205 protein-coding genes, 1 tRNA gene, 5 pseudogenes and 1 riboswitch (1 of these 212 only partly in view) are annotated in these 226,232 nt (G+C 59.3%); of the genes and pseudogenes, 112 read left to right on the top strand and 99 right to left on the bottom strand.

All coding sequences use genetic code 11. From position 1 onward, the window contains the following. Positions 1-529: 529 nt before the first annotated feature. Positions 530-1,126: a hypothetical protein gene (locus tag F3J24_RS04635; RefSeq protein ID WP_167003097.1), complete on the top strand. Its 597-nt coding sequence runs from the start codon at positions 530-532 to the stop codon at positions 1,124-1,126. 80 nt (positions 1,127-1,206) lie between these two features. Here the strand turns inward: F3J24_RS04635 and F3J24_RS04630 are convergent, their stop codons facing one another. Then, the gene (locus F3J24_RS04630; RefSeq protein ID WP_167003095.1) at positions 1,207-1,656 is read right to left on the bottom strand and encodes a hypothetical protein; all 450 of its coding nucleotides are present in this window, start codon (positions 1,654-1,656) and stop codon (positions 1,207-1,209) included. A gap of 141 nt (positions 1,657-1,797) precedes the next feature. Beyond that, positions 1,798-2,139 (bottom strand): hypothetical protein, encoded by a 342-nt coding sequence (locus F3J24_RS04625; RefSeq protein ID WP_167003093.1) that lies wholly within the window; start codon positions 2,137-2,139, stop codon positions 1,798-1,800. Positions 2,140-2,253: 114 nt separating this feature from the next. Between F3J24_RS04625 and F3J24_RS04620 the strand changes: the two genes are divergently transcribed. The 4 genes from F3J24_RS04620 to F3J24_RS24890 all read left to right on the top strand — a co-directional run bounded on the left by F3J24_RS04620 (position 2,254) and on the right by F3J24_RS24890 (position 4,518). Next, positions 2,254-2,856, top strand: a complete 603-nt coding sequence (locus F3J24_RS04620) for a hypothetical protein (RefSeq protein ID WP_167003091.1) — start codon at positions 2,254-2,256, stop codon at positions 2,854-2,856. A 218-nt stretch (positions 2,857-3,074) separates the two neighbouring features. Next, positions 3,075-3,578 carry a lysozyme gene (locus F3J24_RS04615; RefSeq protein WP_370527714.1) on the top strand — a complete coding sequence of 168 codons (504 nt, stop codon included), beginning with the start codon at positions 3,075-3,077 and terminating at the stop codon, positions 3,576-3,578. After that, on the top strand, positions 3,566-4,060 hold the full coding sequence (locus F3J24_RS04610; RefSeq protein ID WP_167003089.1) for a hypothetical protein: 495 nt from the start codon (positions 3,566-3,568) through the stop codon (positions 4,058-4,060). Before F3J24_RS04615 ends, F3J24_RS04610 begins: the two co-directional genes overlap by 13 nt. Positions 4,061-4,206: 146 nt before the next feature. Further along, the gene (locus F3J24_RS24890; protein WP_240154239.1) at positions 4,207-4,518 is read left to right on the top strand and encodes a PGDYG domain-containing protein; all 312 of its coding nucleotides are present in this window, start codon (positions 4,207-4,209) and stop codon (positions 4,516-4,518) included. A gap of 264 nt (positions 4,519-4,782) precedes the next feature. On the opposite strand, the gene F3J24_RS04595 is transcribed toward F3J24_RS24890, so the two are convergent. From F3J24_RS04595 to prfB, 7 genes and pseudogenes are all read right to left on the bottom strand, one after another. Continuing rightward, positions 4,783-12,858, bottom strand: a complete 8,076-nt coding sequence (locus tag F3J24_RS04595; protein ID WP_240154238.1) for an autotransporter-associated beta strand repeat-containing protein — start codon at positions 12,856-12,858, stop codon at positions 4,783-4,785. Between the two features lie 99 nt (positions 12,859-12,957). Further along, positions 12,958-13,077 (bottom strand): annotated as a pseudogene (locus F3J24_RS25115) (ESPR domain-containing protein); the annotation flags it as partial. Between the two features lie 413 nt (positions 13,078-13,490). Next, positions 13,491-13,566: transfer RNA gene (locus tag F3J24_RS04590), tRNA-Thr, on the bottom strand. A 13-nt stretch (positions 13,567-13,579) separates the two neighbouring features. Then, on the bottom strand, positions 13,580-14,602 hold the full coding sequence (locus F3J24_RS04585) for a class 1 fructose-bisphosphatase (protein ID WP_167003085.1): 1,023 nt from the start codon (positions 14,600-14,602) through the stop codon (positions 13,580-13,582). A 58-nt stretch (positions 14,603-14,660) separates the two neighbouring features. Next, positions 14,661-15,647, bottom strand: coding sequence for a hypothetical protein (locus tag F3J24_RS04580; RefSeq protein WP_240154237.1), 987 nt, complete (start codon positions 15,645-15,647; stop codon positions 14,661-14,663). 11 nt (positions 15,648-15,658) lie between these two features. After that, positions 15,659-18,361: an aminopeptidase N gene (pepN, locus tag F3J24_RS04575; protein ID WP_167003081.1), complete on the bottom strand. Its 2,703-nt coding sequence runs from the start codon at positions 18,359-18,361 to the stop codon at positions 15,659-15,661. 18 nt (positions 18,362-18,379) lie between these two features. Further along, a protein-coding gene (prfB, locus tag F3J24_RS04570; RefSeq protein ID WP_155293381.1) for a peptide chain release factor 2 occupies positions 18,380-19,484 on the bottom strand; the annotation gives its coding sequence in 2 pieces (ribosomal slippage) (positions 18,380-19,402 and positions 19,404-19,484; 1,104 coding nt in all). Positions 19,485-19,779: 295 nt separating this feature from the next. Between prfB and F3J24_RS04565 the strand changes: the two genes are divergently transcribed. Next, positions 19,780-21,558, top strand: a complete 1,779-nt coding sequence (locus tag F3J24_RS04565; protein ID WP_167003079.1) for a methyl-accepting chemotaxis protein — start codon at positions 19,780-19,782, stop codon at positions 21,556-21,558. Positions 21,559-21,815: 257 nt separating this feature from the next. On the opposite strand, the gene F3J24_RS04560 is transcribed toward F3J24_RS04565, so the two are convergent. The 7 genes from F3J24_RS04560 to F3J24_RS04530 form a co-directional block, all read right to left on the bottom strand. After that, positions 21,816-23,090, bottom strand: a complete 1,275-nt coding sequence (locus F3J24_RS04560; protein WP_034377687.1) for an acyl-CoA dehydrogenase family protein — start codon at positions 23,088-23,090, stop codon at positions 21,816-21,818. 51 nt (positions 23,091-23,141) lie between these two features. Further along, the gene (locus F3J24_RS04555; RefSeq protein WP_167003077.1) at positions 23,142-24,227 is read right to left on the bottom strand and encodes a phosphotransferase; all 1,086 of its coding nucleotides are present in this window, start codon (positions 24,225-24,227) and stop codon (positions 23,142-23,144) included. 269 nt (positions 24,228-24,496) lie between these two features. Further along, entirely contained in the window at positions 24,497-25,216 is a 720-nt protein-coding gene (locus F3J24_RS04550; protein ID WP_029158393.1) for a Crp/Fnr family transcriptional regulator, read from the bottom strand. A 338-nt stretch (positions 25,217-25,554) separates the two neighbouring features. Continuing rightward, complete coding sequence (locus F3J24_RS04545; protein WP_167003075.1) at positions 25,555-26,496, bottom strand: thiamine phosphate synthase; 942 nt, start codon at positions 26,494-26,496, stop codon at positions 25,555-25,557. Between the two features lie 10 nt (positions 26,497-26,506). Further along, positions 26,507-27,310, bottom strand: coding sequence for a thiazole synthase (locus tag F3J24_RS04540; protein WP_053281721.1), 804 nt, complete (start codon positions 27,308-27,310; stop codon positions 26,507-26,509). Positions 27,311-27,445: 135 nt separating this feature from the next. After that, positions 27,446-27,643: a sulfur carrier protein ThiS gene (gene thiS / locus F3J24_RS04535; protein ID WP_167003073.1), complete on the bottom strand. Its 198-nt coding sequence runs from the start codon at positions 27,641-27,643 to the stop codon at positions 27,446-27,448. A 106-nt stretch (positions 27,644-27,749) separates the two neighbouring features. Further along, a complete protein-coding gene (locus F3J24_RS04530) occupies positions 27,750-28,844 on the bottom strand; it encodes an FAD-dependent oxidoreductase (RefSeq protein ID WP_167003071.1) in 1,095 nt (364 codons plus the stop codon). A 63-nt stretch (positions 28,845-28,907) separates the two neighbouring features. Beyond that, positions 28,908-29,069, bottom strand: a riboswitch (TPP riboswitch). A gap of 65 nt (positions 29,070-29,134) precedes the next feature. Here F3J24_RS04530 and thiD point away from each other — a divergent pair. Continuing rightward, positions 29,135-30,007, top strand: a complete 873-nt coding sequence (gene thiD, locus F3J24_RS04525) for a bifunctional hydroxymethylpyrimidine kinase/phosphomethylpyrimidine kinase (RefSeq protein WP_167003069.1) — start codon at positions 29,135-29,137, stop codon at positions 30,005-30,007. A gap of 67 nt (positions 30,008-30,074) precedes the next feature. Here the strand turns inward: thiD and F3J24_RS04520 are convergent, their stop codons facing one another. Continuing rightward, entirely contained in the window at positions 30,075-30,548 is a 474-nt protein-coding gene (locus tag F3J24_RS04520) for an SH3 domain-containing protein (RefSeq protein ID WP_167003067.1), read from the bottom strand. Between the two features lie 124 nt (positions 30,549-30,672). Here F3J24_RS04520 and F3J24_RS04515 point away from each other — a divergent pair, with 124 nt between their 5' ends. Next, positions 30,673-31,440 carry an ankyrin repeat domain-containing protein gene (locus F3J24_RS04515; RefSeq protein ID WP_167003065.1) on the top strand — a complete coding sequence of 256 codons (768 nt, stop codon included), beginning with the start codon at positions 30,673-30,675 and terminating at the stop codon, positions 31,438-31,440. Between the two features lie 74 nt (positions 31,441-31,514). On the opposite strand, the gene F3J24_RS04510 is transcribed toward F3J24_RS04515, so the two are convergent. After that, on the bottom strand, positions 31,515-32,807 hold the full coding sequence (locus tag F3J24_RS04510; protein ID WP_167003063.1) for a cytosine permease: 1,293 nt from the start codon (positions 32,805-32,807) through the stop codon (positions 31,515-31,517). A 414-nt stretch (positions 32,808-33,221) separates the two neighbouring features. On the opposite strand from F3J24_RS04510, the gene F3J24_RS04505 reads away from it, so the two are divergent. Genes F3J24_RS04505 through F3J24_RS04495 form a run of 3 tightly spaced genes read left to right on the top strand, consistent with a single transcriptional unit; the run spans position 33,222 to position 35,587 of the window. Then, entirely contained in the window at positions 33,222-34,118 is an 897-nt protein-coding gene (locus tag F3J24_RS04505; RefSeq protein WP_167003060.1) for a hypothetical protein, read from the top strand. Positions 34,119-34,157: 39 nt separating this feature from the next. After that, positions 34,158-34,745, top strand: a complete 588-nt coding sequence (locus F3J24_RS04500; RefSeq protein WP_167003058.1) for an RNA polymerase sigma factor — start codon at positions 34,158-34,160, stop codon at positions 34,743-34,745. Then, the gene (locus F3J24_RS04495; RefSeq protein ID WP_167003057.1) at positions 34,742-35,587 is read left to right on the top strand and encodes a hypothetical protein; all 846 of its coding nucleotides are present in this window, start codon (positions 34,742-34,744) and stop codon (positions 35,585-35,587) included. The genes F3J24_RS04500 and F3J24_RS04495 overlap by 4 nt, the downstream gene beginning before the upstream one ends. A gap of 75 nt (positions 35,588-35,662) precedes the next feature. On the opposite strand, the gene F3J24_RS04490 is transcribed toward F3J24_RS04495, so the two are convergent. From F3J24_RS04490 to F3J24_RS04470, 5 genes are all read right to left on the bottom strand, one after another. Then, a complete protein-coding gene (locus F3J24_RS04490) occupies positions 35,663-36,454 on the bottom strand; it encodes a peptidylprolyl isomerase (protein ID WP_003053722.1) in 792 nt (263 codons plus the stop codon). 87 nt (positions 36,455-36,541) lie between these two features. Beyond that, positions 36,542-36,808 (bottom strand): BolA family transcriptional regulator, encoded by a 267-nt coding sequence (locus F3J24_RS04485; RefSeq protein WP_167003055.1) that lies wholly within the window; start codon positions 36,806-36,808, stop codon positions 36,542-36,544. Beyond that, a complete protein-coding gene (locus F3J24_RS04480) occupies positions 36,805-37,374 on the bottom strand; it encodes a septation protein A (protein ID WP_167003053.1) in 570 nt (189 codons plus the stop codon). Before F3J24_RS04480 ends, F3J24_RS04485 begins: the two co-directional genes overlap by 4 nt. Before the next feature lie 217 nt (positions 37,375-37,591). Beyond that, positions 37,592-38,008 carry a peptide-methionine (R)-S-oxide reductase MsrB gene (gene msrB / locus F3J24_RS04475; protein WP_043005228.1) on the bottom strand — a complete coding sequence of 139 codons (417 nt, stop codon included), beginning with the start codon at positions 38,006-38,008 and terminating at the stop codon, positions 37,592-37,594. Next, the gene (locus F3J24_RS04470) at positions 38,005-39,534 is read right to left on the bottom strand and encodes a protein adenylyltransferase SelO (RefSeq protein WP_167003051.1); all 1,530 of its coding nucleotides are present in this window, start codon (positions 39,532-39,534) and stop codon (positions 38,005-38,007) included. The genes msrB and F3J24_RS04470 overlap by 4 nt, the downstream gene beginning before the upstream one ends. A gap of 204 nt (positions 39,535-39,738) precedes the next feature. On the opposite strand from F3J24_RS04470, the gene F3J24_RS04465 reads away from it, so the two are divergent. From F3J24_RS04465 to F3J24_RS04420, 10 genes are all read left to right on the top strand, one after another. Beyond that, positions 39,739-41,382, top strand: a complete 1,644-nt coding sequence (locus F3J24_RS04465; protein ID WP_167003050.1) for a 3-(methylthio)propionyl-CoA ligase — start codon at positions 39,739-39,741, stop codon at positions 41,380-41,382. 584 nt (positions 41,383-41,966) lie between these two features. Then, complete coding sequence (locus F3J24_RS04460) at positions 41,967-43,202, top strand: branched-chain amino acid ABC transporter substrate-binding protein (protein WP_003053735.1); 1,236 nt, start codon at positions 41,967-41,969, stop codon at positions 43,200-43,202. A 229-nt stretch (positions 43,203-43,431) separates the two neighbouring features. Beyond that, positions 43,432-44,667, top strand: coding sequence for a branched-chain amino acid ABC transporter substrate-binding protein (locus F3J24_RS04455; protein ID WP_043373759.1), 1,236 nt, complete (start codon positions 43,432-43,434; stop codon positions 44,665-44,667). 113 nt (positions 44,668-44,780) lie between these two features. After that, complete coding sequence (locus F3J24_RS04450; protein ID WP_043373756.1) at positions 44,781-45,734, top strand: branched-chain amino acid ABC transporter permease; 954 nt, start codon at positions 44,781-44,783, stop codon at positions 45,732-45,734. 3 nt (positions 45,735-45,737) lie between these two features. After that, entirely contained in the window at positions 45,738-47,078 is a 1,341-nt protein-coding gene (locus tag F3J24_RS04445) for a branched-chain amino acid ABC transporter permease (protein ID WP_043373754.1), read from the top strand. 3 nt (positions 47,079-47,081) lie between these two features. Then, positions 47,082-47,900 (top strand): ABC transporter ATP-binding protein, encoded by an 819-nt coding sequence (locus F3J24_RS04440; protein ID WP_051962206.1) that lies wholly within the window; start codon positions 47,082-47,084, stop codon positions 47,898-47,900. 1 nt (position 47,901) lies between these two features. Continuing rightward, positions 47,902-48,597: an ABC transporter ATP-binding protein gene (locus F3J24_RS04435; protein ID WP_003053748.1), complete on the top strand. Its 696-nt coding sequence runs from the start codon at positions 47,902-47,904 to the stop codon at positions 48,595-48,597. Between the two features lie 250 nt (positions 48,598-48,847). Next, positions 48,848-50,947, top strand: a complete 2,100-nt coding sequence (locus F3J24_RS04430; protein WP_167003048.1) for a 3-hydroxyacyl-CoA dehydrogenase NAD-binding domain-containing protein — start codon at positions 48,848-48,850, stop codon at positions 50,945-50,947. A 158-nt stretch (positions 50,948-51,105) separates the two neighbouring features. Next, a complete protein-coding gene (locus tag F3J24_RS04425; RefSeq protein WP_003069486.1) occupies positions 51,106-52,281 on the top strand; it encodes an acetyl-CoA C-acyltransferase in 1,176 nt (391 codons plus the stop codon). 138 nt (positions 52,282-52,419) lie between these two features. Then, positions 52,420-54,279, top strand: coding sequence for an acyl-CoA dehydrogenase (locus F3J24_RS04420; protein WP_167003046.1), 1,860 nt, complete (start codon positions 52,420-52,422; stop codon positions 54,277-54,279). 60 nt (positions 54,280-54,339) lie between these two features. Here the strand turns inward: F3J24_RS04420 and F3J24_RS04415 are convergent, their stop codons facing one another. Beyond that, positions 54,340-55,371: a patatin-like phospholipase family protein gene (locus tag F3J24_RS04415; protein ID WP_167003044.1), complete on the bottom strand. Its 1,032-nt coding sequence runs from the start codon at positions 55,369-55,371 to the stop codon at positions 54,340-54,342. A 274-nt stretch (positions 55,372-55,645) separates the two neighbouring features. Between F3J24_RS04415 and F3J24_RS04410 the strand changes: the two genes are divergently transcribed. The 5 genes from F3J24_RS04410 (at position 55,646) to F3J24_RS04390 (ending at position 60,165) form a co-directional block, all read left to right on the top strand. Then, positions 55,646-56,911, top strand: coding sequence for an MFS transporter (locus F3J24_RS04410; protein ID WP_167003479.1), 1,266 nt, complete (start codon positions 55,646-55,648; stop codon positions 56,909-56,911). A 176-nt stretch (positions 56,912-57,087) separates the two neighbouring features. Beyond that, positions 57,088-57,594, top strand: a complete 507-nt coding sequence (locus F3J24_RS04405) for a BON domain-containing protein (RefSeq protein ID WP_167003042.1) — start codon at positions 57,088-57,090, stop codon at positions 57,592-57,594. Between the two features lie 84 nt (positions 57,595-57,678). Then, the gene (locus tag F3J24_RS04400; protein ID WP_167003040.1) at positions 57,679-58,902 is read left to right on the top strand and encodes a PLP-dependent transferase; all 1,224 of its coding nucleotides are present in this window, start codon (positions 57,679-57,681) and stop codon (positions 58,900-58,902) included. 223 nt (positions 58,903-59,125) lie between these two features. Beyond that, entirely contained in the window at positions 59,126-59,923 is a 798-nt protein-coding gene (locus F3J24_RS04395; protein WP_167003039.1) for a DUF2189 domain-containing protein, read from the top strand. Positions 59,924-59,943: 20 nt separating this feature from the next. Beyond that, entirely contained in the window at positions 59,944-60,165 is a 222-nt protein-coding gene (locus F3J24_RS04390) for a hypothetical protein (RefSeq protein WP_167003036.1), read from the top strand. Positions 60,166-60,182: 17 nt separating this feature from the next. Here the strand turns inward: F3J24_RS04390 and F3J24_RS04385 are convergent, their stop codons facing one another. Next, positions 60,183-60,881 (bottom strand): arylesterase, encoded by a 699-nt coding sequence (locus F3J24_RS04385; protein ID WP_167003034.1) that lies wholly within the window; start codon positions 60,879-60,881, stop codon positions 60,183-60,185. On the opposite strand from F3J24_RS04385, the gene F3J24_RS04380 reads away from it, so the two are divergent. Then, the gene (locus tag F3J24_RS04380; RefSeq protein ID WP_167003032.1) at positions 60,880-61,560 is read left to right on the top strand and encodes an ABC transporter ATP-binding protein; all 681 of its coding nucleotides are present in this window, start codon (positions 60,880-60,882) and stop codon (positions 61,558-61,560) included. The genes F3J24_RS04385 and F3J24_RS04380 overlap by 2 nt on opposite strands. Before the next feature lie 99 nt (positions 61,561-61,659). Here F3J24_RS04380 and sstT read toward each other — a convergent pair whose 3' ends face one another. Beyond that, positions 61,660-62,892, bottom strand: a complete 1,233-nt coding sequence (gene sstT / locus F3J24_RS04375) for a serine/threonine transporter SstT (protein WP_167003030.1) — start codon at positions 62,890-62,892, stop codon at positions 61,660-61,662. Positions 62,893-63,197: 305 nt separating this feature from the next. On the opposite strand from sstT, the gene rlmB reads away from it, so the two are divergent. Then, positions 63,198-63,968, top strand: coding sequence for a 23S rRNA (guanosine(2251)-2'-O)-methyltransferase RlmB (gene rlmB, locus F3J24_RS04370; RefSeq protein WP_043005243.1), 771 nt, complete (start codon positions 63,198-63,200; stop codon positions 63,966-63,968). 84 nt (positions 63,969-64,052) lie between these two features. Here the strand turns inward: rlmB and F3J24_RS04365 are convergent, their stop codons facing one another. Further along, positions 64,053-65,993: a hybrid sensor histidine kinase/response regulator gene (locus F3J24_RS04365; RefSeq protein ID WP_167003028.1), complete on the bottom strand. Its 1,941-nt coding sequence runs from the start codon at positions 65,991-65,993 to the stop codon at positions 64,053-64,055. 91 nt (positions 65,994-66,084) lie between these two features. Here F3J24_RS04365 and F3J24_RS04360 point away from each other — a divergent pair, with 91 nt between their 5' ends. Further along, positions 66,085-66,885 (top strand): NAD-dependent deacylase, encoded by an 801-nt coding sequence (locus F3J24_RS04360; protein WP_167003026.1) that lies wholly within the window; start codon positions 66,085-66,087, stop codon positions 66,883-66,885. Between the two features lie 9 nt (positions 66,886-66,894). Here the strand turns inward: F3J24_RS04360 and F3J24_RS04355 are convergent, their stop codons facing one another. From F3J24_RS04355 to F3J24_RS04330, 6 genes are all read right to left on the bottom strand, one after another. Continuing rightward, positions 66,895-67,494, bottom strand: coding sequence for a chromate transporter (locus F3J24_RS04355; protein WP_167003024.1), 600 nt, complete (start codon positions 67,492-67,494; stop codon positions 66,895-66,897). Continuing rightward, complete coding sequence (locus tag F3J24_RS04350; RefSeq protein WP_167003022.1) at positions 67,491-68,075, bottom strand: chromate transporter; 585 nt, start codon at positions 68,073-68,075, stop codon at positions 67,491-67,493. Before F3J24_RS04350 ends, F3J24_RS04355 begins: the two co-directional genes overlap by 4 nt. A 157-nt stretch (positions 68,076-68,232) precedes the next feature. Further along, positions 68,233-68,880, bottom strand: a complete 648-nt coding sequence (locus F3J24_RS04345) for a GntR family transcriptional regulator (protein ID WP_003053771.1) — start codon at positions 68,878-68,880, stop codon at positions 68,233-68,235. A 142-nt stretch (positions 68,881-69,022) separates the two neighbouring features. Beyond that, positions 69,023-69,769 carry an aspartate/glutamate racemase family protein gene (locus tag F3J24_RS04340; protein WP_167003020.1) on the bottom strand — a complete coding sequence of 249 codons (747 nt, stop codon included), beginning with the start codon at positions 69,767-69,769 and terminating at the stop codon, positions 69,023-69,025. Between the two features lie 15 nt (positions 69,770-69,784). Next, positions 69,785-71,218: a dihydropyrimidinase gene (gene hydA / locus F3J24_RS04335; RefSeq protein WP_167003018.1), complete on the bottom strand. Its 1,434-nt coding sequence runs from the start codon at positions 71,216-71,218 to the stop codon at positions 69,785-69,787. A 145-nt stretch (positions 71,219-71,363) separates the two neighbouring features. After that, positions 71,364-72,668: an MFS transporter gene (locus tag F3J24_RS04330; RefSeq protein WP_167003016.1), complete on the bottom strand. Its 1,305-nt coding sequence runs from the start codon at positions 72,666-72,668 to the stop codon at positions 71,364-71,366. 272 nt (positions 72,669-72,940) lie between these two features. Here F3J24_RS04330 and F3J24_RS04325 point away from each other — a divergent pair, with 272 nt between their 5' ends. Beyond that, positions 72,941-73,672: an aspartate/glutamate racemase family protein gene (locus tag F3J24_RS04325; RefSeq protein WP_167003014.1), complete on the top strand. Its 732-nt coding sequence runs from the start codon at positions 72,941-72,943 to the stop codon at positions 73,670-73,672. Between the two features lie 130 nt (positions 73,673-73,802). Continuing rightward, complete coding sequence (locus tag F3J24_RS04320) at positions 73,803-74,651, top strand: fumarylacetoacetate hydrolase family protein (protein ID WP_167003012.1); 849 nt, start codon at positions 73,803-73,805, stop codon at positions 74,649-74,651. Between the two features lie 81 nt (positions 74,652-74,732). Here F3J24_RS04320 and F3J24_RS04315 read toward each other — a convergent pair whose 3' ends face one another. After that, positions 74,733-75,266, bottom strand: a complete 534-nt coding sequence (locus F3J24_RS04315) for a GAF domain-containing protein (RefSeq protein ID WP_167003010.1) — start codon at positions 75,264-75,266, stop codon at positions 74,733-74,735. Between the two features lie 86 nt (positions 75,267-75,352). Then, positions 75,353-75,607: a helix-turn-helix transcriptional regulator gene (locus F3J24_RS04310; protein WP_167003008.1), complete on the bottom strand. Its 255-nt coding sequence runs from the start codon at positions 75,605-75,607 to the stop codon at positions 75,353-75,355. A 168-nt stretch (positions 75,608-75,775) separates the two neighbouring features. On the opposite strand from F3J24_RS04310, the gene cls reads away from it, so the two are divergent. Beyond that, positions 75,776-77,215 (top strand): cardiolipin synthase, encoded by a 1,440-nt coding sequence (cls, locus tag F3J24_RS04305; RefSeq protein ID WP_370527721.1) that lies wholly within the window; start codon positions 75,776-75,778, stop codon positions 77,213-77,215. A gap of 171 nt (positions 77,216-77,386) precedes the next feature. Here the strand turns inward: cls and F3J24_RS04300 are convergent. Further along, positions 77,387-78,305 (bottom strand): annotated as a pseudogene (locus tag F3J24_RS04300) (IS5 family transposase); the annotation flags it as partial. A 136-nt stretch (positions 78,306-78,441) separates the two neighbouring features. Here F3J24_RS04300 and F3J24_RS04295 point away from each other — a divergent pair. The 4 genes from F3J24_RS04295 to F3J24_RS04280 are packed head-to-tail and all read left to right on the top strand — an operon-like array spanning position 78,442 to position 84,212. Next, entirely contained in the window at positions 78,442-79,725 is a 1,284-nt protein-coding gene (locus F3J24_RS04295; protein WP_167003004.1) for a site-specific integrase, read from the top strand. After that, a complete protein-coding gene (locus F3J24_RS04290; RefSeq protein ID WP_167003002.1) occupies positions 79,706-81,541 on the top strand; it encodes a hypothetical protein in 1,836 nt (611 codons plus the stop codon). The genes F3J24_RS04295 and F3J24_RS04290 overlap by 20 nt, the downstream gene beginning before the upstream one ends. Positions 81,542-81,543: 2 nt before the next feature. Then, positions 81,544-83,787, top strand: a complete 2,244-nt coding sequence (locus F3J24_RS04285) for a hypothetical protein (RefSeq protein WP_167003000.1) — start codon at positions 81,544-81,546, stop codon at positions 83,785-83,787. Beyond that, complete coding sequence (locus F3J24_RS04280; protein WP_167002998.1) at positions 83,784-84,212, top strand: hypothetical protein; 429 nt, start codon at positions 83,784-83,786, stop codon at positions 84,210-84,212. Before F3J24_RS04285 ends, F3J24_RS04280 begins: the two co-directional genes overlap by 4 nt. Positions 84,213-84,507: 295 nt before the next feature. Here the strand turns inward: F3J24_RS04280 and F3J24_RS25110 are convergent. The 3 genes and pseudogenes from F3J24_RS25110 to F3J24_RS04265 all read right to left on the bottom strand — a co-directional run. Then, positions 84,508-84,753, bottom strand: a pseudogene (locus tag F3J24_RS25110) (IS3 family transposase); the annotation flags it as partial. Between the two features lie 230 nt (positions 84,754-84,983). Then, on the bottom strand, positions 84,984-85,244 hold the full coding sequence (locus F3J24_RS04270; protein ID WP_167002994.1) for a helix-turn-helix domain-containing protein: 261 nt from the start codon (positions 85,242-85,244) through the stop codon (positions 84,984-84,986). A 42-nt stretch (positions 85,245-85,286) separates the two neighbouring features. Beyond that, the gene (locus tag F3J24_RS04265; RefSeq protein WP_167002992.1) at positions 85,287-85,427 is read right to left on the bottom strand and encodes a hypothetical protein; all 141 of its coding nucleotides are present in this window, start codon (positions 85,425-85,427) and stop codon (positions 85,287-85,289) included. Positions 85,428-85,468: 41 nt separating this feature from the next. Here F3J24_RS04265 and F3J24_RS04260 point away from each other — a divergent pair, with 41 nt between their 5' ends. The 4 genes from F3J24_RS04260 to F3J24_RS04245 all read left to right on the top strand — a co-directional run bounded on the left by F3J24_RS04260 (position 85,469) and on the right by F3J24_RS04245 (position 87,443). After that, positions 85,469-85,759: a hypothetical protein gene (locus F3J24_RS04260; RefSeq protein WP_167002990.1), complete on the top strand. Its 291-nt coding sequence runs from the start codon at positions 85,469-85,471 to the stop codon at positions 85,757-85,759. After that, a complete protein-coding gene (locus tag F3J24_RS25105; RefSeq protein ID WP_167002989.1) occupies positions 85,744-86,325 on the top strand; it encodes an HAD domain-containing protein in 582 nt (193 codons plus the stop codon). Before F3J24_RS04260 ends, F3J24_RS25105 begins: the two co-directional genes overlap by 16 nt. Further along, complete coding sequence (locus F3J24_RS04250) at positions 86,322-86,879, top strand: HAD domain-containing protein (RefSeq protein WP_167002987.1); 558 nt, start codon at positions 86,322-86,324, stop codon at positions 86,877-86,879. The genes F3J24_RS25105 and F3J24_RS04250 overlap by 4 nt, the downstream gene beginning before the upstream one ends. Positions 86,880-86,942: 63 nt before the next feature. Further along, positions 86,943-87,443, top strand: coding sequence for an HAD domain-containing protein (locus F3J24_RS04245; protein WP_167002985.1), 501 nt, complete (start codon positions 86,943-86,945; stop codon positions 87,441-87,443). A 249-nt stretch (positions 87,444-87,692) separates the two neighbouring features. Here the strand turns inward: F3J24_RS04245 and F3J24_RS04240 are convergent, their stop codons facing one another. Beyond that, positions 87,693-89,180, bottom strand: coding sequence for a PLP-dependent aminotransferase family protein (locus F3J24_RS04240; protein WP_167002983.1), 1,488 nt, complete (start codon positions 89,178-89,180; stop codon positions 87,693-87,695). 109 nt (positions 89,181-89,289) lie between these two features. On the opposite strand from F3J24_RS04240, the gene F3J24_RS04235 reads away from it, so the two are divergent. The 6 genes and pseudogenes from F3J24_RS04235 (at position 89,290) to F3J24_RS04210 (ending at position 92,644) form a co-directional block, all read left to right on the top strand. After that, a complete protein-coding gene (locus F3J24_RS04235) occupies positions 89,290-89,928 on the top strand; it encodes an FMN-binding negative transcriptional regulator (RefSeq protein ID WP_167002981.1) in 639 nt (212 codons plus the stop codon). Continuing rightward, positions 89,925-90,545, top strand: coding sequence for a glutathione S-transferase family protein (locus F3J24_RS04230; protein ID WP_167002979.1), 621 nt, complete (start codon positions 89,925-89,927; stop codon positions 90,543-90,545). Before F3J24_RS04235 ends, F3J24_RS04230 begins: the two co-directional genes overlap by 4 nt. A 7-nt stretch (positions 90,546-90,552) precedes the next feature. Next, complete coding sequence (locus F3J24_RS04225; RefSeq protein WP_167002977.1) at positions 90,553-90,900, top strand: antibiotic biosynthesis monooxygenase; 348 nt, start codon at positions 90,553-90,555, stop codon at positions 90,898-90,900. A gap of 10 nt (positions 90,901-90,910) precedes the next feature. Further along, the gene (locus F3J24_RS04220) at positions 90,911-91,528 is read left to right on the top strand and encodes a LysE family translocator (protein ID WP_167002975.1); all 618 of its coding nucleotides are present in this window, start codon (positions 90,911-90,913) and stop codon (positions 91,526-91,528) included. Positions 91,529-91,636: 108 nt separating this feature from the next. Beyond that, a pseudogene (locus tag F3J24_RS04215) lies at positions 91,637-92,002 on the top strand (SMR family transporter). Between the two features lie 393 nt (positions 92,003-92,395). Further along, on the top strand, positions 92,396-92,644 hold the full coding sequence (locus F3J24_RS04210) for a hypothetical protein (protein ID WP_167002973.1): 249 nt from the start codon (positions 92,396-92,398) through the stop codon (positions 92,642-92,644). 182 nt (positions 92,645-92,826) lie between these two features. Here the strand turns inward: F3J24_RS04210 and F3J24_RS04205 are convergent, their stop codons facing one another. Beyond that, positions 92,827-93,876: a Fic family protein gene (locus F3J24_RS04205; RefSeq protein ID WP_167002971.1), complete on the bottom strand. Its 1,050-nt coding sequence runs from the start codon at positions 93,874-93,876 to the stop codon at positions 92,827-92,829. A gap of 380 nt (positions 93,877-94,256) precedes the next feature. Between F3J24_RS04205 and F3J24_RS04200 the strand changes: the two genes are divergently transcribed. From F3J24_RS04200 to F3J24_RS04170, 7 genes are all read left to right on the top strand, one after another. Further along, positions 94,257-94,610, top strand: a complete 354-nt coding sequence (locus tag F3J24_RS04200) for a RidA family protein (protein ID WP_167002969.1) — start codon at positions 94,257-94,259, stop codon at positions 94,608-94,610. Between the two features lie 11 nt (positions 94,611-94,621). Beyond that, on the top strand, positions 94,622-95,251 hold the full coding sequence (locus F3J24_RS04195; RefSeq protein ID WP_167002967.1) for a LysE family translocator: 630 nt from the start codon (positions 94,622-94,624) through the stop codon (positions 95,249-95,251). A gap of 672 nt (positions 95,252-95,923) precedes the next feature. Next, on the top strand, positions 95,924-96,517 hold the full coding sequence (locus F3J24_RS04190) for a cysteine dioxygenase (protein WP_167002965.1): 594 nt from the start codon (positions 95,924-95,926) through the stop codon (positions 96,515-96,517). Between the two features lie 197 nt (positions 96,518-96,714). Continuing rightward, a complete protein-coding gene (locus F3J24_RS04185; protein WP_167002963.1) occupies positions 96,715-97,059 on the top strand; it encodes a carboxymuconolactone decarboxylase family protein in 345 nt (114 codons plus the stop codon). 25 nt (positions 97,060-97,084) lie between these two features. Then, entirely contained in the window at positions 97,085-98,101 is a 1,017-nt protein-coding gene (locus F3J24_RS04180; protein WP_167002961.1) for a D-isomer specific 2-hydroxyacid dehydrogenase family protein, read from the top strand. Between the two features lie 176 nt (positions 98,102-98,277). Beyond that, positions 98,278-99,225, top strand: coding sequence for a tripartite tricarboxylate transporter substrate binding protein (locus F3J24_RS04175; RefSeq protein ID WP_167002959.1), 948 nt, complete (start codon positions 98,278-98,280; stop codon positions 99,223-99,225). A gap of 225 nt (positions 99,226-99,450) precedes the next feature. Beyond that, the gene (locus F3J24_RS04170; RefSeq protein ID WP_167002957.1) at positions 99,451-100,368 is read left to right on the top strand and encodes a LysR family transcriptional regulator; all 918 of its coding nucleotides are present in this window, start codon (positions 99,451-99,453) and stop codon (positions 100,366-100,368) included. Between the two features lie 11 nt (positions 100,369-100,379). Here the strand turns inward: F3J24_RS04170 and F3J24_RS04165 are convergent, their stop codons facing one another. From F3J24_RS04165 to F3J24_RS04145, 5 genes are read right to left on the bottom strand one after another with little or no spacing between them, the layout of a single operon-like run. Continuing rightward, entirely contained in the window at positions 100,380-100,832 is a 453-nt protein-coding gene (locus F3J24_RS04165) for a PaaI family thioesterase (protein WP_167002955.1), read from the bottom strand. A gap of 45 nt (positions 100,833-100,877) precedes the next feature. Further along, positions 100,878-101,897, bottom strand: a complete 1,020-nt coding sequence (locus F3J24_RS04160) for a LysR substrate-binding domain-containing protein (RefSeq protein ID WP_167002953.1) — start codon at positions 101,895-101,897, stop codon at positions 100,878-100,880. A gap of 55 nt (positions 101,898-101,952) precedes the next feature. Beyond that, complete coding sequence (locus tag F3J24_RS04155; RefSeq protein WP_167002951.1) at positions 101,953-102,918, bottom strand: tripartite tricarboxylate transporter substrate binding protein; 966 nt, start codon at positions 102,916-102,918, stop codon at positions 101,953-101,955. Between the two features lie 56 nt (positions 102,919-102,974). Next, a complete protein-coding gene (gene acdA, locus F3J24_RS04150) occupies positions 102,975-104,192 on the bottom strand; it encodes a 3-sulfinopropanoyl-CoA desulfinase (RefSeq protein WP_167002949.1) in 1,218 nt (405 codons plus the stop codon). 17 nt (positions 104,193-104,209) lie between these two features. Continuing rightward, complete coding sequence (locus F3J24_RS04145; protein WP_167002947.1) at positions 104,210-105,397, bottom strand: CaiB/BaiF CoA-transferase family protein; 1,188 nt, start codon at positions 105,395-105,397, stop codon at positions 104,210-104,212. Positions 105,398-105,758: 361 nt separating this feature from the next. Between F3J24_RS04145 and F3J24_RS04140 the strand changes: the two genes are divergently transcribed. Continuing rightward, on the top strand, positions 105,759-106,676 hold the full coding sequence (locus tag F3J24_RS04140) for a LysR family transcriptional regulator (protein WP_240154234.1): 918 nt from the start codon (positions 105,759-105,761) through the stop codon (positions 106,674-106,676). Between the two features lie 8 nt (positions 106,677-106,684). On the opposite strand, the gene F3J24_RS04135 is transcribed toward F3J24_RS04140, so the two are convergent. From F3J24_RS04135 to F3J24_RS04125, 3 genes are all read right to left on the bottom strand, one after another. Next, positions 106,685-107,902, bottom strand: coding sequence for a MalY/PatB family protein (locus F3J24_RS04135; RefSeq protein WP_205244597.1), 1,218 nt, complete (start codon positions 107,900-107,902; stop codon positions 106,685-106,687). Positions 107,903-107,949: 47 nt separating this feature from the next. After that, a complete protein-coding gene (locus tag F3J24_RS04130; protein ID WP_167002941.1) occupies positions 107,950-109,221 on the bottom strand; it encodes an aromatic amino acid transport family protein in 1,272 nt (423 codons plus the stop codon). 86 nt (positions 109,222-109,307) lie between these two features. After that, the gene (locus F3J24_RS04125) at positions 109,308-109,712 is read right to left on the bottom strand and encodes a RidA family protein (RefSeq protein ID WP_304515580.1); all 405 of its coding nucleotides are present in this window, start codon (positions 109,710-109,712) and stop codon (positions 109,308-109,310) included. Positions 109,713-110,009: 297 nt separating this feature from the next. On the opposite strand from F3J24_RS04125, the gene F3J24_RS04120 reads away from it, so the two are divergent. The 10 genes from F3J24_RS04120 to F3J24_RS04075 all read left to right on the top strand — a co-directional run bounded on the left by F3J24_RS04120 (position 110,010) and on the right by F3J24_RS04075 (position 121,280). Continuing rightward, a complete protein-coding gene (locus F3J24_RS04120; RefSeq protein WP_167002939.1) occupies positions 110,010-111,221 on the top strand; it encodes a YbfB/YjiJ family MFS transporter in 1,212 nt (403 codons plus the stop codon). A gap of 73 nt (positions 111,222-111,294) precedes the next feature. Further along, positions 111,295-111,879, top strand: coding sequence for a thiol:disulfide interchange protein DsbG (gene dsbG, locus F3J24_RS04115; protein WP_167002937.1), 585 nt, complete (start codon positions 111,295-111,297; stop codon positions 111,877-111,879). A 231-nt stretch (positions 111,880-112,110) separates the two neighbouring features. After that, entirely contained in the window at positions 112,111-113,058 is a 948-nt protein-coding gene (locus F3J24_RS04110; protein ID WP_205244596.1) for a Bug family tripartite tricarboxylate transporter substrate binding protein, read from the top strand. A 2-nt stretch (positions 113,059-113,060) separates the two neighbouring features. After that, positions 113,061-114,839: a feruloyl-CoA synthase gene (locus tag F3J24_RS04105; protein WP_167002933.1), complete on the top strand. Its 1,779-nt coding sequence runs from the start codon at positions 113,061-113,063 to the stop codon at positions 114,837-114,839. After that, positions 114,836-115,903 (top strand): aromatic ring-hydroxylating dioxygenase subunit alpha, encoded by a 1,068-nt coding sequence (locus F3J24_RS04100; RefSeq protein ID WP_167002931.1) that lies wholly within the window; start codon positions 114,836-114,838, stop codon positions 115,901-115,903. Before F3J24_RS04105 ends, F3J24_RS04100 begins: the two co-directional genes overlap by 4 nt. After that, positions 115,900-116,859: a PDR/VanB family oxidoreductase gene (locus F3J24_RS04095; RefSeq protein WP_167002929.1), complete on the top strand. Its 960-nt coding sequence runs from the start codon at positions 115,900-115,902 to the stop codon at positions 116,857-116,859. Before F3J24_RS04100 ends, F3J24_RS04095 begins: the two co-directional genes overlap by 4 nt. 29 nt (positions 116,860-116,888) lie before the next feature. Continuing rightward, positions 116,889-117,731: a helix-turn-helix transcriptional regulator gene (locus tag F3J24_RS04090; protein ID WP_167002927.1), complete on the top strand. Its 843-nt coding sequence runs from the start codon at positions 116,889-116,891 to the stop codon at positions 117,729-117,731. Next, a complete protein-coding gene (locus tag F3J24_RS04085; protein WP_167002925.1) occupies positions 117,724-118,329 on the top strand; it encodes a 2-hydroxychromene-2-carboxylate isomerase in 606 nt (201 codons plus the stop codon). Before F3J24_RS04090 ends, F3J24_RS04085 begins: the two co-directional genes overlap by 8 nt. A gap of 110 nt (positions 118,330-118,439) precedes the next feature. After that, positions 118,440-119,408 carry a tripartite tricarboxylate transporter substrate binding protein gene (locus F3J24_RS04080; RefSeq protein WP_167002923.1) on the top strand — a complete coding sequence of 323 codons (969 nt, stop codon included), beginning with the start codon at positions 118,440-118,442 and terminating at the stop codon, positions 119,406-119,408. Between the two features lie 24 nt (positions 119,409-119,432). Next, on the top strand, positions 119,433-121,280 hold the full coding sequence (locus tag F3J24_RS04075) for an AMP-binding protein (RefSeq protein WP_167002921.1): 1,848 nt from the start codon (positions 119,433-119,435) through the stop codon (positions 121,278-121,280). Positions 121,281-121,319: 39 nt separating this feature from the next. Here F3J24_RS04075 and F3J24_RS04070 read toward each other — a convergent pair whose 3' ends face one another. From F3J24_RS04070 to F3J24_RS04050, 5 genes are all read right to left on the bottom strand, one after another. Continuing rightward, on the bottom strand, positions 121,320-122,294 hold the full coding sequence (locus F3J24_RS04070) for a LysR family transcriptional regulator (protein ID WP_167002919.1): 975 nt from the start codon (positions 122,292-122,294) through the stop codon (positions 121,320-121,322). Positions 122,295-122,515: 221 nt separating this feature from the next. Then, positions 122,516-123,421 carry an NAD(P)/FAD-dependent oxidoreductase gene (locus F3J24_RS04065; RefSeq protein WP_167002917.1) on the bottom strand — a complete coding sequence of 302 codons (906 nt, stop codon included), beginning with the start codon at positions 123,419-123,421 and terminating at the stop codon, positions 122,516-122,518. Beyond that, a complete protein-coding gene (locus tag F3J24_RS04060; RefSeq protein ID WP_167002915.1) occupies positions 123,408-123,887 on the bottom strand; it encodes an Rrf2 family transcriptional regulator in 480 nt (159 codons plus the stop codon). The genes F3J24_RS04065 and F3J24_RS04060 overlap by 14 nt, the downstream gene beginning before the upstream one ends. Positions 123,888-124,061: 174 nt before the next feature. Next, positions 124,062-124,853 (bottom strand): substrate-binding domain-containing protein, encoded by a 792-nt coding sequence (locus F3J24_RS04055; RefSeq protein ID WP_167002913.1) that lies wholly within the window; start codon positions 124,851-124,853, stop codon positions 124,062-124,064. A 265-nt stretch (positions 124,854-125,118) separates the two neighbouring features. Then, positions 125,119-126,327, bottom strand: a complete 1,209-nt coding sequence (locus tag F3J24_RS04050) for a LysR substrate-binding domain-containing protein (protein ID WP_370527713.1) — start codon at positions 126,325-126,327, stop codon at positions 125,119-125,121. Here F3J24_RS04050 and F3J24_RS04045 point away from each other — a divergent pair. The 5 genes from F3J24_RS04045 to F3J24_RS04025 all read left to right on the top strand — a co-directional run bounded on the left by F3J24_RS04045 (position 126,326) and on the right by F3J24_RS04025 (position 130,690). Then, positions 126,326-126,604, top strand: coding sequence for a hypothetical protein (locus tag F3J24_RS04045; protein ID WP_167002911.1), 279 nt, complete (start codon positions 126,326-126,328; stop codon positions 126,602-126,604). The two genes, F3J24_RS04050 and F3J24_RS04045, sit on opposite strands and share 2 nt — an antisense overlap. 63 nt (positions 126,605-126,667) lie before the next feature. Further along, complete coding sequence (locus tag F3J24_RS04040) at positions 126,668-127,339, top strand: cupin domain-containing protein (RefSeq protein ID WP_167002909.1); 672 nt, start codon at positions 126,668-126,670, stop codon at positions 127,337-127,339. Continuing rightward, positions 127,339-128,433: an FAD-dependent oxidoreductase gene (locus F3J24_RS04035; protein WP_167002907.1), complete on the top strand. Its 1,095-nt coding sequence runs from the start codon at positions 127,339-127,341 to the stop codon at positions 128,431-128,433. The genes F3J24_RS04040 and F3J24_RS04035 overlap by 1 nt, the downstream gene beginning before the upstream one ends. Before the next feature lie 43 nt (positions 128,434-128,476). Continuing rightward, a complete protein-coding gene (locus tag F3J24_RS04030; protein WP_167002905.1) occupies positions 128,477-129,490 on the top strand; it encodes an alcohol dehydrogenase catalytic domain-containing protein in 1,014 nt (337 codons plus the stop codon). Positions 129,491-129,499: 9 nt separating this feature from the next. After that, a complete protein-coding gene (locus F3J24_RS04025) occupies positions 129,500-130,690 on the top strand; it encodes an MFS transporter (RefSeq protein ID WP_167002903.1) in 1,191 nt (396 codons plus the stop codon). 120 nt (positions 130,691-130,810) lie between these two features. Here the strand turns inward: F3J24_RS04025 and F3J24_RS04020 are convergent, their stop codons facing one another. Together F3J24_RS04020 and F3J24_RS04015 are read right to left on the bottom strand one after the other, a co-directional pair. Beyond that, the gene (locus tag F3J24_RS04020; protein WP_167002901.1) at positions 130,811-131,617 is read right to left on the bottom strand and encodes an alpha/beta fold hydrolase; all 807 of its coding nucleotides are present in this window, start codon (positions 131,615-131,617) and stop codon (positions 130,811-130,813) included. 10 nt (positions 131,618-131,627) lie between these two features. Beyond that, on the bottom strand, positions 131,628-132,668 hold the full coding sequence (locus F3J24_RS04015) for a tripartite tricarboxylate transporter substrate binding protein (RefSeq protein ID WP_205244595.1): 1,041 nt from the start codon (positions 132,666-132,668) through the stop codon (positions 131,628-131,630). 235 nt (positions 132,669-132,903) lie between these two features. Between F3J24_RS04015 and F3J24_RS04010 the strand changes: the two genes are divergently transcribed. Then, positions 132,904-133,779 (top strand): LysR family transcriptional regulator, encoded by an 876-nt coding sequence (locus F3J24_RS04010; protein ID WP_167002897.1) that lies wholly within the window; start codon positions 132,904-132,906, stop codon positions 133,777-133,779. Positions 133,780-134,390: 611 nt separating this feature from the next. Further along, the gene (locus tag F3J24_RS04005) at positions 134,391-135,176 is read left to right on the top strand and encodes a hypothetical protein (protein ID WP_167002895.1); all 786 of its coding nucleotides are present in this window, start codon (positions 134,391-134,393) and stop codon (positions 135,174-135,176) included. 27 nt (positions 135,177-135,203) lie between these two features. Here F3J24_RS04005 and F3J24_RS04000 read toward each other — a convergent pair whose 3' ends face one another. The 5 genes from F3J24_RS04000 to F3J24_RS03980 are packed head-to-tail and all read right to left on the bottom strand — an operon-like array spanning position 135,204 to position 139,911. Then, complete coding sequence (locus F3J24_RS04000; RefSeq protein ID WP_167002893.1) at positions 135,204-135,893, bottom strand: aldolase; 690 nt, start codon at positions 135,891-135,893, stop codon at positions 135,204-135,206. Further along, a complete protein-coding gene (locus tag F3J24_RS03995) occupies positions 135,890-136,807 on the bottom strand; it encodes a GntR family transcriptional regulator (RefSeq protein ID WP_167002891.1) in 918 nt (305 codons plus the stop codon). The genes F3J24_RS04000 and F3J24_RS03995 overlap by 4 nt, the downstream gene beginning before the upstream one ends. Positions 136,808-136,818: 11 nt before the next feature. After that, the gene (gene otnK / locus F3J24_RS03990) at positions 136,819-138,090 is read right to left on the bottom strand and encodes a 3-oxo-tetronate kinase (protein ID WP_167002889.1); all 1,272 of its coding nucleotides are present in this window, start codon (positions 138,088-138,090) and stop codon (positions 136,819-136,821) included. 20 nt (positions 138,091-138,110) lie between these two features. Then, a complete protein-coding gene (locus tag F3J24_RS03985; protein ID WP_167002887.1) occupies positions 138,111-139,184 on the bottom strand; it encodes an isocitrate/isopropylmalate dehydrogenase family protein in 1,074 nt (357 codons plus the stop codon). Positions 139,185-139,221: 37 nt separating this feature from the next. Next, positions 139,222-139,911, bottom strand: a complete 690-nt coding sequence (locus F3J24_RS03980) for an aspartate/glutamate racemase family protein (RefSeq protein WP_370527712.1) — start codon at positions 139,909-139,911, stop codon at positions 139,222-139,224. A gap of 95 nt (positions 139,912-140,006) precedes the next feature. Here F3J24_RS03980 and F3J24_RS03975 point away from each other — a divergent pair, with 95 nt between their 5' ends. Beyond that, positions 140,007-141,008, top strand: a complete 1,002-nt coding sequence (locus F3J24_RS03975; protein ID WP_167002885.1) for a tripartite tricarboxylate transporter substrate binding protein — start codon at positions 140,007-140,009, stop codon at positions 141,006-141,008. A 69-nt stretch (positions 141,009-141,077) separates the two neighbouring features. Here F3J24_RS03975 and F3J24_RS03970 read toward each other — a convergent pair whose 3' ends face one another. The 7 genes from F3J24_RS03970 to F3J24_RS03940 all read right to left on the bottom strand — a co-directional run bounded on the left by F3J24_RS03970 (position 141,078) and on the right by F3J24_RS03940 (position 146,254). After that, on the bottom strand, positions 141,078-141,461 hold the full coding sequence (locus F3J24_RS03970) for a GlpM family protein (protein WP_167002883.1): 384 nt from the start codon (positions 141,459-141,461) through the stop codon (positions 141,078-141,080). 146 nt (positions 141,462-141,607) lie between these two features. Then, a complete protein-coding gene (locus F3J24_RS03965; protein WP_167002881.1) occupies positions 141,608-141,793 on the bottom strand; it encodes a tautomerase family protein in 186 nt (61 codons plus the stop codon). Between the two features lie 87 nt (positions 141,794-141,880). Next, the gene (locus F3J24_RS03960) at positions 141,881-142,186 is read right to left on the bottom strand and encodes an antibiotic biosynthesis monooxygenase (protein ID WP_167002879.1); all 306 of its coding nucleotides are present in this window, start codon (positions 142,184-142,186) and stop codon (positions 141,881-141,883) included. Between the two features lie 78 nt (positions 142,187-142,264). Beyond that, the gene (locus F3J24_RS03955) at positions 142,265-143,656 is read right to left on the bottom strand and encodes an aldehyde dehydrogenase family protein (protein WP_167002878.1); all 1,392 of its coding nucleotides are present in this window, start codon (positions 143,654-143,656) and stop codon (positions 142,265-142,267) included. 65 nt (positions 143,657-143,721) lie between these two features. Next, positions 143,722-144,786: an isocitrate/isopropylmalate dehydrogenase family protein gene (locus tag F3J24_RS03950; RefSeq protein WP_167002876.1), complete on the bottom strand. Its 1,065-nt coding sequence runs from the start codon at positions 144,784-144,786 to the stop codon at positions 143,722-143,724. A gap of 41 nt (positions 144,787-144,827) precedes the next feature. Continuing rightward, complete coding sequence (locus tag F3J24_RS03945) at positions 144,828-145,793, bottom strand: Bug family tripartite tricarboxylate transporter substrate binding protein (protein ID WP_370527711.1); 966 nt, start codon at positions 145,791-145,793, stop codon at positions 144,828-144,830. A 35-nt stretch (positions 145,794-145,828) separates the two neighbouring features. Further along, positions 145,829-146,254 carry a cupin domain-containing protein gene (locus F3J24_RS03940; protein ID WP_167002874.1) on the bottom strand — a complete coding sequence of 142 codons (426 nt, stop codon included), beginning with the start codon at positions 146,252-146,254 and terminating at the stop codon, positions 145,829-145,831. A 456-nt stretch (positions 146,255-146,710) separates the two neighbouring features. Here F3J24_RS03940 and F3J24_RS03935 point away from each other — a divergent pair, with 456 nt between their 5' ends. From F3J24_RS03935 to F3J24_RS03925, 3 genes are all read left to right on the top strand, one after another. Next, entirely contained in the window at positions 146,711-147,949 is a 1,239-nt protein-coding gene (locus F3J24_RS03935) for an MFS transporter (protein ID WP_370527710.1), read from the top strand. A gap of 96 nt (positions 147,950-148,045) precedes the next feature. Continuing rightward, positions 148,046-149,017, top strand: a complete 972-nt coding sequence (locus F3J24_RS03930; protein WP_167002872.1) for an amidohydrolase family protein — start codon at positions 148,046-148,048, stop codon at positions 149,015-149,017. A gap of 113 nt (positions 149,018-149,130) precedes the next feature. Then, positions 149,131-150,030: a GntR family transcriptional regulator gene (locus tag F3J24_RS03925; protein WP_167002870.1), complete on the top strand. Its 900-nt coding sequence runs from the start codon at positions 149,131-149,133 to the stop codon at positions 150,028-150,030. 59 nt (positions 150,031-150,089) lie between these two features. Here the strand turns inward: F3J24_RS03925 and F3J24_RS03920 are convergent, their stop codons facing one another. Beyond that, positions 150,090-152,051: an AAA family ATPase gene (locus F3J24_RS03920; RefSeq protein ID WP_167002867.1), complete on the bottom strand. Its 1,962-nt coding sequence runs from the start codon at positions 152,049-152,051 to the stop codon at positions 150,090-150,092. A 369-nt stretch (positions 152,052-152,420) separates the two neighbouring features. Between F3J24_RS03920 and F3J24_RS03915 the strand changes: the two genes are divergently transcribed. From F3J24_RS03915 to F3J24_RS03880, 8 genes and pseudogenes are all read left to right on the top strand, one after another. Further along, positions 152,421-152,909 carry a hypothetical protein gene (locus F3J24_RS03915; protein ID WP_167002866.1) on the top strand — a complete coding sequence of 163 codons (489 nt, stop codon included), beginning with the start codon at positions 152,421-152,423 and terminating at the stop codon, positions 152,907-152,909. Positions 152,910-152,914: 5 nt separating this feature from the next. After that, positions 152,915-154,570 carry a DUF4041 domain-containing protein gene (locus F3J24_RS24810; protein WP_205244594.1) on the top strand — a complete coding sequence of 552 codons (1,656 nt, stop codon included), beginning with the start codon at positions 152,915-152,917 and terminating at the stop codon, positions 154,568-154,570. Between the two features lie 430 nt (positions 154,571-155,000). After that, complete coding sequence (locus F3J24_RS03905; protein ID WP_167002864.1) at positions 155,001-155,348, top strand: H-NS family nucleoid-associated regulatory protein; 348 nt, start codon at positions 155,001-155,003, stop codon at positions 155,346-155,348. A gap of 262 nt (positions 155,349-155,610) precedes the next feature. Continuing rightward, a complete protein-coding gene (locus F3J24_RS03900) occupies positions 155,611-156,324 on the top strand; it encodes a YozE family protein (RefSeq protein ID WP_167002862.1) in 714 nt (237 codons plus the stop codon). Between the two features lie 94 nt (positions 156,325-156,418). Next, a pseudogene (locus tag F3J24_RS25100) lies at positions 156,419-156,647 on the top strand (IS3 family transposase); the annotation flags it as partial. A gap of 214 nt (positions 156,648-156,861) precedes the next feature. Next, entirely contained in the window at positions 156,862-157,812 is a 951-nt protein-coding gene (locus F3J24_RS03890; RefSeq protein WP_167002860.1) for a cell division protein ZapB, read from the top strand. A 1-nt stretch (position 157,813) separates the two neighbouring features. After that, positions 157,814-158,353: a hypothetical protein gene (locus tag F3J24_RS03885; RefSeq protein WP_167002858.1), complete on the top strand. Its 540-nt coding sequence runs from the start codon at positions 157,814-157,816 to the stop codon at positions 158,351-158,353. 200 nt (positions 158,354-158,553) lie between these two features. Continuing rightward, positions 158,554-159,357 (top strand): NAD-dependent protein deacetylase, encoded by an 804-nt coding sequence (locus F3J24_RS03880; RefSeq protein WP_167002856.1) that lies wholly within the window; start codon positions 158,554-158,556, stop codon positions 159,355-159,357. A 17-nt stretch (positions 159,358-159,374) separates the two neighbouring features. Here F3J24_RS03880 and rtcA read toward each other — a convergent pair whose 3' ends face one another. From rtcA to F3J24_RS03860, 4 genes are all read right to left on the bottom strand, one after another. Further along, positions 159,375-160,412: an RNA 3'-terminal phosphate cyclase gene (gene rtcA / locus F3J24_RS03875; protein WP_167002854.1), complete on the bottom strand. Its 1,038-nt coding sequence runs from the start codon at positions 160,410-160,412 to the stop codon at positions 159,375-159,377. 34 nt (positions 160,413-160,446) lie between these two features. After that, positions 160,447-161,295, bottom strand: a complete 849-nt coding sequence (locus F3J24_RS03870) for a nucleotidyltransferase domain-containing protein (protein WP_167002852.1) — start codon at positions 161,293-161,295, stop codon at positions 160,447-160,449. A gap of 53 nt (positions 161,296-161,348) precedes the next feature. Further along, positions 161,349-162,575 (bottom strand): RtcB family protein, encoded by a 1,227-nt coding sequence (locus F3J24_RS03865; protein WP_167002850.1) that lies wholly within the window; start codon positions 162,573-162,575, stop codon positions 161,349-161,351. 822 nt (positions 162,576-163,397) lie between these two features. Then, the gene (locus F3J24_RS03860; RefSeq protein ID WP_167002848.1) at positions 163,398-164,975 is read right to left on the bottom strand and encodes an RNA-binding protein; all 1,578 of its coding nucleotides are present in this window, start codon (positions 164,973-164,975) and stop codon (positions 163,398-163,400) included. Between the two features lie 202 nt (positions 164,976-165,177). Between F3J24_RS03860 and rtcR the strand changes: the two genes are divergently transcribed. After that, positions 165,178-166,788: an RNA repair transcriptional activator RtcR gene (gene rtcR, locus F3J24_RS03855; protein WP_167002846.1), complete on the top strand. Its 1,611-nt coding sequence runs from the start codon at positions 165,178-165,180 to the stop codon at positions 166,786-166,788. A 102-nt stretch (positions 166,789-166,890) separates the two neighbouring features. After that, positions 166,891-168,330, top strand: coding sequence for an exodeoxyribonuclease I (gene sbcB, locus F3J24_RS03850; RefSeq protein ID WP_167002844.1), 1,440 nt, complete (start codon positions 166,891-166,893; stop codon positions 168,328-168,330). A 30-nt stretch (positions 168,331-168,360) separates the two neighbouring features. Here the strand turns inward: sbcB and F3J24_RS03845 are convergent, their stop codons facing one another. Further along, positions 168,361-169,383: an ABC transporter substrate-binding protein gene (locus F3J24_RS03845; protein WP_167002842.1), complete on the bottom strand. Its 1,023-nt coding sequence runs from the start codon at positions 169,381-169,383 to the stop codon at positions 168,361-168,363. A 317-nt stretch (positions 169,384-169,700) separates the two neighbouring features. On the opposite strand from F3J24_RS03845, the gene F3J24_RS03840 reads away from it, so the two are divergent. Further along, positions 169,701-170,354 carry a flavin reductase family protein gene (locus F3J24_RS03840; RefSeq protein WP_167002841.1) on the top strand — a complete coding sequence of 218 codons (654 nt, stop codon included), beginning with the start codon at positions 169,701-169,703 and terminating at the stop codon, positions 170,352-170,354. Between the two features lie 6 nt (positions 170,355-170,360). Here F3J24_RS03840 and F3J24_RS03835 read toward each other — a convergent pair whose 3' ends face one another. Next, positions 170,361-170,978 (bottom strand): N-methyl-D-aspartate receptor NMDAR2C subunit, encoded by a 618-nt coding sequence (locus F3J24_RS03835; RefSeq protein ID WP_167002839.1) that lies wholly within the window; start codon positions 170,976-170,978, stop codon positions 170,361-170,363. A gap of 62 nt (positions 170,979-171,040) precedes the next feature. Then, positions 171,041-172,270, bottom strand: a complete 1,230-nt coding sequence (locus tag F3J24_RS03830; RefSeq protein WP_167002837.1) for a nucleoside recognition domain-containing protein — start codon at positions 172,268-172,270, stop codon at positions 171,041-171,043. Positions 172,271-172,603: 333 nt separating this feature from the next. Between F3J24_RS03830 and F3J24_RS03825 the strand changes: the two genes are divergently transcribed. Next, entirely contained in the window at positions 172,604-174,778 is a 2,175-nt protein-coding gene (locus F3J24_RS03825) for an autotransporter-associated beta strand repeat-containing protein (protein ID WP_167002835.1), read from the top strand. 247 nt (positions 174,779-175,025) lie between these two features. Next, entirely contained in the window at positions 175,026-175,451 is a 426-nt protein-coding gene (locus F3J24_RS03820; protein ID WP_167002833.1) for a virulence factor MviN, read from the top strand. Positions 175,452-175,484: 33 nt separating this feature from the next. On the opposite strand, the gene F3J24_RS03815 is transcribed toward F3J24_RS03820, so the two are convergent. Beyond that, positions 175,485-176,627, bottom strand: coding sequence for a PQQ-dependent sugar dehydrogenase (locus F3J24_RS03815; protein WP_167002831.1), 1,143 nt, complete (start codon positions 176,625-176,627; stop codon positions 175,485-175,487). A 188-nt stretch (positions 176,628-176,815) separates the two neighbouring features. Here F3J24_RS03815 and F3J24_RS03810 point away from each other — a divergent pair, with 188 nt between their 5' ends. Next, a complete protein-coding gene (locus F3J24_RS03810; protein WP_167002829.1) occupies positions 176,816-177,520 on the top strand; it encodes a YebC/PmpR family DNA-binding transcriptional regulator in 705 nt (234 codons plus the stop codon). A 129-nt stretch (positions 177,521-177,649) separates the two neighbouring features. Continuing rightward, a complete protein-coding gene (locus F3J24_RS03805; protein WP_205244593.1) occupies positions 177,650-179,524 on the top strand; it encodes a hypothetical protein in 1,875 nt (624 codons plus the stop codon). 18 nt (positions 179,525-179,542) lie between these two features. On the opposite strand, the gene F3J24_RS03800 is transcribed toward F3J24_RS03805, so the two are convergent. Together F3J24_RS03800 and F3J24_RS03795 are read right to left on the bottom strand one after the other, a co-directional pair. Next, the gene (locus F3J24_RS03800) at positions 179,543-180,517 is read right to left on the bottom strand and encodes an NAD-dependent epimerase/dehydratase family protein (RefSeq protein WP_167002826.1); all 975 of its coding nucleotides are present in this window, start codon (positions 180,515-180,517) and stop codon (positions 179,543-179,545) included. Positions 180,518-180,722: 205 nt separating this feature from the next. Next, positions 180,723-181,613: a LysR family transcriptional regulator gene (locus F3J24_RS03795; protein ID WP_003053812.1), complete on the bottom strand. Its 891-nt coding sequence runs from the start codon at positions 181,611-181,613 to the stop codon at positions 180,723-180,725. 92 nt (positions 181,614-181,705) lie between these two features. On the opposite strand from F3J24_RS03795, the gene F3J24_RS03790 reads away from it, so the two are divergent. From F3J24_RS03790 to F3J24_RS03775, 4 genes are read left to right on the top strand one after another with little or no spacing between them, the layout of a single operon-like run. Then, positions 181,706-182,683: a tripartite tricarboxylate transporter substrate binding protein gene (locus tag F3J24_RS03790; protein ID WP_167002824.1), complete on the top strand. Its 978-nt coding sequence runs from the start codon at positions 181,706-181,708 to the stop codon at positions 182,681-182,683. A 2-nt stretch (positions 182,684-182,685) separates the two neighbouring features. Next, positions 182,686-183,690: a tripartite tricarboxylate transporter substrate binding protein gene (locus F3J24_RS03785; RefSeq protein WP_205244592.1), complete on the top strand. Its 1,005-nt coding sequence runs from the start codon at positions 182,686-182,688 to the stop codon at positions 183,688-183,690. Between the two features lie 23 nt (positions 183,691-183,713). Next, a complete protein-coding gene (locus F3J24_RS03780; RefSeq protein WP_167002822.1) occupies positions 183,714-184,781 on the top strand; it encodes an isocitrate/isopropylmalate dehydrogenase family protein in 1,068 nt (355 codons plus the stop codon). Between the two features lie 19 nt (positions 184,782-184,800). Beyond that, positions 184,801-185,682 carry an amidohydrolase gene (locus F3J24_RS03775; protein ID WP_167002820.1) on the top strand — a complete coding sequence of 294 codons (882 nt, stop codon included), beginning with the start codon at positions 184,801-184,803 and terminating at the stop codon, positions 185,680-185,682. Positions 185,683-185,911: 229 nt separating this feature from the next. Here F3J24_RS03775 and F3J24_RS03770 read toward each other — a convergent pair whose 3' ends face one another. Further along, complete coding sequence (locus tag F3J24_RS03770; protein ID WP_167002818.1) at positions 185,912-186,505, bottom strand: isochorismatase family protein; 594 nt, start codon at positions 186,503-186,505, stop codon at positions 185,912-185,914. Positions 186,506-186,613: 108 nt separating this feature from the next. On the opposite strand from F3J24_RS03770, the gene F3J24_RS03765 reads away from it, so the two are divergent. Further along, positions 186,614-187,594 (top strand): GlxA family transcriptional regulator, encoded by a 981-nt coding sequence (locus F3J24_RS03765; protein ID WP_167002816.1) that lies wholly within the window; start codon positions 186,614-186,616, stop codon positions 187,592-187,594. Between the two features lie 216 nt (positions 187,595-187,810). On the opposite strand, the gene F3J24_RS03760 is transcribed toward F3J24_RS03765, so the two are convergent. From F3J24_RS03760 to F3J24_RS03745, 4 genes are all read right to left on the bottom strand, one after another. Continuing rightward, positions 187,811-188,605 carry an ornithine carbamoyltransferase gene (locus F3J24_RS03760; RefSeq protein ID WP_167002814.1) on the bottom strand — a complete coding sequence of 265 codons (795 nt, stop codon included), beginning with the start codon at positions 188,603-188,605 and terminating at the stop codon, positions 187,811-187,813. Positions 188,606-188,787: 182 nt separating this feature from the next. After that, positions 188,788-189,357 carry a nucleotidyltransferase family protein gene (locus tag F3J24_RS03755; protein WP_167002812.1) on the bottom strand — a complete coding sequence of 190 codons (570 nt, stop codon included), beginning with the start codon at positions 189,355-189,357 and terminating at the stop codon, positions 188,788-188,790. A gap of 188 nt (positions 189,358-189,545) precedes the next feature. Further along, complete coding sequence (locus F3J24_RS24805) at positions 189,546-190,130, bottom strand: hypothetical protein (protein ID WP_205244591.1); 585 nt, start codon at positions 190,128-190,130, stop codon at positions 189,546-189,548. Between the two features lie 587 nt (positions 190,131-190,717). Further along, on the bottom strand, positions 190,718-191,929 hold the full coding sequence (locus tag F3J24_RS03745; protein WP_167002810.1) for an acyltransferase family protein: 1,212 nt from the start codon (positions 191,927-191,929) through the stop codon (positions 190,718-190,720). A gap of 525 nt (positions 191,930-192,454) precedes the next feature. Between F3J24_RS03745 and F3J24_RS03740 the strand changes: the two genes are divergently transcribed. Next, a complete protein-coding gene (locus F3J24_RS03740) occupies positions 192,455-192,889 on the top strand; it encodes a sel1 repeat family protein (RefSeq protein ID WP_167002808.1) in 435 nt (144 codons plus the stop codon). Positions 192,890-193,098: 209 nt separating this feature from the next. On the opposite strand, the gene F3J24_RS03735 is transcribed toward F3J24_RS03740, so the two are convergent. Together F3J24_RS03735 and F3J24_RS03730 are read right to left on the bottom strand one after the other, a co-directional pair. Further along, entirely contained in the window at positions 193,099-194,172 is a 1,074-nt protein-coding gene (locus F3J24_RS03735) for a catalase family peroxidase (RefSeq protein ID WP_240154232.1), read from the bottom strand. Next, positions 194,132-194,521: a hypothetical protein gene (locus F3J24_RS03730; protein WP_167002806.1), complete on the bottom strand. Its 390-nt coding sequence runs from the start codon at positions 194,519-194,521 to the stop codon at positions 194,132-194,134. Before F3J24_RS03730 ends, F3J24_RS03735 begins: the two co-directional genes overlap by 41 nt. 266 nt (positions 194,522-194,787) lie before the next feature. On the opposite strand from F3J24_RS03730, the gene F3J24_RS03725 reads away from it, so the two are divergent. Beyond that, positions 194,788-195,237 carry a MerR family transcriptional regulator gene (locus F3J24_RS03725; RefSeq protein WP_205244590.1) on the top strand — a complete coding sequence of 150 codons (450 nt, stop codon included), beginning with the start codon at positions 194,788-194,790 and terminating at the stop codon, positions 195,235-195,237. Here the strand turns inward: F3J24_RS03725 and F3J24_RS03720 are convergent. Further along, a complete protein-coding gene (locus F3J24_RS03720; protein WP_167002802.1) occupies positions 195,222-195,908 on the bottom strand; it encodes a type 1 glutamine amidotransferase domain-containing protein in 687 nt (228 codons plus the stop codon). The two genes, F3J24_RS03725 and F3J24_RS03720, sit on opposite strands and share 16 nt — an antisense overlap. 293 nt (positions 195,909-196,201) lie before the next feature. On the opposite strand from F3J24_RS03720, the gene F3J24_RS03715 reads away from it, so the two are divergent. Beyond that, on the top strand, positions 196,202-197,002 hold the full coding sequence (locus F3J24_RS03715) for a MetQ/NlpA family ABC transporter substrate-binding protein (RefSeq protein WP_003075612.1): 801 nt from the start codon (positions 196,202-196,204) through the stop codon (positions 197,000-197,002). 4 nt (positions 197,003-197,006) lie between these two features. After that, entirely contained in the window at positions 197,007-198,110 is a 1,104-nt protein-coding gene (locus F3J24_RS03710) for a DUF6817 domain-containing protein (RefSeq protein ID WP_167002800.1), read from the top strand. Positions 198,111-198,227: 117 nt separating this feature from the next. On the opposite strand, the gene upp is transcribed toward F3J24_RS03710, so the two are convergent. The 5 genes from upp to F3J24_RS03685 form a co-directional block, all read right to left on the bottom strand. Continuing rightward, the gene (upp, locus tag F3J24_RS03705) at positions 198,228-198,860 is read right to left on the bottom strand and encodes a uracil phosphoribosyltransferase (RefSeq protein ID WP_167002798.1); all 633 of its coding nucleotides are present in this window, start codon (positions 198,858-198,860) and stop codon (positions 198,228-198,230) included. A gap of 111 nt (positions 198,861-198,971) precedes the next feature. Beyond that, positions 198,972-199,946: a threo-3-hydroxy-L-aspartate ammonia-lyase gene (locus F3J24_RS03700; protein ID WP_167002796.1), complete on the bottom strand. Its 975-nt coding sequence runs from the start codon at positions 199,944-199,946 to the stop codon at positions 198,972-198,974. Between the two features lie 182 nt (positions 199,947-200,128). Further along, entirely contained in the window at positions 200,129-201,025 is an 897-nt protein-coding gene (locus F3J24_RS03695; RefSeq protein ID WP_167002794.1) for an enoyl-CoA hydratase-related protein, read from the bottom strand. Between the two features lie 89 nt (positions 201,026-201,114). After that, entirely contained in the window at positions 201,115-202,689 is a 1,575-nt protein-coding gene (locus tag F3J24_RS03690; protein ID WP_167002792.1) for a methyl-accepting chemotaxis protein, read from the bottom strand. 259 nt (positions 202,690-202,948) lie between these two features. After that, positions 202,949-204,484, bottom strand: coding sequence for a helicase HerA-like C-terminal domain-containing protein (locus tag F3J24_RS03685; RefSeq protein WP_167002790.1), 1,536 nt, complete (start codon positions 204,482-204,484; stop codon positions 202,949-202,951). A gap of 80 nt (positions 204,485-204,564) precedes the next feature. On the opposite strand from F3J24_RS03685, the gene F3J24_RS03680 reads away from it, so the two are divergent. The 7 genes from F3J24_RS03680 (at position 204,565) to rng (ending at position 211,275) form a co-directional block, all read left to right on the top strand. Continuing rightward, entirely contained in the window at positions 204,565-205,284 is a 720-nt protein-coding gene (locus tag F3J24_RS03680; RefSeq protein ID WP_043373644.1) for a YebC/PmpR family DNA-binding transcriptional regulator, read from the top strand. Continuing rightward, on the top strand, positions 205,281-206,573 hold the full coding sequence (gene purD, locus F3J24_RS03675; RefSeq protein ID WP_167002787.1) for a phosphoribosylamine--glycine ligase: 1,293 nt from the start codon (positions 205,281-205,283) through the stop codon (positions 206,571-206,573). The genes F3J24_RS03680 and purD overlap by 4 nt, the downstream gene beginning before the upstream one ends. Next, positions 206,573-207,526: an oxygen-dependent coproporphyrinogen oxidase gene (hemF, locus tag F3J24_RS03670; protein WP_167002785.1), complete on the top strand. Its 954-nt coding sequence runs from the start codon at positions 206,573-206,575 to the stop codon at positions 207,524-207,526. Before purD ends, hemF begins: the two co-directional genes overlap by 1 nt. 250 nt (positions 207,527-207,776) lie before the next feature. Beyond that, positions 207,777-208,454, top strand: a complete 678-nt coding sequence (gene rsfS / locus F3J24_RS03665) for a ribosome silencing factor (RefSeq protein ID WP_043005276.1) — start codon at positions 207,777-207,779, stop codon at positions 208,452-208,454. Continuing rightward, positions 208,455-208,922, top strand: coding sequence for a 23S rRNA (pseudouridine(1915)-N(3))-methyltransferase RlmH (rlmH, locus tag F3J24_RS03660; RefSeq protein WP_003053899.1), 468 nt, complete (start codon positions 208,455-208,457; stop codon positions 208,920-208,922). 110 nt (positions 208,923-209,032) lie between these two features. Further along, the gene (locus F3J24_RS03655; protein WP_167002783.1) at positions 209,033-209,647 is read left to right on the top strand and encodes a nucleoside triphosphate pyrophosphatase; all 615 of its coding nucleotides are present in this window, start codon (positions 209,033-209,035) and stop codon (positions 209,645-209,647) included. Positions 209,648-209,787: 140 nt separating this feature from the next. After that, positions 209,788-211,275, top strand: coding sequence for a ribonuclease G (gene rng, locus F3J24_RS03650; RefSeq protein WP_167002781.1), 1,488 nt, complete (start codon positions 209,788-209,790; stop codon positions 211,273-211,275). A 123-nt stretch (positions 211,276-211,398) separates the two neighbouring features. Here the strand turns inward: rng and F3J24_RS03645 are convergent, their stop codons facing one another. Further along, entirely contained in the window at positions 211,399-212,931 is a 1,533-nt protein-coding gene (locus tag F3J24_RS03645) for an NCS1 family nucleobase:cation symporter-1 (RefSeq protein WP_167002779.1), read from the bottom strand. 484 nt (positions 212,932-213,415) lie between these two features. Here F3J24_RS03645 and F3J24_RS03640 point away from each other — a divergent pair, with 484 nt between their 5' ends. Continuing rightward, a complete protein-coding gene (locus tag F3J24_RS03640) occupies positions 213,416-214,090 on the top strand; it encodes a GntR family transcriptional regulator (protein ID WP_205244589.1) in 675 nt (224 codons plus the stop codon). Between the two features lie 251 nt (positions 214,091-214,341). On the opposite strand, the gene F3J24_RS03635 is transcribed toward F3J24_RS03640, so the two are convergent. Continuing rightward, positions 214,342-216,132 carry an acyl-CoA dehydrogenase gene (locus F3J24_RS03635; protein ID WP_167002777.1) on the bottom strand — a complete coding sequence of 597 codons (1,791 nt, stop codon included), beginning with the start codon at positions 216,130-216,132 and terminating at the stop codon, positions 214,342-214,344. A 483-nt stretch (positions 216,133-216,615) separates the two neighbouring features. Here F3J24_RS03635 and F3J24_RS03630 point away from each other — a divergent pair, with 483 nt between their 5' ends. From F3J24_RS03630 to F3J24_RS03620, 3 genes are all read left to right on the top strand, one after another. Then, a complete protein-coding gene (locus tag F3J24_RS03630; RefSeq protein WP_167002775.1) occupies positions 216,616-217,596 on the top strand; it encodes a quinone oxidoreductase in 981 nt (326 codons plus the stop codon). Positions 217,597-217,694: 98 nt separating this feature from the next. Beyond that, positions 217,695-218,351, top strand: coding sequence for a DsbA family protein (locus F3J24_RS03625; protein WP_167002773.1), 657 nt, complete (start codon positions 217,695-217,697; stop codon positions 218,349-218,351). Further along, positions 218,320-218,670 carry a Rieske (2Fe-2S) protein gene (locus F3J24_RS03620; RefSeq protein WP_167002771.1) on the top strand — a complete coding sequence of 117 codons (351 nt, stop codon included), beginning with the start codon at positions 218,320-218,322 and terminating at the stop codon, positions 218,668-218,670. The genes F3J24_RS03625 and F3J24_RS03620 overlap by 32 nt, the downstream gene beginning before the upstream one ends. Positions 218,671-218,859: 189 nt before the next feature. On the opposite strand, the gene F3J24_RS03615 is transcribed toward F3J24_RS03620, so the two are convergent. The 4 genes from F3J24_RS03615 to F3J24_RS03600 all read right to left on the bottom strand — a co-directional run bounded on the left by F3J24_RS03615 (position 218,860) and on the right by F3J24_RS03600 (position 222,894). Continuing rightward, complete coding sequence (locus F3J24_RS03615) at positions 218,860-219,972, bottom strand: porin (protein WP_240154231.1); 1,113 nt, start codon at positions 219,970-219,972, stop codon at positions 218,860-218,862. Between the two features lie 240 nt (positions 219,973-220,212). Continuing rightward, a complete protein-coding gene (locus F3J24_RS03610; RefSeq protein WP_167002769.1) occupies positions 220,213-221,265 on the bottom strand; it encodes a tripartite tricarboxylate transporter substrate binding protein in 1,053 nt (350 codons plus the stop codon). A 99-nt stretch (positions 221,266-221,364) separates the two neighbouring features. Beyond that, positions 221,365-221,967 carry an alpha/beta hydrolase gene (locus tag F3J24_RS03605; protein ID WP_167002767.1) on the bottom strand — a complete coding sequence of 201 codons (603 nt, stop codon included), beginning with the start codon at positions 221,965-221,967 and terminating at the stop codon, positions 221,365-221,367. 15 nt (positions 221,968-221,982) lie between these two features. After that, positions 221,983-222,894: a TauD/TfdA family dioxygenase gene (locus tag F3J24_RS03600; RefSeq protein ID WP_167002765.1), complete on the bottom strand. Its 912-nt coding sequence runs from the start codon at positions 222,892-222,894 to the stop codon at positions 221,983-221,985. Between the two features lie 110 nt (positions 222,895-223,004). On the opposite strand from F3J24_RS03600, the gene F3J24_RS03595 reads away from it, so the two are divergent. Beyond that, a complete protein-coding gene (locus tag F3J24_RS03595) occupies positions 223,005-224,027 on the top strand; it encodes an AraC family transcriptional regulator (RefSeq protein ID WP_167002763.1) in 1,023 nt (340 codons plus the stop codon). Between the two features lie 78 nt (positions 224,028-224,105). Here F3J24_RS03595 and F3J24_RS03590 read toward each other — a convergent pair whose 3' ends face one another. Beyond that, positions 224,106-225,158 carry a tripartite tricarboxylate transporter substrate binding protein gene (locus F3J24_RS03590; RefSeq protein ID WP_240154230.1) on the bottom strand — a complete coding sequence of 351 codons (1,053 nt, stop codon included), beginning with the start codon at positions 225,156-225,158 and terminating at the stop codon, positions 224,106-224,108. Between the two features lie 464 nt (positions 225,159-225,622). Here F3J24_RS03590 and F3J24_RS03585 point away from each other — a divergent pair, with 464 nt between their 5' ends. Beyond that, positions 225,623-226,232, top strand: the 5' portion of a protein-coding gene (locus tag F3J24_RS03585; RefSeq protein WP_167002761.1) for a 3-keto-5-aminohexanoate cleavage protein. The gene runs 461 nt beyond the window's last position; only the first 610 of its 1,071 coding nucleotides appear in the window; its start codon is at positions 225,623-225,625; the stop codon falls past the right edge of the window.

The following is a 226,232-nucleotide window of genomic DNA, read 5'->3' as shown; positions in this document are numbered from 1 at the left end:
GGCTGCCTTGCCAGGGCTGGGTGGAGTAGGGCGTGTTGCAGCAACCGGCGGCGCGATCAGTCGCGGACTCAATGCTGCATCCACCGCTGTCAATAACGCTGGCCGCGCGGTCAATGCTGCTCCTGCCATTGCTGCAGGACTCTATGGCGGAGCTTCGCCAGCGGCAATTGCATCGCTGGCTGCCTCTCCACCCGCGACATTCTCTGCTGGCGCCGGCCGGGGTACATCCAATCCTGCTCTTGTGAGCCCGAACGCATCTGCCCACCCAGCGCTGGGTGTTCATGATCGAGCTGGCCGAAGTTCCCAGATCCTTGAGCCGCTGGCGCGCTGCCCAGTCGTTGCCGCTGTGGGCCACGGCAGGGGCACGCAAGCCGAAGCCGGCCTCTTCCGGTGCACTGCCAGCAGCAGCCGGTGCTGCATTGGAAGCCGCCAGATTGTCAGCAGCAGCCAAGTTCCTCGCGTTGGGCTTGCCAGTGAAACCGGCCGGGAAGCCCATGCCGCCAGATTGGTCGCTGTACTGGCCGCGCTCATGGCTGTACACGCCGTCCATCAGTTGGTTGCTCGGAGCGTCCGCCGCCAAACCAGCCTGAGGAGTCGAGGCGCGCCAAACAATGCGGCCGTGCAGAATTTCATCGACGCAAGTCGCGCCGACCTGGCTGCACAGGGCAAAGAGCCTGATATGAGGATGCGAACCAATGAGGTTAATGCAGGGCTACGTCGCTCGGCCATGGCCGAGGCTGGTGCTGATCGCCGTGCCCAAGGGCAGATCGGGCTGGGGCTTGGTCAACTGGCCCTGGGGGCTCAGCGCAACCAGCTGGATGCTCAGCGAATCACCAACGATGAGCGCCTGCGCGCGCCGCAGATCCGCGCTGCTGAGCGGATGGGGCAAATGCAGGATGCACTGCTCAATGCCAAGACTCCCGAAGAGCTGGCCGCGATAGCTGCCCAGATTCGCGCCTACTCAGGCAAGGACTCGGACATATGGAAGGCCGTCGCGCTTCAGGGTGGAACAGACGCCCAAGGCAACAAGACCGAGAGCATCCTGGGTGCGGTCAATGAGCGAACCGGGGAAATGAGGAGGATGGGGGGGGCAGCAGCCGTCAGCCGGAATCGTCATCACCAATGACGCCGCAGGCAGAGCAGCCTTTGCTCAACTTCCTGCAGGGCCACATACACGGGCCCAGATGGCAAGCAGTGCAAGAAGAACTAGTTCAGGGGGGTGGAACCTTTTTTCCACCACTCTTTGTCCTCACTTGTTGCACTTTGGTTCGCGCTATCCGCTTGGCTCGCGGGGCGCGTGGTCGCTGGAGCAACCTGAGCAGCCGACGCTGATTGACGAGCCTGCGCTACGTCCTGACTGGAGCGAAACTTGTCTATCCATGGACCGGCCACAAGCATGGTCAACAGAACCCAGGCGAGTATGAAAAAACTCTTGGGCCATGCAGCTTTTGCACGTTGAGTGAGGAACAGTGCATACAGGCCATAGGCAACCAGCGCCAGCACGATGGGAGTTGCCCAAGTCTCCAGCCAACGAAATGCTGGTTGATCGCTGTAGTAGATCAGCGGGTTGGCCAGCGCCACGATACCCATGCCGATCAAGTGACGGGCAAATATGAGCGGCTTCGATGTTACCTGTGTGACCATAGTGGTCTGCATGTTCCCTGCTGCAAAGGGACTGTATCAGAGCCGATAGGGAGACTTGCAGTTGCTCAATCCGCATATACAAGGCAGGCTGAGCAGCAATACAAGATGGCAAGCTGAGAGGAGAGCCTTCAGGCCAATCTGCAGTACGTTGCGTTACTGGGCTGGCGCTTGCAAGGGCTGTTGAACCTGAGCCGTATTTGCGCTGGTGCGAAGTGTGCTGACCCAAGGGCTTAACAATGCAAGCAGGACCCAAGCGAGGATGAAAAAGCTCTTGGGCCATGCTTGCTTGGCGCGCTTGGTGAGAAGCAACGCATACAGACCATATGCAGCAAGTGCGATTGCGATGGGGAACAGCCAAGTTTCTAGCCACGCGCGTACTGGGTCGTCACTGGAGTAGATCCGCGGGTTGGCAAGAGACACGATGCCCATGCCAATCAAGTGAAGTGCGAACCACAGTGACTTGGGCTTGGCTTGTGCGGCTGTAGTTGTCTGCATGTTCCCTCCTGTACAGGAACTGTAGCAGAGGGCTTTGGCATCACTCCAGCAATCCAAAGCACTAGCTGGCGAGGCTTTGTTACGATCCCCACATATTTACTGCATGGAGGGGATATGAGAGGGATTGTTGTTACGTGTGCTGCCGTGGCTGCGTTAGTGTGCGCGCCAGCCTTTGCACAAAAGGCCAAGAAAACAAAAGGGTGGGCGCAAGAGCCTGACACGGTTCTCGGCATCAAATTAGGAGTTCCCGTTGCCAGCCTTGCATTGGCGGAATGCAAGTCCTACTCCTCCACGCCACCGGAGGGCGCTCAATGTGTCGTTAAGCATGAGTATGGGTACCGACCAGACAAAGTGTTGAACCTCATTGGCATGCCAGACATTGGAGTGCACTATGCAACAGAGATCATGGTCTTCGACGGGTTCGCGAAGACACTGACTTTGAATCTTGAGCATAAAGATTACCCAAAGATCAAAGATATCTTAATCGAGCGCTATGGAAAGCCGCAGGAGCAACTAAAGAGCGACGTGACAACAGGTGCAGGGGCAGTTTTGAGCAGTGAAAGCCTGATGTGGAAGGGAAAGAAAATGAATTTGATCGTGGTTGAGCGCGCATTGTCGGCGGATAAAACCGCTGTGTTTTTTACCGACTTGGCTGTTCAAGCCGCGGACCTGGCGTCGAGAGACAAGAAAAGTAAGGATGCAGCTTCAAAGTTCTGATTTCGATAAGCTCGTGACTGGTTCAGTTCTGAATTGAATCAGCCGCAAGATCGCCTCCGCATGTCTATACGTCCGCTCTGTCGCGGGCAATCAGCAAAAGGCCCGCTTCGGCGGGCTTTTTTGTGCCTGCCCGGCTAGGGTTCGACACCGCAACCGGGGGTGAGGTGTGATTGGGGGATGGCAAATACCAATGATTGGTGGAAGAGCGGCGCCATGCGGTGGCGACTGACCCTGACATGCCCGATGGCATGCGCATCGCCATGGTCATGGCCGCGTTCTATGAATCCAGCAATCGCCACATCGGCACGCCCTATGTGGACAAGGTGGGCAAGGGCCAGCCGCTGACGGTCTGCAACGGACTGACGGGCAAGGATGTGATTGCCGGCAAGTGGTACAGCCCTGCCGAATGCTTCCGGCTGGAGAAAAAGCGCTATGTGCAGTATGAGCAGATCGCAAAGCGCTCACTGACTTATTGGGGCAGCTACAACCCCTTCCAGCAAGCAACGTTCTACGACTTCCTGCACAACAAGGGCGACGGCAAATTCCAGACCAGCACCATGCTGCGCGATGCAAACGCGGGCAACTGGGCAAAGGCCTGTCGCGAAAACCTGCGCTGGAACAAGGGCACGGTCGATGGCATGTCCGTGGTGCTGCCTGGCCTGAAGATCCGCGGCGATGCGAATGCCGAGCTCTGCGAGTGGGGGCTGTCATGGCCAGGCTGACCCTCTACACATCCCTGGCGGCCGCAGTTGCTGGCGCTGCCCTGGCCTGGCACTTCCAGGCAGCGCGCCTCGGGGCCGAGCTGGCGGACGAGCGCCTGCAGGCCAGCCAATACCGCCAGCAGATCGATGATGAGTGCACGGCTGCCGGGCTGCGCGTGCTGGCCGTGGAACGCACGGTCAACGACAAATACCAAGGAGCCCTGAATGACGCCATCCAGAAGCAGGTAGGCTTGCAGGCTGCTGCTGATCGCGCTCGCCTTGAGCGTGACGGCCTGCGCAAGCAACTGTCCGATGCCGAGCAGCGACTTGCCGACGCTTCCCCCGCCACCCTCATTGAGTACGCCCGCGCCCTCAACCACGTATTCGGACAGTGCAGCCAGCGATATGCAGAGCTGGCAATCCGAGCTGATGGCCACGCAGCTGATGCAGCAACCTGCCGCGCTGCCTGGCCAGTAATTCCCCAAGACAAGGAAAGCAAGTGACCAGTTACCGCAAAAAGCCAGTTGTGATCGATGCTGTGCAGTACCCCTGCGCTCATCGTGCCTTGCAACGCTGCAGCTGCAGCACGCAGGACAGTGCTGCATGTAGCAGCTGCGGGCATGAATTCATCCAGACCTTGGAGGGTCAGATGAATGTCGCTCCTGGCGATTGGATCATCACGGGCATCAAGGGCGAGTGCTACCCCTGCAAGCCGGACATCTTCGCGGCCACATACGAGGAAGTTCCACAGGCTCCCGAGTCTACCCTTCCACCCTACCGGCAGCGCGTTCTGGATGAAAAGCAAGAGCTGGACATCCGAATCACCAGGCTGGACGAGTTCATTCTGCGCAATGCCTTGTTCCGCGAGCTGGACCCCGAAGAGCAGGCTCGCATGCGTCGCCAGCTCGATGTGATGCGCGAGCTGTCTGTGATCCTGGGCGAGCGCATCTCTGCTTTCTAAGCCTTCCGGCCCTCGCTTGCTGTTTCTTCAATAGCCTTCGACCAAAGGCATTTCCGTCCCATCAACCGCAATCATCACGCCCGTGGTGTGGTGGTCGATTTCAATTGAGACCCCTCACATTTCATCGGGCTTGGCAAAGGCGTTGACGATGTTGAACTGCCTTGGGGTAGGTGCTTGTAAGCACTTTCAAAAAGACCCGCAGCCAGATGACTGCGGGTCTTTGTGTGGTTTGCGTAGGCTCTTCGAGGGACTACGTACTGGTACTTACCACTGCACCTTCACACCAATAGAAGCCTGAACCCCGCTCTTGACCCGGCTGTCGCCACCGTTGGCCCACAGCTTGCCCAACTCACCATAGACACTGGTGCGTGGGTTGATCTGCAGGCTGGCGCCGGCGGCCATCTCAGTCGCGGTATAGCCACCCCTGGCCTTGATGTCGGTTGTGCCGCCGGGCGCTGCAAAGCTGGCGATATCGGTGGTGTTGCTGGCCTTGTAGACGTTGATACGGCCATAGGGCTGCAGAACGCCGGCACCGGTCGCAAAGTTGCCCTTGATGCGGGCACCCAGGCGTACGGTCCAGTCATCGTCGGCCTTGTTCTTGACCGTGGCCAGGCTCAGCGCCGTGTCATCAATGCTGAGCTTGCGGTAGATGATCTGAGCCTGGGGCTCGATCTGCCAGTTGGAGGTCACAGCAAAGGCCTTGCCCATTTCCAAAGATGCCAGCCAGCCGCTGCCCTTGGTGCGAGCCTGTGCCGTGTCGCCAGCGGTACGCAGGTCGCTGCGGTAGTCGGCGCCTTGCAGCACGGCATCGGCATACAGGCCCGACTGGTCCTGCCAGGTGCCGTAGACACCCAAGTAGCGGGTGCGCAGGTTGTTGAAGCCGACATATTTGCGCTCCACACCGCTGGCAAAGCCCTTGACGCTCATGTCGCCTTCGAGCTGGCCGACATAGATACCGGCCTTGACGCTCTGGTCTGCATACAGGTCCAGACCTGCCTGGAAGCCGGTCAGGTGACCGCTGCTCTCAGGGCTGACCGTGCCTTGCTGGGTGATCTTGGGATCGGTGCGCAGAATGCGGCCCCAGACACGGCGGCTGGCGCCAGAGTCGGAACTGGTGGTCGCTTGAGTGCCTTCATCACCCATGCGCTTGCGCAGATCGCCGAGCATGGCCATGTCGGCCTGGCGCAGCTGTACGGGCAGGGCCGACAGCAGCGGCACCTCAGTACGGTAGGCCGTGGCCGGCGTTGTGGGTGTCGTCGGCGTTGTAGGCGTGGTAGGAGTCGTTGGCGTGGTAGGTGTCGTATTGGTCGACTGCAGGGCAGCACCTTGGGCGGTCTGCGTGAGGCGGTACTCATAGGCACCAGCGTCCACATGGCCCCCTGCCAGCGTAAAGCTGTTGGCTTGCAGACTGCCCCCGTTCTCGGTGCCGATGACCTCGATGCCGTTGCCTGTGGTCTGTGCACCCAGGCCGCCGGCATTGGTGATGTGCACCGTGGTGTTGCCGCTGGCCACGGCTGTGGCGCCAGACAGCAGCAGCTTGTCGGTGGCACTGCCGTCCGCTCCCAGCACCGTGGACAGGCCCAGGTTGCCGTTGTTGCCTACATAGGCGCCGGTGACCTTGAGCACTGTGCCCGGTGCTGCCCCGCTGTTGCTGCTGAGTTTGACGGTGCCGCTGTTGTTCAGGCTGGCGAGGGTCTGGTTGTAGCCGGCCAGATCCAGCACGGCACCTGTGGCCACGGTGTGGGCCGAGGAACTGCTGAAGGTGTTGGCGGCTCCGGCCTGCAAGGTGCCTTGCGCCACATCGGTGGCACCGGTGTAGGTGTTGCCGATGCTGGTCAGTGTCAGCGTGCCGATGCCTTGCTTGGTCAGGAAACCAGCGCCTGTAATGGCACCGGCCCAGGTCGCATTGTTGATGCCGGTGTCGATGACGGGGTCGTTGGTGCCGGTCATGTGCAGGCTGTTGGCGATGGTCATGCCATTCGCGGTCAGGCCAATGGTGGTGCCATCGTCCATGGCCAGGGTGCCGTTGCCCAGACCCTGGGCATTGCCGAGGTTGATGCGACCCTGCTTGAGTTCCACATCACCGCTCAAAGTGCTTGCGCCATTGAGAGCCAGCGTGCCGGCACCTTGCTTGATCAGGTTGCCTGTCCCCTGGATCTGGCCGTCAAAGCGGGATACCGTGCCTGTTGCCGTATTGACCGTCAAGTCAGCGGTGCCAAGGGCCACATTGCCGGCGCCAGTCAAGCTGCTTGCTTGCAGTGCATGGTTATTCAAGTCAAGGGTGGCACCCGACTGCACCTGGTAGGAGGTGTTTTGTACCAGTGCTCCTGCCGAGCCTGCCTGCAGGGTACCTGCCGCCACCAGCGTACCGCCGGTGTAGGTGTTGGTGCCTGTGAGCGTTTCGGTGCCAGTGCCTTGTTTGACGAAGCTGCCAGTGCCTGTCATGGAGCCGCTAAAGGTTCCATCTGTCGCCCCGCCTGCAGTCAGCGTGTTCACGCCCAGTTTGACCGTGCCGTTACCGACCAAGGTGCCGAAGGTTTGGGTGCCGTTACCAGCCGACAGATCGAATATTGTGCCAGTTGCCAGGTTCACAATGCCATTGAGCGCCAGACTGGCTCCAGCACCCAGGGCAAGTGTTCCCGCATTGACATGCGTTCCGCCTGTGTAGGTATTGGTGCCGTTGAGGGTCAGCGTGCTGGAGCCGTTCTTGGTCAGGCTGCCGGTACCGGAGATATTTCCGGCAAGCGTCAGAGCATTGGATCCCGCGACGGTGAGGTCCGAGTTCAGTACCACCTGGTTGGAGGCGGTGACCGCTTGATTGGAGTCCAGCGTTGAGGTGCTGCTCACCGTCAAGGTACCAGAGCCAAGGGCCGAGTTGTGGCCGAGGATGGTGCTTCCGCCGGCAAGAATGGTTCCGCCGCTGTAGCTGTTGTTGCCATTCAGGGTCAAGCTCGATGCACCTGTCTTCACAAGGCCGCCGGTGCCGCTGACTGTGCCGCCGAGAGTCAAGGCGTTGGTGCCAAGGACATTCAAACTGCCGTTGAGAAGCACGTTGTTGGCGAGACTGACGGCTGTATTGCTATCCAGCGCAGAACCGCCGGCTGTGGTCAGCACGCCGGTACCGAGGGCCGTGTTGTTGCCGACGATGATCGTGCCGGCATTGAGAGTGGTTCCTCCGGTGTAGCCGTTGGCGCCGTTCAGTATCAGGAGGGCCGGACCGTTCTTGACCAGGCTGCCGGCGCCATTGATGGCGCCGTTCAGCGTCAGAACATTGCTGCCTGCCAGCTTGAGTACGCCCTGGTTATCGATGGCATTGCCCAGCGTGACGGCGCTGTTGCTGTCCAGCGTGGTGGTGTTGGTCGTGGTCAGGATGCCGGTGCCCAGTGCAGAGTCGTTGCCTACCACCAGCGTACCGCCATCCAGCTGGGTACCGCCGGTATAGCTGTTGGCTCCGTTGAGAACCAGGGTGCCGGTATCCAACTTGTTCAGTCGGCCACTGCCAGTCAGGGCGACATCGAGGGTCGCGGTGGCACCCGGATCGACACGCACCTTGGCTACGCCATCAGCGGTGTTGACCAGTTCCAGCTGGCCGGTTCCGCCGAGGGCGTAGCCGTCGGTCACGAACTGCATCCCGGTGATGGACTGCGTGCCGTCGACCGTGACGGTTCCCGGCGTGCCCTGGAACACTGCGAATTTGCCGTTCCATTTGCGGTTGCCAGTGCCGTCTTCCTTGGTCCAGTTGCTGGTCGCGCTAGACCAGGTGCCACTGCCGCCCTGGATCGTGCCGTCGCTGGAGGTGGCGCTGCCATCCCAGAACAGTACGTTGGCCGGACCGCCGACGACCAGGTTGACCTGGTTGCCGACTGAGGTTTGTACATCAAGGTCGGCTGCGTTGACGGAGCCAGGCAGGGAGCCGAGCACCAGACCATTGTTGGTGAGTAAGCCGGTGTAGTTGATCAGGCGATAGACACCCTCGCCGAAGCCACCAATATCGTTGACGTTCAGTGTGCCGCCAAGCACCAGGTTGCCGTTGACATTGAGCAAAGCGGTGCCGCTGGCGGACGGTGCACCCAGGCCGACATCCAGGATGGACGCGTTGTTCAGGGTGAGAGAGCCTACGCCGAGCTGGCTGCCGCTGGTCAGCGCCAGGTGAGCGCCGTCAGCCACATGGACTGCGCCGCTCAGGGTCCCACTACCGGTCAGTGTCGCTCCGCTGTTGACCTGCACTTGGCCGCTGGCCAGTGAGCCACTGACCTTCAGCGTGCCGGCGTTGACCTGGGTGGTGCCGCTCAGGGCATTGACCCCGGACAGCTCAAGGCTGCCGCTACCGGCCTTGATCAGGCCGCCCGCACCTGCCAGGCCGCCGCTGAAGACGGTGCTGGCGCCGTTGCCGCCGATGGTGAAGTTGCTACCGCTGCCCAGGGTGACCGCGCCTGCACCGGTCAGGCTGCCGACGCTGGTGCTGGCACCGAGGTTAAGCCCGGCGCCGGCGGCGACATTGACCCCGGCGTTGTTGCCCAGGGCGCTGCTGCCCAAGGTGGTGACGCTGCCGTCCAGGATATCCAGCGTACCGCTGAAGTTGTTGGCACCGCTCAGGGTCAGGTCGGAAGTACCGGTCTTGATCAGGTTGCCGTTGCCGTTGATGACGCCAGCGAGGTTGAAGTTGTCGCTGCCGCCCAGGGTCAGGTCGGCACCGAGGATGATGGCGTTGTTCAGGGTCAAGGCGGCGTTGGTGCGCAGCGTCGACGCGCCCGTGACGTTCAGTACGCCGGTACCCAGGGCATCGACCGTGCCGAGCACCAGTGTGCCGGCGTCGAGGATGGTGCCGCCGGTGTACAGGTTGGTGCCGTTGAGGGTCAGCGTGCCCGCCTCTTTCTTGATCAGGGCGCCATTGCCGTCGACGTAGCTGTTCAGGGTCAGGTCGGAACTGCCCTTCACGGTGAGGTTGGCACTATCCAGCGTTATCTCGTTGGCCAAGGCGAACGACGCCGTACTGCTCAAGCTGGCCGACCCGCCGACGACCAGCGCGCCCTTGATCGCGCTGGCATTGCCGAGGACCAGGCTGCCGCCATTGAGATAGGTGTCGCCACCGTAGGTGTTGACGCCGTTGAGCGTCAGGGTGCCCGCACCGTTCTTGAACAGGGAACCGGTGCCGCCGACGATGCCGTCGAGGGTCAGGTCGTGGTTGCCCAGCAGGAGCAGGTTGCCGATGACATTGAGGTTGTTGGCCAGGGTGACGGCGACGCTGCTGTCCAGCGCGGTGCCGTTGCGGGTGCTGAGGGTACCGCTGCCCAGCGCAGAGCCAGAGCCGACCACCAGGCTGCCAGCGCTGAGGGTGGTGCCGCCGCTGTAGGTGCTGACGCCACTCAGGGTCAGGGTACCGGTGCCGGTTTTGGTCAGGCTGCCCAGGCCGTCGATCGTGCCATCGAGGGTCAGGTTGCTGCTGCCGGCCAGGGTCAGGCCGGCGTTCAGGTGCACGGCGTTGTTCAGGGTCATTGCCGAGGTGGTGGCCAGGGTGGCGCCGCCGCCGACGGTCAGGTCGCCGGCACCGATCGCACCGGCGTTGTCCAGGGTCAGGGTACCGCCATTGAGGCTGGTGCCACCGCTGTAGGTGTTCACCCCGCTCAGGGTCAGGTTGGCGGCGCCGCCCTTGACCAGGCTGCCGGTGCCATCGATGACGCCTTGCAGCGTCATGTTGGACAACCCGCCCACCGTCATCGCGCCATTGAGGGTGATGGCGTTGGCGATGGTCACGGCGGAGGACGCGTCGATCGTGCCCGCGTTGACGATCAGGCTGCCCTGGCTCAGGGCCCCGGCATTGCCGAGGTACAGGGTACCGGCGTTGAGAATGGTGTTGCCCACGAAGGTGTTGGCAGCGGCCAGCTGGAGGATTCTGCTGCCATTCTTGATCAGGTCGCCGGTGCCACTGACCACGCCACTCAGGCTCAGGTTGTCGGGGCCGTTGAGGGTCAGGTCGCCGTTGAGGCTGACCAGGTTGTTGAGCGTGACGCCCGTGCCCGTCGCGCCCAGCGTGGTACCGGCGGCGGTGGTCAGGGTTCCGCTACCCAGGGCGCCATTGTTGCCGACCAGCAGGGTACCCGCGTTGAGCGCGACACCGCCCTGGTAGCTGCTGTTGCCGGCGAGGGTCAGGGTGGCGCTGCCGTTCTTGGTGAAGCCCCCGGTACCGTTGATCCCGCCGTTGAGGGTCAGGTCGTTGCTGCCGGCGACGGTGACGTTGCCGTTGAGCGTCATGACGTTGTTGAGGGTGCGTGACCCGCTGCTGTCCAGGCTGGTGCCGGCAGCCGCAGTGAGCCTGCCGCTGCCGAGGGCATTGTCACCGCCGATGATCAGCTTGCCGGACTGCAGGTTGACGCCGCCGGCGAAGGTGCTGCCGCCGCTCAGGGTCAGGTCGGCGGTACCCTGCTTGACCAGGCCGCCGGTGCTGCCGGTGATGTTGCCACTCAGGGTCAGGGCGTTGTTGCCGGCCAGGGTCAGGGTACGCGTGCCGAGGACGATGTTGTTGTTCAGGGCGACTGCGGCGCTGGAATCCAGCGTGGTGTTGGCAACGTTGGCCGTCAGGCTGCCCGTGCCCAGTGCCGTATTGCTGCCGACGACCAGGGTGCCGCCCTGCAGGAAGACGCCGCCGGTGAAGGTGCTGGCGCCGCTCAAGGTCAAGGTGTTGCTGCCGGCCTTGGTCAGGCTGCCGCCACCGATGATCACGCCGCCGAGGGTCAGGTTGTTGCTGCCGGTCAGGGTCAGCGAGCCGTTGACCAGGTTGACGTTGTTGCCCAGGGTCTGCGCACTGGTGGTGTCGAGGGAGGAGTTCGCCGACACGCTCAGGGTGCCGCTGCCGATCGCGCTGGTGCTGTCGAGGATCAGCTTGCCGGCGCCGATGTTGACACCACCGGTGAAGTCATTGGTGCCGCTGAGGATGACATCACCGCTGCCGTTCTTGTTCAGTGCGCCGCTGCCGGTGATGTTGCTGGCCAGGGTCAGGGTGTTCGGCGTGACGTTGGTCAGGCCCAGCGTGGTGCTCAGGGTGATGGCGTTGCTCAGGGTCATCGTCGAGCTGGCCAGCAGGTTGGACGTGCCGGTTACCGACAGTCCGCCGCTGCCCAGCGCCCCGGCGTTGGCCAGGGACAGCGTGCCGCCGCTGAGGACGGTGCCGCCGCTGTAGTCGTTGCTCGCGTTGTTCAGCACCAGGGTACTGGCGCCGCTCTTGCGCAACACACCACTGCCGCTGATCTTGCCGCTGAGGGCCAGCTGGCTGCTGCCACTGACGGTCAGGCCACCGGGGTTTACGGTGACGGTGTTGGCCAGGTCCAGCGACGGATTCAACGAGCGCAGTTCGCCTCCGTCGGCGATGACGGTGGCAGTGCCGAAGACCTGGGAGTCGTTGACGCTGGCGATACCGCCGGTGAGCTGGACGGTGGGCGAGGCGAGGCCGCCGAGCAGAGGCCCGAGGATGGTCCAGGTACCGCTGAAGACCCTCAGGTTGGGGAAGTTGATGAAGTTCGCCGAGGAGACGCTGCCAGAGCCCGCCGCACCAGTGCCGGCCGTGGTGATGTCGTTCTGCAGGACCAGGGTGTTGCTGCCACCAAGACCGCCATCGACGATGCCTGCGGCGGCAAAGACGAGACCGGCATTGCCCGCCACGGTCCTTTCGGTCGCAACGCCCGAGCCGCTCTGGACCACCGAGCCGGTCACTGCCTTGAAGGTGTTCCCAGTCGTACCACCAGCGCCCAGGTTCAGGCTGCCGGTGAGCGTGCCGGCGTTGATGAAGGTGTTGCCCTGCGCCGATCCCTGGAAAGCGATCCGACCGGTGATCAAGGCACCGGAGTTGTTGGTGAAGTTGACCTTCGGACCGGAACCCGCCGTGAGGAGGTTCGCGCGGTAGGTCGCCATGAGAGGGATATCGGCCGCGGCCACGCCGGAGTAGGCAACCAGCGGCGCGGCATCGAGGACACCGTTGTTGGTGAAGTTTACGGTGCCGTTGCTACCGTTCTTCACTTCGAAGGCCAGGCCGGTCAGGTCTGGCATCGCGCCCACCTGCGAATCGCCGATGGCCCGGACGGCGCCGTTGTTGGTGATCGTCACCGTGCTGTTGTTGGAGTTGCCCAGGACCACAGCGGAACTGAGGTCAGCCAGCGACGCCAGTTGCGTCGGGCCGATGATGCCGTTGTTGGTGAACGTTAGGTTGTTGCCGCCCAGGGCGATGTCGGCAGCGGTCGCCGAGTACATCCAAGCACTGGCGTCGACGTTGACCACCAGGTTGTTGGCGTTGGTGGCGTAGGTCGACAGGATCGTCCCGCTACAGGTGACGTTCAACCCGACGGACATACAGGCAGCATGCGCACTCGACGCTCCTCCTGCCAGCCCCCAAGCCAGCGCCACCGCTGTTGCCATGCCATGCCAGCGAAGCTTCGGTGTAGATTGAGAGGGTGGGCATGCAGAGCCCACTGTTTCTGTACCTGCATTGCCGCCAGTGCGGGCTGTTTCAGGTGCTGCTACCCATGCCCCCAGTGCTTGATTCCAAATGGAGCGGTATATCTTGTTCATTGTTACTGTCGGTTGGACATGGGGCAACTCCTTATTGATGCCCTCTGCCTGGGTCTGTTTGGGACACAGACTTTAATGTCAGTAACAAATTTTGACAATCATTGAATTTGGTGATTTGACTCCCTTGTCGATGGATTGCATCGGCCAGAAGTTCGCGGCTGAATGTTTGGCTTGCTATGTCCAAGTCTTGACGCACAGGCACGTCAGCAATTGATTCTGTTGCTTGGCAAGCACATCGCATTCAGCGATCAGTGTGCTGCCGACTGAGATGCTCATGAAAAGGCCGAGGAGGGTGGCTGCGAGCATCGCTGCACTTTAGATGCAGGCAAAAAAAAATGGGTAGAAACCGTTTCAGGTTTTCTACCCACTTTTTACCCACTTCATGTGGGGAATGGCTTATTTACTAGCAATTCTGGTGCCGGAGACATGAATCGAACACGCGACCTTCTCATTACGAATGAGCTGCTCTACCGACTGAGCTACACCGGCGTCAAGCTATAGATTATAGCGCTTTTTCATCGGCTTCGAGGTGGTAGCCGGTCACGCGCTCCACTTCGTTCTTGGAGCCGAGGACGACGCTCACACGCTCGTGCAGTTGCGTGGGCTGGATATCCAGAATACGCTGGCGGCCGTTGGTGGCCATGCCACCAGCCTGTTCGACCAGCCAGCTCATGGGGTTGGCTTCGTACATCAGGCGCAGCTTGCCGGCCTTTTGCGGTTCGCGCTTGTCCCAGGGGTACATGAAGATGCCACCGCGGCACAGGATGCGGTGCACGTCGGCCACCATGGCCGCCACCCAGCGCATATTGAAGTTCTTACCGCGTGGGCCGTCGACGCCTGCCAGGCATTCGTCCACATAGCGCTTCACGGGGGCGTCCCAGTGGCGCATATTGGACATGTTGATGGCGAATTCCTTGGTGTCTTCGGGGATCTTGACGTTTTCCTCGATGAGCACGAACGAGCCTTGCTCGCGGTCCAGCGTGAACATGGACACGCCGTCGCCCACGGTCAGCACCAGGGTGGTCTGGGGGCCGTAGATGCAGTAGCCGGCCGCCACTTGCTGGGTGCCGGGCTGCATGAAGTCGCTGTCGTGCACGCCAGGGTGGCCTTCGGGCTTCTTGAGCACGCTGAAGATGGTGCCGATGGACATGTTGATGTCGATGTTGGACGAGCCGTCCAGGGGGTCGAACATCAGCAGGTACTCGCCCTGGGGATAGCGGTTGGGCACCACATAGATGCCTTCCATTTCTTCCGAAGCCATGGCCGCCAGGTGGCCGCCCCATTCATTGGCTTCGATCAGGGTTTCGTTGGCGATGATGTCCAGCTTTTTCTGCACTTCACCCTGCACATTTTCGCTGCCGGCCGTGCCCATGACGTCGCCGAGCTCACCCTTGTTCACGGCAAAGCTGATGCGCTTGCAGGCGCGGGCCACCACTTCCAGCAGCAGACGCAGCTGGCCAGGGATGAGTCCGTCCACGCGTTGCTGCTCGACCAGATAGCGGGTCAGGCTGATGTTTTTTTTCATGTTTCAACTCCTTGAAATTCGATGCAAATCTGAAATGGACTGAGGGCAGGGGGCCCGATCACTTGCCTGGCCGCCCCGCATTGCGCTGCTCCAGCTCCGCCAGCAGCTCCCTGGCGCGGGTTTGCTGCTGGCCGTCTTTCTGGTTCAGCGCGTATTGTTCATAGCGGGCCAGCCATTGGCGGGCCTGCGGTTCCTGCTTTTGTTCATGGGCAAGTACCATGAGCTGGAAATAGCTGTCGTAGACGGTGGCATGGTCTTGTGCTGTTTGCGCAATTTGCAGACGCTCCTGAAGATAGGCACCAACCTGCTTCAGGTCGCCTAGCTCATAGCAATTTTGCGCAATATTGGTGAGCACACCACGTATCTGCTGCAGCTTGCCCATGTCGTTGAGACGTTCGCGCGCCACGGGCAGCAGTCGCTCATTGGCCTGCCTGGCTTCGCGGAATCGCCCCAGCTCATGCAGCAGATAGCCTTCGTCCTCATAGATGCCGAGAATCTGCATCTGACTCGGAAAATTCAGAGCCCGCGCAGGCTTCACGCTTTCATCCCAGCGCATCTCGGCGGGCAGGACGGCAATCTGCTGCAGCGGGTATTGAGCCTGAAGGGCCTTGACCTGCTTGAGCGCTGCCGCGTGCTGTTCGGCATCCGCCAGCCAGCGGATGCCGGAATAGCGCAGGAAGAACTGTGCATAGGACAGCTCAGGGTCTGTCTGGGGGCCGGGTAAAGCGGCCAGCGCTGTGCTGGCTGCCTTGGCCGCCTCCTTGGGCATGTTGTGGCGCGCATAGACGCTGGCCTGTGTGTAATAGAGCCGGAAGGCGTCGCGAGCAACGACTCCGGGCTTTTTCAACAACGGCTCCAGTGCCTGCAGATCGGCACTCATGGCGTGTCCGCTGAAGCTGCCGCCTTCGCTGAAGACGGTCGCATACAAGGGCGCGAAACGGGCTTCGAATCCCGCATCAGGCTTTGCAGCCTGAGCGCCCAGCGACATGCTCGCCGCAGCGACGGCAAGGGCCTGTAAGCCCCGGGCCGCGCGTCGAGCAAGCATGTGCAGGTCCATCAGTCCGCCAAGGCGCGGGTGATGACCTCGCGCACATCGTTGGACAGATCGGGCTTGGCTGCCACGCGGGCAATGGCCTCGCGGGCGGCAGAGCGGTAAGGCTCGGCCAGCTTTTTCCAGCGATCCATCACACGGGCCAGGCGGGACGCCACCTGGGGGTTGATGCCGTCGATCTCGATCACGCGATCGGCCCAGAACACATAGCCCGCAGCATCGGCGCGGTGGAAGGCGCCGGCATTGTTGCAGTAGCTGAAGATCAGGCTGCGTGCGCGGTTGGGGTTTTTGATCTGGAAGTCGGCATGCTTCATCAGCGCCTTGACGGCCGGAAGCACATCGCCGCCGCGGTCGCTGGCTGCGCCCTGCAGTGCAAACCATTTGTCCAGCACCAGCGCATCCTGCTTGAACAGGGCGTGGAAGCGCTGCAGCGCCTGCTCGGCCAGGGGGCTGGCGCTGTAGACCAGGGCGGAGAGGGCCGCCATGCGGTCCGTCATGTTGCCAGCGTCCTTGCAGCGCTGGTAGGCCTTGCCGGGCCAGACCGTGTCGCCAGTCCGGGCGGCCTGCAGGCACAGCATGGACAGGGCGCGGCCTGCCAGTGCACGGCGGCCGGCGCTGACATGGTCGGGGCGGTAGGCGCCGGTGTCGCGGTTGGCCTCCCAAGCCGCTTCCCATTCGGGCTGCAGGGCACTCGCCAGCTGCAAGATCATGGCTTCGCGCACGGCATGCACACGCTGCGGATCGACCTCGGCCAGTTGCTCGGCGATATAGCTCTCGGACGGCAGCGTGAGCACCAGGTCCTTGAAGGCAGCATCCAGCTTGTCGTCACGCAGCACGCGGCGCATGGCTTCGATGAAGTCTGCCGGCAGGATCTCGGCGTTGGCGTCGCCGCTGGCTGCGATCGCCTTGAGGGCATAGCGCAGGCCTAGGCGCTGGCTGGCTTCCCATTGATTGAACGGGTCGCTGTCATGGGCCAGCAGGGTCAGCAGATCGGCATCGCTGAATTCATGCTCCAGCACCACGGGGGCACTGAAGCTGCGCAGCAGTGAGGGCACAGGAGCTTCGCTCACATTGCTGAAGACAAAGCGCTGTTCGGCTTCGGTCAGCACCAGCATGCGGCTGGCGACTGCCTGGGCGGCATCCTCGCCTTGCAATTGCAGGGCAATGGGCTGGCCGCTGGCCGTGAGCAGACCCATTTGCACGGGAATGACGAAAGGCAGTTTCTCGGCCTGACCCACGGTGGGCGCACAGCTTTGCGACAGCGTCAGCGTATAGGTCCGGGCGTCGGCATCGTACTGGCCCACGGCCTTGAGCACGGGCGTGCCGGCCTGGCTGTACCAGCGGCGGAACTGCTGCAGATGCTGAGCCAGGGGAGAGTCGGGGTTGGCGTCGGCAATGGCCTGCGAGAAGTCGTCGCAGGTCACGGCTTGGCCGTCATGGCGCTCGAAGTACAGCTTCATGCCCTTGGCAAAGCCTTCGCGGCCGACCAGGTTGTGCTGCATGCGCACGACTTCCGCGCCTTTTTCGTAGATCGTGACCGTGTAGAAGTTATTGATCTCGATATAGCTGTCTGGACGCACGGGGTGGGCCATGGGGCCGGCGTCCTCGGGGAACTGCACGGTGCGCAGCACTCGCACGTCGTCGATGCGCTTGACGGCACGGGCCGAAGCCGTGCCCGCCATGTCCATGCTGAACTCCTGATCGCGGAACACCGTCAGGCCTTCCTTGAGGCTCAGCTGGAACCAGTCGCGGCAGGTGACGCGGTCACCGGTCCAGTTATGGAAGTATTCGTGTCCGACGACGGATTCGATATTGGCGTAATCGGTGTCGGTGGCCGTGGCCTGGCTTGCCAGAACATACTTGGTGTTGAAGATGTTCAGACCCTTGTTCTCCATGGCGCCCATGTTGAAGTCGCTGGTGGCGACGATCATGAAGCGGTCCAGATCCAGGCTCAGGCCAAAGCGGGCCTCGTCCCATGCAACGGAGTGCATGAGGGAGTTCATGGCGTGCTCGGTCTTTTCCAGGTCGCCAGGGCGCACATAGACCTGCAGCAGGTGATCGCGGCCGGCACGGCTCTTGATCTTCTGCTCGCGGGCTACCAGATTGCCGGCCACCAGTGCAAACAGATAGCTGGGCTTCTTGTGCGGATCGACCCACTTGGCAAAGTGGCGGCCGTCGTCCAGGTCGCCGGACTCCACCAGATTGCCGTTGGACAGCAACACCGGGTACTGGACCTTGCTCGCGCGCAGCGTGACGGTGTACATCGCCATCACGTCGGGGCGGTCCAGGAAGTAGGTGATGCGGCGGAAACCTTCTGCCTCGCACTGCGTGAAGAACGTGTCCTCGCTCACATACAAGCCCATGAGCTTGGTGTTCTTGATGGGGGCGCAGGTGGTGAAGATCTCCAGCTCCACGGGCTCGTTGCCCTCGGGCAGGTTCTCCAGCACCAACTGGTCGCCATCCATCTTGAAGGAGGTACCACCACCGTTGACCATCACCCGCGCCAGATTCAGCTCGTCGCCGTCCAGGCGCAGCGCCTGTGCCGGCACCTCGGGGTTGCGGCGCACGCGCATCTTGCTGAGCACGCGCGTCTTGGCCGGGTCCAGGTCAAAAGTCAGGTCCACCGTGTCGATCCACCAGGCCGGGGCCTCGTAGTCGGCACGATAAATCGCGGTGGCCGGGGCTTGCCCGTCACGCAGTTGCAGCATATCGATTCCTTTCTAGGATCAGAGGCCTTGCTTGAGCGAGGCTTCGATAAACACGTCCAGATCGCCGTCCAGCACCTTCTGGGTGGCCGAGACTTCGACGTTGGTGCGCAAGTCCTTGATGCGGCTGTTGTCCAGCACATAGGAGCGGATCTGGTGACCCCAGCCCACATCGGTCTTGGTGTCCTCGAGCTTTTGCTGCTCTTCCATGCGCTTGCGCATCTCGAAGTCGTACAGCCTGGAGCGCAGGCGCTGCCATGCCACGTCACGGTTGCTGTGCTGTGAGCGGCCGTCCTGGCACTGCACCACGATGCCCGTGGGAATGTGGGTCAGGCGCACGGCCGAGTCGGTCTTGTTGATGTGCTGACCGCCGGCGCCCGAGGCGCGGTAGGTGTCGGTGCGCACATCCGACGGATTGATGTTGATCTCGATGGAGTCATCAATCTCGGGATAGACGAACAGCGAGGAGAAGCTGGTGTGACGGCCGCCCGAGCTGTCGAAGGGCGACTTGCGCACCAGGCGGTGCACGCCGGTTTCGGTGCGCAGCAGGCCGTAGGCATACTCGCCTTCGACCTTGATGGTGGCGCTCTTGATGCCGGCCACATCGCCCGGAGTCTCTTCTTCGACCGTGGCCTTGAAGCCCTTGCGTTCGGCGTACTTCAGGTACTGGCGCAGCAGCATGCTGGCCCAGTCGCAGGCTTCGGTGCCGCCAGCGCCGGCCTGGATGTCGATGAAGCAGTTGAGCGGGTCGGCTTCGCCGCCGAACATGCGGCGGAACTCGAGCTCCTCGATCAGCGGCTTGAGCTTGGCGGTTTCGGCTTCGATGGTTTCGAGGCCGGCATCATCGCCTTCTTCCTTGCTCATCTCGAACAGCTCGACGTTGTCGGCCAGCTCGGTGGTGAGCTTCTGCAGCGTCAGCACGACGGAGTCGAGCGACTTCTTTTCCTTGCCCAGCTCCTGCGCCTTCTTGGGGTCGTTCCAGACGGCCGGGTCTTCCAGCGAGGCGTTTACCGTGCGCAGACGTTCGTACTTGGCATCGTAGTCAAAGATACCTCCGGAGATCTGCCGTGCGCTCGGACAGATCTTGGAGGGTGTTGCCGATAGAGTTGACGCGTTCTGCTTCCATGGTGAATCCGTTGTTCTTGCTGATAAATAACGAGTGATTTTCTCATGCCAAACGGCTGTGGGGATGCAATGGCCTTTGACAGGGCTTTTGCGTGCGTCATCGGGGTGTCTTTTTGATCCCAGCTATGTCCCTGATACCCCCATCGGTTTTATTCATGGATGCCGTTACTCGAGGTAACAAATACTGCATAGAATTCGCAGGCGCGCGCAGTGTGCACGCGCTTTTCGGACCGTTCTTCCTATTTCCCATCTCGCAGGTGCCAGACCTTCCAGGTCGCCCAGGCCCCCCATCCCCCATGAACTTCTTTCGCAACCTCAAGCTGGCCAACAAGCTGCTGGTGTCTTTTGTGCTGATCCTGCTGATCAGCGCGGTATCGGGTCTGTACGGCCTGGTACAGATGGAGCGTGTCAATGCCACGGCCACCGATCTGGCACGCCAGTGGCTGCCGGCGGCCCGCAATCTGCAGGACATGCGCTATCAGCTGCAGCGCTATCGCTCGCAGACCATGCAGCATGTGATGGCGCAGTCGTCCGAGGAAATGGCGGTCTATGACAAGAGCATGCCCAAGCTCTGGGACGAACTGGTCCAGAACCAGCAGTCCTATGCCAAGTATGTGAAGACCGACAAGGAGCGGGCACTGCTGGCCGAAATCGGCGAGGATCTCAAGGCCTATGCCGTGCAGACGGCCAAGGTGGTGGATCTGTCGCACCAGCTGCTCAACGATGACGCCAGCGAGATTCTGCGCGGTGATTCGCTCAAGATCAGCCGCGGCATCAACACCCGTCTGGATGCGCTGAGCGAGATCAACTACCAGGCCACCGAGGAAACCAACCAGGCCGGCGACGACCTGTATGCCGCTGCCCGCTGGTGGGTGATGGCGCTGCTGCTGGGCTCCATCGTCATCGGCGTGGCGCTGGCGGTGCTGATCGCGCGCTCCATCTCGCGTCCGCTGCAGTCGGCCGTGCAACTGGCGCAGTCCGTGGCCGCAGGCGATCTGAGCGCCAGCATCACCGTGCAAAGCCGCGATGAAGTGGGCCAGCTGCTGCAGGCGCTCAAGGACATGAACAACAGTCTGCAGCGCATCGTGGGCCAGGTGCGCCAGGGCACGGACTCGATCGCCTCGGCCAGCAGCCAGATTGCCAGCGGTAACCAGGATCTGTCCTCGCGCACCGAAGAGCAGGCCAGCTCGCTGGAGCAGACGGCGGCCTCGATGGAAGAGCTGACCGCCACCGTGCAGCAAAATGCCGGCAATGCCCAGCAGGCCAACCAGATGGCCTCTGCCGCATCGCAGGTGGCCGTGCGCGGCGGTGCCACGGTGGCCCAGGTCGTGCAGACCATGTCGGCCATCAATGAGTCCTCGCGCAAGATCGTGGACATCATCGGCGTGATCGACTCCATCGCCTTCCAGACCAATATTCTGGCGCTGAACGCAGCGGTGGAAGCGGCCCGTGCAGGCGACCAGGGCCGCGGCTTTGCCGTGGTGGCCTCCGAAGTGCGTACCCTGGCCCAGCGCTCGGCCGAGGCGGCCAAGCAGATCAAGCAGCTGATCGACGACTCGGTGAGCAAGGTGCAGGAAGGCAGCACCCAGGTCGACGAGGCCGGCAGGACCATGGACGAGATCGTGATGAGTGTGCGCCGTGTCACCGACATCATGGGCGAGATCTCGGTGGCCAGCCATCAGCAGACCTCGGGCATCGAGCAGGTCACCCAGGCCGTGACGCAGATGGATCAGATGACCCAGCAGAACGCCGCCCTGGTGGAGGAGGCTGCGGCCGCGACTGACGCACTGCGTGGTCAGGCCGCCGCGCTGGCGGATACGGTGAGTTTCTTCAAGCTCGGCGCCCAGTCCGGCCAGCAAGCCGCACCGGCTCTGGCTCCAGCGACGTTCAAGCCCGCGCCTGCCAGGGCTGCGATCAAGGCTCCGGCCCCGCTCAAGGCCTCGTCGGCTGCGCTCAAGCGCCCCGTGATGTCGGCGGCGAGCAAGCCGCCGGTTCTGAGCCCCGCGAAAAGCGCAGCAGCGCCCCAGCCGCAAAAGGCCGCGACGGCAGACGATGGAGAGTGGGAGAGCTTCTAAGCCCGGTACGGGCGTGCGGTGCCGGGCTCGGTGCCGCTAGCTAGGATGCTATTGGTTCAGAAGCTTGTGCTATATGGATTCATTGAATTTCAAGATGTTTTGTATCTGAAATCGTTTGATATAAGGCGGTGTAAGCTTCATTGTTGATAGCGGATAACAAATCTGCCTTGGAAACAAAAACACCCCGCAGCCGTGGCTGACGGGGTGTTTTTGTTCCAGAGAGCATGAGCTGCGCAAGCCGCTCCTGCCGCCTCGCATCAGCCGCCGCGCGTGATGGGCACTTCGGCGTTCTTGCCGTAGCTGCCGTATTTGCCCAGCTCCCACTTGGCGATCGCGTTGCGGTGCACCTCGTCGGGGCCGTCGGCAAAGCGCAGCGTGCGTGCTGCGGCATAGGCATAGGCCAGCGGGAAGTCGTCGCACATGCCGCCGCCGCCATGGACCTGCATGGCCCAGTCGATGACCTGGCAGGCCATGCTGGGGGCGACGACCTTGATCATGGCGATCTCGGTCCTGGCCACCTTGTTGCCGGCCACGTCCATCAGCCAGGCTGCCTTGAGCGTGAGCAGGCGCGCCATGTCGATCTTGCAGCGTGCTTCGGCAATGCGCTCCTGCGTCACGGTCTGCTGGGCCACGCTCTTGCCGAAGGCCACGCGGCTGCTGGCGCGCTTGCACATCAGCTCCAGCGCACGCTCGGCCAGGCCGATCAGTCGCATGCAGTGGTGAATGCGGCCCGGGCCCAGGCGGCCCTGGGCGATCTCGAAGCCGCGCCCTTCGCCCAGCAGAATATTGCCGACGGGAACGCGCACGTTCTCGAAATACATCTCCATGTGGCCGTGGGGCGCATCGTCATAGCCCATCACGTTCAGCGGACGCTCGATGCGGATGCCCTTGGCATCGGCCGGGATGATGATCATGCTCTGCTGCGAATGCTTGGCCGCTTCGGGGTCGGTCTTGCCCATGGTGATGAAGACCTGGCAGCGAGGATCGCCGGCACCCGAGATCCACCACTTGTGGCCGTTGATCACGTATTCGTCGCCCTGGCGCTCGATGCGTGTGCAGATATTGGTGGCGTCGGAGGAGGCGACTTCGGGCTCGGTCATGGCGAAGGCCGAGCGGATCTTGCCTTCCAGCAAGGGCTTGAGCCAGCGCTCCTTGAGCTCGGCACTGCCATAGCGGGCAATGGTCTCCATATTGCCGGTGTCCGGCGCGGAGCAGTTGAAGACTTCGGAAGCCCATGGCACGCGGCCCATGATTTCGGCCAGCGGTGCGTATTCCTGGTTGGTCAGGCCCGCGCCGTGGTAGCCTGAGGCTTCGGCGCTGTCCACGGGCAGGAACAGATTCCACAGGCCCGCGGCCTGGGCCTTGGGCTTGAGCTTTTCAATGGTTTGCAGCGGCGTCCAGCGTTTGCCGGCGGCCGTGTTGGCCTGCATCTCCTGGGCATATTCCTTTTCTGCCGGGTAGATGTGTTCGTCCATGAACTTGAGCAGGCGCTGCTGCAGGTCCTTGGTTTTGGGCGAGTAGTCGAAGTCCATGAGTGCTCCTTTTGTTGTGGGACGGTCTGATTGCGTGGTGGTGGATGAAAGTCAGGCGCGCTGAGCGAAGGACCAGGCCAGCTCGGCCATGGGGCGGGCGGTGTCGCCCGAGGCCTTGGCCTGGGCGCTGGAGGCCGTGCCGGCCTCGACACGTTTGGCAATGCCTTGCAGGATGGCCGCGATGCGGAACATGTTGTAGGCCAGGTAGAAGTTCCAGTCGCGCTGCAGTGTCGCCACATCGGCAATGCCGGTGCGCAGGCAGTAGCGCTGCATGTAATCGTGCTCGGCGGGAATGCCCAGGCCCGCGATATCCAGGCCCGCAATGCCGCGGCCCAGCTCGGCAGGGATATGCCAGCTCATGCAGTGGTAGCTGAAATCGGCCAGCGGGTGGCCCAGCGTGGACAGCTCCCAGTCCAGCACGGCGATCACGCGCGGCTCGGTCGGGTGGAACATCAGGTTGTCCAGGCGGTAGTCGCCATGCACGATGGAGACGCGGCCCTCGTCGCGCGCGCTGGCCGGCATATGGGCGGGCAGCCATTCCATCAGCTTGTCCATCTCGGGGATGGGCTGGGTCACGGAGGCCACATACTGCTTGCTCCAGCGACCGATCTGGCGCTCGAAGTAATTGCCGCTCTTGCCGTAGTCGGCTAGACCGCGCTCGGCAAACTTCACGCTGTGCAAGGCTGCGATCACGCGGTTCATCTCATCGTAGATTTCGGCGCGTTCGGCGGGCGTCATGCCGGGCAGGGACTGGTCCCAGAGCACGCGGCCTTCCATGAATTCCATGATGTAGAAGGCGCGGCCGATGACGGATTCGTCTTCGCACAGCGCATACATATGCGGCACGGGCACATCGGTGCCGGCCAGGCCTTTCATCACGCGGTACTCGCGCTCGATCGCATGGGCCGAAGGCAGCAGCTTGGCCACGGGCCCGGGCTTGGCGCGCATCACATAGCTTTTGCCGGGCGTGATCAGCTTGTAGGTGGGGTTGGACTGGCCGCCCTTGAACATCTCCACCTGCAGCGGACCTTCAAAGCCCTGAACATGCTGGCTCATCCAGGCACCCATGGCATCGGTGTCAAAAGCATGCTGATCGGAAACCGCGCGGGTGCCGACGAAATGGTCATATGTGCTCATGCTGTCTCAGTCCTGTGTTCGATTTGTGATGCGCAAGGCGCAGCCCGCCACGCCGCACAAAAGTGCAGCGAGCGAATGCGTGAAAAGGGGAGAGTTGCCGCAGAACGCGGCAAGAGAGAAACGAAGGTGAAAACTGGCGTGATCCCCGCCAGAGATGCCGAGCAAGAGCCGCCTCGCGGCGATGGCATCGTCCCCCTCCCGCAAGCGCAGCGAAGCGAGAGAGGGGGAAGCGGCGGGGCCGCCCCCGGCAAAGCCGCTCAGGGGGTGAATCAGTGGTCGGTGTCTGCAATACGCAGCAGCGTCACCCGGTCGCGCACGATGAGGCCACCCGGCTCGATGCGAATGACTTCCTCGCGCTCCATGGACTTGAGCTCCTGGTTGACGCGCTGACGCGAGGCGCCCAGCAACTGTGCCAGCTCTTCCTGCGCCAGATGCAGGCCGATGCGGATCTCGTTGCTGTCCGACAGGCTCATCACGCCATAGCTGCGAGTCAGGTGCAGCAATTGCTTGGCCAGGCGTGCGCGCAGCGGCAAGGTATTGAGATCTTCCACCAAACCGTAGAGCTGGCGCACACGGCGTGCATTGAGGCGCAGGATGGCCTCGGAAAACTCCACATGCTCGGCCAGAATGCGCCTGAAGTCCGCCTTGGTCAGGCAGAGCAGCGTGGTCTCTCCATGTGCATAGGCGTCGTGCGTGCGCTTGTCGCCATCCAGAATCGCCACATCCCCGAACCAGATGCCCGGCTCCACATAGGTCAGCGTGATCTGCTTGCCCGTAATGGAGGTGGAGCTGACCCGCACCGCGCCACGCGCACAGGCAATCCACTCCTCGGGCGGTTCGCCGCGAGCGCAGATGAGCATGCCATCTTTGTATCGTTTGACGTAAGCGCATCGAAGAATGTCGTGCCGCAAAGAGGGCGAAAGGGATGAAAACCAGCGACCAGAGTTGATCGCCTCACGTTCTTCCATACTAAGAATTGGCTCGTCCATGTTCTGTCTTATGCGTGACTGGTAACCGCACCATTGTCGCGTGTGGGACCGGCCATGCCGAAGCTGATGGACTCAGGGTTGTCACCTGTGTGTCCGCTTTTACGGCGAAGAGGGCTTGCGCCAATCAAGAAAACCCAGCAGCCATGCGGCCTGCGCAGCGGCGCTCCAGAAAAAAAAGCCCGCTGGCTGCGGGCATTTTTTCTGGTCATTTCCGGTGCTTTCTGTGCCAGTCAGGCCCAGCGTGGCGGGAGTTTTGAGTCGCTCAATGAGAATAGCCGCCGGGGCCTGTGTAACGCGCCGGCGGCTATTGAGTGGGAAGTCGATGCGCTTCGATGCGCTCAGGCAGCAGCCTGCATGCGCTGCAGCAGATGCCGGGCTGCTGCCTCTGGATCGGGGGCGTTGACCAGGGCGCGTACCACGGCCACCGAGCCCACGCCCGTGGCGCGTACGGCAGGGAACAGGTCTTCGGAAATACCGCCAATCGCCACCAGCGGGTACTGCTGCATCAGACGCACATAGGCTGCCAGACGAGCCAGGCCTTGCGGGGCCGTCGCCATCTTCTTGAGCGTGGTCGGGAACACCGCTCCCAGGGCGATATAGCTGGGCTGGACGGCATGGGCACGCACCATTTCGGCGTAGCCATGGGTGGAGACGCCCAGGCGTGTGCCCGAGGTGCGGATGGTCTCCAGATCACGCTGGCCGATCACGTCCAGATCTTCCTGACCCACATGGATGCCGTAGGCGCCTGCGTCCAGCGCGGCCTGCCAGTGGTCGTTGATGAACAGATGTGCAGGTGTGCCCTTGACGGCTTCAACAGCCGCCTTGACTTCACGGGCCACGGCGGCCTGGTCGCCGGATTTGAAGCGCAGCTGCACCGTGGGCACACCCGCGCGGGCCATGCGGCCCACCCATTCGGCCGTGGGCAGCACGCCATACAGGCCCAGCTCGCGCGGGCAATGGGCAAAGGCCTGGGCCGGGTCGACCTTGCCGAGACCGAAGTCGCGCGGGTCGTCGGGCCAGTGGGTGGCATCGAAACGATTGTTGCGCTCGCTCTGGCACTGCCAGGCCTGGGCCAGAGTCTGCGCATCCACGGCGATAAAACCCAGTTGGCTGCAGGCCTCAAGCGCGGCCAGATAGGCGGGCTCCTGGCGCAGTGCGGGCGGCACTGGCTGTGGCGTCAGCTCGACCGAGTTGGCATCGTGGTGCAGCTGGGCGCCAAAGTTGGCACTGTGCTGGTGGATGATGGCTTGCGCCAGAGCCTTGATTTCTGCGGAGTCCATGGGCCGGCCTTTATTCCTGATGCCAGAAAGGGGTGCCCAGCACGGGAGTGCTGGGCTGGGCGGCATTTTGCTCTGCCATGGCGCCTGCGCGCCAGGCGGCGTGACCGGCATTGACGGCATCGGAGAATGCGCCGGCCATGGCGACGGGGTCTTCGGACAGGGCCACGGCGGTGTTCAGCAGCACGGCGTCATAGCCCCATTCCATCACGGTGCAGGCATGTGAGGGGCGGCCCAGGCCGGCATCGACGATGAGCGGCACTTTCAGGCGCTCGCGCAGCATCTGCATGGCATAGGGATTGACGGGGCCACGGCCGGTGCCGATGGGCGCAGCCCAGGGCATGACCGCCTGGCAGCCCACGTCGACAAGCTTTTGGCACAGCACAAGGTCGTAGGTGGTGTAGGGCAGGACCTGGAAGCCGTCCTTGATGAGGATGGAGGCCGCTTCCACCAGATTGAGCGTGTCGGGCTGCAGCGTGTAGTCGTCACCGATCAGCTCCAGCTTGATCCAGGGCGTGTCGAAGACTTCGCGTGCCATCTGGGCTGTGGTCACGGCCTCCTGGATGGTCATGCAGCCTGCCGTGTTGGGCAGCACGGGCACGTTGAGCTTGCGCAGCAGCTCCCAGAAGCTGGCACCGGTCTCGGCGGCATTGCTGCCCTGGCGGCGCAGCGAGGCCGTGACCATGGCGGGCCTGGAGCGCTCCACGGCCGCTTCGAGAATCGCCGGCGAGGGGTAGCGCGAGGTTCCCAGCAGCAAGCGGCTTTCAAAACGCTGGCCGTAGAGAACCAGGGCGTCGTCGGTAGTTTTTGTATTCATGATTGGTCTTTATCTTTGATCAGCAAGCCATTGCACAGGCACGACCCGAGTGAGAGACACCCAGCAAGAGCCGCTTCGCAGCGCAGGTGTCGTCCCCCTTGGGGGAAGGCGCGTTGCGACTCAGGGGGATTCATCTCACCCGCCGGTGACGGGAGAGATGACTTCCATCCTGTCGCCCTCATCGAGCGCGTGACCGGCGTATTGCGTCTTGGGCACGAACACCGTGTTGACCGCCACGGCAAACGGGGGTTTGGCCTGCATCTGCGCCAGCGCATCGGCCACGGTGGCATGGGCTGGCAGCTCGGTGGCTTGCTGGTTGAGAGTGATCTTCATGGCATGGAAACGGAAAATAAAGCGGGTGCTAAGTTAAACCTCTGCACGGCGGCGCTTGCGTGCGCCAGGGGTGCAAGTGCTGTGCGCCAAAGTTCGGGCTCGCAGTTCAGCCACGATGCACGGCGACATCGAACTCGCGCGCCAGCGGCGAGTCGCTGTGGTCCAGCAGCTCCAGCACCACGTCCAGCATGGCGGGCGAGATCATGAAGCCGTGACGGTAGAGGCCGTTGACTTCCATGACGCGCGGAGTCAGCAGACGCACGGCGGGCAGATTATCGGGCAGGGTGGGGCGGCACTGGGTGGCGATCTCCACAATCCGGCCTTCGGCAAAGCCGGAGTGCACGGTATAGGCCGCGCTCAGCAGCTCCAGCGTGGAGCGCACGCTGGCCGGCGACATATCGTCGGACTCGATCTCGGTCGCGCCAATCACGAACAGATGGTCTTCCTTGGGCGCGATATAGATGGGGTAGCGTGGATGGATCAGGCGTGTGGGGCGCTGCAGCGTGACTTCGGGGGCATGGATGCGCACCACTTCGCCGCGAATGCCGCGCAGCTGCTTCCATTGGGTGCGGGCACCCAGGCCCCGGCAGTCGAACACGAAGTCGGGCTGACCGGCCTCGCCGGGGCGGAAGTCGCCAACCTCGCGCGGGCTCTCCCAGTGCAACTGCACGCCCAGTGCGCTGAGCTTGTCGACCAGCGCCGTCAGCAGCTGGCGGTTGTCCAGCTGGCCTTCGCCGGGCAGATAGACGGCCTGGTTGAAGCGCCCCTGCAGCGCGGGCTCGCAGTCCTGCAGCGCCGCGCCGGTCTTCTCCTGCATGGCCGGCAGGCTGGGGTTGATGCGCCGGTTTTTCTCCAGCAGGCCGAAAAAGCGCGCCGCGTCGCCCTGATCCTGGCGGTGCCAGAGAATCAGCGTGCCGTTTTGCTGCAGGAACACATGCTGCTCGAGCTGAGCTATCAGCTCGGGCCAGCGCTTGAGCCCATGCTGGCCCATGCGCACCACGCCGGGCTCGGTAATGGCCGACTCGGCCAGCGGCGCCAGCATGGCAGCCGCCACGCGCGCCGCAGCACCATCGCCTTGCGGGCCATGGGCGTCATAGAGGTCGATGGCATGACCGCGCTGAGCCAGGGCCAGCGACAGCAGACGGCCCATGAGGCCGCCGCCGAGAATTGCGATCTTTGAAGAAGCTTGTAGCAATGACATGTGCAAATCGTTTTCCATCCGGACACAGGAACAGGGCCATGTGCAGGACAAAACGCGGCATGCCTTGCGGCTTGTGAAACTCCCCACGCCAGCATGACCTGGATCGGGTGCAGGGGGCACAGGGCACGGATGGTGCTCTGGTGCGCAGCCGGTGGCTGGCGCAGCCCCAGGGTGTTTCTCAGTCCGCACAGGCTGATTGCCTGCGGGACACCCCTGTTTCGTCCGTTGGACATTACAGCACAACCGCAAACAGCACGCATTGACCATGCGCATGGGCGATAATTTTTGCCATGACAGTGATTGCTTCTTCCTCTATCTCCGGCGCCGCAAAAAAGCGCTATGCACGCGTGCTCTCCATCGCCGGCTCGGACAGCGGCGGTGGCGCCGGCATCCAGGCCGACCTCAAGACCTGTGCGGCACTGGGCTGCTACGGCATGACGGCGATCACGGCCATCACCGTGCAGAACACGCTGGGCGTGACGGGCATTCACGGCATTCCGCTCGATACCGTGCGCGGCCAGATCGATGCCGTTGTGCAAGACATAGGCGTCGATGCCGTCAAGATCGGCATGCTGGCCACCCCCGATGTGGTGAGCGTGGTGGCGGATGCGATCCGTCGCCACCAGATCAGGAACGTGGTGCTGGACCCCGTGATGGTGGCCACCAGTGGCGACCGCCTGATCGTTCCCGAGACGGCCCAGGCGCTGGTGCGAGAGCTGTTCCCGCTGGCGACGGTGATTACCCCCAATCTGGATGAAGCAGCTTTGCTGCTGGGTCGCAGCATCGACGGCATTGCAGCGCTGGATGCGGCCGTGGCCGATCTGCTGGCCATCGGAGCGCCTGCGGTGCTGCTCAAGGGCGGGCATCTGAGCGGCAATCTTGTCATGGATGTGCTGGGCCGGCAAGGTCAGCAGGCCAGCGACTATCTGCGCCTGCAGTCGCAGCGCATCGTCACCCATAACGGCCATGGCACGGGCTGCACGCTTTCGTCGGCGATTGCCTCCTTCCTGGCCCAGGGGCTGGTGCTGGAGGCCGCGGTGACCGAGGCGCGGCGCTATATCCTGGGCGCCATCGAGGCGGGGGCCGAGGTCTACACCGGCCAGGGCCAAGGCCCCCTCAACCACGGCTATGCGCCGCGCGCGCAGCTGATCGTCGAAGGCTGATTGCCGGCACTCGCAAAAAAGGCCTGCAACTGCAGGCCTTTACCTTTTGGGGCGCCTGTTGCCGGGCTTACCAGCCCCAGACCAGATTCTTGGCCACCCAGCCGCTCTGGCCGTTGCTGCGCTGGACCTGGGCCCAGCTGCCTTGCTTTTTCAGCGTCTGCAACACTTCATTTTGTTCCAGCTTGCCTACCCGGCTGTGCTTCTGGCCGGGGCCGGAGCGCAGATTGGCCGTGCGTGCAGTCACGACCATATGCGGGCTCTTGCTGGTCAGCGGGGCGTGGACCCATCCCAGCGTGGACTCATAGTCCTTCACGCGTAGCCACTGGCCCTTGCGCTGGGTGACTTGCAGCGGGTAGCCCTTGCTCAGTTCCCAGAGGGTCGCGGAGCGGGTGTTGGGCTGCTCGCGCACATTCACGGTCTTGCCCTTGATGCTGACGAATTCCTGGGCTTGTGCGAGGGCCGGCAGCAGGCCGGCGGTAAGCGCACCCAGCGCGATCAGGCTTGAAGTGGCGGCGGTGCGGATCCAGCGGTTGCAAGACACGGGGCAGATTCTCCTTTTATCGATTGAAAACATGCTGTAACCCCCATCGGACTTGCGTGTCTAGCTATAGTTCCTGTAGAAAGCTGACAGGGGCTGAACACCCAGCCAGCCATCAAGGAATGCCATGAACCAGCCAGTCCGCCCCCATGGGAGCGCCTCGTTGACCACCCGATTGATGCTTGCGATGACGGCTCTGGCCGCAGCAACGCTGCTCACGGCCTGCCAGAGTAGGGCGTCGGCGAATGCTCCAGCTGCAACACCTGCCGCCGCTGCGGCGGCAAAAGCCGGGGACCTGCAGATGCCGGGCCAGCAATTGCTGGCTGCTGCCGCGCAGGGCGATGCCGTGGCGGTGCGCAATCTGCTGGCCGGCAACGTGCCCGTCGACGTGCAGGACGCCCGCGGCAATACGCCTTTGCTGCTGGCCACGGCGGCCAACCATATCGAGGTCGCACGTTCGCTGCTGATGCATGGTGCCAGCCCCAATATCCGGAACCAGATGCAGGACAGCGCCTATCTGCTGGCCGGCGCGCAGGGCAGGCTGGAGATTGTGCGCATGACGATTTCCTATGGTGCCGATCTCAAGAGCACCAACCGCTATGGCGGCACGGCCCTGATTCCGGCCTGCGAGCGCGGTCATCTGGAAACAGCCCAGGCGCTGATCACGGCAGGTGTGGATGTGAACCATGTCAACCGGCTGGGCTGGACCTGTCTGATGGAGGCCGTGGTGCTCAGCGATGGCGGGCCGCGTCATCAGGCCATCATCCAGGCCCTGATCGATGCCAAGGCCGATCTGAACCTGCCCGACAAGGATGGGGTGACGGCCCTGGCCCATGCACGCCAGCGCGGGCAGCAGGCCGTGGTGCAACTGCTGCAGGCAGCGGGCGCCCGATAGAAGATAGGAAAGTAAGAAGTAAGGCTGAAATGCGCTGTCGCAGGGCGCTGGTTGCTATTGAATTTGAGTCTTGCTCAGGCGGCAACGGAGCGCGGCTGCAGCTGGCGTGTGGCGACTGCCACCGCAAAGGTCAGCGCCAGCGTGGGCAGGGCCGAGCCCAGGGCCGTGCTGACATAGGGCAGCAGGTGATAGAAGGCAATGCCCAGCACCCAGATGGCCACGGCATCCCAGCGCACGGCGGGCGCTTTTTGCATCAGCTCCACGGCATCGGTACCAAAGGCCAGGCGACCCAGCATCACGCCGAACAGCGGCACAAAGCAGGAGCTGAGCAACAGCAGAAACGGCTCCAGGCTGTGCATGGGCAGCACCATGGCCAGCGCTGTGCACAGGGATGCGATCAGCAGGCCCCAGCGGCGAATGCTCCAGCCCGGTTGCAGGCTGTGGGCCGACATGGCGCCCGAGTAGGCATCGCCGTAGGCGTTGTCCACCTCGTCGATCAGAATCAGCGACAGGGCAACCAGCCCGCCCTGGGCCAGCAGCAAGGCCGTTACCAAGTCTTCGCTGGGCAGGGTCAGGGCCACCAGCACGCCCAGGGAGTAGCACCAGATATTGGCCAGGGCAAAGCCGGTCCAGGCGCCCGTCAGCGCGGATTTGCCGCTTTTGCCGTGGCGCGCATAGTCGGCGACCAGCGGCAGCCAGCTGATGGGCATGGCGATCACCAGATCGACGGCGCCAAGCATGCTCATGCCACCGGCATCTTCGCGGGCCAGCAAGGTTTCGAGGCCGGTGACGCTTGCCATTTTCAGGAATTGCCAGCTCAGCCACAGCAGCGAGGCAATCACCAGCGGCAAGGCAACGCGCGAGATGATGCGGCGCACCAGGGTGGTCATGGAGCCGCTCATCAGCAGCAAGATCACGCTGCCCCAGAGCAACGTGGCCAGCCAGGGCCAGTAGGCCGCGCCCATGATGCCGCTTTGCTTGCCCAGCGCCACGGTGGCGTCACGCATCACCACCAGCTCGAAACTGCCCCAACCCAGCAGCTGGACGATGTTGAGCACGATAGGCAGTCGTGCGAAGCGGCGGCCGTAGACGCTGTGCATCAGCCCGGCGCTGGACAGGCCGCTGTCGCAGCCTAGCTTGCCCACCCAGCCCAGCAGGCCGGCGCCGATCAGGGAGCCGATGACTATCGCGATCAGCGCATGCAGCGGGCTGAGCGCGGGCAGCAGATAGGCTCCCATCTGCATGACCAGCAAGCCCACGCCCAGACTGAACCACAGCGAGGCATGGTCGCGCCAGGCAAAGACGCGCTCCTGCGCCGTCACCGGGGCCAGGGCCCGATTGGCCGATGTGGAAGAAGATGAATTCATGAATGCTCCGCCAGAAAAACGAAGCAGGGGCCGCATGGTTTGCGCAGCAAGCCATCAAAGACATGGCGAGTCGCGGTCTGACACCTTGGACAGCTTCCCTGCGCGAGGATGATCTCGGGCAAGCGGTCATCAAGAACCGCTTGCGCAATCAGGTTCAAAGGGACTCTCTCAGCCCTGACCGGTCATGGTCAGGACACCCCCAGCATTGCTGCCTGCCTTGGACTGCAGCGAGCGCGATTGTGCCAGACATGCCGGGCTGTAGCAGGACTGCGGCGCCAAGCGGTGTTGCCAACGGTGTTGCAAATGCTTGCAAATCGGAGGGCCGGTATTGACCCCGTTGGCTCTGCTGCTGCGTTTCAGCCTCCGACAAGTTGGTTTCAGCCGCCGTGGCTGTATCTTGAGGAGGCCTTGTCCATGTTGTCTGTCCGTATCGAACCCCCGGTTCCTGGTTTCTTGCTGTCGCGCGGCTATCTGCTGCGCGCTTCGCTGCTCTGCGCTGCTGTGATGGTGGCCGCCGCGCCGGCTTCGGCCTGGACGCGCGGCAACCCAAAGCTGGCCCAGATCAGCATCGTCGAACGCGCCACGGGTCGGGTACTGCCCCAGTACAGCCACGAGGGGGAGCTGTGGGTAGTGGGCCGCCCCGGTGCCAACTACGCGGTGCGCATCCGCAACCTCGAGAGCCGCCGCATCATGGGCGTTATCAGCGTCGACGGGGTCAATGCCATCAACGGCAGCACGGCGAGCTCCCGCGCCGAAGGCGGCTATGTGCTGGATGCGGGCGACAGCTATGACGTGAGGGGCTGGCGCAAGAGTAATGACAACGTGGCTGCGTTCTATTTCTCGCAAAGCGATATGTCCTATGCCGCCAGAACCGGCAGGCCGCAGGATGTCGGGGTGATTGGCGTGGCGCTGTACCGTGAAAAGCTGCCCGAGCCGGCCAGATACCAAGGGCCAGTCTACGAGTCGGACGCCGCGAGCGCTGCATCGGCTGCGGAGTCTGCCGCAGCCGATAGTGCCATACCGCAGGCCACCAGCAAGAGCCGCAGCGCCGAGCGCCGTGCACCACAGGCCTCGCCGGCCCCCTCGCTGGGCACGGGCCATGGCGCGGTTGAGCGCTCGCAAGTCACCCAGGTGGAGTTCGAGGCCGACACTGACCAGCCCCGGCAGATGGTGCGTATCCGCTACGACAGCTATGCCAATCTGGTCGCCAGAGGCGTGATCCGCGAGCCCCGTCCACGGCCATCGCAGCCGCGCGTGCCCAATCCTTTCCCCGGGGACAATGGCTTTGTCCCGGACCCGCCCCGTAACTGAACGGAGTGCGCTGCTGCCGGAGTTTGCATAATCGCGGGCATGCTTGCACCGCCGCTTGCTCAAGCCCAACCCGCCGATGAGGCCCTGATGCGCCGCTATGCCACAGGGCAGGCCATGGCTTTCGAGACGCTTTATGCCCGGCATAGCCTGCGCATGTGGCGCTATTTCTATCGCAACACGGGCGATGCGGCGCTGGCCGATGATCTGGCGCAGGACCTCTGGTTTGCCGTGGTGGACGGTGCCTCCCGCTATGAGGTGCGCAGCAAGTTCACGACCTGGCTGTTCACCATGGCACACAACCGCCTGGTCGATCACTGGCGTAGGCAAAGGCCGGGCATCAGCCTGTCAGCAGACACGCAAGAGTCCCTACGGCTGGCGGAGAGCCTGTTTGCGGCATCGGGCTTCGAGCCCGAGCAGCAACTCGATCGCCAACTCATGGCCCAGGCCATTCTGGCTGCGCTGGCGCGGCTCCCGGCCGAGCAACGCGAGTGCTTTTTGCTGCAGGTCGAGGCTGATCTGACGCTGGCCGAAATTGCCCAGGCCACCGGTGTTGCCGAGGAGACAGCCAAAAGCCGCCTGCGCTATGCACGTGCCAAACTGCGCGCCGCGCTGGAGGAACTGGCATGAATATGCACCCCGAAACCCCGCCCGGCGACGACAAGCCCGATGCGCTGCGCGAGCTCTACCACGAGGCCGTGGCAGAAGACCGTGGCCCCAGTGCGCAAAGCAGCGCCGCCATTCTCGAGCGCGCACGCCAGCGTGCGGCAGGTGTGGGGCAGCAGCCCCCGGAACTGGCGGACAAAACTGCGGCCAACGACCGATTCTGGCTGCGGCATGCGCTGGGCGGACTGGCGGCCGTCGGACTGGTGGGCTGGCTGATGTTGCAGCATGCGGCCTGGCGGGGCGGGCCGGACGCCGGACCCGGTTCCAGCTCCGAAGTCGCGGCTGAGCCTGCCCAACCTGCGGATATAGACCCGGCTGCACAGGCGTCTGCGCCGGCGCCTGCAATCGCTTCTGCTGGGGCGGCAGCAGATGCCAGCGCAGCCGGGTCGGCTTCGCGGGCTGAGAAATCCAGGCAGAGCCGGGCTCCAGCCAAGGCACAGCAGGCATCGCCTAGTCTGGATGGGCAGGCGTCGGCCCCCGCACCGCAGTCCGAGGCTGCGCAGGCTTCCGGCGCAAGCACCGGTAAAGACATGGCGCGCTCCGCCAGACCGGCTCCCCGGGCTTCTGCGCCGCAGCGTGATGCCGTGGCGGCGCAAAGCTCGATAACCGGCGTGCCATTGCCGCTTTGTCCCTTGCAGACCGAGAAAGAATCTCTTGAACAAGCTGCCAAAGAGGCCGAGGGTATAGCCTCCGGGGCGCCGGCAAACCCTTTGCATTGCCGTCCGCGAAAGCCCGAGCAATTGCCGCCAGCCAATGCTGAGTCTGGTCAGGGTGCTGCGGAAGATGTAGCAAAACCGCAGCGTTGAGACAAAAAAAGCCCGCTTGACGCGGGCTTGGGTGATGGTCTGGCCAGTCCTTTTCAGGTCTGGCGTAAGAGCATGTTACTGGATTTTTGCGCTTTTGCGCAGCTGATCCTGGAATTGCTGCAGCTTTTGCTGTTGCAGCTGCTGGGTGATCTGGGGCTTGACATCCTCGAACTTGGGCATTTCGGCCTGGCGCTCGTCATCCATGCGGATGATGTGCCAGCCAAACTGGCTCTTGACGGGCGCGTCGGTCATCTCGCCCTTCTTGAGCTTGATCAGTGCCTCGGTGAACTCGGGCACGTAGTTGTTGGGGTTGGCCCAGTCCAGATCGCCGCCGCGGGCACCCGATCCGGGGTCCTTGGATTCCTTCTTGGCGATGTCTTCGAACTTCTTGCCGGCCTTCACTTCGGCGATGATGGCCTTGGCGCGGTCTTCGGATTCCACCAGGATGTGGCTGGCCTTGTATTCCTTGCCGCCATTGGCTTCGACGAACTTGTCGTATTCGGCCTTGGCTTCGGCATCGGTCACGGGGTTCTTCTTCTGGAAGTCCTCGAACAGCGCACGGATCAGCACGGTCTGGCGGGCCATGTCCATCTGCTGCTTGTAGGCCTCGGAGGCGGCCAGACCGCGGCGGTTGGCTTCCTGCATGAAGACTTCACGGGCGATGACCTCGTCCTTGATCATCTTGTCCATCTCGGGAGCCACGGGCTGGCCGCTGGCTTCGATCTGGGCCTTCAGGGCGTTGACGCGGGCCATGGGTACGGCCTTGCCATTGACGATGGCCACATTCTGGGCCGAGGCGGACAGGGCGGCAAAGCCCAGAACTGTGGCGCCCACGATGCGGGCCAGTTGCTTTTGTTTCATGCTCATTCGAGTTGAGATCGAGAAAAGTGAATGAAGTTCAGTCCATACACAACAGGCTCCCGTCAAGGAGCCTGTGGTCAGAACCGTGGGTTCTCAAAGTACTTCAATGGCGATGGCATGAGCACCCTGGTCAATGAAGTCTTGCAGTGCATCATACACAAGGCGATGGCGTGCCACGCGGCTTTTGCCATCAAAGGCGGGGCAGGCGATGCGCACGCGAAAATGCGTGCCCACGCCGCTGTCATTGGCACCGACATGGCCCGCATGCTGGTAGCTCTCGTCGATGACTTCGAGCCGGGTCGGGGCCAAACGCTCGCGCAGGGCGGCTTCCATGGCCTGGGCGCTGAGGATCACGCTCATGGCTGCTTGTCCTTGGCTTCGGCGGTGCTGGGCGCACCGTCCTGGGGCAGGTAGCGGCTCATGTAGATGGCTTGCGCAATCACGAACACCACCATCAGACCCATGCCGCCAAACAGCTTGAAATTGACCCAGGTGTCGGTGTCGAAGTTGTAGGCCACCCAGATGTTGAGCGCACCCATGGCCGCGAAGAACGCGGTCCAGGCCCAGTTGAGCTTGAGCCAGATGGCATCGGGCAGCTGCAGCTGGGCACCCATGACGGAGCGCAGCAGGTTCTTCCTGAACACCAGCTGGCCGATCAGCAGCGCGCCGCCCATGAGCCAGTACAGCACCGTGGGCTTCCATTTGATGAAGTTGTCGTCATGGGCCAGCAAAGTGGCGCCGCCGAACAGCACGATGACACCGAGGCTCATCCATTGCATGGGTTCGATCTTGCCGGTCTTCAAGCGCAGATAGGCGATCTGCGCCACGGTGGCGACTATGGCCACAGCCGTGGCGGTGTAGATGCCCCAGACCTTGAAGGCCACGAAAAACAGGATGATGGGGAAGAAATCAATCAGCAGCTTCATGCGCGAAATGGTAGTCGTTCTGAAATTCAGACTGAGCAGCACCGGCAAGGTTCCCGGCGCAGCGAGCAAAGCCGCATCATGCACCAAAGCCAGGGTCGTTCCGTCAGCAAAGCCTTGTGAGTCGGACGGATTCAGCTATCAAAGCTGATGTGGAAGGCCAGCGCAGCGGGCTCGGTCCGAAGCCGCGTGGCCCTTGCTGCTCAAGCCTTGTCAGCTCTTATTTTTGGGGCTCGTCCTGGAAATCCAGCGAGGCTGAATTCATGCAGTAGCGCAGCCCTGTGTCGGTGGGACCGTCGGGAAAGACATGGCCCAGATGAGCGCCGCAGTTGCTGCACACCGTCTCGGTGCGCACCATGCCGTGGCTGCGATCCACGATATTAGTGATGGCGCCGGGTACGGCCTGGTCAAAGCTGGGCCAGCCGCAGCCCGCATCGAACTTGGTATGCGAGTCGAACAGCTTGTTGCCGCAGCAGACGCAGTGGTAGCTGCCGTCGGCCCAGAACTGCTCGTATTTGCCGGTGAAGGGGCGCTCGGTGGCAGCATGGCGCGTGACCTGGAAGGCCGCGGCTTCAGCCCCCTTGTCCTGCAGCAGGGCTTGCCATTCTTGGTCGGATTTCTGGATGGGAAAGCTCATGATGAACAGCTGATTTCAATCGAGGAAGCCCAGTCGGGCGGGAAACCGGCCCAGTCAGCGTGGTCCGGATGCGAGTCATAAGGCGCCTGCAACACGGCCAGCATCTGCCGCACCGGCGCGAAGTCACCGTCCCGGGCGGCGCGAATCACCGTCTCGCCCAGATGGTTGCGCAGCACGAAGCGCGGATTGGATTTTTGCATCAAATCGACGGTCTGTGCTTTGTCCGCTTGCGCCAGCTGCTCTGAATAAGTGAGCGACCAGGCGTCGAAGCTGGCCCGGTCCAGAATGATGTCGCGCAGCGGCTCAAAGTCGATCGCTCCGCTCTCGCCCTGTGTCACGGCATCGGTCAGGCGGCTGAAGAAGATGGTGTAGTCCACCTTGTTGTCGGCCAGGATCTGCAGCAGCGGGTTGATCAGCAGTGCAAAGCGGCCCTCGGTGGCTGGTGTGCCGGCCTCGTTCTCGGGCAGGCCCAGCTTGGCCAGCATCTGGCGCGCATAGGCGGCGGGAAAGACGGTCTTGTACGACTCCAGCGCCGCAATCGTCAGCTCTTCGTCGCCGATCAGCGGCAGCAGGGCCTGACCCAGGCAATACAGATTCCAGTAGGCCACCTGGGGCTGGCGGTTGAAGGCATAGCGGCCCTGGCTGTCGCTGTGGTTGCAGATATGGCCGGGGTCGAAGGCGTCGAGAAACTGGAAGGGGCCGTAATCGATGGTCAGGCCCAGAATGCTCATATTGTCGGTATTCATCACGCCATGACAGAAGCCCACGCCCTGCCACTGGGCCAGCAATCGGGCCGTGCGCTCGCTCACGGCCTGCAGCAAATTGGCGTAGGGGTTGCCGTTGAGCGCAGCTGCCGTGCGGCACTCGTGGTAGTGCTGGTCTATGACCAGATCGGCCACGGCACGCAGCTCTGCCTGCATATCACGTGCGGCGAAATGCTCGAAATGGCCGAAGCGGATAAAGCTCTCGGCCACACGCGTCACGACGGCGGCGGTCTCCATGGTCTCGCGCGCCACGGGCAGGGGCGAGCCCGTCAGCGCCAGCGCACGCGTGGTGGGAATGCCCAGGGCCGCCATGGCTTCGCTGCAGAGAAACTCGCGAATCGATGAGCGCAGCACGGCCCGGCCGTCGCCCATGCGCGAATAGGGCGTGCGGCCTGCTCCCTTGAGCTGGATTTCAAAGCCCTGCTCGGTTTCGCCCAGCAGGATGGCGCGGCCGTCGCCGAGCTGGCCGGCCCAGACGCCGAACTGATGACCGCTATAGACCGTGGCCAGCGGCTTGCTGCTGCCTTGGTCGGAGACGGCATTGCCGCTGAGGACTTGCAGCGCTTCGGCGCTGTGCAGCCATTCGGGGTTCAGATCCATCCAGCGGGCCGTGCTGGCGCTGGTGGCAATCCAGTGCGGCTCAGGTACGGGCGTGGGTTGCAGATAGGTGAAAAAAGCCGGGCCCAGGGCTTCGAAGCGGCCGGGCTTGCGCCATTGCGGGGCAGGGGATTCGCTCATGCAGGCATTGTGCTTGAGCGGCATCAAGGACAGGGCTTGCAGGGTTGTTGAGCCGGTTGACGCTGGAGATCGTCCTAGGTTTTTCCCTGGGTGCTTGTTTGTCGTTCAGAGGGAGGATGCAGACAAACGTCGCCACGGTTACGCATTGGTGACAGTCCTCGGATGACGGCAGGGAAGCCCGAGATAGGATGCTTGCCGATCATCACAACGCTATCCAGGAGACTGCCAATGTTGGGTCTGATGCAAAGCCAGCCGCTGTTGATTTCTTCCCTGATCGAGTTTGCCGCGCGCAACCATGCTGACGGGGAGATCGTCTCCCGCCGCGTGGAGGGCGATATCCACCGCTATACCTACAAGGAACTGGCGGCCCGCTCGCGTCAGCTGGCCAACAAGCTCGATGCCATGGGCCTGGCCCATGGCGACAGGGTGGCCAGCCTGGCCTGGAATGGCTATCGGCACATGGAGATGTATTTCGGCGTCAGCGGCTCGGGTCGGGTGCTGCACACCGTCAACCCGCGCCTGCATCCCGAGCAGATTGCCTGGATCGTCAACCACGCCGAAGACAAGGTGCTGTGCTTTGACCTGACCTTTTTGCCCATCATCCAGGCGGTGCATGCCAAATGCCCAGAGGTGCGGCAATGGGTGGTGCTCTGCGATGCGGCCCGCCTGCCGGCAGACAGCGGCATTCCCGGCCTCATCAGCTACGAGAGCTGGATTGCGGGCCAGTCCGATCAATACCGCTGGCCGCAGTTCGACGAAAACACCGCATCCAGCATGTGCTACACCAGCGGCACCACGGGCAATCCCAAGGCCGTGCTCTACAGCCACCGCTCCAGCACCTTGCACGCCTATGCTGCCGCGCTGCCGGACGTGATGTGCCTGTCGGCCCGTGATTCGGTGCTGCCCGTGGTTCCCATGTTTCACGTCAATGCCTGGGGCCTGCCCTATTCGGCGGCGCTCACGGGCTGCAAGATGGTCTTCCCGGGCCCCGCGCTTGATGGCAAGTCGGTCTACGAACTCATCGAGTCTGAAGGCGTGACCTTTGCTGCCGGCGTGCCCACCGTCTGGCAGATGCTGCTTGGCTACATGAAGCCGGGCGGCCTGCGCTTTTCCAAGCTCAATCGCACGGTGATCGGCGGCTCCGCCTGCCCGCCAGCCATGATCTCGGCCTTCCAGGATGACTACGGCGTGGAGGTTTTGCACGCCTGGGGCATGACGGAGATGAGTCCCCTGGGCACGCTGTGCACGCTCAAGAACAAGCATCTGGACCTGCCCAAGGACGAGCAGATGAAGATCCGGCAGAAGCAGGGGCGCGCGATCTATGGTGTGGAGATGAAGATCGTCAACGACGCCGGCGACGAGCAGCCCTGGGATGGCAAGAGCTATGGCGACCTGCTGGTGCGCGGCCCCTGGATCATCGACAGCTACTACAAAGGCAGTGGCAACCCCCTGGTGCGCGGTGCTGACGGCTATGGCTGGTTTCCGACGGGGGATGTGGCGACGATTGACCCCGATGGCTATATGCAGATCACCGACCGCAGCAAGGACGTGATCAAGTCCGGCGGCGAGTGGATCAGCTCCATCGATATAGAGAACATCGCCATGGCCAACCCGGCCGTGGCCATGGCAGCCTGCATAGGCATGCCGCATCCCAAGTGGGACGAGCGCCCCATCGTGGCCGTGGTCAAGAAGCCCGGCGCGGAAATCACGCGCGAGGAGCTGCTGAAGTTCTACGAGGGCAAGACGGCCAAGTGGCAGATTCCCGATGATGTGGTGTTTGTGGAAGCGATTCCGATTGGCGCCACGGGCAAGATGCTCAAGACCCGTTTGCGTGAGGAGCTCAAGGACTACAAGCTGCCCACGGCAGCCTGAACCACCTTAGGCCTGACGCGGCCCGAGCAAAGCCATCATCGCGAGATGATGGCTTTTTTGTCTGGGCGGCTGGGCCATTTGGATCGATCTGGGCGACAAATTGCCGCCGTTGGCCATGCACTGGTGGGTGCGTCAGCAACCGGTGTTTGCTCGTCCCCATGGGCTTGAGGGAGCGCGTGGCCTGTTCCACTATCTGCTTTGGCGCCGATGGAGGAAGCACGCTTTGAAAAGCTGCCCTGTGGTGTGGAGCAGCAGGCCAGGGGCAAGGCCGACAGCTTGAGCTTCGACCCGTTGACGCTGCAGATGCGACCGCATCTGGAGGAGAGGAGATTGCCCAAGCCCAGGTGTTGAGCAGCTTGGGCGGCCAGCGGCTGACGGAAGCCAGTTGTCGCTTCAGGCTTTTGAAATAAAAACTGTCTCTGGCCCTTTATGGGTGATGGATGCTAGCTATGGTTTTTGAACTTATGGCCTGAGGTAAACCCTGCAGTCGCCAATGTGATATGCGCTAGGGCAACCCCCAGGCCGCAGGCGCTGGCTTGCCCTTTAGTCTGGGCGTCGCTCATAAACACCAACGGAGACGCTCTATGAAGTTTGCAATCAAGGCTTTGACAGCATCGGTGATCCTGGCGTGCGCGGGGAGTGCGATGGCCCAGAAGGGAGAGACCGTCAAGGTCGCCTGGATTGACCCGCTCTCGGGCCTGATGGCAGCGCTGGGTTCCAACCAGCTCAAAAGCTTGCAGTACGTGGCAGAGGAACTCAACAAGGGCAATGCTTCGGGAGTGAAGTTCGAGATCATCGGCATCGACAACAAGCTCAGCCCGCAGGAGACCACGGCCGCGCTGCGTTCGGCCATGGACCAGGGCGTGCGCTATGTGTTCCAGGGCAACGGCTCGGGACCGGCGCTGGCCATCATGGATGCGCTGGAAAAGCACAATGCGCGCAACAAGGGCAAGGAGGTCGTGTTCCTCAACTATGCGGCCGTGGACCCCGATCTGACCAACAGCAAGTGCAGCTACTGGCATTTCCGACTCGATGCCGATACCTCCATGAAGATGGAGGCCTTGACCACGTATATGAAGGACGTGCCAGAGATCAAGAAGGTCTATCTGATCAACCAGAACTACTCGCATGGCCAGCAGGTGTCCAAGTACGCCAAGGAGATGCTCAAGCGCAAGCGCCCCGATGTGGAGGTCGTGGGTGACGACTTCTCGCCGCTGGCCCAGGTGCGCGACTTTGCGCCCTATGTGGCCAAGATCAAGCAGTCGGGCGCGGACACGGTGATCACGGGCAACTGGGGTTCGGACCTGGCACTGCTGATCAAGGCTGCCAACGATGCGGGCCTGAACAACGTCAAGTTCTACACCTATTACGCCATTGCCACGGGAGCTCCCACGGCCATGGGTGCGGCAGCGGCCGGTAAGGTCTATATGGTGGGCTACGGTCACTTGAACATGCCCGGCGCCATGGACAAGATCGTCAAGGGCTTCAAGGCCAAGGTCAACGAGGATATGTACACCGGCACCGTGTACACGGGGCTGAACATGCTCGATCAGGCTTTTGCCAAGGCCAAGACTACCGATCCCGTCAAGGTCGCGGCGACCATGGAGGGCATGAAGTTCCAGAACTACAACGGCGAAGTCGAGATGCGCAAGAGCGATCACCAGCTGCAGCAGGGTCTGTACATCGCGCGCTGGGAAAAGGCCGGCGGCAAATACCCCATGGACTCCGAGAACACGGGCTATACCTTTGCACCCGTGAAGTACTTTGAACCCTATGTGGCCAGCACTCCCACCAGCTGCCAGATGAAGCGTCCCTCCTGAGGCGATGCGGGAGAAGCGGATTTGGGGCGCCCTGGTGGCGCCCTTTTTTGATCGCGGGTTTCATTCGTCTGCAAGTGCGATCAGCTGTCGCGCAAGTGTCGCCAACTGCCGCGAATCGGCCTGGCAAGTCGCATGCGTGATAGTTCCTAAGGCTTTCCCCAGCGGGAAAAAGTCTACCGACCGGTAGATTGGCGTCAGTCGCTAGCAAAAATGGTGAAAGGAGACAAGTATGAAATGGGTTATGCGAGCAGTGGCCGTCTCGGCCATGGCCGTGAGTGCAGGTGGAGCCTGGGCTCAGAAGGGCGAAACCGTCAAGATCGCCTGGATCGATCCCTTGTCGGGCCTGATGGCCGCCGTGGGAACGAATCAGCTCAAGACCTTTCAGCTGCTGGCGGAGGAGTTCAACAAGAAAAATGCCTCGGGCGTGAAGTTCGAGATCGTGGCGCTGGACAACAAGCTCAGCCCGCAGGAAACCACGGCCGCGCTGCGCTCGGCCATGGATCAAGGCGTGCGCTATGTGACGCAGGGCAATGGCTCGGGACCGGCGCTGGCCATCATGGATGCGCTGGAAAAGCACAACAGCCGCAACAAGGGCAAGGAGCTGCTCTATCTCAACTACGCGGCCGTGGACCCGGACCTGACCAACAGCAAGTGCAGCTACTGGCATTTCCGTCTCGATGCCGATACCTCCATGAAGATGGAGGCACTGACCACCTACATGAAGGACGATGCCGAGGTCAAGAAGGTCTACCTGATCAACCAGAACTACGGGCACGGTCAGCAGGTGTCCAAGTACGCCAAGGACCTGCTCAAGAGAAAGCGTCCCGATGTGCAGATCGTGGGCGATGACTTTTCTCCGCTGGCCCAGGTACGCGACTTCGCGCCCTATGTGGCCAAGATCAAGCAGTCGGGTGCCGATACGGTGATCACCGGCAACTGGGGGGCCGATCTGTCGCTGCTGCTCAAAGCCGCCAATGACGCCGGCCTGAACAACGTCAAGTTCTATACCTATTACGCGTTTGGCGCCGGCGCTCCCACCGCCATGGGTGCGGCCTCCGACGGCAAGGTCTATACCGTGACTTACGGGCACTACAACATGGGAGCGCCGATTCAGGCCAGCATGGAGAGCTTCAAGAAGAAGTTCAACGACGACCTGACGCAAAGCTCGATCTACCATGTGTTCGCCTTGCTGGATGCGGCCTTTGTCAAGACGGGCTCCACCGACCCGGTCAAGGTGGCGGCGGCTCTCGAAGGCATGAAGATCAAAAGCTTCAATGGCGAAGTCGAAATGCGCAAGAGCGACCACCAGTTGCAGCAGGGCCTGTACATCTCGAAGTGGCAGAAGGCGGGTGGCAAGTTCCCCTATGACGCCGAAAACACCGGCTACACCTTCGCGCCCGTGAAGTACTACGAGCCCTATGTGGCCAGCACGCCCACCAGCTGCCAGATGAAGCGTCCGTCCTGAGTCAGGCTCGCATATTCTCACCCTCCCTCGTGCTGCAGCATCCGCACCGACCAGAACGCATAACAGGTGCAGTGCTGCAGCGGTCTTTTCGCTCATGAGAACAAGGCAAGTCGATGACGCCTGAATTTTTCACCATATCCATGCTCAACGGCGTGAGCTACGGGCTGCTGCTCTTCATGCTCAGCTCCGGTCTGACGCTGATCTTCAGCATGATGGGCGTGCTGAATTTCGCCCACACCAGCTTCTACATGCTGGGCGCGTATTTCGCATACACGCTCAGCGGCATCATCGGGTTCTGGCCCGCGCTATTTTTCAGCCCGGTGCTGGTGGGCGTGCTGGGGGCGCTGTTCGAGCGCTACAGCCTGCGCCGCGTGCACAAGTACGGTCATGTGCCCGAGCTGCTGGTGACTTTTGGCCTGTCCTATCTGATTCTGGAAGTGGTGCAGCTCGTCTGGGGGCGCGGCACCGTGCCCTATGCGCTGCCTGCGGCGCTGCAGGGGCCGCTGTTTACCTTGTACGGCACGCAGTTCCCCAAGTCGCGCTCCTTTGTGATGCTGGTGGCGCTGCTGATGCTGGTGGCCGTCTGGCTGTTGCTGACGCGCACGCGCATCGGCCTGGTGATCCAGGCCGCGCTGAAGAACCCCGAAATGGTGGAGGCGCTGGGCCACAACGTGCCGCGCGTCTTCATGCTGGTGTTTGGCGGCGGCTGCGCGCTGGCAGGTCTGGCCGGTGTGATCGGTGGCAACACCTATGTGACCGAGCCCGCCATGGCGGCCTCCGTGGGCTCCATCATTTTTGTGGTGGTGGTGGTCGGCGGCATGGGCTCGCTGGCCGGGGCTTTCGTGGCTTCGCTGCTGATCGGCGTTGTGCAGACCTTTGCCGTGGCGCTGGACTGGTCGCTGGCCGGCCTGTTCAGCTCCATGGGGCATCAGGTCAATGAATCCACCTTCGGCTGGCCCGTGCTGCGGCTGACGCTGTCGCAGGTCGCGCCGATTCTGCCCTACCTGTTCCTGGTGCTGATTCTGATCTTCCGGCCCAAGGGCCTGCTGGGTACCAGAGGAGATTGAGCCATGTCTTCGATTGCAAAAACACCCATGAATTCTTCTGCTGCAGACAAAGCTCGGGCGCAGGCACATTACCGCTTCAAGCCGTTGAACATAGGGCGCATTCTGGTCTGGGGTCTGTTCGCGCTGGCGCTGATCGTGGCGCCGCTGATCTTCACCAGCTCGCTGGCGCTGACCATGCTCAGCCAGATCGGCTATCTGATCATCATCTGCCTGTCCTACAACATCCTGCTGGGACAGGGTGGCATGCTGAGCTTCGGACATGCGGTCTATACCGGCCTGGGCTCGTTCCTGGCCATCCATGCCATGAACAAGGCCGCCGCAGGCGAGATGGCCATTCCGCTGGTGCTGATTCCCATCGTGGGCGGCCTGGCGGGCATGTTCTTCGCGGCGCTCTTCGGCTATGTGACGACCAAGAAATCGGGCACCACCTTTGCCATGATCACCATGGGGCTGGGAGAGCTGGTGGCCTCCATGGCACTGATGTTCCCCGAGTTCTTCGGCGGCGAGGGCGGCATCACCACAGACCGTGTCTACAGCAAGTTCTTCGGGCTGGACTTCGGCTCGGGTCTGCAGGTGTATTACCTGATTGCCGTGTACTGCTTCGTCTGCACGGCCGCCATGTTCGCCTTCACCGGCACGCCGCTGGGGCGCATGCTGAATGCCGTGCGCGACAACCCCGAGCGTGTCGAGTTCGTGGGCTACAACACCCAGCGCGTGCGCTACTTCGCCTTCATCATTGCAGGCTTTTTTGCGGGTATCGGCGGCGGACTGACGGCCATCAATTTCGAGATCATCACGGCCATGGACAGTGTCAGCGTGGTGCGCTCGGGCGGCTATCTGCTGTTCACCTTCCTGGGCGGCGCCACCTTCTTCTTCGGCCCCATCATCGGTGCGGTGCTGCTGGTGCTGGCTTCGGTGCTGCTGTCCGAGCTGACCAAGGCCTGGCTGCTGTACCTGGGCCTGGTGTTCCTGCTCATGGTCATGTATGCGCCCGGCGGTGTGGCCAGCCTGATCATGATGAATCTGCGCGTAGCCAAGTTCGGCCATTTCAAGCGCCTGCTGATGCCCTATCTGGGCATTCTGGCGGCCGGCATCGTGACGGTGGTCGGTGCCGCGTCGCTGATCGAGATGATCTATCACATGCAGCTCAACGCGGCGCTGGGCCCCAAGGTGCCCTTCATGGGCGCCGAGCTGGACACCAGCGCAGCCTCCACCTGGACCGTGGCGATTGTGGTGTTCGTGGTGGGCCTGGGCCTGCTGGAGGGCGTGCGCCGCCTGACGGCCCGCCGCTGGGGGCGCATACAGGAAGCGATCGAAGAAAGCATCAAGAAAGGGGAGGGCTGAACCATGTCCAGCATCGCCATCCATCAACCGGCTGCGCAAGTGGTGCAGCAGTCCTCTCATGCGCTGGAGCTGCGTGATCTGCGCAAGAGCTTCGGCAAGACCGAAATCATTCGCGGCGCCAACCTCGCGGTCAATGCCGGCGAACGTATCGCCATCATCGGCCCCAACGGTGCCGGCAAGAGCACGCTGTTCAATCTGATCAGCGGTCGCTTCGAGCCCAGCAGCGGCGAGGTGCTGCTGCACGGCCAGCGCATCAACGGCAAGAAGCCCTTCGAAATCAATCGCATGGGGTTGTCGCGCAGCTTTCAGATCACGAACATCTTTCCCAAGCTCTCGGTGTTTGAAAACCTGCGCTGCAGCGTGCTCTGGAGCCTGGGCTATCGCTACAGCTTCTGGCGCTTTCTCTCCAATCTGCATGACGCCAACGAGCGCGCCAACGAGCTGATGGAGATGATCGGCCTGCACCGCAAGCGCGACACGCTGGCGGTGAACCTGACCTATGCCGAGCAGCGTGCGCTGGAGATCGGTATCACCATCGGCGGCGGTGCCAGCGTCATCCTGCTGGACGAGCCCACGGCCGGCATGAGCAACAGCGAAACCGCGCATTTCATCCAGCTGATCAAGAAGGTCACCGAAGGCAAGACGCTGCTGACCGTGGAGCACGACATGGGCGTGGTCTTCGGGCTCGCGGACAAGATTGCCGTGGTGGTCTATGGCGAGGTCATCGCCTATGACACGCCCGAAGCCGTGCGTGCCAACGCCAGAGTGCAGGAAGCATATCTGGGATCTTCCGTCGCAGACCAACAGGCAGGAGCGCATTGAGATGCTGAAGATCAACGATTTGCATGCCTACTACGGCAAAAGCCATGTGTTGCATGGCGTGGACTTCGAGGTCCATGCGGGCGAGATCGTGGCCTTGCTGGGGCGCAACGGTTCGGGCCGCTCCACCACGGCCAAGGCCATCATGGGCCTGGTGCACTGGGAGGGGGCGCTGGACTGGAAAGGCAAGAACCTGAACGGCAAAAAAGCCTATGAGGTGGCCCATCTGGGTATCGGCTATGTGCCGGAGAGCCGCGATGTGTTCCCCAATCTGACCGTGCATCAGAACCTGATGCTGGGCCAGAAAGGCAAGGGCAAAAGCAGCCGCTGGGGTTTTGACGATATGTATGCCATGTTTCCTCGCCTCAAGGAGCGCCAGCACACCGAGGCCGGCGTGATGTCGGGCGGCGAGCAGCAGATGCTCACGCTCTGCCGAACGCTGATGGGCGACCCGGATCTCATCATCATCGACGAACCCACGGAAGGGCTGGCACCCAAGATCGTGGAGCTGGTGGGCGAATACCTCAAGAAGATCAAGGATCGCGGCGTGTCCGTGCTGCTGATCGAGCAAAAGCTGACCATTGCCATGAATATCTCGGATCGGGCCCTGGTCATGGGCCATGGACATATCGTGTTTGACGGCACTCCCGAGACCCTCAGGGCGAACGAAAAGGTTCGCAAGGAGTGGCTGGAGGTTTGAGGTGAATCTCGCCCTGGGGCGCCTCTAGCGCCTTTCCCCCTGCCTCGCCTTGCGGGAGGGGGAGGATGCCATCGCCCGGGCGCCCTCGCCGCACCGCGGCTTGCATGGCATCTCTGACGGGGATGGCGTCAGTGGTTGTGGCCCAGGGATGTCTCATTGAGGACAAGCATCAGTTGCGCAACGCAGCAAAACTCGGAAAATAAAAAACGCACGACCGTTCTTTTCTATTTATTGAACAGGGGACAACAGCATGACTGCTGAATACAAAGTGGACGGAGCCATTGCCGTCATTACCTTGAACAACCCGCCGGTCAACGGCCTGGGTCTGGCCACCAGACGAGGTGTGGTCGAAGGTTTGCGCCAGGCTCTGGCCGACAATGCCGTCAAGGCCATTGTGATCACCGGGGCCGGCAAGGCCTTCTCGGGCGGAGCCGATATCACCGAATTCGGCAAGGAAGATGCCTACCGTGAGCCGCACCTGATTTCGGTCATCCAGCAACTGGACCTGTCGACCAAGCCTGTGATTGCTGCGATCCACAGCGTCTGCATGGGGGGCGGGCTGGAACTGGCGCTGGGCTGCCACTACCGCATTGCGGCTCCCGGCACGGCCGTGGCGCTGCCCGAGGTCAAGCTCGGCCTGCTGCCAGGCGCCGGCGGCACCCAGCGCCTGCCGCGCGTCTTGGGTGTGGAAGCCGCGCTCAACATGATCGTCAGCGGCGAGGCCGTGATGAGCGAAATGCTGGCCACGCTGCCCGGCCAGAAGCTGTTCAACAAGATGTCGGCCTCGGCCGAGACGCTGCTGGCCGAGGCCAAGGCCTTGGCGCTGGAGGTCGCCGATGTCCGCCCGCTGCCGCGTGTGCGCGACTTGTCCTGCAAGCATCCCCAGGGCGAGGCCTATTTCGAGTTTGCCGCCACCATGGTGCAGGGGATGTCCAAGAACTTCCCTGCGCCCTTGCGCTGCCTGGAAGCCGTCAAGAACGCCACGACCAAGAAGTTCGACGACGGCATGGTAGCCGAGCGCGAAGCCTTCATGCAGCTGATGATGACGCCCGAGTCGCGTTCGCTGCGCCATCTGTTCATGGCCGAGCGTGCCGCCTCCAAGATCCCCGACGTGCCCGCAGACACGCCAGTTCGCGAAATCCGCACTGTGGGCGTGATCGGTGCCGGCACCATGGGCGGCGGCATCTCCATGAACTTCCTGAATGCGGGCATTCCCGTCACGATTCTGGAGACCAAGCAGGAAGCCCTGGACCGTGGCGTGGCGACCATCCGCAAGAACTACGAAGCGCAGGTCAAGAAGGGCAAGCTCTCCGAGCAGAAGTACGAGCAGCGCATGGGCCTGCTGTCCACCACGCTCAACTATGGCGATCTGAAGAATGCCGACCTCATCATCGAGGCCGTGTTCGAGGAACTGGGCGTGAAGGAGCAGGTCTTCAAGCAGCTTGATGAAGTGGCCAAGCCCGGCGCAATTCTGGCATCCAACACTTCGACCCTGGATGTGGACAAGATCGCCGCCTTCACCAAGCGTCCGCAGGACGTGGTGGGCATGCATTTCTTCAGTCCCGCCAATGTGATGAAGCTGCTGGAAGTGGTGCGCGGTAAGGCCACGGCCAAGGATGTGCTGGCCACGGTGATGAAGGTGGCCAAGAAGATCAAGAAGACGGCCGTGGTCTCTGGCGTCTGCGACGGCTTTATCGGCAATCGCATGATCGAGCAGTACTCGCGCCAGGCCGGCTTCCTGCTCGACGAAGGCGCATCGCCACAGCAGGTCGACAAGGCCATCGAGAAGTTCGGTTTTGCCATGGGACCGTTCCGCATGGGCGATCTGGCCGGCAACGATATCGGCTGGGCCATCCGCAAGCGTCGCCATGTCGAGCAACCCGACATGAAGTACAGCGCCAGCGCGGACCGTCTGTGCGAGCTGGGCCGCTTTGGTCAGAAGACCGGTGCGGGCTGGTATGACTATGTGCCCGGCAAGCGCGACGCCATCCCTTCGGAGGTGGTGACCAAGATGATCGACGAGCATCGCAAGAGCCTGGGGCTGACGCCGCGCAAGATCTCCGACGAGGAAATCGTGCAGCGCCTGGTCTTTGCGCTGGTCAACGAAGGCGCGCACATTCTGGAGGACGGCATTGCGAGCAAGTCCGGCGATATCGACATGGTGTATCTGACCGGCTACGGCTTTCCGCTGTGGCGCGGCGGCCCCATGCACTATGCGGGCGAAGTCGGCCTGTTCAATGTGGTTCAGGCCATGGGCCGCTTTGCCCAGAATCCCAACGACGATGCCAAGTTCTGGCAGCCCGCTCCGCTGCTGGTCAAGCTGGCCGCCGAAGGCAAGCAGTTCAGCTAAGCGCCGCGCACACAGACCTTGAGACGTCGTAGCGAAGCCTTGTCGTACTTACTCGTACTGCCTGCGGCTTCGCTCCTCGTCTCCAACGCAAATCGTCGATTTGCTGGCCTGTGTGAACGGCGATCTGCCACGAAATACCCAGAATCAAAGGACAGAACATGACATCCGCAGTGATTGTTTCTACCGCGCGCACTCCGCTGGCCAAGAGCTGGAAGGGCGCTTTCAACATGACTTATGGCCCCACCCTGGGTGCCCACGCCGTCAAGGCGGCTGTGGAGCGCGCAGGCATTGAGGGCGCCGAGGTCGAGGACGTGATCATGGGCATGTCCCTGCCCGAAGGCACGACGGGCGGCAATGTCGCCCGTCTGATCGCCATGCGTGCAGGTCTGCCGGTCACGACATCGGGGCTGACCATCAACCGCTTCTGCTCCTCGGGCCTGCAGGCGATTGCGCTGGCTGCCCAGCGCATCATCGCGGGCGAGAACGATGTGCTGGTGGCCGGCGGTCTGGAGAGCATCTCCTGCGTGCAGCCCCACCTGAATCCGCACATGGCTTTCGATCCCGAGCTGACGGCCATGAAGCCCGAGATCTACTGGAGCATGCTGCAGACTGCCGAGCAGGTGGCCAAGCGCTACAACATCAGCCGCGATGCCCAGGACGAGTACGGCGCATCCAGCCAGCAGAAAGCGGCTGCGGCACAGGCGGCCGGCCTGTTTGAAGCGGAAATTGCTCCCATGAAGACCGTCATGGGCGTGGCCGACAAGGTGCGCGGCCTGATCACCAAAGAGGTGACCGTCAGCAAGGATGAGGGCATTCGCGAGGGCACGACCAAGGAAGGCATCAGCGGTCTGCGCAGCGCGCTGCCCGGCGGGGTGATTACCGCCGGCAATGCGAGCCAGTTCTCCGACGGCGCCGGCGCCTGTGCCGTGGTCAGCGAGGAATACGCCTCACGTAAGGGCCTCAAGCCCCTGGGCCGTTTCCTGGGCTTTGCCGTGGCCGGCTGCGAGCCCGACGAAATGGGCATCGGCCCCATCTACGCCATTCCCAAGGTGCTCAAGAAGCTGGGTCTGTCGATCAACGATATCGACCTGTGGGAGCTCAACGAAGCCTTTGCCGTGCAGGTCATCTACTGCCGCGACAAGCTGGGCATTCCGGCCGACAGGCTCAACGTCAACGGCGGCGCGATTGCAGTGGGCCACCCCTATGGCGTCTCGGGCCAGCGCCTGACGGGCCATGCACTGATCGAGGGCAAGCGCCGCGGCGCCAAGCGTGTCTGCGTGACCATGTGCATCGGCGGCGGCATGGGCGCGGCAGGCGTGTTTGAAGTCCTGTAAGCAGGGCTTGGGTCAAGCCGTCTTCTGGCCACCTGGGGGTTGGGGCTGGAGGCGGCTTTTTTCTCCTCTGGGTTTATAAAATTGATAGCTTTGATCGCTTTATGCATAAGCGGTGAGGCCTGTTCTGATAGGTAATCTATGCGCCTGCGTTCCACCATTGACTTTCTGCTCTACGACTGGCTGCAGGCCGAAGGGCTGACCAGTCGCTCACGCTTTGCCGATCATTCGCGTGATACCTTTGATGCGGTGATGGATACCTGCGAGCGCATCGCGCGGGAGAAATACGCGCCCTTCAACCGCACGGTGGACTTGCAGGAGCCGCAGTTCGATGGTGAGAAGGTCATCCTGCCCCAATGCACCTATGAAGCGCGCGAGGCCTATGCCGACTCGGGCATGCTCAGCGCGGCCCAGGACTACGAGATGGGCGGCATGCAGCTGCCCTATACCGTGGAGGCGGCGGCCAACTGCTTTTTTGCAGCGGCCTCGATCAGCATTGGTTCGAACATGCTGACCTCGGGCAATGCCAACGCCATCATGGCCCATGGCACCGAGCGCCAGAAAAAAGTCTTTGCCGCCAATGAGTTCAACGGCCGCTGGGCCGGCACCATGGCCTTGTCCGAGCCGCAGGCGGGCTCCTCGCTGTCGGACATCGCCACGCGCGCCGAGCCTGATGGCGTCGAGTACGAGAGCGATGCGCTGGGGCCGCGTTATCGCCTCAAGGGCAACAAGATGTGGATCAGCTCGGGCGACCACGAGATGACCGAGAACATCGTGCACCTGGTGCTGGCCAAGATTCCCGGCGCCGATGGCAAGACCATTGCGGGCGTGAAGGGCATTTCGCTGTTCATCGTGCCCAAGAAGCTGGTCGATGCCGAGGGGCGGCTGACTGGCGAGCGCAACGACGTGGCCCTGGCGGGCCTCAACCACAAGCTGGGCTGGCGCGGCACGACCAATACCTTGCTCAATTTCGGCGAAGGCAGATACCCGGTGCGCGGCCAGCATGGCGGGGGCCTGGATGGCCGCGGCGCGGGTGCGATCGGCTATCTGGTCGGCAAGCCCGGCGAGGGCCTCAAATGCATGTTCCACATGATGAACGAGGCGCGCATCTCCATCGGCATGGCGGCTTCCATGCTGGGCATGGCGGGCTACCACGCCAGTCTTGAATATGCGCAAAGCCGCCCTCAGGGCCGCCCCATAGGCGAGGGCGGCAAGGATGCGAGCCGGCCACAGTCGCGCATCATCGAGCATGCCGACGTCAAGCGCATGCTGCTGGCGCAGAAGGCCTATTGCGAAGGCGCGCTGGCCCTGAACCTGCTGTGCGCGAGGCTGGTGGACGAGCAGTACACAGGCCAGAGCCAGGAGGCGGCAGAAGCCAGGCTGCTGCTGGAGGTGTTGACGCCGGTGGCCAAGAGCTGGCCCAGCGAGTTCTGCCTGGAAGCCAATTCGCTGGCCATCCAGATCCATGGGGGCTATGGCTATACGCGCGACTTCGCGGTCGAGCAGTACTGGCGCGACAACCGCCTGAACATGATTCACGAGGGCACGCATGGCATCCAGGCCATGGATCTGCTGGGCCGCAAGGTCGTCATGGACGGTGGCAAGGGGCTGCAACTGCTGGCGGCCCGCATCAACGCCACCATCCAGCGTGCCGTGCAGCATGAAAAGCTGGCAAGCCATGCCAACCAGCTGGCGCGGGCATTGGCCGATGTGGGCGCCGCCACCAAGGCGGCCTGGGCGAGCGGCAATCCCCAGGAGGCCCTGGCCAATGCCGTGCCCTATATGCAGGCCTTCGGCCATATGGTGCTGGCCTGGATCTGGCTGGATGTGGCGCTGGCCGTGCTGGCCATGGACAGGGATCTGGCGATTGCCGCCCATCGCGGCAGCATGGCGGCGCAGCGCTACTTCTTCCAGTACGAGCTGCCGCGCATCGGTGCCTGGCTGCAGGTGGTCAAGGCGCGCGACATGACCTGTGCAGGTATGGAGGAAGAGGCGTTCTAAGCCGCGCAGCACAACAAAAAGGCCCGCGTCAGCGGGCCTTTTTGTTGTCGAGCGCTCGGCTCAGGGCCTTTCGCAGTTATCGCTCATGCCCACCATGCCGGAGAGCTTCTGCAGGCTGGAGCGCTGTTTCAGGCACTCCTGATAGCTGGCTTCAGCGGCTTTTTGCTGCGCCACCTGGGTGGCCTTGGCACGCTCGGCGCGCAGCTGGGCGATGCGTTCGCGAATCTGCGGCATCAGCGCCGCAGCCGCCTTCTCGCCTTCCACAATCGCATGGCTGCGCTGAGCGAAGTCGGCCGGGCCGATGTCCAGCACCTTGGGGCGGATGATGATGTCGGCGCGTGCCAGCTCGGCCTGGCCCAGCTTCTGGCCCATGATGGCAATCGACTGATTGAGCGCGCCCAGCATATTGGCCGGGGTCTTGCCGCTGGCCTTGTTGGAGATGTCCACTGCAATCACGATGTCGGCCCCCAGATTGCGCACGGCATCCACGGGTACGGGGCTGACAATGCCGCCGTCCACATAGTGGTACTTGCCGATGGTGACCGGCTGAAACACGCCGGGCACGCTGCTGGAGGCGCGCACAGCCTGGCCCACGTTGCCACGGGCAAACACCGTGCGTTCGCCGTCTTCCAGGCGCGTTGCGATGGCGACAAAGGGCTTGGCCATCTGCTCCAGCGGCTTGCGGTGCACCTGTTCGTTCACATAGTCTTCGAGCTTCTGGCCCAGTACCAGACCGCCGGAGGACAGTTGCAGGTCGCGGATCTTGGCCTCGTCCAACGCTACAGCTTTTTCCTGCAGCTCGAAGGCGTTCATGCCGCTCGCATAGAGCGCGCCCACCACGCTGCCGGCGCTGGTGCCGGCCACGAACGAGGGAGTCAGGCCATTGGCCTCGAGCATCTTGATGACCCCGATATGGGCAAAGCCCTTGGCCGCGCCGCCGCCCAGGGCCAGGCCGATCTTGATCGCGGGGGCCGAGGCGGTGGCGGTAGGCGGCTCGGGTGTCGCTGCGGGGCTGGGCGGATTGCTGCCGCAGGCGGCAAGGCCAAGCAGACTCAAACAGAGCAAAGGGCGCAAAAAAACGTTCGGGCGCATGCCGGGAAATCCTGCTGTCATTAGGGCGCAAAGTATAGCGATGGGTGCCGGAGTCGGTGATGTGCGGGTTTGCTTGTCAAAAAGCATAGCTTTCATCGCTTGCCTGTAAATCGTTTGAGGCATGTATCCCTTGTTTGGCCTATGCGCGAGCAAGCCGCCCTGTCGACAATGTCCCCATCGCAAGCAAGTGGCTGGCCCGCTCTGACGACGCGGCAGGATGAAGGCCTGCGCGCTCTGTCCCTGATGCGGGAGCGGCACCATGAAGAGGCAGCAGATGTCGCAAGGCAATACATGGCAGGCGGAAGTCGCAACGGCACAGGCCGCAGTCTGGTGGGTGGGCTTCGGCCTGGTGGTGGGAGTGCTGGGGGCAGCGCTGATCAGCCCGCTGTATGCGCTCTACCAGCAGGACTGGCAGTTGCGGCCCAGCGATATCTCGCTGATTTATGTGCTCTATATGTGCGGTGGGCTGTGCGCCCTGCTGTTTCTGGGGCGTTTGCCCGATCGCATCGGTTTCCAGCGCGTGATGCTGTGCTTTCTGTGTCTGACGCTAGTGGGCACGCTGATCTCGATGCTGGCCTGGAATCTGCCCAGCCTGATCGTCGGGCGCTTTGTGGTGGGGCTGTCCTCAAGCCTCATCACCATCAGCGCCACCACGGGACTGACGCTACTGGCGGCCAGCGGCGCCACCCGTCTGCAGCCTCGGCGTGTGGCCATGGTGGCCAGTTTTCTCAACGTGCTGGGCTTTGGCCTGGGGCCGCTGATCGGCGGTGTGGTCGGGCAGTGGCTGCCTTGGCCCTTGGCGACGGCCTATCTGGTGCCGCTGGTATTGGGCTGCATTGGCGTGGCCGGCGTCCTCATGGTCAAGCTGCCTGAGTCGGCGCAGCTGAATGCAGGGCGGCCTGCCCAAGCGGCTGCTCGCCTGCGCTGGCAGGACTGTCTGCCGCGGCTGACCTGGCCTGGGCGCGAGGACTCCCGGGCGTTTGCGCTAACCTGCGGCTATCCGTTCGTGGCGTTTGGCGTGTTCGGGCTCTATGCCTCCATGGCACCGCTGTTTCTGCAGCAGATGATTGCCTGGAGCGGCCCCGTGGTCAGCGGTACGGCCATTGCGGTGATCCTGCTCGTCTCTGCGGGCATTCAGCTCCTGGCTGCCAATCTGCCGCTGCATCGCTGCGGCTTTGCCGGGATGGCGCTGCTGGCGCTCAGCAACGCCGTGCTGATGTTGAACCTGCAGGCCCGATCGATGCTGCTGTTTGTCCTGGGAGTGTGTCTGACGGCGCTCGGGCATGGCATGTGCATGCTGGCCGGCATGAGCATGGTCGGCCGTCTTGCGGGGCCTGACAACCGGGCAGGCTTGCTGTCCACCTATCAGACCATAGGCTTGCTCGGCTCCATGCTGCCCATGCTGGTCGTGGGCTGGATTGCCGACCGCTGGAGCATCACGCTGGCCGTGAGCCTGTTTGCCTGTTTTGTCATGCTGTTGGCTACCCTGTTGGGACTGGCATTTGCGTGCCATCCGCGCATACGGGAGGCTGTGGACTGAGGCAGGGCTTTCAGACAGTTTCTGCAAAGAACAGAAACTAACATTCATTAATAAAGTGTCACAAATTTGGATAAATTTGTCCTACAGGGATGCGGGAAAAGTTCGTATCCGGGCCAAAATGGGGGCTGGTTACAGTTACTAGTCATGTTTTTGCAAGCATTAAGGGAGAAATCGATATGACCACTATGTTCAAGCGTTCCGCTCAAGTTCTGGCCATTACCGCCTTGGCCTTTGGCTTGGCTGCCTGCGGCAAGTCCGAAGACAAGACCGCTGGCCAGAAGCTCGATTCCGCCATTTCCCAGACCGAGAAGGCTGCGGAAAATGCAGGCACCAAGATTGAAGAAGGCACGGTCAAGGCCGGCGATGCGGCTGCCGATGCACTGGCCAAGGCTGGTGAAGCTGCTGGCGCTGCTGTGGACAAGGCTGGCGAGAAGATGGAAGAGGGCGCTGCCAAGGCGGGTGCAGCCCTGGATGACGCAGGCATCACCGCCGCCGTCAAGACCGACCTGATCAAGGCCCCGGAAATCAGCGCGCTGCAGATCAATGTGGACACCAAGGCCGGCGCAGTGACCCTGACCGGCACCGTGCCCAGCGAAGCCGTCAAGACCCAGGCCGGCGATATCGCCAAGGCTGCCAAGGGTGTGACCTCGGTCAACAACAATCTGACCGTGAAGGCTGGTTGATACCTTTCTGCCGGCATTTCGCATGAAGCCAGAGCGCGCAAGCCCTCTGGCTTTTTTGTGCTCGCATGGCACTAAGATCAGGGCATGACCCAAGCCGACCACAAGCTTTCCACCCACCTGATTCACCATCCCTACAAGGCTCCGACGGACTTCGAAGGCCCGCAGCCGGCCGTGCACAAGGCTTCGACCGTGTACTTCGAGAACGTGCAGGCCATGCGAGAACGCCGCTGGCTGGACAAGAGCAGCTACACCTACGGCCTGCATGGCACGCCCACGACCTATGCGCTGGAAGAGCGTCTGGCTTCGCTGGAGGGTGGCCTGCAATGCCTGCTGGTGCCCAGCGGCCTGGCCGCGATTGCCACGGTGTCGCTGGCGCTGCTCAGGACGGGCGACGAGGTGCTCGTTCCCGATAACGTCTACGGCCCCAACAAGACGCTGACCGAAGGCGAGCTGACCCATTTCGGCATCGGCCACCAGTACTACGACCCCATGAGTGTCGAAGATCTGGCGGCCAAGATCACGCCCGCCACCAAGCTGGTCTGGCTGGAAGCTCCGGGCTCGGTCACCATGGAGTTCCCGAATCTCGTCGAGCAGGTTCGCCTGTGCCGGGCCAGGGGTGTGACCATGGTGCTGGACAACACCTGGGGCGCGGGCCTGGCTTTTCGCCCCTTCGACCTGCTGGGCGACGGCAGCCTGGGTGTCGATGTCACGGCCCATGCACTGACCAAGTACCCCAGCGGCGGCGGCGATGTGCTGATGGGCAGCATCATCACGCGCAACCAGCCCCTGCATATGCGCATCAAGCTCGCGCACATGCGCCTGGGTCTGGGCGTGAGCGGCAACGACGCCGAGGCCGTGCTGCGCAGCCTGCCCAGCATTGGTCTGCGCTATCACGCACAGGATCGCTCGGCACGCCAGCTGGCGCAGTGGCTGGCCACCCACAGTGCGGTGGCGCAGGTCTTGCACCCCGCCATGCCTGACGCCCCGGGCCATGCTTACTGGAAGCAGCTGTGCGCACAAGGCCAGGGTCAGGATGGCGTGGCCGCCGGTCTGTTCAGCGTGGTCATCGACGAACGCTTCGATCAGGCGGCCGTGGATCGCTTCTGCGACAGCCTGCGCCTGTTCAAGCTGGGTTACAGCTGGGGCGGGCCGGTGAGTCTGGTCGTGCCCTACGAGCTGCCCGAGATGCGCAGCCGTGCCACCCCGCATATCAAAGCGGGGACCGTGGTGCGCTTTGCCATCGGCCTCGAGGATGCGACCGATCTGCAGGCCGATCTGGCCCAGGCGCTGCTCAAGGCTTTTGGGTGAAGCTATTCAAATGAGAGCTGGTGGCGCTTGTCTACAGGCGATTTCAATGTGGTTTTTGATTGAAGTCAACAATAGTCGAGCGCTATAAGCTCTTGTTTTTATAGTGAATACGCGGAGGCCAGCATGCGGGCTTTCCGCAATGCAGATTCAGGGCTGAGCGGGTAACTTGTTCCTGTCGGCTGCCGCCCCCGAGGCGCGGCATGGGCGACAAGGAGGGTCTCGCATGCAAGCTTCCCCTGTTTCCGAAGTCAAGGCTGAGTCCGGCAATCTGCAGATTCTGCAACTGCGCTGGAGCGAGCCCTGGCAGTGGCTGCTGCTCGGACTGCACGATGTGCGGCGCGCACCCATGATTGCGCTGTTCTACGGCCTGTGCTTCTGGGGCATGGCGCGGCTGCTGGCCTGGGTGTTCCGCTCCAGTCCCGAATATGTGATGTCCATGGCCAGCGGCTGTCTGCTGGTCGGCCCCTTCATGGCCATGGGCCTGTACTACGTCAGCAAGCAGCTGGAGCAGGGCAAGCCCGTGCTGCTGTCGCAGTCGCTGACCTGCTGGGACCGACACCTGGCCAGCATGGGCATGCTGGTGATGGTGCTGATGGTGCTGGAGATGCTCTGGGGGCGCGCCGCCATGGTGGTGTTTGCTATCTCGTTCGACACCGGCATGCCCAGCACGGCAACGTTGCTGCAGACCCTGCTGCGCCCCGAGAACTGGGAGTTCCTGCTGGGCTACAGCGCGGTTGGCGGGATATTTGCGGCCCTGGTGTTTGCCAGCATGGTGGTTTCGTTGCCCACGATTCTCGATCTGGATACCGATGCGCTGACGGCCTGTATCACCAGCATGCGTGTGGTGGGCGCCAACACGGGCGTGATGCTGCTGTGGGGGCTGATCATCACCATGTTGATCGCGGCCTCGCTGCTGCTCTACAGTGTGGGTCTGATCGTCATCGGGCCGCTGCTGGGCTGTGCCAGCTGGCATGCGTATAAAGCCAGCGTCCGCGCCGAAAGCAAGGAGGTCGCTGCCTAAGGCGCAATGAGGGGGATGCCATGGAGTTCTGGAACTGGTTGAAAAAAGTCTTCTCGCCTCAGTCCGGCGTGCCGGGGCGCAGCGCCGATTCGCAGCTGGCATGGACTTCGGCGAGCAGCCGTGAAGACGGCAGCGACGTCTTCAACGACAGCTATTTTTGTGGCTCGGGCAACGGCGAGAGTGCCTGCAGCACGGACAGTGGCGATTCCGGCGGTGATGGCGGAGGCGGCGGCAGCGACTGAGGCTGCGCGGGCATCGCCTATTTCAGCAGCGGCCTGAGCTTGGGCCAGACATTGGTCAGCATCTGCGGCTGGGCCTGGGCATTGGGGTGAATGCGGTCGCTCTGGAACCACTGCTCGGCATCCGCCGCATCGCCGATTCCCGACAGCAGAAACGGCACCAGCGGCAGCTTTTGCGCATCGGCAACCTTCTTGAACATGCCGGCAAACTGCTCGGTGTAGGTTGCTCCATAGTTGGGAGGCACCTGCATCCCCACCAGTAGCACCTGGGCTCCGGCTTCCTTGGCGGCCTTGATCATGACTTCCAGATTCTGCTGCGTGCTCTGCAGCGCCAGGCCGCGCAATGCGTCGTTGCCGCCCAGCTCCAGAATCACGATGCCGGGTTCATGCTGTCTGAGCAGCGACGCCAGGCGCGCTCTGCCGCCAGCCGTGGTCTCACCGCTGATGCTGGCATTGACCACCTTGCGCGGGTTTTTTTCATCATCCATGCGCTGCTGCAGCAGCTGAACCCAGCCCTTGCCGCGCGTCAGTCCGTACTCGGCGCTCAGCGAATCGCCCAGCACCAGCACCGGGCCGGATTTGGCTGCGGGCGCGGCCGCCGCTGCAATGCCGCAAGCCCCCGAAATGGCGAGCGTCAGAGCAACAGCGATACAGTGACGACGCTGCAGTGCAAACTGCGGGCTGCGATCCTTGACGTTTTTGCTATCCAATTGATTCATGTCCACAACTCTTGCCATTCCTTTGATTGCCGTTGAGCAACTGTCCAAATCGGTGAGCGATTCCACAGGCGTGCTGGATATTTTGCGGGATATCAATCTGAGTTTCACGGCCGGTGAAACCGTTGCCATTGTGGGTGCCTCGGGCTCGGGTAAAAGCACTTTGCTGTCGATTCTGGCCGGCCTCGATACCCCCAGTCACGGCACGGTCCGGCTGCTGGGCCAGGATTTGTTTGCACTCAGCGAGGACGACAGGGCGGCGGTGCGGGCCCAGAAGATGGGTTTTGTCTTCCAGAGCTTTCAGTTGCTGGGCAATCTCACGGCACTGGAAAACGTCATGCTGCCACTGGAGCTGGCGGGGCAGCGCGATGCGAGGGCGCGCGCCGCGCGGATGCTGGAGCGCGTCGGTCTGGGCCAGCGCCTCAATCACTACCCTAGGCTGATGTCGGGCGGCGAGCAGCAGCGCGTGGCCCTGGCGCGCGCCTTTGTGGTGGAGCCAGCCGTGCTGCTGGCCGACGAGCCCACGGGGAGCCTGGACTTCGCCACGGGCCAGACCATCATGGAGCTGATGTTTGCGCTCAACCGCGAGCGCGGCACGACACTGATCCTGGTCACGCATGACCGCGAGATCGCGGCGCAATGCGAGCGCAGCATCACCATCGAGGCCGGCCGCGCGGTCTAGGAAGCAAAAAGGCCTGTGTGATCACAGGCCTTCTTTCATCTAGCGCTTATCGGAAAAGCGCTTGCAACTATCAAATCAATCGCTTTCGAGAGGCAGGCCTCAGATGCGTGCCACTTCGAGTCCGGCCTTGCGTTCGGCGGCGCGGCAGGCGGCGGCGGTGAACAGCACGTCGGTCGAGGAGTTGAGAGCCGTCTCGGTAGAGTCCTGAATCACGCCGATGACATAGCCCACGCCGACTACCTGCATGGCCACATCGTTGGGAATGTTGAACAGGCTGCAGGCCAGCGGAATCAGCAGCAGCGAGCCGCCGGGAACGCCCGAGGCGCCGCAGGCGCAGACTGCGGAGACCACGCACAGCAGGATGGCCGTCGGGATATCCACCGGGATATGGAGCGTATGGGCGGCGGCCAGCGTCAGCACGCTGATGGTGACGGCAGCGCCGGCCATATTGATGGTGGCGCCCAGCGGAATGGAGATGCTGTAGGTGTTCTCGTCGAGCTTGAGCTTCTGGGCCAGGGCCAGGTTGACGGGAATGTTGGCGCCTGAGCTGCGCGTGAAGAAGGCGGTTACCGCGCTCTCGCGCAGGCAGGTCAGCACCAGCGGGTAGGGGTTGCGGCGAGTCTGCGTCCAGACAATGGCGGGGTTGATCACCAGCGCCACGAACACCATGCAGCCGACCAGCACGGCCAGCAGATGGGCGTAGTCCTTGAGTGCATCCAGCCCACCGGAAGAGAAGGTGGAGACCACCAGGCCGAAGATGCCGAAGGGGGCCAGGCGAATCACGCCTTGAATCACGCGGGTGATGGCATTGCCGAAGTCCTCCACCATGGTGCGGGTGCCGGGGCTGGCGTGGCGCAGTGCAATGCCCAGCACGATGGCCCAGCCCAGAATGCCGATGTAGTTGGCATTCATCAAGGCATTGACGGGGTTGTCGAACAGGCTCTGGACCACGGTGCTCAGCACCTGGCTGATCTCGCCAGGCACGCTCTGGACTTTGGGCGCTTCACGAAAGTGAATCACCGAAGGGAAGATGGCGCTGGCCGCCACGGCTACGCAGGCTGCCGCCAGCGTGCCGATGACGTAGAGCCAGAGCACAGGTTTGATCTGCGTTTCCTGGCCCGGACGGTGGCTGCTGATGGCTGCCATGACCAGCAGCAGGACCAGCACCGGGGCCACGGCCTTGAGAGCAGCAATGAACAGGCTGCCCAGCAAGGATGCGGGCTGGGCGGCAGCAGGCCACAGCCAGGCCACCAGGCCGCCCAGAATCAGGGCGATCACAATCTGCAGCACCAGGCTGGTGCGGTTGAACCAATCGAGCAAGGCGTTGAGCATGCAGGGTATTCGTTAGGGGATTGGAAGGGGATGCAAGCGCGCCAATCTCGTCATGCCGGGCATGAAGAGATCCTGTGCGCGAATGCAGGGGGAGCTGCAGGGCAAGCCTGCTGCCAGTCGTGCTGGGTGGCTGCGCGGCTTCATGTAAAGACTTGCACTCGGCAAAAGCCATGCCGGTTCTGCCTGGTGAAGGGGTGCCGCCCGCTGGGGGCGCAGTGTAGCGGCAATGAAAAACCTCAGCTGCCAGCCCAGACATGGCCCTGCGAGTCCCAGGTCCGCCGCAAACGCCGGGATAATACGGCCCCATGTCGTCCCCCAAAGTTCTTTTCGGCTTTCACGCCGTCGGCGTGCGTCTGAAGACCGCCCCTCAATCCATCATCGAAGTCTATTTCGAGGCTTCGCGCCGCGATGCGCGCATGCGCCAGTTTCTGGAGCGCGCCAAGGAGGCCGGGGTGCGCCTGATCGAGGCCGATGCCCTGCGCATTGCCAAGCTCGTCGGCTCGCACGGTCACCAGGGTGTGGCAGCACGTGTGGAAGAGGTCAAGGACACACGTACGCTCGACGAGCTGCTCGATGACCTGGAAGATGAAGGCGTGAAGGCCCCGCTGCTGCTGGTGCTCGATGGCGTGACCGATCCTCACAATCTGGGCGCCTGCCTGCGTGTGGCCGATGGTGCAGGCGTGCACGCCGTGATCGCCCCCAAGGACCATGCGGCCGGCATCAACGCCACCGTGGCCAAGGTGGCCAGCGGTGCGGCCGAGACCGTGCCCTACTTCATGGTCACCAATCTGGCGCGAACGCTCAAGGAACTCAAGGAGCGCGGTGTCTGGATCATCGGCACCAGCGGCGATGCCGACAAGCATCTCTACCAGATGGATCTGACCGGCCCGACGGCGCTGGTGCTGGGGGCCGAGGGCGATGGCATGCGCCAGCTGACCCGCAAGACCTGCGACGCGTTGGTCAGCATCCCCATGCAAGGTGCGGTGGAAAGCCTGAATGTGTCCGTTGCCAGTGGTGTGTGCCTGTATGAGGCATTGCGCCAGCGTCTGGCAGCAGCCGTGGCGATCAAGGCCTGAGCAGGCTGGCCAGGCCGCTGAAAGCGAAAGCAAGGCGCGACCGCGAAAGCGGGGGCGCCTTTTTTACGGGCGGCCGATCCGTTTTCAGGCGGCCGGCAGATCGGCGGGGGTCGTGCAGCCCGGGTGCAGCATGCGCTGTACGGTGCGTGCCAGCTCGCCAATATCCATGGGCTTGTTCAGCACGACATAGCTGCATTCCCGGGCCTGCGGCAGTTCGGCCTCTTCGCTGCTGGTCATGAGGACGAGCGGAATGAGAATCTGCTTGCGGGCCAGCTCTTGCTGCATGTTCGCGATGCTCAAAGGAGCCGGGAACTCATCGGCGGCAATGATGAGGTCCACCTTCATGCCGCTGTCGATATAGCGCAGCGCGACTTCGGGCAGGTAGGCGGTCACGACCTGGTAGTCCAGTCCGTACAGCACCTGGGCCATGGCATTGCGCGCGGCCAGGTCCGGCTCGATGAGCAAGATCGTTTCCCGCCGGCCTGCCGGGGTAGCCGCTTGCGGGACCTGTGCAGCAGCCGGCTGTGCACGCGGGAAGTACAGGCTCACGATGGTGCCCAGGCCCTGGGTGCTTTCGACTTCGATCAGACCCTGGACATGGTCCATGAAGTTCTTGACCATGGGCAGGCCCAGGCCCGCGCCCTTGCCCTCGGGCTTGGTGGTGAAGAACATGTCGAAGATGCGGGCCTTGATCTCTTCGCTCATGCCCATGCCGTTGTCTGCCACGCTGACCATGACGTAGTCGCCCGCATGGTCGGCACGCTTGAGCAGCACGTTCTCTGCGGTCAGCGTGATCTGGCCGTGCTCTTCGGTGGCATCGCGCGCATTGATGCAGAGATTGATCAGCGAGTTCTCGAAATACAGCTTGTCCACGCTGATGGGCCAGATGCTGGACGCCATGTGCAGCTGCAGCTCGGCGTTCTGGCCGACAGCCTTGCTCAGCAGAGGCTCCAGATCCTGCACCAGCGCACGGGGGTCGGCAGCGGCCAGCTGCATGGATTTGCGGCTGCTGAACCCGGTCAGATGCGATGCCAGGCTGCCCGCTTTCTGAATCGTGTTGAGGATCACGTCCACATGCTCGAGCTGCTCGGGCTCGCCCAGCTGCTTTTCCAGCATGCCGGCATGCAGGCCGGTGATGAAAAGCAGGTTCTTCATGTCATGCGCGACACCGGCAGACAGCTGGTTCACCATGCCCATTTTCTGGGCCTGGGCGAGGTAGGTTTCAGCCTGATCCAGCGCTTGCTGCTTGAGCCTCAGCTGGTGGCTCAGCGTGGTGATTTGGTCGCGCAGCTGGTTCTCGGACTGCCGGATGCTGTCTATGCCCAGATTGGCGCCGACCCAATAGAGAATCCTGCCCTGCGCATTCTTGACGGGAGACAGCGAAGAAAAAAACCAGTGGAACTGACCGTCATGGCGCTTGATGCGCAGCCGGTATCCCGTCGGCTTTTCGGTGATCAGGGCACGTGACAGCCCGGTGTTGACGGTGGCCAGATCATCGGGATGCACGATGTCGATCCAGATGCCTTCGCGCAGGCTCAGCGGGCGTACCTCCCGGTAGGCATACTCCTGCAGGGCCTGGTTGAACCAGGTCACCTCTCCATGGGGGGTGGCCATCCAGATCTGATAGGGCAGGTGATCCAGAAAGGTCTCGAAGCGGTTGACATGGCCCAGCCCGAGTTCGTCATCGGGATCAGGCGATGCGGTCTCGGCCTGCAATACATAGCACTGCACTGCGGAGACCATTCCATCGTCCGGAATCGGTGAGAAATGCCAGAGCCCGGGGTGACCGGGCAAATGGGTCGTGGTTTCCCGGCCTGTTTCCATGCATTGGCCGACAGCCCTCCTGGCTGGCTCGAACATCGCCAGCCCCGGCGTGGCAGGGGATTGACTGCCGGCTCGCAGAAGCCGCTGCATTGCGGGGTTGGCGAAGCGAAGTTCCAGCGTTCTGGCATCAACAACAGCCCATGCCAATGCTGCAGGCAGCATGGCTTGCTGAAGTGCGAACAATCGGCCCGAATCGTTCATGTGCTGGTGTGGTGCAATATCAGGCAGGGCAAACGCTCTGCACAGTGATTCAAGTATTCCACGTTGCAACTTGATTTTTGGGGTCATTGCCTTGGTTCAAGCACTTATTGACAATTCTTCGGCGTCCCCGGGTGCGATTGCATGCGTACGCCGCTGGCTGGGTGAGGCGCAGCGGCTGACCGTGCTTACCGGGGCCGGCGTCAGTGCCGAATCGGGAGTGCCGACTTTCAGGGATGCGGCCAGCGGCTACTGGTCCCAGTTCAAGCCCGAGGAAATGGCCAGCGAGGTGGGGTATCGCCGCGATCCGGCTCATGTCTGGCGCTGGTACCAGCACCGGCGCGCCTTGCTCGCCAAGGCGGCTCCCAACGAGGGACATCTGGCGCTGGCGCGCTGGGCAAGGCTGCACCCGGGCCGGATGACGCTCGTCACGCAGAACGTGGATGGGCTGCACCAGCAGGCGGGCAGCGAAGAGGTACTGAGTCTGCACGGCGAGCTGAGCAGGAATCGATGGCTGAATCGCCGCTGTGCGTCATGCGATCTCGAGCATGCTGTCCCTGGCGAGCCGCCGCATTGTGCCGCCTGCGGCAATTTGCTGCGGCCTGCGGTCGTCTGGTTCGGCGAGTCTTTGCCAGGTCAGACCTGGGCCAAGGCAGAGCAGGCGGCAGAGCAATGTCAGCTGATGCTGGTGATAGGCACATCGGGTGCCGTCTACCCGGCTGCAGGTCTGGCCAGGATCGCCAGGCGCAACCGGGCCCGCGTGGTCATTGTCAACCCGCATGCCAGCGAGCTGGACTCGGTGGCCGATCAGATGATCGCCATGCCGTCGGCGCTGGCGCTGCCCTTGCTGCTGGCAAGTCCAGAGGATGGCTCTCGGCCGGGACAGCCCTGCTGACTTCTGCCCCTAGACCCAGCCCAGCGAACCCAGCGCCGCACCTGCAGCCAGCAGCCACAGCAGATGAATGCGGGTGCGCCATACCAGCAAGGTGCACGCAAGGCTCAGCAGCCATAGCTTCCAGTCCTTGCCTGGGCTGCCGCTGGCGCTGCCCAGCAGCCAGCCAGTCGCCAGCAGCAGCCCAATCACCAGCGGAGCCATGCCTTGCTTGAAGGCGCGCACGCCGCGCTTGTCACGGTTTCGCTGGCTCCAGCGCGAAGCCTGCCAGGTCAGCAGCGAGCTGGGCAGCAGAATGCCCACCATGCATACGGCAACACCGAGTGCACCCAGGCCCCAGGCCGCAGGGCCGGTGCCGCCACCTGCATTCAGTCCCACGTTCCAGCCCAGCAGTGCGATGAACAGCACGTTGGGGCCAGGGGCTGCCTGGGCAATGGCGATGGAACTGGTGAACTGGGTTTCCGACAGCCAGTGGTTGCCGTCGACCAGATAGCGGTGCATATCGGGCGCGGCGGTGATGGCCCCACCCACGGCCATCAACGACAGCGTCAGGAAGTAGACAAGCAGATGCAGCCAGTCCACGGTCTGCAGATCGATCACCAGCGTGTTCATGCCAGCCTCCGGTAGGTCAGCACGCAGCCGGTCGCGCCCACCAGCAGCAAGGCCCAGAACAGCGGCAGGCGCAGCACGGCGACCAGCACAAAGGCGGCAATGGCCAGCCCTGCGCAATACCATTTGCCCAGCGGGTGTTTGCGTAGCGTGCCCGCCAGCTTGAGGCCCATGCCTGCGACCAGTCCCGCCGCCACGGCACCCATGCCGCGCAGGGCGCCGGCCACAGCCGGGTTGGCCGCGAACTGGGTATAGACCAGGGTGAGGCTGATGACCACCAGCATCGGAAAGGTCAGCATGCCGCACAGCCCCACGAGGGCACCGCGCCAGCCGAAGTAGCGCTCGCCCAGCATGATGGAAAGATTCACCACATTGGGGCCGGGCATGATCTGCGCCACGGCCCAGTCCTCCATGAACTCCTCATTGCTCAGCCATTGGCGCTTTTCGACCAGTTCGCGCTGCACTACGGCAAGCACGCCACCAAAACCCTGCAAGGCCAGAAAGGTCAGTGACCAGAAAAGTTCGCTCAGATGGGCTGGGCGTGGCCGCTCGGCTTGCGGCAGTGAAGGGGTGGGTGAGCTCATTGAAAGGGCCTCAGGGCCTCTGGAGAAAGTGATGGCGATCAGCCGTGGATGCTAATGCGGACGCCCCTGCCCGGATAGCTGCCAGCCATCTCCAGTAGAGAAGGGCGTATCGATCACTTTGATGGCTCCCGCTGCCGGATCGCGACGCCTGCTGTGATCAGAGGTCGCCCAGTATCTGTTCCAGATCGGCGTCGTCGGCATCGGCCTCCAGGCGCAGGCTTCCCTGTATGTGATCCAGATGGCTGAGCATCAGCTGTTCTGCCAGCTCGCCATTGCCCGCGACAATGGCATCGACCACGGCTTCGTGCTCGTCCACCAGGCAGCAGGTGTTGACTGCCGACTCATACAGCGAGATTGTCAGGCAGGTCAGCGTGGACAGTTCACGCATGCTGCGCAGCAGCGCGGAGTTACCGGCCAGTTCCGCCAGCAGCACATGGAACTCGCCGGACAGGCGTACCGTGGCTCGCTTGTCGGAGTTGGCGCGAGCATCGCGCTCCTGCTTCAGATGGGCCTGCAGGCGACGGATCTTGCCATTGTCCATGTGCAGCACGAGGCGGCGCACAATGCCCGGCTCTATCAGCCGGCGTGCCTCGAAGACGTCCAGTGCCTGTTCGATGCTGGGCTTGGCGACAAAGGCGCCGCGCTGCGGGAACAACTCCACCATCTGGTCGCGGGCCATGCGGGCCAGCACCTCGCGAACGCGAGCCCGGCTGGTGTTGAAGATATTGGCCAGCCGGTCTTCGCCGAGTTTGGTTCCCGGCAACAGGCGATGCTCATGGATGGCTGTGGCAATGCGGGCGGCCATTTCATCCACGGTAATTTCGGATCGAGATGTATTGCTTCGATTGTTCACTTTTGTAGTGCTTTTTGTCGACATGCTGCTGAATTCTAGTGTCACACAGCATGCCGGCTTGCATCATCTCGATGGAGGTTATCCCGCAGCGTGTTCAGTGCAGCTGGCTCAAGAGCTGGGTGAGCCCAGGTGGGAGATTCCTGAACTCCTTGCGCGGCGGCTTGGCAAAGCTGCCGGCGCGTGCTGCGGCGGGTGCCAGCGAGACCAGACTTTGCGCGTGGTTGACGGCGCTGGAGACGCCATCGACGGCTGGCACCGGCAGGCTATGCTTGATGGAGCGTGCCAGGCCGGCCAGCGGTGCGCCGGCAATGATCAGCACATCGGCTCCGTCTTCGCTGACCGCTGCTTCGCACAGGGCCTGCAGGCGTGCTGCATGGTCGTCCTGTACGCTGGCAATGTCCCGCAGGGGCTCGTCCAGGCAGCGAATGCTGGCCAGCCGGTCTATGAGTCCGTTGCGCTCGACCATATCTCGGTACCAGGCGGTGATGCGCCTGGAGATGGCAATGATGGAAAAGCGCTTGCCCAGCATGCATGCGCTCATGAGCGCGGACTCGGTCATTCCCAGCACGGGAATGTCCAGGGCCTCGCGCAGGCCTTCGAGACCGGGGTCGCCAAAGGCGGCCAAGATGACGGCGTCATGCCGCGCGGCATGGGTGGCCGCCAGCTCGGCTACGGCATAGGCGGCAATCATGGCCTCGAAGCGCGTCTCGATATAGGCCACGCCCATGGGGGCGGTCAGCATGGTGATTTCCGTACCCGGAGCAGCGGCCAGCCTGGCCTCTTTCTCTATCAGGGAAGTGACGCTCTCGGAGATATTGGGATTGATGATCAGCAGTTTCATGGTGTGTGCTCCGGTTCAGAAGCGGGATGCGGGTCGCTTGGGCAGCAAGGTGGGAGCGCCACGCTGCAGGAATCGTCCCTGGCCGGCGCGAGCCTGGAATTTCTCGCCATCCCAGACGATCTGGCCCCCCGACAGGGTCAGGCAGGGCCAGGCCTTGATCAACTGGCCTTCGTAAGGAGTATGGTCTACGTTGTGATGCAGGTCGCGATTGCGAATGGTTCGCTCGCCCTCCTGCCAGACGACCAGGTCGGCATCGGCCCCTATGGCGATGCTGCCCTTGCGCGGATGCAGTCCATAGACCTTGGCCGGGTTGGTGGAGGTCAGCTCCACAAAGCGGTTGAGCGTCATGCGTCCCGCCAGCACGCCATGGGTGTAGAGCAGGGACAGGCGGGTCTCGATGCCCGGGATGCCGTTTGGGATATGGCTGAAGGACACTTCCTGGCCACCAGGCTTCTTGCCTTCCGGGGCGTCGTAGTTGAATGGCGCATGGTCGGATGAGAACACGGTGAAGAGCCCGTCGTTGAGCCCATTCCAGATGACCTCCTGGTTGGCCTTGTCGCGTGGCGGTGGGCTGCATACGCACTTGGCGCCCTGGTAGCTGTCGTCCAGGCCCAGGTCTTCTGCACTCAGGAACAGGTATTGAGGGCAGGTCTCGGCCATGATGTTCATGCCGTGGGAGCGCGCCCAGCGAATCTGCTCGACAGCCTCGCGGCCCGAGACATGGACGATGAGGATGGGCACATCGGCAAGCTCCGAGAGCGCAATGGCTCGGTGCGTTGCCTCGCGCTCCACCAGCATGGGGCGAGAGACTGCGTGATAGCGAGGGGCTGTGCGGCCACTGGCTTCCAGGCGCTTGGTCAGCCATTGGATGCAGTCGGCATTCTCGGCATGGATCATGGCCGTGGCATCGTATTTGCGGGCCACGTCCAGGACATCGAGAATCTGACCGTCATTGAGCTTCAGATCGTCATAAGTCATGTAGATCTTGAAGGAGGTATAGCCTTCCCGAATCAGCGCGGGCAGCTCGTTTTCCAGCACTTCGGGCGTGGGGTCGCTGACAATCATGTGAAAGCCATAGTCCACATGGGCTTTGCCTTCTGCGCGGCGGTGGTAGTCGGCCACGGCGGCGCGCAAGGACTGGCCTTTGGCCTGGGCGGCGAAGGGGATGATCGTAGTGGTGCCGCCGCAGGCCGCAGCACGCGTTCCGCTTTCGAAGTCGTCTGCCATGCGCGCTGGCGGCTCCATGGGCTGATCCAGGTGACAGTGGGCGTCGATGCCGCCCGGTGTGACGACCCGGCCTTGGGCGTCGTATTCTTGAGTGCCGGCAGGCAACTGCTTGCCCAGCTGGGCGATCTTGCCGTTGCGGATGCCGATGTCGGCTTCGAAGATGTCGCTGGCGGTCGCGACTTGTGCATTGCGCACCACGATATCGAATTCGCAGGGGTTCATGTTCGGGATCGGTTTTACGGTGAGAGTGAGAGGCCAGTTGGTGCTGGCATGACTGTGGCGAGGTTCCAGACCGATGAGGCGTCGTTGCTTGCCTGGTATCGGATGGGCAGGAGCGTGCCGCTCCTGCCGTCTTCAGGTTTGAGGCCTACACAGGAACTTTCTTGCTGTAGTCGATCAGCAGGGCCGAGCAGATGAACAAGCCAACGCCTGCGCCGGTGAACATCATCAGCGCCATGAAGTAGGAGCCGGTGGCCTGCACGACCAGTCCCACGATGATGGGCACGCCGATGCCGGCGCAATTGCCGCCGAGGTTCATGACGCCGCCCAGAAAACCGACGCGATTGCGGGTGCCGATCAGGGACGGGATGCACCAGAACAGGCCGCACCAGCGAAGGAAGAACAGGGTGATGGACAGAAGGATGACGACCGTGACAGGGTCGGTGATCTGCGAGACGCCATAGATGGCAATGGTGGCGATGATGGATGCAATGCCGAACAGGGTGCGCAGCACCGTGGCCTGGTTGCCACCTTTCTCACGCCATTTGTCGGCGATCCAGCCGCCGATCATTTCTCCCACGAAGCCGGAGAAGAACATGGCGAAAAGCGCACCGCCCATGGCCTTGATGTCCATGCCGTGCACCTTGGACAGGTAGGTGGGCATCCAGGTCAGCAGGCCGTAAAAGAGCGCGTTGAAACACATCCAGCCAAAGAACATGCCCCACACCGAGCGGTACTTGAAGAAGTCCAGCAGCTTGCCCTTGCTGGTGCCGGCGTCGGCTCTGGCATCTTCGGCATGTGCTGCTTCGATGTGACGGGCTTCGGCTTCGTTCACTCCGGAATGCTCGCGAGGGTGGTTGCGAATATAGGACCAGGCAAAGTAGCCCGCGATCATGGTGCCGACGCCGGCGACCACGAACGAGATGCGCCAGGAGCCGAAGAAGGCGATCAGGCCCGCAATGATGATGGCTCCCAGGGCGGCGCCCAGCGGTGCGCCACCGTCAAGCAGCGTGGCGCCACGGCCGCGCTCGTTCTGGGACATCCAGATGCCGTTGAGCTTGCCTCCGGCCGGGTAGATGGGGGCTTCGGCAGCTCCCAGTCCCAGGCGCGTCAGCAGCAGAGAGAACCAGCCCGTGGTGAAGGCGGCGATGGTTTGAAACAGGCCCCAGCCCAGGGTGGCGCCAGCAATGACGGAGCGCGGGCCGTATTTGTCGGCAAGCATGCCTCCAGGGATCTGCATGAAGGCATAGGTCCAGAAAAACGAACTCAGCAGCAAACCCTGCATGGCAGGACTCAGATCGAATTCCTTGGCAATCATCGGCATGGCCACCGATAGTGAAGCTCGGTCGATGTAGTTGATCGAGATGAGGAACAACATCATCAGGAAGATCTTCCATCGGACTTTGGTCGGAGCCTGCGTGTGCTCCGCTGCGGCTGTGGTCGGGATATGCATCTTCGGGGTCACTCCATCCAGGGTTGGTTGATGTGATGAAAATTTAAATGTCGACAATGTTGTAAACAATATAGAAAACACCTATGTGACTAAAGTTGCACTGAAATATCTGCATTTCTGCAGTGTCTCAGGCGGAGTGGAATGTATTCTCTGGCAATTTAGATAACTGATGCTTTTATTTTTGTTGACAGTATTGTTGACGTTTTATGGCGAACTGAGAACAATGTGATCTGGCCGCAGAGACGGTCAGCCCTTCACGGAAAACACAAGAGATGACTGCAACCAAGACATGTCTGGGCGTGCTGACGCCTTCCTCGAATACGGCGCTGGAGCCTCTGACCAGTGCGCTTGCCGCCAGTGCGGGTCGATGCTCGGCACATTTTTCGCGCTTCACGGTGACGGAGATTTCGTTGGCGCAGGCCGCGCTCAATCAGTTTGATGACAGCAAGATTCTTGCGGCCGCAGAGCTGTTGGCGGATGCCAAAGTGGATGTGATTGGCTGGAGCGGTACCGCTGCAGGCTGGCGCGGCTTTGACTGCGATCGGCAGCTGTGCGAGCGCATCGAGCAGCGTACGGGCATCAAGGCAACGACGGCCATCCTGGCGCTCAATGAGCTGATGCAAAAGCTTTCCGTCAAAAAGCTGGCCATCGTGAGCCCCTATACCGCAGACGTGCAGCAATGTATCGTCAACAATTACCGCGCAGCCGGCGTGGAAACCACGGCTCACCGGCATCTGAACATTTCGGTCAATCACCGCTTTGCGCTCGTGGAGCCGGAGCAGTTGCTGGGGCTGATCGACGAGGTGATCGAGGAGGGGGCCCCTGACGCGGTGGTGACCTACTGCACCAATCTGCATGCAGCGCAGCTGGCAGATCAGGTGGAGCGGCGCTGGAATGTGCCGCTGCTCGATACGGTCAGCACCACGGTGTGGGGGATGCTGCGTGCGGCAGGACGCAGTCCGGCAGATATCAAGGGATGGGGACGCTTGTTTGAAGTGGCGTGACAGCCGGTGGCTCAAGCAAGGGCCGGCGGCAGGTTGTGGTTAAAGAAGAGTCGGGGATGAGGGCGCTTGGTGATGGATGACCTAGGCTTGCGCCGTGCGTCCGACGTGATATCCGAGGAATGGAGACACTATGAAACTGGTTCGATTTGGAGCTGCCGGAAAGGAAAGGCCCGGTTTGCTGGATGCCCAAGGGGTGTTGCGCGATGCTTCGAGCTGGGTGGACGACTGGCACGGCACGGAGCTGCAGCCTGAAAAGCTGGCGCTATGGCGCGACCGGCAAACCGAGGAGCTGCCGGCCGTGTCAGGTGCCCCCCGACTGGGCTGCCCGGTGGCGAAGGTTGGCAAGATCGTCTGCGTGGGCTTGAATTATGCGGACCATGCGGCAGAGGCAGGGGCCGCGCCACCGACGGAACCGGTGCTGTTCATGAAGGCGGTCACGGCCATCAGCGGGCCCACTGACGCCATACAGATAGCGCCGACGGCGACCAAGGTGGACTGGGAAGTGGAGCTGGGCGTGGTCATCGGCAGCCGCGCCACGCGGGTGAGTGAGCAGGCCGCGCTGGGGCATGTGGCCGGTTATGTGCTGGGCAACGATGTGTCCGAGCGTGCCTGGCAGATGGAGCGCGGCGGCACCTGGGACAAAGGCAAGAGCCATGACAGTTTTGCGCCCCTGGGCCCCTGGCTGCTGACGGCCGACGAGGTGGCCGATCCGCATTGCATTGCGCTGTGGCTGGAAGTGAACGGCCAGCGCATGCAAAGCGGCAATACCCGCAATTTCATCTTTGGCGTGCCCAAGGTCATCAGCTATATCAGCCAGTTCATGACCCTGGAGGCGGGCGATGTGATTCTTACCGGCACGCCTGCAGGCGTGGGTCTGGGGCAAAAGCCGCAGCCTGTCTTTCTCAAGCCCGGCGACGTGGTGCGGCTGGGGGCCGATGGACTGGGCGAGCAGCGCCAGGTCTGCGTGGTCGTGAGCTGAGCTGCATTCCTCCCGGACAGCTGGCTTTCAGAGCTTTCCGGGAGAAGCCGGACCGGAAGGCGTGCGCCGTTCTTCGGCCGGCTACGGATGCTGGGCCTGCTTGATGTCGATTCGCCTGGCCGTGATCTTGGCCACGCATTCGAGCTTTTGCAGATCCTTGGCTGTCAGGCTTTCATCGGCGGCCTGACTGAAGCAGCACAGCGTGCCGTAGACCTTGCCGCTGGCCAGCACGATAGGTGTGCTCAGATGAGCCCCTACGCGAAAAGGCGTTGCTGGCAGCTTGGAAAAGGCCGGATGGGTGGCAACGTCATGGACCAGGCCGGGCAGAACGCCGTCGAGCACGCACTGACAAAACGACTCTTCCAGAGGGCCGCCGCCGCCGGTGGCAATCAATTCCTTGCCGGGGGCCGTATCGACATGCTGGAACATGCGTTGGCCGTTGCGGATCTCGGAGACAAAAATCACTTCCATATGCAGGTGCTGGCGCAGCTCCTGCAGGACCAGGCGCACGTTTTCATCGACCAGCTCGTCGCTTTGATCTGCCGTGGCCAGCAACAATTCGCTGACCTGTACCTCCAGTGCCTCGGGTGCGTAGTCCCAGTTGTGAATCGCCATCTCTCAAACCTCTGCATGTCGCGCAAAAAAACTCGGTCCATTGTGGCCGAGCCAACAGGGTTCTCAAGTTAACAATACGTAAGACTTCAAAGTGAATCATGGCCGGCTTGAGCTTGGATCAGTGCCTGCACCTGGGCGTGCAGCTCGGCGGGCACGGCGATCAGCTCCATATTCAGCACACGGGCCATTTCCTGCAGGGTGGAAAAGCGCGGGTCGACATCGCCGGTTTCCGTGCGTTGCACTGCCATGCGCGACAGGCCGGCGCGTTCGGCCAGATCGGCCTGGGTGATGCGGGCGGCTTTGCGGGCCTGGACCAAAGTCGTGATGAGTTCGGAAGTCATGCGTATCAATATACTCTTTGTAGCGCGGTGCAAAAGCGTGGCGCCTGCTGGAGGGTGTTTCCTCGGGGCAGGCCGGGCGCCGCAGTCTGCCACGCCACTGCCATACTGCGAGGGCATGGTGGCGATGGTTCACGGAACAACAGGAGTGCGCAATTGGACTGGATAGCAATGCAGCTGAGCCACGAGAGCGTCCAGCTCTGGCTGTCCGTGGGCTGGTCCCTGTATGTCATCGTGGTGGGCATCTGGATCCTGCTGCAGCGCAGCCAGCCGATTGCCACGCTGAGCTGGCTGTTGTCCATGGCAGCGCTGCCTGTGGTGGGTCTGCTGGTCTATTACTACTTCGGCCCGCAACGCATGAAGCGCCAGCGCATCAAGCGGCTGCGCTCGCGCAAGCGTTCGCGAGTGCGCAACAGTATGCAAAAGCTCAGGGAGCGCATTCCGGCCCAGCAGGAGCGCCTGCGCCAGGTGGCGCGGCTGGTCGGCATGACCAGCGATTTCCCGGTAAGCACGGCCACCTCCATGCAGTTGCTGGTGGGGGGCGCCGCGACCTTTGATGCGATTGCGGAGGCTGTGAGCGCCGCACGCCACCATGTGCATCTGGAGTACTACATCTACGAGCCCGATCAGACCGGCACGGCCTTGCGTGATTTGCTGATCGATAAAGCACGCGCAGGTGTGCAGGTGCGTTTGCTGGTGGATGCTCTGGGCTCCAAGAAGCTGGGGCGCAAATTTCTGGAGCCGCTGCTGCAGGCCGGGGCCGAGGTGCTGCGCTTTCACGACGCCAAGATAGGGCGGCGGCTGCGGCCTGTGGTCAATTTTCGTACCCACCGCAAGATTCTGGTCTGCGATGGCAAGGTGGGCTTTACGGGCGGCGTGAACGTCACCGATGAAGAGAACGAGCGCATCTGTGACGATGCCTATCACGATGTGCATCTGCGCGTCGAAGGCTCGGTCGTCAACTGGCTGCAGACGGTGTTTCTCGAGGACTGGGCCTACACCCGCAGCGATGATCCGCACCGCCTGCCCGACGATCTCGATGACCTGCTGCCCGACTGCGAAGACGGCTCCATGCCCATGCAGGTCGTGACCTCGGGGCCTGACGATCAGCTGGATGCCATCTACCGTGCCTATCTGGCGGCCATCAACGCGGCCCAGCAGCGCATCTTGCTGACCACGCCGTATTTTGTGCCGACCGAAGGCGCGCTGACGGCACTCACCAATGCCGCGCTGCGCGGTGTGGAGGTCCGCATCCTCGTGCCCAAGAAGTCGGATTCTCTATTGGTGACGGCTGCTGCGCGCTCCTATTTTGACGAGCTGATTCGCTGCGGTGTGCATATCTATGAATATGCGGCCAGCATGTTGCACTCCAAGACCCTGGTGGTCGATGACAATATGGCCATGATTGGCACGGCCAATTTTGACTATCGCAGCTTTTTCCTCAATTACGAGGTCTGCGTGATCGGCTATGGGTCGGAGCTGAATCAGGCCATCGCTGCCCAGTTCGAGGCCGATCTGGGCCAGGCTCGAATGGTGCAATATCGCAGCGAGAAAGGTCTGCGGCGACGGCTGTTCGGCTCCATGGCCCGGCTGACATCGCCGCTGCTGTAATGAGTGAAACCGTGAATCATTGTGTGGATGCTCTGGCGCTATGGCGCCTGCAGGACTGTTATGCGACAGCCAGAACTGTTCGCCAACTCCGGTTGACTGCTTTATCCATGGCGTGGCGCTGTCGCATAAATCAGTGTCTGGCCAAACTTCCCCTGACCCCAGATATTGCTGTGCCACAACCAGCGTTTGCGGACAGGCCAGTTCAGTGAACCGATTGAGAATGGCGACTCGGATGTGCAGTTCGTTGAATTGGCGCTCAAAGGTCCTAGGTATTTGACCCGCTCGCCCAAGAAGTTAATGCAGTGCATCGTGTTCTCCACCATGCTGCGCTGATGATACAGCCACTCCAACTATTCCATAACTTGGGTCCAAAGCGCCTAAATGAGGCAATCGCCACATTGCGGTGCGCAAAGGCAGTGCGTTTGCGCACCGGGCATTTTTTGCGGGGAGATGATGGGCATTGCGCTCCATCACTCCGGCATATACAGGCGGTATGTCATAGGCACCATCACCGGTAACGCCCAGCAATGACTCATCCGTTAGTAGTTGTACCAACAAGTGCGGCGCCACGACCTCATCGCTGACGTGTTTGGAGGGCACGTAGATGGCTCGCACGGGCAGCGCTGAAGGTTAATAGTGCCGATTTTTACCTTGCGCTGTTGACATCGGCTGTTTGTTTTCATTGTAATTCGCCCATGCTCAGGAGTTTGATGCCCGTGGAGTTGAGCAGCAAATTCAGTCCACCATAACTGGTGCAATACGCTATTTGCACATCCAGACTACATCGTTTGCGACATAGCGTACTGAAGTCCGGAACAGGCCATGGCAGTCCGGACAAAGCCAGCAGCGATTGCCCAAAGCCGGTGTTCTATCGCAAGGCCGAGCCAAACAGACTCTTGGTGGTCAGGTAGAACTGGATAGCTGCATCCGAGAACTGTGGGCTACGCCTGCGTTTGCCGCTGATAGCGGCGAACCATGAAATGCCCTTATTCAATCAGAAAGTCAGAAACCTTGCGCTTTGAGCGCAGCAGTTGTACTGCTTCCAGTTGTTTGTGTGATAACGGTATTTGGAATTCAGAGACTGACTCATCGCTCGTTGCTATCGGACTGTAGAGAGTAATTTATGCAGCGCCACCTCATGGCTCAATTTTAACAAACACGTCTCTGTAGCGCCCTCTTGCATTTATAAATTTACTGTCCAGAGTAGATTTCTGGAGGTCAAGCAGATGCTCTCTGATGAAGATAGTGCGGATTGTTTTCCTGGCTCTTGCCTAGAAGAATTCTCTAGTGAGTGGGTGATTAAGCGTTCAATTGAAAGCGATACCCTCCCAAAGTATTTCCCGATACTAGTTGAAGAAAATTCTGGGCAAATTTGCGAGCCAGTACTATTATTTTTGCTTGAAAAGAGAGTAAGAAGCGGTCGTCATCTTTCTATTAATTCTAGAATTGCCTATTGCAAAGACTTGAAGGAATGGTTTACATATCTCGACAATGTGAAGATAAATTGGCTTGAGGTTCGTCAAGTGCATTTAGATGCATTCGTCACGATTTTGGATAAGACTATATCGCCAACTATTTGCGAATTATTAGCAGTTAAAACAATTACTAGAATGAGCACCACCGTTCGGGAGTTCTACAAGTGGTCAAAGAAAAATCTATCAATAAATAATAATAATCTCTCCGATAAAAGTCTATTTTTGGAGCAGAGTGTGGTCACGGTTGAGCCGAGAGACCAGAACAAAGACGATGATTCTGGAGAGAAAAATGTCTTACAGTTTCACGAGGCGAGGAAACTATTTTCTGAGCTTGGAGTACTTCCCAGTAAGCAGAATGGAAACTATCAATTTAGTTGCAGGGATAGACTCGCCTGCGAGTTAGCCTTATCTGCTGGACTCCGAATCGGTGATGTTACCCACTTGAGTGTAAGCATGATAGAGCGATATAGAAATGGAAACATTGAAGATACGCGGATTTATCCTATTCGCCTCGTTGGAAAAGGAAGAAAGGTCGCAAATGTTAAGTTTCCAGGATGGGTTATTAAGGAGTCCTTGGCTTATATCGATGGGGAGAGAAATTTTATAGTAAATAAAACTGGAATACAGGCAAATTTACTAATAATCAATGGGCTTGGAGCGGGAGGGTGTGCTGGAAGACCAGTAAGTCACAGAACCCTTCAGCGTCGCTTCTCAGATGCCTGCAAGCGCGCTGGTCTGGTTCGATTTGTGGAGAAATATACTATTGGTAGTTTCGGTCAAAAAATATCAAAAAATGATGAATTAGTTGAAAGAGCTCAATACGTATTTCACGATTTACGTCACACATACGCTATTTGGACTTATTACGCTAGGAAAAGGGGAGGAGATAGTGAACCATGGATATTTATATCCACTCAGTTGAGGCACGCAAACGTACTAACCACAATTAAGTTTTATCTTAAGACTGCGTCTGATTTTGAAGCGGTTGTGTCTGACACTTTTATGGACTGTCTTCATGAAAAATACTCGATTTAGTCAGATTTCATCAGAACAAAAGAAAATTCTTCTGAGCGAGTCTGAGCCTCATATTGCGCCAGGACTTCTTTCGTATGTTGGACGATATCCGGAACACTATGAAAAATCGCGTAAGGTCATAGAGAGGGAAGTTAAATATTTTGCGACAGCAGATTATTGGCTTTATGCGTTCGCGAAATATTGCTCATCCAGTGAAGTGGCTCAGCCGTCAAATTATTTAAAGATTGCCTACAATTTTTCCAATGGATTTTGTCGATGGATTAATTCCTCAGGCAGGGGGAAAGATGAAATTAGCACCATGGATACTAAGGCTGTCCGTGAATTCTACGATTTTTTGTGTGGATTGAGGCATAGGAGAGGAGAGAAAAAGGGGGAGCTATTAAGTCCGAACACTCTCAGGAAGTATTATGGAGCATTTGAAAGATTTATAGAAATTTTGTTGGATAACGAAAAGTATGCAAACAATATGACGCAAAGGATTGGGTTCATTTCTAACCCTTTTCCTGAGGCGCAGCAAAGTACCGAGTCCACCGAGGTTCTTGATGATAATACTTTTATTAGGCTGTATTCCACAGTAAGAGAGTTGTGTGAAGAGACCATGAAAAAGGTTGATTACGCGAACTCAATTCTGAATGGGCAACGAATACCTCCGAACTTTCATGCTAGAGGTCGTGGAAAGTACAATAACTTGGGAGCCTTGTTGTGGGCTTTGAAAGATTTAGAGAGAATCCCTTTTCCAAGTTGTTCCGGTGAGTTGAAAATTACCCATCCGGATATCTTTAATTCTATTGCCTATGTCCATGGGGGCACTGGAAAAGTATATTCAATGTTCTATCCATCTGCGGAGAGCATTTTCCCATTCGTTGTATTGTTGGCGATATATTCAGCGTCAAATACAAATCCGCTGCGGACTCTGAAAATTTCTGAAATAAATGATGTTGAAGTAATGGGGGTAATGAGGGTAAAACTTTCATTCGTAAAAAATCGTGGAAAAAATTATTCACGCTCTTTCGCCCATGACGACGATGACCCACTATCACCCAACAAAGTCGTTGATTTTCTGAAGCGTTGGGGTGCTCCATTAAGAAAAGTTGATTTTTCGGACTATCTATTCCTATTCTCGCATCGAGAGGGGGGAGGGGTCGATGTGTTTAAGACCTTTGTTGAGAGCGGAACGGATGTCTGCGGCCATTGGACTACGGGAATGAAGCGTTTAACCAAGCTTTTAGGGTTGAAAAGTAGGTTGACTACACAAAAAATTCGAGCAACTGCTTTAGATATCGTGCGTGATATCTCCGATGATGATATCCGCGCGCACAGTGCCGCGGGTGGGAATACCGCGGCTGTACTTCAGGCCTACTACGACAGCAGCGGTGCAAAGGCAAAGCGCATTGAGCAATTGGCTGGGGTAATGGCTGGTCAAGAGCGCCACGTTCGAACCTACGGAAGGATAGACCATCGAGGAAGTGCGGATAGCTCAGACCTCGGTGCGGCCACTCCTGGCTGGAACTGCGTCAATCCATATGACTCCCCCATTGATGGTGAGGTCAAAGGAAGGGCATGCCACGCAAAGGGTATGTGTCCTGCTTGTGCACTCGGATTTTTGGACATCAATTCACCCTACGCATTCGCACGCTCCGTACAACTCATCGATGAAATCTGGGAGGCTCAGAACTACGTGGACCCCCAGCGCTGGGGTAAGAGATACAAGCCTGTGAGAGCGATTTTAATGCGCAAATGGATTTCAGCGTTCTCGAATTTTGTAGCTGAGGAAGCAAAGAAACTCAGCTTGGGCCCAATAGGAAGATTGGAGTAATGATGAGGAAGAAAAAGCAGCCAATCCAGAGTCGTGCTATCAACTTTGATGTGATGGGTGCACGGGCAGTATCGGAAAAATCATATTGGGGAGACGATATTTGGTATTTAAAATCTGCTTCATCATTTGCCCGGGAACCAAGATTGAACTGGAAATTTTCCCTGCCTGGTGGTGAGAACTCCTTACTAGAGAAGCATCAAGTTCTTTTGGCATCATTTCGAGAAACCGTTCTTGGAATGATAAGTGAGGATTCTGGCTATGGAAAGGTCCTCAGTCCCCACAGCACTTTGGGGATGATGGCTGGAGCTCGAGATTTGTTTCGCTGGATGGTAAAGTGTGGCTACAAATCATTTGCAGATTTAGATGGTCAAGCACTTGAAATATTTGAATCGGATTTACCGAAGATACTTGCAGACAGGTTTAAATTTTTTGGCATTGTTCCTGGTGTATACGATAGGCCGCGTCGACCGGTTAATGCACCGTTAAGCTCTAGTGGAGAGGAGGAAGTTGATTTTGTTGATATTTCATCAGAAATTTTTGAGTTGGACGAAGATTCTGAAACCTCATATGACTTGGATGAAGAGGGTGCTGAACGCTCTGAGGACTATTTTTCATACGAGCAAGTTTCTCTTAGAATTAGTTTTATATTCTACGCATACTGGCAATCGGATAGATTTGATAGATTTAATTTGCCAACAATGCCTGCATTCCCCTATGGAGGTGAACCTTGTGGTGCCATAGTAAGTAGAATTGGCACCGCCTATTGCAAAATAATTCCTCCTTTTCCGGACGAAGTTGCGCTTCCTCTATTAACGTCTGCTTTGAATTGGGTCAACGAGCGCTCAAAAGATGTGCTAGACCTTGTGGATATATATTTTGATGCACTAGAAAAAGACTTGAACCCTTCTGTTGAACTAAGAAAATTCAAGTTCAGTACTCTGGAGGGAGAATTGGGCCCATGGCGCGCACCGATTGATTTTGAGGTAAGTGAGTACATCAATCACGATGGCTGGTTCAATTCTTCACCACTTCAGACATTTAGAAATGTTGTTCTGAACCTGAGTGGTGCATGTTTGATTATCATTCTATTTTTCGTTGGAATGCGCGTAAGCGAGGTATGTAGTCTCAAAGGTGGGTTGCCTAGTAAGAAAAAAAATGTGGCTATTTGCCTTGAGGACGCCTTCACTAAGGACTCGCTTACCAGATTATTTTTTGTAAATGGTGTAACCTCAAAAGGACGTCAATTTCCCGCGAAAGAAAAATGGCTCGTTGGTTCATCTCCAGTCGATTCTGACGTTATGCCGCCCGCTGTGAAAGCACTTTGTGTGCTGGAGAAATTATTTTCGAAGTGGCGCGAAGTTTCTAGTTTAAATGACCTAGTATTGAACTTTTCTAGGCCACGAGGTATGCCTCGCGACCATTCTAATATTACTCCCTCAAAGACAGACACAATTCTCAGGCAAATTAGACAATTCATTTATACCCAAGTCGATTTATCTGCCCTGCCAGATGAAAGCATTCATGGTGAATCTCTGGTGATTTATCGAGAGTCAAGGGGGCTATGCATTAAGGGACATCATGGCAGAAAGACTTTCTCCGCTTATATTCTAGAGACGCGGTCATCACTGTTGCGCGCCGTCAGTCAGCACTTCAAGCATATGAACGTTTCAATTACTGAAAGTGCGTATTTCCCAGCTGTTCACCGATTGAGACAGGAAAGCGAATCTCAGAGAACAGCCGACTCAGTTGCCTTTTTTGTTGATGTGGTACGAGGCGAAAAGCTGGCAGGTCGAATGGCGGAGAGGATTGAAACATTTTTCAAATCGGATGATTTAAAGAAGTTGAGTGATAAGGACCTTCTTGAAGCAGTTGAAGAAATTGTGACCACGAATGAGTTACAGGTGTTTTTCAATGATGCAGGTAACTGCTTCATTCGGGCAAATCCTAAAGGGTCTAGGTGTCGTATGGCAGGGGGTGGGGCATCCTGGAAGGGGGTCAAACCAGACTATATGGCGCGTTCGGCGAGCATGTGCGCGGGCTGCGAGTGCTTTGCGGCGCATCGGGCGCACTTACCTTACTGGACCCAGCGTGAGGAAAGGCTTGAGGAGCAAGCACGTTCTCCAGGGTATAACCCTCGGGAGTTTCGCGTAGACGAGCGTGACAGAAAGCAGGCGAAGGCGATGGTTATTCTCTTGAGCAAGAAGAATGATGCGTCCAGGAAGCGCAAGGAACTTAACGAACTATGAGTGCAGCTGAAACTGAAGCTCTGTTGAGAGCAGCATTTGAGCGTTTGGTTACAGGTACTCCGACAAATGCTGATTTATTAAAGTTGGCTCATCGTTTGGGGAAAGTCAGAATCAATCTTGCATCGGTCTGCAAGGAGGCAGGCTTCTCTCGCGGAGTTCTTGGTGATACGAACTCAATCTATTTAGAACTGCGCCAGGAAATATTGGAGTATGAACAGAAACCTTATATTAGTATTGAAGAGCTTCAACTTCGTCAGTTGGAATTAGAAAATCTCGTCTCCGAGTTACGGGACAGGATTGATATGCGTGACGTGCAGAATGCAGAGCTTCTAGTGAAGCTCCGCAGAGCTCAACAGAAGGGAGCGGTTGCTACCATGCCTGTGGAGAAGAGAAATGCAGCGCTCAAGGTGGTCACGGGTCAATAGGTGGGTCGTCTTGCTATTTTCCATGCGACGTATTCGGCAGTTCCCTCAGGTCTTCCTCCTCTAGCCAATAATTTTTGATGGCATTTGAGGGATATTCGGTGCTTCAGTGGATGTGGACACATCTACTTCCTGATAAGTCAACAACTTAGCTCTTCGAATTTGTTAATTGCAGTTCTTAAGCTGTGGACAGTATCGGTACCATAAAGCTTGATGTGTCCATACATGCGCTGTCGTTTTTGTTGGTTTAGCTGTATCGTTGGCAGTGATTGAAAATCGGGCCAATTCTCCGGCCTGTCCCCTTGCTGCCAACTGACGGCTCGATGCCCGGTTCTGACGGCAGCACGGTGTAGTGAACGCTGATGTGCTGCAAGCCAGTGAGGGAGTGACAGACCAGGTTTCATCGTGTTCCGGCTGGCACGTGGAATAGGGCTTGCTTCAGCGCATCGTGCACGAAGTCCGTAAACGTCGAATCGCTCACTTGCCAGCCTTCGATACCCTGGGCAAACACGTCAATGATGAAGGCTGCTTTTAGCCAGCCCTGCGGGGAGACGTCATGACGCAAGAATATTTCACGTGCTTATCTGGCCGGGGACATCTGTGTTACGACGTGATGCATCTATCCCGCTATACGTTGTTCACGGGCCCGTAGCTTCTTTTCCACCTCAGCCAACCATGTGTAGAGCTTCTCCCTTAGCGCTGCTGCGCCGGGGAGTGGTGAGGACGAGGTGGCTGTCTCCACGTCCTGTGGCGCTGCTATTTTGAGCGAAATAACTATTTGGCGTGAAATGAGCGGTGCTTCTTAAGCACGCGGCGAAGGTCTTCAAAAAACGCGATTGCGTCTACACCAAGCGCTTCACACCATTGGTAGAACTCAATCAAATCCAGGCGGCGCTCCCCAACTTCACACCTGCTCACGTACTGTTGAGTCTGGCCAAGGCGCTTGGATAGCTCTACCTGAGAGACACCTGTGTCAAGGCGTTGCTGTTTGAGGAGCTCCAAAAATTGCTCGTACTCCGGAGTGTGAAGAGGCATGCCCAACGGCTGTTCATAGACTAAAGGGCGCTTAGGTTGCAGTCAAAGTAGAATTACACCAAAACGATGTACATCAATTTGATGTTTTTTAAATGCAGACCAACCAATCAGTACCTCAAGGTATTTCTGGAGCGCAGCCGGACCTAGCAGGCGTTGCCCTTGAGCTCGCATATGTAAAGTCATGCGGGCTCTCCCACCTGATGTGCACCTCAGGCTCTTTCGCCATGTTCGACACTGTGAACAAACAACTGACTATTTTTGGTGAAGAGCTTGAAGTTGTGGGTGGCTCATTTCATGAAAGCCTCGCAGCGGATGTATTGCAAGATGCACAGAGATTGGGCGCAGCGTTCGACATCCAGGATGGCCGATGTTCCTGCCGCATAGGTAGCTTTGAACTGGTAGGAGAGTCATATGTCGAAGCCGCTCTTAGGGCTTTAATTACCTATCGGTCGCATGCCTCTTCTAACCAGGCTCCTTGTTCTGAAATCAACGACAAAACATGCCCATCTCGATAGGAGTCTCCCCGGAGCCGTATTCGGTCAGCCGAGTCATTTTTTTGGACTTTGATGGAGTCCTGCATCCACCCCGAGCTATTGCAGGTGCACGACCACCGCTTGAGCCGCACGAAATTCGAGCGGGATGGCCTGCCACGTTCCAGCACCTAGGCGTCCTCAAGGACTTGCTGCAGGAACATTCGGATATCGCAGTGGTTGTCAGCAGCTCCTGGCGCATCTTCTTGAATGACGCCCAACTGGGAGAACTCCTTGCCCCAATTGCACGCTGGTACGGTGGTTCCATTGGCAATCCCCAAACAGGACGAGACGTAGCGATTCGTGCTTGGCTGGAACTTAACGCCATCACTGACTATGTGGTGCTAGACGATAAACCGAAGTTCTTTCCGGGGCCGGCCGGGGCTTGGCCCACATTGATACTTTGTGAGAGTGAGACGGGGATATCGGACATCAGCGTCCAGCAGAAGCTTCGTGACTGGATGAACCAGCACGCAGACTGCAATAGCCCTGCTCCTCCAGTAGAACGTCAGTCCTTCGGCCATGAGCAAAGGCGAGGCGAGCCCTTATGAGCCTCGTTCTCTTCCTAGACTTCGATGACGTCATTTGCCTCAACAACCCATTTGGTGGATATGACGCACTAACTGCTTTGGCTGAAGCAGCTCGAGAAGGCACACCACTTAGTGCAAAGGATGAGCTATGGGCCAAGCTGTTCGACGCCCAGGCGGTGTCGCATATAAGGCTGGCGCATGAAGAGTTCTCGCCGCGGTACGTCCTTTCTACCAGTTGGCGCTGGTTTTTTGACCAAGGCCTTTTGGAGAAGACGCTAGAGCTGGGCGGTCTTGGCTTTGTTGCGCAGGGTCTGCACCGAGACTGGACAACGCCACAGGTCTCTAGAAGAGCGCATCGTGCGGTGGAAATCAACAGTTGGCTGGAGCAGCATCCAGAAAGTGCTCACTTGTGGGCGGTCCTGGATGATGGACTCTCAGGAACAGGATTCGAGAACTGGTCGCGAGAACGGCGTCAATTCGTGGTTCTTTGTCAGGAAGGAGTTGGCTTTCAGAAGGACGAGCTTCAAAGCCTTAGGCGTGCCTTTGCGCTGCGAGGTTTAAGTTCTAAACCTTGAAACCAGCGGCACTTCAGCCAGCGTACATCGGTACCTACTGGTGTGCCGTTAAGTCAGGCAAACATGTCAAAGACCATTCTCTATCTGGACTATGACGGAGTGCTGCACCCGGAGCCGGTTTACCGACACCCGAGGGGCGGGATGTACTTTGGTCTCGAGCATGCTGGTCACAGCTTGTTTGAGTACGCCGAGGTCCTTGTTGAAGCTCTGGCGCCGTACCCTCATGTCGCCATCGTCCTGTCCACTTCCTGGGTGCGAGTGTTGAGCTATTCCCAGGCCAGGGCCTATCTCCCCGAAACTCTGCGCTCAAGGGTGATTGGGGCAACGTTTCACAGTGCGATGAACAAGTTCGAGTTCGATGCGATGAGCAGAGGAGCCCAAGTGCTTGCGGATGCCACACGTCGCTCCGCAACCAGTTGGGTCGCGTTGGATGATGACGACGATGGCTGGGGTGCCGCGGCATCCTCGCATTTCGTGCTGACAGAACGAACGTCAGGGCTATCGGAACCGCAGGCTCTTATAGAGCTGTCAGACAAATTGAAAGAACAATTTAAGCAGTGGTGACTGCCTGCGGGCGCTGGCCATCGCTGACCATCAGTCCGCTAAGAGTGGGCCGGTAGCTTGAGCTGGCCAGCGACTGCATGCGACACTTTGTGGTCCTTCGGCCTTCAGTCGGCCAAGATTTCTATGCAGCGATTGCCGTCTCTCGTAGCGCTTGGCTGGATGCCGATTTCAAGTGTGAAGCAGACGTAGCAATTCCCGCTGCGGTGCAGTGATGGACTTTCATGCTTACCTGGGCACGAGCCAGATTGCCTATCGACTGACCTGTCGCAGTGCGTCCGCCAAGCGGCGAACTCCCTCTTCGATGGTGTCCCGTTCCAGCAATGCATAGCCCATTACCAGGCCGGATGAGCGCTGTCCTGCGGGCCTCGCTTTGCCCGAATGGAACAAGGGACCAATTGGATGCACTCGCACGCCTTGCTTCCGGGCCGCATCGACCAGAGCGAGCTCCGCTGTAGTCGGCAATGCACGAAACCACGCCACCACGTGCAGTCCGCTGGCAGCCCCTTGCACCTCGACTTCTTCCCCCAGATATCGGTCCAGCGCTTCGACCAATGCACGCTGCCTTGCCTGCTGCAGACGGCGGATGCGCCGCACATGCCGGTCATAACTGCCATTTTCCAGCAGTTGGGCTAGTGCTCGCTGCACGCCAGTTGCGGCATGACGGTCAGTCACACGCTTGGCATCAGCAAATATCTGTACCAAAGCATGCGGCAGCACCATGTAGCCGAGTCGTATCTGCGGCGACAAAGTTTTGGAGAATGTGCCGACGTGAATCACGCAGCCGCGGGTATCGAGCGACTGAAGCGTGGCCTCTGGACGCACGGAATAGCGGTACTCGCTGTCGTAATCATCCTCTATGACCCAGGTCTGGCGTTCTGCTGCCCAGTCGAGGAGTTGCCGACGACGCGCGATTGGCAAGAAGGAGCCCAGTGGGAACTGGTGGGTCGGCGTGATGTAGGCCAGTTGTGCCGGCCCAAGCGCGGCAAGGTGCTCAGTGACCAGGCCTTGCGAATCGACGTCGGCGTAGAGCAACTTCGCTCCATAGGCCTCAAACGCATGATGTGCCATGCGATAGCCCGGATTCTCCACCACCACGCTTCCACCTGGGTCGACCAACAAGCGAGCGCAGAGGTCGAGGGCCTGCTGCGAGCCGTTAACAATCAAAAGCTGCTCGACGGAGCAAGCCATGCCGCGGGCCTGACTTAGGTGCGCCTGCAGCGCCCGGCGCAGCTCCATGTTGCCGCGCGGGTCCTCGTACTCGAGGCGACGGCTGCGCTGGCGTTCTACAGTACGTTGCGCTTTCATCCAAGTCAGCGTGGGGAAGTCGTTGCCAGACAACGGCCCGTAAACGAAATCAATCTCTCCAGCTGCCGTCGAGCTGGGGTCTCCCAGTTTGAGCAACGAGATGTGCCGGCCAATGGCAGAGAGCGAGCCGGCAAGGCTCTCTGGTGCGGTCGGCTTTGTCCGTGCATGCCTGGCACGGTCGCCAGCGCCCGCCTGGGCAGCTCCTGCGGCGACGCGACTGGCGGCACCAGCGCGACTCTCGATGAAGCCATCGGCGGCCAGTTGCTCATACACCAGCGAAACGGTGGCGCGGGAAAGACCACGCTCAGTTGCCAGCGCGCGTGTCGACGGCAGCGGTGTGCCGCTGGCGTAGGTGCCATCTGCAATACGTGTGCGGAATTCCGCATAGAGCGCCCGGCTCAAACCTGTCCGGGGTTCGGCGTCTTTTGGCATAGAAACTGGTCTGTAAAAATGAGTCAAAACTGGATATTTTCACCAATCCGGCTTGGATGCAAAGTGATGCCTTCGCCGGAGTTCCGGCCACGCTTGCATTCAAACGTCCATGTACCTTCCCAATCAATTTGCCGAACCCCGGGTCGAAGAACTTCACCGCATCCTCCGCGAGAACTCGCTGGGCATGTTGGTAACGCATACCGCTACGGGTCTTGAAGTCCACCATCTGCCATTTCTACTTGACGCCGCCGCAGGCAGCGTTGGCATCCTGACCGCTCACGTGGCACGGTCTAACCTGGTCTGGCAGGAGGTTCGCGATGGCGATGAGGTTTTGGTCGTCTTCCGCGGCGTGCACGGCTATATCTCGCCGAACTGGTATCCCGGCAAACAGCAAACGCATCGGCGCGTGCCGACGTGGAACTACGAGGTCGTGCATGCTCACGGCACCATCCATGTCCGCGACGACGAGAAGTTCATCTGGGGCGTCGTGGCGCGTCTGACGCGCCAACATGAGCTCGACCAGCCCAAGCCCTGGAAGATGGGCGATGCGCCGCCGGACTACCTGGCTGAGCAACTCAGGCATATTGTTGGCATCGAGGTTCGGCTGAGCCGCCTGGAAGGCAAGCGCAAGCTGAATCAGCACCATGAGCAGCAGGACCGTGAAGGCGCCATCCTTGGTCTGGAATTGCAGGGGAACCATGGTCTGGCTCAGGCCATGACAGACACGACTCGGAAGGCATCGTCATGACTGCATACAGGCTTCACTGCTTCAAAGAGTCTGGCAACTCTTACAAGGTTGCCCTGGCCCTCTCTATCGCCGGACTGCCTTGCGACAAGGTGGTCGTGGACTACTTCGGTGGCGAGACTCGTCTGCAGACTTGGCGGACCGAGGTGAACGAATTGGGCGAAGTACCCGTACTGGAGGTTGATGGGCAGAAACTGACTCAGTCGGGGGTCATCCTTCTGCATCTGGCCGAACACGTCGGCGCACTACGCCTGTCCGAGGGAGCGCGCCCTGAGGTTCTCCGCTGGCTGCTGTTCGACAATCACAAGTTCACGGCCAATTTGGCGACCTATCGCTGGTTGCGAGCCTTCACTACGCCGACGCCGCACGAGGCTGTGCTGACCTTCATGCGGCAGCGCATCGCGAGTGCGTTCGACATTGTCGAGAAGCATCTCGGTGCACAGCGCTTCATCGTTGGAGACCGGCTGACGATTGCCGACCTGTCTCTGGCAGGCTATGTTTTCTATCCCAAGGAAGAATTGGGTTTCGACATCAGCACCGAGTACCCGAACATGTATGCATGGATGGAGCGCCTCTCGCAGACATCTGGCTGGCAGGCTCCCTATGAGTTGTTGAGCTGAGGTTGCCATGTACAGCGCCACCTTCACTTTCGCCAAGGGCGAGTACGACGATGAGTTCCACCAGCTCGACAAGGCCATTGCCGACATCGCCAAGGGCATACCAGGCTACTTGGGCGAGGAGGCTTGGGAGAACCCGTCAGCAGGCCTTATCTCAACGGTCTATTACTGGGACACGCTAGAAGCTCTGCAGCAGCTCGTTCAGCATCCAGCACACGCCGCTGCCAAGCAGAAGCGCGCGCAGTGGATTGATGGGTATCACATCGTTGTGGCCCAGGTCATCCGCTCCTACGGGGACGGCGGTATCAGCCATCCACTCACTTCCGTAAGTAATCCGGCTTCACCGCATCATTCCTGAGCATCCCGCCATGTCACTACTCGCTTTTGTATTCGCGGCCGTTGTCCTGGCCATCACGCCTGGCCCCGGTATTGCCTATGTGGTCGCTCGCACGGTGGCCGGCGGCCGTGGTGAAGGCTTGGCTTCGTGTCTTGGCACCGGATTGGGAGGCCTGCTCCACGTGCTTGCTGCCGCGTTCGGGCTGTCACTACTCATCGCACAGTCCGCTTGGGCGTTCAACCTGGTCAAGTACGTCGGTGCCGCCTATCTCGTCTACCTGGGTGTCCGTATGCTGCTGCGCCGCAGCCAGAACGACGCAGCGCCAACCGTGAGCGCTCAAGGCGCCCGACGAGCCTTTGTGGAAGGCATCGTGGTTGAAGCCTTGAACATCAAGACGGCACTTTTCTTCCTGGCCTTCTTGCCGCAATTCATCGTGCCTGGTTCGCCGCTGGCACCGCAGTTGGCAGTGCTAGGGAGCATCTGCGTGGCGCTAAACACTCTTGTGGATGTTCTGGCAGTGTTCGCCGCAGACCGGATACTGAAGTCCAGCACAGCCCGTGCAGAACGTGCAAAGGTGTTGAATCGCGTCTCAGGCGGCACGATGGTCGCGCTGGGCATCTTCCTTGCCGTCGCACGACGCAGTGCCTGAAATCACTAAGAAGGAATTCCCAAGGGCCGAGGCGGCACTTGACAGAAGCAGGGACGACTTTGCTTCTGGTAAATCAACGGGAACAGCCCCATCACCATGGGGAACCTGATGAACTGGACTGTTCTGTTCGTTGCCGGCCTTTTTTGAGGTTGTTTGGGCAGCTGGCCTCAAGTACACCGATGGCTTCACGAAGCTCTGGCATTCTTTCGGGACCGGAGTGGCCTTCCTGCTCAGCATCGGTTTGCTCAGTTGAGCTAAGCGCGACCTGCCGGTTGGAGCGGCCTAATGCATTCTGGGTGGGCACTGGAGCCGTGGGCACTGCCGTCGTTGGCCTGACGCTCTTGGGTGAGCCTGCGACTGTGGCGAGGTTGGCACTTGTGGCCGGGCATCGTTGGGCTCAAGTTGTCTGGGAACGCAGAAGCCCGATGCGCCGCGAGCGGCGCAACATCCCTCGCGCAAACTTCTGCTTCGTAGCTGACAGCGGTCACTTCGACGTCTATGACCTTGGACCGCGGGCCGGCCTGGACCAACTGCTCACTGCCACGCGCCTGACGGCTGCTTCTGGCCAAACTCAGTCGGTCATGACCAGTAGCCTGGTCAGCCACGGCCGGTTCAGGCGGTCAGTTCATCCCGAATAAGCAGACTGCTGTTGAGGCTCTGGCGACTCACTGTCTAGCCAAACTGTAGCGTTCGGCTCGCGACCTTATTTAAGGGTGCTGCTGCGCTTAAGAAGGCTTCAGTGGGAGTGCCGCAGATGTTGTGCGAAAACACTACATATAGTGTTTGATGTTTTGGTTTGCCACACATATAGTGTCTCCACTGTGAATGCATCCAGCATTTCAGGTCGTTAACTTTATGGAGGCCTTTATGAGCTCGAACACTAAGCAAACGTCACCAAAAGTTGCCTCGCTCGCAGGCAAAACTCTCCAGAGCGGTTCCGCCAGTGCTGTTCAGCGCTCGCTCGCTGCTTCGGCACTTCGCCAAGCAGGAACTCCAGCGCAAACAGGAGCAAAGATGGAAGCTAAAGCTTCAGGTGCATTGGATAACGCACGCTCCTCTGCAACCACCAAAACGCTGGCTGGAAGCGTGGTGTCTCAATCGAATCGCAAACGCTAGAAGGTCGGGAAAAAGAAACGCAATTCGCGGAGTTGCGATTGAAGGTCTGCCGCTGGCGGACCTACCTTGATAGCCTTGAGTACATGCCAGATGGCAAGGCCATCCAAGCCTTTTCATTGGCGTCTACTTAGTGAGGTTGCGCTCACCGAATCGCATTGCTGTTCGTTGGAGCATCGATGCCGTCACTGCTGAAGGCTCAGCGCGGATTTGCGATACACAAATTCAAATAGCTCGACGGCGGCCCTCACGTCCCGCTTCTGATAGATGCCACTGAGCGCAAGCTCATAGTCGGCTCTCCCCACGCCCTGAAACGACAGGGGAGCGCAGTTCTTATGCAGCAATGGGACGTTAGCAGCTAGGCGAGCAGTCGCGCCGTTGCCAAAATTGAAGGGCTGCAGGTACGACAAATTCACCCACGCGAAGAACGCGGCCTCGATAGGGTTGTGTATCTGTTGAGCCTTCCTGCCGATGGACCCAAGCAACGACTGCAGAATGGCAGGGTCGTGGCTGGGAGCATAGTCGCAGCCATAGATAGGCAGGGAGCGGATGCTGCCAATGAGCTTGGCATCCACCAAGTCCCGCATCAGCAAGGCTTGGACATCGATGATGGTCGCCGCTGACAGGTCTTGCTCTACCGCGATAGCGCTGACGTAGTCGAGAGCGTCCTGGTGATTGAGAAGTACCAAAGCGTCCCTACTGAGACCGTCTGCGTGAGTTTGCCCATTTAGGACCTGCTTGGCGTCATCGAGTCTCATGGAGATGCCATCAAGACAAGCAGATGACCATGCAAGTTCCTCAAGAGGTTGCTCTGCTGGCTTGGCATGGACAGAGCTTGCTTGTCCGCAATAGCCTGCATGGAACAAATGTAGGGCTAGCTGTGGCGGTAGAAGGCTGCACAGATTCGGGGTGTAGGCAGTCAAGAAACTGAGGTCGTACTGAACTTGCGGGCGCGTAGCTGGCGGTGTGCTTAATGACTCAAGCAACGCCGTTGCTGCTGCCGACCATTGCCGGCGGGCCTCTGGTGGCTCGTTGGGGTCGACTCCTGCAAGGTAACGCGTCGAACGCCCCTTGCCCTGAATTTGCAGTAGCCCAGCCTCCGTCAACCTTTTCAAATCGCGATTGAGAGAGGCTCGAGAACTCGCGATGGAGTCCATCAATGTGCTCGGCCGGACAGGGCTGGGGGCAGCCTTTACCGCATTCAATATTGCTTCCTTGCGCTCTGAAATGCTCATGAGTCAATTGTGCGCCAAGGTAGTGCTGGACCGCCCGTTTCTTCGTGGTGATTGCTCGTCAGCTACAGCACCTTATCGAGCCGATGTGGCAAAGGGTGAAGCTGTAGGTGTACCGATAGATGAGTACAAATAGGCTAGCTTTGTACTGGTACATCAGTATGTCCAAGCGCAACGAGTCTTGAAAGCGCCGGCGAAGGCCTCCGGAAACCTCAACTAGATGATGTAATCGGGGATAGCCGATTGCTTGCACTGGTTGAAGAAGTGAAATCAATCTGCCTGGTGAGACCCTGGCCAGGGTGCCGAAGCCACTAGTGACCAATGCGATACTCTGGGCAGACAGATATCACATATACACGCTGAGAAGCGCTGCAGTTACGCCTATGAGTACTATTGAGAGATTCCACGTCGAGCAACGTTTTTCGGACATGGCTGTCTTTGGCAACACAATCTATCTTGCTGGCCAAGTGCCGTCAGATGGTATTCACGACATCAAGGGGCAGACAGCAGATGTGCTGAAGACCATAGACCGTCTGCTGACTGAGGGCGGTGGTAGCAAGCAGAGCATCCTGATGGCTACGGTCTACTTGGCGGATATGGCTGACTATGCGGGTATGAATGAGGCCTGGGACGCTTGGGTGCCGGCCGGTAACGCGCCTCCCAGGGCCGCAGTGGAAGCCAAACTGGCCAAGCCCGAGTGGCGTGTTGAAATTGTCGTAGTCGCGGCTCGAATCTAAAGGTCCGCGCTATGGTCGATTTTCCATTGCTGCTTGCCTTTGTACTCGCAGCGTCCATCTTGACGGTGACTCCTGGGGTGGACACCGCGATGGTGCTGCGTGCCACGGCTATGGATGGACGCCGGCCTGCCGTAATGGCCGCCTTGGGCATAGCCCTGGGCTGCCTTGCATGGGGAACTGCCGCGGCTTTTGGGTTGGGGGCGCTCTTGCATGCTTCGGAAGTTGCATACACCGTGGTCAAGTGGGTTGGCGCTGCATATCTCGTTTGGATAGGCATCAAGCTATTGGCTCTACCTCGTGCCGCCTTGGATGGTGACGCTTCTGATTCAGTGTCTCATCGTGGAACCAGTGCCTTCTGGCGAGGCTTGTTGACCAACCTACTGAATCCAAAAGTAGGTATCTTCTACGTCACCTTCTTGCCTCAGTTCATCCCGTCGGGGGCGAGTGTTGCCGCGTACTCGTTTTTCCTTGCGTGTTGCCACGTTGCACTGACCCTTCTTTGGTTCGCGGCCCTGATTGCAGCAACTGCTCCCTTGAGTGCATTTCTGCGTCGACCAGGCGCAGTCAAGGCTCTAGACCGACTGACAGGTTGCGTCTTTGTGGGCTTTGGTATGAAGCTGGCGACCTCATCGTCAAAATAAGTTTATCAAGTCTTGACAATGGGCACCTGCGTTTGTGCTTCGCACTCAAATTGACGCTTATTCACATCAGATAGCACCAGCCTGGAATTAAATCTTCAGAATTTTGGAATCTGCAGAACGATTACCTTCTGGCGCATCCGAGTACAAGGATGCGAGTTGTTCTCGAGTGCTGACAGATTCACCTGATACTACTAATTAATTTTGAGTCGAAATTTCAATTTCTCTGAACGAAAAAATCGTTCAATGGGTTGAACTGGAGGCTCTTTCTTGCTTGTTTGTTTGGCAAACGTCAAGAACATCCGAAATTTTTCCACTTCACGCACAAGCTCTAGCGCCTGAGCTATTTTTCCAATCAATGTGGTTGGAAGTTTGCGTTTCTAAATTCAAGACGTGTTTCTTACGATGTACAGCGTTAGGTCGCTATTCAAACTACATCGGAGACAAACATGACTGACGCAAAAACTTCTGCGAGCAAAGCATGTTGGGCTTGCCGCCTGCCACTAGCGCAATGCCAAAGGTACGAGATGCCGTCCTTGGCAGCGCCCTGGAGTCCGCTGTAACAGCGTTCCAATTGGTTATAAATAATAAAACGAGCAATGGTAAGTTTTGAATTGAACATTTCATTCAATTTGATTTACACATATTCGTATATCCAAGTAGAGGCAAGAAATCATGGCAACCCACTGCAATACACCACGATTCATAAAATTCAGGGACTCCTTTACCCAAGTTGTTCAAACGGCTAATGGGGATGAAGAGACCATTCTTTCTGCTGGAAGACCATTTCTGGAGGAGCTCATTAAAAATGATGACTGGCTCCCTTCGGAGTTTGCGCAACCGCATCCTCAGTTTTATCAGCAATACCTTTTGCATTCTGACCCAGAAGACCGCTTTTCTGTGGTGAGCTTCGTTTGGGGTCCGGGACAAAAGACGCCAGTCCACAACCACACTGTGTGGGCGTTGATTGGGATGATGCGAGGCGCCGAAAAGGGCGAACGTTTTGGACTGCCGGAAGCTGGTAAGCCAATGGAGATGCTCGGCACAGAGGTGCTTCACCCTGGCGATGTGGACATGGTCTCCCCGCGTCTGGGAGACATTCATCGCGTATCAAACATGTTTGACGACCGTGTCTCCATCAGCATCCACGTTTACGGCGGGAATATTGGACGCATTTCACGCCACGTCTTCGATGCAAATAACGGGACGACCAAAGGCTTCATCTCCGGCTACTCGAACGAGCAAGCCATTGCATCGACAGCCCAATAACGACCCCGAACGGACCTAAGTGCCTAGATAGGTATCTGGTCGTCCCTGATGGACCTGCAGAGGACCCAAAGAGCTCTCTGCCGCAGGTCTGTGCTGCGCGCGCGACCTCCAAAGGGTACTGGAGAACCTCTCCACTACAAAAGTAGTGCCGGAAGGGCATTGGCCGCGGCAAAAAGAAACCACAACAAGGAACCGAAATGTTGAATAACTGGGAAGAACAACTGAAGAACACACGTAGCGCGGCTGGCACACTCGCCAAGGTGAATCCGAAGCTCATCGCAGGCTTCCAGGCTCTTAGTGCTAGCCAGAACGGCGCCGGCGCACTTGATGTCAAGACACGCGAACTTATCGCTTTGGCGGTTGCCGTCACCACGCGTTGCGACTCATGCATTGCAACGCATGCCAGTGCTGCTCGAGCCGCGGGTGTTACCGAGGCTGAATTGAGTGACGCGCTTGGAACTGCAATCGCATTGAATGCTGGTGCAGCCTTCTCCTACTCGCTGCGCACCATGGAAGCGTTTGGCCAATTCGAAGCCAAGTAAACGCATCCTGGTAGAGGAACGAACAATGAAAATCCTGGTGCCTGAGCTGATGCACCCAGCGTCGCTGAAACGTCTTCGAGTGGAGCACGATGTGCACTATGACCCCACTCTTTTCATGCGACCAAGGGAGTTGCATCACCTAGCCCAGGATACCGAGGTGCTGATTGTCCGGAACTGCACTCAAGTCCGAGGTGACCTGCTCATAGCACTTTATAAGGCTCGAGTCGTAGCTTGCCTTGATGGGGGATTGGACAACATTGACAGCGAGGGCTGTCGGCGACTCGGAATTGAAGTTATTGCGGCATCCGACGCGAATGCTAGGTCGGTGGCGGAGTATGTCATCACCTGCGCAATGATGCTCCTCAGATTCTCACACTACAGTGTTAGCGAGGACACAATGCTCGGTAGATGGAACAGGCCATCGGTATCTGAGGGATTTGAGATAGCTGGCAAGACGATGGGGCTTATTGGCTTCAGCTCAAGCGGACGCCTAGCGGGTTTGCTGGCCAGTCGACTTGATATGCATGTGATGGCATATGCACCAAATGAGCATCTGAAAGCGGATGAATATCCATGCGAATTCGTCGCACTTGATGACCTGCTTTGCACTGCCGATGTCATAAGCATCCACTGTCCATTGACGCCTGAAACACGTGGCCTTTTGAACGAAGAGCGTCTTGCGAAGATGTGGCCGGGAGCGGTTCTTATCAATGCGACACAGGGTGGCATTGTGGATGAACCTGCTCTTGCTACTGCACTCAAGAATAAGCAGATAAGCGCAGCGGCTCTTGATGTCTTTGACGAGGAGCCTTTGTCCCGAGAGTCTTATCTCTTTGGGGCGCCGAACCTCTTTTTATCTCCCCGTATCGCAGGAGCCACAGCAGACTCCGAACTCAGCACATGTGAGCGTGTCGTTGACAGAGTTCTGGCGTTCGCACACACAACCTCCGCAAAGAGACTCCACATGGAGCTCTCAAAGCCGAACAAATCACATCTATGCGCTCGCCCTCCCAACGCTGAAAAGCTCCTGCTGGGGGCTTGAAGCTGGCACATAAGCGCATAGACGTCCCCACTACGTTACGCACAGGCAGGTCTTTGTATCTAGGTGAGGCAGCAAGGAAGCATGTGCACTCCGTAGACCCACGGTCCTGAGAAGGCCACTCCAACGAGAGTGCCCCAGGTCAAACGTGCCCATGGCACTACACAAAGGAGACAAAGATGAAGTACCAGGCTATTGGTGCAGCGCTAGCTTGCTTGTTAGGTTCCGCGATTGCTGAGGATGGGAAACCCACTCAGCCTGTCACTGTGTACGTTGGGCATGTCCCAGGCGGCACTACAGACATCGTTATGCGTCAGCTGACGACGCTGATGCAACCCAAGTTTCCAGCGGGCCTCATTGTTATGAACCGGCCGGGTGCAGGAGGCGTAACGGCTTTGTCCGCCTTGACCCAAGCAAAACCTGACGGATACCAGTTTTTGTTGGCCCCCAACTCCAATGTTGCGCTGTCCCCTCAGGTGCTCAAGACACCGTTCAAGAACCCCGACGATGTCGAGTATGTAGCGGAGGTAACAAGCTTCTCACCGGTGTTGGTCGTTCCAAGTGCATCGCAGTACAAGACCCTGGCACAGCTGGTGTCTGATGCAAAAAAAGAGTCAGTGAGCAAGGTCAGCGTCGGGTTTCCTGGCGTGAGCACGTTCAGTCAGTTCAGTGTGCAATCGTTGGCCAAGATGAGTGGTGCAAGCCTCATTGAAGTGCCTTTCACTGGGTGGGGTCAGGGCGGACCCCAATTGCTGGGTGGCCAGGTCTCAGCCGCAATCGCTCAACCTACTGATATTGCGCCGCAAGTTAAGGCAGGAACGCTTCGAGTACTGGCTTCTTTTAGTGAGGAACGCCAAACTGGACTTCCTGAGGTTCCCACTGCAAAGGAGCAAGGCTTCCCAGTATCGGTGGGCGTACGCTACATGATGCTCGCGCACAAAAACACTCCAAAGCAAGCCATCAGCTATATGCATGATGCATTGAAGGCAGCGATGGATACACCGCAGTTCCGGGAGCTGGCGAAGAATGGGGCAATGGAAGTTACCTACCGTGATGGCGCGTCCGCTAAAGCGCAAACATGGGCTGACTATCGCAAGGCGTCTGAGATGCTTAAGCAAGTCAAATAAGCGAGGTCTTTGCAGCTGATGACGTTCCAGAGCCCTGGCACTGATGTGCCGGGGTTCCTATTGAGTGGTGCAGACCTTGTCCACTGGTTCGTCGCCGCGGATGCTTTGTTCTTGCAGGGAATCCAGAATCTCTGCTCAATAGGATTGAGCGATAGCGCGCTTTCAGTCATGTGCCGAACGGCACAAAATGTAGGGTCGCACACGTCCTCCTTTGAACAATATTGCATGAACGCTCCTACCCTTCGCCAACTCGAACTCCTTCTAACTCTCATCTCGTCAGATGGAATTGCTAGTGGTGGCGCCAAGCTCGGAATGTCCGCTTCTGCCACCAGCCATGCACTGCGAACACTTGAGGAGACCTTGGGTGCAGAACTCATCGACCGTAACGCTTCAGGAGTCAGGCTCACCTCTACTGGTGAGCAAATACTTCCTCATGTGCGCGATGTATTTTCTTCATTGCAGCTCGTTCAGGCCAATGCATTGGCGGGCGCGGAGCTTAAGACGGGGCAACTGCGCCTTGGCTCCTTTGGGGCGAGTGCAACGACTAAGGTGCTACCGGCATTGATGGAACGTTTCAGAAGTAAGTACCCCGGCGTTGATGTCATCGTCACAGAGAAGCCCGATGAGCTGACTACTCAAGACATCATTGAGCGGCGCCTGGAGCTTGGTGTCGTGACATTGCCGAAGCCAGACTTTGATACCCAAACCCTGGCTATTGATGAGCTGGTTGCCGTGTTGCCATGCGACCACCATCTCGCAAAGCTTGATGTCGTGCCATTGAAAGCCATGACGTTCGACTCGTTCATCATGACAAGAGCGGGCTCTAAGTCCTTGGTGACAAAACTTTTCTCACGGAATAATCTGAACCCGAGGGTGATGTACGAGTTGCTGCAACTTATGTCTATCCTGGAGTTGGTGTCTCAAGGCAAAGGCATATCGATGCTGGCCAAACTAGCTCTTCCAGAGCACTACCCAGGTGTAGTGTTCAAGCCGCTTTCTCCTGGCGCATCCAGACGGTTTGGATTGGCATGTTTGAATGAGAAAAAGCTGTCGCTCGCGGCGAGGGCGTTCTGGCAAGAGACTCGGAGGTTCCAGGATGAGCGGAAAGCTCTTGAGCGCATCGAAACTCGACGCGCCAAATAGGGAGGATGACTTTAGATACGGATGGCGAGCATTTCACCAGTCGCACAAACAGCTCCATTCGCAATGAGCTCCATGTCCACCCAGACTTTACGGCCTTCGATTGAGCGCAATTTGCCTTTTACGGTCAGTTCGGTATGAAGCGGCGTTGGTCGCTTGAAGTCGACCTTTAAGGAGGCGGTGACAAATCTAACGGAAGGCTCGGTACCGACCTCTCGGCCTTCATGTTGGTAGGCGAATGCAGCCGCAGAACCTGTTCCATGGCAATCAAGGAGGGACGCAATCATTCCGCCATAGACATGGTCTGGAACACCTCCACTGTGCTCGGGTCGAGGTGTAAATTTTGCGATGGTCTCCTCACCCACGAGATATGTCTTGAGGTGATGCCCCACTGGGTTACTGGGGCCGCAGCCATAGCAGTGAGAGAACTCTGTTGGATAGCAGTCTTGAATTGCGCGTTGATTCATAGTGGTCAATCTAGAGTTTGGGTAAGAAGCGATACAGAAAATGGCTCAAAGCCACATAACTCCCTCAACGCCTTCATCCGTGGAGTGCTTGGAGGCGATGAGCCGTCCGAGTCGCCATGACTCGTCGTCTTTCAAACCTGAAGCTGGCGCTAATGCAGAGCACTTTTGGCAATGGTCGATGAAGGTTTGGCTGGTCGCTCCTAATTTGCGTGAGCCATGAGTGACGATGGAAAGACGCCGTGAGGCTCTCGGCATTTCAGTGTTCAGGATGACCAGCTCACCACCTTTGACATTACGAGCCACAGCGTGACGTGGTAAGCAGGCTAAAGCCGTGCTGCTCGAAACAAAGGCAGCGACTGCCTGTGGCGTACCCAGTTCGTATTCAACATTTATCTGTCCAAGGGACTCGAGGAGCCAGCGCTCTGCCGCCTCCCTAGTTCCTGAGCCAACCTCACGCATAGCCCAGCTCGCAAATCTCAGGTCGCACATGCTGACGACGCGATGAGCGAATGGGTGTGATGCGCCGGCAACGACAACCATCTCATCATTGAACCAGTGCTGAAGGTGAAGTCCGCTACGCGTTTGCTGTCCCTCAATGAACCCGACATCAACGTCAAATTGCTCAATGGCATCCAAGACCGCTGCCGTGTTTGATATGAGTAGTCGAACTCTGGTTCTAGGATGCTTCGTTTGCCACCGTGCCAATATCTCAGGGAGGATGTGCTCCCCAATAGTCATACTGGCAGCAACCACCAAAGAGCTTCCCGAAATATCTTCGAAGGCCTGTTCCAACTCCAAGGCATGGTCGATAAGCGAGAGCGCTATGGGTAGCAGCTTGGCGCCGGATTCGTTCAGGATGAGCCGACGTCCGGCTCTGTCGAACAGCGAAGTTCCCATGTTCGACTCGAGTTCAGCAAGAGCACTGCTTGCCGCTGATTGCGACCTTGCAACGGAGTCAGCTGCGGCTCTTGTTGAGCGCTCCTTAGCGACCGCCACGAACACTTCCAATTGCTTCAGAGTAACGCGTAGCCGCTTTTGACCAAAGTGGGAGCGAAGGTCACTCATGGCGATTCGCTCCCAACTTGCACGGATAGTCAGAGATACCTACCTCACACATGGGCTAAATCTGAATCTTTGCCTTATGAACGACTTCGGCCCATCGAGCGACTTCGCTGGCTGTGAGCTTGGTGAGCTCGCCTGGCGCACCGCCGCCAGGGTCGGCTCCAAGACTGACCCAGCGGTCCACAAAGCTCTTGTTTTGAAAAGCTGCGTTGACCGCGCGATTCAGTTGGTCGAGGACTGGCTGTGGAGTTTTTGGGGGAGCATATAGGCCATACCAGCTAGTAGCGTCGTAGTTCGGTGCGCCACTTTCCGCAACGGTTGGAACCTGCGGCAGGTACTTGGCGCGTTGCGCTGCAGTGACTGCAATGGCTCTGACACTTCCGGATTTGATGTGCTGCAGCGCTGAAGGCATCGTTTCGAACATCACATGGACGTTGCCGGAAATCAGGTCAATAATCGCCGGCCCTGAGCCCCGGTACGGGACGTGAGTCATCTGGGTACCCGTGACGTTTTTGAAGTACTCGGTCATGACATGCTGCATGGTGCCGGCGCCGGGAGTGGCGTAGCTATATTTGTCTGGAGCAGCCTTCAGCAGAGCAATGAGCTCTGCGATGTTTTTGACCGGGAGATTGTTGTTGACAATCACAGCATGGTTCACTCGCCCCAGGAAGGCGGCGGAAGACATCTGACGAATGTCATAGTTCAATCTCGGATACACCGATTGCGCGATGGCGTGATGCACAGCGCCGAATAGGAGGGTGTAGCCATCTGGAGTCGCTTTCGACGCGATATCGGCGCCAATCGTTCCTCCCGCTCCGCCTCGGTTATCGACAATAACCGACTGGCCAATTTCCCGTGATAGTTGCTCCCCAAGTGTTCGCGACAGGATGTCGACAGTTCCTCCAGGAGGAAATGGCGCTACCAGCTTCACTATCTGTGATGGGTATTTCGGCTGGGCGTTCACCATCGATACAGGTGCGATGGAGGCGCCCAGGGCCAGTGAAAGGAGTTCTCTACGCTGCATGGTTTGTCTCTTTGTGGGTATAAATTTCCAAGGCAGAGCGGGATGGCTTGTACGGCTTATGCGGCCGCTTTTTGCGCCAACGTCGCGTATCCCTCACGGGTCTGAGGGAGCTTCATATCGAGAAGCTTTCCGGCGACTTGCGTGCGGAGAATCTGGGCAGTTCCACCAGCAATGGTGAACATCCGCGCATCACGAACGTGACGCTCCATGGCTTGGTCACGGCCGTAGCCTGAAGAGCCGTAGAACTGCAATGCATCGTTGGTCACCTTGTTCGCGACTTCAGCTGCGAGGATTTTTGCGCGTGCAGCCTTATCGATATCAGGGAACGACGTGCCGCTAGTCAGCGCACTGCAGGCCGCATATCGCAGCATCAGGCGCGCTGCTTCCAACTGAGTCGACATGTCAGCCAGCATCCATTGCAGGCCTTGGAACTCCGCAATTGGGCGTCCAAACTGTTCACGGGTCTTGAGGTACTGAAGACCCTCTTCAAAGGCTCCTTGAGCAATACCCAGTGACACAGTGCCAGCACCGACGCGTTGAGAGTTGTACGCGGTCATCAGAGAGGCAAAGCCGCGCTTGAGGCCTCCGGGCGGGACAACCAGCATCGACTTGTGAATCTGCAGGTCGTTGAAATGCACATGCGTTTCAGGAATGCCACGCACACCCATGGCGTAGAGACGGCGACCGATGGTCAAGCCTTGCGGACCGTTATCGTCTCGGACACACACAAATGCACCGATGCCCTGGTCCACACCGTTATCAAAAACACGTGCAAAGATGAGGTGAAGCTTGGAAACTCCGCCACCAGTAATCCAGTACTTCTCGCCGTTCAGAATGTAATGGTCGCCCTTCTTGTCGGCGCGCGTAGTCATTTCGCTCGCGGCACTTCCGGCATTGGGCTCCGAGATGCAGATTGCGGGCTTGTCTCCGGCCAGTACCAGTTCAGAGGCAATCTTCAGCTGCTCGGGCGTGCCGTACTTCGCAATGGCGCTAATCGCGCCCATGTTGGCTTCAACCGTGATGCGCCCCATGGTTGCGCACGCCTTGGCCATCTCTTCAATGACGATGACGGTGTCCAGGTAAGAGAGACCTGCACCACCGGCACTTTTCGGGATGGTCATGCCCATAAAGCCGGCGTCACGCAAGGCGTGAACGTTTTCCCACGGGTAGGCCTCAGTTCGGTCCGTCTCTGCAGCCGTGGGAGCAAACTTGGCCTGTGCCAGTTCGCGGGCGCGCTGCTGGAGTGCAAGCTGTTCTTTTGAAAGTTCAAACATCTCAGTACCTCTGGTTTTCAGTTGGAGAGCCAATCGACAAGCACTTCATCCATGTGCTCGTTTAATCTCGGTGGAGGAAGGCGATAAGTCGCCGGTGTGGCGGAGAGCTTGAGGGGGCTGGCAAGGAGGCTGACTTGACCGCCTTCAGCCCAGTCACAAGGCATCCGTAGTTCTGAGCCGCGGGCACGGACATGTGGGTCGTTGAATACGTCTTGCAAGTCATTCACAGGGCCACATGGAACGCCAACGGCTTCCAGTTCTCTCAGCCACTCTTCGCGCGGTCGCTTCTTGAGACCCGCGTCAATCGCATCGCAAACCTCTTTGCGGTTGGCAATGCGCTGCACATTCGTTGCGAAGCGTGGGTCACTGGCCAGAGCATCCAGGCCAGCCACTTCACAGAATCGACGGAACTGGGAGTCATTGCCTACGGCAAGAATGAGTGGTGCATCAGAGGCCGTGAACACTTGGTAGGGCACTATGTTGGGGTGTCCGTTACCCAGGCGCTGCGGAACCTTTCTGTCCATCAGATAGTTGGTTCCAGCATTTACTAGCCACGAAATCTGTGTATCAAGTAGCGAGATGTCGATTTGCTGGCCCGTACCGGACTGCTCACGATGGCGGAGTGCTGCCAGAATGCCGACCGTGGCGTACATCCCTGTCATGACGTCGGCAACACCTACGCCCACTTTCATCGGAACGCCATCGGGGTCACCGGTGAGGCTCATGATGCCGCCCATGCCTTGTATGAGGAAGTCGTAGCCAGGTCGTGTTGCATAAGGACCTGTTTGGCCAAAGCCAGTGACGGAGCAATAGACAAGCTTCGGATAGCGGTCTTTTATTTGTTCGTAAGCCAGCCCGTATTTCGCCAGGCCCCCGACCTTGTAGTTTTCAACGAGTACATCTGCTCGTTCCAGCAACTTGTGTAGTTGCTCGAGGTCTTTTGGGTCAGCCAGGTCTAAGGCAATAGAACGCTTGTTGCGGTTTGCTGAAAGGTAATAAGCGCTTTCTTGCGTCTCCACCCCTTCCTCATCCCGTTGATAAGGTGGGCCCCATTTGCGGGTGTCGTCTCCTTCTCCCGGCCTTTCGACCTTCACGACGTCTGCACCTAGGTCGCCAAGAATTTGCGTTGCACTGGGGCCTGCCAAGATACGTGACAAGTCCAGCACACGGATGCCTGCAAGTGCCATTGGTTGAAGTGTGTTCATGTCTCAGTTCTTCTGTAAGCGTTTCGACTTTGCGTCGTTACTGCCAGCGCAGCTTTGAACGGTTTTTCTGTTCGCTGGTCTTGAATTAGTCTAGATTTCATGAGATTCACATTCAATTGAAATTAAATTCAATATGAGGGTGAAGGGGAAACACGCTGCAAAGTTGCGCCCACAGTGGTTTGTGTGGAATCCTGCGCGGCATTCGCAGCGAGGTTTTCGAAGAACCCCGCCGCAGCACACCTCCGCGTCTTGTGGCGTGCACGTACGCATCGCATGAGGGTGACGACAGGTCACCGGACGCAAGAGGTCTCTAGATATTTCCTTCAGTGTCTTAGAACGAATAGACACTCTGCGAACTCAAATGCGCCTTTCAAGTTCTTTATCTCGACTCGAGCTCTTCGTGAAAATTGTGAACGAGGGAAGCCTATCGAAAGCCGCGCGCTCCCTGTCACTAAGTCCGTCTGCAGTCAGCAAGTCGCTGTCTCTGCTGGAGTCGGAGCTCGGCATTACGCTTATCAAGCGAACGTCTCGGCACCTCTCCTTGACCGAGTGTGGTGCGACTCTCTTCGAGAGAGCAAAGGGAATCCTTCAGGACGCCGAGGGCGCGGTTCACGAGGCACTACGGCTTCGGGACCCTACCGGCTCTTTGCGGGTTTCCTGCTCTATAGCCTTCGGATGCACCCAGGTCTCGCACCTTGTGAAGGAGTTCTCCGAGCTATACCCAAATATTGAGCTTTCTCTGAATCTGGAAGACCGAGTTGTGGACCTCTCAGCGGAAGAGTTCGACGTAGCTCTTCGCATCACTTCAAGAGAGGATTGGGATTTTCCTGGCCGACGCCTTGCGTCTATCAGATGGATTTACGCGGCTGCTCCTGAGTACCTGGCAAGTCACTCCCTGGTCGAGAGACCCGAGGATTTGGAGCATCACTCTTGCTTGATGTACCCAGCCATGACAGTCCAGCGTCAATGGAGCTTTTCCAAAGACGGCAATGACTTCTCAGTGAAGGTTCCTTGTCGCGCCGTGTCTAACTCGAGCCTGGCCTTGGCTGAGATGGCGATTGGTGGCAGTGGCATTGTCTGCATTCCGTCGTACGTCGCTCATCGCTATCTTCGGGATGGTCGCTTGACGGAGGTTTTACCGGACTATGCCCCCCAGCCCAAGCATGCCCTGTATGCTCTGTATTTCAAGTCTCGATACAACAACCCGGCTGTGAGAGTTTTCGTCGCATTTCTCTCTGAAAAGTTCTCAAGTGGAGCGCCTTGGGAGACGCCCCATTGATGACAGGCTTAGCGTGCTAACAGAGCTTGAGTAAGGCGTTCTATGGCGAGGTCGACAGTCTGACGGGAGCAGCCTAAGTTCGCGCGCATGAAGCCATGCCCTTCTATGCCAAACTTCGGTCCCTTATCGAGCCAAAGGCGACCTTGAGTCAGCATGAAATTCTCCAGGTCAGCGGCCATCATTCCCATCTGTCGACAGTCCATCCATGCCAGATAGAGTGAGTCCATCTCAAGCACTTTCACACCTGCTTTCAGCGCATTCACTTGGGTGGCGAAGTGCCTTTGATTCTCTGCGACATAGGTAACCAGTTCGTCCACCCATGCTGCACCATGAGTGAAGGCAGCCTCAGTCGCCACCATCCCGAGGACATTGACGCGTGTGTTGTAGTTCCGCTCAACGGTGCGATACACCTCGTCTCGCTTCGCCTTGTCGGCGATGAACATGTTTCCACACTGGAGTCCGGCAAGGTTGAATGTCTTGCTTGCAGATGTGCAGGTGATGCTGTTGTGAGCAAACCTAGGGTCCAGAGAGGCAAAAGGCGTGTGCTTTTTGCCGGGTCCAAATACGAAATCGCAGTGGATTTCGTCGGCAATTACAAGCACACCATGCTTGAGGCAAATCTCGCCCATGGTGCGCAGTTCGTCCTTTGACCACACGTTGCCGGTTGGATTGTGCGGATTGGACAGGATGAAAATCTTCGTGTTCTCGCGAATCGCAGCTTCAAAGATTTTTGCGTCAAATCGATATCGGCTCTCCTCTTGTATCAGCGGAGCCATGGCGAGATGGCGGCCGTTGATGAGAACGTCCTGATGGAAGTGCACATAGACCGGAGGCTGGATGAGCACAGAGTCGCCAGGCTGTGAGAACGCTTGAATAATGGTCTTTAGAGCCGCAATCACGCTTGCGATAGGCATCACCCAATCCGCGTCGACGTCCCAGCCAAATCGTGTTCTTTGCCAGCCAGTTACGGCGTCCAGATAGCTCTTGGTCGGGGCGCCGGCATAGCCATAGACCCCGTGAGCGACGGCCTCATGCAACGCATCGATGACAGCAGGAGGCGACTTGAAGTCCATGTCGGCAACCCACATCGGGAGAGGATTGGCCGCAGCCTGACGCTCCGTCATCGCACTGGCAGGATTGCCCCATTTTAAGGAGTTGCTCGTCGTTCGGTCTACGACCGTGTCGAAGTCAAACTTACGATGCTGCATCGCGCCATTGTTAGTCATTAGAGATTCCATTTTCTTAACCGTGTACTTCCACTGTTTGCTCGAGGTTAATAATCCATCGCCTTCAGAATCGGTGCAGTGCAGACAATGACGCCGAACAAAAAAACGTACCAGACCTTTGGAGATACGTACTTCTTGAGTGCTGGTACCTGATAGACCAGAATGCAGGGGACGATGAACGATGCGACTCCGTAAATTGGCGAGGCCAACTGCTGCAAAAGCAATATCGAGAAGCGTGTCTGAACCCAGAACCACAGGCCGATAACGATAAATGCGCAGACGCCTAAGGATATGGCACGGTTGTTGATTCGGCTTTCGGGAATGAATCGGGTCAAGACGTTGAAGACCACGCCTTTGATGGACTCTTCGAATCCTAAGTAGATACCGAGAAATGCCGTGACGATAGCGAACACATTGAGGGCTGTCGTCAAGTACAGCACACCGTTGCCGGGCATGACGCTACCGGCAAGGGCCAGGGCAGAGATGTTCTGAGCCTTTGCGGACAGTGCTTGTTCCTGCGAAAGAGAAAAAGCAAAGGAAACGGCGAAGAACAGAACGGATATCACAAGTACCCAGTAGGCAATGCGATTGGCGCGTAGAGCTCTATAGGTCGCAACTCGGGGGTCAGACTCAACGCGTCGGAACGCAATGTTCATCGGACTCAGAATTTGGACAAAGAGAATCGAGAACAGTGTGAACGGCAGGGTCAGCACTGTGTCAATGATGAATTGCTTCGCGTCGGGGAATGCATGCAAGCTGTTCCGGATGTCCCAACGTGGAATCATCACGAGCCCCAGCAAGATGACCACCGCAAGCTTGAAGACGACCAATGGTCCTGCAACTTTGAAAAGCAGTTTCTCACCCTGAGCTGCAACTGCAACCAGTGCGCACAGCACTGCAAGCGAGAACCATGGGCTGTCGGAGAGGAGGCCCGTTGTGACGCCGAAGCTCTGCAAGTATTTGGCAGAGTCAAAGGTCACCGCGAGCGAGTAGGTAAGCATCCCCTTCACCAGCATGAAGAAGTACACGACCGCAAGAAACATACCCCAGTTTTTGCCAAGGTACTGAGTGATGATGCCCGCGTAGCTGGCAGCTTCAGGGGACTCACACAGCGACTGCAAGTACAGCTTTTGCATCATGTACAGAGCTGGGTAGGCAAGCAGCACAGATGCTGCGAATGTCCAGACCCCGGTTATCCCGACCTGGACCGGCAAAAATACAATACCGGCGCCAATAGCCATGCCGATACAAAGAATCACCCAGCCTAAATCGTATCTGGTGAAGGGGATTTTTTGCCCCTTATCCAATGCGCTATTCATATTTGTCTCCTTGGTTTTTATCTGGGCGATATGTTTCGCCCATATTTTTTGAGCTACCTGTCAGTCAAAAATCATCTGAAGGCGCTTCAAGATTTAGTCGCGTAGGCAATCGCTTCGATTTCGACCAATGCATCTTTGGGAAGTCGAGCGACTTCAATCGTTGAGCGGGCTGGCTTGTGGTTGCCAAAGCACTCTGCGTAAATTGCGTTTACTTTCGCAAAGTCATTTAGGTCTTTGACGAAGACGGTAGTTTTAAGTACTGAATCCAATTTAGCCCCGCCAGCCTTAAGAACCTGGGCCAGGTTTTCAAGAGATTTCCGCGTTTGCTGTTCAATGCCGCCTTCAACGATGGAGCCGTCGGCGAGCATTGGTAGCTGACCAGACGCAAACACCAACTCGCCGAACTGCGTTCCCTGGGAATAGGGGCCAATTGCAGCCGGTGCGTTTTGCGTTTTTATCAGCGTCATATGGGGTGCAAGACTTGCTGTCATTTCTGTTCAGGTTTAGGTTGGTGTGTCTCGAGAATTCGTCGAAATGCTTCGCATTTAGTCTTTGAGTTCAGGTCGAGAGGATGCTGGTGGCGTTGCAGTTTATTGAAAGTGAGGCTCCACCAACTTGGAGATTTGCGCACACCAGCTTGCGCTTTTTTTCACAGATGAAATAAGCACTTTTCCTGGACTCACGAATCAAAATTCTCAGGGGCACGACTGCGGCTCCATCGATTTCCGCTGCACCTTCAAGTTGCGCACAAAGCTAACTGGCGGACTGACCCTGAACGAGATTTTTGAATGACGAATACAGCTGCTCCAACCTTGACGGGGCATAGCTCTTGGGAGCTTTTTCGCGTGATGTCTGCAGGCATCAGTTCTCTGATATTGACAGTGGGACTGGCACGCTTTGCTTACACGCCCATGTTGCCCATCATGGCCAAGCAAGCGAGCCTTTCGCTTCTGGCCGGCGGATGGCTTGCGGCAATCCACTATGCGGGCTATATAGTCGGTGTGCTGGTTGCGTCGTCCATCAGCGACCTCAATAAGAAGTTCGTCCTATATCGACTAGGGCTGCTCATGGCATTCGTCAGTACCGCAGCCATGAGCGTCACGACGGACGTCTACGTTTGGGCGACCCTTCGCTTCTTATCAGGCCTGGCTGGCACTGCTGGGATGCTGTTTGCGTCGGGCCTCATCCTGAACTGGCTTATTCGTAATGGGAGAGGTGCCCAACTTGGACTGCACTTCGCGGGACTTGGTCTCGGGATTGCACTGTCCGGACTTGTCGTGGCCTCGACGAGCGGTTCCTTTTTGTGGAACCATCAGTGGCTGATTCTTGGTGTCATCGGACTAGTTCTACTAGTCCCAGCATGGCTCTGGCTTCCAAGACCAGCTAGGCTAAAGCAGATTAAAAAGACCGCTACTGTGTCAAGCGCAGCACCATCGAACCGTTGGATGCTCCTCTCGATTCTTTCTTACTTCTGTGCGGGTTTTGGCTTTGCTATAGGAGCAACATTCATCGTTGCCATCCTCGAAAAGCTCCCCATGTTTGCCGGGCATGGAGGCTGGGTATGGGTGGGCGTTGGGCTCGCGGCGGTTCCGTCAACCTTCCTATGGGATAAAGCCGCCAAGGCTATGGGCTCAGTACAGGCCCTTATGCTGGCCTACGGCCTACATGCCATCGGTATTGCTCTTCCCATTCTGTCCGACTCTCCCGTCTTGAATCTTGTTAGTGCGCTTCTCTTCGGGGGAACATTTGCTGGAATCGTTAGCCTCACGCTTTCGATTGTTGGAAGGCACTTCCCAGCGAACCCGGCTAAGGCAATGGCCCGTATGACCTTGAGCTATGGTGTTGCACAGATTGGTGCACCAGCTATGGCTGGCTATATCGCTTCAGCGACGGGTAACTATCACGACGCACTCATAGTCACACTTGTTGTGCTGGGGCTTGGGCTTGTTTTGCTGCGCTTGTTGGCAAAAGAAGAAGCTAAATCTCAAAGTTCGCATTGAGCACTTGCTCCTAGGTACGCCGCCATAGTTGCTATCAGGCGGCTTCCAGACTCACTCAGAAAGTCTGTTTGAAATGAAGCTCAACTTCTGCAGTCTTGCGTTGCTACTGTCCGTCTTCGCCACCCAAAACTTCGCACTTGCCGCGTCAAATCAGCAAGCGTCTTCGAACATGGAGGCAGTTCAAAGTGCAATATGGAAGCGTCTCGGTGCTGCGAGTTGGGTGCGAGATGGCAAACAGGACGCTCCGCGCATCGTCTACGTCATCACGGACCCAAACTGTGTCTGGTGCCATCGCTTTTGGGAAGCCTCTCGTCCATGGGTTGATGCCGGCAAGGTGCAAGTTCGTCACCTGCTGGTCGGAATCATCAAACCAAACAGTGTAGGAAAGGCGGCAGCAATACTCTCCGCCCCAGACCGGACTACTGCGCTCACATTGCACGAGCTGAGTGCCACGCGGGGAGGCATCGTCGAAGCACCTAGTGTGTCCGAATTTGCACGAACAGTTCTCGCAGACAACTTTCGCTTGATGAAAGAGTTCGGTTTCAGTGGAACCCCCGCAATCATCTACATGGATTCCCGCGGCAAATTGGCCGCAGTGGCTGGATTCCCTGGTGAACGTATGGAGGTGGTGATGGGTAGCACTGCTCCTCGACAGTAGTACGTCATCGCTCCCTTGCGCATTCCCTCATCTTCAGAGTCAGCGAGCTAGGGCTGAAAAGAACTCCTTGCCCCACTATCGTTTCAAACGATAGAGATACTCCGGATGATTCGCTAGGAAAGCTGGCTTTGGATTTCTATCCTCCAGGTTCAATAAAACCAAGGAGACAAATAGATGATGAATCCAACGAGGAGGTGGACTCGTCGCGGCTTCGCAATTGCTTCCGCGTCCGTGGCGACCATACCTTTCGCTCCAACCATTGCTCGTGCTCAAGCTGGTACGTCACCGATACGAATCATTGTGGGGTTCCCTCCCGGCGGGTCATCCGACGTGGTCGCTCGACAATTGGCTGAGGTGCTTCGGCACAAGCTGGGTAGGACAGTTTTGGTTGAAAACAGAGCGGGGGCAGCGGGACGTATTGCACCTGATTTTGTGAGGACTGCTGTTGCCGACGGAAGTGTCATCCTGCTGACGCCGAATCCGATGATTACTCAGTACCAGTCTGTTTACCGCAAGCTGACTTACGACCCCCATCGTGATTTCACTCCTGTGGCGCAAGTGGCCACCTATCCGCTGTTCGTCAGTGTCGGGCCTGCTGTCCCTGAAAGCGTTAAGAACATTCGGCAGTACTTGGAGTGGACCAAGTCGGGCGCTAAAAACGGCTTCTTTGGGTCCCCAGCGACGGGGTCTACACCTCATTTCGTAGGTGTCATGTTGGGCAAGTCGGCAAGTATTGAACTGACTCATGTTCCATACAAGGGTGATGCTCCTGGTATTCAGGACTTGCTTGGAGGTCAAGTCCCGATGAGCATCAACGTCCCAGCAGCCCAACTGCCCCATGTTGGTGGCGGGAAACTACGGGTCTTAGCAACTTCCGGGTCAAACCGAAGCCCTGACCTTCCAAATACGCCGACTCTGGCAGAGCAAGGGTTTCCGTCACTGCAAACTAACGATTGGTTTGGCGTGTTCGTCCCTGCTGCAACGCCGGCTTCGGTCGTGCAGCAACTTCAGGGAGCGTTCGGCGATGCGTTGGCCAGCCCAACCGTGCGCGAGAGCTTTCTGAAACTAGGCATTCAACCTGCATTTCTCGGCTCAACTGAGTTCACTCGGCGCATCAAGGACGATTCCAGCTCGTTTGCTGCACTTGTAAAGAGCGTCGGATTTGTACCTGAGGAGTGATGATGACCTCAATGAGTGCAAATGTCCGCTTGGCAGAGGCCAAAGTGGAGGTCGAACTTCGTGCCGATGGCTCTCAAGTTCTACGCTCTCCCACAATGCTGGGTTCACAAGTGCGTGTTGTGAGCGACTGGCTTGAGCAATGGAGTAAGAGTAGCCCACAAAGGACACTCTTCGCAGAACGCCAGAACGGGGAGTGGGTACACCTCACATACGGCGAGGCTTACCAAAAAGTTCTTCGGCTCGCGGCAGGGTTGCTGCAACTGGGGCTTGGCCCCCAGAGGCCATTGATGATTCTGTCTGAGAACAGCATCCAGCATGCATTGCTGACACTGGCTGCAATGCACGTTGGGGTGCCAGTAGCTCCAATCTCGCCGGCGTATTCACTGCTGAGTCATGACCACGAGAAGCTTCGCTCCATCGCTCAGCTACTGCGTCCTGGTGCCGTTTTCGCCAGCGACCCCAATCGCTATGCGAAAGCACTCCAGGCACTGGGCACAGACGGGTTGTCGGTTCAGCAACTTCTGCAGTATGAATCGAATGCATTGGTGCATGAAACCCACGCAAAAACCACACCCGATACCGTCGCCAAGGTCATGTTTACCTCTGGCTCGACAGGTATCCCAAAAGGAGTGATGAACACTCAGCGCATGTTGACGGCCAATCAACGGCAAAGCCTGCACGTGTGGCCATTTCTAGGTGACACCCCACCGGTTGTCGTTGATTGGCTGCCGTGGAACCACACCTTTGGCGGCAACTACAACTTCAACATGGTTCTAAGCAATGGTGGAACCATGTACATCGATGCAGGGAAGCCGGTGCCAGCCCTTTTTGGCGAGACCTTACGTAACCTTCGCGAGATATCTCCCTCTGTTTACTTCAATGTCCCCAAGGGCTTTGACCTGCTCCTTCCGCATCTTGAGGAAGACGCAGTGTTTCGTAAGATGTTTTTCGAACGTTGTAAGTTCATCTTCTATGCGGGCGCAGCGTTGGCGCAAAGCACATGGGACCGTATCCAACGATTGGCACGTCTGGAGACCGGCTCCAATGTGATGTTGGTCTCAGCCTGGGGTGCAACCGAAACCGCTCCGTTATGTGCGGCTGTTCATTTCCCAATCGAGCGTGCAGGCGTTGTAGGCCTTCCGGTGCCGGGCTGTGAAATCAAGCTGATTCCGACATCAGGAAAAATGGAAGCGCGCGTGCGCGGTCCAAACATCACCCCAGGCTACTACAACAGCCCAGAGATGACTCAGGCGGCCTTCGATGAGGAAGGGTTCTACCGCATCGGTGACGCACTCAAGTTGCTCGAACCACAAACACCAGAAAAGGGCCTGGTTTTCGATGGTCGTGTTGCAGAGGACTTCAAGCTCCGAACAGGCACATGGGTTCATGTTGGCGCGCTAAGAGTTCAGCTCATCACTGCGTGTGACCCACTTGTCCAGGACGCTGTCCTCACAGGTCATGACCGCGATGAAATTGGTGCATTGCTGTTCCTGCACCCGTCGGCTGCCTCTATGCCTGAAGCAGCGGTGCAAACGCAAATTTCCAAGTGCCTTGCTCGTTTAAATGAAGCGGCCACCAGTTCCATGCGCATTGCTCGCGTACTTGTCCAAATGGGGCCGCCCCGCGCAGATGCTGGAGAAATCACGGACAAAGGCTATCTAAACCAACGCCAGGTTTTGTCGCTTCGCCATGACCAGGTCGAGCGGCTGCATGCATCTGTAGCCGACCAGAGTGTCATCTTCCCCCACAAAGAAACCTTGTCTACCGTTTTTGCATCATGACTCAGTATCTCCGTAACGTTTGGTATGTCGCAGCTTGGGACACTGAAGTCCCTGTCGGAAAAATTTTGGCTCGTACGATTCTTGGTGAGCGCATCGCAATTTTTCGCGATGAGACAGGAAACGTCAGTGCTCTGTTTGACCGCTGCCCACATCGGTTTGCGCCTCTTAGCATGGGCAAGGTTGTGGGAGGCTGTGTGCAATGTCCTTATCACGGGCTTGAGTTCCGCGGTGATGGTTCATGTAATCGCAATCCCCACGGGAACGGCCAAATTCCTAAGGCCGCACAAGTCCGCAGCTATCCCATGGTGGAGCGTTGGTCTGCTTTGTGGATTTGGATGGGAGACCCTTCGAAAGCCGATGCTGAACTCATCCCCGAGTTCAAGAGCTTGGACCCAGAAAAACGATGGGTAGGTAAGGACTATCTGTTAGCAAAAGCCGAATACCAACTCGAGACCGACAACATCCTTGATTTGAGCCATATTGAGTACTTGCATCCCGGAACTTTAGGAAGTGATGCGGTTAAGCAGTCGCAATCTGAAGTGAAGCAGGAAGGTGATACGGTCTACTCGCTTCGCCTGACTCGCAACGAGCAACTAATGCCATCGCTCGCGCAAAGGTATGGAATCGCCGAAGAACAATTGGTTGACCGCTGGCTGGACACACGGTGGAACGCCCCTGCAGTGATGGAACTCTGGGTTGGGGTGGCGCCAGCAGGCAGCGCTGACCCGCGCGCTGTTGGCAAGCAAGTTCCGTTTGCGCATTTGTTCACTCCCGAGACCGCCACGACTGCGCACTATTGGTTCGCTACCAGCTACCCCAAACGCATGGGCGAAGAAGGCAGAGTACGTGCTGAGTCAGACATCAGGTATTTGCGCGAGCCGTTCGAGCGGGAGGACCTTCCAATGCTCGAGGCTCAGCAGCAATCGCTAGGTGATAACGATTTCTGGTCTCTAAAGCCCATTTTGCTTCCCGGTGACGCTGCCGCCGTGCGAACACGGCGTGTTCTTGATGCACTCATCAAAGCTGAGCAAGAAGCAAAAGCTGCTGAGGAGGTGCGTGCATGACAGATAACTTTTGCGTCCGAATCGCTCGAAAAGTACTCGTTGCCGAGGGCATCTGTGCATTCGACTTGGTGCCAGAGGACGGAGAGCTTCTGCCAAAGTTCACAGCAGGTGCACACATTGACGTGACCACTGCGTCAGGAGTGGTCCGCCAATACTCGCTTTGTAACCCGCTAACGAGCGGCAGCATGTACCGTATAGCGATATTGCGAGAAGAGGCAGGGCGAGGTGGTTCGCGAGCAATGCATGACAACATGCACGAAGGTGACCTGGTTCACATCAGCAGGCCGCGAAATCATTTCGCGCTTGAAAGCTCGGATGCACCAAGTATCTTGCTAGCCGGCGGCATTGGGATTACGCCCATACTGGCGATGGCCCATGAGCTCAAAGCATCGGGCATGGAGTTTTCTCTGCACTACAGCACTCGCAGTGTCGCGCGAACTGCTTTCAGGCAGGAGTTGTTAGAGCATTTTGGCTCTAACGCCAGTATCTATCACGATGACGGCACGTCCAAAGAGCGTTTCGATATTTCTCAGGTACTTCACACAGCACCTCCGACAGCGCATCTATATGTGTGTGGGCCGGGCGGATTCATTGATGCTGTTCTGACGCATGCCAGGTCGGTGGGGTGGCCTGAGAACCAACTGCACAGGGAGTTTTTCTCGGCTGCGCCAGTGAGTACAGAGGGTGATGGAAGCTTTGAAGTGGTTGTCGCTAGCTCAGGCGCAGTTGTGCCTGTAGCTCGCGACCAGACCGTTGTTGAAGCGTTGGCTTCCGTTGGCATAGAGCTTATGACTTCCTGCGAACAAGGAGTTTGCGGAACCTGTGTGACGCGCATATTGGAAGGGGTTCCTGAGCACCGCGACTGCTATTTCACTGAGAAAGAGCAGGCTCTGGGAGACCAGTTCACACCATGCTGCTCTCGAGCCAAGACTGAGCGCCTAGTTTTAGACATCTAAGTCGAATCGACTCAACTCCAAGGAGCACGATGAAAAACCTATATCAAGGAGACATCGGTGTCTCCTCGAGCGGTCGCTCAGCAGAAATTGTCGCCTCTACCGTAGGGTGCATCGGAGCTGATAACTTCGCAACGGAGGCGCTTGAGCGCATCAACACGTTGCTCGATTTGGGCGCTTGGGCTGTCTACCGATTGCGGGTGGATGCCCCTCCCGAGTTCTCATTTGGAGCAACACGAGGGCGTCAGGACATTACCGCGGCATGTTGGGACCAGTATCGGGCGGGGCTGTATCGTACCGACCAAAGCTTTGGGCGCACTCAAGAAACCCAGCGGGGTTACGTTTCCCTGTCCCGGCTGAATCCACATAGGCTCGCGCCAGCCCACCGAGCTGCAATTTACGACCGGTATTCGATTCAAGAGCGACTATCAGTGGTGTCAGAGGAGTGCTCTGGCTCCTTGTTGACGCTCAATTTTTACAGGTTCGGTGGCCAGCGTTGGTTTAGCCAAGAGGATGAGGCGGACCTCTTGTCTGCGGCAGCAGTGTTGGTTGTTGCTGTACAGAGGCATCTTGCTTTAGTTCCAGCAGTTTCACCGTCGACGTACTCGACCTCCACACAAGAGCTAGAGAAATCGGTTTTGCTTGAGCGTTGCCCGCGCCTCACTGAGCGTGAACTGGAAGTCTGCGTTTGTCTTGTCCGTGGATGGTCATTTGACGGGATAGCCGCTCGGCTGAACGTGTCGGCAACCACCGTGAAAACATATCGTGACCGAGCTTTTCGACGACTAGGAATTAGCCATCGCAATCAGCTCTATGGAGTATGTGTGACCGGTGTCGTACAGAAGACCTCGCAGCAAGGTTCCACCCATGCATGAACTTGAATTTCACTTTGACTTTTTGTCTCCCTATGGCTACTTTGGCAGCCATTCCATAGAGGAGCTTGCGAGACGTCATGACCTAGCAGTTGACTGGTGTCCCATGCTATTGGGTGTATCGGTCATGAAGGTGATGGGCCTTAAGCCGCTTCTCGATACGCCACTAAAGGGAGACTACGTACGCCGAGACGTTGGACGCTTGTCAAGACTGCTGAACTTGCCACTTGGGCGTGCATTAGACCGTCCACCCCAAAGCTCCTTGGTGCCATCTCGAGCTGTTTGCTGGGCGAAGCGGCATGCGCCTCAGATTGTTCCAGAACTCGTGCACGCGATTTATGCCGCGATGTGGGCTACTGGCATTGACATCAATGACCCCGAAGACCTAGCTCGAATCGAGATTACAGAGACTGTTGATATCCGCGCTTTGGTTTCCGCAGTAGCAGGCGTTGAAGCGGGGAACTTACTGCGACTGGAGGTTGAACGGTCAATTGCCAAGGGAGTGTTTGGTTCGCCCACAGTTGTCGTCAATGGCGAGCCATTCTGGGGCTTTGACCGATTTGAGCAAGTCGATAGGTGGTTGGCTTCGGGGGGCTGGTAGCAGGGTTGTCCCGTCCACGCCAGAGCGGACTGACGGCGAGGGGCATCATTCCTACGATGAGGCACGTTGCGGAGAGCTCTCTTCGCACGTAAAAAATCACAGGAGACTCCATGAAACGCCTCACGCGTCGCACACTGATTGAAGGGTTCGCTGCTTTTAGTGCCGGCACAATCCTTCCCGCTGCAGCCCAACAAAATAGGCCAATTAGACTGCTTGTTGGCTTTCCGCCCGGAACGGCGCCAGATACGGTGGCCCGCATCGTGACTCACAAAATGAGCGAAAACATGGGGCAACAGTTCGTTGTCGAAAACGTGGCTGGTGCAGGAGGGATGATTGCTGCCGCGCAGGCGGCGAAGGCAGCTCCCGATGGAAACACGCTGTTCATGAACACCGTTTCCGACATGAGTATTGCGCCCCATATCTACAGCAAGTTGAACTACAGCCCGAAAGACTTTGCTCTTATTAGTCACCTCGTCTACACCGACTTTATCCTGGTAGTCCCGCCTTCTGTGCAAGCGAAGTCAGTGGCCGAATACATCGCTTGGGCCAAGAAGCAAACGCCAATGTTTATGGCGACCTTTGGACCTGGGTCACCTGCACACTTTGGTATCGCCATGTTCGCCAATTCCATTGGTCTGAAGGTCGAGCCAGTGCATTACAAGACTACGGCCGACGCGATGACTGGAGTGCTTAGCGGCGCGGTGCCAGGTCTGTTCGTCACAGCATCACTGGGTGTGCAGTATGTGAAGGACGGAAAGCTGCGAGCGCTAGCAGTTACGTCGCCTTCTCGGCTGGCACAACTGTCTGACGTACCTTCCTTCGCCGAACTCGGTTTCCCCCAAGCTGTTTTTGCAGCTTGGTTTGGTCTAGCCGCACCCTCGGCGACACCGACGTCCGTGCTCGAACGAATTTCTGTTGAAGCTCGCAAAGCGTTGCAGAACGCCGATGTGCGTCAAAAGCTTGAGGCCGCAGGCTTTCGCATCAGCGGGACAAGTAAGGACGAATTTTCGGTCATTGCCCAGAAAGAGTATTCCAGCTGGGGCGACGCAGCGCGCTCCACAGGCTTCCGCGCAGATTAAGTGACCAAGACGATTTGAACCACTATGAGCAATTCACGTTTTCGTCCCGTCCGGACGCTCTCTGACGTTCACGCAATCGAAGCACAGCCGTACGAGCACTTTATGCCTTGGAATGGCCTCTACGAGGCACTTTGTTCAAGTGCTGAGCGATATGGGCATCACCCTGCAATGACTCTACTTGCTGATGACGCTAGCGAGGTAGCCATGTCTTGGAGCTACGCGCAGTTACTTGAGAAAGTGTCTCGCACTGGCAATGCCTTTCGGGCGCTAGCCAAAGGCGCCACTTCTCGAGTTGCCATGTTGTTGCCGGCCATTCCGCAAGCGTATGCCACCTTGTGGGGCGCAGCCTCGGTCGGAACTATCTGCCCCATAAATTACCTACTGCGAAAGGAACACATTGCAGAGCTCCTTCAAGTCGCAGACTGCAATGTCATCGTGGCACTGGGTGTCCATGACCAACTCGACATCAGTAGTAAGGTTCTTGAAGTTTGCCAGGCGTGCCCAAGTATTCAGGAGGTCGTTTGGGTTGGTAGTGTTCCTGAGGGTGCACCAGGCATATCGTTTGATGCGCTGACATCGTCTCAGTCGAGTGTCTTGACTGGTGCATCCTCAGGCGAAGACATTGCTGCACTGTTTCACACCGGCGGCACTACGGGTAGTCCCAAGCTGGCTCAGCATACACACCGCAATCAGCTGCACGCAGCAGCGGGTGCCGCGGGGCACTATGCATTGACATCTTCAGATTGCATCGTCAATGGGATGCCTCTTTTTCACGTGGCAGGAACTATTGTTTTCGGTCTGTCCACTATTTTGACCGGGGGGCACATCGTGTTGCCGACGGCTTTGGGTATGCGCAATCCAGTTGTGGTTCAGAACTACTGGGCTACAGTGGCAAAGACGAAAGCGAGTCTCATCACAGCCACGCCTACCGGCATCGCTACTCTCTTATCTGCATCTCGCAAGGCAGGCGATACAACAGGTGTGCGAGCGCTCCTAACAGGCGGTGCGCCTCTGCCTCCGGAGCTAGCACTTGAATTCGAACGTGAAACTGCCATCCCAGTGCGAAACACATTTGGCATGACCGAATGCTGCGGCGTGGTGAGTATTGAACCTGTCTTGGCACCGCGAAAAAGTGTCTCTTGCGGTCTCCGAATTCCGTTTACTGAGGTACAGATTGCCACCATGAATGGAGTGCCTGTTGCTGAAGGGGCCTCCGGCATCATGCGGTTGCGTGGCCCGAACGTTAGTCCTGGTTACACAGACATGGTTCGTGACTCTGGAACATTCGAGGGCGGTTGGCTTGTCTCGGGCGACCTTGCCCGCATACGCGATGACTGCATTGAGGTAACTGGACGCTCCAAAGACGTCATCATTCGCAACACACACAATATCGACCCTCAGCAAATCGAAGAGGCCTTGCTCAAGCATCCAGGAGTGCTGATGGCGGCTGCAGTGGGCCAGCCTGATGAGTATGCTGGTGAGTTGCCAGTGGCATTTGTTGTTGCGAAGCCGGGCTTTGTTTTGAACTCAGAGGAACTCCTGGCTTTCTCCAGTATGAACATCGCTGAACGCCCAGCGCAGCCCAAGCGCATTGACGTTATTGAAGCGTTGCCTCAGACGGCAGTTGGAAAAATCTACAAACCAGCACTGCGACGCATTGCTCTCGAGCGCTCCATTCAGGAGCGGCTAGTGGACGCAGGCCTAGCCTCTGACTTTTCTGTGAACGCGCGAGATGAGGCTCATGGCCTGTGTGTGGACTTTGTTCTCTCTCGTGGACCGCTATCGCCTTTGACGCAGGAGCGGCTCAAAGCATTGATGCGCTGCTTCTCATATGAATGGAGTATCTCGTCCACAGCGCCTAGTACTCAGTGACGGATAGATAGCCCGAGCCGGACATTGCCAAGAAGGGAGCTATGAGCGACTGCGCCGCAAATCGCCATAAAGCCTACGTTCTAGGGCTAGCCACCGGTCCGTTGCATCATTGAAGAGGGACATCATCTGCTTGCGAAGCCAGATGTGGCGAGAGTCATGATGGTTTCTGCGATGCCAGTGCTGTGTCACGCTGAAAAGTGGAGGCTTCATGGGAAGCGGAACAAGCTCAACCGCTCCGAGTTCTGCAAAGTATGCACCGGTTGCCAGCGGCACCACCGCCATCAGGTCCGTTTCTGCAACGATGGAGGGCAATGTCAAGTGATGAGGCGTCCGCGCGACGACCTCACGCTTGATTCTTTTTGTCTCTAGAAAGCGCTCGAAGAAGTCATTGGTTCGCGATGGGGACATTACTGCAGCATGTCCCAAGCTTGAGAAAGTTCCGATAGTAAAGGGCGAGGCAAGAGCTGGATGTCCTAGCCTGACCATACCAACATAGGTGTGGCTGTAGAGGCGCTGCTGGTAGAAAGCATTACTCCCAATTTCAGGGAAGTAGCCAACCGCGAGGTCAACTCGTCCAGCCTCCATCTCGACGAGCAGTTCTTCTTTTCTATGGGCGCCACTTTGCAGAGTGACCTTCGGTGCAGTCATGCGCAGGGTCGCCAACAGCGTTGGGAGAAATACAACCTCCGCGACGTCAGCCATTGATAGCGAGAAGTGTGCAGACTCCACTGAGGGGTTAAACATCTCCTCATCCAAAACACCAGTCTTGACGCGCGAGAGGATATCTCGTGCGTTTTCTGCCATTTTTGCGGCGCGAGGCGTCGCTTCCATGCCGTTGGTGGTGCGTACGAAAAGAGGGTTCCCGAACCTTTGGCGCAGCTTGGCTAGAGATGAACTCACACCAGATTGGCTCATATCGAGAATTTCCGCAGCACGCGTCACACTGCGCGTCTCATCGAGTGCCACGATGAGCTTTAGCGTGTTGAGGTCAAAATCTAGGTCAATCGATTCCACAGATGCTGTTATGCACAAGCATCGTCTAGGGCGATAGGGGAGTTTCCCGCGTCATTGCCGTAAAAGGCCAGGCTCCGTCGGATGAGCCTATCAATCGCGAACTCCAGAGCGGCCCTGGGTAGACCCACACCATTCATGCCCTCGCGCGAAGCTGTAGGGGAGTCAATGCATGCCGAATACCCAGGCGCCATGCCGTCAAAAGCTAACGGCGAGTACCAAGTTCAATGAGCAATTTGCATCGTCGCTCGATGCGCTGAGATTCCCGCCATGGCGCCGTCTGCAGCTGCAAGCACCACATTGCCCGCCGCCCGGGCCGCATCACCACAGGCGAACACATTGGCGACGGTGGTCTGCTGCATGCTATCGACCTTGATGAAGGCGCCCATCGGGCCGTCCACCAATTCGCAACCAAGTTCCTCCGCCAGTGGGCTTGCCAGATGCGTGCGCGGCTGCGTGAACAGGCCGTTCAGGCGCACTGTTCTTCCGTCCGTCAGCACCACGTCTGCAACGCCGTCGATGCGCGCGACGGGTGTGACCTCTACTGTGGTGCCACGTTGCTTGAACAGCGCCAGTTCTTCTTCGGAAGGCTGGTACGCACCATTCAGAAACAGAGTCGGGCGTCCCCAGTCGGGCAACATGACCGCGTGGTGCTGTGCAAGAGCCGATGTCGCGATGATGCCGATGGGACCGGCGTCGAGTTCGTACCCATGGCAGTAGGGGCAATGGAAGATGCTCCGCCCCCAGCGTTCTGCCAGGCCTGGAACGGGCGGCAGTTCATCGCGAACGCCCAAGGCAAGAACCACCCGTGCTGCCTCGACTTGCTGTGCCGCTACTGAGAACCGGAAACGTCCGTCGTCCAGCCGGCGGGCACCTTCGGCGGTGCCGTCCAACCAACGCACCGTGGGGTAACGTAGCAATTGCTGCCGCGCATTCGCCGCGATGACGGCAGGCGCGACGCCGTCCTGCGACAGATAGCCATGCGAGGTCTCGCCGGCCGCATCCACGAAACGATTGCGCCGTGCGCCGGCGTCGACGACGGTCACATCCCGGCGGGCCCGGGCTAATTGCAGCGCGGCCGAAAGACCGGCATAGCAGCCCCCGATGACAAGAAATTCAGTGCGGTGCATGGTGGCCCTCCAGGAGATAGTGGGTGTGCAAGCCGGCCGCTGTAGTCGATTTGAATCGCGCATAGACACGGCTGTACAGCGCTTCCAAGGTGATGCGGCCAAACTGCTCCAGCAATGCCGCTTCGGCCTGCTGCATCGAGGTCTGCAAAGACTCGTTGACAACTTGGGCCACCAGGCACTCAGGCCGGTCCTCGCGAAATCCAAGCGATACCAGAGGCGGTGCTCCGAGGGCAAGGTGAACATCGCGCAGCGTGACCTGGCCCAACGACGCATCCATCCGCCATCCACCGCCGTGCCCCTTGCCCGACGAGACCAAGCCGGCATCGCGCAGGCCGCCCATTAGCCGTCGCAGAACGACCGGGTTGGTTGCAAGTCCTACGGCCAGTGCATCTGAGGTGATGGCCGTTTCGCTCTGCGCCAGATGAAGAAGGACGTGCAGTGCGTCGGAAAGTTGGCTTGAAATCATGCAACAATCATAGTTGCATGAAATGCCCTTATCAAGCGAATGCCTTGCTAGTCGTTTTTAGCGATGGGCTTTTACGCCTTGCTGGGTGCCTCAGATGGATACGCAGTTGGGTTCCTACTGTGGGTTACCGGGCTTCTAGGTCGCAGTAAATGACGCTCGGGCGCTGCTGCAGAGTCACTGCGCTTGGCGTTTACTCTCCCAACCCCATTTCGCGAAGATGCGTCGACCCTCATCGGACTTCAAGAAGTCTATGAATCCTTGGGCCGCGGGGGACTCCTCCCCTTTGTGCGTCAGCACAATTCCGGTATTTCGGTAGATGCGGTAGGGTTCCTCCACTGGCACTTGGTCGGCTAGTGAGGGGTTGGAGACCTGCCAGATGTTCCAGATGAGCCAAGCATCAATGTCTTTTCGCTCTATCCACTGTTTGCGGGCAGCCGCGCTGTTGTCCGCCTCGGGTAGTACAAGGTTTAGGCGGAACGCCTTCAAAGTTTCAATGTCGCCGGTTCTGCCAGCGACATCTTCCCAAAGACCTGTTTGGCCTGCGCCTGCAACAGCCATGACCTTTATGCCGGGACGCAGCAAGTCCTTAAAGCCCTGAATCTTCTTTGGATTGCCTGGCCGCACAAGAATTGCCGCGGGCCTTAGATATAGCGGCTCCGCTTTGCGTAGGTCAAATGCACCCGGCATTGCCTTGTCAAAGGCGCTCATCATGTTTTCAGCACCGCTGAAGATGATGTCAGCGTCGCCGCGAGCTTTCTCGGACCATTGAGGGGTAGGCCCTGCTGTTACTTGTACGGAAACGCCACGATTTTTCCCATATCGCTCTGCCGCTTCCTTCATTGCAGGTGCAGGCCCGCCAGGGCCATAAACGTAGACGAATTCCGGTTCAATCGCGTTGGCTTGTATAGAGATGGAAAGAGCTAGCGTGGCTGCAATCTGAGGAAGAAGTGACTTGAGCTGAACCATGAATGTTCCTGTGCCAAATGACAGAACCGAGTCACTCCGATGGAGCGCTCCTCTGACATGAGGTGAACACTCTGAAACCTTGCTTTATTCCTTCGTGTGCTGATTTGTTTCTGATAACGCATCTGTAGCGCGGACTGACTATTTGATTGCACGTGCAAGTAGCTCCTTGAATCTGACTTGCAGTGGCAGCACCTTCATGCTGGGTTCAGGCCTCAGATAGGGATAGCTTGAACAATTCGTCTGAGTGACATGCGATGTCGAACTCTCACAAGTGGCCTATGCGCTCAACACTCGAACTAGCGGACTCCCTTCGGCTAACTCGTTTGGCCGCAGCTTCAGCACGTTTTTGAATCTTCGTCTCCGAGGTGGGACAGTCTCTGCTTGCTTCGTCCTTCAGCCAAGCAAGGAATGACTTCAACCTTGGCTTTGAGATGCATTCTTCTCGGTATACGGCGTAGTACGACAATGGCGATAACACTGTCACGTCAGGCAAGAGCCGTATCAGCCTGCCGGACTTGACATCGTCACAGGCCATAACGCTTCGAGCCAGTGCGATGCCCTGGCCGTTCACTGCTGCCTGTAGGACAGCAGCCGAGTTATTGATGCGGTGCCCACGGTTAAGGGGCGCCTTCAGTACTCCCACATGATTGAACCAGGTCTCCCAAGTCACGTAGCCAGAATTGCTGTCTCCGGTCATGTCATGGATGAGGGTGTGCATTAAAAGGTCGGATGGCTCGCGAATGTCTAGTTGCTTGTACATGTCGGGTGAGCAAACAGGGAATACCGCTTCCTCCATCAATTTTTCAGAGGCCAGGCCCGGCCAAATCCCTGCACCATAGCGAACACCGATATCAATGCGCTGGGCTACGAAATCAACAAATCGCTGATTCGTGTCCAGTAGCAGGTCTGTGTCCGGGTCCTGGGCAGAGAAGCTCTCGATTCGCGGCAGTAGCCACTTGGACGCGAAGGCAGGGCTGACCGTGAGAGTCAGCGTATTCTGAGATGCAGATTCCTTGAGCTTAGCCATGCCAACGCTGAGTCTGTCGAACCCCGCGCGGATATCCGGCAGCGCAGCCAATGCAGCGTCAGTTGGAACGATTCGCTGGCGCCCGCTCACGGTTCGGGTGAAGAGCTGAACCTCAAGCCAATCCTCCAGGCTTCGAACGAGCTGCCCCACTGCCGCTGAGCTGACATTGAGTTCCTTGCCTGCAGCAGAAAAGCTCTGATGACGAGCAGAGGCTTCAAAAGCCCTGAGGGCGTTGAGGAAGACGGGGGCGCTCATGGGAAAGAATTTCTTTAATGATTGCAAAGAATATCCCATTTGTCCCGGTTGCGTCGCTAGGGAAAAATCTTGGTCAAACAGCAACTGAAAGCAAGCCCTTGTTCGCGCTTGATGTGGCTTAGGTAGAGAAATTATTTCTTTGATGAAACGCCATTGATTTGGACGCAACCGATTCACAACGGCAGTAGCCATGGTTTATCTGCAAATCACCCTCAAGGTGGGGGCTCAGAACCGTGCAGCCGATGTGTACAGCTGCTGCCGTGAACCGCTCCTGAAAACTGTTTGGAGAGGCTGGTCCACGCAGCTGTTCATCCGACACGTAGACGTCCAGGTTCTGCAAAGCCTTGACAGCGGGGAGCATTCACAGACATACCTGACCAGCGAGCTATTTGATGTGGTCGTGGAACTTTCCTCATCGGTAGATGCCGCTCCTGATGTGCTCATTCTCGATGCCCACTCCGCGCTGTAAGCGACTGAACGACGTATCTGCTACCTCGTCCTGTCCATTTCTGTTTCGATAGTCCACTGACACATGCTAATTAATGCCGACTTTTCCGTACCAGCCCTCGTGACACCCGATGACTACCGATGGGTCGCTTCGCCTCAAGCTGGAGTGGAGCGTGTGATGTTAGACCGCGTCGGCGGAGAAATTGCACGGGCGACCAGCCTGGTCCGCTATGCCGAGGGGTCAATCTTCCCCACCCATCAACACCCAGGTGGCGAGGAAATTCTGGTTCTTGCTGGCACCTTCTCGGACGAGAACGGGGATTACCCCGCAGGTTGGTACCTCCGCAACCCGCCCACATCGACCCACCGACCGCATAGCACTTACGGTGCACTCATTTTTGTGAAGTTGCACCAAATGCTACCGACAGAAGACCGTACCGTCCGGGTTAATTCGATGGATGCAGCCAATTGGAACGTAACTGGTGGGCGAAATATTTGCCCGCTCTTTGAGGGTGGTTCTGAGCTGGTCTACCTCGAAAGGCTCGTCGATATGGCCGTACTAAAGATGCCATCCAAAGACGGCATTGAGGTCTTTGTGGTCTCTGGAATGGTGTCCATGGGCGAGAAGGCCTACAGCAAAGGCAGTTGGATTCGTCTTCCTGAAAACCATCACCAGGCAATTCACTCGATAGGCGCCGCCACAGTTTTTGTGAAGACCGGTCCTTTCCCGATGGCCGAATCCTTGGATGTGCACTGATGAACGAAGCTTCAATCGTCATCGTCGGTGCTGGCCTTAGCGGTCTATATGCGGCATATCTTCTCGAGAAACAGGGCATTCACGACTACGTAATTCTGGAGGCAAGGTCTCGTTTTGGGGGGCGATTGCTGTCTGAGAAATCGGGTGATGCACGCTTTGACCTTGGTGCCACATGGTACTGGCCAGAGGTCCAGCCCAAGCTTGATAGCGTTGTCAGAGAGCTGCGTCTGCGCACTTTCCTGCAGTATGAATCTGGGATGGTTTTGGTCGAGCAGATGCCTGCTGCACCAGCTCGTCGGTTCAACAAAGTGCAGTCTGAATCACTACGGGCATTGCGCATTGAAGGCGGGATGGCTTCGATAGTTGAGCGTCTGGCCGAGCACATACCACCGGAAAAGATACTGACATCTCACTGCGTGCTACGCATCGACCAAGCGGAGCAATCCACCGCACTTGTCGAAGCCATGACGCCTGACGAAGTGGTGTACCGGGTAAGGACCAAGTACGTGCTCCTGGCGGTACCTCCGCGCATAGTCGTTGACCGTATCGCGTTTCAGCCTCCCTTGCCAGCGAGCTTGGCGCGCGACTGGGCCGATTGCCCCACTTGGATGGCGCCTCACGCGAAATATGTCGCTGTTTACCCGCGGCCTTTCTGGCGTGAACAAGGCTTATCTGGCAGCGGGCGTAGCTATAGCGGGCCCATGGTTGAGATTCACGATGCCTCGCCAGAGGATGGGCTCGGTGGAGTCTTTGGGTTTATCGGCATCCCGGCTTCGACACGTCTGAACGTGTCGCCTGAAGAGCTGATTGGATTGTGCCGAGCACAGATGGCTCGTCTATTTGGCATTGAAGCCCTCACGCCTTCCGCCGATTGGTTGAAGGATTGGTCGCAGGACGAATTCACTGCCACCACGGCCGACATAAGTCTCGGTGGTGGACATGCCAATGCTCCAGCAACTTCGCCGAGAAATGACAGTTGGGAAGGCCGAATCTCGGGTATCGCGAGTGAATGGTCTCCAGATTACCCAGGCTATGTCGCGGGAGCGATAGATGCTGCAACCCGTGGGCTGGCTGGCCTGCTGGCAACGCAATGAGCAGTAGTTAATGCCAAGTTCTGAATTGCAAGGAAAGCCCCAAATGAAAGCCACTTACAAGGCGTTCCAAGTCACCAAACCTGGTGTGCTGGAGCTTGTCGAACGCGTACGCCCTGTGCCCGGCTCGGGTGAGGTTCTTCTCGAACTGGAGGTGTGCGGAATCTGTGGTGCGGACGCGGCGGACATCAATGCCAAACGCGAAGTACCGCGGGTGCCTGGTCACGAGGTCATCGGGCGTATCGTCGAAGTCGGCGTAGCTGTCCCGACCATATGGCGGGTAGGCATGCGTGTTGGTGTTGGGCGTCTGGGCGGCCATTGCAACGAGTGCAGCATGTGCCGGCAGGGCCTGTTCCAGCTTTGCCGCAATCAGCAGTCTGTAGGCAGCAGTTGTGATGGTGGGTATGCCGAGATGATGCTTGCCCGAGCAACGGGATTGGTCGCCATTCCTGATGCTCTTAATTCAATCGAAGCGGCGCCATTGCTGTGCGCGGGTCTGGCAACCTTCAATGCTATGCGCAAGTCTGGAGCGCAGGCCGGAGACCTGGTGGCCATCCAAGGCGTTGGCGGGCTAGGTCATCTCGCACTTCAGTACGCGCGAAAGATGGGCTTCAAGGTCGTGGCCGTCGGCCGCGGCGATGACATCGCTGCGGAAGTGAAGGTGCTAGGTGCCCATCACTACATCAACACCAATACAGAGGACCCGGTGGAGTCTCTTCAGGTTATGGGTGGGGCGCAGCTCATATTGACCACCATCACAGATAGCGTTGCAGCCTCAAAGCTCGTATCAGCCCTGGCGCCGCAAGGAAAGCTCCTTGTTGTCGGTGTGGGTCGAGAGCCACTCACGCTTTCCTCTGGTTTCCTTGTCGCAGGTGAGCGAGTCATCGAAGGCTCCATCACCGGCACCCCCTATGACTCTGAGCGAACACTCGACTTCAGTGTGCTCGCTGACGTCCGCCCTTTGATTGAAACCATGCCGCTGGAGCGCGCCCCTGAAGCGTTTGACCGCATGGCATCAGGCCAAGCGAAGTTCCGCATGGTTCTCACCATGGGCCGCTAAGAGAGAAATATGAAGATAAATAGCTCTGTCATCCGTCTCGCGATTGCCCAGGCTCTTTCAGGAGCCAACTCCACGGTCGTGTATTCCACCGGTGCAATCATCGGCCACTTACTCGCACCCCGTCCCGAGCTCGCCACGCTGCCCATCACTATGTTCGTTGTAGGCATGGCCCTAGCGACACTGCCAGCAGGTCAGATTGCCAGACGATATGGTCGTGCGCGAGCGTTTCAGCTTGGCAATCTATGTGGCGTGCTTATGGGCCTGATAGGGGCTCTTGGCATCATTGAGAGCTCCTTCGCACTCTTCTGTTTGGCAACGGTCTTTGGCGGCGCCTATGCCGCAGTGGTGCTGACTTTCCGGTTTGCCGCGGCTGAATGTGTGACGCCGGAGGAGAAGCCTAAGGCATTGTCGACTGTGCTCGCCGGTGGCGTCCTCGCGGGTGTCGTGGGGCCACAAATCGTCAATTCGACGATGAACTCCTGGCCGCCTCATGCCTATAGCTTGACCTACATCTGCTCTGCCATCGTTGCTGTCTTGTCGGCTATGGTCCTCAGTGGTGTGAGTTTCGCGGAAGCCAGACCTAGCAGTACCGCGGTAGTTACTCGTCCGCTCGGCCCCATCCTGAGACAACCGCGCTTCATCGTGGCCTTGATGTGTGGAACGGTCAGCTATCTGCTGATGAACTTTATGATGACGAGCGCGCCCTTGGCAATGGAGCTGTGCAGCATCCCTCGGGCCTACTCGAACATCGGAATTGAGATGCATGTTATCGCGATGTACTTGCCGAGTTTTTTCACCGGAAGTCTTATCAAGCGATACGGTGAAACGAAAATCATCCTACTTGGCTTGGCCTTGACCGCACTTGCTGCTGCCACAGGCCTTGCTGGAGTGACGGTCCAGCACTTTTTGGTTGGCTTAGTACTGCTGGGTTTGGGTTGGAATTTTGGCTTTCTCGGGGCTTCCGCTTTGGTACTGAAGTGCCATGCACCGGAAGACGGGCCTCGTGTCCAGTCCGTCAACGACTTCGTGGTTTTTGGTGCTATGGCTGTCGGTTCCTTCGCATCAGGAAGCTTGTTGACTACTTATGGTTGGGAATGGGTTACAGGTCTGATGCTTCCGCCAGTCGCCATTGCTGCGCTGTCGCTGTTGTGGATGGGTAAGGACCGGAAACCAGGCGGTCGGCGCACAGTTGTTGGATAGGCTGGACGGGATACTTGAGAAAGCTATTTGCCGCACTGCATGAATAGGGTCAATGTAGGTGGGCTCAGTTTGGAAGCGCATGCATCACAAACCGAGTTTGACCATGCTTTTCTACGTTAGCTATTGTGGGTAGACGTAGCGTCCGATGAAGCCAAGGACGAGCTTGTTGTACTCCGAGGGCTTCTCAAAATAGGCGGAATGCCCGGCGTCCTTAATGACGGCCACCGTACTGCCTTTCACTAGTTCTGCGGCTTCGTGCATCGCCAAGACTGGGACTATGGGGTCCTCGCTGCCGACAACGAATAGCGTTGGGCACTTCACCTCAGCTAGCGCGTCCATCGGTAGCAGAGCGTCGGGCTTCATCATGTCGGCCAGCGCCTGACCCCATTGCTCAGGAGGAAGGCTGTGCGTACTCGGATTGAAGTGATTGATTTGGGCGTAGAGCGCCGCCTTTTCCGGCTCGTTCTCGAGAAACCAGCGACCGAGTGAGCGCTGCTCGACAGTGACAGCCTTTTGGGTGACTTGTCGGTCGCGAATCCTTTGCAGCATTCCTGGATGGTCAATCGACAGCGACGTGTCTGACGCAACAAAGCCCGCCACCAATGTGGGGTGTTCCAGAGCCAGGCGCAGGCCAATCATGCCTCCCAGTGACTGACCGACGATGGCTACACGCTCAATCTTCTCTTGCTCCAGAAGCCGCTGAACATCCTGCAGTAGCTGTGGCCACTGGAATTCTTTCAAAGGGGCCACGGAGCGGCCAAAGCAGCGGATATCTGCGGTGATGCAGGTGTATCGCTCGCTGAATGCCGGGAGCTGCTGCCACCATGTGGCTGCGTTGGAGCCTGCTCCGTGCAGAAAGAGCACGGCGGGGCCACTTCCGGCGCGCTCGTAGTAGATAGGGCGACCGTTCGAAACGACGAAAGACATTGCTAAATCCTCAGTTGGCTTTGATATTGAGTGAGTGCACCAGCTTTCCCCAGCGTTCGGTATCAGTGCGCACAAGCTGCGCATACTGCTCTGGAGGTCTCGATAGCGGTGTCAGGCCTTCAAACTCAAAAAGCTTGAGCATTGAAGGGTCAGCGAGTGCGGTATTCATCGCCGCATTCACCTTTTGAATGATGTTGGGGGGCGTTCCCTTTGGGGCGGACAGACCTACCCATGAGCTCATGGTGAGCTCCTTGAAGCCCAGCTCGGCAAACGTGGGCACCGCAGGCACTAGCGGGCTGCGTTGGGGACTTGATACAGCCAGGACTTTGAACTTGCCGCTTTGCACGTAAGTTATTGCAGCATTCGATGGAATGACGGTGACCGGCACAACTCCTGAGAGAACATCCTGCAGCGCCGGCGCTGCACCTCTGTAGGGGACGTGCGTCAGCTTGATTCCTGCTGCACGCTGTAACTGCTCCATGAGCAGATGTCCGGTGCTGCCGGCTCCGGAACTTGCGTAGTCGATTTTTCCGGGCGCTTGCTTGACCTTTACAACAAAGTCCTTGAAGTTGTCGATGCCAGCATCACTGCGCACCACCAACCACTGAAAGCCTTCGCCTATCAAACCAATATGCTCGAAGCTGGTCACGATGTCATAGGGCACGTTTTCGTACATGCTTTGGGAGACCGCAGTTTGAAGGCCAGTCATGGTCAGTGTGTAGCCGTCATGAGCGGCCGATGCTCCGGCTTGTGTTCCCACGATGTTTCCAGCACTAGCCCGGTTCTCTATGACGACGGGTTGCTTCAGCGTCTTGGCCAAGTGCTGCCCCAAAGGGCGGATGGTTCGGTCGTATGGACCGCCTGCTGGGGCCGGAACAATGATTCGAATGGGGCGTGTGGGCCAGTCAGTGGTTTGAGCATTGCCCGAGGTCAGGGCTGCACATGAAAGCACCGCGCATAGCAGTCGAGTCGGCTTGAACATTTGTCTCCTTTGTTTTCTGGACTTGCTGAAACGAGCTTCGGTAAGTCGTTGCTTGGCATTGCCGTACATGGGTAATGTTCATAGCCTTGCTCTTCGTCTCAAATCTCAAGTGCAAATCTTGGGTGGGCTGGCTTGTCGAGCAGCTCTGGATTCGGCTCTTGGTTGGCCGTTCTCAGAATTCTGAGCAGGTAGGTGGACAGCAACAAGTTAATATTCGGCTCATCCCATTAGGATGTCTAATACCTTGCAAGAATCTGCTACTGCGCTCTTAAACCGTCTCCTGGCTCGTGGGAAGTTCCGCCACTTGCAAGTGCTGTTGCGCTTGGGTGAGCTAGGAACCATTCAGCGGACGGCAGATGCCATCGGGCTTACACAATCTGCTGTCACCCAGACTCTTGCTTACCTGGAGGACTTGCTGGGAGTAAAGCTCTTTGAACGCCACGCGCGGGGAGTGCGCCCAACCCCGACCTGCCGCGAATTGCTTCCCGTTGTCCGCCGCTTAATGCTGGGTCTTTCTGAAGGAGCCGAGGCCATCGTGTCAGTGCGACAACGCAGCCTGGGTATCGTCCGCCTAATGGCATCGGCCACGGCGACGCATGGCTTGCTGACTGCGGCGCTGCCTGAATTCGCACGTCGATTTCCGAGCATCCAGGTTCAGCTAAGTGAAGGTGAAGGCGGGGACCAGCTGCTTGCCATCTCGCGAGCAGAGGTGGACTTGGTGATATGCCGCGAACCGGCGGTGATTCCCGAAGAGTGGGAGTTTCATCCTCTCATTGAGGACCGCTTCGCGATAGTTTGCAGGTCGACGCATCCTTTAGCGCACCGACGCCAAGTGCGCTGGACGGATTTGGAGCGCGCTTTGTGGCTGGCTCTGCCGGCAGGGCTCGGAGTGCGTACCAAGTTTGACGCACTGACCGAGCAGCATTTCAAAGTGTCTCCTGCTACCTTCCCTATCGTCACTCAGTCTCTTCCCGTCAACATGAGGCTGCTTGAAGAGTTCGATTTAGTGGCGATTCTTCCTTTGAACCTTGTTCGGCCGCAGCTCGAGTCGGGCGACTTGGTCGAGCTCAAAGTAAAGGAAAGCATGCCCATGAACCCAATCGGCTTGCTGCAGCCAAAGCTTCAGGAGAGCGAGGCTGCGCTACAACTCATGGAGTTCGTTAGGGCTTTCAGCCGCTAGGGGGCTTGTTATCCCGTTTGCGAAGTGGTGCATCGGCTATGTCAGTTGGCTGCGCACAACGAGCCCAGTATCGTCAAAGGCTCGCTGGCAGCCCGCTGGTTCACAACCTATCTTTAGGTGACACGGGATTAGGTGTTGTGTCATTCTGAATCTAGTCCTCCAATGGACTTCTATCGCGAGGCGCTACTCGGTGGCAGATATCACCAATAGGCATGGTCTTCGATTAGGTCGGATGCCTGCATCGGATGAACGAAAGCTGACGGGACTGTCTAGAGCTCTCGTGTGCGGACACTAGAAGCCGAAAATATGTCCTCTCTACCGTGTTTCGGCTCCAAATGTCTCCACGCTCAGCTAAGCATGCTTTCCCGCATCTTTTACCTTTGATATCGGGGTTGGCTATCACATTGGTCCTGTCCGGCTGTACGACTACATCCGTCGTTACATCGCACTCGGACCCGACGCTCCAGCGTCTTCTCGCGCGCTCATGTGCTCGAGCAGCATTTTCAGGCAGCGAGCAGCCTTCCGGCGCAGAAGAGCTTCCGACAGAGCATGGCCCTCGTCCTCAATCATCGAAGGTTCTATCGGAGAGAGCCTTGCGCATTGCGAGTGTTATGAGCGCTTCGGATGCATTGGAGCGCGTCGTTGCACTAAATACGGCCGCACGTGGTGGTGACAACAAGGCTCAGATGGAACTCTTGCTTGCTCGACAGGAGCTGACCGAGCGCACCATGTTGACAATGATGGACGTGTCGAGTGTTCTATCAGAGCTCCATTGTGAAAACGAGAAGGGTGACCTCATTCAGCGCCGCGTGGATGAGCATGTCGCTGACCAGCAGCGTAAATGGACCATCGCAGGCGTTGTAACTGGTGCTGTGACCTCTATCGCTTCAGGTGGCATGGGCTTGTCGCAACTCGATACGCAAGCAAACGTCGTCAATGTTTTAGGTGGAGCGCTGTCCACAGTGACTGGGTTGGGGGCTCTAGCTGATAGTGCATCTGTTTCCTATCGCCCCAACAACCAATTACTTGGTGATATCTACGCGAATCCCGAGAAGTCAAATGCCTATCCCTGGACGGTGTGGAAGTTCCTTACGCGTCGTCCGGATGGCGTAAGCGATGCTGCCGTACAAACAGCACGTGACGCACTCATCGACCAATGGCGTGATGCAGGGTTGCTTGGCAGGCCGGGCTCGGAAACTGAACTGCGCCGAATCGCGTTGGTTTCTGGGAAAGACGGAGTCTATAACTCAGAAGACTTGAGCGCACGCAACGAAATGCTGGACTTGTTGGAGGCAACGGTTTCCTCAATGAACCAAGACATCTCGTTTCTGCTCAATGAGCTGCAGCATGCTGGTTTGGTGAACCAAGGCAGCGTCGCGCCCGAGGCCAGGCGCTAGTCTAGTCAGTTGCTCCGGCTTGCTGCGCTACCAGGACGCTCCAAACGTGTCTTGTAGCTCCTGGAGGGATGCTGCGCTGAGTTCTGAAGGGGGGCATGGAGAGAGGCACATGAGCTTGGCCGTTTCCTCGAGCTCCTCGAGCGTCGCCATGGCCTGCGCAAGAGAGTTGTGCCATACGTTCGGCCCTAGTCTGTCCAGCATCACTGCTCGCAGGTTTAATCCTCTTTGAGCATATTGCGTGATTGCCGATGCGACGTCGTTTGCGGCCGACTCTGCTCCGGGCCGGTGATATCGAATCCATGGGACATGACCTACCTTCATGACAAAGTAGGGAGTTATTGGAGGAATTAGCTCAACGACTTCTGACCTATCTCGTTCGCGTCGTAGTGTCAGGGCCACAAGGTGTGTGCTGTGCGTATGTATGACGCACGTCGCGGCGTTCCCAGTCGCCGCAGTGGTTTCATAGATACGGCGATGCAATGCAATAGTCTTGCTTGCCCGGTCGCCTGCAACCTGTTGTCCATCACTGGTTAGAAGCGCAAGTTGTGATGGTTCGAGATAGCCAAGGCATGCATCGGTGGGAGTGATGAGAAAGCCGCCTCCTTGGTCTTCGTTCAGCCTGACGCTGATGTTTCCCGCAGTGGCATGGACGTAGCCTCGAGCAAAGAGGCTTGCACCGACACGGCAAATCTCGTCGCGCAGTTGCGATTCGGTCATATGAGGTTACCAACCTTGGTAATGCGGGCTGCATTCAAGTGCTGCCGCATGAAGTTGGAGGCTTCCATGCGCTCTCCGCGCACAAGAAGGTCGATGAGTTGCAAGTGCTCTTCACACTGGCGCTGCAACCGGCTGCTGTCGATGACCGTGCCGTATTCCTGCACCCGCCGCATGCGGTTCACATTTCGCAGCGAATCCAAGGCGAAATAATTACCGCAACCCGCTACGACCGTCTCGTGGAAGTGGGTTCCCGCATGAAAGAGCTGTTCGCGCGTGCACTTCTCAATACCGCCTTCCAGCAGCTTGATTTGCTCGCGCCGGCATATCTCAAGCTCGGCTAAGTTCACGGCGTATCCTGGTTCCAAGATGGCCAGCGGTTCTATCATCATCCGAAAGCGGTAGCTCTCGCGATGGGATTCCACGCTTGAGAGAATCGGTCTAAATGCCCAACCTCGCCCGGGCTTCCTTTCGACCAGTCCATCTTTGGACATCTCGTTGAGCACCCGCTGGACCTGGGGCCGTGCCAGCTCATACCGGGCCATGAGGTCCACCTCCGTGACCTCTGGGTCAATCTCCCCATTGATGCGGTCTTTCGCAATCCGCATATAGATGTCCTCGGCGGGCGCCGACGGTTGCAGTCCATTGAGGTCGCCCAACGTTTTCGCGTCCTCGGCCATTTGAAATCCGCGATTCGGGATGGATACCAGCACGCCTGCAGCCTCCAAGTACTGCAGTGCCTTCCTAACAGGTGAGCGGGAAACGCCCAGGGCGTCACATAGTGCCTGCTCGGTCAGCCGATAGCCCTTAGGCATATCCTCACGCTTTGCTCGTTCGAGAATCTGAACTGCCAGCTTCGGAACAAGTGCACTCACATTATCGGAATGTGGCGCGTTTGTGGCTGTGGCAGTCTTCATGGTGTGTCTTTTCAGTGCAGAAGCTCAAAGGCGTGGGTAAAAAAGTCCATTGAGCCAAAGTTACCTGACTTAAGCGCAACGTGAACCCCCTTACCCAGAGCATACGGCGAATGAGCGTGACACCAGGGCACACCGGGTGCAATCTGTGGACCTATGCGCATCTGCGTAATTTCAAGTGCCTGGACGCAGGCGCCAGATGTCTCGCCCCCGGCGACGACCAACTGTCCGACACCACCTTCGACCAGACGCCGAGCGATTTCCGACAGCGTCTTCTCGACGATATGACCTGCCTCCGCTACCCCAAGCTGTTGTTGCACCGCCTTCACGGCCTCGGGTTCCGCCGTTGCATAGAAGAGCAAGGGTGAGCTTGGGTCGCATGTGCTTGCCCATGCCATCGCGCGGGCCACAACATCGTCCCCTCTGGCAAGCTGTAGCGGGTCGACTGCAAACGATGCACCGCCGGTCTGCTTAAAGTGAGTTACCTGTGCATTGGTCGCAACCGAGCAACTGCCGGACACAATGGCCTGTCTTCCGATAGCCGTTGGGAGCGCTGAAGCTTGATTGTCGGGTTGAATTCCGTAGTTCTGGGGGAGTCCGATAGCAACGCCGGAGCCGGCTGTAATGAGTTTGAGGTCTGAGACCGCCAAGCCAATGGTGAGCAAGTCGGCATCGTCGACAGCGTCAACGACTGCAGCCTTCACTCCTTGTTGGCGCATTTCCTGGATGCTATCGCGCATGAACGGCAGACCCTGTCGTACAACTGTGTGGTCTAGCAGTCCGACCTGGCCCGTCATTTGAGCTTGCAAAACCCGCACGAGGTTTGAGTCCGTCATCGGGGTCAGCGGATGCTTGCTCATCCCGGATTCGTGCAGCAGTACATCGCCGACGAACAGGTAGCCTTTGAACACAGTGCGGCCATTTTCAGGAAATGCGGGACACGCAATGGTGAATTCGGTGTCTAGCGCTTGCATCAATGCTTCGATGACCGGCCCGATGTTCCCGTCGGGGGTCGAGTCGAAGGTCGAGCAATACTTGAAGTAGGTTTGCTGTGTGTCCTGTTCTTTAAGCCACTGAAGCGCCTTGAGAGACTGCTCAACAGCCTGCTCGGCAGGTATGGTTCTCGATTTCAACGCGATAACCACCGCGTCGGCATCCGAGGCCAGCGGGGAGGAGGGAACCCCGATGGTTTGAACCACGCGCATTCCCCGGCGGACCAGGTTGTTGGCGAGGTCCGTGGCCCCCGTGAAGTCGTCGGCAATGCATCCAAGGCGCAGCTTGCTCATATCCAGGCTCGCGAAGCTAATTAGATGGTTGCAACGGCTGCCGCCACTGCCGCTGCGAAGGCCTTGCAGCCCATAGAGCCACCAATGTCCGCCGTCCGTGTCTGTGGATTGGCCAATACATGGTCAACTGCTGCCTCCATTGCTCGACCAGCGCGCTTGGCATTTTCATCGCCTTGCTTTTCGCCAATCCAGTTCATCATCATGGCGACAGAGAGAATCATGGACGTGGGGTTGGCCTTGTCCATGCCCGCAATTGTCGGGGCGGAGCCATGCTGGGCTTGAGCGCAGCAGTTGGTGTCGCTCGCCATGATGGAACCTGCTAGCCCTAGGCTTCCGGACAACTCACTGCAGAGGTCCGACAGGATGTCGCCGTAGAAGTTGGTAGCGACCAGAACGTCGAAACGTTCGGGCTCCTTAACCAAATGCGCCGTGGATGCATCCACCAGCAGGTCATCGAGTTTTACTTCCGGGAAATCCTTGGCCACATGGCGAACCGCTTCTAAGAAGAGACCGTCGGTCATATGGAAGCTGTTTGCCTTGTGAATGGCGGTGACACGCTTTTTGCGCGTCATAGCTAGCTCGAACGCTCTACGTGCAATGCGCTCGCTGCAGTGGCGCGTGATTTTGCGAGTCGAAAGGGCCATGTCGGGGCTGGGCATGACTTCCCCCCATCCCTTTGCCATGTTCCGGTCAGGATAAAAGCCCTCTGTGGCCTCGCGCATGATGACCAAGTCCATGGAGCGTCCCTCTCGCATGTTGGACTGCAGGAAAGGTCGTGTACGCGCGGGGCGGACATTGGCATACAGGTCGAGCCCGATGCGATAGGCCGCCGAAACATTGCGTCCACCCTTTTCTGGAGAGGGGTAGTCCGCGTGGGACTGGGTGCCAAGAATGATGCCGTCGTAGGCCTTGGAGCGCTCAAGCAGCTCATCTCGGACGGTCACACCGTACTTTTCAAGGCTGCTGAATCCCAGGTCTTCGTAATCGAGCTCCAGCGAGATGCCAAAGCGCTCGGATGCTGCCTTGAGCACTTGCACGGATGCATCAACGATTTCGGGGCCAATTCCGTCGCAGGGCAGAACGATAAGTTTCATGGTTTTGTCTCCAGTTGCTCTTGTTTAAGAAGTCGCTCTATTGGTTTTGCTCAACGGCGCGTTTGAGCAAGCGCACCGCACTGTCTGGGCTGCTCAAGACAGGACGGCCCGTCTCGGCTTCAAGGGGGGCTCGCATATGGGAAGTTGAAAACTGTCCCAACATGACGACGTCGTGTGTGGAGAAGCGCTTGGCTGCCGCGTTCACAAGACGGTCGTGCTCTTGCGCATGACCGTCTCGCAATGCTGCAAGTGCGCCTGCTGGGCATTCAACATCTAGCGTGAACTCAATGCCTTGCTGCTGTGCCAGCGTCGATAGCTCATCGCGCATGCTTTCAACGGAGGCTGCGAACGTAGAAATCATGCCAATTCGCCCGGGGCGCCCAAGCTTTGCGCAAAGCTGTAGCGCCTCCAAAAACATGGCTTCGTTGGGCTTGAGTGTGGGAACGCGCACTACGGCTGCGGCAGCCTCGATGGCGGGGCCGAAAGCTGAGCATGTGAAGAGGATTCCTTCAGCACCGGACTCCTCCGCGTGCTTTGCAAGCAGCTCGAACCTGTGAATCAGCGCTTGGTTGATTCCTCCTGCCGCTTCCAAATCGGGCGTGAGGCTGTCGTCCATGACGTGCGTTCTCAGCGCAGTTGGCCAAAGCCTTTGGAACGCCTCGTTGATAGGCTCCATCGCCAGAAGGGTTGCATGTATCAAATGTAATTTTCGTGCAATCACTTTCACATTTCTCCGCGATAGGGTTGGTACGAATTGTACTAAGTCACTACTTAAAAACAATTGAGGGAATTCGATAGGTAATTCAAAAAGGAGACAAAGACATGAGCGTGACGAGTAAGCTGTTTACGAAGGTGGCATTGGCTGCGAGCGCTACTTTGCTGATGACCGCGGGAGCTCAGGCACAGACTGCGGCAGGTGAATATCCCTCCAGGACGATTACATTCGTAGTGCCCTATGCGGCGGGCGGAAGTTCGGATGCACGCTCGCGGCAGATAGCCAACAGACTGTCCGTAGCATTCGGTCAATCCGTCATCGTGGAGAACCGGCCAGGTGCTGGTGGCAATATCGGGACCGAGTACATCGCGAGAGCGAAGCCGGATGGCTATGTCGTAGGCCTTGGCAACTTTGCTCCGCTTGCAGTCAATAAGTCGTTGTTTCGAAAGCTGAACTACGACCCCGCAACAGACCTCGTTCCAATCATCATGATTGAGAAGGGGCCGCTGGTTCTCTCCGTGAACAGGGCGTCGCCACACAAGTCGGCCCCAGACCTCATCAAGGCCGCGCAGGCTAAGCCAAACTCTCTGAGCTATGCCTCAGCGGGCATCGGTGGCTCGCACCACCTGGCTGGCGAACTATTTCAGGACAAAGCTCAAATCCAGATGACTCATGTTGCTTACAAGGGAGGCGCTCCGGCAACCAACGACCTGATTGCGGGCAATGTCGACCTCATGTTTGAGTGGATTTTTGCCGCGATGCCTTACACGTCCGGTCCTGAATCCAAGCTGCGTCCCTTGGCCATTACGAGCCAGCAGCGCTCACCCTTGCTCAAGGATGTCCCAACGTTCGAAGAGCTCGGCATCAAGGGGATGGAAATTTCGAACTGGTTCGGAGTGGTTGCTCCAAAAGGGACACCTGCTCCTATCGTCGCAAAGCTCAACGCTGCAATCAACGTAGCGCTCAAAGAGCCAGAAATGATTAAGGCGATTACAAGTCTTGGTGACGAAGTAGTTGGTGGAACTCCAGAGCACTTCGACGCATTCATCAAAGCTGAGACAGCGCGCTGGTCTGCTCTGGTGAAGGCCCACAAGATAAAGCCTGAGTAAGGGAGCTCTGTTGCGGCTCAAGTTGGCTCGGACTTTATGACCTTTCTACGTCATAACTCTGAAGCCGGCTCAAGGCGCAATTGGCCTTGAGGTCAATTCCCACTCAAGGCCGTATCGAAGATGCTGCTTGGGCCAGAGCAGCAGTAGCAATGCTGCTGCTCCACACCAAGCGACGGTAGCGAGGCTTAGCGTCGCAAACAACGACATACGAATCGCCAGCAAATACACAACCGTCAAGTAGACCGCATAGGGGATAAGGGATGCCAAACCAAAAAGCGCGGTGGCGCGCAGGTCGGTCATATTGCGTTCTGTCCCGATGATGTAGTGCGCAATGAGTGCAAAGGTTGGGAACAGCGGCACTAGGCCTGCAATGTAGAAGTTCCGGATATTGGAGACCGCGTGGATGGCTAGGACGGCCACAGCGCCTACGATGCACTTGAGAAGGAGGTCCATGCGTGTTGATGAGAGGTCACGCGAGCAGTGCGGACGCTTTCTTGACTGTCGCGCGTGACAGCTTCGAGGCTTTGGGCACTACTGGTTCCATGACTGCGAGCATAGAACCAGGCAGTGCCCATGGGTTGCATGGGCATCCCAGAGGACTAGCGTTCGCTGTAGAGCACGCCTCCGCGCGACTTGTTGTCGGCCTTTGATTCCACAATTTGGACAACAATTTTGTCCAAAGGAACGCCAAATGACTCTTCCACAGCAGTCGTGATTTTCTGCATCAGTTGCTTCTTCTGCTCGTGGGTTCGTCCTTCGACGGCGTAGACGACGATTTCAGGCATGAAATTCTCCTATACGGTTCAAAAAAAGCCTGCCTCTGAATGATGGCGGGCGAGGTTTGAGATAGCCGGCTGGATGGCGATGAGCTGTTAAAAGCTCTTGCTGTCTACGATGGCAAAGTGCTCAACATGAGGGGGCTGAGCGAAGAACGGGCCAATGATGGCGCGCCAGTTCGCAAAGGCAGGGGATTGTCGGAAGCCAATGGTGTGGTCACCCACAGTCTCCCACTGCACGGTCAGCACGTAACGCCCTTGTGTCTCGACACAAGACAGGATGCTGTGGCCACGATAGCCCGTAGCTCTGGAGAGGACAGTCTCCGCGGCGTGCTTGAGAGCTTGGCCAAACTCTTGGTGCTTGGCAGGTTCTATCTTGAAATCTGCAACTTCAACAATCATTGTCTTTTCCTGTATTACTGACGCCCGACATGCCTCACGCAGTCGGACGCCTGCTGTTTTTCGCAGCGTTCTGGATGCTCAGTTTGTCTTTGCCGCCCAGTACGTGCGGATGTTGCAGAACTCGCGTACACCCGCCGCAGCCAGCTCACGTCCATAGCCTGACTTCTTGGTGCCACCGAAGGGCAAGCGAGCGTCCGAAGCGCTGGCTGCATTGATGAAGGCTGCACCCGATGTGATTTTCTTGGCGACAGCGATGCCACGCGCCGTTGATGCGGTCCAGATGCTCAGAGATAGACCGAACTGGCTCGAATTTGCCAAACGAATCGCGTCAGCATCGTCCTTGGCAATGGCAATGGCTGCGACGGGACCAAACGTTTCTTCATCGAAGACCGCCATGCCTGGGCCAGTGTTCGCGACAACCGTTAGTTCGAAGAAGTAGCCGGGGCCCTCCACCGCATTGCCGCCTGCAAGCAGCTTTGCGCCAGCTGCCACAGATTGTTCCACCTGGCGGGTCAGCGCATCGCGCAGGTCACCTCGTGCAAGAGGCCCCACCTGGGTCGCCGGGTCTGTCGGATTACCTATATTCAGAGCTCGAGTGCCCTTCACAAAGAGACGTGTGAACTCCTCGGCTACGCTCTGCGCAACTATGAAGCGCTTCGCGCAGACACAGCTTTGCCCCGCATTGTGAAAACGGGCCTTCACGGCTGCTGCAGCTGCAGTTACCACGTCAGCATCGTCGAGCACGACGAATGCATCAGAGCCACCCAGTTCCAGAACAGACCTCTTCGAGGCACGGCCAGCTGCGGCACCGACAGCCGCTCCAGCGCGGTTCGACCCCGTCAATGTGACAGCGGCGATGCGGTCATCATTGATGAGCCGGTCAATGGTTTGAGGGACTTCAGGCTCTGCCACCACCAGTGTGGTCAGCAGATGCGCAGGTAGTCCGGCATCGGCCATGAGCTGCTCCAGTGCCAGTGCGGAGCCTGTCACATTGGGGGAGTGCTTCAGGAGAATGCCGTTCCCAGCTACGAGGGAGGGAATGGCAAATCGCATGACCTGCCAGACCGGGAAGTTCCAGGGCATCACCGCCAGAACCAAGCCCATAGGTTCGTAGCTCACCCACGCATCGACGCCTTCAATGGAGGCCGGTTCATCCGACAACAGCCGGGTGGCGTTGTCCGCGTAGTAGATAGCAGTGACAGCGGACTTTTCCATCTCCCCGGCAGCCTCAGCCAATGGTTTGCCCATTTCTGTAGTAACCAGAGCGGCAAACTTGTCCTTCTGGGCACGCAGTTGCACTGCCAGTCGGCGCACGGCTGCGACGCGGACTTCCAGAGGCTGCTTGCCCCAAGCGAGCGCTGCGGAATGCGCCAGCTCAACAGCACCGTCCACCTGCTCGGGCGTCCAAGCCTCATAGGTATTCAGTGCCTGACCCGTTGCTGGATTGATGGTGGTGATTACGTTAGTCATTTCACGAATTCCTGATGCCAGGGCAGTCAACTGTCTGGCTGACTGTCCTGGCATGGTTTGACACATCAGATAGCTGCAGCGACACGTTCACCGAAGGCCTTGCAACCGAGCTTGCCGCCGAGGTCGGCAGTGCGGGTTTCTGGGTTCTTCAGGGTCTCGTCGACCGCTGCTTGGATGGCCTCGCCGGCCTTCAGCAGTGCTTCCGAGTTATGGCGCTCGCCCAGCCAAGTCACCAGCATCGCTACCGACAAAATCATCGACACGGGATTGGCCTTGTCCTGGCCCTGGATGTCAGGTGCAGAGCCGTGCTGGGCTTGAGCGCAGCACAGGTCGTCGCCAGCCATGATGGAGCCAGCCAGGCCCAGGCTGCCAGACAATTCGCTGGCAAGGTCCGACAAGATGTCCGCGTAGAAGTTCTCGGCCACCAGAACGTCAAAGCGCTCGGGGTTGCGCACCAGGTGGGCGGTGGATGCGTCGACCAACAGGTCGTCAAACTGGACTTCAGGGAATTCCTTGGCCACGTTGCGAGCGCATTCCAGGAACAGACCATCCGTCATGTGGAAGCTGTTGGCCTTGTGAATGGCTGTCACCTTCTTGCTGCGCTTCATGGCCAGCTCGAACGCGCGGCGGGCGATGCGGTCGCTGCAGTGGCGGGTGATTTTGCGTACGGACAGTGCCATGTCGGGCGAGGGCATCATTTCGCCCCAGCCTTGAGCCATGTTGCGGTCAGGGTAGAAGCCTTCGGTGGCTTCACGCATGATGACCAGGTCCATGGTCTTGCCGGGCTTCATGTTGGACTCGATGAATGGACGTGTGCGGGCAGGACGCACGTTGGCATACAGGTCCAACTTCACACGGAAGGCTGCGGAGATGTTGTGACCGCCCTTTTCGGGACGGGGGTAGTCGGCATGGGACTGTGTGCCCAGGACGATGCCGTCGTAGCCGCGTGCAGCCTGCAGTGTCTCATCGCGCAGCGTGGTGCCGTGCTTCTCGAGCGCCGCGAAGCCGATGTCGTCATAGTCGTAGGAGAAGCCGAGGTCGAACTTCGCGTCAGCTGCCTTCAGCACGCCGATAGCTGCATCAACGATTTCGGGGCCAATGCCGTCGCCGGGGAGAACCAAGAGTTTCATGGGATGTTCCTTTGAAAATTAAGTAAGTTGTTGCTCGGGTATCAGTCGAGCTTGATGTTTGAATCTTTGATGACGCGTTCCCAGCGGGTGGCTTGCGTCTTCATGAAAGTTGCCATTTGCTGGGGTGTTCCGCCCACACGGATGGCTCCGATGCCCTCCAACTGGGTGACCAATGCGGGGTCTTTGAGAACTGTGTTCACTTGAGCGTTAATCCACTGTGCCGCCGTGTCGGGGAAGCCTGCGGGAGCAACGAATCCATACCATGCTGGCACATCGAAGTCTTTCAGCCCTTGCTCAGCAAAGGTGGGGACGTTCGGTAAGCCCTTTAGACGGGAATCCGCTGCGGTGGCCACTGCACGTACTTTTCCGCCCTTCACGAAGGCGAGCGCCGAAGTCGATGTGTCGAACATCATCTGAATTTGGCCACCGATAAGGTCCGTCATTGCCGGTGCGCTTCCTTTGTAGGGCACATGCATCAGGTCGGTCTTGGTCGACAGCTTGAACAGCTCACCGGCCAGATGCACTGAAGTGCCTGCACCGCCAGAGCCAAAGTTCAGCTTTCCAGGGTTGGCTTTCGCTGCGGCAATCAGTCCGGGTACATCCTTGATGGGGGAATTCGCCGGAACGACAAGGACGGAGGGGGCGTTCGCAATGTGTACCACTGGGACGAAGGCGTCCGTCTTGTAGCGCAGGCTCCTGTAGAGATAGGGGTTCACGGAGAGCGTGAACTGACCCAGCAGAAGCGTGTAGCCATCGGGATTGGCCCGCGCTGCCAGCTCATTGCCGATATTGGTTCCGCCGCCAGCGCGGTTGTCGATGATGAATGTCTTCCCAGTTTTCTCGCTGAGTTTGGCCACGATGAGGCGTGCGATGTTGTCGCTGCCGCCGCCCGCCGAGAAGGGAACGATGACAGTGATGGGACGCTCCGGGTAACCCTGGGCAAATGACATGCAGGGTAAGGCAGCAACAGAGGCTACTGCACAGGCTAAGGCAATACGACGGTTCACTTTTTTGTCTCCTAAGGTTAATTGGGCACGCAGGCTTACTTCTTGTTGTGCTCTGCGGAAACGTAGTTGGTCTGGCCGGAGTCGGTCAGCGTGCGTGTGGCATCAACCCGCGCGTAAATCCAAAGAATCTTCATCGGCTCGGTGTCCGACAGGTTGCGGAACCGGTGCGAGAGATTTGGGGGCAACCAGGTGGTGTCCAGTGGCTGCAGGCGAACCGATTCCTGGCCTTCGATGTCCAGCATCGCGTCACCTTCCAGCAGCATCACTGACTCTTCACAGTTGTGGCTGTGAAACGGAATCTCAGTGCTGGGCGAAAACGTCGTGATGCCGTTGATAAACGCCTTGGCACCGCAGGACGGTCCAACCAACGGAATGGTGGCCGCACCGCCGCCGCGTTCGTGGCGGGGCAAATCAGAGGGACGCAGAACCGCTGCTTTTGGGGAAAGAGTTGTCTCTGTCATTGAGGTCTCCGAGGTTGGGGAAGGCGTGGTTGATGGGCTAACTCGACTGGTTTATTTGAATAATAAAATACCAATGGTTGGCTTGTAAACCCACTGGAAGTTCATGGGTATGGTTTTTTTGCTCATCACCTAGTTGGTGATATGGCTATTTCGGTTGATTCGGTGGGTTTTGGTATCAAGCGCCTAAGTTCTCTGAGGCATAAGGTATTTTGGCGTACTAAATACCACTCAATTTTCAGAAATTAGGGTGTTTGTAGGGGTTTTCCCGGTATTTTTTAGATTGTCTGATGGTTTTTAATAAATAAAAAAGACCACTTCTCATGCGCCAATAGAGGCGCGATGAGCACCACAACATCAAAAATCCCTTTAGGAATCCGACTCATGCAGTCCGCAACCATGGAGGCAGGGCGTAGCGAAGCTCTGTCTGACACACGTCAAGCATTACGAGAAAGTGCCATGCGCAAGAACGCATGGAGGCTCCTGCCGCTTCTGACGTTGGCATTCGTTTTCAACTACATCGACCGTACGAGCGTGGGGTTCGCCGCCCTAACGATGAACCAGGACTTGGGCTTGACGGCCACCCAGTTCGGATGGGGCGCGGGCATTCTCTTCGCGGGCTATTGCCTGTTCGAAATGCCGAGCAATCTGGCCATGTACAAGGTTGGGGCGCGGCGCTGGCTGACCCGCATCATGGTGACGTGGGGCCTGGCAGCCGCTGGGACTGCTTTTGTGCAGGGGCCTACCAGCTTCTACGTCTTGCGGTTCCTGTTGGGGGTTGCTGAGGCTGGTTTCTTCCCCGGGGTTACCTTTTTGCTGGCGGCCTGGTTTCCCGCACAGTACCGGGTGCGAGTGCTGGCGTTTTTCATGCTCGGCGTACCTATCTCCTCCATCGTTGCAGGGCCCATGTCAGTCTGGTTGCTCCAACTGGATGGCTTGATGGGAATGCACGGATGGCAATGGATGTTCCTGGTCCAAGGCCTGCCAGCCGTTCTGATTGGATTGGTGCTGCTTGCCAAGCTGCGCGACCATCCGCGAGATGCGGATTGGCTGACTCACGACGAGCGCGAAGAACTGCTGCGGATGCTCGATGAGGAGCCGCGCCATCAACCTAAAAAGGCCCTGTGGGCAGCGCTGAAAGATGGACGGGTCTTGCTGCTGGCGGCCATCCAGTTTGGCTTCGTCCTCGGCTCCTATGGCATTGGAATCTGGCTGCCTCAAATCTTGAAGCAGCACGGTCTCTCGCTGTCGCACATTGGCTATCTGTCGACCATCCCCTACATCGCGGCCGTCATCGGGATGATGGTCTGGGCCCGCATCGTGGACAAATCCGGCAAGCAGGTGATGCACCTTCTGCTGGCCTGTCTGCTGGGGGCAGTGGGATTGGCCGCCTCAACAGTCTCGTCCGGTCTGGCTGCCGAGCTCTTCGGCATCAGCGTCGCTGTGCTGGCGGTGAGCTCGGCTCGAGCGATTTTCTGGACGATTCCCACACGGTTTCTCACAGGCGTTGCCGCGGCAGGAGGTCTGGCCTTCATCAATTCCATCGGGACCATGGGCGGCTTTTTTGGCCCGTACCTGGTGGGCGCCATCAAAGACTACACAGGTTCCTTCAGTGCTGGCATTTGGGCAATGTCCGCGCTCCTCGTCATGTCCGCTGCACTGACGGCATCCCTTTGGAGGCTGGTGCCAAAAGAGTAGTGGTCAGGACAGTGTTGGCGCCCGCCATTCAACAACGACCAAGAAATCATGAGACAAGCACTTTTCAGCCGTAGAGCTATTTTGGAGACAGCAACTATGACGACCATCGCCTCTGTCGCCGGCCTTGCGGGATGCACCACGCTCGCAGCCTCTGGCAAGAGTCATCCGTCGAATGTGTCTACGGACTATGTCAGCGCTCCACGTACGCCGCTTCCCAAAGGCAGCTGCGACTGCCATGTCCACATCTTCGACCCGGGTCGTTTCCCCTATGTGCCTGAGCGTACCTATACGCCGGGTACGGCGACCGTGTCTGACCTGCTGGCCTTTGAAGGCAAGCTCGGCGTCGAGCGAGTGGTGCTGGTTCAGCCCAGTGGCTACGGCACTGACAACCGTTGTCTGGTTGATGCTCTGAAGCAGCTGGGCCCGCAGCGTGCCCGCGGCGTCGCGGTCGTTGATGTGGACAAGGTCTCCGCGGCTGAGATTGAGCAGTTGCACGCGGTAGGTGTTCGTTCGATTCGTCTGAATCTCGAGGTCAAGGGCGAACATAGCTCTGACCGTGCAAAGGCCGCACTTCAGAGCGCTCTGAAAGTGGTCGCTGCAAAGCAGTGGTCTATTCAGATTTACGCCGACCTGAACCTCATTGAGGCACTGGCCGACGTGCTGGCTTCGGCAAAAACTCCCATCGTGCTCGACCACTTCGCGGGACTTAAGGCCGAAAAGGGCTTGAACCAGCCCGGATTTGCCACAGTGTTGAAGCTGCTGCGCAATGGCAATGTCTACGTGAAGCTCTCCGCGCCGTATCGACCCTCGAAGCTGGCTGACTATGCTGATTTGCAGCCCTTTGTTCGTGAGCTGGTCGCCGCAGGTCCTTCCAAGCTGGTCTGGGCCTCGGACTGGCCGCATACGGGCAGCTCTGGCAATCGCAGCGGCGACCTGTCCAAAGTGGAGCCCTTCCGCTCCATCGATAGCGGCAAAGTGTTGGAGCAACTGGCTGGCTGGGTTGGGGATGCTTCAATTTGGAATCGAATCATGGTGCAGAACCCCGCCGCCCTCTATAGCTTCGTCTGAAGTGCTGCGGGATGCTAAATATCGAAATTCACGCGGTAACATCTGAGCATCCCGCAACCGGCAGCGCCGCGGTTTAAACCGGCGCTGCTCACACTTCTCAAAAGCTGCATCAAATGAACCGTGCAAGCCTAGGCGAACAGCTTGCCAACAATGTTGAGCAATGGATTCGGTCAGAGCATATTGCCGAAGGTACGCCTTTGCCCGAGCGCAGCCTGGCTGCGCGCTTTCGTGTGTCCCGCTCGCCGGTGCGTGAAGCGTTCCAAATTCTCGCCGAGCGAGGCCTGATAGCACAAAGGCCAGATGGCGGCTATGCAGTTTCGGAAGTTGCTGAACGCTCTGTCGAGGTCACTCTGCCTCCAGCGGATGAGGATGAGCCTGTTTACCTCATGATTGCCGAGGACCGGCTTGCGGGTAAGCTCCCTGACCGTATGACGGAGAGCGAGCTCATGCGCCGCTATGGCCTGACTCGCACTCAGTTGGCAGAAGTGTTGCGCCGCATCGTTCAAGAGGGCTGGATTGAGCGCCTACCTGGCCATGGATGGCAGTTCCTGCCTGTCTTGACCAATGGCGCCGCCTACGACCAAGGCTATCGTATTCGAATCCTGCTGGAGCCGTCGGGGATTCTAGAGCCGACATACAAATTGGATGAGGAAGCGCTGCGTAAATGCCGCGCAGAGCAGCAGGCGCTGGCCGACGGCGCAGCCGAATGGGCGTCGCCAGCCCAGTTGTTCGATGCGAACTCTCGATTGCACGAGGTCATTGCAAGCGCCTCGGGAAATATCTTCATTCAGGAAACGCTTCGAAGGGTGAATCGTTTGCGTCGTCTCATGGAATACGGCAAGTCGGTGAATCGGACGGCCGCCATTCAGAGGTGCAAAGAACACCTGACTCTTATTGACTTGTTGCTTTCCGACCAGCGGGAGGCTGCAGCTGACTTCATGCGATTGCACCTGCGCGACGCAGCGCGCGAGAAGTCGTCTCGCAAAGCGGCCGAAATAGACGGTAGGAAGTAGTAGGCTAAAGAGCTATTGTCCTGGGCTTCGGAGCCTTGTGGCGGCGACGGGCTGCAGGCCTACCTTGGCAGAAGTTCATTGAAGACCTTGAATACTTGTTCCGCAGTGTCCAAGGTCTTCGCCACTTCAATGTTTGCAGGGTCCAGCATCTCTGCATGTCGGACCAGCCACGCGGCGGGAGCGAAGTGACTGAAGGTCGGCATGTTCGCTGGCAGCACGTTGAAGTACGCCTCCGCCTTTTTCACCAGGCGCGGGGTAGTCGCGGCCGCGTTGAGCTTGTCGACGGTAAGCTTGTTCTTACCCGTCAATCCGTAGGTGGCGTTTACGATGTCTACAAACAGGGCCGGCGTAAACAAGTCTTCAATGTCGGCTTCGGGAACGTCAAGCAGTTCTGCAATCGTATGGAACTGCCCAGCCTTGAGAATCTCCGCTTTGCGAAGGTCGTCGACCTTCCGACGGTCACCTGCAGCCTGGTCAGACAGCACTGCGATGTTCAATTCAGTGCCTGCAAAGAGGGTCGCGAAGGGTCGAATCTTGTCAATGCCACCAGCGGGACACATGGTCCACCGTTCATCAAGACCACTACGCTTCAACTGGCGTAAAGCATCGCTGAGTGCCTGGATGTAGAGGATGTCACCAGGGCCCTCGACCAGAAGGGTGTTCTCTCCGACGAAGAGTGACTGTGTGAGTTCGTAGCCAAGCGCCGCTTGGAGCGGGAACAGCGTGTCCGGGTCATTGGTCAGCACATCGTCTCGAACCTTGGTGCCGATGGGCGTGCGTCGACCACCGCGGCTTATCTGCACGATGTCTTGCACCACTCGCACAGCAGCAAGGTTATGCGCAGGAACCATGAAGGGCGAGTGCGTTGAATAGATGACTTGGTGATAGGGAGCGAGCTTCTCTTCGAAGAACTTCATCAAGTCCGCTTGCGCTTTGCCGTGCAGGGTAAGGCCTGGTTCATCCAGCAAAAGGATGACAGGTTCTCCTGCCTTTTGGACTTGGGCGAACTTGACCAAGAACGAGAAGAACCAAACAAAGCCTGCACTGCGCTCAGAGAACGGCGTATCAACACGGTGCAGTGAATTGAAAATCCTTGCCCGCGCGACCATACCGTCGTTGAACGGAGCGGCATCTCCCGGCATGCCCTTGTCAACGGTGACTTCAACCGACAGGTCCGGATTCTGGGTCCAATATTCCAGTATCTGGTCAGTGATGCGGTTCGAGGCCGACTGCAAAACAGCGTTGTATGACTCGAAGGTCTGCTGATTTGTCACCTTCTCAAGGGAGATGCCGGCGTACTGCAGGAACTCGAGAAAGAGCTTCTTGCCTTGGTTTGCTGAGGTGTTCAACTGGTCTGCGCTCAGCTGTTGCAGTAAATCTAAGCGAACAGCTCCGTCCATGCGGTCGTATGACGAGACGTACATGAACTTTGGCAGCTTGCTGCGAATATATGCCTGCATCCAGGTAGTGACCGAAACATTGGTGCTGAGCCATTTTTTTAGTTCAGCAAGGCCGCCGGACACCTCCCTGTCCTTCAGGGCTTCCAAAACCATGGTTGAGGTCTTGCATTCCGCTAGAGACGAAATTTCTTCCTCTGCCAAGCTATATGTCTCATAAAGATGAGGAAGCACTACATCAAATTTCGGACTGACAGATATAGCGGTATCTTTTTCGTAGCTGCGCAAAATCTGCACAGTGGGCAGGATGCAGCCCTCGCCAAAGGACTCTTCTATTTCAGCAATTTCGGCCTCATCAAGCTCCCATTCGGTTGCTATGGCTACGGCGGGATTGTCTTTAGGATGACGCTCATCGTACTGAGTGAGATAGCGCCTTGGATAGTCACGCTCTTTATCAAACTTCGCAGGAGTCAAGGGGTGGGGATTTAATGCGGCAAGTGCAGAAAGCAGCGCGCTTTTCCCGGCCTCGTTTTTCCCGACCAAGCAGACAACTTGGTCAATGTCAAAAGCTTCGCTGTCCTCGATGGAACGGAAGTTAGTAACTCGCACATTTCGAAGTTTCATCTACCTGCATCCTCTTAAGGGTGTTGATGAGCTGGCGCGTTGACAGTCTACCTATGTGGTTACGTAATTAACATCATCGAAGTCCAGGCTGTTGATTACGCGCGGAGCGCGACCGCATTACCGCTCGCTGTATAAGGCCATCGCTTGCCTCGTATGCGTGCTCACCTTCACTGCAATCAAAGCGAGACTTGCTGTCTATAGCGCTGAAGGGCGGCAGTGCGCTCACTTACGGAAATGGCCCATGCCTTCGCCACTTGTGCACATCAGTCCAATCGATAAACATCACTTTAAGAACGCTTGGTTAAGATGTAACTGTATATTTTTAAAATTTGAACGACTATTTCTCATCGTCTGGGAGGCGCGGTAGGGATGGCACGACGTGGTAATGGAATGCGACTGCTTGTGGGAGTTGCTAAAGCTTTAGACCGTGCGGCAAAAGAAGCGGAGCGCAACCGGCAACGACAGCAACGTGAAATTGAACGACAGCGCATGGCTTCGGAACGTGCCGAAGAGAAGAGGCGTAGAGAAGATGAGCGGGAGCGTGAACGTAGATTCCGTGAGCATCAAAGGGCAAACAATGAACGTGCACGTGAGGAGGCGCGCCTGCGTCAAGCACAGGAGAAAGAGGCACTCCGCCTAGAAAAGGACGCTATTCGCCAAGAGAAGGATGCCGAAAAACGCAAACTCCTTGAAGCAAAAGCTGCTGAGCGGCAGCGGTTGGAAGACGAGCGCGACCGCATTCAGCAAGCCAAGTTGGCTCTAGAGGCCGAACTTGAAGAAGCGGAGGCGTGCTTCAAAGAGCGTTGTGAGGAGCGCAGAGAGCTACGCCTGCAGTACGTTAGAAATCTCTTGAGCTAGAAAATATGAGTGAAACAATTTTCGCCGGAATGGCTGCCCTCCTGGCCGTGGTCATTGTCGCAGTGCAAAGATTTCGGTTTAGCAAAAAATACGCTGGCTACAAAAGTATTCAAGATGCTATCGAGCAGGAATCAAACAGGCTTAGCTCGCTCAAGCGTGAGCTGGAAGCTACTGTTGGCAAGGTAAAAGACGAGGAATCTAAAGCCGTCGCCGCAATTGAATTGAAGAATGCAGCGAGAACGGAGCTTGTAGTTGTCGAGGATTTGACGCAGCAAGCGCGTACTGCGTCAGCTGAGGTCAACAATGAACTAGCCACAGTCAAAGCTGACTTGGCTGCGCATCAACGTGTACGGCAGAGCTTGAATGCGGTTGTACTTCAACTCACACAGGAGAAATCTTCTCTTGAGGCGCGACTCTCACATTTGCTAAATCTTGAGACGCGTGAGCAGTCACTACATGCAGACCTGAGGGTGCTCGAGACGAAGCTCCAAAGTGAACAGCTTCAGTACGAGGGTGCTCAACAACAACTGAATGCTCAGTTGGCACAGACCGAGTCCAAGCTTAAGAAGGCTGAGGCGGAACTCTCCAAGCTGATGGGGCGCCTGGACCTGTACTCTCGCATCGATGAGTACACGGAGGTCGGGCACTTCGAGATGCCGAGTTACCTCTATGACACGTCTGCACGCTACCAATCTGAAATCAAAGAGGTTAGAGACCAGCAACGTAAACTCATTCGAGAGAAGCAGGCCATCACCTATCCGGACGACGTGATACTTGGCGCAAGCAAGCCGCTAGATAAGAAGATTCTCGATGGCCAAGTTCAATTGATGCTCAGCGCTTTTAACGTCGAGTGTGATTTGCTGATTGAGAAGGTCAATCCATCGAACTTGAGCCGTACGCTTGAGCAGATAGAAAAAAAGGCCGAGGCTCTCGAAAAGAGCTGCAGCACACTACGGTGTGGATTCAATATCGACTATGTCGAGCTGAAGTTCGAAGAATGCAAATTCCAGTTCGAACATGTCCTTAAGAAAAAGGATGAGCAAGACGCTCAGCGCATGATTCGGGAACAAATGCGGGAAGAAGTACGAGTCCAAAAGCAGTACGAGGATGCAATCCGGGACGCAGAAAGAGAAGAGCTGAAATTTACTCGTCTCTTGGAGAAGGCTCGTGAGCATTTAGCGCAGGAGTCTGAGCAGGAGCGTGCTCTATCAATGGCGAAAATCCACGTCCTTGAGGAACAGCTTAAGGAGGCGCAAGAGCGCAGCATCCGCGCAAAAAGTATGGCGGAGCAAACGCGTCGAGGGTTCGTGTATGTCATCTCGAACATCGGCGCGTTTGGCGAAGGGGTCTACAAAATCGGGCTTACACGCCGTTTGGACCCGCAGGAACGAGTGGATGAGCTGAGCAGTGCCTCCGTGCCATTTCCATTTGATGTCCACGCTATGTGCTACTCCGAGGACGCTCCCGCTTTGGAACATGCGCTTCACAAGAGGTTCAGCGACCATCGTGTGAATGCGGTCAACTTCAGAAAAGAATTCTTCCGGGTTCATCTCGATGACATTCAGGCCGCCATCGAGGACATGGTCGGCAATGAAGTGGAGTTCTTGGTGACAGCCAAAGCCGAGGACTATTTCCAGTCAAAGCGTCTAATGACCGCTTAACTACCTTGCATCTATCGTCGTATGTCTCGGGGCCTTCCATTCATAGGCCTTCGCCATGGCGTTAGCGAATTTCGGTCGTCTTGGTTTTGCGGCATGTTGGGTGTCCGATGGACTGGAGGAGGGCGTTCAAGCTACGTCTCATGGTCTCCCTGTCTTCGCTCAACCTAGCTTTGACGAAGAACGTAGCGCTGCTACGTCGTCTACGAAAATGGGCCTCGAACCTTTGGAGGTTGTAGCCATGTTGCTTCGTCACTGCTGGTGGTGCATTGCGTGCATGACTACCAGTGCCTGAAAGCTATCGCTGATGCACGCTTTGTACCGATGGAGACAATAGCTTCCCCTAATGTAAAGATGCTGTAAGGCGTTTCGGCTCAGCCGCTCCTGCCAAGATAATTCGTGCACGAGGAAATTTATCTGTCGTTTAACGAATATGACCCAAACACTGAAAGAACTCGAGGCTTCGCTGGCTGCTCTCGACGCAAAAATCACGTCCGCTCGGAAGGCAGAATCGGCAGAAGCCCTGAACAAAATACACGAACTCGTGGGGCAGTTTGGCTTCACCGTGCAGCAACTTTTCCCCATCGGCTCTTCAGAAAAGAAGAAGAGAGAGCCCAAGTACAGAGATGCTGACTCCGGCGCCACATGGACCGGAATTGGTAAGCCTCCGTCCTGGATTGCAGGCAAAAATCGCGAGGACTTCGAAATCGTTCAGCGCTCTCAATCACAAGGTCCGTTCTTGGCTGAAATGGCTGCTGCGGCAGGTCGCAATCGCGCCTAAATGGCCATTTCCTTCCAATGTCTGGCCGACTTGAGCATCAACTTACGGATGCATTGACGGACGTTGAAGTGAGCGAAGGGTCCCAAAGCAGAGGACCGGGACTGGCTATACTGGTGAGAAGAGCCGCTCGCCGGCTCGCCCGCCCACACTGGCTAAGTCGTTCGCGACAGCGTGAATTCTTCTTTGAGTCCTGGTTTTGACCTGTGGTCACTACGGCTCGATGTGTGGGCGCGTCGTTCCATGGTGACCCTGGAGTTGAACCATGGCTACCCCTCTCACTCCTGCTCAAGTCGAGCAGCTGAAGCGCCTTGCGAAGAAGCTGGCACGCGAACAGTCCATCCCCCTGCATGAAGCTCAGCGACGCTTGGCCGCTGAGAATGGCTATGAAAACTGGTCGCTGCTGCACAAGCGCAGCGTGAGTACGCACAAAGGTGTACTTTTAGTCCGCGCTGTACCCCTTGCAGCATCTGAGACACCAGAGCTTCCCGTCATTGTGACTGGTGGCCTAAATCGCGAGTACCTACACGGTGACCAACATGAAGTCCACCTGAATCGATTCTTCTGCCGAAGCTGCGATGAGTTTGTTGCTCCTGAACATTTCTTTGAGCACCATGACCGGCAAGAGACACTTGGGCGTGCGCTTGACGCCCTGACGCTATGGCATCTTCCTTCGAACGAGAATGCCGAGATGCGGCCAGACAATGCCCACAACATTCTGGAAGACGATGCACGCCGAGAAGAAATCGCCTTTCAGCATTCACGTGGGGCATTCCATCGTTGGCTTGAGCGGCACAAGGGGAAACGCTCACGAATCGGCGATTTGGCGGTTGACGTTCTCGGAGATAAAAAATTTCCCGTAGCGGTCAAGTCCGTCGAAGAGGCTGTTTCCTACCTGCACTCTCGCTTTGCATCTGATGGGGCAGTAAAAGCGATGCAGCAGGCCTGGCGGCAGTTTGAGACAGTAAAAAGTGCCTGACTTGAAGACCTTCGCTGACTGAGTAGAAGTGCGCTATTTTTAGGTGCCAGGACTTAGCGCACTAATCTCAACACTATGTCTTTGGTACTTGGTCGGGAAGGTCGTGTGCACCACCTTCGGTGATGCCAAGGCACCATGTCCGGTGAAGCGGGTCAAACGGCAATTCCGGGCGCAGCGGCCGCGCCAGCTTTGGTCAGCGACTTTATGCACGTTTCGACCTGGCAGGGGTGGCTGTAAGTGGACTTCGTCATCAACGTGTTTGCCTGGCGCATCGTCGGCTTGCGAGTGAGCAGTTAATGTGGACTGACTTCGTGGCTGGAGCAAGCGCTATTCTTTAATCCACTCATGCGAATTAGACCAAGCGCCCACTCGAGAACAATTTCGAAATTTAATAAACAGGATTGTCGCCTCTCCGAATTTTAAGAACAGAGGCGTTTCTTCCAATTTATGATGAACAAGTAACCATTAGTAATAGCGCGTCAAGGACGACTTCCATGACGTGCGACTTGCAAAAATTGAATTTCACCGGAGGCTGTTTTGAGCCTGAAGCTAACGAGCGGTCTTATTTTTTTAGCTGTTACGGCATTGTCCGCATGCAATGAATCGGCCGCACCCGCGGATGTGGCCACAACAACAGCAGAACTTGCTCGCCTCAAATCTGAGAACGAAACACTCAAAACAGACAAGCAGAAGCTCCAAAGACAAGTCGAAGAGTTGCAGCAAACACCTGAGGCGCTCTTAACAAAGGTAAAGGCGCTGATTGCCTCGGGCGACCTAGGCCAGACGACGCCCTTGCTCGAAACGATGAGGACTCGCTTCGGTGACACACCGCAGCTAAAAGTTGCAACTACCGCGGTGGCTCAGGCGCAGGCGGAATCTGAGCGGAAGCAGGCTCTTGCCGAAGAGCTGGAAGCCCGCGGCTTCTACGCAATCAAGCCCACGATGTCTCCGGTGATTGGCAACAACACGCTCAAAGTGGAGTCCTTGAAGCTAGCAAACACTTGGACGTTCGACAGCCGCAACGATGGTGAATATCACTATCGCGACGCCGAGAAGGGCAGCTCCTATCTCCTGATGAATGTGACCGTTCAGAGCACCGACAAGGACCCCATGCTGCCTGAGGTGGCGGTCTACACCATCGATGGCAAAGAAATGACTCGTGTCGGCGCCTTCAGCTATGAGTTTCGTCGCTGGCAGTCGTATGGGACGTTCATTGGCCTCTATCACGACTTCAAGAACGACTTCGCTCGTGCGTCTGCCGTTCCTTTTAATGCGGCGGCATCTGTCACTAACGTCTATGCCAAGAAGCCCTTCGCCGTCGTGGCCTCCGGAAAAAATTGTTATGAGCGCGGCGACGCCATTGGCCAGCCTAACGTTCGTTACACCATCGGAGTCGAGTGCTTAAGCAAGACTGTCTTGACCATTGATGACTTCAAGTCAGGTGGCTTCCAGGTCGTGTCATTTTTCAATAAGCCTAAAGGAGTCTGACATGCGCCTAATTTGGAAAGCAAGCGCTGCAGTAGTATTCGTAGTAGCCAGCGTTGCTGGATGGAATCATGTGAGTGTGAATGGCCCGGTGGCGAAGCGCTTGGCTCAGACTCCAGCCAACGAAAGGCTCAACGTACTGGCGTATCACCAGTATGCGGTGCTCCCGTCTGTTCTGGTGCTAGACCTGCGAAAAGTTGGCGAAGATGCTTCTGCCGCAGATTCCATCCGGGTGCTGTTGCAAAGTGCAGAGGCTCTCAAGGATAAGAAGTTTGAAAGGGTGGTTCTGGCTCACCGAGGCAAACAGAAGCTCCAGCTTGAAGGCGACTATTTCAAAAAGATTGGTGAGGAATTTGAGTTCCAGAATCCGGTCTATACCATGCGAACTCTGCCTGAAAACGTCCAACACCTGGACGGTACCCCGGCTTACGGAACATGGACCGGAGGAGTCCTTGGTGTTCTAGGCAAGCAAATGGAGGACCTGATGTCTTTCTCTAAAGACTGGTATCTCCAAGATTTGATTGATGCAGCTGCAAAGAAGTAACGTGGCCGTCCCCAGCTAACCATGTCGGGAGTCAAGGGGATTTGTGCAACGAGGACGAGCAGTTGGCGCAACTGTTACCTATGGTCAGAAGGATAGTCTTAGACGACCTAGCGTCCTCTTCTGGAATCAATCTCCGGGTGCATGGGAACCGCGAAATCCAAGTATTTACCCTTGCTTTTGAGCGTTGGTGAACAAAAGGCTTGGCGGATAAGACTCGGCTGCATGCGCATCCGCGCGTGGTGGTCATTGGTGGTGCCGGCTGCAGCACCGAGGTCGGCATCCCCGACTATCGTGACCGCAACGGGCAGTGGAAGCGTCCGCAGCCCGTGACCTATCAGGCCTTCATGGGCGACGCGCTGATGCGTCAGCGCTACTGGGCGCGATCCATGCTGGGCTGGCGCGTGATGGGCCAGGCGCGGCCCGGTGCTGCCCATCAGGCGCTGGCGCGGCTGGAGCAGCAAGGTCGGCTGGAGCTGCTGATTACCCAGAATGTCGATGGCCTGCATGATGCGGCCGGCAGTCTGAACATCGTGGACCTGCATGGTCGCATCGACACCGTGCGCTGCATGGATTGCGAGAGGCGTTCTGCCCGCGCCGATCTGCAGGTGCGGCTGCTGGCGCTGAACCCGGCCTGGGCCGAACTGTATGCGGCTCCTGCCCCTGATGGCGACGCCGATCTGCAAGGGCAGGACTTCAGCCGCTTTGTCGTGCCGGCCTGCCCGCATTGCGGCACGGGCCTGATTAAGCCCGATGTGGTGTTCTTCGGTGAAACCGTGCCGCGTGAGCGTGTGCAGGCCTGCATGGCTGCCGTCGCCAGGGCCGATGCTCTGCTGATCGCCGGCTCTTCGTTGATGGTGTATTCGGGCTACCGCTTTGTGCTGGCAGCACATGAGCAGGGCAAGTCCGTTGTGGCCATCAATCAGGGGGTGACGCGAGCCGATGCATTGCTGGATTTCAAGCTCGAGGCCGATGTGGGGCAGGTCTTGACGAGCCTGAGTCTCTAGCCGCTCCTGCAAGGGGATCAGCCCGGGGCGATCCGCACCCGATGGGCATTCGCCCCGGACTCCGTCGTGATCCGCACAGGCAGAAAGCGCTGAATCACCGCGAAGTTGCTCAGCGCGTGGGGCGTCAGCTCCGTACAGCTGTAGCTGGCGGGCTGCCCGCGCAAATGCACGGCCAGCGCCAGCGGCAGCACCCACTGGTCAGCCAGGTGCGGGCCGAGTGCGCCGTCGCTGCTTTGGTAGCGGCGCATTTCCTGCGCCAGCTGGGTGGCCACGGTTTCGGCGGTTACGCCTTTTTCGCCAAATTCGGTAAAGACCTCGGTCACCTGCTCGTGCACCAGCGTGCCCAGCAGCGCATTGCCGGGACCCTCGTTCTGGCGCACGCCAGCTTGGCGCAGCTGCCCGGGTTGCCAGTCCATGAGGGCGGCCAGCTTGTTGAGTTCGCGCCGGGCAATTGACGAAGGCAGGGCCGGAGCCAGGCAGTCCGCATATGACTCGAGAGCACTGCCGCGCTCGTTGAGGTCAAAAGGAGTCAGCACCTCTCTGGCACCGCCGATCACGGCCTCGAACTCGCCGCCTCCGGCAGGGTAGAAGCCGTGGCGCTGCAGTGTCAGCTGCACAGGCGCGCCAAGGCGGCGCAGCAGCGGCGCATAGCTGCGCTCAAGGAAGTGGAAGGGGGGAGCCATGGGGTTGTGCGTGCCGCCCCTGAGCTGGATACGGCTTTCGCCAGCAGCCAGCATCAGCGCGGGCCACACCGTCTGCAGCACCAGGGTGCAACTGCCGGCCGAGCCCACATTGAATGCGTAGCTGCCGACGCGCACGGCGCCGGGCGTGAACTGCAGTGCCTGCGAATTCAGCTCCGCGCCTTCCACCTGGGCGCTGCTGATTTCGGTGGCTGCGTGAACACAGGTCAGGTGCTGGCGCATCAGCCCGGGCTTGGAGCGGCCCGCGCGGATCTGGGTCAGGGCAAAAGCGTGGCCTGTGCACATGGACAGGGTCAAGGCGCTGCGCAGTATCTGGCCGCCGCCTTCGCCCTGGGAGCCGTCGATTTCTATCATTGTTCTATTCCTCTTGTTCTTGATTTTTTCTTGGTTATTGGGGGCTGAAGCGCGTTACGGCCTCCAGCAAAAACGCATCGGTGGCTTGCATCGTTTCGGCGCTCAATGGCTTGGCCTGTGGCGCATATTGTTCGGCCAGGGCCAGCTCGGTCTGCAGAAATTCCTGTATGCGAGGCCAGGGGGCGCTGGTGGCCGCCTCGCCAGCGCGCATCTTGACCGTCAGCAAGGCATTGAGTTCGCTCAGCAGGTCGGCATCATGCAGCAGCGCCGTCGCCAGCTCGGCAAAGCGCATGGGCGGCACGCCGCCGATCTCGCGTATCCAGCGCGCGGCCAGCAGGGGGCGCAGTGCGTAAAAGTATTTTTTGTACTTCACGACTTCGCTGTCCGGACGCAAGTGGTTCTTCATGGTCTTGCGCGCCATGGACAGATAGTGGTGGTAGCTGCGCACTGGCGAAAAGCTCTGCAGCGCCAGCTCGTGTAGGCGCTTGACCCAGGCGGTTTCGCTGCAATAGACCACGGGCGAGCGCAGCCACTCCAGCAGCACCGGATTGGAGGCCTGCATCAGCTGCAGAGCCTTGCGCAGTTCCCAGCCGCTCACGTCCAGCTCGGCGCTCACAGGCAGCTCGATCACATCGCGGCCCGCGCGGGTGCGCAGATACCAGGGCAGGCGCGGCACATAGACAAAGCGCACGTCATAGTCGCTGTCGGGCGAAGCAAAGCCCCAGCCGCGGCTGCCTGATTCGCAGGCAAACAGTACCTTCACATCGTGTTCGCGCTCGAGTGCCTTGAGCTGGGCTTGCACGGCGCTGCGCATGGCATCGGATATCGGGTGTGCACTTAGCACGCTCTCTTGGGGTTTGAATTCTTGTTCAACGGTTTGCATGATGGTTCTCGTTCTTTTACAGGCAGCGAGAACCCATGCTCCCGCTGCATTTGCTAACCCTTGACGCAGATCACCTGCTTGAGGGTATGGACCACTTCCACCAGGTCCTTCTGGGCGGCCATGACGGCGTCGATGTCCTTGTAGGCCATGGGGATCTCGTCGATCACGCCCTCGTCCTTGCGGCATTCCACGCCTTCGGTGGCCTTGATCTGGTCAGCCACCGAGTACAGCTTTTTGGCCTTGGTGCGGCTCATTACGCGGCCCGCGCCGTGGCTGCAGCTTTCAAAGCTCTCGGGGTTGCCCAGGCCGCGCACGATATAGCTGCGCGCGCCCATGCTGCCGGGGATGATGCCCATCTCGCCGCGCCTGGCGCTCACGGCGCCCTTGCGGGTGACGAACACATCCTCGCCGAAGTGATGCTCCTTTTGCACATAGTTGTGGTGGCAGTTCACGGCCTCCACATGGGACTCGAAAGGCTTGGCAATCACCTGGCGCACGGTGGCGATCAGGTTGGCCATCATCACTTCGCGGTTGCTCATGGCGAACTTCTGCGCCCAGGAAACTGCGCGCACATAGTCGCCAAAGTAGCGGGCCCCTTCTTCGAGGTAGGCCAGGTCCTGGTCGGGCAGATTGCGCTGGTGCAGCTCGGCATCCTTCTTGGCCAGCTCGATGAAATGGTTGCCGATGGCATTGCCCACGCCACGCGAGCCCGAGTGCAGCATGAACCAGACAAAGCCCAGTTCGTCCAGGCACACTTCCACGAAGTGATTGCCGCTACCCAGAGTTCCCAGGTGCTTGCGGTTATTGGTCTTTTCGAGCCTCGGGTGCAGCTCGCACAGCGCGTCGAACTCGTCCACCAGCGTGGCCCATTTCTGGTCCACCAGATCGGGAGGGTTCTCCCAGGCGCCAGGATCACGGCCACGGCTTTTGGGTGCCGACCCATGAGGCACGGCTTTCTCAATGGCCGAGCGCAGCGTAGTCAGGCTGTCGGGCAGGTCTTCGGCGCGCAGCGTGGTCTTGGCGGCCATCATGCCGCAGCCGATATCCACGCCGACGGCAGCAGGGATGATGGCCTTGACGGTGGGAATCACCGAGCCGATGGTGGCGCCAATGCCGAGGTGCACATCGGGCATGGCGGCGATATGCTTGAAGACAATGGGCAGACGCGCGGCGTTGGCCAGCTGTTGCCGGGCCTCGGCTTCCACGGGCACACCCTTGGTCCACATCTTGACGGGTACGCCGCCAGCGACTTCCAGTAGTTGGTAATTGTGTTCGGACATCTTGATTTCCTTTGGCACTTACGCAAACAAGAATGCAACAACGGGCTGCCTGCTGATGCAGTCGTCTTGCCTGAACCCGTTTTGCCTAAGTTGTTTCCTTGTTGTTCATGTCATGGATGGCGGTCTTGCAGCGACAAGAGTTGGTGAAACATCGTGCTCTACCAGGCTGAGCTACAACAGCTTTGCAACTGTTGGCGGGATTCGAACCCGCGACCACGAGATTAAAAGTCTGTAGTTCCACCGGCATTCGCTGCAGGGCAGCCAAACCGAAATTTCAATGGGACTCACGCTTGCGCAAGTCCTGTTCAAAAAAGGCGGCGCGACGAGAGAAGCAAGACATAGCCATGACCGGTTTCCCGGCTGGGGAATCGAACCCCGGCAACCGATGTAGTCCTGCTGGCATTCGCGCCAAACTCAAACCATGGTGATGAATGCCTTGCTGCGACAAGGGTTGGGTGAAACATAACCCGCGCTGTACCTTTGGCTACTGCTCGATGATCTTTCGATCCGACGAGGCGGGCAGGAATCGAACCTGCAATCCGGGCTCCCATGTAGTTCCACCGGCATTCGCAGCCAGTCATTCAAACCGTTCAACTTCATCCGGGACATCTGCTGCGGGCGACAAGGGGTTGGTGAGACGGGACAGTTTGGATATGTAGTCCCACCAGCATTCGCCAGCAACAGATGATCACTTCAACTGCGAGCTGCTAACACGAACCTTGATACGTCGTTGCTCAGCCTGGTCGTACTTTTGTACTGCCTGCGTCTAAGCGCCTCGTCTCAAATGCAAACCTTTGGTTTGCTGGGCCGTGCTATCAGCTCTCACTGGGACTCGAGAGAGATCTTCTCGATCTCGCCCACCCAGTGCTCGGCGCCAAGTCTGCCTTCGGCAAAACTTGCCACCACATCGAATACCGCATCGCTGAAGCCGCCGACATTCAGAATGTCGTCACGCTCCATGGCCTGCGTCGTGCCATAGGGCTGGATGTCGATGCAGACCAGCCGCGCGTCGGGGTTGCGCTGCTTGATGCGTTCCCACTGCAACATGGTTTCGGTGGCACCGCGGCGCACACCATCGACCCAGGACTCGTTGTCCGAGACCATGATCACCATATCCACCCTTGCCTTTTCATCGGCCAGTTGCTTCAGTGGTGCGCTGCAGTTGGTGCCGCCGCCGCCGATCTTTGCCAGCTTGGTCGCATTGGTCATCACCGAGTCGCGGCCATTGAGTTCCAGCTTCACCACCTTCTGCTCGAAGGGCAGCACACGGGCCGTCCTGTTCTTGCGCAGCACGGCGGCGGCCATCAGGCCGGCCACATCGATGCAGCGCACCGCCGTGGTGGCTCCGGCGCGATAACCCGTCACAGGGCTGTGCATGGAGCCCGATACATCGGGGCAGACCACTACCGCTCCTGCAAAGCAGGGCACATTGGCAATGGCATGCTCCATGGCATCCTGCAGCGCATCGCGCACCTGGGCCGGTACCTGCTCACCGGCAGCCTGGTAGGCCGACAGCAGTTGGTAGGGCATGGCACGGGCCTTGGCCACGGCGTCGGCATCTCCCAGCTTGTGGGCGACCAGTGCCGCCATTCCCTTGATCTCGAACACGCCATGGCGTGCAAAGGTGTTGAGGTTCTGGCGCACCATCTGCCATGAGCCGCTGCCGGCGATCTGCGCCCATTGCAGGGCGTTCAGCTCGAGTGCGGTCAGCATCTGAAACGGCACATGAGGCAACTCGGCACTCAACAGGCCCTGGGCCGTGTCGCGCTTGAAGCGCTCGAAGGCCTGGGTGATGGGCGGCAGCTCCGCTTCATCAAAAGGCTTGCCGATCAACCAGGCAAACCATGCGGAACGCCAGGCCTCCTGAGGCTTTGGATGCACCATCTTCACCACGTCGGCCAGCGATGGCTGCTGGCCCACGGCAGCGCTGAGCAACTGCTTCTCGCTCGCATTGAGCAGCCAGCTCTGCACCAGCTTCTTGGGTGCCGAGCCCAGGGACTTGCGACCCATGGCGCCGCTGCGCACGATCTGCACAAAGTTGCGCAGCATCTTGCCGTTGTCGATCACGCGGCCAAACACCTGGCTCAGCAGCGCGGTATCCCATACAGCCAGCGTGGCAGCCAGGGTGGCTGGCGTGTCCTTCATATAGCCGCGTTGGCGGGCATAGATGGCCGTCTGGGCGGTAAAGCGCGTGTCTACCTCGAGCACCAGATTGCCCAGTTGCTCCAACTGATCCTGACCGCTGGCATAGAAAGTCTGGCTAAGGCAGCCGGTCACGGCCATCTGGGCCAGCTGGTGGCGGGGGCTGAAGGCATAGGCTGCGGCGCCTTCTCGATTGACCGTGTTGGCGGCTGCAGTCATTGCGCCGCGGCTGGTTTGAAACAATTGCGTGTTGACCATTCTTCTTCTCCTGTTTGCATTCAACTTGCAGATGCTTTAGTTATTGCAAGCGGTGTGCCAACTTTTCGAAGGTGGAGTGGTTGATTCTCAAGTCATTGAATTGATTGAATAAATTTCATCTTAATTGCTTGGTGAGGCAGATGTGGTGGAAGAGGAATTGAAAGATTATTAGAATTAAAGATAGATATTTATCTGGAAAGATATGTCCAAAAAGAATGTGGTGATTGGCTTCATGGGCACGCAGCTCGATTCAGGTCAGGGAGCAGGGCGCTGGAGCAAGTGGCGGCCTACGGTGTCTCTGATGCAGCACGAAGACCAGGTGATAGACCGGCTGGAGCTGCTGTACTCCAGCCGCTACGACAAGCTCGCGCAGACCCTGGTGCAGGACATTGCCAATGTTTCGCCCGAAACCTGGGTCAATCTGGTGGACTCCGAGGTCCAGGACCCATGGGACTTTGGCGAGATGTATGCCGCGCTTTACGACTGGGCGCGCAATTACCGCTTTGATACCGAGCGCGAGAATTACTGGGTGCACATCACCACGGGCACCCATGTGGCCCAGATCTGCATGTTCCTGATGGTGGAGTCGCGCCAGATACCAGGTGTGCTGCTGCAGACCTCGCCACCGCGCAAGCAGCAGGCGGGCTCGCCGGGCAGCATGATCCTGATCGATCTGGACCTCACGCGCTACGAAGCTCTGGCCCAGCGCTTCCATCAGGCCCAGACCGAGGCGCTGGACTTCCTCAAGAACGGCATTGCCACGCGCAACCCGCAGTTCAACCAGTTGATTGAAGAGATAGAGCGCGTAGCGATTCGCTCGCGTGCCCCGATTCTTTTCACCGGGCCCACGGGTGCGGGCAAGTCACATCTGGCGCGGCGCATCTTCGAGCTCAAGAAATCGCGCCACCAGGTGGCTGGCGATTTTGTCGAGGTCAACTGCGCCACCTTGCGTGGCGATGGCGCGGCTTCCACCTTGTTCGGCCACAGAAAGGGAGCGTTCACAGGGGCGGCGGCAGACCGTGCTGGCCTGCTGCGCACAGCGCATGAAGGCGTGCTGTTTCTCGACGAGATCGGCGAGCTCGGTCTGGACGAGCAGGCCATGCTGCTCAAGGCCGTGGAGGAAAAGCGCTTTTTCCCCATGGGCAGCGACAAGGAGGTAAGCAGCGACTTCCAGCTCATAGCCGGCACTCACCGTGACCTGCGCGTCGATGTGGCCGAGGGGCGCTTTCGCGAAGACCTGTTTGCGCGTATCAATCTCTGGTCCTATACCTTGCCGGGCCTGGCACAGCGCCCCGAAGATCTGGAGCCCAATATCGACCATCTGCTGCTGCGCGCCGTGGCCGAGACCGGCAGCTCCGTGCGCTTCAACGCCGAGGCCAGGGCGCTGTATCTGCAGTTCGCCAAGTCTGCCCAGGCTCCCTGGAGCGGCAACTTCCGCGACCTTGCGGCCAGCATCACGCGGCTGGCCACGCTGGCCGACAGCGGCCGCATCACGACCAGGCAGGTGGAGGCCGAGATCAAGCGCCTGGACTGGCTGTGGCAGCATGCGCAAAGCCATGTCCTGCCCAAGGCTGAGGTGGATCTGAGCGACTATCTGTCCGAAGACGCCATCGCCCAGATCGATCTGTTTGACCGCTTGCAACTGCAGTTCGTCATCGCCGTCTGCCGCGCATCGACCACGCTGTCCGATGCGGGCCGCAAGCTGTTTGACCAGTCGCGCCAACAAAAAGCCGTAGTCAACGATGCAGACCGACTGCGCAAATTTCTTCACAAATTTGGTTTGAATTGGGAGCAGCTCAAACAATCATATTGATAGCTGCTTGCGCTTTATTCATAAGGGATAAGTGCCAAAAAGGCTTTAAGTTGATGGGACTGAGCCCTCAGCTGTGCCGGTTCGCAGGCATACTTCGGGCCCATGGCTCATACCTTCTTCTGGCACGACTACGAAACCTTTGGCGCCCAGCCGCGCTATGACCGTCCCGCGCAGTTTGCGGGCATACGCACGGATGACCAGCTCAACGAAATCGGCGAGCCCGTGATGTGGTACTGCCAGCCGGCCAATGACTATCTGCCCGACCCGCAATCCTGTCTGATCACGGGCATCACGCCCCAGCGCGCACTGCAGGAAGGCGTTGCCGAGCATGAGTTTGCAGCGCTGATCGAGGCCGAGCTGGCCCAGGCCGGTACCGTGGGCGTGGGCTACAACACGATCCGATTCGACGACGAGATCACGCGCTTCATGTTCTGGCGCAATCTCACCGACCCCTATGCGCGCGAGTGGCAAAACGGCTGCGGCCGCTGGGATTTGCTGGATGTGGTGCGCATGGTCTATGCGCTGCGTCCCGACGGCATTCACTGGCCGACCAAGGAAGACGGCACGCCCAGTTTCAAACTCGAGGACCTGGCCCGCGCCAATGGCCTGCTGCACGAGCAGGCCCACGATGCGCTGAGTGATGTGCGCGCCACGATTGCCCTGGCCCGGCTGATCCGCGAAAAGCAGCCACGCCTGTTTGACTTTGCCTTTAGTTTGCACAAGAAGGACGGCGCTCTGCGTGAGATGGGCTTGCCCGCCACGCAGGAGCACGCGCGTCCCTTTCTGCATGTGACTGGCATGATCAGCCCCGCGCGTGGCTGCCTGGCCGTGATGTGGCCGTTGGCCACCCACCCCACGAACAAGAACGAAGTCATTTGCTGGGATCTGGCGGCCGACCCGAGCGAGCTTTCGGGCATCAGCATCGAGGACCTGCGCCTGCGTCTGTTCACGCGCCGGGCCGAGCTGCCCGAGGGCGTGAGCCGTCTGCCCATTAAGAGCATCCACGTCAACAAGTCGCCCATGGTGGTGGGCAGCCTCAAGACCCTGAGCCCGGCCATGGCCGAAAAATGGGGCGTGGACATGGAGCTGGCGATGCAGCATGCGGCGATGGCCCGCGACCTGCCGGACATGAGCGCGCAATGGAAGGCCGTCTTCACGCGCGAGGCAGGTGAGCCGCTGGATGCCGACCAGGATCTGTATGGCGGCTTTGTAGGCAACGAGGACCGCCGCCGCCTGGAGCGCATCAAGCGCCTCTCGCCCCAGGAGCTGGCGCTGGACAAGACCGGCTTTGATGACGCACGCCTGACCGAGCTGGTCTGGCGCTACCGTGCGCGCAATTTCCCGCAGACTCTGGACGCCGGCGAGCAGCAGCGCTGGGAGCAGCACCGCGCTGCCTGCCTGATCGAAGGCCAGGGAGGGGCGCGCACGGCGGAGCAGATGTTCGCCATGATCGACAGCCTGTCCGAGACCGCCGACGAGCGCGCCGAGGAAATTCTGGGCGAGCTCTACGACTATGCCGACGCCATGGTGCCCGAGGCCTGAGGCCTCGGCGGTGGCTGACTCAATGCAGGTCTAGCGTTTGGGCAGGATATCCAGCTCTGCTGCGGTGGGCAGGAAGCTGCCGTTCCATACGGCGTTGGCCGGTACCGGGTTCTTGGTGGCATAGGCCTTGGCGACCTGCTCGGCCATCCTGGCCAGACGCTCGGTGCGCAACTGGCCAAAGCCTTCTTCGCGCGCCCCCTTGCTGTCGATGGCGGTTTCGATCGTCAGCTTCAGGCGTTTGACCTCCTGCGCCACGTTGACCAGTCCATCCTTGGCTTTCATGGATGCAATGGCGGCTTCGGGATTGGCAATCCCTTCCCTGGCACCCCGCGCAAAGGCCTTGAGGAAGGCGCGCACGGCTTCCGGCTTTTCGGCAATCAGCCTGGGGCTGGCGATGATCACATTGCCATAGAGCTGAACGCCATGGGTGGCGTACGGCAGGACCACCACATCCTCGCGCTTGATGCCGCGGGCTTCCAGATTGAGCAGGCTGGTGAAGGTGTAGCCGGTGACGGCATCCAGGTCGCCACGCGCCAGCATGGTTTCGCGCAGCTGCGGCTCCATGGTGCTCCATTGCACCTCGCCCACGCCATTGGCCTGGGCGAAGATGGGGAAGGTGCGGCGGCCGGCGTCAAAGATGGGGGCTCCCATTTTCTTGCCCGTCAGGTCGGCGGCCTTGGTGATGCCTGACTTCCTGAGTGCCATCACCGAGGCCGGTGTGGTGTTGTAGATCACCATGATTGCCACGGGCTTGATGGGCGCGTCGGGGTTGTTGGCGTGAAATTCCATCAGCGCGGCGAGGTCGGCAAAGCCCAGATCATGGGTGCCTGAGGCCACGCGCTGGATGGCGCCTGCGCCGCTGGCGGCCTCCACATTCACATCCAGACCGGCCTGTTTGAAATAGCCTTTTTGCTCGGGGTGGACAAACAGGGCTGCAGGTCCTTCGAAGCGCCAGTCCAGCTGGAACTTGAGCGGCGTGTCCGCCGCCTGGGCAGCTCCCCAGCTCAGGGCTGCAGCGGCCGTGGCGGCCTGAAGAAAGGTTCGTTTGCGCATATGACTCCTTGGTTATCGATGGCGAAGGGACTGCTGCCTGTGCGCAAGATCGATGCCAATGTGTATACAAAGCGTGAACTCTGGAGAGGGCACTGCGACGGTGCGTGCCGGACCTGCATGTCCGGCTCTGGTGCATGGGGCGTCTGCGCTGGTGCGTGACCGTGCGCAGATCGAGTGCGGGTCAGCTGGAGGGGCCGGCATGAATATTGCAGTCCTGTGCAGATTCAGGGCTGCTGCTGATTGCGCAGCCTGCTATCGAATCCATACCAGATCCGCCGCCAGGGCGAGAGCGGCCGCAAGGGCCGGGAGAGACTGCAATGACCGAAATTGATTTTGCGCAACTGGACACCTATGCCCGCTACAAGCTGATGGCCAGCCTGATCGTGCCGCGCCCGATCGCACTCGTGACCACGCTGGGGGTCGATGGCACGGTGAATGCGGCGCCTTTCAGCATGTTCAACATGATGGGCGAGGACCCGCCGGTGGTCATGCTCAGCGTCAACAAGCGCCAGGATGTGGCGCAGAAGGACACGGCCACCAATATCCTGCGCACGGGCGAGTTCGTGGTGCACATCACCGACGAGGCCATGGCCGCTGCCATGCACCGCTGCGGCGACAGCCTGCCGCCCGAGCACAGCGAGCTGCAGCACACCGGCCTGACAGCGACTCCGTCGCAGAGCGTGCAGCCGCCGCGCATTGCCCAGGCGCCGGTGGCCTTTGAATGCGTGTTGCACGAGACGCTGGAGACCGAGAGCCGCTATGTCTTCATCGGCCGCGTCCAATGGCTGGCCGTGCGCGAAGGGCTGGTCGACACCGAGAAATGGCGGGTGCGTCTGCAGGAGTTCTTCCCCGTGGGGCGTTTCGGGGCGAGCTTCTATGTCAACTGCCGCGACCGCTTTGCCGTCGAGGCCCATGAGGGCCGGGCGCCCGCGCTGAGCGCCACGGCCAGCACGGTCATTGACGAGATGTAGACCTGTTCAGGTGATCCGCTGCAGATTGCTGCGGGCCTGGGCCTCCAGCAGTTGCCGAAAGTGCGGCGTGGCATAGATGAAGGCCTGGTCCAGAAAGCCGCGCAGCACCTGCCTGCGCTTGAAGCCATAGACCAGACGCGGCACCCAGGCATATTCGGCGGCGACCTGGCGGTCGTATTCGGCAAAACGTACGGGGTCGGCACCCAGAATCGCCAGATCGATATCGACCAGTAACCTGGCATCGGCCTGCGTGGGCGTGGCGGTGTGGCAGGTTGCCATGATCAGCTCATGCACCCGGCGCCAGCAGGCCTCGGGCGCGCCACTGTCCTGCAGTGCCTGCGCCGCCCAGTCGGCGCTTCGCAACTCGTTGTCGCTGGCCTTGATGTCGTAGACGGCATCGTGAAACCAGAGTGCCACAGCCACTTCGCCGGGCCGCTGCGCCTGTGACCAGACGCAGTCGAGTTGGCCCAGGCATTCGGCCAGATGCTGCTGGGTGTGATAGTGGCGCTGGGGTTCGGCCCAGGCTGCGAGCAGCCGTTGCAGCAGATCTGCGGGCGGCGTCAGCCCCAGGGCCTGCCATGTGCGCTGCCAGGAGGCTTGGAACAGTGAAGCTGCAGTGTCCATGGCTTTGCTCTCTCTGAATGATCTGATGCAAAACGGCTCGCAACGAGCGCCAGTTCAGGGATTTATCCAAAAAACTGATAGCAAACCACGATGGCCGCGACCACGCCGGCCAGTTCGGCCACCAGCGCGCAGGGCACGGCATGGCGCGCGCGCTGAATGCCCACGGCACCAAAGTACACGGCCAGCACGTAGAACGTGGTTTCGGTGCTGCCCTGAATCGTGGCTGCAGCCAGAGCTGCAAAACTGTCCACGCCCTGGCTTTGCATGGTCTCGATCAGCATGGCGCGCGCCGCGCTGCCGGAAAAGGGCTTGACCAGCGCCGTGGGCAGGGCGTCGACGAAGCGGGCATCCATGCCCAAAACGTCCACCGTCCAGCGGATGGCCGACAGCGCATATTCCAGAGCCCCCGAGGCACGGAACACGCCCACGGCGCAAAGCATGGCGACCAGATAGGGCAGCAGATTCCTGGCTACATCAAAGCCCTCCTTGGCGCCCTCGATAAAGCTGTCGTACACGGCCACCTTGCGCAATGCGCCCAGACCCACGAACAGCACGATCAGCGCAAACAGCGTGAGATTGCCCATGAGCGCGGAAAGCTGGGCCAGCGCTGCCGCGCTGAGCGTGGCCAGAAAGGCCATGAAGGCTGCCAGTGCCAGCCCTACGGGCAGCAGATAGGCCAGCACCACGGGACTGAACAGAGGCAGCCGCTGCACGAGTGCGACGCTGAACAGGCCTACCAGCGTGGAGGCGGAAGTGGCCAGCAGAATCGGCAGGAAGACCAGCGTCGGATCGGCCGCACCCTGCTGCATGCGGTACATGAAGATGGTGACCGGCAGCAGCGTCAGCGACGAGGCATTGAGCACGAGAAACAGAATCTGCGCATTGGTCGCGGTGTCGGGCTGCGGATTCAGCTCCTGCAGCGCCCGCATGGCCTTGAGGCCCATGGGCGTGGCCGCGTTGTCCAGCCCCAGGCCGTTGGCGGCAAAGTTCAGCGTGATCAAACCGAGTGCAGGGTGACCGCGCGGTACCTCGGGCATGAGCTTGGCAAACAGCGGGCCCAGCATTTTTGCCAGCCATTCGACCACTCCCGCTTTTTCTGCAATGCGCAGAAAGCCCAGCCACAGCGTGAGCGTGCCAAACAGCAGCACCATCACTTCGACCGACAGCCTGGCCATGGCAAACAGGGCTTGCACCATGGCCGAGAACACCTGGGCCTGACCGCCCAGCAACCATTGCGCGAGCGCCGCTACGGCCGCCACCAAGAAAAAACCGAGCCACAAGGCATTGAGCATATGAGCGCCTGTTCTGTACTGCTGCCGATTGTGGCGCGAAACCAGGGGGAAATCGTGCTGGATGCCCGCTATCCGTCTCAGATGCGAAGGCCAGTTTGCGAGAAGAATAGGGCGCTGCTCCGGCCTGAGTCCGGCAGCTGCAGAAGGTCAATGGCTGCCCGCAGCCGCAGTCGCTCGAACCTTGCGTGGCACGCCGGTTGCGGCCAGTTCAGGTAGCAACCGGCACAAGCCGCAATAGGGCAATAACCGTACCGTACCGACTTGTTATGTCACGAGGGTTTCATAGTTGGTCTTGAACATGGCGAGCTTTCGCCCATAGAGATCCGTTAGCGTATGCAAACTTCCGTTCATTTTTCGGCGTCCAGGACAAACTTCGCGCTCCGCGCCGTCGCCCTGGCAACTCTCCTGACCCTGGCAGCATGCGGTGGCGGCGGGGGGGGCGAAGAGACCGCCGAAGGCTATGTCATCCCCGGCCCGCCCGCAGGACTGGGCACGGAGACATTCAACACCACCCCGCAAGCCGCCACCAGCATGCCTGCGTCGCGCACGGATGTGCCCAAGTACCGGGAAGATGCAACGGTCTACAACTCCGGCAGACACGATGCAACGGCCGACGGCAACAACTCCTGCTACGCCGATCACACAACCAATAGCACGCTGCGCATTCTGTCGGGCTTTCTCGACATCTGGGAGCCTTCCGAGAGGAAGATGAACGGCTTCAAGGCCTCCGACTATGCAGGCATCTTTGCCGCCGGTGCGACCACGCCGGACAAGAACGTCGCCGGCAAGGAAGCCTGTGATGCGTTCGCCCTGACCAGCTGGAATGGCGTCTGGCATGTGCTGACTGCCGACAACACCAATGGCACGCCAGGTCAGGCGCCAACGGCCGGGACTACGGGATCGGTCAAGAGGAACGACCTGTTCCTGCAGAACATGGCGTATTCATCCAAGCTGACCACGCAGACCAGCTACACCGATGCGCAGAAGGAAGATATCAAGCTGGACGACACCGGCAACAAGGTCACTCGCACCGTCATGGGCGGCTCGCTGGGCCCGCTGGGCCAGGCCTGGGACGATCTGGCGAAGAATCCCAAATCGGGATGGGGCGACACCAGCACGCAGACCAATCCCGAATTCGGCGCGGTGCTGCAGTTTGTGGACAATGCCACGGTGGGCAACATTGCTTCGGACAACGGGCCCAAGGGCTTCTACAAGTTTGCCCGTCCCTATCGCTGGTCCGCAGCAGACAGCAGCCTTCCGGTGGTCAAGGTGCTGCCCGAGCTGCTGTCGCGCCGCGCGGCAGGCGATGACGCGGCGGCAGCCCAGACGAAAGCACAGCAGGATTCCGATTTCCCCAGCGGCCACACCGCCGAATTCGTGCGCTACTCCATGGCCGTCGCTTATGTGGCACCGCAGCGCTTCCATGAAGCGGTCGCTCGTGGACTGGAGGCCGGAGAGAACCGCATCCGCGCAGGCATGCACTCGGCATTGGGCGTCATGGGCGGACGCATGCTTGGCTCCTCCGTCTGGATGCCATTCCTCAAAGGTGCCGGGGATCGCGGCCTGGCCTATACCGAAGCCCAGCGCGCGGTTGTTTTCCAGCAGGCCCAGGATCAGTTGCGGACCAAGGTCGGCGCGAAGACCGGGGTCGAGCTTTGGAATATTGCCCACTCGGCCAATGTCAGCGAAGACCGCTTTGCGGATTTCCAGGCCGCCAGAGCCGATTATCTGCGCCGCCTGACATTTGGCTTTGCCAAGGACAGCGCCAAGGCAGGCAAGCCTGCCGTCGTGCCAAAGGGCATGGAAACTCTGCTGGAGACCCGTTTCCCCTATCTGAGTGCCGATCAGCGACGCGCAGTGCTCAAAACCACTGCCATCGATTCCGGCTATCCGGTGCTGGACGACGAGGAAGGCTTTGGTCGCCTGAACCTGTTCGATGCGGCCAGCGGCTATGGCCGGTTTGAGGCCGACGTCAGCGTCACCATGAACAACCGTACCGACGGCTTCTGCGTCTCGGGTTTCTGCTCCTTTGATCGCTGGCGCAACGACATCAGCGGCGGCGGCAAGCTGACCAAGCGCGGAGACGGCACGCTGGCATTGACAGGTGCCAATACCTACAGCGGTGGCACCGTCATTGCTGCGGGCACATTGCGCGCCGACTCTTCGTCCGCGATGGGCAAGGGGGCAGTCTATGTCGATGGTGGCACGCTGGCCACCAACGGCCTCCAGGTCAATGTGGCAAGCAGCTACACCCAGAAATCCGGTACGCTGAATCTGGCGCTGTCCGCAAGCAGCGCCGGTGCGCTGGTGGTGAACGAGCACGCAGCGCTGGCCGGTGCGCTGAAGGTGAGCTTTACCCAGGGCTACGTTCCCAAGGCCGGGGACCAGATCGTGGTGCTCACCGCCAAGGGCGTGCACAACAGGTTCGATAGCGTTGCTGTGGATGGCTTTGCCAAATCCACCGTGAGCTATGGCGATACCAAGGTGACCATCACGCTGGCCAGCTGAGCCGGTTTGCCAGTCAAAGGCCTGCGCGGTTCGTCCGTGCAGGCTTTTTTGCTTTCAGGGGCCTGATTGTGTCGGGGGTTTATGCAGGCTCTCACTGCCAGTCCTCGACGGTCAGATATCGCCAGACCTGAGCATGGGCGTCTTTGAGCACCGCCGCTTCGCCCTGGACCGCGAAGCTGGCAGCCGCCCGCAGTAGGATGTCGGCGGTCACGCCGATTCGCAGGATCAGATGGGAAGCCTTGCATTGATGAAAACAACGAAGACGCTTTGGGAGCAGCCGTACGGCAAAGGCCTGTCGCTGCTGATGTGCCTGTTCGGAATTCTGGGCCTGATGAGCGGCTGGATGCTGCTGGAGGCGGATTTTTCCGACGGCTGGCACTCTTCAGGACGAGCCTGGTGGGCGCTGTTGCTGCAGGCCCTGCTGGCGCTGAACTCGGCTTTGTGCTTCACGCTGGTGTGGCTGCTGTGGACTCGAAATCGCGCAGCGGTGTTGGTGGGCGCTCTTTATGTGGCTCTTGGCATTGCCAGCCAGGGCGCCATGTCCTGGTATGTCTCCAGGCTGGGCAGCCGTATCGATGCGTTGTCCATCGGCTTCTGGCTTGCCGAGGCCTTGTTCTGGTCGGCCATTGTGGCTTATCTGTACTGGCTGCGGCGACGGGCTGTGCTGTGCTGAGCGTCGCCGCAGCTGCAGGGAGGCGAGGGCTGCTCAGGGCTTTGCCAGCACGCGCAGCAATTGGCCATCGGATGAATCGGTGAGCAGGTACAGCAGGCCGTCCGGCCCCTGGCGCACATCGCGTACGCGCTGGCTCAGACGCGGCAGCAACACTTCGGTGGCGGTGACCTTGCCATCGGCAATCTGCAGGCGCTGCAGTTGCATGGCTTTGAGCGCACCCGTGATGAACGAGCCTTTCCAGGCCACGCCATAGCGCTCGCTGCTCAGATAGGTGAGTCCCGAAGTTGCGATGGACGGTACCCAGTAATGCCGGGGTTGCTCCATGCCTGTCTTTTCGGTGATGCCGGCGCCAATCTTGCCGCCCCCATAGTTTTCGCCATAGGTGATGACGGGCCAGCCGTAATTCTTGCCCGGCTCGATGCGGTTGAGTTCGTCGCCGCCCTGCGGGCCATGTTCCGTCATCCAGAGCTCGTCTCCTGCCCCCAGTGCGGCACCCTGGCTGTTGCGGTGGCCATAGCTCCAGATCTCGGCCAGCGCATCGGGCTTGCCCGCAAAGGGGTTGTCGCGAGGCACGCTGCCATCCTTGTTGACGCGCACGATCTTGCCGAGATGGGTCTGCAGATTCTGTGCTTCCTGCATGGCCTTGTAGCGCTCTCCAAGCGTCAGAAACAGCGAGCCATCGGGTTTGCCGTTCACCTTGCGTTCCACGATGCGGCAACCGAAGTGCAGGGCCGAATCGATCTTGGGACGCTGGCTGAACAGAATCTGCACGTTTTCCAGCGAGCCGGCGTCGGCGGAAAGCCGGGCCTTGGCCATGGCCGTGCTGTTCTTGCCCCGGTCTGGTCCCTGCCCCGGCTCCGAGAAGCAGAAATAGAGCTGGCGGTTGCTGGCAAAGTCGCTGTCCAGCACCAGGTCCAGCAGGCCGCCTTGCCCGGTGGCGGCGATGGCGGGAAGGCCTTTGAGAGGGGCGTTGAGCCTGCCCCCTGCCTCAACAATGCGCATGCGGCCAGGGCGCTCTGTCACCAGATAGCGTCCGTCCGGCAAAAAAGCCAATGCCCAGGGGTGCTCCAGTCCCGTCGCCACGGTTTGCGTGCCCAGCTCGGCGGCAGCCAGAACCTGCGAACCGAGCAGGGCCAGCACGCTGCAACTCAGGGCTTGAATGGTGGTGCGATGCATGTTTTCTCCTCTTGGGTGGCTGGGTGGCAATGCGCTGTTTGCCTGTGCTTATGACCCGGGCTTGATGCAGTTTGCCAACAAAAGATTGCGCGCAGGTGTATAAATCCGGCTTTTGCTCGCCGCAGTTTGGCGAGCGGCCTGTGTGTGCACAACGCAGGCTTGGACCATATTCAACAAGGAACGCAGCCATGGGCGCGCAATGGAAAGCAAAGGGCAAGGCGCTGGTCGCCGATGCCAAGGGTAAGCTGTTTGGCAAGCTGGTCAAGGAAATCATGGTTGCTGCGCGCCTGGGCGGCGGTGATCCTGCAGCCAATTCGCGTCTGCGCATGGCGGTGGAAGCGGCCCGCAAGGCTTCCATGCCCAAGGACACGCTGGATCGTGCCATCAAGAAGGGTGCCGGCGTTGGCGCCGACGCCGTGAACTATTCCAGCGTGCTGTTTGAAGGCTATGCCCCCCATCGCGTGCCCGTGATGGTGGAGTGTCTGACCGACAATCCCAATCGCACGGCTCCCAATATGCGTGTCTGCTTCCGCAAGGGCCAGATGAGCGCCGTGGCCTGGGATTTCGACCATGTGGGCATGATCGAAGGCGAGCCTGAAAACGGCGCCGACGTCGAAATGGCTGCCATCGAAGCTGGCGCGCAAGACTTCGAAGCTGGCGAAGAAGAAGGCACCACCCTGTTCATTACCGATATTGCCGATCTGGACGCCGTGAGCAAGGCTTTGCCCGCGCAAGGCATCAAGGTGCTGTCGGTCAAGCTGGGCTACAAGGCCAAGAACCCCATCAGCATGGGTAGCCTGTCTGCCGAGCAGCAGGAAGAAGTGCAGGAATTCCTGGCCGGTCTGGAAAACGACGATGACGTGCAGCATGTCTACGCGGGTCTGGTGGACTGAAGCCATTGCCGTCTGGCAAAAAGAGCGGCCCTGGGCCGCTCTTTTTTTGTCCTGAGTCGTCCCGGGCCCGCGCGCGGGCAGCCGCTTTCTATACTGCAAGTCTGCTGAACTGTCTTGTGGACCGACTTCATGTTGTTTTTGCCTCGCATTCCCGCGCCTGTTTCCCTGACCGCCGTGGCGGTGGCCTTGCTGCTGGCGGGCCCTGCGCCGCAGGCGGCCGAGCCTGCCAGGCAGACGACGGGTGCCGGACAGGCGGACTCGCCCGCCGAACAGGATTCGCCTTTTTTCAGGTTGCGCCGTGCCGTGGTCGAGGCAGCACAGGCCAGGCGCTGGGACGAGGCCATCTCCCAGGCGCGCAAGCTGCTGGACATGACGCTGCCGCGCGGCAATCCATACGAGCAGCTCGATGCATCGGGTTTGCTCTACGCCTTGCTCTATCAGCAAGGGCAGTACGGGCAGGCCGTGTTGCTGACCGACCAGATGATGGCTCTGGCCGCAGTCGACGGCTACGACCCGGTCAGCGGGCAGATGCAGGCGTTGATACAGCGCGGTCTGACGGCCGCGATGATGGCCGGCGATCAGGACGCACTGGCTCGCTATCTGCTGGCGCTTAAGCAGGAGTCCAAGGCTTTTGAGCCGCTGTGGCAGTGGAATACGGCAGACCAGCAACTGCACTACCAGGCCGCTCAGCTCAGCGTGCCGCTGGTGCAGGGGCGCTGGGTACTGGTCCAGCTGGAGCCGGCCAGGGATCGCAAAGAGGTCGCGAATCTGGAGTACGTCTACCTGAAACCCGATGGCAGGCGCCTGCGGGTCCGCATGCGGCTCGGCTATGACGATGGTCTGAAAGACATGGATGCAGCAGCCAGGCAGAAGTCGTTGCAGCAGGAACGTGGCATTTTTGCCAGCGAGCAGACGCCAGAGCCTGGGCTGAGGCTGCCGGCCCTGCCGTTCACTGATGTCGTGCAAAGCCAGCAGGCCAGCCGCGAGAAGAGAGAGGAGGGGAGGCCCGACATCCTGCATCTGGACTGGGGGCTGGTGCGCGGCAACTGGAAACTGAGCCTGCACGCCGAGCAAATGGACAGCGAGCGTGACAGCGCACTGCAGCAGCTGCCCCAGCTGTGGCAGGCCATGCAATGGCCCAAAGCGCCCGAACTGCCGCCTGAGCTACCGCGCCAGGAGCGCGAGGTGAGCCATGCCTGGCGGGTCGATGACGACTGGTCCAGGGCTGGTCAACTGGCCCGCGCGGCCTTGGCCGATGCACAGTTCCCTGCCGAGCTGGCGCGCCTGAATACAGTGGCTGGCATCTCGGCCTTCAAGGCCGGTCAGCAAGCCGAGGCTGGCCGCTATCTGGATCGGGCACTGCAGGCCTGGCCCTATGTCAGCCTGTTCAGGCTGGAGTCCGAGCTGGTGGACCTGGCCCAGCAATACGGGGCCGAGCTGGCGGCGCAGCAGGGTCGCGACGCCGATGCCGCGCGACTGATGCGCCAGTACCTGCGCAATGCCGGCGGGCTGCAGAACATCTGGGTGCAGGCCCGGGACCCGAAGGTGGCCGACCTGGAAAATCGGCAAACCGGCATGGTGCTGCCCATGCGTGCGGCGGGCTTTCATCTGCAGGAGCCCAGGGATTCGCAGCGCGTGATGTACCGCGATCTGATGACCGGACAGCTGCTGGGCCTGACCACAGGGCTGAAGATCCCCGAGTCCGACGATGCGCAGGAGAAGCTATTGCGCACAGCGCTGGAAAAGCAGTTTCGCTTGAAGGCGGGGAGCTTGAAGAAGAGCAACTTCACTGCACAGACGCGCTCCAGGGACCGCCGGCCTGAAGGCCGCCAATGGACGTTTGAAGTGAGCCCGCAGGAGAGCCGGCCGGGCGCAACCCCCATCAAGCGTGTCGTCTTCTGGATTGTCGACCAGGGCGAAAGCCGCGCTATCCTGCGCGCCTCGGTGGCTGGCTTGCGCGAGCAAACCCGGGCCGAACAGCTGGCCCAGGCGCTGAGCTGGTAGCTTTTTAACTATCGATGCTTATTTGATAGCTGCTTCCGAAGTCTGGGCAAGGGATTGCTGCTGATTTCTATGAAATTCATCGGCAATCAGGGCCAGTCCCTGCCGGTAGCTGGTGACGGCAAACCCCGGAAATGCCTGCTTGAACTTGCTGGAGTCAAACAGATTGTCGTGGGCATAGCGGGGCAGCAGCTCTTGCAGCTCGGCCACGGGTTTGGAGATCAGGCTGGCTGCGCTCAGTGCCCAGCGGGGCAGCCTGTGATGGCGGCAAGAGCGGCCAAAGCTCTGGCTGGCCCAGTCGATCAGCTGCTTGTAGTTGGGGCGTGCATCGTCGCATGGCAGATGCCAGGTCTGGCCGTAAGCAGCGGGCGTGTTGCCAAGCAAAGCCAGTGAGCGGCTGGCATCGGGGGTCCAGATCAGGGTGCGCAGGCGGTCGTCCCGCACCGGGGCCAGCGGTGTCTTGCCGGCCTTGAGCCTGTCAATCACCAGAGCGTTGGTAATGCTCTGCGTCTGAGCCGGTCCGTAGAACTCGGGCGCCCGCCCGATCAGGACGGGAATCTCCCCGCGCGCCATCTCGGACAGCACCATCTCGGCCATGGCGGCGCGCACCCGGCCTTTACGCCCCATGGGGGCGAATGTCGTCTGCTCGGTCTGCAGTTGCGCGTCCTGCGGGTACATATAGGTGTTGTCGAAATAGACAAACGGGACCCCCGCAGCGCGGCTGGCCGCCAGGGCGTTGCGCAGCATGCTTGGAAACTGCTGCTCCCAAAGCTGGGTATCCGGAGGCAGGCCTGCGGTGAAATAGACCACATTGCTGCCCTGAACGGCTCTGGCTGTTTGCTCGGCATCGAGCAGATCGGCGGCTTCGAGCAGGTCTGTGTCATGTATCTTGCGCGGTCTGCGGCTCACCAGCTTGAGCTCATCGCTGTAGTTGCGCTTGAGTTCGCGCGCCAGCTCGGTGGCGATCTGCCCGTTGGCGCCCAATATGGTCTGCATTCCTGCTCCTTGATGAAGAGTTTCACCAGCCTTGATGACCGGGAGTGACGCAAGCCTAAGCTTGAAGCTTGGTTCAAGGTCAAGCGCAATTTGCGCAGGAATGGCGGGCCCGCCCGCCCAGCCAGGAAGAGCGCAGGCCTGGGCGAGGAATAGCGCGCTACACCAGCAGCTCTCATCAGGTAGCCATCTACTCAGAGCTTTGCGCTCAGTTCAACTGCTGGATATGAACCAGTCGCAAGGCCCTCTGGAGTTCCTGAGCCATGGCAGAAAGTGCCTTGCCCCGTCGCGAGATCAAACCGATGCTGCGTAGTACCTGCGGTTCTACCAACGGGATGCCACAGAGATCGGTCCCGCTGATTGCATGCTGAGGGACCGCACCCACGCCCACCCCGCGCCGAACCAGGCTGAGCAGGCTGGGGACATGTTGAACTTCGCATACCCAATGGGGTCGGGTGACGGTGTTTGACAGAGCCTGGTCGATGAGCAGGCGATTGCCGCTGCCTTGCGCTTGAGTCACACAGTCCTGATGTGCCAGCTCACTCCAGCAAATGCTGCTGCGGGTGGCCAGAGGATGGTCTTTGCGGCAGGCCAGCACAAAAGACTCCGACGCCAGTTCTTCAAAGTCGAGGTCAGGCTCGCTGGCTCCCAAATAGCCGATTCCGAAATCCACTTCGGAGCGCGCCACGGTCAGCAGGATGTCCGCAGCGGGTTGATCCAGGATACGCAGCCGAATGCGAGGGAACTGCTTCTTGATCTGATGGATGGCGCTCGCCACCACCGTATCTACGACCGAAGGGATGCAGGCAATGGTCACCAGGCCATGCAGCCGTTCGTTGAGTTCGGTCATCCCTATCAACGAGGCCTCCAGTTCGGCCAGCACATGCTGGGCACGAGGCAAGAAAACACGTCCCATGGCATTGAGTTCCACTTTGCGAGTGGTTCGCTCCAGAAGCTTGAGCGACAGGGCTTGTTCCAGTTTCTCGACCCGTCTCGATAAGGCCGGTTGGGAGATGTGCAGCAACTCGGCCGCGCGCTTGAAACTGGCCAACTCTGCCACAGCCACAAAGGCTTTGAGATCAGCAATGTCGAAATTCATTTGAAAAACGCATCAATGAGAAGATTTTTTGCAATTTACTGCATTAATTAAATCACTGATCATTCGCCCAGAACATAAGAAACGGAGACGAAATGCAAGGCTTGGGTGATTTCAGAAAAGCGTGGCTCGCCGCAGCCGCTGGATTGATGCTGGTGAGCTCGGCAACAGCTCAGGGAAAGTGGCCCGAGCGTCCTATTACGCTGGTTGTTCCTTTTGTGGCCGGTGGCGGTACAGACAGCATCGCACGTGACATAGCCAGCCAGTTGTCAAATCGCTTTGGCCAGCCAGTTGTCGTTGACAACAAGGGTGGGGCAGGTGGCTCCATAGGCGCGAACTTTGTGGCAAAAGCCAAGGCCGATGGTTACACGCTGCTGTTTGCGACATCCACTTTTGCGACGAACGCAGCCATTGATCCCAAGCTGCCCTACAAGCCGGAAACAGACTTTGCTCCGGTGGCAATGATCGGTCGTGGGCCTCTGCTTCTGGTCACCAACAAGGCTCTGGGGGCCAAGTCGGTCGCGGATTTGCCAAGGATTGCCAAAACACGCGAAGGCGGCATCAATTACTGTTCAGCTGGCGCTGGCAGCATCAACCACCTGTCCGGCGAACTTTTCAGGCAGCAGGCGATGCTTCCAATGACGCATGTCCCTTTCAAAGGCAGCGGCCCTGCTGCGCTGGAACTGCTGGCAGGTCGTGTGGATGCATTCTTTGCCACGGTGCCGACCATTCTTCCACACCTCAAGACCGGCAAGCTGGAGCTTCTGGCCGTCACCAGTGCTCAGCGCTCCAGCCTGTTTCCGCAGGTGCCCACCATGGCAGAAGCCGGGATCAAGGGCTATGACGTGACCACATGGTGGGGTGTGCTTGCTCCTGCAGGGGTGTCACCAGAAATCGTGAATCAGCTCAATCAAGCCGTCAATGCAGCCGCCGCCGCTGAGCCAGTGCGCTCGCGTCTCAAGCATGAAGGCGCAACGCCTGTTTCCCTGAGCCCGAAAGCCTTTGCCGCGGAACTTCACGATGAGTTGGGCAAGTGGAAGGCCGTGGCAAGCAAGCCTGGCATGGAGCTCTGAGCATGTTGCCATCCCACGACCCATCAGGCCTGGTGTCGAGAAGACAGTTGCTGGCTGCCATCTGCGCTGGCTCTGCAGCGGCGGCCGCGAGTATGGCAAGAGCGCAGGCAGGCTTTCCTGGGCGGCCAGTTACAGTCGTCGTTCCGTATGCGCCAGGAGGACAGGGCGATGTATTCGCACGACTGATTTCCAACGATCTGGGCAAGGCGCTTGGGCAATCCGTCATCGTTGACAACCGTCCTGGCGCCAGTGGAGCGCTGGGTACACGCATGGTGGTGCGCGCTCCCGCTGATGGACTGACACTGCTGCTGGGCCAGACCGGAGAGATCGCCATCAACGGTGCGGCCATGAAGAGCCCAGGCTATGACAGCCTGAAGGATCTGCAAGGCGTGGCCCTGGTTGGTGACTCTCCGCTGGTGCTGGCGGTTCCTGCCGGCGCACCATGGAAATCGCTGGACGACCTGATCGCCGCAGCCAAGGCGGCGCCAGGCAAGGTGGCATACGCTTCGTCCGGTACGGCAACGCCGGGGCACCTGGCAGCTGCCGCCCTTGCAGAGGCAGCCAAAGTGCAGATGGTCCATATTCCCTACAAGGGAGCCGGCCAGGCGATCACCGACCTCATTGGAGCGCATGTGCAGTTCTTCGTGGCCAGCACGCCATCCATCCTGTCACATATCAAAGGCGGCAAGGTGCGCGCATTGGCGGTCACCGGTCTGGAGCCCATTGCGGCGCTGCCAGGGGTGCCCACGGTTGCGGAGAAATTTCCGGGCTTCGAATTCAGCCTCTGGGGTGGTTACTTCGCGCCCAGGCAGACGCCAGCGCCCGTGGTGCAACTGCTGTCGCAAAGAATCAATCAGATCGTGCAGCAGCCCGTGTTGAAGGCACGCTTCGAGGCAGAAGGCACTTTGGTCAGAAGCTATACGCCGCCGCAGGTGGATGCTTTTGTCCGCAAGGAGATCACCAAATACCGGCAACTGGTCCGAAGCACTTCTGTATTGATTGACTAAGCGTTGAAAAAAGAGAGTTGAGTATGAAACTGGTTGTATTGCCCGGCGATGGAATCGGCCCGGAAACCATGGCCGCCACAGTGGAGGTGCTGGAGGCTGTATCTCATAAATTTGATCTGAATCTGGCCCTGGACCACGATATCGCCGGCCACGAGAGCCTGCGCAAATATGGTGCGACGGTCACGCCGGAACTCCTGGCCAAGGTAAAGGCTGCTGACGGCCTGATGCTCGGCCCCATGGCGACCTACGACTTCAAGGACGAAGCCAAGGGGGAGATCAACCCCTCCAAGTTCTTTCGCAAGGAGCTGGACTTGTTTGCCAACATCCGGCCTGCGCGAACCTGGGCTGGCGTGCCACACAAGGTGGATGATTTCGATCTGGTCGTGGTTCGTGAAAACACCGAAGGCTTTTACGCAGATCGCAACATTGCATCGGGCGGCAGTGAAATGCTGATCACAGCCGACGTGGTCGTCTCTCTTCGCCGGATCACCCGCGAATGCTGCGCACGCGTGGCGCGTTCGGCCTTCGAGCTGGCCCAGCGCCGGCGCAAGCATGTCAGCATCGTCCACAAGGCCAATGTGCTCAAGCTGGGCGACGGCATGTTCATTGAAGAATGTCAGCGTGTCGCCAAGGATTTCCCGGAGATCGAAGTCGATGAATTCATCGTCGACGCGATGATGGCCCATGTGGTGCGTGCGCCTCAACGCTTTGACGTCATCGTCACGACCAATATGTTTGGTGACATCCTCTCTGATCTGACGGCCGAGCTGTCTGGCAGTCTGGGCCTGGGAGGCTCCGTCAACGCCGGCCAGCAATATGCGATGGGGCAAGCGGCTCATGGATCTGCACCAGACATCGCAGGCCAGGACATCGCCAATCCGTTTTCGCTGATCTTGTCGGCCAGCCAGTTGCTGAACTGGTACGGTCAGCGCAGCAATGACATGCGTTTTGTGCGGGCCAGCGAGGCCATCGTCACCTGTGCAGCCCAGGCTGTCGAGCATGGCGAGGCCACGCGCGATGTGGGCGGCCAACTCGGCACGGCCGCCACAGGCCGCAAGCTGGCACAGCGTATCGCTGCGTTGACGCTGTGAAGCCGGGCAAGGCGAAGTCATGGAGGTAGTTGATCGAAGTTCAAGGACGGAGGCAGGGCCTCCGGCTTTTCGCTGCGACACGCACACCCATGTATTCGGGCCGCAGCATCAATATTCCATGGATCCGATGCGGCACTACACACCGTATCAAGCATCTGTGCAGGCGCTGCGGCAACATTTGCAGGCCATCGGCATGCAGCGCGTGGTGCTGGTGCAGCCAAGCGTTTACGGGTTTGACAACAAGTGCCTGCTGGATGCCCTGGCCGAGCTCGGCGAAAGTGCGCGTGGCGTGGCAGTCGCACCGCGCGACGTCAGCGAGGCTCAGCTGAAGGTCTGGCATGCAGCAGGTGTGCGAGCAATCCGCGTGAACCTGCAAAGCTCGGGCAACGAAGACGTCGCCTCGGCTTGCAACGAACTCTCATACTGGAGCGAGCGCGTTTGCCATCTGGGCTGGAGTATTCAGCTATACATGGCTTACCCTGTGCTGCAAGCCGTGAGCACGCACCTGAGTCGATTGCCGGGGTCTTTTATCCTGGACCATTTTGCAATGGTGCCGTTCCCGGCAGCAGCTTCTCAAGATGACGGATTGCTGCTGCGGCTTGCTGAAAGTGGCCGCATATTTGTCAAGCTTTCCGCGCCTTATCGTCTGGCTGATGCGCAATGGGCCCGCGCTTGGGCAAGACATCTGGTGAGCCATGCTCCAGAGGCGATCCTGTGGGGCAGTGACTGGCCGCATACAGCCAGGGATGCTGGCGTCCCAGCCCTGGAACCTAGTCAGTTTCGCACCGTGCCCACCCAGGCCATCCGTCAGGACATAGGTCGCTGGCTGATGGACGACGATGATCAGCAACAGGTGCTGGTGAAAAATCCTGCGCGCCTGTTCGGCTGGGCTTCAGGTTGAGTGCTCAATTGGGCTGAAAGTGTCCAGCACATCAGGGTGCAAACGTCTGGTTGCTCAAAGACAAAGGTGGCTGAGCGTGCCGCGGCATTTGCCCAGAACATGCCCAGCGCTACTGAGGTGATTCTGCGTGGACATACGCGCTCGGCATCACTAGGTCGACAAAGGGCTCAATCTCTTAGGCCCAGGTCGGTAAAAGCAGTCCACCGGAGCCTCCCGAATCGGCCAAACTTCAGTGCAGCGCGGCACCCGAGGAGACGACGACACCGTACAAATCGGCAATGGTCGCCAGCGCGCTGCGGTGCAGCTGAACTGCCTCTACCTCTGCCACGGCACTGCGCAGGGGGCGCGTGGCGCAGGCATCGGCCACGACAGTTGGCTGGTTGCCGCGCAGAAAGGCTCCCTCAGCCGTGAATGTCACGCACATATGGGTCATGAAGCCGATGATGATGAGTTGCTGGCGGCCTGCTGCGTCCACCAGCTCGCCGAGATTGGTTCCTACAAAACTGTTGGGGGCATGTTTCACCACCACGGCTTCGTCGGCCATGGGCGCCACGCTGGCGTGAATCTGCCCGAGGTCCTTCGTGATGTCGTAGGGAGAGCCCGCGCCGCCGTCATGCATCACATGAATGATCTTTGTTTCCGCTGCACGTGCGCGGGCAAGCAGGGCTGAGGCTGCTTCCAGCGCAGGCTTCCAGCCCGTGAGTTCCATCACGCCGTGTGTGTAGGTGTTCTGGTAGTCCACCAGCACCAAGGTGGCGTTGGCCAGGTTGGCAGGCGAGTCGTCGAGAGCGTTGAGTTCTCTCAGGGTCTTGGAGGGCGTCATGGTCCGGCTTCCTTGTCAATGTTGAGCGATGAAGGAATGGTAGGAATGCGGGGGAATGTCTGCAATGTCATATAACATGCAGATTCAGACATTGTCTGCAGACAGCACATGGAACGCCTCATCGTCATCGTCCTGTTCAATCAGGTGGATCTGCTGGACATGACCGGTCCCGCCGAAGTGTTCTCGCTACTCGAGCGCGAGATGGAGCAGCCCACAGGCTATCGTATGGTGCTGGCGGCTGAGACATTGGAGGCAGTGCAAACCTCTGCGGGGGTGCGCGTGCTGCCCGACATCACCTTTGCCCAGTTGGCGCGCAAGCGTATCGACACGCTGGTAGTGCCTGGTGCGGTGCAAAGGAATGCGGCGCGCGAGCTGCGCGCCGTGGTCGACCCGCAGGTCGTGTCTTGGGTGAAGAAGCTGGCTGCCCGTACCCGCCGCGTTACCTCTGTCTGCGTGGGCGCACATGTGCTCGCCGCGGCAGGGCTGCTGGATGGCAAGCGTGTCACCACGCACTGGTCCACCGCGCAGCAACTGGCGGCAGAGTACCCGGCTGTTATCGTGGATGCCGAGCCGATCTTTATCCGCGAGGGCAATCTGTGGACGGGGGCGGGTCTGACAGCCTGTCTCGATCTGGCACTGGCCCTGGTGGCAGACGACTTCGGCGAGGCAGCTGCACAGCGTGTGGCCCGGCAACTCGTCATGTTCCTGAAGCGGCCCGGCGGGCAGAGCCAGTTCAGCGTAGCCATAGCCCAGCCTTCGACCACACGTCGCATGGACGCGCTACGCCATTACATAGCGCAGAACGTTGCTAGACCGCTCACGCTGCCGGTCTTGGCCGAGCGAATCCATGTCAGCGAGCGACAACTGGCCCGCCTGTTCAAGACCGAGTTGTGCACCACACCTGCCGCGTACATAGAGTCCGTGCGTGTGGAGATGGCACGCAATCGCCTTGAAACTTCTGATGAGTCATTGGTGCGCGTCGCCACTGCCTGCGGCCTGGGCACTACCGATACGCTGACTCGCGCGTTCCGCAGGCAACTGAACACCACGCCTGCCGAATACCGCAGCCGATTTCGCACCCATGAATGAAGAGGCTGGCCGCAGAACCGGTAACTCATGCGTAGCTACTGCTCAAGCGTTCAGACCAGGTATCACCGGTTCACAGCTTGCAAGCGCTGCCGCTCAGATTTTCTTGCTTGCTTTGCTCTACCAAGCTTCCAGTCGAAACGGACATCGGATACCAGGTCAGGCATAGTGGCTGCGTTTATCAGAGACTGGCATCAATCTCTGCATCGATACGGAAGCTCAGCGGGCGAGCAGGTATCGCAGAATTGCTTTTTGCACGGGCAGCAATAACGACTTTTGACTGTAGCCGGAGAAGCGGGGATATTGCACCGGGTCAAATGCAATCTCGCGCCCAATGGAAAAGGGCGGTGTAGCAAGCAGCATGGGCATGCCCATGCAATCCAGATCTGCCACAGTGAGCGACTTGGCCATTGCTTCGGCACCGCTTGGCCAGCCATCGGTAATGACAGTGTCAGCGGCTCGGGATGGCGTTGATGCAAATTCAACGTATGGCAGGGTCTCATGTAGCCGTTCATCGCAGATATGCATGATTGGCAGTTGCAGCGAGAAAGCCAGCTCGTGCCACGACCGCAGCACATTGGTCATCGGGCCCCACAAACAGATGCGGGCTTGCTCAATGGGCGCTATCGACCTATCAATGTAGAAAGCGTCAGTCAGCACCTCACATGGGTGCCCCATGCCGGACATGGCATTGATTACCGGGCGTTGTGACGCAAAGGCAAACTCAGCGAGGCGCTGATGATTCGATTCCCTCACGACATAGACATCGTAAAAAGGGTCGAGATAGCCGGCCAGATCGGCAGCCCTCTCGGGTGTTTTGAGCAAATTGGGCAGCTCGACAAATGACAAGCCAAGTTCTTGAAATGCCTGGATGAAGCTTGTGCGAGTGCGAATGCCGTTGCCTTCAAACGACCAGGCCACCTTGCGCTGCAGAGGTTGGCAGGGCGTGTCGACGAGTGCCCAGATGGCACGCACCTGCTCAGCGTTTAGTTGCGAAAGGTCTATAAGGTTCATGGCATGCCGCTCGACGAGACTCCGGGCAGTATCTCAGAGACTTTGCCTTCAAGATCTCGCGTCTGGCTAGCCACCCCAACGCCACACTTCGTCAGCATCTGGACTTGACCGAGAGTGGCGATTGACCTGCCGCAGCTTTCTAGCCTAAGCAGGCATACACCCGAACATTCGTTTCGATGAATTTATTGAGACTGCTCGCCCTGCACAAGAATTTTTAGCCATGACCAACGTGCTTGATAGGACTCGGCCTTGCGTTGAAAGAGATCACGGTGCGGAGTCAATGGGTTGGGCGCCAGAATGCCGTCATAGATCAAGCCGAGGTTATTCGGAGCATAAAGTTCATCTGGGCGAACTCCCACGCAAGTCGCTGGAATAAGAAAGCGATCTATTCCGTCGGAGGAATTGCGTAATGCCTTGTATGGATGACCGAAATATGACTGGTACCACAGGTGAACCCGGGCTTGGTTCGTTACTTCAACCTTGATACCTAAATCACGCAAAACATGATCAGTATGCGCTTGTACTTTCTGTTCGGCAGTTTCAGAGGTATTCGATGAATCAAAGTAAAAAAGATCGTAATCCTTGATGGAATCCTCAGGATTCCTTTGTGCCTGCAAATTCCACACTGTCTGGAAAAGGCAGCCTGCCACAAGCCAACCATCTGTGAGATTCAAATCCTTCCAGCGTTCAAGAATCGTACGGTTGTTGACGTTTTGGAGGATATCCGCAACAAAGCGCTCAGTGGTAGGCATCTAGACAGGCAATCCAAAGGTGAAAAGGAGGCTCTGATCGATTGTGCCCCACATACCAAAGATCGTTTCTGGCCGGGAGGCTGGTGTTTCAGAACGACCCAAAGCAGACATCCACTAACGTGGAAGTAAGCGGCCTGCGCAGCTTTTCGCGCAGGTCCGTTCGACTGCCGGATTGGGTGACTTGTAGCTCATGGCGCTTCTAGGGCTGGCAATACGTAACCCCCGTCGCCATGTTTCACAATCCACGGTTCAGACATCTCAGCAAGCCGCTGGTTGATCCAGTCGATAGGAACGGGATCGATCCCGGCCTGTATGAATGGCGCCTCGCCAGGGAACCGCGACAAGTATTCGTTTCGGATGTGAATCAGCAAGTTGACCCGGCGGTCGTACTCTGGGTGATTTGGTGCCGATCCACCGCGACCATATCCCCACATTTCGGTCGGAAAGCCGACGCGCTCGACAGGTCCGCGTGCTCCACGACCGCCCCGCCCATCGGCTGAGGCTGCGCTGCCGCCGTCGCCACCGATGATTAGGCCGTCATCGCCGTGAATGAAGCCGCTACCACCTTTGCCACCAATACCTCCGACCCCTCCGTTGCCGCCCCGACCACCGATGACCGTCCCGCGGTTACCTATGATTGTTCCTCCACCTCCATCGCCCCCGATGCCAGTTCCTCGCTTGTTTAGGTTCTGAGTAACCCAGTTTTCGTGGTCAGTCTTCCATTGTCGGAGCATTGCTTCCGGGAAGTCAGCCCCGTTGTTCTTGTCGATCATGTCTGCGCATCCACTGCAGAGGAATATTGCATTCCCGATCCCGGCGCGCTCCGCTGATGCCATTTCGGTCCTATAGCGAGGCCCACCTTCAGCTGCGGCGCAGATATGGGCGGCTTTTCCAATGTACAGATATTTCGCCGGCTCACTATCGGATGGCGCCAGGGTTTGCGCCCGACAATCGGGGTTAGAACAAATGAAAGCAGCGCGCTTTCCAAGCGCATCGACGATTGCTTTAGAAAAGTTGTCTCGGAACGAAGGCATATCTAAGGCGCTAAATAGATTTAGACGACAGACAAAAAATCCTGTCGTTCTTATAAAAATGAATCTATTCGGATTTATGAGAGTGAGCAATCGCAAGCAAACTTTTTAATGTCGAGATTGCAGCTTGTTGTCAGGAGTCAACGCCCATTGTTAGATGAAAGACTGCTTCTGGCCGAGAGCCGCTGTCTCTGTTCGACCCAAAACGGCCGCTCATCCTCTGGCTGCTGACATCATCTGCACAGCGGTTGCAGCCGAGCCGTGATGTTGCTTTGACCGCCGCAGTACGGCAAAACCCGGCCCCTACCTGGTGCCAGTACACATCGGCATCAGGAGGTTGGCATCGCTCCACTTCTTTTTTGCGTCAGCTCCTTGCGTCTGCCATTGAGGAGCACTCCTACGGCAGTGAATCGCACCAGCCAGTGGTAAGTCACCAAGCTTAGCGCCGTCGTTGCCAGTATGTTAGCTACCATCTTCACTCCTGCGGGCCAAGGCAGACCGAACAGCAAGACCCCGAAACCGATGGTGAGGGGCAAGTGAACCAAATACACCCAATAGGAACTGTCTGCCAGGTAGCTCATTGTGCGACTTGGCCGGCCAAGGTAAGTCGAGAACGCGCCGATAAGCGCGAAGCTCCAGCACCAAGCGGTAGCGTTGTAAGCCCAGGAAAATGCCAGCCGCGCTTCTAGCGGCATGGCATCACGAAGCTCGGCAGGGACTTTTTCCAGCACGATGCCGGAAGCCAGGAACAATACCAGCCCCGCGCCTGCGTACCAGGACCAGCGCCTCATGTAATGCGCCAACAGTACTTGCCTATGGGCGTACAGCACCAATCCAAAGACATAGAACAGGCCGTTATGTGCCCACTCCGTCCAGGGCGGAAAAAAGGCGTTCCCTGGTCGCACCAGACCATTGCCGTATTGCACGCCCACGGCTGCCAAAGTAGCTGCCAGCCCAGCTATTCCCCAAGGGGTACGGCCCATGGCGGCGAGCCATCGTCCCAATGTCGGTCCGGTGCTGGGTACAAGCTGGCGCATCAGCCTCTGCATCAACGGCGTCAAAAGGCTCAGCCACAACAGCAGCCACAAGAACCACAGGTGCAGCGTATTTGGTTCGCCCTGCGACCCGTTCATTTCAGTGGGAGACAGACCGAGGTCCAGGCCCCATGTCCCGCGAGCCATGCGATGCAGGAACACCAGTGCCAATACTGAGCACGCGAGGAACAAGGGCGGCCAGAAAACGGCGAAGGGCAGCGCCAAGCGACGCAACCTGTGCTTCACAGTGGCCGTTGGGCCGCGCTGGTCGATGAGCAAGGCAACAAAGAAGCCCGCCAGGATGAAGAACACTGGCATGCGGAATGCATGGATGAAGGCAACCAGCAAGTCAGCCGCAGGCGTCGTTTGGTTGTCGCGCCAGGGCAGCAGAGAAGGGCCGGCCATGTGAATGACGGCCACATGCAAAACGATACCGAGCCACATCATTGCGGCGCGTAGGTTGTCGAGTGCGTATAGGCGTTGTCGACTCTCGTTGGCGTGGATCATTGGTGCCTCTCCCGATTGGTGCTTTCGGGCACTCTATCAGGCCTCACTGCAAATCGCCCGAGCAAGTTTGGCGTCGGAGTTAGGACGGTCCACCTCAGCGACAGTGGGCCTGTTACCTTCATGTCAGTTGTTCTACTGGACCTCTGAGATCAGGTTGAAGCAACCAGCAGTTGAAAAATGTCGAACGGCGGCTTCTGGCCGGTAGCAGCCTGCCGCCCAAGAATGCTCACGATCCGTCGCGGTCGTTTGCTGCACCTCGATCAACGCCTGCAGTCTTTGATTGCCACATCACCACCGGCGCGACTCCAAAGCCAGTATCTGCCAATGGGCTGTCGCCCATTCATCTTCCTGGGGGCTAATGCTTCCTCAGAATCTGGAGATGGTCCAGTTCAGGTTTTTTACTGGGTCGCCACATCAGTTCGAATCAGCCTCTGGGTAGTCCTGAGGGCATCTTCGAAAATTCCCGATTTTCAGCGGGCGAGATTGTTACGACGATGGGTCCACTCAGTTCAAGTGGAGACAAAAATGCGATTCGAATTCCGTTCAATTGCCACACGGGCCCGATATGCCGGGCATGGTTTGTTCATCGCAACGGCCTTGTCTGGCACGCTGGCGCAGGCGGCCCCCTTGCCTTTTGACATGGCAACTACCTCCGAACAGCGATTTCAACTGGCCTTGGAGGCCCAGACTGCAGGTGACTATGCCCCTATGCTTGCGTTGCTGCGCCAGGCGGCCCGCGATGGCGAAGCTCAAGCGCAGGAAACACTGGCATGGATTCTTCTGGCCGGCCCAAACTTGTACGGTAATGCGGTGAAGGCGGATCGCTGCGAGGCAGCTCACTGGCTGCGGCAAGCCGTCGCAAATGGGAGTCAAACGGCCAGAAGCCAGTTGAATTTTCTGAACCGCCTGCGAAATGCACCGAGTGGCCAGACGGCCTGCGCATCCGAGTGGAAGGGGTGATATGCGCAAGATCCCTTTTCAGATTGCAGCCTCATCTTCAAGGATGTGCCACATGCCCAACGCGACTGGGGCACGGCACTGTGTGGCCGTTACTGGCCGATCAACGACAGTCGAAGATCGGCCGGTAGCTTACCTTCCAGGTTCACCCTTGCTTGACTTTGGCCTTGTTGGAACCAAAGGAGGAATGTACCGAGCTTGATCCTCGAAGTTCATTGACCACTCAAGCGCTTGCCAAATGACACCGCATAGGCCTGGGAGCGAAAGCGGAGCACCGGATCATTGGTGGGCGCAATGCCGTCGGCCATCACCATCGGATCAAAGTTGATCGGCTCGCACAAGCCTCCTTTCTGAGTCGAAGCGCTCGTGATCGTCAAGGTGCCAGCCTTGAACTCAGGTCGCTGTGCGGGCCATGATTGCGTGGGGTCATCCTGCGGATCACCCGGCTGCCCGACCGTCACCAGCATGTTCCAGCGAGCCGGTTTTTTCGATGTGCTGCTGATCAATGCGGTTTCCAGAAAGTCCGACCCGGCCGTCTTCAGCGCCTCGTTGCTTAGAGGCTTCTCCCCTTCCTGCGGTACGAAGCGCCAGCGCACCAGAGTCACCTTGTCCTGTGCATTGATGAACTTGAAGGTGTGAATGCCAAAGAATGCGCTGCGGGTGTAGCTGTCGGGAGGGTTGTGGCTGGCCAGGTATTGCGCCTGAGCCAGGCTGTCAGGATGGGAGGCCCTGAATGCTTTGAGCTTTTCCGGGTCCGGCTTGCCGGTGGCTGGATCGGGGCGCTGAGCTTCGGTCAAGTCCAGAAACGTTCCGGGGTGGGCGGCGCCGAACATGGGGGTGTTCAACATGGACATCTGGTGCAACTGGCCCTTGGGGAGCTTGAATTGCAAGGCCATTCCACGCGCGCTTTGGGCAACATCTGGAACCTTGGGGCTTCCTCCTGCCAGCGAGAAGCGCGCAATCACCGGAACGGCTTGGCCGGAAAACAGTGCAGAGCGCGAGTAGCTGGTGGCCTCGGCGGTAGCGGTGAATTCACCCACTGCGCAGGTCCCCTTGATGTGATTGCGGCGCTCTCCCTGATGAACGCCAAAGGTCGCTTCCAGGGCCTGGACCACCTGCGGTGCCGTCACTTCCCGCTCGGCTGCCAGGGTGAAAACCGGCGGCACCATCATGACACAGCTAAGCGCGAGCTTCATTTTTCGGAGCTTCATTGCTTCTTCCTCTTGATGATCCAGGCTTGAGTTCTCAGGGCTTGGCGATGTGCCAGCTGTTGTTGAGCAATCCATCTCCCGTTCTGTCTCCGGGCTTGGCATCCTTGGCCCAGTAATAGAGAGGACGGCCCTTGTAGGCCCATTGCTGGTCACCGTTGTCGCGGACAACCAAGCTCCAGTCACCGGTAGCCGTCGCACCCGGGGCCACCATCAGAGGCGGCCAGTTCGTGGCACAGCCACCGTTGCATACGCTCTTGCCGGATCCGGCGGCATCTTTGTCGAAGACATAAAGCGTCATCTGATTGGGGCCCACGAGTACGCCATTCATGGCAGAAGCGGGCGTCTGTGCCTGGGCGGCAGTTGTCACGGCGCAGGCCGCCAGGAACACCGAGGTGAGGGTGGCGAAGGAAGTGAGACGGGTCATGGAGATCTCCTTGAGGTTGACCTGCTGTAAACAGTTCAAGGACGCTGTTTATTCCATTGAAATCTCTGGCCATTCATCCTCCGAGATTGCCCAGGCAGAAATCGTCGTACTCCGCGCAAGGCGATCTGACCATTGGTGCCCGATATGGATCGGCGCTTCAACTCTTTGAAGCATAGGCTTTGCCGGCCTCAACGACCGGGAATGGTATAGGCGTGAGCTTGAAGCTTGGTTCAAGGTCAAGCGCGGATTGCGCGAGAATGGCGCACATGAAGATCGGAGAACTCGCCCAGCGCACAGGTCTTGCCGCATCGCGCATTCGCTTTTACGAGCGCATCGGCCTGCTGGGCGTTGCCCAGCGCCAGGCCAACGGCTATCGCAGCTATCCCGAAGAGGCGGTGCTGGCGCTCAGGCTGATTGCCACGGCGCAGCGGGCCGGCTTCAGCCTGCAAGAGTTGCGCCAGCTGCTGCCCGAGGATCTGGAGCAGTGGCAGCATGACGAGCTGCTGGCCACGCTGCGTCACAAGCTGCAGAGCATCGATCTGATGCTGGCACAGCTGATGCAAAATCGCGCCGAACTAGGCGAGCTGATCGCCCAGATCGAGGCCAGACCCGAAGACATGGACTGCGCCGGCAACGCTCGGCGTGTGCTGTCGCAAATGCGCTTGCTGGGGCGGAACGAGGAGGCGGCGGGTCGGCCCGATCAGCCCAGCAGCTGAGCCACCTGCAGGGCAGTGGCCCGGGCCGACTGCGGGTTCTGCCCCGTCACCAGCCTGCCGTCCGTCACGACCTTGGATACAAAAGGCAGCCGGGCTTTCTCATATTGGGCACCGCGCTGGCGCATCAGCGCTTCGGCGTTGTACGGCACTTTGCCGGCCACGCCTGCCAGCCTTTCCTCCAGCCAGGAAAAGCCTGTCAGCCTGCGTCCGGCGACCAGCAGCGAGCCATCGGACAGACGGGTTTCGAGCAGACCGCAATAGCCGTGGCAGACCGAGGCAACGACGCCACCGCGCTCATGGATGTCGCGCGTGATGCGCTGCAGCCCCTGCGAGGATGGAAAGTCCCACATCACGGCATGGCCGCCGGTGAAATAAATGGCATCAAAGTCTTGCGCGTCCACGGCATCAGGGGCGGCCGTGTTGGAGAGCAGGGCCATGCGCGCTGCATCCGCCAGCCATGCCCTGGCCGTAGCATCCCGGTTCGGCCATTTCAGCGAGCGCGGCTCCAGCGGCGAGTGGCCGCCCAGCGGACTGACCAGGTGCTGTGCGTAACCCCGCTGGGCAAAGACTTCCCAGGCATGGCTGAGCTCTGACAGCCACAGGCCGGTGGGCTCGGCAGGGTCATCGTAATGGGCGACGTTGCTGACGACGTGAAGAATGCGACGAGGCATGGGGTGTCTCCTGTGGCTCCCAACTTAAGCTTGAAGTGCAGTTCAATGTCAAGCTCGCGGTGTGTTCAAGGGATTCCTGTTTTGATAGCTTTCATCGCTTGATGGATAAGGGATTGAGTTGGATTTTGTTGATATTTCCCGAGCCGCGCTGCCAGCCATCCTGCTTTGTGATGGGGGCGGGCCTCAGCCTGGCTCCCGAGGTTTGCTTTATGCGTTAAGTTTCAAGCTGCTGTTCCTTAGCGTGCACATGCTTGGTGGACCAGCGTTTCCCGGATTTGTCTTGAAAGGTGCCCATGGTGCACAAGCGTTCTCTCGTAAAAGCCCTGGCAGTTGCCGCCCTGGTGCCTGCCGCATTGCTGGCCCAGGCCCAGGATCTGGCCGTGACCGTCGGCGTGACGGCCGGCCCCCACGCCCAGATTGCCGAAGTGGCCAAGCAGGTTGCAGCCAGGCAGGGCCTGAAGGTCAGGCTGGTGGAGTTTGGCGACTTCATCCAGCCCAATGCGGCGCTGTCCACCGGCGATCTCGACGCCAACATCTACCAGCACCAGCCCTTCCTCGATGCCCAGAACAAGGACCGTGGCTACAAGCTGGTGCCCGTGGCCAAGGCCGTGAACCAGCAAATGGGCGTGTACTCCAGAAAGGTCAGAAAACTGGCCGATCTCAAGAGCGGCGCGCGTGTGGGCATTCCCAACGATCCCACCAATGGCTCGCGTGCTCTGATGGTGCTGGCCAAGCAGGGATTGATCACGCTCAAGGCGGATGCCGGTGCGCGCGCCTCGGTGCTGGACATCACAGCCAACCCCAGAAAGCTCAGGTTTGTCGAGCTAGAAGCCGCTCAGCTGGCCCGCGCCCTTGATGATCTGGATGCCGCGGCCGTCAACAGCAGCTACGCCGTCGCTGCCGGCCTGTCTCCTCAGGGAGATTCGCTGGCGCTGGAAGATGTGAACACGCCTTATGTGACCGTGCTCATCGTCACGCGCGCCGGCCATGAAAACAGCAAAGGCCTGCAGGCGTTTGTGAAGGCCTATCAGTCACCCGAGGTCAAGGCCTTTGTGGAAAAGACCTTCAAGGGTGCTTACACAACCGCATGGTGAGCGCATGAATCAGCCCTGTAATCAACTGGATGAGGCGCTGTTCGAGCGTGCCAAGACCTTGCTGGACGAGGAATGGCTGAGCCGCGACGCCGATCTGGCGCAGCTGCTGCCCGTGGTGCTGGAGCGCGGCGTGGGCCAGGATTGGCACAAGGCCGGCACCTTTCGCCACCATCTGGCAGGTGTGGCGCGCTCTCTGGCGCTGTGGCAGCAACCCAGGGAGGTGCGCCAGCTGGGTTTGCTGCACAGCGTCTACGGCAATGCCTTTGTCGATCTGGTCAAGTTCGATGCCGGCAACGAGCGCGAGCAGCTCAAGCGCCTGGTTGGGGAGCAGGCCGAGCATCTGGTCTATCTGTTCTGCACCATGAGCCGCACCCAGTTCGTACAAAAGCTGCTGGCTAGCGATATCTCGGCGGACGGCAGCCTGCAGATCGAGCGCAATGGCCCCGAGCCGCGCGAGACCATCCGGCTCACCGCCTATGAAGTGGCTGCGTTCGCGATCGTCAGCATGGCCGACAGCATGGAGCAGTGGTTCAGCTGGCAGGAAGACATCTATTCGCGCTTCCCGGCCGTGGACCACAGTCGTCAGCAGGCCGTGCACTGGGCGGCGTCGTTGTGGCCCGGCCCCATGCGTCCGAGCAGCCGCATGCTCAGCCAGATCAGTGGCCTGGGCCAGGCGCTGCAGCATCCAGCGCTCAAGACCCAGCTGCCGATGCCGCCCGTGTTTGCGAACTGCAGCCAGCTGTTGAGCGCGGGCAACGAGGCTGCGGCCGTGGCGCTGTACTGGTCGGTGATTCAGCTCGATCAGCCGCTGGTCGATCTGGATGCAGCCACCGCGACGCTGGAGCAGGCGGTGGCCCTCAACCCCTGGGTGGGCGAGCCGCAAATGGTGCTGGCCCAGCTATACCTGAGCGCGGGCCGCAACACCGATGCCGCCAGGGTCGCCGAGAGCGCGCTGCAGTGCTTTTGCACCTGGGGCAATGCCTGGGACAAGCGCGTGCAATGGGATGCCTGGATTGCCTGGACGCGTATCCTGCTGCAATCGGCCCAGCAGGGCAACTGGCCTGCTCGGCTGGACAAGCTCAACAATGTGGCGCTGAAGCAGATCTGACTTGATCTGAAATTGATAGCTGCCAGCGCTTGATGCATAAGCGCTACAGGCTATTTTGAGCATGAAAAAAGCCCCAAGGCCTTGCGCCTGGGGCTTTTTGTTGGCAAACAGCCGTGCTTACTTGGTGCCGAAGATACGGTCGCCCGCGTCGCCCAGACCGGGCAGGATATAGCCATGGTCATTGAGTTCGCGGTCCACGGCAGCGGTGTAGATGTCCACGTCGGGGTGGGCAGCCTGCATGGTCTTCACGCCTTCGGGGGCAGCCAGCAGGCACATGAACTTGATGGACTTGGGGGCACTCTTGTCCTTGAGTTGCTGCACGGCGGCCACGGCCGAGTTGCCCGTGGCCAGCATGGGGTCGACGACGATCACGTCGCGCTCGCACATGTTTTCGGGCATCTTGTAGTAGTACTCGACGGGCTTGAGCGTCTCGGGGTCGCGGTACAGGCCGATGTGGCCGATACGGGCGCCGGGCACCACGTTGAGCATGCCGTCCAGGAAGCCGTTGCCTGCGCGCAGGATGGAAACCAGGGCCAGCTTCTTGCCGTCGATGACCTTGCCCGTCATTTTTTCCATGGGCGTCTCGATCTCGATGTCCTGCAGCGGGAAGTCGCGCGTCAGCTCATAGGCCATCAGGGTGGACAGCTCGCCCAGCATGCGGCGAAAGCTGTTGGTGCTGGCTTCCTTGCGGCGCATCAGCGTCAGTTTGTGCTGGACCAGAGGGTGGTCGATCAAATGCAGAGTGCTCATGTTCTTGGTCTTTGTGGTGAAGGCAGGCAGGCCCGCTTGTGGCGGGCTCGTGCTTGCAAAATTGGGATCAGGCGGATGCGGGCCGGGCCGCAACGGACGCTATTTTCGCTGTCACTCGGACAGCAGGCTGGCAAAACGCTCTAAATCCACATTGCCGCCACTGATCACAATGCCCACGCGCTTGCCCTTGAGCGGCAAACCGCCGTTGATGGCGGCTGCCAGCGAGAGCGCGCCCGTGGGCTCGACCACGATTTTCATGCGCTCGGCATAAAAGCGCATGGCCTGGACCAATTGCTCGTCGTTGACGGTCAGCACCTCGCTCACGCGCTGCTGGATGATGGCAAAGGTCAGATCACCGGCTGCCTGGGTCTGGGCGCCGTCGGCAATGGTGCGCGGCGTATCGATCTTGACGATATGGCCTGCACGCAGCGACTGCTGCACGTCGTTGCCCGCTTCGGGCTCGACGCCGATTACCTTGCATTGCGGAGCCAGGGCGTTGGCGGCCAGCAGGCTGCCCGAGAGCAGACCACCACCGCCCAGGCAGACAAACAGATAGTCCAGATCCGGCACTTCCTCCAGCAATTCCTTGACCGCCGTGCCCTGACCGGCGATCACGTCGCGGTGGTTGTAGGGCGGGATCAGTGTCATGCCGCGCTCGGTCGCCAGTTTGTGGGCGATGGCTTCGCGGTCTTCGGTGAAGCGGTTGTAGGTGACGACCTGGGCGCCATAGCCGCGCGTGGCCGCCATCTTGGAAGCCGGGGCATCCTCGGGCATGACGATCAGGGCCGGCATGTCCAGCAACTGGGCTGCCTGGGCAATGGCCTGGGCATGGTTGCCGGAGGAAAAGGCCAGGGCGCCGCCCTCGCGCTGCTCGGGCGTGAACTGCGCCAGAGCGTTGTAGGCGCCGCGAAACTTGAAGGCGCCTATGCGCTGCAGGTTCTCGCATTTGAAGAACAGGCGCGCGCCCAGCTGTTCATCCATGGTGCGGCTGGTCAGCACCGGCGTGCGGTGGGCTACGCCCTGCAGGCGCTGGGCAGCGGCCACGACATCGTCGTAAGTGGGCAGGGGGGCGGTGTTTGTGCTCATGGCAGGACAGGCTGAGGTGGTGACTGAACCCATGATAACGGGGCATGCTCCACTTCAACCCGAATCGCTGCGTTGTCGCTCGGCTCCATGTCGATGGCGCTCAGCGGGCGATCGAGAAGATAGAGGAATACGAGCGGAAAAGACATGCAGCCCTTTATTGAAAAGGGATGATGGCTATTCAATCAGGATCGATCGTCCGCTTTGGGCAGTGCTGGTGCAAATGCCTGCAGCGGCTCCAGCGGGGGGAAGTCGCCGGCGCGCTTGGCCTGCATGGCACCCACGGCCTCCATGACATGCCGGTTGCTCCAGATGCCGCTCTGCACCCAGCCCATCTGCTGCAGCGAGTCGCCCACGCTGTGGTCGCGCGCGTAATTGATCACCTGCTTGCTGCCCCAGATGGCCACGGGCGGCTTGGCCGCAATTTCGCGCGCGCAGGCGAGGGCTGCTGTGACGGTGGCTTCGGGCGTGTCGTAGACGGCGTTGACCAGACCCTGACTGGCGGCCTCCTGCGCAGTCATGCGGCGGCCGGTATAGGCCAGCTCCTTGACGATGCCCAGCGGCATCAGCTTGGGTAGGCGCTGCAGGCTGCCCAGGTCGGCGGTCATGCCGATATTGATCTCCTGCACGCAGAAAAAGGATTCGGCGCTGGCATAGCGTATGCAGGCAGTGGCCACCAGATCAAGCCCTCCACCCACGCAGGCACCCTGGATAGCGCAGATCACGGGCATGCGCAGGGCTTCGATCTTGTTGAAGGTGGACTGCAACTGGGCCAGGGTGTCGATGATGGCGGCGCGGCCCTCGGGCGTACGGTCATTGGGCGCAAAGGCGGGGTCGGCAAAGGTCTCGAGTGCCATGCCGGCGCAAAAATGCTTGCCTGTGCTGCTGATCACCAGCGCGCGCGACTGGCCGCTGCGCTGCAGCGTATCCAGCACCAGGTCCAGCTCCTGCCAGAACCTGGGGTTCAGGGTGTTGAAGGCATCGGGGCGGTTGAGCACCAGATGGGCAATATGGTCGACCAGGTCCAGGCGAAAGCTGCTCAGACCGGCGGTCAGCAAGGTGTCGTCAGAGGTATGGGGCATGCCGGCATGGTGTCTTGCGGCATCGGCCGGACCAGTCACAAGCGTGACTGCCCCGGACAAACCAGGGTGGCCGGCATGCCCCTGCCGGTTCAGGCCGTCAGCGCCGGCGCTCTGTCCGCAGCCTGGACCTTGAACACGGACACCATGCCGGTGAGGCGTTGGGCCTGGTCGCTCAGCGAGACCGCGGCCGCCGTGGATTCCTCGACCAGGGCGGCATTCTGCTGCGTCATCTGGTCCAGATTGGTCACGGCCTGGTTGACCTGGCTGATGCCGTCATGCTGCTCCATGGCGGAGGCACTGATCTCGCCAATCATGTCCGAGACCTTGCCGACGCTGCTGACGATTTCCTCCATCACGCGCCCCGCCTGGGAGACCTGGTCTGCGCCCTCCTGGGCGGCGTCCACGGAGGTGGTGATGAGTGCCTTGATCTCCTTGGCCGCCTCGGCACTGCGGTGGGCCAGGGCGCGCACTTCGCCGGCGACCACGGCAAAGCCTCGGCCTTGTTCGCCGGCGCGCGCGGCCTCGACCGCCGCGTTGAGGGCCAGGATATTGGTCTGGAAGGCGATGGAGTCGATCACGCCGATGATGTCGGAGATGCGGTGTGCGCTGTCGCTGATGCGTCCCATGCTGCTGACCACGGACTGCACCACATGGCCGCCGCGCTGAGCGACCTGTGCGGCATTGCCTGCCAGATGGTTGGCCTGGCGGGCGGTGTCCGAGGCCTGGGCGACGGTGGCGGTCAGCTGTTCCATGCTGGCCGCGGTTTCCTCAAGATTGGCGGCGGTCTGCTCGGTGCGTGCAGACAGGTCGTGGTTGCCGGTGGCGATTTCGGCCGATGCGGTGCTGATGGAGTGCACGCTGGTGCGCACATCGCTCACCAGGCTGCGTAGCTGGGCTGCCATGGTCGAGACGGAGCTCAGCAGGCGGCCGAACTCGTCATGGCGGTCGTTGCTGGCGGTCACCGTGAGATCGCCCTGTGCAATGGCCTGGGTCAGCTCCACGGCTTCATTCAAGGGCTGGGTGATGGAGCGGGTCAGGGCCAGTGCCAGGCCCAGTGCGGCGGTCAATACCAGGGCCTGTACCACCCAGGACAGCCAGATCGCTTTTTGCTGGTCTTGCTGCAACTGAAGGCTGGCGGCGTCGCGCTGCTGTTCCTGCAGCTTCACGAAGTCCTGCAGCGAATCGACATAACGGCCAATGGCGCCCAGATACTGCAGGCGGATGAAGTCGCGCATGGCTTCGATATCGCCGGTCAGCTTGATCTCCCGCGCCTGCTTGTTCAGCGCCAGAACCTCGGCGCGCACGGCTGCGATCTTCTGCAGGGCAGCCTTGTCGGCATCGCTTTGAGCCAGTTTGATGACCTGTGCCTGCAGCGCACCATTGACGGCTACGCCTTCGCTGACACGCTCGTCCATACGCTGAGTCAGCGCTTCGTCGGTGGTCATATTGCTGGTGAGCACGCGCTCGCCCGTGGTCTCGGTGGCACCTTTCCACTGAAGGGCGAGATTGATGCGATTGTCATAGTCGGTCAGGGTCTGCATGCCGGCCTGCAGGGCCTGGGTGGACGAGTGCTGGTTCCATAGCGAGACGGCCAGCATCATGGTCAGAAGCCCGCCCAAAGTGCACCACAGCTTGGTGGATACACGCCATTGATTGAATTGCATTGGCTGAAAATTTGCAAAAGCACTGCCGGGCCCGAGCGAACTGGTGGTCTGCGGCAAGACTGGGCAGCGTGGTTAGCGTAGAGAAAAGAAGCGGCTGTGCCTGCAGGCAGCAGCACATGTCCAAGAGACTGGCGGCTGGCACCAGGGGATGGATTTATTATGTATCGACATAATGACTTCCGCCTTGAGCGTTTTCTGTCCAGCGGCCACAAAAAAGGCCTGCTGACGCAGGCCCTTGGAGCGAGTGAGCGCGTAGGAATCAGCGCTTCTTGTTGCCCAGAATGCCGCCCAGCACTCCGCGCAGAATCTCCTTGCCCAGGCTGTTGCCCACCGTGCGCACCGTGGACTTGGCCATGGTCTGCACCAGACCGTCGTGCTGGCCGCCGCGCGGGCCGGTACGGCCGAACAGCAACTCCTTGAGTCCGTCCATCATGGAGTCCGTGGCGCCGCCTTGCGCGGCCGTTCCAGCCGCTCCGGCTGCAGCAGGTGCATCGCCGGGCTTGGCGGGCACGGCACTGGCAGTACGGTCGCGCAATATCTCGAAGGCCGACTCGCGGTCCACGGCTTTCTCGTAGACGCCGGCGACCAGGGAACCCTCGATCAGTGCCTTGCGCTGCTCGGCCGTGATGGGGCCGAGCTGGCTGCCGGGAGGAATCACGAACACACGCTCGGTCACGCTGGGGCGGCCTTTTTCGTCGAGGAAGCTGATCAGGGCTTCGCCCACGGCCAGCTCGGTGATGGCGGCGGCAATATCCAGGCCCGGATTGGGGCGCATGGTGGAGGCGGCCGAGGCCACGGCCTTCTGGTCGCGCGGCGTGAAGGCGCGCAGGGCGTGCTGCACGCGGTTGCCCAACTGGCCGAGCACGCTGTCGGGAACGTCCAGCGGGTTCTGAGTGACGAAGTACACGCCCACGCCCTTGGAGCGCACCAGGCGCACGACCAGCTCGATGCGCTCTATCAGCACCTTGGGCGCATCGTTGAACAGCAGGTGGGCTTCGTCAAAGAAAAACACCAGCTTGGGCTTCTCGGGGTCGCCTATCTCGGGCAACTGCTCGAACAGCTCGGACAGAAGCCAGAGCAAAAAAGTCGAGTACAGGCGCGGGGCATTCATCAGCTTGTCGGCCGCCAGCACGTTGATCACGCCCATGCCGTTGGCATCGGTCTGCATCAGGTCGTTGATGTCGAGCATGGGCTCGCCGAAGAACCGGTCGCCGCCCTGGCTTTCGATGGTCAGCAGGCCGCGCTGTATGGCTCCCACGCTGGCCGAGCTGATATTGCCGTACTGGGTGGTGAACTGCTTGGCGTTGTCGCCCACAAAGTTCAGCATGGCGCGCAGGTCCTTGAGGTCCAGCAGCAGCATGCCGTTGTCGTCGGCAATCTTGAACACCAGATTCAGCACGCCCATCTGGGTTTCGTTCAGATTCAGCATGCGGCCGATGAGCAGCGGGCCCATGTCCGAGATGGTGGCGCGCACGGGGTGGCCCTGTTCGCCGAACACATCCCACAGTGTTGCGGGGCAGGCCAGGGGCTGGGGCAGAGTCAGGCCGCGATCCTTGAGCGAGGCCGCCAGCTTGCCTTCGATCTTGCCGGCCTGGCTGATGCCGCTCAGGTCTCCTTTGACGTCGGCCATGAAAACCGGCACGCCGATCTGCGAGAAGCTTTCGGCCAGTTTTTGCAGCGTGACGGTCTTGCCGGTGCCGGTGGCGCCTGTGATCAGGCCATGCCGATTGGCCAGTCCGGGCAGCAGGACACATTCTGTGGCAGAGTGCTGGGCAATCAAAAGGGGTGAAGCCATTTCGGGTTTCCTCTGGGGGGGCATGCAGTCAAAAGTAAAATCGCTCCCGCTAGGTTAAATCAAATATCAAAGGATTCCCTGTGGCAGGACACAGCAAATGGGCCAACATCCAGCACCGCAAGGGTCGCCAGGATGAAAAACGTGGCCGCATCTGGACGCGCATCATTCGTGAAATCATGGTTGCCGCCCGCCAGGGTGGGGGCGATCTGAGCGCCAACCCGCGTCTGCGTCTGGCGGTGGACAAGGCCAAGGCAGCCAATATGCCGGCCGACAATATCAAGCGCAATATCGACAAGGCCACGGGCAACCTCGACGGCGTGACCTACGAGGAAATCCGTTACGAAGGCTATGGCATCGGCGGCGCGGCCATCATTGTGGACACAATGACGGACAATCGCGTGCGTACGGTGGCCGATGTTCGCCACGCATTCAGCAAGTACGGCGGCAATATGGGTACCGAAGGCTCGGTGGCCTTCCAGTTCAAGCATGTGGGTCAAATCATGTTTGCCCCCGGTACGGACGAAGAGAAAGTCATGGAGATCGCGCTGGAAGCTGGTGCCGAGGATGTGATCACCGATGACGAAGGTGGCATCGAGGTGCTGACGGCCCCCGGCGACTTTGAAGCCGTGCGTGACGCACTGCAGGCCGCCGGCTTTACCGCCGACATGGCCGAGGTGACCATGCGCCCCGAAAATACAATCGCTCTCGAAGGCGATGATGCAGCTCGCATGCAGAAGCTGCTGGACATGATTGAAGACTTGGATGACGTTCAGGACGTCTACCACAACGCAGAAATATGAAAATTCTTGTGATTGGCGGCGGTGGCCGTGAGCACGCTCTGGCGTGGAAGTTGGCCGAATCGCCCAAGGCGACCAAGGTCTATGTGGCTCCCGGTAACGGTGGCACAGCCCTGGCTGGCGGCAAGCTGGAGAACCTCAACATCACCGATGTGAAGGCTCTGCGCGAATGGGCCCAGGCCGAAAAGATTGCCGTGACGGTGGTGGGGCCCGAGGCTCCGCTGGCGGCCGGTGTGGTCGATGAGTTCCGTGCCCACGGACTCAAGGTCTTCGGCCCGACCAAAACTGCAGCCCAGCTGGAGTCTTCCAAGGCCTATTCCAAGGACTTCATGGCGCGCCACAGCATTCCCACGGCGCAATATGAAACCTTTACCGACGCCGCTGCGGCCCACGCCTATGTGGATCGCCTGGGCGCTCCCATCGTCATCAAGGCCGACGGCCTGGCTGCTGGCAAGGGAGTGGTGGTGGCCATGTCGCTGCAGGAAGCCCATGATGCCGTGGACTTCATGCTGGTGGACAACAAGTACGGTGTTCAGCACAACGAAGGCGGTGCACGCGTCGTGATCGAGGAGTTCCTCGAAGGCGAGGAGGCCAGCTTCATCGTGCTGTGCGACGGCAAGAACGTGCTGGCGCTGGCGACCAGCCAGGACCACAAGCGCTTGAAGGATGGCGACCAGGGCCCCAATACCGGCGGCATGGGCGCTTATTCGCCTGCGCCCGTGGTGACGGCCGATGTGCATGCCCGCGCCATGCGTGAGATCATCCTGCCCACCATCCGCGGCATGGAAAAAGACGGCGTGCCCTACACCGGCTTCCTGTACGCAGGTCTGATGATCGACAAGGCCGGCCATCTCAAGACGCTGGAATTCAACTGCCGCATGGGCGATCCGGAAACCCAGCCCATCATGATGCGCCTGAAGAGTGATCTGGTGGACGTGATGCTGGCTGCCTGCGAAGGCAAGCTGGATCAGCTGGAGCTGCAATGGGACCGCCGCACTGCATTGGGCGTGGTCATGGCTGCTGCCGGCTACCCAGAAGACCCGCGCAAGGGCGATGTCATCACGGGTTTGCCCGCCGCAGCCGACGATGCCATGGTCTTCCATGCAGGCACCCAGCTGGGCGATGACGGCCAGCCCGTGACCAGCGGTGGCCGCGTGCTGTGCGTGACCGTGCTGGCCGACAGTGTCAAGCAGGCGCAGCAGAAGGTCTATGACGTGGCACGTGGCATCCATTTCGATGGCGCCCAGTATCGCCGCGACATTGGCTTCCGCGCCGTCAAGAAGGCCGACTGATGACCCAGGCATCCTCATCTTCTGTGGCTGATCAGTTGCCTGCGGCCGAGGTGCGTGAGTACCTGATGGGTCTGCAGACCCGCATCACCGAGGCGCTGGAAGCGATCGAAGGCGAGGGTGGGGCGCGGTTTCTGGCAGATGCCTGGCACAAGGAGCCGGGCGAGAAGCTGCAAGGCAACGGCGTCACCAGGATCATGGAGGGCGGGCGCGTGTTCGAGCGTGCAGGCTGCGGTTTCTCGCATGTGCGCGGGCCACAGCTGCCGCCTTCGGCCACACAGCATCGGCCCGAGTTGGCAGGAGCGCCGTTCGAGGCCATGGGCGTGTCGCTGGTGTTTCATCCGCGCAACCCCCTGGTTCCCACGGTGCACATGAATGTGCGCATGATCTCGGCCGGCCATGAAGGGCAGCCCAAGACCTGCTGGTTTGGCGGCGGCATGGATTTGACGCCGGTCTACGGCTTCGAGGAAGACGCCGTGCATTTCCACCAGAGCTGCCGTGATGCGCTGGCGCCATTTGGCGATCAGCTCTATCCACGCTTCAAGCAATGGTGCGATGAGTACTTCTTTCTCAAGCATCGCAACGAGCAGCGTGGCATTGGCGGTATCTTCTTCGATGATTTCAGCGAACTGGGCCAGCAGCAGAGCTTTGCCATGCTGCGCTCGGTTGGCGATGCCTTTCTGAAGGCCTATCTGCCCATTGTGGAACGCCGCCGGGATGCGCAGTACACGCAGCAGCAGGTGGATTTCCAGCGCTACCGCCGTGGCCGCTATGTGGAATTCAACCTGGTCTGGGATCGAGGCACGCATTTCGGCCTGCAGTCCGGCGGCCGCACGGAGTCCATCCTGCTGTCCATGCCTCCTCATGCGGACTGGAGCTATCAGCGTGAGGATGCACCCGGTACGCCCGAGCGCGATCTGCTTGAAAAGTACCTGATTCGCCGTGACTGGCTCTGAGGCGCAGGCCTCTGTCCGGTAGGCCGGACTCCCCTGTTGATCGGGCATAAGGCCCTGTCAGCAGGGAAATTTTTTGAAAACTATAATTTCCATAGCTGGATGCGCGCTATTGACTGGCGCGTCAACCTTTTTCAATGCGTGAAGAGCACAGGCCCCTGGCGGTCTGGACGCCTATGCCAACCCAACCCTGATACGGGTGTGGCGCGGCACACGCTATATTGATCCCATCATTTACTGATTCCATCGCCTGATGACCACCTCCACCAAATCGGATTCCGCAGCCAAGCGCGACGTCACCAAACTCCAGCGAGCCATTGTTGACGGCCTCGAAGACGTCAAGGCCCACGACATCCAGGTGTTCAACACCGAAGCGCTGTCCCCGCTGTTCGAGCGCGTGATCGTGGCCTCGGGTACCTCCAATCGCCAGACCAAGGCACTGGCCTCCAGCGTGCGTGAAGCCGTCAAGGAAGCTGGCTTTCCCGTGCCGCGTCAGGAAGGTGAGCAAAACGGCGAATGGATCATCGTGGACTGCGGCTCGGTGGTCTGCCACATCATGCAGCCGGCCATTCGTCAGTACTACCGCCTGGAAGAAATCTGGGGCGAGACACCGGTGCGCATGAAGATCGGTGCCGCCAAGCCCAAGCCCGCCGAAGTGGCTGCCAAGAAGCTGGCCGCCAGGCAGGCCGTGGACAAGGCTGCTGCGGAAAACACCGTGGTCGAGAAAAAGCCTGCTGCCAAGAAAGCTGCGGCCAAGAAGCCAGCGACCAAGACAGCCGCCGGTGCCAAGCCTGCAGCCAAGAAGCCCGCTGCCAAGTCCGCTGCCGCCAAGACGGTCAAGACTGTGGTCGTCAAGCCCAGCACTCCTCGTACTGCCAAGCCGGCTGCTGCCAAACCCGCAGCCAAGCGTGCTCCCCGCGCCAAGGCCTAAATGAAGCTGACCATCGTGGCCGTAGGCCTGCATGTGCCCGACTGGGCGCAGACGGCCTACGACGATTACGCCAAGCGCTTTCCGCCCGAACTCAAGGTCGAACTCAAGGCCGTCAAGACCGAGCCGCGTGGCTCCAAGACGCTGGAGACCCTGTATGCGGCAGAGCGCAAGCGTATCGAAGCCGCCATCCCCCGAGGCACCCGCATCGTGGTGCTCGACGAGCGCGGCACCAATCTGACCACCAAGGCGCTGGCCCAGCGCCTCAAGGGCTGGCAGCTTGAGAGCGACGATGTGGCTCTGGTCATTGGCGGACCTGACGGTCTGGACCCCGAGTTCAAGGCCGCAGCCCATGAGCGCATTCGTCTCTCCGACCTGACCCTGCCGCACGCCATGGTGCGCGTGCTGCTGATTGAACAGCTCTATCGAGCCTGGTCGGTCAATGCCGGTCATCCCTATCACCGCGAATAAGCGCTTGTGACCGGACTCTGCGTGCAATTTCACGCAGTGCGTGATACTATGATTTTGATAGCCTACTGCGCTTTATATATGGGCGCTAGAGGCCATTTTTAATCAAAATCATGGCGCCCATTCTCTTTCTTGCATCCCAAAGTCCCCGCCGCCGTCAGCTGCTCGAGCAACTGGGCGTGGCGCATGAATTGCTGCTGCCCAATGCAGCCGGCGATATCGCCGAGGATGCCGAGGCCATAGAGGCCGAGCTGGCCGGTGAAGATCCCCATGACTATGTGCAGCGCGTGACGGCCGGCAAGCTTGATGCAGCCGTGGCCCGCCATGCGCGGCGCGGTCTGCCGGCAGCGCCCATTCTGTGCTCGGACACCACCGTGGCACTGGGCAAGCAAATTCTGGGCAAGCCGGCCGATGCCGAAGACGCGCGACGCATCCTGCGTCTGCTCTCCGGGGCAGAACATGAGGTGCTGACCGCCGTGGCGCTGCAAAGCGGCGCGCGGCGTCTGCAGGCGCTGTCGGTGTCCACCGTGCGCTTTGCTCCCATGACCGAGGCACAGATCGAGGCCTATGTGCTCACGGGCGAGCCCATGGGCAAGGCCGGAGCCTATGGCATACAGGGCAGGGCGGCCGCACATATCGCAGAGATCCGCGGCAGCTATTCGGCCATCATGGGCCTGCCCGTTTACGAAACTGCCGAGCTTTTGCGCCAGCTGGGCTGGCCGCTCTGAACCTTTGGCGCAATCGACACTCTGTTCTTGAGGCTTCCCCCGAGGGAAGTTCTACATGGCAGCTGTCTTGCGCCAGCCATGCGTGCGTCGCACACTGGGCGCAGCAAAAGCCAGGACATATAAAGAAAGAACGACAGTCAATGCAGCAAGATATTTTGATCAACTGGTCGCCGCAGGAGACGCGGGTGGCGATTGTCGAGAATGGTGCCGTGCAGGAGCTGCACATGGAGCGCCCGCTGGAGCGGGGACTCGTCGGCAACATCTATCTGGGCAAGGTCTCGCGCGTGCTGCCCGGCATGCAGTCCGCCTTCATCGATATCGGCCTGGAGCGTGCTGCCTTCTTGCATGTGGCCGATGTCTGGCAGCGTCAGGAAAGCGGCGAAGCCCCGATGTTTGCACGCAAGGACCAGCCGCTGACACCCATCGAAAAGCAGGTGTTCGAAGGCCAGTCCATCATGGTGCAGGTCATCAAGGACCCCATAGGGACCAAGGGTGCACGCCTGTCCACGCAGATCAGCATTGCCGGGCGTCTGCTGGTGTTTCTGCCGCAGGACGACCATATCGGCATCTCCCAGAAAATCCCCCAGAACGAGCGCGACGCCTTGCGGGCCCGTCTGCAGGAGCTGGTCGGCACCAAGGAGGGGGGCGGTGGCGGCGGATTCATTCTGCGCACCAATGGCGAGGAATCCAGCGATGCCGAGCTGGCCGATGACATCCGCTATCTGCGCAAGACCTGGGCACGCATCAAGGATGCGGCGCAGAAGCTACCCGTCATGTCGGTGCTGCATCAGGACCTGAACCTGCTGCAGCGTGTGCTGCGGGACCTGGTCGGCGAGAACACCCAGAGCATTCGCATCGATTCGCGCGAGCAGTTTGCGCTGCTCAAGAGCTTTGGGCAGGAATACATGCCGGCGGCCGTGCCCAAGCTGGCGTTGTACAAGGGCGAGCGTCCGATCTTTGACCTCTACAACATCGACGAGGAAATCGCGCGCGCGCTGGGGCGGCGTGTGGATCTGAAGTCGGGCGGCTATCTGATCGTCGATCAGACCGAAGCCCTGACCACCATCGATGTCAACACAGGCGGCTATGTCGGTGCGCGCAATTTTGACGACACCATCTTCAAGACCAATCTGGAAGCGGCGCAAGCCATTGCGCGTCAGTTGAGGCTGCGCAATTTGGGCGGCATCGTCATCGTGGACTTCATCGACATGGTGCGCGAGGAGCATCAGGGCGAGGTGCTCTCCGAATTCCGCCGCCAACTGGCGCGCGACCGCGTCAAGACCATGGCCGGCAGCTTCTCGCAACTGGGCCTGGTGGAGATGACGCGCAAGCGCACGCGCGAGTCGCTGGCCCATATGCTGTGCGAGCCCTGTGCCGCCTGCTCCGGCAAGGGCAATGTCAAGACCGCGCGCAGCATCTGCTACGAGGTGCTGCGTGAAATCCTGCGCGAAGCTCGTCAGTTCAATCCGCATGAGTTCCGCGTCGTGGCATCCCCCAAGGTGGTGGAGATGTTCCTCGACGAGGAAAGCCAGCATCTGGCCAGCCTCTCCGACTTCATCGGCAAGCCGATCTCCCTGCAGGCCGAGACTGCGATGGCGCAGGAGCAATACGATATCGTGCTGCTGTGAGGAGCGCTGAGACGGCGTGAGACATCGACCGCCCTGCCGCTGAGCCAGCAAGCTTCGGCTTCAAGCGAAACGAGGCACCAGAGCGCCTCGTTTCGAATGCACGTCGAAAGCAGGTGCAGTGGCTTAGTGCTTGGCCGCTGCAACAGCGATGGCTTCTCCATCCCGGTCGGCGTAGGTCAGCCCCTTGGGGGCGACCAGCCAGTAGAAGAAGGCCCCCAGTCCTGCGGCAATGAACCAGGAAAATGCCGAGACGGATTGCAGGTAGGGCACAAAGGCGAAGAGCAGCGAAATCAGGGCCGATGGAATCAGCGCCTGAATGGCTCTGGGGTTGAAGCCGTTGCTGTAGTGGTAGGGGCTATTCGCATTCTGGGTGTACAGGGCCACCACATCCACGCGTTGCTTGCGGATGAGCCAGTAATCGGCCATGACGATACCGAACAGAGGTCCAAGCAGAGAGCCAAGACCGCCGAGGAAGTACACAATCACCACGGGCGAGCTGTAGAGGTTCCAGGGCAGGATGACAAAGCCCAGGATGGCACTGACCAGGGCGGCTTTGCGGAAGTTGAGCTTTCTGGGCAGCAGATTGGTCAGCGCCAGTGCGGGGGCCACGAAGTTAGCCATCAGATTGACGGCAATGGTCAGGATGATCAGCGCAAAGCTGGCCAGGATCAGCAGAGGCTTGCTGGGAATCTTCTGAATGATGTCCACGGGGCTGCTGATGAGTGTGCCGTCAATGGAGAGCTGGCCACCGGTCAGGATCACGACCACCAGACCGAAGACCATCATATTGATGGGAATGCCCCAGAAATTGCCCTTGATCACCGCGCTGCGCGAAGTCGTGCCTCGGGTGAAGTCGCAGAAATTCAGAACAAAAGTGCCGTAGAGCGCGACCCAGAGCGAGGCCGCTCCCAAAATCTGCACCCACTTGGAGCCATGGGTTTCCACGGAAGGGGCCGACCAGTGCAACTGCCCACCCGAGCTGTAAAGAATCCAGCCCGCCAGAGCAATAAAGGTCATGAAGATCACCGGGCCGGCAAAGGCCTCGTACTTGCGGATGCTCTCCATGCCCCAGCAGGCGATGACGACTTGAACCACCCAAAGCAGCGTAAAGCTGATCCAGCCCAGCAGCGGCAGCCCCAGCAGCGTCTGCTCCGCCAGTGGCTGCCATTGCGGCAGCAGCATCAGCACCAGCACATCGAGTACCTTGGAGGCCAGATAGGTCTGGATGCCAAACCAGGCGATTGCCACGCCGCCCCGTATCAGCGCCGGTATCTGTGCGCCGCGCGTGCCAAAGCTGATGCGGCTCATGACGGGAAAGGGGACGCCTGTCTTACAGCCCATGAAGCCGGAGAGGTTCAGAAGCGCGAAAAGAAAGGCTGCGCCCAGCAGCAGGGCCGTCAGGATCTGCCCGCCGCTGAAGCCCAGGGCAAACAGGCCGATGGCAAAAGAGTAGTTGCCCAGATTGTGAACATCGTTGACCCACAGGGTGAACAGGCTGTAGGCGCTCCAGGATCGACCTTCTTTTGCGGTAGGAGCCAGGTCCGCGTTGTAGAGCGCCGGTGAGACGCCTGGCGGCAGGCTTGGATGCAGTCGGGGCGCTGCGGTGCTGGGGCTGGGGGCGAAGTGGCCGCCGTCGTTGATTGCTAGGTCTCTCATTTTTGCCTTTATAGGGAGCCGCCGCGTGTCCGGTGCATCGGCTTTTCTCAGGCAATCTGTTCCATCTCACCTAAACAACGCGGCATTGGCATGTCCGGGCTTGGGGGCGCCAGACATGCAATCCGATGCTTTGCAGATGAGAGATATCAAGCATTGATCTTGAATATCATCTTGTATACATCGGACAAGTCGAAAAATGTATACAAGCCCCCCAAGGGCTCGAATTGGTGGGAACCCTTGGTCATTGGAGTGCCTACAAATAGTTCCAAATGGGCTGTCTTGCCGCCGCAGCGGTGCGCGCTCCGGCTGCATGGGATAGGCGGCAGGAGCGTTTGGCCACGAGAGGCTGGAACGAGGTAAGCAACGGTAAACTGCAGCCTGCCGCGGATGACCCTGGCCGTGGCGTCCTGAGCAGCAATGGACTGTGCCCTCTGCTGCGCACCGCACTGTTGATTGAACGGAGAGCCATGCAGAAGGTATTGCTTTGATTGCCAAGACCAAGATTGCGGAGCGTCTGATCGAGTCCATCCTGACCGGAAGATTGCGGCCCGGGGTGAGGCTGGGCGAGCAGGACATTGCCGATTTGTTCCAGGTCAGCCGTACCTTGGTGCGCGAAGCGCTGATCCAGTTGCAGGCGCGTGGCTTTGTCGAGGTGCGTTCGCGTGTCGGGTGGTATGTGGCCGAGCCCTCGTTTGAGGAGGCCCAGGAGACCTATGCCGCGCGGCGCGTGGTGGAGTCGGGCATGTTGCGCGACGCAGGCAAGCCGCTGCAGGCTGCACTCGGGCGCCTGCGCCAACATATTGCGCAGGAGCAGGAGTCCATTGCTGCCGACGATGCCGCCCAGCGCAGCTCGCTGCTCGCGGACTTTCATATCTGCCTGGCCGAATGCCTGGGCAATCGTTTTTTGACATCAATGATCGTCGACCTGTCGGCGAGGTCGATGCTGGCTGCGGCTCTATATCACTCCAAGGCCGAAGCCAAGGTCTCCAATGACGATCATGCGGCCATCGTCGAGGCGCTGGTCGAAGGCGATAACGCCAAGGCCGAGCAGCTGATGATTGCGCATATCGATGCCCTGAAGTCGCGTCTGGACGAGGGACTGGCGGGCAATCGCCGAGAGCGGGACCGTCTGCGCTCCATCCTGATTGCGCAGCCGTAGCCCATCGCTTCAATGCCCGGGCTGCGCGGACCGGATGTGCGTTGAATACTCATCCCATCAATAGCGCTCGGCGGCCCGCGCCGGAAGTACAAGCCGTAGTGATGGTGCCAGAGTCTGCCGAGCAGGTGGTCTTGGTGCGCCTCAGGGATTAAAAAACATAGCGGCTGGCGCTTTATCCATAGGCGCCAGCCGCTATTTTCACGCATTTCATGATGAGGCAGGGCGTTGCCGCCCCGCCTTCAGGTGCAGGATCAGAACAGATCCATGGGCAATGCCATCACGCTGGCCGCACCGTTGATCACGGCATCGGCCTGGCCGGGCACGCGGGTCAGGATATGTTCGGCATAGAACTGTGCCGTGGCCAGCTTGGCCTGCATAAAGGCCGTGTCCTGGCCCTTGGCCAGCAGCTCCTGCGCAGCCAGCACCGAGCGGCCCAGCTGCCAGCCGGCGACCAGATTGCCGGTGAGCATCAGATAGGGGACGCTGCCTGCATAAGCCGCATTGGGGTCGGCCTTAGCCTGGGCCACGATGAAGTCCACCACCTGCACAAATGCCTGACGGGCCTGGGCCAGATTCCTGGCAACGGCCTTTGCCGTGTCGGTGCCGCTGGCATGGAGGGCGGCTTCGGTCTTTTCGATCTGGGCGGCAATCGCCTTGGCGGTCAGGCCGCCATCACGTGCGGTCTTGCGGCCGACCAGGTCATTGGCCTGGATGGCGGTCGTGCCCTCATAGATGGTCAGGATCTTGGCGTCGCGGTAGTACTGGGCCGCACCGGTTTCCTCGATAAAGCCCATGCCGCCATGCACCTGCACGCCCAGGCTTGTGACTTCCAGGCTCATCTCGGTGCTGTAGCCCTTGACCAGCGGCACCATGAATTCATAGAAGGTCTGGTTGGCCTGGCGCACGTCGGCGTCCGGGTGGTGGTGGGCGGCGTCGTAGGCGGCAGCGGCGGCGGTTGCCATGGCGCGGCAGCCCTCGTTGCTGGCACGCATGGTCATCAGCATGCGGCGCACATCGGGGTGGTGGATGATGGTGGCGCTGGCCTTGACCGAGCCGTCGACGGGGCGGCTTTGCACGCGCTCCTTGGCGTAGGCCACGGCGTGCTGGTAGGCCCGCTCGGCCACGGCCAGGCCCTGCAGGCCCACGGCATAGCGGGCGGCGTTCATCATGATGAACATGTATTCGAGACCGCGGTTTTCCTCGCCCACGAGGTAGCCGATGGCTCCCCCGTTGTCGCCAAATTGCAGCACGGCCGTGGGCGAGGCCTTGATGCCCATCTTGTGCTCGATGCTGACGCAGTGCACATCATTGCGCTTGCCCAAGGAGCCGTCCTGGTTCACGAGGAACTTGGGCACGACGAACAGGCTGATCCCCTTGACACCCTCAGGTGCACCGGCCACGCGGGCCAGCACCAGGTGGACGATGTTGTCCGCCATATCGTGCTCACCATAGGTGATGAAGATCTTGGTGCCGAAGACCTTGTAGCTGCCATCGCCCTGAGGCTCGGCCCTGGTGCGCACGAGGGCCAGGTCGGAGCCAGCCTGTGGTTCGGTCAGGTTCATGGTGCCGGTCCATTCGCCGGTGACCAGCTTTTCCAGATAGGTGGACTTGAGTGCATCGCTGCCTGCCGTGAGCAGTGCCTCGATGGCGCCGTCGGTGAGCAGAGGGCACAGCGCAAAGCTCAGGTTGGCGCTGTTGAGCATCTCGATGCAGGCTGCGCCAATGGTCTTGGGCAGGCCCTGGCCGCCGAAGTCGGCAGGATGCTGCAGGCCTTGCCAGCCGCCTTCGGCATATTGCTTGAAGGCATCGGCAAAGCCGGGAGTCGTCGTGACGACACCATCCTTGAAGGATGAGGGGTTGACATCGCCGGGAACATTCAGGGGCGCGACCACGCCTTCGCAAAGCTTGGCGCATTCTTCGAGAACGGCCTGCGCGGTCTCCAGCCCCGCATCTTCAAAGCCGGGAATCTGGGCGACTTGCTCGATTTGGGCCAGATGCTCCATGTCGAACAGCATGTCTTTGATGGGCGCTTTGTAGGTCATCGTCTCTGTTTCCTTGAATGCTGGCCCGGCTGGCTGCCAGACCTGGTTGTGCCTTGGATTGTTGGGGATGTTGCCTGCCACGGATGGCAGGGGCTTCCCTCGACTTCATGTACGGTGCCTGGCGAGCATGCCAGGTACCGGACATTGGTTTGACGTTTACGTAAACGGAATGATTCTAGGGGCTGTGACGGGCTTGCCGCAGTCGCAGACGCGCAATATGGTGGGCAACGCTTTCGGCAAGCTTTCAATAAAAGAGAAACTTTGAAGTTAACTTTTTTGCCTGATATTTACCCATGGTGTCGCGTAAAGACAAGAGGGCGGCGCTCTCGGGAAATGCCTTGCAGGCGAATTCCCATAAATTCAGTCCAGTCTGAATGGATGGATAGCGGAGATATGGTCTAAGCCATTGATTTGTATCGATTCTGTTCGAGGTGAGGGCGTGTGCCGCATCACCTTTCGATTGGTATCTGACTGGGAGTTTGTATGGCTAAAGTAATCCGTTATCACGAAGTTGGTGGCCCCGAGGTGTTGCGACAGGAAGAAATTGATGTGGGCCAACCCGGTCCGGGTCAGGTCCGCCTCAAGCAAGGCGCTGTGGCCTTGAACTTTGCCGATACCTATTTCCGCTCCGGTCTGTATCCCGCTCCTTTGCCTGCAGGCGTGGGCAGCGAGGCTTGCGGCACGATCACGGCCGTGGGCGACGGCGTGACGGATTTCAAGGTCGGCGACCGCGTGACCTATACCGGCGCGCTGAACACCATCGGCGCTTACGCCACGGAGCGCCTGATTTCTGCTGCCCCCCTGATCCGTCTGCCTGACAAGATCAGCTTTGAAACTGCAGCAGCCATCACCATGCGTGGACTGACGGCGGCTTACCTGATGCGCCGCATCTGGGACTTCAAGAAGGGCGACACCATCTTGCTGCATGCTGCAGCCGGTGGCGTGGGCCTGCTGGTGTCGCAGTGGGCAAAGCTGGAAGGCCTGAACGTGATCGGCACCGTCTCCAGCGATGCCAAGGCCGAAGTGGCCAAGGCCAACGGCTGCGTTCACACCATCAACTACAGCCATGAAGACGTGGCCAAGCGCGTGCGTGAGCTGACGGACGGCGTGGGTGTGAATGCCGTCTTCGACAGCGTGGGCAAGGACACTTTCGAGGGCTCGCTCAACAGCCTGAAGGTGCGTGGGCTGATGGTCTGTCTGGGTACGGCTTCGGGCTCCATTGCACCATTCAACCCGCAGATTCTGGCCGGCAAGGGCTCGCTCTTCCTGACCCGTCCCGCATCGGCGCATTACATCGCCGACCCGACGGAGCGTGCAGAGCTGGCCAACGAGCTGTTCGCCCATGTGGCCGAAGGCCGTATCAAGGTGGATATCAGCAAGCGCTATGCGCTGGAGGACGCCGTGCAGGCTCACCGCGACCTGGAAGCCCGCAAGATTGTGGGATCGGCCATCTTCACGCTCTGAGATACCGAAGCGAAGGCAGCACTTCGGTATGAAAAGGACTGAGCCATTCAGCCCTTTTTTTGCATCAATCCCGGTGATTGCCCAAAGAAGTAAATGACATGACTCAAAGCTCCGCTGCAACGACACTGCAGGTCGACTTTTCGCTGGACCTGATCTGCCCCTGGTGCTGGATCGGTCTGCGCAATCTGCTAGCCGCCCGTGAGATGCTGCTGGCCAGATATCCCGGCCAGCGGCTTGCAATCCATTGGCATGCAGACACTCTGCTGCCCCAGATCCCGGAGCATGGAGTGCCTTACCAGGCCTTCTACGAAGCCCGGCTGGGCGGCCCCAGAGCCGTGGAGGTGCGCCGTGCCCAGGTGCGTTCGGCGGCCCACGCGGCGGGCCTGCAGATCAATCATGCGCTGATTGAAACCTTCCCCAGCACGCGCCTGGTCTGTGCGTTGGTCAACTACGCCCAGACCCAGCTCGATGGCGAATCCATGATCCGCTTTGTGGAGTCCATCTTTGCCGCCTACTTTGTGCAGGGCCGCGATATCGGCTCGGCCATGGTGCTGCAGCAGCTGGCGCACTCGGCGGCACTGGACTGGAATCCTTCCCGCTTTGATGTGCTGCGCTACCAAAGCGAGGCCAGCCATACCGGCGGCGTGCCGCATATGGTGTTCAACCAGCGTCTGCAGGTGACGGGCGCTGTGGCGCCCGCAGAGCTGCTGCGCGCCATGGAGCATGCCCGTGTTGCCGACAGCATCTTCGCCTGATACCGCATTGCTGGCTGCCGGCGCCGTGCGGGATTTGCCGCCTGGCGGGCGCAAGCTGGTCTTCACGTCGGGTGGCCAGAGCATCTTGCTGCTGAATGTCGAAGGCGAGTTCTATGCTTTGGAGAACAGCTGCCCGCATGCAGGTGCCTCCATGGCCGGCGGCAATTGCGATGCCCATGTGCTGAGCTGCCCTGCGCATGGACTCAGGTTCGATATCCGCAGCGGCAGGTGCATGGCATCGTCGCTGATGACGATTCCTCTCTACGAAGTCCTGGTCAGGGAGGGACTGCTCTGGCTCAAACCTCCTGACAACTGCTGATAAACCATCGAGCGCTTATGTGCGATGAAAAGGCCCGCAGATTTTCTCTGCGGGCCTTTTTCTATGGTTTCAGGATGGATGCCCTTTAGCCAGCGACCGGCAACCAGTAACCAGTAACCAGTAACCAGCAACCAGCAACCAGCAACCAGCAACCAGCAACCAGCAGGTGCCGGTTGCCATGGATTGGGCTCAGAACGTGTGGCGAATGCCGATGTCAAAGCCCGAGGCATTGCCGCCAGCGACCGGGATCGGGCCTTGCAGCGCGCCCGTGGCCACCGGCAGGTTGATGCTGCCGCGGTTGTCCACATAGGCATAGGTGCCGTAGAGGGCAGTGCGTTTGGAGAGGTTGTGCACATAGCCTACGGCGTACTTGTTGGAGCTGCTGCCGCTGTTGTCGTTGCGGCTCAGACGCATGAAGCTCATGGGGATGTTGTCGTTGCCGACCTTCCAGATGGCACCCAGCTGCCAGTAGCGCACATGGTCGGCATTGTCCAGACCAGCCAGGCGGTTGCCGGTGCGGTGATCGGCAGCCAGAACCATGAGGCGGTGGCCCTCCCAGAGGTAGGAGGCGGCGGCATTGATCTGCCTGTAATCGTCGGCGGCGCGGTTCTTGGTGGTCGTGATGGCGACGGCAGCATCCCAGTTATCGCCTCCATAGCCCAGGCGTGCACCATAGACGCGGCCGTCCTGACGGTTGGGGCCGGCATCGTTTTCGCCGAATGCCGTCATCAGTTGATAGAACAGGCCCTTGCAGCTCGAGCTGGAGCAGCCGGGCGAGAGATAGCCTATGCTGTTCGACGCGCGAAATCCGGTCACCGTCGTGCCGTGCAGCACATGCAGGCTCATGCCCACGCCCAGGCGGAAAGGGTCGTAGTTGAACATGTTCCAGAAGGCAGGCACATAGTCGCGGCCCAGGCGCACCTCACCCCATTGCCTGCTCTGCAGATAGACCAGGGACTTGCGGTTGAAGCTCAGGCCGTTGCTGCTGCCTGCCCCTGAGGGCTGGTTGTTGGTGTTGGAGGCCTGGCCGGTACCGTTGTCGGTATTGAGGCCCGCTTCCAGATCGAAGCCGGCGGCCAGACCGCTGCCGAGATCTTCGCGGCCCCGAAAGCCCAGACGGCTGGCCTGATTGCCACTGGAGGTCAGCATCTGGCGCGAGCCCGCGCCCGCGCCTCGGTAGTTGGATACGGCCATATCCACGACGCCATAGACCTGCACCGACGATTGCGCCGAAGCCGCCAGCGGCGCCAGCGTGCATGCCAGAGCGCTCAGCGCATTGAAAGCCATTTTTCTTGTAGTCATTCATGTCTCCTTGAACTGTTGAAAAAAGATGCCTGAAGGCAAACCGACGAGAAACACAGCAGCGCAAGGCCGGACCCGGGCCTGAGGATGGGCTGAAGGCGCAGCCAAGTCCCGGCTCGAACCCCGCACAAGGGCTTGAGCCGGGTGCAGCCGCCCACGGTGCCAAGGGGCACCGGGCTGAGGACTGCTATCGGAAGGGGAGTGCAGCCGTGTCAGAGCCGCTGCACTGAGGACTGGCTCTCAGTTCTCGGGCTTGTAGCCTATGGACTTGAGCAGGGCGGCCTGCTTGCGGCTGGCTTCCTTGAGCTCGGCTGTCATGTCGGCTGTGCTCAGCGGCTGGCCGGGCTCCATGCCCAGCGCAGCGAGCTGTTTGAGAACGGCTTCCTTGTGGAAATGCGCCAGCGCCACATCCCGTAGCTTCTGCTGGATGGCTGCCGGGGCTTGCGGATGGGACCACACGGCAAACCAGCCGGATTTGGACAGCTGGGGGTAGCCCAGTTCCGTGAAGGTCGGCACCTCGGGCAAAGTCTGCAGGCGGTTCGGGTAGACGACTGCCAGCGCCTTGATCTTGCCGCTGCGAATCAGGGGCAGCGAAGTGGTGACGCCATCGAACATCACCGGGACATGGCCGCCCATGAGGTCCACCAGCGCAGGGGGCGAGCCCTTGTAGCCCACATGGCGCATATTGATCCTGGCCAACTGGCCCAGCAGCATGCCCGAGGTGTGGCCCTTCAGGCCCGTGGCGTAGGAGGCAAAGTCCACGCCGTCGCGTTGTTGCCTGGAGTAGCTGATGAATTCGGGCAGGGTCTGGAACGGCAGGTCCTTGTTGGCCACCATGACCAGGCCGGTGCGTGTGAGCTGGGCCAGCGGAGTCAGGTCCTTGAACGGGTCGAAACTGACTTTCTGGGCCAGGGGCGCCTCGCTCAGCGCTCCGTCCTGAATCACCAAAAAGGTGTAGCCGCTTTTGCCATGCGACTTGAGGTCCTGGATGCCGATGGCCCCCGAGGCACCGGGCTTGGACTCCACGATCACGGGCTGCTTGAACTCCTGCGTCATGCCCTCTGCCAGCAGACGGGCCAGGGTGTCGGCCGTGCCACCGGCAGGCCCGGTGACGATCAGGCGTATGGGCTTGGTCGGCCAGTCCGTGGTTTGGTCGGCCTGTGCGGGCAAGGCCAGGCCGGCGGCCACGGCCATGACGGCCAGGCCCAGTTTCCGGCACAGTGCGTTGGCTGTCGCGGCGCGAGAGTCTGCCGTGTCCACTGAATTGCGCGAGGCGGGTGTCGTTGCCTTCATTGCTTGTCTCCTTCAATGGGGAGGTCTGGCTCCCCATCTGCGCGCACCTTTTATATATTGTGGGCGGCTGCGCATTCATCGTGATGGTCGTCGGGCGGCTCAGGCCGTTGGCTCGGGCTGTCGGGCTTCGATCCGAGCCTGCAAATCCTCGATCAGCTGTTTTGCCTGAGGCCAGGGGCCGTGGCCCGAGGCCGGGTTCAGGTGGCCCTGGAGGCCCAGCTCCACCAGCTCGCTTCCCCAGTCGCGTGCAAAGCCGCGCGCGCGCTCCAGCTGGGTCAGTGGGTCGTTACTGCTGGCTGCCAGCAGTGTGGGAAACGGCAGGCGCTGGCGTGGGATGGGTGTCCAGCCGTGGGCTGCCAGCACATCCTTGGAGGGGTAGCCGGCAGGCATCTGGGTTTCCACATCGGCCGGGGCAGCAAGCAAGGCTCCGAGAATGGGGCGGGCTCGGCGCAGCGCCCAGTGCGCGACCATCATGCAGCCGGCGCTGTGCGCCACGATGATGACGGGGCCGTCGATGCTGTCCAGTGCACGGTCGATCGCATCCAGGCGGGCCTGGCAGCTGAGCTTGTCCTGCTCCAGCGGTGGCACGGTGACGCAGGGGATGGACAGCGCAGTCAGCTCCTTGGCCAGCAGCGTCTGCCAGTGCTCTTGCACATGGTCGCGCAGGCCGGGGATGATGAGAATCGTGTGGTTCAAGGTCATCTTCTGTCTCCTGGCTCAGTCCGTGGGGCCGCCGATGATGGCCGTGCGTTCCATCTTGCGGTGGCAGGGCTGGTAGTCCATCACTGCGTAGTGCTGGGTGGAGCGGTTGTCCCAGAAGGCTACGCTGTTCCTGCGCCATTTGAAGCGCACCTGGTACTCGGGAATCATGGCCTGGCTGGTCAGGTAATTGAGCAGTTGCGAGGAGCCGGGCGATTTGTCCAGGCCGAAGCGCACATTGGCGGGGGTGTTGTAGTTGGTGAAATGGGTGGTGAAGCTGCTGTTGACGAACAGAATCTTCTCGCCGGTTTCGGGGTGGATGCGCACCACGGGGTGCTCCGCGTCGGGGTATTGGGCCTTGAGTGCCAGGCGCTTTTCGATAGGCATGACGGCACCAAAGCTCGCTTCGATGCTGTGGCGGGCACGCAGGTGCTCGATCTTGACCTTGATTTCGGCTGGCAGGTTCTCATAGGCCATCACCATGTTCACCCACATGGTGTCGCCGCCCACGGGCGGGCACTCAACGCAGCGCAGCACGCAGCCCATGGGGGGCTGCTCGCGCCATGTCGCGTCGGTGTGCCAGGAGTTCTCATTGCGGTCAAGAGGGCTGTCGGGGGTCTTGTAGATCTGCACCAGGCCAGGGTGCTCGGGGTGGCTACCCACCACAGGGTGGTCTTCCAGTCCGCCAAACTTGCGCGCAAACGCCACATGCTCGGCGCGTGTGATCTCCTGGTCGCGGAAAAAAATCACGCGGTGCCTGAGCAGCGCCTGGCGGATCTCGGCCATCAGGCCTTCGTCCTCGGCGGCCGCACCCAGATGAACGTTGGAGAGCTCCGCACCGATGGAACAGGTCAGAGGATTGACTTTCAGAGAGCGGGTCAAGGAGCTGGAGCGGATAAGGGCGGGTGCTGCGCCAACCTCGTTTTTCATTGGGAAGTCTCCTTATAAAATCGATGTCGCCAGTGTGAAAACTCCCCTCGATCGGCGCTTGTCATTACATGACTGGTGCTTTGCAATTAGTGCCAAGTTAGTGAAACCCCATGGTCTCCCTCGTTCGCGCAGCTTGCTTGACCAATTACGTCGAAGTCGCCCAGGCTTCTGGGCTGAATGGCGCGCGCATGCTGCTCGATGCTGGTCTCAGCCCTGCGGTGCTCGACGAGCCGGATCTGATGATCCCGGTGGACAAGGTGGGACGTCTGCTGCAGGCATCGGCCACGCAGTCGGGCAATGAAAGCTTTGGTCTGTGCATGGCGCGCTCGCGCCTGCTGTCCAATATGGGGCCGGTGGGCCTGCTGATCCGCGATCAGGCCACGCTGCGCGATTCGCTGAACCTGCTGGTGCGTCATCTGGCGCTGCTCAACGGCGCCATGACGCTGGAGTTGGACGAGCAGGCCGACACGGTGCTGATCCGTGAGCTGTTGCTGGCCGGCCGTGCCCATGAGCCTACGCGCCAGCGCGTGGAGCTGGCGCTGGGCGTGATGGTGCGTGCCATCCGGCAGCTGATAGGTCGTGACTGGCAGCCTCGCATGGTGTGTTTTGAGCATGCCGCGCCCAAGGATCTGAGCATGCACCACCTGATGTTCGGCCAGCGCGTGGAGTTCAACCAGGAGTTCAACTGCATTGTGTGCGCCAAGGCCGATCTCGATACGCGCAACGAGTTCGCCGACCCCGCCATGGTGCGTTATGCGCAAAAGCTGCTGGAGTCCGTGGCGCCCGTGAGCGACGATGCAGTGCTGGACGATGTGCGCCGCACCATCTTGCTGCTCTTGCCCAGCGGCCGCTGCAGCATTGAGAAGGTCAGCGAGCACCTGGGTGTGGTGCCACGCACCATTCAGCGCCGGCTGACGGAAAAAGGTCAGAGCTTTTCCTCGCTGATGAACGATATCCGCAAGGAGCTGGCCGTGCGCTATGTGTTCGAGAGCAACCGCTCTCTGACCGAAGTGGCCGAGTTGCTGGGCTTTACGGCATCCAGCAGTTTTTCGCGCTGGTATCAGAGCCAGTTTGGCTGCAGTGCCAAGGACAGCCGCGCCAGGGCGCAACACGAAGGCCAGGGCGGCGCATAAAAAAGCGGGCCGCAAAGGCCCGCCAAACACACTACCAAGGTGCCGCCCTCGGGATGAGGACGGATACGCCAGCTTCCTTCAGTTGCCGGCGACTCTGAGCTTGCTCAGAATTTTGCGGTTCTGCTCCACCGTGCTCAGCATTTTTTGCTGCAGCTGCGGCATGGTGCTCGGTTGGGGCGCATCAAAGCCCTGGCTCCTGAGCTGCGCCTGGAATTTTGGGGATTGGGTCACCTTGTCCATTTCCTGGCGCACCTTCTGGACCAAGGATGGCGGCGTGCTGCTCAGCACGAACAGACCCACGCTGGCATCGGGCAGCACGAAGTCGGGCATGTTCTGTTCGGCAAAGCTGGGCACATCGGGCAGCAGGCGCGAGCGGCTGGATGAAACCACGCCCAGTGCCTTGATCTTGCCGGCCTTGATCAGCGGGGCGGCATTGGTCACCACCTCAAAGGTCAGCTGCACCTGATTGCCGATCAGGTCGACGATGGCCGGGGCCGAGCCCTTGTAAGGCACGGCGGTGATCTTGCCGCCGCTTTTCTCGCTCAGCAGCTCGCCTAGCATGTCGGAGCGGGTGCCGGGACTCAGGTTGGCGATATTGATCGGGCTGCTGCTCTTTCGCGCGTAGTCCAGCACTTCCTGAATCCTGTTGGGCGGGAAGCTGTTGTTGGTTACCAGCATGTGCACCATGGACGCCACATCCGAGACATAGGTGAAGGTCTTGTGCACATCGAACGGCGTCTTCACGGTGAGTGGAAAGTCGGTCCAGACGCTGGAGGGCGCAATCATCAGCGTGTGCCAGTCGGCAGGTGCATTCATCACGGCGCGCTCGGCAATCACGGCCGAGCCGCCGGGCTTGTTGTCCACCACCACGGGTTGGCCCAGATTGGTCTGCAGATGATCGGCCACCAGACGCGCCACGCCGTCGGTGATGCCGCCCGGAGGTGCGGGAACGACGATACGTATGGGCTTGCTGGGCCAGGCGGGAGCCGGGGTCTGGGCCTGCGCAGCCGTGCCCGCCAGCAGGCCGGTACAAAGCACGGCTGCGCAGCAGCGCAGGCTTTGAACCATGCTGCGCCTATGTTGCTTGCGTGATGGCGTGGCGGGTTCTGCGAAATTCACGGCGCTTGTCATGGAGGTCTCCTGTCGTTTTTCATGGGGTCTGGCATTCGTCAAGCTGCCGATCTCGCTCCTGGAAGAGTGCAGATACGGCGCTGAATCGGCTGGCATGTCCTTGCGTTGCATGCAGCAATTCATGATGGCTGGCGGCCAGTCGCCGGACTTGACGTTTCATGCCTGCGACTTCGCATTTGATGACTACAGTACCCAGCACTTACCCGATGCGGGCAATGCCCTACGCAGGCTGCGGCAGCTTGGGCCTGCGGCGCGCAAAGCCCTTCGCGCAGCTTTGCCGCCTGTCTCGCTTTCAGGCGTGGCTTGCCTTCCTTGTCGTGATTGAGAAAGCGCGTGTCCTGAAATGCAAAGTGGCATCCCGCACCGCGTTTGATACTGGCCTCACGCATCGGCAAGGCACTGAAATTCCCTGTTGCCGCTGGTCCAGACACTGATTTCCCGCACTCAAACCGGAGACGACAACCATGAACTTTCTTGACGGTCACCTGTATCCCGAAAACCAGCAGCCGCTGATCATCACGGCCGCTCCCTACGCACCGGGCTGGATTCCTTCGGACTTTCCCGAGGACATTCCCGTCACCATGGAAGAGCAGATTCAGAAGGCCGTGGACTGCTATGAGGCTGGCGCCACCGTGCTGCATCTGCATGTACGCGAAGACGACGGCAAGGGCAGCAAGCGCCTGTCCAAGTTTAATGAGCTGATCGCCGGCGTGCGCGAGCGGGTACCCGAGATGATCATCCAGGTCGGCGGCTCCATCAGCTTTGCGCCCGAAGGCCCGGATGGCCAGGCCAAGTGGCTCTCCGACGACACCCGCCACATGCTGGCCGAGCTGACTCCCGTGCCCGATCAGGTGACGGTGACCGTCAACACCACGCAGATGAACGTGACCGAGCATGCCGGCGAAGACGACTTTCGCGGTGTCTCGCGCGGCTTCCCGCATCTGCACAAGACCTACAAGGACATGATTGTTCCTTCGAACCCCAGCTTCGTCGAGGAACATATCCGCCGCTTGTCCGAAAAGGGTATCCAGAGCGCCTTCCAGGTCTACAACATCAATAGTTTCGAGACCATAG

Source organism: Comamonas sp. Tr-654, from assembly GCF_011752915.1.
Classification (GTDB): Bacteria; Pseudomonadota; Gammaproteobacteria; order Burkholderiales; family Burkholderiaceae_C; genus Comamonas.
Note: the sequence above shows the minus strand (reverse complement) of the source record. Positions and strands in the feature narration are given on the sequence as shown.

Excerpts from the sequence above, each read along its gene's own strand:
- F3J24_RS04180 (WP_167002961.1), top strand. The coding sequence starts at position 97,085 with ATGAAAATCCTGGTGCCTGAGCTGATGCACCCAGCGTCGCTGAAACGT.
- F3J24_RS03905 (WP_167002864.1), top strand. The coding sequence starts at position 155,001 with ATGACCCAAACACTGAAAGAACTCGAGGCTTCGCTGGCTGCTCTCGAC.
- F3J24_RS04595 (WP_240154238.1), bottom strand. The coding sequence starts at position 12,858 with ATGTCCGTCGGGTTGAACGTCACCTGTAGCGGGACGATCCTGTCGACC.
- F3J24_RS04260 (WP_167002990.1), top strand. The coding sequence starts at position 85,469 with ATGTTCGACACTGTGAACAAACAACTGACTATTTTTGGTGAAGAGCTT.
- F3J24_RS04380 (WP_167003032.1), top strand. The coding sequence starts at position 60,880 with ATGTCCACAACTCTTGCCATTCCTTTGATTGCCGTTGAGCAACTGTCC.
- F3J24_RS03865 (WP_167002850.1), bottom strand. The coding sequence starts at position 162,575 with ATGTCCGAACACAATTACCAACTACTGGAAGTCGCTGGCGGCGTACCC.
- F3J24_RS04405 (WP_167003042.1), top strand. The coding sequence starts at position 57,088 with ATGACCACTATGTTCAAGCGTTCCGCTCAAGTTCTGGCCATTACCGCC.
- F3J24_RS04065 (WP_167002917.1), bottom strand. The coding sequence starts at position 123,421 with ATGCACCGCACTGAATTTCTTGTCATCGGGGGCTGCTATGCCGGTCTT.
- msrB (WP_043005228.1), bottom strand. The coding sequence starts at position 38,008 with ATGAGCTTTCCCATCCAGAAATCCGACCAAGAATGGCAAGCCCTGCTG.
- F3J24_RS04415 (WP_167003044.1), bottom strand. The coding sequence starts at position 55,371 with ATGCGCCCGAACGTTTTTTTGCGCCCTTTGCTCTGTTTGAGTCTGCTT.
- F3J24_RS04190 (WP_167002965.1), top strand. The coding sequence starts at position 95,924 with ATGGCAACCCACTGCAATACACCACGATTCATAAAATTCAGGGACTCC.
- F3J24_RS04390 (WP_167003036.1), top strand. The coding sequence starts at position 59,944 with ATGGAGTTCTGGAACTGGTTGAAAAAAGTCTTCTCGCCTCAGTCCGGC.
- F3J24_RS04025 (WP_167002903.1), top strand. The coding sequence starts at position 129,500 with ATGAAGATAAATAGCTCTGTCATCCGTCTCGCGATTGCCCAGGCTCTT.
- F3J24_RS03685 (WP_167002790.1), bottom strand. The coding sequence starts at position 204,484 with ATGGCTTCACCCCTTTTGATTGCCCAGCACTCTGCCACAGAATGTGTC.
- F3J24_RS04440 (WP_051962206.1), top strand. The coding sequence starts at position 47,082 with ATGTCCAGCATCGCCATCCATCAACCGGCTGCGCAAGTGGTGCAGCAG.
- F3J24_RS04105 (WP_167002933.1), top strand. The coding sequence starts at position 113,061 with ATGACCTCAATGAGTGCAAATGTCCGCTTGGCAGAGGCCAAAGTGGAG.
- F3J24_RS04210 (WP_167002973.1), top strand. The coding sequence starts at position 92,396 with ATGAGCTCGAACACTAAGCAAACGTCACCAAAAGTTGCCTCGCTCGCA.
- F3J24_RS24805 (WP_205244591.1), bottom strand. The coding sequence starts at position 190,130 with ATGATCGACAAGAACAACGGGGCTGACTTCCCGGAAGCAATGCTCCGA.
- F3J24_RS04045 (WP_167002911.1), top strand. The coding sequence starts at position 126,326 with ATGGTTTATCTGCAAATCACCCTCAAGGTGGGGGCTCAGAACCGTGCA.
- F3J24_RS04235 (WP_167002981.1), top strand. The coding sequence starts at position 89,290 with ATGTACCTTCCCAATCAATTTGCCGAACCCCGGGTCGAAGAACTTCAC.
- F3J24_RS04050 (WP_370527713.1), bottom strand. The coding sequence starts at position 126,327 with ATGGCTACTGCCGTTGTGAATCGGTTGCGTCCAAATCAATGGCGTTTC.
- sbcB (WP_167002844.1), top strand. The coding sequence starts at position 166,891 with ATGGCTCATACCTTCTTCTGGCACGACTACGAAACCTTTGGCGCCCAG.
- F3J24_RS03615 (WP_240154231.1), bottom strand. The coding sequence starts at position 219,972 with ATGACTACAAGAAAAATGGCTTTCAATGCGCTGAGCGCTCTGGCATGC.
- F3J24_RS04135 (WP_205244597.1), bottom strand. The coding sequence starts at position 107,902 with ATGACTAACAATGGCGCGATGCAGCATCGTAAGTTTGACTTCGACACG.
- F3J24_RS03740 (WP_167002808.1), top strand. The coding sequence starts at position 192,455 with ATGCGATTCGAATTCCGTTCAATTGCCACACGGGCCCGATATGCCGGG.
- F3J24_RS04315 (WP_167003010.1), bottom strand. The coding sequence starts at position 75,266 with ATGGCGATTCACAACTGGGACTACGCACCCGAGGCACTGGAGGTACAG.
- F3J24_RS03975 (WP_167002885.1), top strand. The coding sequence starts at position 140,007 with ATGAGCGTGACGAGTAAGCTGTTTACGAAGGTGGCATTGGCTGCGAGC.
- F3J24_RS03600 (WP_167002765.1), bottom strand. The coding sequence starts at position 222,894 with ATGAAAAACGAGGTTGGCGCAGCACCCGCCCTTATCCGCTCCAGCTCC.
- F3J24_RS03965 (WP_167002881.1), bottom strand. The coding sequence starts at position 141,793 with ATGCCTGAAATCGTCGTCTACGCCGTCGAAGGACGAACCCACGAGCAG.
- F3J24_RS04480 (WP_167003053.1), bottom strand. The coding sequence starts at position 37,374 with ATGAAGCTGCTGATTGATTTCTTCCCCATCATCCTGTTTTTCGTGGCC.
- F3J24_RS04245 (WP_167002985.1), top strand. The coding sequence starts at position 86,943 with ATGTCAAAGACCATTCTCTATCTGGACTATGACGGAGTGCTGCACCCG.
- F3J24_RS03840 (WP_167002841.1), top strand. The coding sequence starts at position 169,701 with ATGACCGAAATTGATTTTGCGCAACTGGACACCTATGCCCGCTACAAG.
- F3J24_RS04290 (WP_167003002.1), top strand. The coding sequence starts at position 79,706 with ATGAAAAATACTCGATTTAGTCAGATTTCATCAGAACAAAAGAAAATT.
- F3J24_RS03845 (WP_167002842.1), bottom strand. The coding sequence starts at position 169,383 with ATGCGCAAACGAACCTTTCTTCAGGCCGCCACGGCCGCTGCAGCCCTG.
- F3J24_RS04295 (WP_167003004.1), top strand. The coding sequence starts at position 78,442 with ATGCTCTCTGATGAAGATAGTGCGGATTGTTTTCCTGGCTCTTGCCTA.
- F3J24_RS04060 (WP_167002915.1), bottom strand. The coding sequence starts at position 123,887 with ATGATTTCAAGCCAACTTTCCGACGCACTGCACGTCCTTCTTCATCTG.
- F3J24_RS03725 (WP_205244590.1), top strand. The coding sequence starts at position 194,788 with ATGAAGATCGGAGAACTCGCCCAGCGCACAGGTCTTGCCGCATCGCGC.
- F3J24_RS03940 (WP_167002874.1), bottom strand. The coding sequence starts at position 146,254 with ATGACAGAGACAACTCTTTCCCCAAAAGCAGCGGTTCTGCGTCCCTCT.
- F3J24_RS04420 (WP_167003046.1), top strand. The coding sequence starts at position 52,420 with ATGCGCCTGCGTTCCACCATTGACTTTCTGCTCTACGACTGGCTGCAG.
- F3J24_RS03900 (WP_167002862.1), top strand. The coding sequence starts at position 155,611 with ATGGCTACCCCTCTCACTCCTGCTCAAGTCGAGCAGCTGAAGCGCCTT.
- cls (WP_370527721.1), top strand. The coding sequence starts at position 75,776 with ATGCAGCTGAGCCACGAGAGCGTCCAGCTCTGGCTGTCCGTGGGCTGG.
- F3J24_RS04220 (WP_167002975.1), top strand. The coding sequence starts at position 90,911 with ATGTCACTACTCGCTTTTGTATTCGCGGCCGTTGTCCTGGCCATCACG.
- F3J24_RS03935 (WP_370527710.1), top strand. The coding sequence starts at position 146,711 with ATGCGCAAGAACGCATGGAGGCTCCTGCCGCTTCTGACGTTGGCATTC.
- F3J24_RS03785 (WP_205244592.1), top strand. The coding sequence starts at position 182,686 with ATGTTGCCATCCCACGACCCATCAGGCCTGGTGTCGAGAAGACAGTTG.
- F3J24_RS04495 (WP_167003057.1), top strand. The coding sequence starts at position 34,742 with ATGAATATGCACCCCGAAACCCCGCCCGGCGACGACAAGCCCGATGCG.
- F3J24_RS03985 (WP_167002887.1), bottom strand. The coding sequence starts at position 139,184 with ATGAAACTTATCGTTCTGCCCTGCGACGGAATTGGCCCCGAAATCGTT.
- F3J24_RS04230 (WP_167002979.1), top strand. The coding sequence starts at position 89,925 with ATGACTGCATACAGGCTTCACTGCTTCAAAGAGTCTGGCAACTCTTAC.
- F3J24_RS04430 (WP_167003048.1), top strand. The coding sequence starts at position 48,848 with ATGACTGCTGAATACAAAGTGGACGGAGCCATTGCCGTCATTACCTTG.
- F3J24_RS03605 (WP_167002767.1), bottom strand. The coding sequence starts at position 221,967 with ATGACCTTGAACCACACGATTCTCATCATCCCCGGCCTGCGCGACCAT.
- F3J24_RS03885 (WP_167002858.1), top strand. The coding sequence starts at position 157,814 with ATGCGCCTAATTTGGAAAGCAAGCGCTGCAGTAGTATTCGTAGTAGCC.
- F3J24_RS03860 (WP_167002848.1), bottom strand. The coding sequence starts at position 164,975 with ATGGTCAACACGCAATTGTTTCAAACCAGCCGCGGCGCAATGACTGCA.
- F3J24_RS03830 (WP_167002837.1), bottom strand. The coding sequence starts at position 172,270 with ATGCTCAATGCCTTGTGGCTCGGTTTTTTCTTGGTGGCGGCCGTAGCG.
- F3J24_RS03730 (WP_167002806.1), bottom strand. The coding sequence starts at position 194,521 with ATGACCCGTCTCACTTCCTTCGCCACCCTCACCTCGGTGTTCCTGGCG.
- F3J24_RS04565 (WP_167003079.1), top strand. The coding sequence starts at position 19,780 with ATGAACTTCTTTCGCAACCTCAAGCTGGCCAACAAGCTGCTGGTGTCT.
- F3J24_RS04485 (WP_167003055.1), bottom strand. The coding sequence starts at position 36,808 with ATGAGCGTGATCCTCAGCGCCCAGGCCATGGAAGCCGCCCTGCGCGAG.
- F3J24_RS03625 (WP_167002773.1), top strand. The coding sequence starts at position 217,695 with ATGACTCAAAGCTCCGCTGCAACGACACTGCAGGTCGACTTTTCGCTG.
- F3J24_RS04620 (WP_167003091.1), top strand. The coding sequence starts at position 2,254 with ATGAGAGGGATTGTTGTTACGTGTGCTGCCGTGGCTGCGTTAGTGTGC.
- F3J24_RS04425 (WP_003069486.1), top strand. The coding sequence starts at position 51,106 with ATGACATCCGCAGTGATTGTTTCTACCGCGCGCACTCCGCTGGCCAAG.
- F3J24_RS03995 (WP_167002891.1), bottom strand. The coding sequence starts at position 136,807 with ATGAAGACTGCCACAGCCACAAACGCGCCACATTCCGATAATGTGAGT.
- F3J24_RS04545 (WP_167003075.1), bottom strand. The coding sequence starts at position 26,496 with ATGGACTCCGCAGAAATCAAGGCTCTGGCGCAAGCCATCATCCACCAG.
- F3J24_RS04145 (WP_167002947.1), bottom strand. The coding sequence starts at position 105,397 with ATGAACACACTTCAACCAATGGCACTTGCAGGCATCCGTGTGCTGGAC.
- F3J24_RS25105 (WP_167002989.1), top strand. The coding sequence starts at position 85,744 with ATGCCCATCTCGATAGGAGTCTCCCCGGAGCCGTATTCGGTCAGCCGA.
- F3J24_RS03610 (WP_167002769.1), bottom strand. The coding sequence starts at position 221,265 with ATGAAGGCAACGACACCCGCCTCGCGCAATTCAGTGGACACGGCAGAC.
- F3J24_RS03635 (WP_167002777.1), bottom strand. The coding sequence starts at position 216,132 with ATGACCTACAAAGCGCCCATCAAAGACATGCTGTTCGACATGGAGCAT.
- F3J24_RS04270 (WP_167002994.1), bottom strand. The coding sequence starts at position 85,244 with ATGCCTCTTCACACTCCGGAGTACGAGCAATTTTTGGAGCTCCTCAAA.
- F3J24_RS04510 (WP_167003063.1), bottom strand. The coding sequence starts at position 32,807 with ATGAATTCATCTTCTTCCACATCGGCCAATCGGGCCCTGGCCCCGGTG.
- F3J24_RS03735 (WP_240154232.1), bottom strand. The coding sequence starts at position 194,172 with ATGGATTGCTCAACAACAGCTGGCACATCGCCAAGCCCTGAGAACTCA.
- F3J24_RS03755 (WP_167002812.1), bottom strand. The coding sequence starts at position 189,357 with ATGCCTACCACTGAGCGCTTTGTTGCGGATATCCTCCAAAACGTCAAC.
- F3J24_RS04085 (WP_167002925.1), top strand. The coding sequence starts at position 117,724 with ATGCATGAACTTGAATTTCACTTTGACTTTTTGTCTCCCTATGGCTAC.
- F3J24_RS03925 (WP_167002870.1), top strand. The coding sequence starts at position 149,131 with ATGAACCGTGCAAGCCTAGGCGAACAGCTTGCCAACAATGTTGAGCAA.
- F3J24_RS04095 (WP_167002929.1), top strand. The coding sequence starts at position 115,900 with ATGACAGATAACTTTTGCGTCCGAATCGCTCGAAAAGTACTCGTTGCC.
- F3J24_RS04345 (WP_003053771.1), bottom strand. The coding sequence starts at position 68,880 with ATGGCCGCCCGCATTGCCACAGCCATCCATGAGCATCGCCTGTTGCCG.
- F3J24_RS03820 (WP_167002833.1), top strand. The coding sequence starts at position 175,026 with ATGAAAACAACGAAGACGCTTTGGGAGCAGCCGTACGGCAAAGGCCTG.
- F3J24_RS04530 (WP_167003071.1), bottom strand. The coding sequence starts at position 28,844 with ATGTCATTGCTACAAGCTTCTTCAAAGATCGCAATTCTCGGCGGCGGC.
- F3J24_RS04580 (WP_240154237.1), bottom strand. The coding sequence starts at position 15,647 with ATGCTTGCTCGACGCGCGGCCCGGGGCTTACAGGCCCTTGCCGTCGCT.
- F3J24_RS04490 (WP_003053722.1), bottom strand. The coding sequence starts at position 36,454 with ATGAGCATGAAACAAAAGCAACTGGCCCGCATCGTGGGCGCCACAGTT.
- F3J24_RS03645 (WP_167002779.1), bottom strand. The coding sequence starts at position 212,931 with ATGAGAGACCTAGCAATCAACGACGGCGGCCACTTCGCCCCCAGCCCC.
- F3J24_RS03930 (WP_167002872.1), top strand. The coding sequence starts at position 148,046 with ATGACGACCATCGCCTCTGTCGCCGGCCTTGCGGGATGCACCACGCTC.
- F3J24_RS03790 (WP_167002824.1), top strand. The coding sequence starts at position 181,706 with ATGCAAGGCTTGGGTGATTTCAGAAAAGCGTGGCTCGCCGCAGCCGCT.
- F3J24_RS04225 (WP_167002977.1), top strand. The coding sequence starts at position 90,553 with ATGTACAGCGCCACCTTCACTTTCGCCAAGGGCGAGTACGACGATGAG.
- F3J24_RS04310 (WP_167003008.1), bottom strand. The coding sequence starts at position 75,607 with ATGACTTCCGAACTCATCACGACTTTGGTCCAGGCCCGCAAAGCCGCC.
- F3J24_RS04185 (WP_167002963.1), top strand. The coding sequence starts at position 96,715 with ATGTTGAATAACTGGGAAGAACAACTGAAGAACACACGTAGCGCGGCT.
- F3J24_RS04100 (WP_167002931.1), top strand. The coding sequence starts at position 114,836 with ATGACTCAGTATCTCCGTAACGTTTGGTATGTCGCAGCTTGGGACACT.
- F3J24_RS04555 (WP_167003077.1), bottom strand. The coding sequence starts at position 24,227 with ATGAGCACATATGACCATTTCGTCGGCACCCGCGCGGTTTCCGATCAG.
- F3J24_RS03710 (WP_167002800.1), top strand. The coding sequence starts at position 197,007 with ATGAATCAGCCCTGTAATCAACTGGATGAGGCGCTGTTCGAGCGTGCC.
- F3J24_RS04355 (WP_167003024.1), bottom strand. The coding sequence starts at position 67,494 with ATGAACACGCTGGTGATCGATCTGCAGACCGTGGACTGGCTGCATCTG.
- F3J24_RS03780 (WP_167002822.1), top strand. The coding sequence starts at position 183,714 with ATGAAACTGGTTGTATTGCCCGGCGATGGAATCGGCCCGGAAACCATG.
- F3J24_RS03720 (WP_167002802.1), bottom strand. The coding sequence starts at position 195,908 with ATGCCTCGTCGCATTCTTCACGTCGTCAGCAACGTCGCCCATTACGAT.
- F3J24_RS03920 (WP_167002867.1), bottom strand. The coding sequence starts at position 152,051 with ATGAAACTTCGAAATGTGCGAGTTACTAACTTCCGTTCCATCGAGGAC.
- F3J24_RS03630 (WP_167002775.1), top strand. The coding sequence starts at position 216,616 with ATGGCTAAAGTAATCCGTTATCACGAAGTTGGTGGCCCCGAGGTGTTG.
- F3J24_RS04585 (WP_167003085.1), bottom strand. The coding sequence starts at position 14,602 with ATGAAAAAAAACATCAGCCTGACCCGCTATCTGGTCGAGCAGCAACGC.
- F3J24_RS04165 (WP_167002955.1), bottom strand. The coding sequence starts at position 100,832 with ATGAATCAACGCGCAATTCAAGACTGCTATCCAACAGAGTTCTCTCAC.
- F3J24_RS04170 (WP_167002957.1), top strand. The coding sequence starts at position 99,451 with ATGAACGCTCCTACCCTTCGCCAACTCGAACTCCTTCTAACTCTCATC.
- F3J24_RS04130 (WP_167002941.1), bottom strand. The coding sequence starts at position 109,221 with ATGAATAGCGCATTGGATAAGGGGCAAAAAATCCCCTTCACCAGATAC.
- F3J24_RS24890 (WP_240154239.1), top strand. The coding sequence starts at position 4,207 with ATGAATGTCGCTCCTGGCGATTGGATCATCACGGGCATCAAGGGCGAG.
- F3J24_RS04460 (WP_003053735.1), top strand. The coding sequence starts at position 41,967 with ATGAAGTTTGCAATCAAGGCTTTGACAGCATCGGTGATCCTGGCGTGC.
- F3J24_RS04450 (WP_043373756.1), top strand. The coding sequence starts at position 44,781 with ATGACGCCTGAATTTTTCACCATATCCATGCTCAACGGCGTGAGCTAC.
- F3J24_RS04030 (WP_167002905.1), top strand. The coding sequence starts at position 128,477 with ATGAAAGCCACTTACAAGGCGTTCCAAGTCACCAAACCTGGTGTGCTG.
- hemF (WP_167002785.1), top strand. The coding sequence starts at position 206,573 with ATGACCCAGGCATCCTCATCTTCTGTGGCTGATCAGTTGCCTGCGGCC.
- F3J24_RS04285 (WP_167003000.1), top strand. The coding sequence starts at position 81,544 with ATGAGGAAGAAAAAGCAGCCAATCCAGAGTCGTGCTATCAACTTTGAT.
- F3J24_RS04125 (WP_304515580.1), bottom strand. The coding sequence starts at position 109,712 with ATGACAGCAAGTCTTGCACCCCATATGACGCTGATAAAAACGCAAAAC.
- F3J24_RS04445 (WP_043373754.1), top strand. The coding sequence starts at position 45,738 with ATGTCTTCGATTGCAAAAACACCCATGAATTCTTCTGCTGCAGACAAA.
- F3J24_RS04200 (WP_167002969.1), top strand. The coding sequence starts at position 94,257 with ATGAGTACTATTGAGAGATTCCACGTCGAGCAACGTTTTTCGGACATG.
- F3J24_RS03700 (WP_167002796.1), bottom strand. The coding sequence starts at position 199,946 with ATGAGCACAAACACCGCCCCCCTGCCCACTTACGACGATGTCGTGGCC.
- F3J24_RS04160 (WP_167002953.1), bottom strand. The coding sequence starts at position 101,897 with ATGAGTGACCTTCGCTCCCACTTTGGTCAAAAGCGGCTACGCGTTACT.
- thiS (WP_167003073.1), bottom strand. The coding sequence starts at position 27,643 with ATGAAGATCACTCTCAACCAGCAAGCCACCGAGCTGCCAGCCCATGCC.
- F3J24_RS04610 (WP_167003089.1), top strand. The coding sequence starts at position 3,566 with ATGGCCAGGCTGACCCTCTACACATCCCTGGCGGCCGCAGTTGCTGGC.
- F3J24_RS04265 (WP_167002992.1), bottom strand. The coding sequence starts at position 85,427 with ATGACTTTACATATGCGAGCTCAAGGGCAACGCCTGCTAGGTCCGGCT.
- F3J24_RS04240 (WP_167002983.1), bottom strand. The coding sequence starts at position 89,180 with ATGCCAAAAGACGCCGAACCCCGGACAGGTTTGAGCCGGGCGCTCTAT.
- F3J24_RS04055 (WP_167002913.1), bottom strand. The coding sequence starts at position 124,853 with ATGGTTCAGCTCAAGTCACTTCTTCCTCAGATTGCAGCCACGCTAGCT.
- F3J24_RS04630 (WP_167003095.1), bottom strand. The coding sequence starts at position 1,656 with ATGCAGACCACTATGGTCACACAGGTAACATCGAAGCCGCTCATATTT.
- F3J24_RS04505 (WP_167003060.1), top strand. The coding sequence starts at position 33,222 with ATGTTGTCTGTCCGTATCGAACCCCCGGTTCCTGGTTTCTTGCTGTCG.
- F3J24_RS04155 (WP_167002951.1), bottom strand. The coding sequence starts at position 102,918 with ATGCAGCGTAGAGAACTCCTTTCACTGGCCCTGGGCGCCTCCATCGCA.
- F3J24_RS04625 (WP_167003093.1), bottom strand. The coding sequence starts at position 2,139 with ATGCAGACAACTACAGCCGCACAAGCCAAGCCCAAGTCACTGTGGTTC.
- rtcR (WP_167002846.1), top strand. The coding sequence starts at position 165,178 with ATGTCCAAAAAGAATGTGGTGATTGGCTTCATGGGCACGCAGCTCGAT.
- F3J24_RS04040 (WP_167002909.1), top strand. The coding sequence starts at position 126,668 with ATGCTAATTAATGCCGACTTTTCCGTACCAGCCCTCGTGACACCCGAT.
- F3J24_RS03805 (WP_205244593.1), top strand. The coding sequence starts at position 177,650 with ATGTTGTTTTTGCCTCGCATTCCCGCGCCTGTTTCCCTGACCGCCGTG.
- F3J24_RS04325 (WP_167003014.1), top strand. The coding sequence starts at position 72,941 with ATGACTGCAACCAAGACATGTCTGGGCGTGCTGACGCCTTCCTCGAAT.
- F3J24_RS04550 (WP_029158393.1), bottom strand. The coding sequence starts at position 25,216 with ATGGACGAGCCAATTCTTAGTATGGAAGAACGTGAGGCGATCAACTCT.
- rng (WP_167002781.1), top strand. The coding sequence starts at position 209,788 with ATGCAGCAAGATATTTTGATCAACTGGTCGCCGCAGGAGACGCGGGTG.
- F3J24_RS04140 (WP_240154234.1), top strand. The coding sequence starts at position 105,759 with ATGCGCCTTTCAAGTTCTTTATCTCGACTCGAGCTCTTCGTGAAAATT.
- F3J24_RS04250 (WP_167002987.1), top strand. The coding sequence starts at position 86,322 with ATGAGCCTCGTTCTCTTCCTAGACTTCGATGACGTCATTTGCCTCAAC.
- F3J24_RS04465 (WP_167003050.1), top strand. The coding sequence starts at position 39,739 with ATGTTGGGTCTGATGCAAAGCCAGCCGCTGTTGATTTCTTCCCTGATC.
- F3J24_RS04410 (WP_167003479.1), top strand. The coding sequence starts at position 55,646 with ATGTCGCAAGGCAATACATGGCAGGCGGAAGTCGCAACGGCACAGGCC.
- F3J24_RS03715 (WP_003075612.1), top strand. The coding sequence starts at position 196,202 with ATGGTGCACAAGCGTTCTCTCGTAAAAGCCCTGGCAGTTGCCGCCCTG.
- F3J24_RS04560 (WP_034377687.1), bottom strand. The coding sequence starts at position 23,090 with ATGGACTTCGACTACTCGCCCAAAACCAAGGACCTGCAGCAGCGCCTG.
- upp (WP_167002798.1), bottom strand. The coding sequence starts at position 198,860 with ATGAGCACTCTGCATTTGATCGACCACCCTCTGGTCCAGCACAAACTG.
- F3J24_RS04000 (WP_167002893.1), bottom strand. The coding sequence starts at position 135,893 with ATGACCGAATCGCAACTGCGCGACGAGATTTGCCGTGTCGGTGCAAGC.
- F3J24_RS04350 (WP_167003022.1), bottom strand. The coding sequence starts at position 68,075 with ATGAGCTCACCCACCCCTTCACTGCCGCAAGCCGAGCGGCCACGCCCA.
- F3J24_RS04015 (WP_205244595.1), bottom strand. The coding sequence starts at position 132,668 with ATGTACGGCAATGCCAAGCAACGACTTACCGAAGCTCGTTTCAGCAAG.
- F3J24_RS03695 (WP_167002794.1), bottom strand. The coding sequence starts at position 201,025 with ATGCCCCATACCTCTGACGACACCTTGCTGACCGCCGGTCTGAGCAGC.
- dsbG (WP_167002937.1), top strand. The coding sequence starts at position 111,295 with ATGAAGCTCAACTTCTGCAGTCTTGCGTTGCTACTGTCCGTCTTCGCC.
- F3J24_RS04395 (WP_167003039.1), top strand. The coding sequence starts at position 59,126 with ATGCAAGCTTCCCCTGTTTCCGAAGTCAAGGCTGAGTCCGGCAATCTG.
- F3J24_RS04020 (WP_167002901.1), bottom strand. The coding sequence starts at position 131,617 with ATGTCTTTCGTCGTTTCGAACGGTCGCCCTATCTACTACGAGCGCGCC.
- F3J24_RS03795 (WP_003053812.1), bottom strand. The coding sequence starts at position 181,613 with ATGAATTTCGACATTGCTGATCTCAAAGCCTTTGTGGCTGTGGCAGAG.
- F3J24_RS03870 (WP_167002852.1), bottom strand. The coding sequence starts at position 161,295 with ATGCAAACCGTTGAACAAGAATTCAAACCCCAAGAGAGCGTGCTAAGT.
- F3J24_RS03835 (WP_167002839.1), bottom strand. The coding sequence starts at position 170,978 with ATGGACACTGCAGCTTCACTGTTCCAAGCCTCCTGGCAGCGCACATGG.
- F3J24_RS04470 (WP_167003051.1), bottom strand. The coding sequence starts at position 39,534 with ATGCCGCTCAAGCACAATGCCTGCATGAGCGAATCCCCTGCCCCGCAA.
- rsfS (WP_043005276.1), top strand. The coding sequence starts at position 207,777 with ATGACCACCTCCACCAAATCGGATTCCGCAGCCAAGCGCGACGTCACC.
- F3J24_RS03960 (WP_167002879.1), bottom strand. The coding sequence starts at position 142,186 with ATGATTGTTGAAGTTGCAGATTTCAAGATAGAACCTGCCAAGCACCAA.
- F3J24_RS04175 (WP_167002959.1), top strand. The coding sequence starts at position 98,278 with ATGAAGTACCAGGCTATTGGTGCAGCGCTAGCTTGCTTGTTAGGTTCC.
- F3J24_RS04005 (WP_167002895.1), top strand. The coding sequence starts at position 134,391 with ATGAGCGCTTCGGATGCATTGGAGCGCGTCGTTGCACTAAATACGGCC.
- F3J24_RS04500 (WP_167003058.1), top strand. The coding sequence starts at position 34,158 with ATGCTTGCACCGCCGCTTGCTCAAGCCCAACCCGCCGATGAGGCCCTG.
- F3J24_RS03915 (WP_167002866.1), top strand. The coding sequence starts at position 152,421 with ATGGCACGACGTGGTAATGGAATGCGACTGCTTGTGGGAGTTGCTAAA.
- rlmH (WP_003053899.1), top strand. The coding sequence starts at position 208,455 with ATGAAGCTGACCATCGTGGCCGTAGGCCTGCATGTGCCCGACTGGGCG.
- F3J24_RS04340 (WP_167003020.1), bottom strand. The coding sequence starts at position 69,769 with ATGAAACTGCTGATCATCAATCCCAATATCTCCGAGAGCGTCACTTCC.
- hydA (WP_167003018.1), bottom strand. The coding sequence starts at position 71,218 with ATGAACCCCTGCGAATTCGATATCGTGGTGCGCAATGCACAAGTCGCG.
- F3J24_RS04385 (WP_167003034.1), bottom strand. The coding sequence starts at position 60,881 with ATGAATCAATTGGATAGCAAAAACGTCAAGGATCGCAGCCCGCAGTTT.
- F3J24_RS04400 (WP_167003040.1), top strand. The coding sequence starts at position 57,679 with ATGACCCAAGCCGACCACAAGCTTTCCACCCACCTGATTCACCATCCC.
- purD (WP_167002787.1), top strand. The coding sequence starts at position 205,281 with ATGAAAATTCTTGTGATTGGCGGCGGTGGCCGTGAGCACGCTCTGGCG.
- F3J24_RS04330 (WP_167003016.1), bottom strand. The coding sequence starts at position 72,668 with ATGCATATCCCGACCACAGCCGCAGCGGAGCACACGCAGGCTCCGACC.
- F3J24_RS04075 (WP_167002921.1), top strand. The coding sequence starts at position 119,433 with ATGAGCAATTCACGTTTTCGTCCCGTCCGGACGCTCTCTGACGTTCAC.
- F3J24_RS03760 (WP_167002814.1), bottom strand. The coding sequence starts at position 188,605 with ATGAACCTTATAGACCTTTCGCAACTAAACGCTGAGCAGGTGCGTGCC.
- otnK (WP_167002889.1), bottom strand. The coding sequence starts at position 138,090 with ATGAGCAAGCTGCGCCTTGGATGCATTGCCGACGACTTCACGGGGGCC.
- F3J24_RS04435 (WP_003053748.1), top strand. The coding sequence starts at position 47,902 with ATGCTGAAGATCAACGATTTGCATGCCTACTACGGCAAAAGCCATGTG.
- F3J24_RS03620 (WP_167002771.1), top strand. The coding sequence starts at position 218,320 with ATGCCCGTGTTGCCGACAGCATCTTCGCCTGATACCGCATTGCTGGCT.
- F3J24_RS03690 (WP_167002792.1), bottom strand. The coding sequence starts at position 202,689 with ATGCAATTCAATCAATGGCGTGTATCCACCAAGCTGTGGTGCACTTTG.
- F3J24_RS04365 (WP_167003028.1), bottom strand. The coding sequence starts at position 65,993 with ATGAACGATTCGGGCCGATTGTTCGCACTTCAGCAAGCCATGCTGCCT.
- F3J24_RS04080 (WP_167002923.1), top strand. The coding sequence starts at position 118,440 with ATGAAACGCCTCACGCGTCGCACACTGATTGAAGGGTTCGCTGCTTTT.
- F3J24_RS04195 (WP_167002967.1), top strand. The coding sequence starts at position 94,622 with ATGGTCGATTTTCCATTGCTGCTTGCCTTTGTACTCGCAGCGTCCATC.
- F3J24_RS04205 (WP_167002971.1), bottom strand. The coding sequence starts at position 93,876 with ATGAGCATTTCAGAGCGCAAGGAAGCAATATTGAATGCGGTAAAGGCT.
- F3J24_RS04120 (WP_167002939.1), top strand. The coding sequence starts at position 110,010 with ATGACGAATACAGCTGCTCCAACCTTGACGGGGCATAGCTCTTGGGAG.
- F3J24_RS04540 (WP_053281721.1), bottom strand. The coding sequence starts at position 27,310 with ATGAATACAAAAACTACCGACGACGCCCTGGTTCTCTACGGCCAGCGT.
- F3J24_RS04035 (WP_167002907.1), top strand. The coding sequence starts at position 127,339 with ATGAACGAAGCTTCAATCGTCATCGTCGGTGCTGGCCTTAGCGGTCTA.
- F3J24_RS04090 (WP_167002927.1), top strand. The coding sequence starts at position 116,889 with ATGAAAAACCTATATCAAGGAGACATCGGTGTCTCCTCGAGCGGTCGC.
- F3J24_RS03595 (WP_167002763.1), top strand. The coding sequence starts at position 223,005 with ATGGTCTCCCTCGTTCGCGCAGCTTGCTTGACCAATTACGTCGAAGTC.
- F3J24_RS24810 (WP_205244594.1), top strand. The coding sequence starts at position 152,915 with ATGAGTGAAACAATTTTCGCCGGAATGGCTGCCCTCCTGGCCGTGGTC.
- pepN (WP_167003081.1), bottom strand. The coding sequence starts at position 18,361 with ATGCTGCAACTGCGTGACGGGCAAGCCCCGGCCACCGCGATTTATCGT.
- F3J24_RS03970 (WP_167002883.1), bottom strand. The coding sequence starts at position 141,461 with ATGGACCTCCTTCTCAAGTGCATCGTAGGCGCTGTGGCCGTCCTAGCC.
- F3J24_RS03950 (WP_167002876.1), bottom strand. The coding sequence starts at position 144,786 with ATGAAACTCTTGGTTCTCCCCGGCGACGGCATTGGCCCCGAAATCGTT.
- F3J24_RS04515 (WP_167003065.1), top strand. The coding sequence starts at position 30,673 with ATGAACCAGCCAGTCCGCCCCCATGGGAGCGCCTCGTTGACCACCCGA.
- F3J24_RS03815 (WP_167002831.1), bottom strand. The coding sequence starts at position 176,627 with ATGCATCGCACCACCATTCAAGCCCTGAGTTGCAGCGTGCTGGCCCTG.
- F3J24_RS03765 (WP_167002816.1), top strand. The coding sequence starts at position 186,614 with ATGGAACGCCTCATCGTCATCGTCCTGTTCAATCAGGTGGATCTGCTG.
- F3J24_RS03655 (WP_167002783.1), top strand. The coding sequence starts at position 209,033 with ATGGCGCCCATTCTCTTTCTTGCATCCCAAAGTCCCCGCCGCCGTCAG.
- sstT (WP_167003030.1), bottom strand. The coding sequence starts at position 62,892 with ATGCTCAACGCCTTGCTCGATTGGTTCAACCGCACCAGCCTGGTGCTG.
- F3J24_RS03955 (WP_167002878.1), bottom strand. The coding sequence starts at position 143,656 with ATGACTAACGTAATCACCACCATCAATCCAGCAACGGGTCAGGCACTG.
- rtcA (WP_167002854.1), bottom strand. The coding sequence starts at position 160,412 with ATGATAGAAATCGACGGCTCCCAGGGCGAAGGCGGCGGCCAGATACTG.
- F3J24_RS03590 (WP_240154230.1), bottom strand. The coding sequence starts at position 225,158 with ATGACAAGCGCCGTGAATTTCGCAGAACCCGCCACGCCATCACGCAAG.
- F3J24_RS03745 (WP_167002810.1), bottom strand. The coding sequence starts at position 191,929 with ATGATCCACGCCAACGAGAGTCGACAACGCCTATACGCACTCGACAAC.
- F3J24_RS03825 (WP_167002835.1), top strand. The coding sequence starts at position 172,604 with ATGCAAACTTCCGTTCATTTTTCGGCGTCCAGGACAAACTTCGCGCTC.
- F3J24_RS04455 (WP_043373759.1), top strand. The coding sequence starts at position 43,432 with ATGAAATGGGTTATGCGAGCAGTGGCCGTCTCGGCCATGGCCGTGAGT.
- rlmB (WP_043005243.1), top strand. The coding sequence starts at position 63,198 with ATGTCGTCCCCCAAAGTTCTTTTCGGCTTTCACGCCGTCGGCGTGCGT.
- F3J24_RS04635 (WP_167003097.1), top strand. The coding sequence starts at position 530 with ATGGCTGTACACGCCGTCCATCAGTTGGTTGCTCGGAGCGTCCGCCGC.
- acdA (WP_167002949.1), bottom strand. The coding sequence starts at position 104,192 with ATGTTTGAACTTTCAAAAGAACAGCTTGCACTCCAGCAGCGCGCCCGC.
- F3J24_RS04280 (WP_167002998.1), top strand. The coding sequence starts at position 83,784 with ATGAGTGCAGCTGAAACTGAAGCTCTGTTGAGAGCAGCATTTGAGCGT.
- F3J24_RS03770 (WP_167002818.1), bottom strand. The coding sequence starts at position 186,505 with ATGACGCCCTCCAAGACCCTGAGAGAACTCAACGCTCTCGACGACTCG.
- thiD (WP_167003069.1), top strand. The coding sequence starts at position 29,135 with ATGACAGTGATTGCTTCTTCCTCTATCTCCGGCGCCGCAAAAAAGCGC.
- F3J24_RS03810 (WP_167002829.1), top strand. The coding sequence starts at position 176,816 with ATGGGCGCGCAATGGAAAGCAAAGGGCAAGGCGCTGGTCGCCGATGCC.
- F3J24_RS03775 (WP_167002820.1), top strand. The coding sequence starts at position 184,801 with ATGGAGGTAGTTGATCGAAGTTCAAGGACGGAGGCAGGGCCTCCGGCT.
- F3J24_RS04320 (WP_167003012.1), top strand. The coding sequence starts at position 73,803 with ATGAAACTGGTTCGATTTGGAGCTGCCGGAAAGGAAAGGCCCGGTTTG.
- F3J24_RS03800 (WP_167002826.1), bottom strand. The coding sequence starts at position 180,517 with ATGCAGACCATATTGGGCGCCAACGGGCAGATCGCCACCGAGCTGGCG.